We start from the raw sequence: 190,891 nt of genomic DNA, 5'->3' as shown, positions 1-190,891 counted from the left end.
GTTTCCCTCACTCTTAATCATTGATCGATAAAGACTGGTAATTCTACCTGTTGATAACTCAGATCGCCAGTAAATGATCAAAAATCTATGTGAATAAGATCCTACTTATACACAATATATACGGAGTTTTTCCTAGGATCCGCAGAGATAACCCCCGCTTACTCACACTATCGTACACATTAGGGTAAATTCTTAGTGACTTATCCCCATGTTTTATTCTATTTTTGATATTAATAATAATATCTCGTTATTTCTTTAAAAAGAAAAGCATGATTAAGATCACAGCATAATCACTGAGGAGAAGTATATGAAACGCTGGTTAACTATTGCCGTTGCCGCGCTTGCGTTTACCGCTGCATCTGCACAAGCCGCAAACGAAGTCGTTAAAGTCGGCATGTCAGGACGCTATTTTCCATTTACCTTTATGAAGAACGATAAACTGCAAGGCTTCGAAGTGGATTTGTGGAAAGAGATTGGTAAGCGCAATCACTACGATGTCAAATTTGTCACGGCGAGTTTTTCCGGTTTATTTGGTCTCCTGCAAACGGGTCGTATTGATACGATTTCTAATCAAATTACGATGACCAAAGCACGTCAGGACAAGTACTTATTTTCAGAACCTTATGTGGTCAACGGTGCACAAATTACCGTACACAAAGGTAATAAGAGCATTCACGGTATTCAAGATTTGGCAGGAAAAACCGTCGCTGTCAATTTAGGGTCGAACTTCGAACAGTTACTACGCCAACACGACAAAGACGGTAAGATTAATATCAAGACTTACGATTCGGGTATTGAACAAGATGTCGTCCTAGGTCGCTCTGATGCATTTGTCATGGATCGCCTATCGGCACTCGAGCTGATTCGTAAATCAGGGCTACCATTGAAACTTGCTGGCTCACCTTTTGAGAAAATTGAAAATGCTTGGCCATTTATGAAAAACGCGAAAGGTCGAGAGTTGCAAAAAGAAGTCAACCAAGCGTTAGAAGCGATGCGTGGTGACGGCACACTCGCTAAAATTTCTAAAAAATGGTTTGATACCGATATTACTAAATAAGCGTTATATCATTGCAATGCTTTGATTTAGGCACAACTTATAAAGGTGGGAAGCAGGCTTTCCACCTTTATTTATTTTCAAATAGGAACGATCTATGGGTTTTGACTTTCACTACATGATCGATTTAATGCCGATACTGTTTAAGTATTTAGGCACGACAATATCCATGGCTCTGTGGGGACTCGTCTTCGCCTTAATATTGGCGATTACCGTGGCGCTCATTCGCGTGTTTAAGATCCCCGTACTCAATCAGCTCGCTCAATTATATCTCAGCTTTTTCCGTGGCACGCCGCTCTTGGTGCAAATGTTTTTGCTCTATTACGGCTTACCGCAAATCATTCCACCGTTAGTGGGACTGGATGCCTTTACGGCAGCCATTATTAGCTTAACGTTGCACTTTGCCTCCTACATGTCTGAAAGTATTCGCGCCGCGATTGTCGGCATCGATCGCAGTCAAATGGAAGCGAGCTTATCGATTGGAATGACCAAATCACAGTTAATGCGTCGCATTATTCTGCCGCAGGCTTCCCGCGTGGCGTTACCTTCCTTGATGAATCACTTTATCGATATGATTAAGTCGAGCTCACTCGCCTTTACTTTAGGGGTGACTGAAATCATGGCGAAAGCGCAAATGGAAGCTTCATCGAGCTTCAAGTTTTTCGAGTCTTATCTCGCGGTCGCATTAATCTATTGGGCAATGGTGGTTATCTTGACTCGCGTACAATACTGGGCCGAACATAAATTGAACAAGGCGTATGAACGATGATCAAACTCAACAATATCCATAAGAAATTTGGTAACAGTGGCATTCTTAAAGGCATTGATCTTGAGATTCAATCTGGAGAGATCATCGTCGTGATCGGTTCAAGTGGTACCGGTAAGTCAACCTTGCTGCGCTGCGTGAACTTTTTAGAGCAGCCGGATTTAGGGACGATTCAAATCGGTGATGTCACCATTAATGCGGAAAAGCATACCGCGAAAGACATCACCGCAATACGCCGTCAGACGGGATTTGTGTTTCAAAACTATGCCTTATTCTCCCATATGACGACCCGCCAAAATATCGCCGAAGGCCTTATTACGGTACAAGGTTGGGATAAGCGTAAGGCTTACGAACACGCACAAACCATCCTAAATGATATCGGGCTAGGCGATAAAGGGGATAACTATCCAGCCTCCCTGTCAGGGGGTCAGCAACAACGTGTCGGCATTGGCCGAGCCATGGTTTTGAAACCGGAATTACTGTTATTTGATGAACCAACTTCGGCGTTGGATCCAGAATGGGTTGGCGAAGTGTTAGCATTAATGAAAAGACTCGCGAAAGAACATCAAACCATGTTGGTGGTCACCCATGAGATGCAATTTGCCCGTGATGTGGCCGATCGCGTGATCTTCATGGCAGAAGGATCGATTATCGAACAAGGTTCTCCACAGGATATTTTCGATCATCCACAGGATCCAAGATTGAAAAAATTCTTAAATCAAGTCGGGATCGACTAAGGATCCTTGCTGTTTTAATGATTATCCGTATAATCGTCCGACCGTATTGGGTACTTATTACATGTTGACGAGTTCGTAAATATGTAATACCGACGATTCGAATCATTGACACACTACGTGTCTCTGATTACAATTCCGCCTCTTTGTTGAGAGGCGTCGGAATGTCCTTTCATTACAACAATGAGATAAGACAATTGCCCACGCCGGGTTTAATGAACCTAAAAACTACTGATCAGTAAGGTACTAAACAATGAAACGCACTTTTCAACCTTCAGTTCTAAAGCGCAAGCGCTCTCACGGCTTCCGTGCACGCATGGCTACTGCGAACGGTCGTAAAGTAATTAACGCACGTCGTGCAAAAGGCCGTAAGCGCCTTTCAAAATAATCATTAGTTTATTTTGAAAACGAACGCGTTTAATCGGGAGTTACGTTTGTTAACTCCCGAGAATTATCAAAAAGTTTTCCAGCAAGCTCATCGAGCTGGCTCTCCTCATTTCACCATAATTGCCCGCGCAAACACTCTTTCTCACCCTCGTTTAGGTTTAGCCGTTCCAAAGAAGCAAATCAAAACAGCCGTTGGTCGTAATCGTTTTAAACGCATTGCACGAGAAAGCTTTCGACTTCAGCAGCACGAACTTTCCAAAAAAGATTTTGTTGTTATTGCCAAAAAAAGTGCGCAAGATTTGTCCAATGAGGAATTATTTAAGTTATTCGATAAGTTATGGAAACGCCTGTCTCGCCCTTCACGTGGTTAGCCATTGGTATAGTCAAACTATACCAGTGGATAATTAGTCCGCTCATCGGCCCAAGATGTCGGTTCACACCTACTTGCTCTTCGTATGCCATAGAAGCATTGAAAGCTCACGGTTTTGTAAAAGGGTGTTGGTTATCAGGTAAACGTCTATTAAAATGCCATCCTTTGAGCGAAGGGGGTTTTGACCCCGTTCCACCAGTCCAAAAACAAGACAGAGATAAATAACGATGGATTCTCAACGTAATATTCTGTTAATTGCTTTAGCGTTAGTGTCTTTCCTGCTCTACAACGAGTGGAATGCGGATAAGACTCCGACCAAACCAGCAGTTGAACAGACTCAAACGAGTAATACCGAAGCTGCAGCCGATCAAGCAAACTCTTCTTCGAAGACAGTAAGCAAGCAAGCTGTGAATAACGCCAAGGCAAAACTGATTACCGTAAAAACGGATGTGCTAACTCTGTCCATTAATACGGCTGGTGGTGATATTGTTGAAGCAAAACTGAACAAATATTCTGACAAACTGAATTCAGATAATCCGTTCGTCTTGCTACATAAATCACCTTCAGAGCAATTTATTGCACAAAGTAGCTTGCGTGGACCACAAGGTACCGACCATAACGATACGCGTACTGTGTATGCTGCCAAGCAAACCCAGTACACGATGGGCAAAGATCAGAAACAAATTGAAGTTCCTCTGATCTACAAAGCGAATGGCATTACTTACACGAAAACGTTCATTCTGAAACGTGGCAGTTATGCACTGGATATGGTTTACAATGTTAAAAACCAATCTGGTAAGCCAGCAGACGTCCGTATGGACATGCACCTACGTCAGAATCTGAAAGACTCTGGTGGCAGCCTTGCTATGCCAACTTACCACGGTGGTGCCTACTCTACAGAAGAAACACGCTACAAGAAATATAGCTTTGATGACATGCAAGACCACAACCTAAACATCACATTGAAAGATGATAAAGGTTGGGCAGCAATGATTCAGCACTACTTCGCTGTAGCATGGATTCCTCGTAACGAGCATGATCCTATTTTATATAGCCGTGTGAAAAATCAATACGGTGATATTGGTATTCGTACCCAAGATAAAACCATTGCCAACGACCAAAGCGGTCAGTTCAAAGCGACATTGTGGGTCGGTCCTAAACTGCAAGATGCAATGGCAGCAACCGCGGATCACCTCGACCTTGTTGTCGATTACGGCTGGTTATGGTTCCTTGCGAAACCACTGCATATGCTGCTCTCTTTTATCCAATCTTTTGTGGGTAACTGGGGTCTTGCCATCATTGGTTTAACGCTGATTGTACGTGGTGCAATGTACCCACTGACCAAAGCGCAATACACATCCATGGCTAAAATGCGCATGCTGCAACCCAAAATGCAGGAAATGCGTGAACGCATCGGTGATGACCGTCAGCGTATGAGCCAAGAAATGATGGCCTTGTATAAGAAAGAGAAAGTGAATCCACTCGGTGGTTGTTTGCCTATCTTCCTACAAATGCCGATCTTCATATCCCTGTATTGGGCATTGATGGAGTCTGTTGAATTGCGTCATTCGCCATTCTTCGGTTGGATTCATGACTTGTCAGCACAAGACCCGTACTACATTTTACCGGTACTAATGGGTATCAGTATGTTCATGATTCAGAAGATGAGTCCGTCAACAGTGACGGACCCAATGCAACAAAAAATCATGACCTTTATGCCGGTTGTTTTCTCTGCATTCTTCCTGTTCTTCCCTGCAGGATTGGTGCTGTACTACTTGATGTCAAACATCGTAACCTTGATTCAACAAACGATGATTTACAAAGGTCTCGAGAAAAAAGGCTTGCATACGAAAGTCCCTAAAAAGGCAAAGACTAAGTAAGCGCACAACAGTCATATCGATTGAGGCGACCGAAAGGTCGCCTTTTTTTGTTTGGCTGATTACAATGTGACACTCATTAATTCGGTTTAGGTAACATTATGACTACAGATACCATTGTCGCTCAAGCTACCGCCCCAGGGCGCGGTGGTGTAGGTATTATTCGCGTTTCAGGGCCACTGGCTACCCAAGTCGCCACCGCGGTAACAGGGAAAACGCTGCGCCCGCGCTATGCTGAGTATTTACCGTTTAAAGATAGTGATGGTAACGAGCTCGACCAAGGTATCGCCCTCTTCTTCCCTAACCCTCATTCATTCACAGGTGAAGACGTTTTAGAATTACAAGGTCATGGCGGCCCTGTGGTCATTGATATGTTAATCAAACGTATTTTGCAGATTCCAGGCATTCGAGCGGCACGTCCTGGTGAATTCTCAGAACGCGCCTTTATGAACGATAAAATGGATTTAACGCAAGCAGAAGCCATTGCGGACCTCATTGATGCCAGCTCAGAGGAAGCCGCTAAATCGGCTTTACAATCCCTCCAAGGCCAATTTTCAAAACGCATCAATACGCTGGTGGAATCACTCATTCACTTGCGTATTTACGTCGAAGCCGCGATTGATTTTCCAGAAGAAGAAATTGATTTCTTAGCGGACGGCAAAGTGCTGACCGATCTCAACACGATCATTGCTAACTTAGAGGCCGTACGCCAAGAAGCCAATCAGGGCGCGATCATGCGCGAAGGCATGAAAGTGGTGATCGCCGGTCGCCCCAATGCTGGCAAATCAAGCCTCCTAAACGCTCTCTCAGGCAAAGACAGTGCGATTGTAACCGACATTGCGGGCACCACTCGTGATGTACTAAGAGAGCATATTCACATTGATGGCATGCCGCTCCATATCATTGATACCGCAGGGTTACGCGATTCCACCGATGAGGTAGAAAAAATTGGGATTGAGCGAGCGTGGGATGAAATTAATCAAGCTGACCGCGTATTGTTCATGGTCGATGGCACCACCACCGATGCAACCGACCCGAAAGACATTTGGCCAGACTTTGTCGATCGTTTACCGGCGCATATTGGCATGACGGTCATACGCAACAAAGTCGACCAAACTCATGAGGAACTCGGGTTAACCGAGAAAGATGATTCAATGCTCATTCGCTTATCCGCCAAAACCGGCCAAGGCGTAGAAACGCTGCGCGCTCATCTCAAAGACTGCATGGGATTCTCGAGTTATCAAGAAGGGGGTTTTATGGCCCGTCGCCGTCACTTAGATGCCCTTGAGAGAGCCTCAGAACACCTTCTCACAGGACGTGAACAGCTTGAAGGTTATATGGCAGGAGAAATCCTTGCCGAAGAGCTGCGCATCACTCAGCAGCATTTAAACGAGATTACCGGCGAATTCAACTCAGATGATTTGCTCGGTAAGATTTTCTCGTCTTTCTGTATCGGAAAATAATCGCATCTTCTGACCCCATTGAGTCATGAAGTCGCAGACACCGACCCTAATGCTTGCTGAGCGAGGATTAGGGTTTTTTATAACGACCCAACCGCTCTCTTTACCTTCCTATCCTTCCTCTCTTTGGTCATCACGAAAAGGTAACCATAGCCAAAACAACAATAAATCGTCTAGGATAGACGGCGAATTATAATCTAAGTAATGGGACAGCCATCATGATCCATATTATTACGGGTAGCACACTAGGCAGTGCTGAATATGTCGGTGATCATCTTAATGATTTGCTCGAAGCCCAAGGCCTCGAAACCACCATCCATAACCAACCGGATCCGAATGATATTCCAGCGCAAGGGATTTGGTTGATCGTCACATCGACTCACGGCGCGGGAGATTATCCAGACAATATCCAGCCCTTCATTTCATATCTGCAAGACACGCCACCAAGAACACAAGACTTACACTATGCCGTCGTGGCGATCGGCGATTCGAGCTACGATACCTTTTGTGGAGCCGGTAAACATGCCTTTGCCTTACTTGAGGATATTGGCGCCACACCATTAACAGAATGCGTCACGATTGACGTGCAAACCTATCCTGTTCCAGAAGATGCCGCCGAGGAATGGTTCGCCACAGTCGCAGATAAATTCTCTCAATAATCGGCTTTGTGCTCACAGAGAAGCGACCGCATGGTCGCTTTTTTTACGATGCTTTTTAGAAAACCGGCGTTTTAGCACGAAGCGAGTAATCTGTTTGCTGCTTTTTTGAACAAACAATCTGTGGATAAGTATACTGTTATCCGGTGATCAACCATTAGTTATCCAATGTACAAGTTATAGTCTTGGATCCCCCTGTGTATAAGTAGGCTTTTTGATCCCAGCTTCTCCTTATGTTGATCAGTTGATGATCACAAGTTCTGATCAACGTAAGATCCATGATCCCATTGATCATTTATCACTTATCCACAGAGATCGTTGATCCTAATAATAGATCTAATAAGAGATCTATATAAAGATCTTATATATATTAAGTCTTTAAAGGGATCATTAAAAATCAATAAAACCGATTTAATAGACGACCGAAAGAAGGTAGAATACGCATCCTTTAATTTTCCTTAGCCTTAACAGATTACCTGAGGTCGTTCATGCTTTATCACGAAACATTTGACGTCATTGTGGTTGGTGGCGGTCATGCAGGAACGGAAGCCGCTTTAGCCGCCGCTCGCACTGGCCAAAACACCCTATTGATTACTCACAACATTGATACTCTAGGACAAATGTCTTGCAATCCAGCCATCGGTGGGATTGGCAAAGGACATCTTGTCAAAGAAGTCGACGCCATGGGTGGCTTGATGGCTGAAGCTATTGACCACGCAGGTATTCAATTTCGAACACTTAACGCGTCAAAAGGACCTGCGGTTCGAGCAACTCGCGCTCAAGCAGACCGTGCGTTATACAAAACGTATGTTCGCAATGCTTTGGAAAATACCCCTAACCTAACCTTGTTCCAACAATCTGCCGATGATCTTATTGTTGAAAATGATCAAGTAACGGGTGTAGTGACGCAGATGGGGCTTAAATTCAAAGCCAAATCGGTTGTGTTGACTGTGGGGACCTTTTTGGGCGGTAAGATCCACATTGGTTTAGAAAACTTCTCAGGGGGTCGTGCTGGCGATCCACCGTCGATCGCGCTAGCGGATCGTTTGCGTGATTTGCCATTTCGAGTCGATCGTTTAAAAACAGGAACACCACCACGCATTGATGCGAACAGCGTTGATTTTTCACAGCTCGCTCAGCAACATGGTGATAATCCAACGCCTGTATTTTCATTTATGGGCAATCGCACACAACACCCTAACCAAATTCCGTGTTATATCACCCATACCAATGATCGCACGCATGATGTAATCCGCGAAAATTTACATCGTAGTCCGATGTATTCTGGTGTGATTGAAGGTATTGGACCTCGTTACTGTCCATCGATTGAAGACAAAGTGATGCGCTTTGCAGATAAAAATAGTCATCAAATCTTCATCGAACCCGAAGGGTTAAACAGCCGCGAACTGTATCCTAATGGTATCTCCACCAGCTTACCTTTTGATGTACAGCTGCAAATTGTGCGCTCAATGAAAGGGTTTGAAAATGCCCATATCATGCGTCCAGGCTATGCTATTGAGTACGATTATTTTGATCCTCGTGATTTGAAAAATACGTACGAAACCAAATTTATTAAAGGTTTGTTCTTCGCCGGACAAATCAATGGCACAACCGGTTATGAAGAAGCGGCTGCGCAAGGTTTGATGGCCGGATTGAATGCAAGTTTATTCAGTCAAGACAAAGAAGGTTGGAGCCCACGTCGCGATCAAGCCTACATGGGCGTATTGATTGATGACCTTTCTACAATGGGCACACAAGAACCTTACCGTATGTTCACGTCTCGAGCGGAATATCGATTATTATTACGTGAAGATAACGCTGATCTGCGTTTGACAGAAAAAGCACGGGAATTAGGTCTTGTGAATGATGCTCGCTGGGCGCGTTTCAATGAAAAAGTAGAAAATATTGAACGCGAGCGTCAGCGTTTAGGCTCAGTATGGATTCATCCTACATCGAATGAAATTGGTGAATTAAATGCGATGTTAAAAACTCCACTGACTCGTGAAGCCAATGGGGCGGATTTATTACGTCGTCCTGAAATGAATTACGACTTAGTCTCATCATTAGCGACTTTTGCGCCGAAGTTAGATGACGATCAAGCCGCTGAACAGGTCGAAATTCAAGTGAAGTATGAAGGCTATATTCAGCGCCAAAAAGACGAGATCGAAAAATCATTGCGTCATGAACATACTCAGTTGCCATTTGACTTAGATTACAGCCAAGTGAAAGGGTTATCGAATGAAGTCGTGATGAAGTTGACGGACACGAAACCGGAAACAATTGGTATTGCATCACGAATTTCAGGTGTAACACCTGCAGCGATTTCAATCTTGCTGGTACACCTTAAAAAGCACGGTATGCTAAAGAAAGGGGAAGTGGCGTAGTGAACGCATTGCGAACCAAACTCGATAGCTTGCTTGCTCAGACAGATTTAGTCGTGTCTGAGCATCAAAGAGAGCAATTAGTCGGATACGTGGCGCTTCTCAATAAGTGGAATAAAGCGTATAACTTGACTTCCGTAAGAAACCCGATGGATATGCTTATCAAGCATATCCTCGATAGTATCGTAGTCAGCGCTTCTCTCGACGGACATCGATTCATTGATGTGGGGACCGGTCCTGGATTACCTGGGATTCCATTATCGATAATGAATCCAGACAAAGATTTTGTGTTGCTGGACAGTTTAGGTAAACGTATTCGGTTTATTAAACAAGTCGTTCATGAGCTTGGCATCCACAACGTCACCCCGGTTCAAAGCCGGGTTGAAGAATACGATGCCGGTGAAGGGTTTGATGCGGTGTTAAGCCGAGCATTTGCTTCGATGAGTGATATGGTTCATTGGTGTGAAACTTTACCAAAAGCCGAGACCGGTGTATTTTTAGCGCTAAAAGGACAAGTTGATCAAACTGAAATTGATCAGCTCCCTGAATGGTGTTGTGTGAACTGTGTCAAATCTTTGGATGTTCCGGAGTTGGAAGGTGAGCGTCATCTTGTAATCTTATCTCGCAAGGGATAATAGCGAGGCACACTGTGGGAAAAATTGTAGCAATTGCCAACCAAAAAGGCGGCGTTGGTAAAACAACAACATGTATTAATTTAGCCGCATCGATGGCGGCGACGAAACGTAAGGTTCTAGTGATCGATTTGGACCCACAAGGCAATGCGACAATGGCAAGCGGAGTGGATAAATACCAAGTTGAAGCGACGGCGTATGAGTTGTTGGTTGAAGATGCCGCATTTGACGATGTCGTGGTTCATAACACAACCGGACACTATGACTTAATCGCTGCAAATGGTGATGTCACCGCGGCCGAGATTAAGTTAATGGAAGTGTTTGCCCGTGAGGTACGTCTAAAGAATGCGATCTCCGCTGTGCGCGATAGCTATGATTATATCTTTATTGATTGTCCGCCAGCTTTGAATTTGCTTACTATTAACGCCATGGCCGCTGCTGATTCGGTGCTTGTACCGATGCAGTGTGAGTATTTTGCGCTTGAAGGATTGACCGCACTGATGGATACCATCAGTAAACTGGCGGCTGTCGTCAACGAAAATTTACAAATTGAAGGGTTACTCCGCACTATGTACGATCCTCGTAATCGATTATCGAACGAGGTGTCAGACCAACTGAAGAAGCACTTTGGTGCGAAAGTCTATCGTACGGTAATTCCGCGTAATGTCCGTTTAGCCGAAGCTCCGAGTCATGGTAAACCAGCTATGTACTACGATAAATATTCCGCTGGTGCTAAAGCGTATTTAGCATTAGCTGGCGAAATGTTGCGTCGTGAGCAAGTCCCCGCATAACGTTTTAATTTAAGGAATGGGTTTACATGTCTAAACGTGGTTTAGGAAAAGGATTGGATGCTTTATTGGCGACCAGTTCAATGTCTCGTGAAAAACAGTACGACACCCCGAGTCATCAAGATGTCTCTGTGGATGGTGAGCTTGCTGAATTAGGGATAAATAACTTAAAGCCTGGTATCTATCAACCGCGTAAAGATATGTCTTCGGAAGCGCTAGAAGAACTCTCTGCTTCAATCCAATCACAAGGGATCATTCAACCGATCGTGGTGCGTCCTGTCGCGGCTGGCGGTTATGAAATTATTGCTGGTGAACGCCGTTGGCGAGCCGCCCGTTTAGCTGGATTGAGCAAAGTTCCTTGTTTAGTCAAGCAAGTGGCTGATAACGCAGCGGTTGCAATGGCCTTGATCGAGAATATTCAGCGTGAAGATCTCAATGCGATTGAAGAGGCGCAAGCGCTGGAACGTCTGCAGAATGAATTCAGTTTAACGCATCAACAAGTGGCCGATGTGATTGGTAAATCCCGCACCACGGTGAGTAATTTGCTGCGTCTTAACCAATTAGACGATCAGGTGAAATATTTTGTCGAAACCAAGCAGCTTGAAATGGGGCACGCTCGGGCTCTATTGATGCTGGAAGGTGAGCAACAAGTGGATATTGCTCAACGTGTTGCTAAAAAGCAGATGACCGTTCGTCAAACTGAGCAACTTGTCAAAAAGTGCCTTTCTAATGTATCTGACGATAAAAATGTGGTAGAAGACGTAGAAATTCAACAGATATCACAAAATTTGAGTGCGAAGTTGGACGCTAAAGTCTCCATCGTCCGTGGAAAAGATGGAAAATCGAAACTGACTATCAACCTCGATGAACCTCACAAATTACAACAAGTCATTGCCAAGCTAGAAGGCTAAATGACATAATTGACCTGTATCAATTGTAAAAAATGACTTTTTAAATGAAAAGTTGTCGAGTTGTAAGCAAAACTGTAACTTTTTGTGGTATTTGCATTGCCAAGCTTTATGGCAAGTGTATACAATTTTTTAGCATAGTCTCCAGCTTTATTTGTTGTGGGTTGGAGCATACTACGCGAGGTAGAATACATGGTAGCTGCGTTAGCTAGACCGGGACGAGAGCTTGCTAAGCAATTGTTATTGATCCAGCTGTGCGCAGTTATGGTTGTGGCAACAGGAATGGCTGTTGTGGTGAATGCTGAATGGGGAGTTTCAGCGCTGATAGGGGGTGGCATTTGTGTCATCGCCAATGCTGTATTTGCGTTATGTGCTTTTCTGTTTAGTGGAGCTCGTGCTGCCAAGCGCATCGCGGCTTCATTTTATACAGGTGAAGTATTGAAAATTCTCATTACCATTGCTCTGTTTTCTGTCGCTTACATGTATATTCAGGTGGAACTTGTTCCTCTGAAAATAACCTATTTGCTGGCACTGGGTGTTAATATTTTTGCGCCAGTATTATTTATCAACAACAAAAAATAGGATGAGTTATGGCTGCGCCAGGTGAAGCGCTAACACCGTCCGGTTACATAGATCACCATTTGGCAAACCTGTCACTGGCTCGTATTTCAGAGCACTATGATTTGGGATGGCAAATTAGTGAGACAAGTTTCTGGAACGTTCATATCGATAGCCTGTTTTTTTCTTTGTTCACAGGACTGATTTTCCTAGTGATTTTCCGTTCTATTGCAAAGAAAGCAACAGTGGGTGTACCAGGCAAGCTACAGTGTTTTGTTGAAATAGTGGTTGAATTTGTCGATCAAAACGTCAAAGAGACCTTTCATGGACGCAATCCTCTTATAGCTCCGCTGGCACTAACTATCTTTTGTTGGGTATTGCTAATGAATATCATGGACCTTGTGCCAATTGATTTCTTGCCGTACTCAGCACAGCATCTGCTTGGAATTCCTTACTTAAAAGTGGTTCCTTCTGCTGATGTGAATATCACCATGGCTTTGGCTCTGGGGGTTTTTGCTCTGATGATTTTCTATAGCATCAAAGTAAAAGGCTTTATGGGTTTCGTGAAAGAGTTGACTTTACATCCGTTCAACACGCCTATCATGATCCCGTTCAACCTTCTTATTGAAGTGGTATCGCTACTGGCGAAGCCTCTTTCTCTGGGAATGCGTTTGTTCGGTAACATGTTTGCGGGTGAGGTTGTATTCATTCTTTGTGCGGCAATGTTGCCTTGGTGGCTACAATGGATGGGTTCACTTCCGTGGGCTATTTTCCATATTCTGGTAATTTTGATTCAAGCATTTGTATTTATGATGTTGACGGTAGTGTATCTATCCATGGCTCATGAAGACTCGGATCATTAATTTTTTATACTTTATTTTTAAAGCTTTTATTGGGCATTTAGCCAAATTCTTATATTGGAGATAGTAATGGAAACTTTACTGAGCTTTTCTGCAATCGCCGTAGGTATCATCGTCGGTCTTGCTTCTCTAGGTACTGCGATCGGTTTCGCGCTTCTAGGCGGTAAATTCCTTGAAGGCGCAGCGCGTCAACCTGAGATGGCTCCTATGCTGCAAGTTAAGATGTTCATCATCGCGGGCCTGCTGGATGCGGTTCCTATGATTGGTATCGTAATTGCGCTTCTATTCACATTCGCAAACCCATTTGTAGGTCAACTAGGTTAATCACGTTTTTCCGTAGGCAAAACGTCGGTTTTGCCATTGATTAACACGAGTCTGTCCAAATTAGGGGGTAGCTGTTGTGAATATGAACGCAACTCTGCTAGGTCAAGCAATCGCTTTTATTTTGTTTGTTTGGTTCTGCATGAAATATGTATGGCCACCAATCATCAAAGCGATCGAAGAACGTCAGCAAAAAATTGCCGACGGTTTGCAAGCCGCTGAGCGAGCAAAAAAAGACTTGGATCTAGCACAAGCTAACGCTTCTGAACAAATGAAAGAAGCGAAGCGCACAGCAACTGAGGTCATCGAGCAAGCGAATAAACGTAAAGCGCAGATTTTGGATGAAGCACGAGAAGAAGCGATGACAGAACGTCAGAAGATTCTTGATCATGCTGAAGCTGAAATTGAAGCCGAGCGTAACCGTGCACGCGATGAACTGCGTAAACAAGTTGCAACTCTGGCAATAGCTGGTGCTGAGAAGATTCTTGAGCGTTCTGTCGATAAAGACGCGCATAAAGATATTCTCGACAACATTACTGCAAAACTTTAAGGGTGGGGGCGCTTATGTCTACTATGACTACTATTGCACGCCCCTATGCTAAAGCAGCATTCGATTTTGCGGTGGAGAAGCAGCAGTTAGACCAATGGTCTGAAATGTTGATATTCGCTGCTGAAGTAACAAACAACGAGCAAATACATGAACTTTTAACTAGTTCTATGTCTGCAAGCAAGCTTGCAGAAATATTTATCGGGGTTTGTGGCGAACAGTTTGATGAATTCGGTCAAAACCTGATAAAGGTGATGGCTGAAAATGGACGCTTAAGCGTCATGCCTGATATTTGTGCTGAATTCCATGCTTTGAAAAAAGAGCATGAGTCGAAAATTGATGTGGATATTATTTCTGCAACAGAGCTTTCTGAACAGCAAAAAGCAGATATCAGCAGCAAACTGGAGCAGCGCCTTGAGCGTAAAGTTCTGCTGAATTGCAGTATAGATGAGACCCTACTAGCTGGGGTTGTAATTCGAGCCGGAGACTTAGTCATCGATAACTCAGCACGTGGTCGTTTAGGCCGCCTGAGCGATGCATTGCAGTCTTGATGGGGATTGGAGCATGCAACTTAATTCCACGGAAATTAGCGATCTAATTAAACAACGTATTGAATCATTTGACGTTGTCACTGAAGCTCGCAATGAAGGTACTATCGTTTCGGTAAGCGATGGTATTATCCGTATTCACGGCCTAGCGGACGTGATGCAGGGTGAAATGATTGAATTACCGGGTGGCCGTTATGCGCTAGCACTTAACCTTGAGCGTGACTCAGTGGGTGCAGTGGTAATGGGCCCGTACGCCAACTTAAAAGAAGGCGATAAAGTAACAGGTACTGGTCGTATTCTTGAAGTACCTGTGGGTCCTGAATTGCTTGGTCGTGTTGTTAACACACTGGGTGAGCCAATTGATGGCAAAGGTCCTATCGACACCAAACTGACTTCTCCTGTTGAAGTGATTGCACCGGGCGTTATTGATCGCCAATCGGTTGATCAACCTGTACAAACAGGTTACAAATCGGTTGACTCAATGGTGCCAATCGGCCGTGGTCAGCGTGAGTTGATCATCGGTGACCGTCAGACAGGTAAAACTGCGATGGCGATTGATGCGATCATCAACCAGAAAGATTCTGGTATCTACTCGATTTATGTTGCGATTGGTCAGAAAGCTTCTACGATTGCGAACGTTGTTCGTAAACTCGAAGAGCATGATGCATTAAGCAACACAATCGTTGTTGTCGCGTCTGCGTCTGAATCTGCGGCACTACAATACCTTGCACCATATTCTGGTTGTGCAATGGGTGAGTACTTCCGTGATCGTGGTGAAGATGCACTGATTGTTTATGATGACCTATCAAAACAAGCGGTAGCCTATCGTCAGATTTCTCTATTGCTACGTCGCCCACCAGGCCGTGAAGCCTTCCCAGGTGACGTATTCTACCTCCACTCACGTCTTCTAGAACGTGCATCTCGTGTTAGCGCTGAATATGTTGAGCGTAAAACAGGTGGTGCTGTGACAGGTAAAACGGGTTCTTTAACGGCTCTGCCTATTATCGAAACTCAGGCTGGTGACGTATCTGCATTCGTACCAACCAACGTAATTTCGATTACGGATGGTCAGATTTTCCTACAGACTGAACTGTTCAACGCGGGTGTTCGTCCTGCGGTTGACCCTGGTGTTTCTGTTTCTCGTGTAGGTGGTTCTGCACAAACGAAATTGATCAAGAAATTGGCCGGTGGTATTCGTACTGCATTGGCTCAATACCGTGAATTGGCAGCGTTTGCTCAATTCTCATCGGATCTTGATGAAGCGACAAAGAAACAGTTAGAACATGGTCAGAAGGTGACCGAACTGATGAAACAAAATCAGTACGCACCAATGTCTATTTTTGATCAAGGTTTATCAATCTTCGCTGCAGAGCGTGGTTACCTTGAAGATGTAGAATTGAACAAAGTTCTAGATTTTGAAGCCGCATTACTATCGTACGCTCACTCTCAATATGCTGACCTAGCAGAAGAGATTGGCAAGGCGGGTGCTTACAACAAAGAAATCGAAGAGAAGTTGAATAAGCTTGTTCAAGATTTCAAGGCAACCCAAACTTGGTAACGAAGTTGGTGGCAGCAATGCCACCTGCTAATGGAGAGTAATGATGGCCGGCGCAAAAGAAATACGTAGTAAAATCGGTAGTGTGAAAAGCACTCAGAAAATTACGAAAGCAATGGAAATGGTAGCCGCTTCTAAAATGCGTCGTTCGCAAGAATCGATGCGGGCTTCCCGTCCATATGCGCAAACGATGCGTAAAGTGATCGGTCATGTCGCTAACGCGAATCTAGAGTATCGTCATCCTTACCTAGAAGAGCGTGAAGCGAAACGAGTTGGTTATATCATTGTTTCTACTGATCGTGGCTTATGTGGTGGTTTGAACATTAACTTGTTCAAGAAAGCCCTAGTGGATATGAAGTCATGGCAGAACAAAGGGGTTGAAGTTGAACTGGGTATTATCGGTTCGAAAGCGACGTCTTTTTTTGCTCAGTCTGGCGCTAAAGTAGCGGCTCAAGTTTCTGGTCTTGGTGATCAACCAAGTTTGGAAGACTTGATCGGTTCTGTCGGCGTGATGCTGAAGAAATATGATAATGGTGAATTAGATCGCCTGTACGTTGTATTTAACGAGTTTGTGAATACGATGGTACAACAACCAACGATCGATCAATTGCTGCCTTTGCCTAAATCAGACAGTGAAGAAATGCAGCGTGATCACTCGTGGGATTATATCTACGAGCCAGAGCCACAACCGCTACTTGATGCCTTACTGCTACGTTATGTAGAGTCTCAGGTCTATCAAGGTGTGGTTGAGAACCTTGCTTGTGAGCAAGCGGCTCGAATGATTGCGATGAAAGCTGCGACAGATAACGCGTCTAACTTAATTGATGATTTAGAACTTGTGTATAACAAAGCCCGTCAAACGGCGATTACGCAAGAACTATCAGAAATTGTGAGTGGCGCAGCTGCGGTTTAAGCTTAGGTAAAACAAACAGTTTAGAGGATTAACGATGGCTACAGGTAAGATCGTACAGATCATCGGCGCAGTAGTCGACGTGGAGTTCCCACAGAGCGAAGTACCTAGTGTTTACGATGCTCTTAACGTTGTTGAAGCAAAAGAACGTTTGGTTCTTGAAGTGCAACAGCAACTTGGCGGTGGCGTATGTCGCGCAATCGTAATGGGTAGCTCAGATGGTTTACGTCGTGGAATGACAGTTGAAAATACTGGCGCTCCAATTTCAGTGCCAGTGGGTACAAAAACCCTTGGTCGTATCATGAACGTCTTAGGTGACGCGATTGATGAACGTGGTGAGATCGGTGCTGAGCAACAGTATTCAATTCACCGCGCAGCACCAAGCTACGAAGAACAGTCTAACTCGACTGCACTTCTAGAAACCGGTGTTAAAGTTATTGACTTGATTTGTCCATTTGCAAAAGGTGGTAAAATCGGTCTATTCGGTGGTGCCGGTGTTGGTAAAACCGTAAACATGATGGAACTTATCAACAATATCGCACTGAAGCACTCTGGTCTTTCAGTATTTGCGGGTGTTGGTGAGCGTACTCGTGAAGGTAACGATTTCTACTACGAAATGCAGGAAGCGGGCGTTGTTAACTTAGAGAATCCTGAGGAATCTAAAGTTGCAATGGTTTACGGTCAGATGAACGAGCCACCAGGTAACCGTCTACGTGTTGCTTTGACTGGTTTGACAATGGCTGAACGTTTCCGTGATGAAGGTCGTGACGTACTGCTGTTTATCGATAACATTTATCGTTATACATTGGCCGGTACTGAGGTATCAGCACTGCTAGGTCGTATGCCGTCTGCGGTAGGTTACCAGCCGACATTGGCTGAAGAAATGGGTGTGCTTCAAGAGCGTATCACGTCAACGAAAACCGGTTCTATCACGTCTGTACAGGCGGTATATGTACCAGCGGATGACTTGACTGACCCATCTCCAGCGACAACATTTGCTCACTTGGATGCAACCGTTGTATTGAACCGTAACATCGCATCTATGGGTCTATACCCAGCGATCGACCCGTTGGATTCGACATCTCGTCAGCTTGACCCATTGGTTGTTGGTCAAGAGCACTATGATATCGCACGTGGCGTTCAACAAACGCTACAGCGCTATAAAGAGCTAAAAGACATCATTGCGATTCTTGGTATGGACGAACTGTCTGAAGAAGATAAGCGTGTTGTTGCGCGTGCGCGTAAGATGGAACGTTTCCTAACTCAGCCTTATCACGTAGCCGAAGTATTTACTGGCGACCCTGGTATTTATGTATCGCTAAAAGATACATTGAATGGCTTTAAAGGTCTGCTAGATGGCGATTACGACGATATTCCTGAGCAAGCCTTCATGTACTGTGGCGCTATTGAAGAAGCAGTAGAAAAAGCGAAAAAAATGTAAGGCTAATTAGGAGGCGATATGGCAGCAATAACCTTTCATCTGGATGTAGTCAGTGCTGAGAAAAAACTGTTTTCTGGTCTGGTAGAAACATTTCAGGTGACCGGTAGCGAAGGTGAGCTTGGAATTTTCCACGGCCACACTCCGCTGCTGACCGCTATCAAGCCTGGTATGGTGCGTATTGTGAAGCAGCACGGCCACGAAGAAATCATTTATGTTTCTGGTGGTATTGTTGAAGTTCAGCCGGGTACTGCGACAGTACTTGCTGACACGGCGATTCGTGGTGAAGATCTTGACGCAGCGAAGGCTGAAGAAGCCAAACAGCGTGCTGAGGAACATATTCAGAGTCAGCATGGTGATATGGACTTTGCACAAGCGGCAAGTGAACTAGCTAAAGCAATGGCTCAAATTCGAGTCATTGAGCTGACCAAAAAACGTCGTTAATGCTTGTTAACAGCGTGATGTAAAAAGAAAGGCGGCCTATGGTCGCCTTTTTGTTTATTTTTTATAAATTAACACTTAGATAATTAACTATTACCGAGGGTGTGGTTAAAATACGAGTGAAATTGTTTATTTTTATTTTTTAATTAACGTCATACGTAGGTAACTCATGAAATTCAGCGCAGTCATTCTTGCCGCCGGCAAGGGTACACGAATGCATTCGGCTTTACCCAAAGTTCTGCATACTTTGGCGGGTAAACCCATGGTTAAGCATGTCATCGATACATGTCATGGGATTGGGGTCAATAACATCCACTTGGTTTATGGCCATGGTGGTGACTTAATGCAGAAAACATTGGAGCAAGAGTCGGTCAATTGGGTACTGCAAGCTGAGCAATTGGGAACCGGTCATGCCGTTAATCAAGCAGCGCCTCACTTTGCTGATGATGAGAAGGTCTTGATTCTCTATGGTGATGTGCCGTTGATTTCAGAGGCCACATTAGCACGTATGCTTGATGGACAACCCGAAGGTGGCATTGGTCTTCTGACGCTTGTGATGGATGATCCTACCGGGTATGGCCGTATTGTTCGAGAGAACGATTCTGTTGTCGCCATTGTTGAACAAAAAGATGCCAGTGACGAACAGAAAGCCATTCAAGAAATTAACACTGGTGTGATGGTGGCGGATGGTCGTGATTTAAAACGTTGGTTAAGCGGTTTAAGTAATGACAATGCGCAAGGCGAATATTATCTCACCGATATCATTGCAGCCGCTCATCATGAGGGGCGTGTGATCCAATCAATTCACCCAGTGAGTGATAATGAAGTTGAAGGCGTGAATGACCGAGTACAACTGGCTCGTCTTGAGCGAATTTATCAAGCCGAATGCGCACATCAGTTATTAGTGCAAGGCGTGATGCTGCGCGATCCGAGTCGTTTTGATCTTCGCGGTGAATTACAGTGCGGTAAGGATGTGGAAATTGATGCGAACGTGATCATTGAAGGCAAAGTGAGTCTCGGTGATAACGTGGTGATTGGTGCGGGCTGTGTGCTAACTGATTGTGAGATCGATGATAACACCATCGTTCGTCCTTACAGCGTCATTGAGAATGCGACTGTTGGTGAAACCTGTACCGTGGGTCCATTTGCGCGTTTACGTCCTGGTGCAGAATTGCATAACGATGCTCATGTCGGTAACTTCGTTGAAGTCAAAAACGCCACGCTTGGTGAAGGCTCCAAAGCAAACCATCTGGCTTATGTTGGTGATGCACAAGTGGGGCAACGTGTTAATTTAGGCGCGGGCGTGATTACATGTAATTACGATGGTGCCAACAAACACAAAACCATTATCGGCAATGACGTCTTCGTGGGATCGGACACCCAGTTAGTGGCTCCAGTTAAAGTCGCTGATGGAGTCACGATTGGTGCGGGCACCACAGTAACAAAAGATATCAATGCTGAGGGTGAGCTTGTGATTACTCGTGCGCCAGAGCGCCGCATTGCCGATTGGCGGCGTCCAGTGAAAAAGTAAGCGAACCGTACGGTGATAGCCTACAAAGAAAGCCGCCAAATAGGGCGGCTTTTTTCATTGGGTTAGCGCCCGCAGGGCATGGTTATGGCCGCTCGAAAATCGTCGCAATGCCTTGTCCCATGCCAATACACATAGTGGCGAGACCAAACTGCACATTTTGTTGTTCCATGACATTAATCAGCGAAGTACAAATCCGCGCGCCAGAACATCCTAATGGATGACCCAAGGCGATCGCGCCGCCATGCAGGTTGATTTTTGAATCGATCGCCTCTTCGAGACCTAATTCCTCGATACATGCTAAGGATTGAGCTGCAAACGCTTCATTGAGCTCTATCGCACCGATATCTTCCAACGTCAGCCCGGCACGCTTTAGTGCTTTATGAGTGGCAGGAATTGGACCTAGCCCCATAGTCACCGGATCGCACCCAGCGACAGCCATAGAGCGAACGACAGCGCGGATTGGCAGATCATATTGCTTGGCTTTGTCTTCGGTGGTGAGTAGCAAGATTGCAGCGCCATCGGAAATCGCTGACGAATTCCCCGCTGTGACGGTACCTGAGTGCGGGTCAAAGGCTGGAGAAAGCGTTGCCAAGGCTTCTAGTGACGCATCATGACGAATCACCTCATCGGATTCAATTAAGGTGAACGTTCCCTCTGAGTTGTGTCCCCAAATGGGCATAATTTCTTTGTTAAAGCGATGTTCAAGTGAGGCTTTACTCGCTCGCTGATGCGATGCTAATGCAAATGCATCTTGTCTACTGCGAGCAATATCGTAGTGCCGCGCGACAACTTCCGCGGTTAACCCCATCATCGCCGAGGCTTTAGAGACGCTGTGATTGAGTTGCGGGTGAATATCAATGCCATGAGTCATGGGCACATGCCCCATGTGTTCCACGCCACCGGCTAAGCAAAAATCGCTGTCACCCACCATGATAGAGCGCGTTGCATCATGCAGTGCTTGCATGGATGAACCACATAATCGGTTAACGGTGACGGCTGCGATTTGTTTGGGAAGTTGAGCGAGCAAGGCCGAATTTCTCGCAATATTAAAGCCTTGTTCCATGGTTTGTTGTACGCAGCCCCAATAGATATCTTCGATCCATGTAGGATCGATTTGTGGATACTTCAGCACGATCCCAGACATGAGTTGTGCAGAAAGATCTTCTGCTCGAATATGCCGAAATGATCCCTGTTTGGATCGCCCCATAGGGGTACGTAAGCAATCTACGATCACAATGCGGTTCATGACTTAGTACTCCTCTTTCATGGATGGAACGACGGGTAGCTCAGATTGATAACGTTGCTGATAAAAGCTCGAGTTGTCTTGTTGCATGGTGACCAGTAATGGTGGTGAATGATAAAGAGCCCCTAAATGATGGTATTTATCTAGTTGCTGAGCATAATTCGCCAATCCCAAGGTATCTAAATATTGGCAGGGACCGCCATGAAAAGGAGGGAACCCGAGACCATAGACCAGCGCCGTATCCGCTTCTTGTGGGGTTGCCACAATTTGCTCTTCCAAACACAGAAGGACTTCATTCAACATTGGAATCATCATGCGTTCGATAATCTCGTCAGCGGTGATGCTAAGATCCGGTTTGGGCATCGATTCTATAAGTGTGATGGCATCTGGGTTTGGGACTTTTTGGGTATTACCCTTGCGATCTTTGCTGTAGCTGTAAAAGCCAGCTTGCGTTTTTTGTCCCAATAATTTTTCTTGGTAGAGCAAGGTTAAAATATCATGCTCAATTGCATGAAAACGCTCTGGATACCCTTGATTCATGACTTGCTGGGCATGGTAAGCCGTATCGAGTCCTACGACATCAAGAAGATAAGCAGGGCCCATTGGCCAACCAAATTGACTTTCCATTATCTGGTCGATACGTGTGAAGTCGACTCCGTCTCTTATCAAAAGTCGGAAAGCGGCTAGGTAGGGAAAGAGTACGCGGTTAACAAAAAATCCCGGACAATCATTCACGACCACTGGCGTTTTTCCGAGTGCCATCGCTAATGAGGTCACATGATCAATGGTCGCTTGTGCGGTTTTTTCTCCGCGAATGATTTCGACCAGTGGCATACGATGCACGGGATTAAAAAAGTGCATCCCACAAAATCGCTCTGGATGTTGCAAAGCGTGGGCGAGTTCACTGATGGGAATCGTCGAAGTATTCGATGCCATGATGGTGTTGTCAGAAACGTGCGCTTCAATTTCACTGAGCACAGTGGATTTTATTTTGGGGTTCTCGACAACGGCCTCGATGACCGTATTGGCTTGTTGTATTTCTTGATAAAACAAAGTCGGTTGAATACTGGTTAAGACTTCGGCTTGGAGTTGGCCGGAAATTTTACCGCGTGTTAATTGTTTATTGAGTAGGCTAGAGACTTCATTCAATCCTAATGTCAGCGCCTCTTTTTGAATATCTTTTAGGGTGACGAACATATCTCGGCTAGCGATTTGATACGCAATACCGCCGCCCATAATCCCAGCACCAATGACGGCGAGTTGGTTATCGGCTGGTGGTCGTTTGTCTGACGTATAATGATTTTTAATGAATTGATCATTAAGAAACAGTCCAACTAACGCATGAGCTGAGGGATGTTGAACGAGATTAACAAAAGCCGCGGTTTCATTGTTCTGAGCCTCTTGTCGTGAGTGCTCTGCTGATTGTTCGATCACTTTTAGTACGGCGATTGGAGCAGGGTAGTGAGTACCTACTTTCTTTTTAATCATTGATTTCGCGATAGTAAAACTCAGCATTTGTTCTGATGTCGCTAACAACAGCGGTGCCTGTTTACGTGTTCTTCGTTGTTGCCATACTTCTGGGTGCGCAAGAGCTTGAGTTAAGGTGGCGATGGCAGAATCAAGCAGTGCCTTCGTCTCCACAATGGCATCGAGTATGCCCAGTGATAACGCTTGCTTGGCTGAATATTGACGGCCTTGAGTGATCGCTTCTAGCGCATTATCAACGCCGATTAGGCGCGGAAGGCGCACTGTGCCACCGAAACCAGGAAGGATGCCTAATTGAGTTTCGGGTAAGCCTATTTTTGTGGTGTCATCACCAATGCGAAAATCTGTTGCAAGTACACACTCACATCCGCCGCCCAGTACATACCCACTCAATGCGGCAATGGTGGGTACAGTAAGATCCTCTATACGGTTAAAAACGCTATTCGCGTATTGCAGCCAAGCGGTCAATTCTTCACTGGGCGCACGAAATAATGTGAGGAACTGAGTAATGTCTGCACCGACAATAAAACTCGCTTTGTCTGAGGTGAAAATGACGCCTTGGCAGGTTTCATGGTTTTCGATGACGTCGATGGCATCATTTAATGATGATAGGGTAGCCAAATCCAATTTGTTCACAGAACCAGAGGCGCAAAAACATAATTCAATGAGGTTATGAGGATGAAGTGTTAAGGTGATACCGCTGTTCTGATAGATCATTATCTTTCTCCGCGTTTTGGGTTAGCAAGACAACACCTAGTTTCTGGTTAGACCAGTCTTTAGAGTGTGTACGGATTCTGCGGTTTTTTCAATCTGACGGTGACTTTTTTTAACATTTTCAATCTTATTTATTCACTTGATCATGCTAAACTTCAATCACCCTACCAAGAGTTTTCATCATTTTATGAGTCTACAGCCCTTTCTAATCCCGGCATCTCCGGTACGTTTTGAAGAAGAAATAAAGAAAAGCACCTTTATTACCTATCTGGCCCATACTCCCAGTATTGAAGAGGCAAAGGCGTTCATTGAGACGATAAAAACGCAACATAAAGATGCCCGCCATAATTGTTGGGCATTTGTGGCTGGTCGCAGTGATGACTCAATGAAATGGGGCTTTAGCGATGATGGCGAACCCTCAGGAACGGCCGGCAAGCCCATTCTCGCTCAGCTCACCGGCTCGGGAGTAGGTGAATTAACCGCGGTGGTCACTCGTTATTTTGGTGGTATTCGCTTAGGGACTGGTGGTCTGGTGAAAGCCTATGGCGGAGGTGTGCAGCAGGCGTTGAAACAGTTGCAAACGATTGAAAAGAAAGTCACCACGTTACTACAATTACGTTTAGATTATCCTCTAATGCCGCTAACACAATCTATAATGACTCAGTTTGAAGCAACAGAAGTGAAAGCTGACTATAGTGAAAAGGTAGAGTTAGTGATTGAACTGGAATGCCTTCAGGTCGCCGCTTTTAAGGAAACTCTCATTAACAAAAGCGGCGCAAAGGTTCTAATCAACCAGCCAAACTAATAAGGAAGCCACTCGCTTAGCTGGGTAGCCATAATATCATGCAGTTTCGTTCTATTATTCGTATTGTCGGCTTATTGTTGGCACTATTCAGTATCTCAATGCTCGCGCCTGCTTTAGTGGCACTGATTTATCGAGATGGAGAAGGGGTTCCTTTTGTCTCCACATTCTTCATTTTGTTACTTGCTGGTGGCGTGGCATGGTGGCCAAACCGTTACAATAAGCACGAACTAAAATCCAGAGATGGGTTTTTGATTGTGGTGTTGTTTTGGGTGGTGATCGGTAGCGCAGGCTCATTGCCTTTTTTGCTTTCTGACCGACCACAAGTGTCTTTAACCAATGCGTTTTTTGAGTCTTTTTCCGCGTTAACCACAACAGGGGCGACGGTGATTGTTGGCTTGGATGAATTACCCAAAGCGATCCTCTTTTATCGTCAGTTTTTACAATGGTTCGGTGGTATGGGGATTATTGTGCTTGCCGTCGCTATTTTACCTGTCTTAGGGATCGGTGGCATGCAGCTCTATCGTGCCGAGATCCCCGGTCCGGTTAAAGATACCAAAGTGACGCCGCGTATAGCGGAAACGGCCAAGGCCTTATGGTATATCTATTTAAGTTTGACGATTGCCTGTGCCTTGGCTTATTGGTTTGCAGGGATGACAGCGTTCGATGCGATCTGTCACAGCTTCTCTACCATTGCTATTGGAGGGTTCTCGACCCACGATGCCAGCATGGGGTATTTTAATAGCCAAACCATCAACCTTATAACTGTCTTCTTTTTATTGATCTCTGCGTGTAACTTCACTCTGCATTATGCGGCGTTCTCTTCCGGTGGTGTGCATTTAAAATATTATTGGAAAGATAGCGAGTTTCGCTCTTTCTTACTGATTCAACTGGTATTATTTGTTTTGTGCTTTAGCATGCTTTTGGCGCACGAAACCTATGGTTCATTCTCGGAGTCCTTCAACCAAGCGCTTTTCCAAACCGTCTCTATATCCACGACGGCAGGATTTACCACGACCGGATTTTCCCAGTGGCCGCTATTCTTACCTGTCTTATTACTGTTTTCTTCTTTTATTGGTGGTTGCGCCGGTTCAACTGGTGGCGGTATGAAAGTGATTCGTATCTTATTATTGACCTTACAAGGCGTTCGAGAGATGAAGCGTTTAGTTCACCCTCGCGCGATTTATCCGATTAAATTTGGGAATGCGGCATTGCCACAGCGAGTCATCGATGCCGTTTGGGGATTCTTTGCCACTTATACTTTGGTCTTTATTGTCTGTATGCTGGCATTAATGGCAACCGGTATGGAGGAGCTAAGTGCTTTTTCTGCCGTTGCGGCGACGTTAAATAACTTGGGTCCTGGACTTGGCGACGTTGCAGTGCACTTTGCAGACGTTAATGATGCTGCGAAATGGATTTTAGTCGTGTCTATGGTCTTTGGCCGTCTTGAAGTCTTCACTCTACTTATTTTGTTTACGCCGACCTTCTGGCGAAGCTAAGGATTTCTTTTGAAAACATTGTATCTATACTCGACCCGAGAAGGGCAGACAAAGAAAATCATCCATACAATTGCGGAGCAATGTCATTCTTTGCAAGCTGATTTCATTGATCTCAGTGAGTGTGGTTCATTGGATTTAGCTCAATACGATAAGATTCTGATTGGCGCGTCTATTCGTTACGGGCATCTTAACAAGGCGCTCTATCGTTTTATTGATCAACATCTAGAGCAATTGCAAACTAAGAAAGCGGCATTTTTCTGTGTCAACTTAACGGCCCGTAAAGAAGATGAAGGCAAAGACACTCCTGAAGGAAGTCGATACATTCAAACGTTTTTGCAAAAGTCGCCATGGCATCCAGAGCTTATTGGTGTCTTTGCTGGTGCTCTCTATTATCCTCGTTATGGTTGGTTCGATAAGATGATGATTCGTTTCATCATGAATATGACGGGGGGAGAAACCGATACGACAAAAGAAGTTGAGTATACCAACTGGGAAAAAGTCGCTTTATTCGCCACAAAGTTTGAACAATGGTAATCAAAACTAGTAAATTTAGCGCTTACTGACTCTTTTTTAGTCGAACAATAAAAAAAATGGAAAAAAAGCAAAAAAGCTATTGCCATTTTTTTCGTGAAACCTATAATGCGCACTCACTGACACGGGGGATGTTCTTAAAGAACACAACGAGTTAGTGGGTTATCAGTCTTCATCAATTATGATGAAAAAGTTTCAAAAAAGTGTTTGACACTGAAGCTTAAATGGCTAAAATAACCGTCCGATTTGAGATGAAATCCAAATCGTAGCTCTTTAACAATTTAAACCTATCAATCTGTGTGGGCACTCGTTGATGATAATCAATAGTTTCTTCGGAAACACAATTGGTTTCAATGAACTGAGTGACCAATCGAGATTAACCTTGTTAATCTTGGCACAGTCAATTCATTACTATTCTGTTGGAATAGTAATAGCTTTAAAATTACGTTCATCTTCGGATGAATTTTAGTTTTGAAGTCAGTATTCATTGAGCCACAAAAAACTTTAATTGAAGAGTTTGATCATGGCTCAGATTGAACGCTGGCGGCAGGCCTAACACATGCAAGTCGAGCGGTAACAGAAAGAAAGCTTGCTTTCTTTGCTGACGAGCGGCGGACGGGTGAGTAATGCCTGGGAAATTGCCTTGATGTGGGGGATAACCATTGGAAACGATGGCTAATACCGCATAATGCCTTCGGGCCAAAGAGGGGGACCTTCGGGCCTCTCGCGTCAAGATATGCCCAGGTGAGATTAGCTTGTTGGTGAGGTAAGAGCTCACCAAGGCGACGATCTCTAGCTGGTCTGAGAGGATGATCAGCCACATTGGGACTGAGACACGGCCCAAACTCCTACGGGAGGCAGCAGTGGGGAATATTGCACAATGGGCGCAAGCCTGATGCAGCCATGCCGCGTGTATGAAGAAGGCCTTCGGGTTGTAAAGTACTTTCAGCAGTGAGGAAGGGGTGGTGTTTAATAGACACCATTCTTGACGTTAGCTGCAGAAGAAGCACCGGCTAACTCCGTGCCAGCAGCCGCGGTAATACGGAGGGTGCGAGCGTTAATCGGAATTACTGGGCGTAAAGCGCATGCAGGTGGTCTGTTAAGTCAGATGTGAAAGCCCGAGGCTTAACCTCGGAATAGCATTTGAAACTGGCAGGCTAGAGTACTGTAGAGGGGGGTAGAATTTCAGGTGTAGCGGTGAAATGCGTAGAGATCTGAAGGAATACCAGTGGCGAAGGCGGCCCCCTGGACAGATACTGACACTCAGATGCGAAAGCGTGGGGAGCAAACAGGATTAGATACCCTGGTAGTCCACGCCGTAAACGATGTCTACTTGGAGGTTGTGGCCTTGAGCCGTGGCTTTCGGAGCTAACGCGTTAAGTAGACCGCCTGGGGAGTACGGTCGCAAGATTAAAACTCAAATGAATTGACGGGGGCCCGCACAAGCGGTGGAGCATGTGGTTTAATTCGATGCAACGCGAAGAACCTTACCTACTCTTGACATCCAGAGAACTTAGCAGAGATGCTTTGGTGCCTTCGGGAACTCTGAGACAGGTGCTGCATGGCTGTCGTCAGCTCGTGTTGTGAAATGTTGGGTTAAGTCCCGCAACGAGCGCAACCCTTATCCTTGATTGCCAGCACTTCGGGTGGGAACTTCAGGGAGACTGCCGGTGATAAACCGGAGGAAGGTGGGGACGACGTCAAGTCATCATGGCCCTTACGAGTAGGGCTACACACGTGCTACAATGGCGCATACAGAGGGCGGCCAACTTGCGAAAGTGAGCGAATCCCAAAAAGTGCGTCGTAGTCCGGATTGGAGTCTGCAACTCGACTCCATGAAGTCGGAATCGCTAGTAATCGTGGATCAGAATGCCACGGTGAATACGTTCCCGGGCCTTGTACACACCGCCCGTCACACCATGGGAGTGGGCTGCAAAAGAAGCAGGTAGTTTAACCTTCGGGGGGGCGCTTGCCACTTTGTGGTTCATGACTGGGGTGAAGTCGTAACAAGGTAGCGCTAGGGGAACCTGGCGCTGGATCACCTCCTTACTACGAATGATTATTGCGATGAGTGTTCACACAGATTGATATGGTTTAGACAAAGCAAAGAGTATCTTAGTGTCCCGTTCGTCTAGAGGCCTAGGACACCGCCCTTTCACGGCGGTAACAGGGGTTCGACTCCCCTACGGGATACCATTGGGTCGTTAGCTCAGTTGGTAGAGCAGTTGACTTTTAATCAATTGGTCGCAGGTTCGAATCCTGCACGACCCACCATTACTTCCATGGGAATTAAAATACCATGGGCGATTAGCTCAGTTGGGAGAGCACCTGCCTTACAAGCAGGGGGTCACTGGTTCGAACCCGGTATCGCCCACCAAGATGGGGCTATAGCTCAGCTGGGAGAGCGCCTGCCTTGCACGCAGGAGGTCTGCGGTTCGATCCCGCATAGCTCCACCATCTTTAAGCATATTGCTGTGCAGTGTTCTTAAAAATGGTGTCTTTGTAAAAAGATACACATTGCTCTTTAACAATTTGGAAAGCTGACAAAATACTCTTTTAGAAGAGTATTTGTAAAAGTTCTCAATTGTCTGATTGTCTTTTAATAGAACGGTCAGACAAACAAAAACACATTCAAGTGTTCTTGGATTCACTGTTTTTCAGTGAATATTCAAAATTGAGTCCGGCAATATCGAGTCTGCAACATGTCCTTTTTGTCTTCACTTTTCAAAGTGAAAGCAAAGAGTTATGCAGACAAACCTTGGTGATTTGATTCATCAATCCAAAACTTTTTTGGGTTGTATGGTTAAGTGACTAAGCGTACACGGTGGATGCCTTGGCAGTCAGAGGCGATGAAGGACGTACTAACTTGCGATAAGCGTAGATGAGGCAGTAAGAGCCACTTGAGTCTACGATGTCCGAATGGGGAAACCCACCTGCATAAGCAGGTATCATTAACTGAATACATAGGTTAATGAGGCGAACCGGGAGAACTGAAACATCTAAGTACCCCGAGGAAAAGAAATCAACCGAGATTCTGGAAGTAGCGGCGAGCGAAACCGGATTAGCCCTTAAGCCATTTATGCGTCAGGTGAAGTGTCTGGAAAGGCACGCGATACAGGGTGATAGCCCCGTAACCGACAACGCATTTGTGGTGAAATCGAGTAAGGCGGGACACGTGATATCCTGTCTGAATATGGGGGGACCATCCTCCAAGGCTAAATACTCCTGACTGACCGATAGTGAACCAGTACCGTGAGGGAAAGGCGAAAAGAACCCCTGTGAGGGGAGTGAAATAGAACCTGAAACCGTGTACGTACAAGCAGTAGGAGCCTCCTTTGTGGGGTGACTGCGTACCTTTTGTATAATGGGTCAGCGACTTATATTCAGTGGCAAGGTTAACCGTTTAGGGGAGCCGTAGGGAAACCGAGTCTTAACTGGGCGCACAGTCTCTGGATATAGACCCGAAACCGAGTGATCTAGCCATGGGCAGGTTGAAGATTGAGTAACATCAATTGGAGGACCGAACCGACTAATGTTGAAAAATTAGCGGATGACTTGTGGCTAGGGGTGAAAGGCCAATCAAACTCGGAGATAGCTGGTTCTCCCCGAAAGCTATTTAGGTAGCGCCTCGGACGAATACTACTGGGGGTAGAGCACTGTTAAGACTAGGGGGTCATCCCGACTTACCAACTCTTTGCAAACTCCGAATACCAGTAAGTACTATCCGGGAGACACACGGCGGGTGCTAACGTCCGTCGTGGAGAGGGAAACAACCCAGACCGCCAGCTAAGGTCCCAAATTATTACTAAGTGGGAAACGATGTGGGAAGGCTCAGACAGCTAGGATGTTGGCTTAGAAGCAGCCATCATTTAAAGAAAGCGTAATAGCTCACTAGTCGAGTCGGCCTGCGCGGAAGATGTAACGGGGCTAAGTAATAAACCGAAGCTGCGGCAATGCGATTTATCGCATTGGGTAGGGGAGCGTTCTGTAAGCCGTTGAAGGTGGATTGAGAAGTCTGCTGGAGGTATCAGAAGTGCGAATGCTGACATGAGTAACGATAATGGGGGTGAAAAACCCCCACGCCGGAAGACCAAGGGTTCCTGTCCAACGTTAATCGGGGCAGGGTAAGTCGACCCCTAAGGCGAGGCTGAAAAGCGTAGTCGATGGGAAACGGGTTAATATTCCCGTACTTCTTACAATTGCGATGGGGGGACGGAGAAGGCTAGGTGGGCCTGGCGATGGTTGTCCAGGTTCAAGTGCGTAGGCTGAGTATTTAGGTAAATCCGGATACTCAAGGCTGAGACACGACGTCGAGCACCTAAGGGTGTGAAGTCATTGATGCCATGCTTCCAGGAAAAGCCTCTAAGCTTCAGATTGTAAGGAATCGTACCCCAAACCGACACAGGTGGTCGGGTAGAGAATACCAAGGCGCTTGAGAGAACTCGGGTGAAGGAACTAGGCAAAATGGTACCGTAACTTCGGGAGAAGGTACGCTCTATATAGGTGAAGAGACTGGCTCTTGGAGCCGAAAAGAGTCGCAGATACCAGGTGGCTGCAACTGTTTATTAAAAACACAGCACTGTGCAAAATCGTAAGATGACGTATACGGTGTGACGCCTGCCCGGTGCCGGAAGGTTAATTGATGGGGTTAGACTTCGGTCGACGCTCTTGATCGAAGCCCCGGTAAACGGCGGCCGTAACTATAACGGTCCTAAGGTAGCGAAATTCCTTGTCGGGTAAGTTCCGACCTGCACGAATGGCGTAATGATGGCCACGCTGTCTCCACCCGAGACTCAGTGAAATTGAAATCGCTGTGAAGATGCAGTGTACCCGCGGCTAGACGGAAAGACCCCGTGAACCTTTACTACAGCTTGGCACTGAACATTGAACCTACATGTGTAGGATAGGTGGGAGGCTTTGATATGCAGACGCTAGTTTGTATGGAGCCGTCTTTGAAATACCACCCTTGTAGTTTTGATGTTCTAACTTGGTTCCCTTATCGGGAATGAGGACAGTGCCTGGTGGGTAGTTTGACTGGGGCGGTCTCCTCCCAAAGAGTAACGGAGGAGCACGAAGGTGGGCTAATCACGGTTGGACATCGTGAGGTTAGTGCAATGGCATAAGCCCGCTTAACTGCGAGAATGACAATTCGAGCAGGTGCGAAAGCAGGTCATAGTGATCCGGTGGTTCTGAATGGAAGGGCCATCGCTCAACGGATAAAAGGTACTCCGGGGATAACAGGCTGATACCGCCCAAGAGTTCATATCGACGGCGGTGTTTGGCACCTCGATGTCGGCTCATCACATCCTGGGGCTGAAGTCGGTCCCAAGGGTATGGCTGTTCGCCATTTAAAGTGGTACGCGAGCTGGGTTTAGAACGTCGTGAGACAGTTCGGTCCCTATCTGCCGTGGGCGTTGGAGAATTGAAAGGGGCTGCTCCTAGTACGAGAGGACCGGAGTGGACGAACCTCTGGTGTTCGGGTTGTGTCGCCAGACGCATTGCCCGGTAGCTAAGTTCGGGATCGATAACCGCTGAAAGCATCTAAGCGGGAAGCGAGCCTTGAGATGAGTTCTCCCTGGCGCTTTAAGCGTCCTAAAGGGTTGTTCGAGACTAGAACGTTGATAGGCAGGGTGTGTAAGCGTTGTGAGGCGTTGAGCTAACCTGTACTAATCGCCCGTGAGGCTTAACCATACAACACCAAAAAGGTTTTGTAACGGACTCAAATGAGTACTTGAGTGTGTGAGAACGGCTTTGTAGAAGCCATAAAAACAGCTTTCCAGATTGCATGAGTATCGCGTAAGCGGTAGTCATAAAGAATTTGCTTGGCGACCATAGCATTTTGGAACCACCTGATCCCATGCCGAACTCAGAAGTGAAACGAAATAGCGCCGATGGTAGTGTGGGGTTTCCCCATGTGAGAGTAGGTCATCGCCAGGCTTTAATTAAGACATAGCGTGATTAACGTTATGGAAAAACCAGTTTGCGGAGCGGTAGTTCAGCTGGTTAGAATACCGGCCTGTCACGCCGGGGGTCGCGGGTTCGAATCCCGTCCGTTCCGCCACTAATTAAAAAACCTCAGATAAGTCTGGGGTTTTTTAATATAGAATGTACCTATTTTAGGGGTGTAGCTCCAATTGGCAGAGCAGCGGATTCCCCAATTTTTGCGAGATGGCGCGTGTTGGGAGTTCGAATCTTCCAATCCATCAATACAATTTGAATGTACCTATTTTTAGGGGTGTAGCTCCAATTGGCAGAGCAGCGGATTCCAAATCCGCGTGTTGGGAGTTCGAATCTCTCCACCCCTGCCATATCAATCAGCCTCAGTCGAAAGACTGGGGCTTTTTTCATATTCATCTCCCGATAAATCTCAAGCTTCCCCATACGATACCTCGCTATTCCTTATCCAGAGAGCTTTCTATGCTTTCCAAATGGTTATATCCGGTCAAATGGATACCTGTACCCCCGTGGGCTATAGAGCTATGTATTTCCGTCGCGGGATACGTCGTCGAATATAGCCAACGAACAGCACTACATAGGTTCTGGAGGGCTCTATGGTCTATATCCGGTCGGGTAGGAAGGGGGAAAGGTCACAGTCTATCGCTTAGTAGGAAATACGATTACATTGTCCGGTATAGAACCCGGCTGGTTTTCCATATCCCACTCTTCGTGGTCTGTACCCATCTCTATGGACATAGGCGCACCAGACATAGCCCGCTTAAGTTCACGTATACGCTCAGAGACATCCTTAATCTGTTTCTCATCGTAATCACAGTAGTTTCTTAACCAATGGAACAGCATCTGATTCGCAGGATAGATCATGTCCTTAAGCCCTTTATACTGTCTCAGCATACTGTTCATGTCAGCATCAAAGCACATCACTTGCTCGGTATCAGGCAAGCACCCAGAATTTTCAGCAGTATCCTTAAAGAACCAGGCTATCTCGTTGATATGCGACTGCATGCTTCTGTCCGAGCGACTAAAGAAACGGTATTCGCTATTTACGGCCAAGAAGTTATTCAGCATAGGCTCAAAGGTATCGTCATTCATGATCATCAGATCTTCACCGAAGTACTGAACCAAGTTAGCTATGCGCTCAATGAAGTCGGTTAGAAATCGTTGGTACTCACCCTTCTTAAGGTCAACGAAGGTCATCACATACCGCGTATCCTTCTCAATAGCGAAGACGATGGGTTTACGTTGGACTCGGATTACATGTACCAGCCACTCGCTGATCTCTTTCGGAGTGCTGCCATCATTTCCTTTTAAGTAATCAACATCATCAGCCATTAATTTGCATGGAGAAGGATCGATAGGGGAGATTCTTTCTCCCTTGCGAGTCACGGTGAAGAAGTCGCTAGCAGCTTTGGTACAGTTGAAGATCAGCATGATTAAATGATTGAGTTACAGTTAGATATGTATAGTAGCTTACGGCTTTCAGGTGTTTCTGCCAATCAAAAATACGCATGCACCTTAACGGGAAACATAGAACTACTGTATACAAGAAATGACGTTATTCCTTGTTTATAAGGGCTCTCAAGAGTACTTACCTAGAAGAAACTTCGTATATCCGTGTTAGCATGAAAGTCGCGAACACAGAGGGAAGGGGTGCCTGTTTGTCGCATTCTGCTCTCCTCAGGCAATCCCATTGGTTGTTAACAGCAACGTCGAAACCTGATCTGTTTTTATGATGACTGATGGGAAATTCCGCTTCATATATCAAGTCTCGGTGCTCAGAATTCAGCTTGTTGTGTCTCGATTAACGATGGTCTGATTATCCGGATAAGCCAGAGAGTTTACTTCTCATCAGGCCAACAAAACGATGGAAAGTCTCTTAGTCTCTTAGTCTCTTTCTCAACGAGAAGGTTTTTCACTATCAATACGGTGCAATATGATGGATACGTGAATATAAGTGACTCCTGTCACTTTTTATTTTTATAAGAGTTTTTGTATCTAGCTAGTGATTCAAGTAGGTTTTAAAGCAATATTTTTATGCTTATTTGTACGTTTTTTGTTTACAATGGTAAGCAAATATTTCGAGGAAATGATTATGGGACAAATGACGACTTTGCTTTGGATTGCAGCTGGCGGTGCAATCGGCGCGTGTTCGCGCTATCTGATCTCTGATTTTTCAGTGACTTTATTCGGGCGTGCTTTTCCCTATGGAACGTTGTCCGTCAATATTATTGGCTCACTGATTATGGGGATCTTGATGGCATGTTTTCATAATGAATGGTTAAACCCTTACCCATGGCGCCAAATCATCGGGTTAGGTTTTCTAGGTGCGCTCACCACATTCTCTACATTCTCTATGGATAATGTCACCATGATGGAGCAGGGCGCTTTTTTGAAAATGGGACTGAATGTCATTCTAAATGTTTTCTTTAGTATTTCGGCTACATACGTCGGTTATCAGTGGTTACTGCGGTCATAGCAAGTATATTGTATAAATAGGATTATTTAGTTTGATATAAAAACGAGTGTACGACTCAAGAGCGGTGCACTATGTTAGTTGAGTGTATGTTTCACGTGAAACATACACTCAATGGGTTATGAGGCATGGATGAAACCACGCTATTTTTGTTGATATCGGTTGTTGATGTTTCACGTGGAACACTGTGAGATGATCATAGATAAAAAGGGAGAGACACACGGTGTCTCTCCCTTTTTGTTTAATAGCGAATGTAGTGTTTATTAAGTCAGAACAACTAGGCGGCGATTTCTTTTTTACCTTTATTGGGATTATCGCTTTGGTGAGTATCGATGTCATTGTATTTACCCAGCAATGCGTGGAAAAAATCATGGTCGTTAAGTGTGCCAATGACTTTATCTTTTTCAGCGATAACAATAGGGTGTTCGGTGCGATAACGAATATCGATAGCGTCTCGCATCGTGATATCAGGAGAGGCAATCACAATCGTATTCGTATCAAAGTGAGTTTCGTCCACCTGAGATGTCCATTCGACAATCTGATAGTTGTCGTCCCCATAGATCTGCCAGCCGTCGTCGGCTCTCTCTAGCCAGATATTTTCACGTTCACAAACCTGAATTCGATTATCTTTGATAGTGAGATCATGGTCAGAGTTCATTAAAGAACGTCCGCAAAGAACATTCAGTGGATTCGTATGAGCGACGAAATCTTTAACGTACTGTGTCTCAGGATTTAAAATGATGTCTTCAGGTTTACTGTATTGGATTAATTTCCCTGACTCCATAATTGCAATGCGCGAGCCTAGTTTTAGCGCTTCATCAAGATCGTGGCTAACAAAGATAATGGTTTTATTGAGTTTTTTTTGCAGATCTAATAGTTCATCTTGAAGCTGTGAACGAATGAGAGGATCGAGTGCTGAAAACGGCTCATCCATTAGAAGAATATCACTGTCCATCGCAAAGGCTCTGGCTAAGCCAACACGCTGCTGCATCCCACCAGATAACTCATGAGGAAACTTATTTGCCCAGTCGCCAAGACCAACCATGTCCAATTTTTCCTGGGCACATTGACGACGTTCACTTTTCGTTACCCCCTGCATTTCTAAACCGAACGCCACATTATCTAACACACTTAGCCAAGGCATGAGTGCGAATTTTTGAAATACCATAGATATACGTTGGATACGCAGTTCCCGCAGCTCGGTTTCGCTGCATGTTGCTAGATCAATATACGTATCGCCATTCTTGATTTTAAGAGAGCCACGGGTGATGGTATTGAGTCCATTGACGGCACGCAGCAAGCTCGATTTCCCTGAACCTGACAATCCCATGAGAACACAGATTTCGCCTTCATTGACGTCTATAGATACGTTATTAACGCCCACAACAAGACCGGTTTCATCAATGATTTCTTGACGTGTTTTTCCGAGATCTAACAACGGCAGTGCTTGCTCGGCATGCTGACCAAAGACAACATCTAAATTTTCAATACAGATTGATTTCATGATTGTGAGTCCTTATGGTTAGGCGTTTTACATAGGCGGTCAAGAATAATCGCGACCAGTACGATAGCGAGACCCGCTTCGAACCCTTGTGAAATATTGACGGTATTCAGTGCACGGATTACCGGTTTACCTAGACCATCGGCACCGACTAATGCGGCAACCACGACCATAGATAGCGATAGCATGATGCATTGGCTCACACCGGTCATAATACTTGGCATTGCGGCCGGTAACTCCACTTTAAAGAGCAGTTTCATTTTGCTTGCGCCGAATGCTTTACCGGCTTCAAGTAACTCTTCTGGGACACGTGTGACTCCCAAGTACGTAAGACGAATCGGTGCGGCTATGGCGAAAATAATAGTCGAAATTAATCCTGGTACGACCCCTAATCCGAATAGTACTAGGGTCGGAATGAGATACACAAAAGTGGGGACGGTTTGCATTAAGTCGAGTATTGGGCGCATCAGTGTATAAAGCCAAGGGCGATGAGCCGCCATAATGCCAATAGGGACTCCTAACAAAATCGAGATACCGGTTGCGGTAAACACTAAAACGAAGGTTTCGAGCATTTCATCCCAATAGCCCAGATTGAGTATGAGTAATAAGGCGGCGACGATAAAGGCAACCAAGGGCAGGCTGCGGTGAATCCACCAAGCTAACGCCGCCGTGATAGCGATTGGCATCGCAGCTGGCATCGCTTTAAACACATCCACTAAAAACATGATAACGGTTTCTAAAGTAATCGAGATGGTATCGAAGAAACCTGATGCATTCATGGTTAACCAATCAACGACTGATTCCATCCATTGACCGAGGGGGATTTTGTAATCAGTAAAAATATTCACAATGAATCCTTGTTGCGTTAATGGGGCTGGCTCGCCCCATGGTATTGATACGAAATAATGGCGTTAGGGGTATCTTAAGAGTTATTCAGATAAGATATGACAGCGGGTTTCGCAGGTTGTCCATCGATCGTTTTAACCCCTTTTAGCCACTTATCTAAGTACTCTTCATGACTTTTAAGCCATTCACGAGCGGCTGTAGCGGGTTTTTGATTATCGTCAAGAATCCTTGCCATCAGATGGTTTTCCATCGTCAGGTCGAATTTAAGGTTGGTAATCAATTTTCCAACATTCGGGCACTGTTGCAGGTAGCCTTTATGAACGTTGGTCATGACTTTTGCTCCACCATAATTTGGTCCAAAGTAATCGTCACCGCCAGATAAATATTTCATATCAAACTTGCTGTTCATTGGGTGCGGTGCCCAGCCTAGGTACGCGATCCATTGGTGACGGCGGATTGCACGTGTGACTTGGGAAACCATACCAGCCTCACTGGATTCAACTAAATCGAAGTCTTTGAGACCAAATGCGTTCTTATCAATCATTGATTGGATGAGGCGGTTACCATCGTTACCGGGTTCAATACCGTAGATTCGATGTCGAAATTTATCGGAGAATTTGGCTAAGTCAGCAAAAGAATGCACACCCGCGTCATAGACGTATTTAGGCACCGCTAAGGTGTATTTCGCACCGACTAAGTTGGTTTGAACCGTTTCGACAGTACCCGCTTTGGTATATTGTTCGATATCGCCTTTCATGGTTGGCATCCAGTTACCTAGGAAGACATCAATATCGCCACTGGCCATTGAAGAGTATGTCACGGGGACAGAGAGTAGTTCGGTCTCTGTTTTATAACCCATTGCTTGTAGAATCTGGCTTGTGACTGCGGTTGTCGAGGTAATATCGGTCCAACCTACGTCAGCAAACGTCACTGTATCACAGCTATTTGCATACGCATGATTCATGGTTAATAACGCGGTTGTAATGAGGCTGAAGGTTTTATATTTCATTATGTTTTCCTTAAAGAGTAGATAAGTACTGGGCGGAGTTATACGCAAATACGTTTAGGCTTTGTGACTCTTTGCTTTTCCTGCCAGTTAGGTGCTATCCATATTGGCACCTCTTCGGTGGGTAATAGGGGACGATCTAAAATCAGATCGGCTACTCGCTCAGCGACCATGATGGTCGGTGCGTTTAGATTCCCATTAGGAATCGTTGGAAAAATGGAGGAGTCAACGACGCGCAGCTGACTAATACCACGGACTCGACATTGTTCATCTAGAACCGCCATAGGGTCATCCGCGGCGCCCATTTTGCATGAGCACGACGGGTGGTAAGCACTTTCTACATTGGCGCGCACCCATTGGTCGATGTCTGCATCGGATGTGATATGCTGTCCCGGCTGAATTTCATCACCGCGATAGTTGTCTAATGCTGGTTGCGCAATAATCTCACGAGTGAGGCGAATGCAATCTCTCCAGTCTTGAATATCTTGAGCGTGTTGTAAGTAGTTAAATTTGATAGCCGGTTTCGCTTTTGGATCATCAGACGTAATCCATACATGACCGCGACTCATTGGCTTATTAGGACCAACATGTACTTGAAATCCATGTCCATCGAAGGCGGCTTTTCCATCGTAACGCATCGCCGCCGGTAAAAAGTGATATTGTAAATTTGGCCACTTTAAGCCTTTGCGAGAACGAATAAAGGCACAGGATTCAAAATGGTTGGTTGCACCTAAGCCTTTACGCGTTAAGAGCCATTCTGTACCGATTATTCCTTTACTGATTAATCCAATTTTACTGTTCAAGCTAATTGGTTGGGTACAGCGGTATTGAAAATACACCTCTAAATGGTCTTGCAGGTTTTGGCCAACGCCGGGCAACTCATGGGTCAGTTCTACACCAGCGTTTTCCAGTACCTCTTTTGGACCAACTCCAGAGAGCTGTAGAAGTTGTACTGAACCGATTGAACCAGCACAGGAAATAACTTCGCGCTGCGCATGCACATGATGGATGATGCCATTTTTTTCAAACTCAACACCCGTTGCACTCTGGTTGTTGATAAGAATTTTACGTGTTAAGACATGACTTATGAGAGTCAGGTTCGGGCGTTTCATCGCACGGCGTAGATACGCATTCGAGGTTGATGCACGAACGCCGTCATTGACGGTCATATGCATAGCTCCGAACCCCTCTTGCTGATATCCGTTGTAATCTTGGGTCTCGGGATAACCGGCTTCTTGCCCAGCGTCGATGAACGCTTGATACAGTGGATTGCGTGTCATGTTGTTGCCATTACAGGTGGCGACGGGTCCTTGGCCACCACGGTAGGTATCTTCACCGTTCATCCAGCTTTCTGCTTTCTTAAAGTAGGGAAGGCAATTGGTATAGTTCCAACCAGTCGCGCCATATTGCTCCCACTCATCGAAATCACAGGCGTGACCACGGACATAGACCATGCCATTGATAGAAGAGCTTCCGCCAAGTACTCTACCACGCGGACAATGTAAGCGCCGTCCAGCTAAGCCATTTTCTACTTGCGATTCAAATTGCCACGCGTATTTAGGCGTATTCATCGGATACGATAGGGCGGTGGGCATTTGAATGAAAATGCTTTTATCGCTGCCTCCAGCTTCTAAAAGAAGTACCGAATGTTCCCCTGATTCGGTCAAACGATCGGCTAACACACACCCTGCAGAGCCCGCGCCAACCACGATGTAATCATATTTTTCTTTCATTACGCCCTCCTTATTCATACGCGCCAACAAATTCATTAAGCTCAATGAGGACACTTTTGGTTTGGGTATAGTGATGTAGGGTTTCCATGCCATTCTCACGGCCAACACCAGAAGATTTATATCCACCCACTGGCATTTGCGCTGGGGAATCTCCCCAAGTATTCACCCAGCAGATGCCAGCTTCGAGTTGCTGGATTACACGATGAGCTCGGGAAAGGTTTTGGGTGACAATACCCGCTGCCAGTCCATAGTCGGTATTATTCGCGCGAGTAATGACTTCGTCTTCGTCTGAAAACCTTAGAACCGCCATGACAGGACCAAAGACTTCGTTTTGTACGAGTTCCATATCATCACTACAGTGGGTAAATACCGTTGGCGCGACAAAGTTACCTTTGTCTAATCCATGTTTGGTCACCCGGTGGCCTCCGGTGAGAAGTGTGGCCCCACTGTTCTTCGCATTCTCAATAAATGCCAACACTTTTTCCATGTGGTCACGGGAAATGAGCGCACCAACTTGGGTGTTGAGATCCATTGGATCCCCAATAACTAATTGTTCGGTTCTCTGTTTTAACTGTTGTATGAATTGGTCATAGAGACTGTCATGTACGAAGACTCGGGTTCCATTGGTACAGACTTCGCCTTGCGTATAAAAGTTCGCCATCATGGCAATAGAGACACTTTGCTCGAGCTTCGCATCATCAAATATGATTAAAGGGGACTTGCCACCTAACTCCATCGTGACTGATTTCAATGTTTGCGAGCTGGCACTCATCACTTTCTTACCTGTACCCACTTCACCTGTAAAAGACACTTTGGCAATGCGCGGATGTTGCGTCAGCATTTCACCGACACGCCCATCGCCTTGAATGACATTGAATACGCCATTGGGTAGGCCTGCTTCGGTGAAGATCTCGGCAAGTTTTAGGGCGCTCAATGGTGTTTCTTCTGAAGGCTTAAAAATCATGGCATTGCCCGCGGCAAGCGCAGGCGCAGATTTCCACAGCGCGATTTGGATTGGGTAGTTCCATGCACCGATACCCGCGCAGATGCCTAACGGCTCTTTACGCGTATAGAAAAACTGGCTAGTTGATAAGGGTTGCTGGGTACCTTCTAATGCTGGAGCTAGTCCGGCAAAATACTCCATCACATCAGCACCGGTGGCGACGTCTACGCAATTGGCTTCTTGAAGAGGTTTCCCTGTATCAAGGACTTCAAGTTCGGCTAATTCATCGTTGCGCTCTCGTAATAGAGCAACCACTTTGAGAAGAATACGACTGCGCTCTGTAGCCGTCATTGCTGACCAAACTTTGAATCCTTCATGCGCAGATTCAACGGCGTCGCGCACGTCGTGTTCGCTGGCTTGTTCTATTACCGCGAGAGTCTCGCCTGTTGCCGGATTGGTTGTTGTAAAGGTTATCCCAGATGTGGCTGGGCGTCGCTGACCATTGATATATAAATATGCTTTTTCCATAACAAATAAACCTACTGATTAGTTTGCGCGGCATGCGCTAATTGATGGGCTAAGTAATCGGAAACAATAGAGCTGGCTTCTTCCGTGTTAATTCCTTCGGAGTTCAACGTCCCTCTTAACCAGAACCCATCGATTAAGGCCGCAATGCCTTGAGCCACACGTTGAGCTACCGGTTTTGGCAGCAGGGGTTTGAGCTCAATTAAGAGGTGTGAAATGAGGCGTTTCTCGTTGACCCGTTGTAAACGCAGTAACTGAGGATCGTGCATAGAAAAAGACCAAAAGGCGATCCACGTTTTTGCCACTTCGCTTCTGGCTTGATAGCCCGAAAAGTTAGCTTTGACAATGGCGCTAATGCGTTCTCTGTGGGCATTCTTGGGATACGCTGCCAGCTTCGCTATGACCGTTTTTGCATGCTCTCGCAAGATCGCTCTCATCGTTTCTTCAAGTAGTCCATGTTTACCACCAAAGTAATGATTGATGATTCCCGTTGAGACCCCAGCTTCTCGGCTGATTAACGCGATGCTGGCTGCATGTAGTCCAACTCGCTCTATGACGGCCATGGTAGCTTTCACAAGCTGAGGTTTACGAATATCTGGCATCCCGACCTTTGGCATAGCTACCCCTTAAATTTTTAATTGAACGATTGATTAAGTATGATGTTACACATCAAATATTTAGATCTCAAACGTTTTAATGAGTTGTTATTGTTGTTTTTGTGTTATTTGTGATTTATTTTTATTTAAATCATATGTTTATTTTTTTTTGTAAAGTTTTTATTTAACATTAAAGTTTCGTGTTGATAGTAAGTTTTTTTGGTTAAAAAAAAAGCCCTCAGTGTACAAAACACTAAGGGCTTCAAATTGAGGGTTAAAACAGGGTTAGGTGTTGAACGTCAAAGGCTGCGTGGCGTGGTACAGCCACGTTTTGACCTCACCTTCCACCAGTGGGTTGACATCATCCCATACTAGCTGGTGGTAATGATTAAGCCACTCGATCTCGCCAGATGTCAGCAGTGACGTGTCAATCGCTCGCGTATCAATTGGGCAACGCGTCAACGATTCAAAACCTAGCATGTGACTATCTCCCGCTGTAGGAACGTCAACCACAAGTTCTAAGTTTTCAATACGAATACCGAAGGCGTCTGCGCGGTAGTAGCCTGGTTCATTGGAGAGTATCATACCTGGTTGAAGTGCAACGGGGTTGGTCGCTTTACTGATACGTTGTGGCCCCTCATGAACATTAAGGAAGTGACCGACACCATGACCAGTGCCATGATCGAAGTCGTAACCCTTCGCCCAAAGGTATTGACGTGCCAAAACATCGAGGTGGTGACCACAGGTCCCTTTAGGAAAGCGAGCTTGATCTAAAGCAATATGGCCTTTTAGAACAAGAGTAAATTGCTGCTTCATTTCTTGGTTAATCTCACCAATAGCAATGGTACGAGTGATATCGGTTGTGCCATCAATATACTGACCACCAGAGTCGACCAGATATAACGTATTATTGGTCAGTTTACCCGGTTCTGGTTGATTAAGGTGATTGTAGTGACACATCGCAGCGTTACTGCCCGCGGCGGAAATGGTATCAAAACTTAAATCAGCCAACGTCTCGTCTTCTTTTCTGAAAGCGTATAGCGTATCGGCGATGATGGCTTCATCGAGTGGAGTTTGTTTGGCCACTTGCTGATCAAGCCAACACAGAAATTTCACCATCGCTGCACCGTCACGAATATGACATGCTTTCATGCCAGCGATCTCCGTGGCATTTTTGGCCGCCTTGGGTAACGCACAAGGATCGGCGCTTTGAAGAATGTGTGCGTTGGCATTTTGTAGTGTTAGCATCATCCAAGCATTACTGGTCGCTGGATCGAGCATGACACGTTTACTGTCTAATTCTTGAAGCTTGGTTGGCAGCTGATCGGGGTGATGGACACGCACATCGGGCCCAACGTGTACAGAAAATCCATCGGCTAAACGCGCTGGGTCGAGGAAAAACTCAACACTGGCGTCTTTATGAATGATCGCATGAGACAACACCACGGGGAGGCGAGAGACGTCTAGACCACGAATGTTCAATAGCCAACATATAGAGTCTAAAGCGGTCAATACCGCACTTTCTGCATGGTTCTGGTTGAGAACTTGGGCGATTCTTTGGCGTTTGCTGTGGCTATCTTCTCCGACCAAATCTTGACTCATTAAGCGCATCTCGGAGACGACAGGCGCTGGACGGTCTGTCCAAAGTTCATCGATAGGGTTATGTTCCATCACCACTAGGTGAACATGCTGGGCGAGAGTGCTTTGGGCGTTGCGTAGCCATAGCGCACTGTGCATGCGTGGATCAAAGCCGACTTTGCTGCCTGAAGGAAGTGTGGAAGTAATCCAGTCTAAATAGGGTTCTTCAATCAGATGGCGGTATTCAAAAATATCATTGGGGACTTGCTTGGCGACCTGCACCGTGTAGCGACCATCCACAAAAATGGCAGCCGACGTCGCGGTGACGACCGCTGCACCAGCAGAGCCGGTAAAACCAGTGAGCCAGTGAAGACGTTCGTTATGTTCTGGGATGTACTCTCCCAAATATTCATCTTCATGGGGAATAATAATGGCATCGAGTTTATGTTGTGCCATGTAGCCACGTAGGGCTTCGACACGTTGAGCTGTGACTTGCATCTGCTAATATCCTTTACTGTAGCGATCCGTAATGAGACCAGACAGAACCCTGTCTATGAGATATTCATAAAGTTAAAAATATGTTTATAACGTTACTCTTTTTGACATTAAGTCGCAATTTAATCCATGGGTTTCATTGCGGGATGTGAAATAGGGGCAAGATGGATTATGGTGACGCTCAAGCGGTGACGACTCGCTCAGTGATTTTCGACGAGGAACGCTCTTTGGCTCATCCCAATAGAAAAACGGCACTATCTTTCATACTGTTATTTCACTATATTCCGTACAACTTTTCAGCTTTAGGAGTGCTTTGTGCAAACCCATCACCGTGCGAGTCCGCCACCTCGTTATCAACTTTTACTCTTAACCTTATTGGTGTTGTTTAGTCCGTTAGGTATTGATATCTATTTGCCGGCATTACCGTTGATATCAGAGACGTTTCACGTGGAACATGCTTTGGCGAAATACACCATCACTATTTTTCTGTTTTCGATGGGATTAGGGCAATTATTTGCTGGTCCTTTAGCGGATCGTTATGGTCGGCGTTATGTCGCATTAGGGGGGATTGTGCTCTATGGAATGAGTGCCTTACTTGCTTGGTATGCGCACAATATTGAGTGGATGCTCACAGCTCGTCTTATGCAAGGGTTTGGCGCATGTGCCACATCGGTGGCTGCTTTTGCGACCGTGAGAGATGTGTTTGGTCCTGAACGGAGTGGCCGTATGATCAGCTACCTTAATGGTGCGATTTGTTTTATTCCGGCACTGGCTCCAATTTTAGGCAGTTATCTGACGCAAACTTTTTCTTGGCGAGCTAATTTTTCTTTTATGGTCGGATATAGCGTGTTTTCAGGGGCACTCATTTGGCTGATCATGAGAGAGACCAACCCTGCGACCGAGGCAGAGAAATCACAACCGACGTTTCAATTAGAGCGTTACTGGAGTGTCATAAAACATCCGATGTTTTTATTCCATGCGAGCTTATGTATGTTAGCGATGGCTGTGATTTTATCTTATGTAACGTCTGCACCATTAGTTTTAATGGACCGCCTCGGACTCTCCATGAACAGTTTTACATTGTGGTTTGGAATCAATGCAGCACTGAATATAATAGGGTGTATGATGGCTCCTAAAATTATGGATAAACTGGGGACGCACCGCACCATTGTGCTGGGCGTTATTTTATTAGGTATCGCTGGTGGTCTAATGGTATTGTTGTCGGGTCAACAATCGGCCTTACGATTTATGCTACCGATTTTTATTTCCTCGTTTGGTTTTGCATGGGTACTCGGTGCAGCCGCAGGGAAAGCATTAGCGCCTTTTGGCGATAAAGCGGGTACGGCAGCGGCTTTGCTTGGCTTACTGCAAATGAGCGGCTCCGGGTTTATCGTAATAGCGGTTCAGTCATTAAATGTTACGCCTTATTGGCATATTGCGATTCAAATGTGGTTATTACTCCCAGGACTTGCCATACTCTTTTCTCCCGTCGGGAAAAAATGGCACCAGTGGGTGTTTGAGTCTTAATAATAAAGGACTCTCATAACGTGACTATCATATCTATATATCGGTACGAGTTTGCTTAGCGACCTCGTACTTCTATTAATTATATTTTTGGAACATGAATAAATGTCTTTAACAACCTACGAAATGGCTCGCGTTTTAGAGCAGCTAGACGAGTCTCCAGAAAAGGTAATGTTTGGCAAGTTACTGGCTGAGTTGGGTAACCAAAGTAGCGAGCGTATTCAAAGTGCCGCAAAACAAGTGCCAGTCAGTGTATTGAAAGATCTGGTGTATCAATTTCAGCAAGTGATCGAGTCACGCAAATATGAGCAAGTGGAAACACTGGCCAAGGAGCTGACAGAGCAGGGAATTTCTGCAGAAGAATTGCAAAACTACTTGAATAAGTAGTATCGAAATGGACCCAGGCCATGACCTCTGTTGTTATGGCCTTTATGGATTCACATTGCGGTTAATTGGGTTTTGTAACGAAATTAAGGTTTCAGTTGATTGAACCTCATCAATGGCCTGTAACTTATCAATCAATACGTATTGTAACTCTTCAATAGACCGGCACATCAATTTAACAAAGATATTATATGCCCCTGTGGTGTAATAGGCCTCAACCACTTCTTCTAGCGCATTCAACTTTGCTAACGCTGAGTGATAATCGCGCGCCGCATTCAAATTAATACCAATAAAACAACACACGTCGTAACCTAGTTTCTTGGTGTTAACAATCACTTCCGTACCTTGAATTACCTCTGCTGCTTTCATCTTTTCAATCCGGACATGTATTGTCGCAGGACTGACATTAAACTGTTTCGCCATATCCGCGTATGGTCGACGGGCATCATCCATTAGAATTTTTAAGATGGCTTTATCCAGCTCATCAAGCTTCGCCGTTAATGGTGAGGTCATGGAAGGTCTCTTTTTGTTGTTCTCATCATTGGTATATTAACATTGTGGGTGAGAAAACACCTCTTTCGTTATAGGGCAATGAGATGCTCGACCTAGTAATGGGTATTTAAAGTAAAATCCGTTAAACTGCTCAGCAGTATCAGCATGATTGGAGCCTTCTTTTGCGAATACAATTACTGGCCGAAGCCAAGCAACGTGAATCTGAATTGGTTACATTGGCGCAGCGCTGGGGATTAACTCATGATCAGAACAGCCTATTTGCGCTCGTGTTAACTGAAGACCGCTTGGAACTGCGTAAACTTGATGAACCTAAGTTAGGTGCGATTGCCGTCGATTGGACTTCGGGTGCGGTTGCTCATCGCCGTAAATATGGAGGGGGTAAAGGTCAGTCTATCGCCAAAGCCGTCGGCTTAAACAAAGGCGTGATACCGACCGTTCTTGATGGAACCGCTGGGCTGGGCAGAGATGCATTTGTACTGGCGTCTCTTGGATGTCGAGTTCAGTTGGTGGAACGTCATCCTGTGGTGGCGGCTTTATTAGAGGATGGTATCGAGCGAGCCAAGCAGGATGCGGACATTGGTGAGTGGGTTCGTGAGCGCGTAACTCTTTTGCATGCGTCAAGTCATACGGCGCTTGAGCAGTTAATTCGCGATGAGCAGTTTATTCGTCCTGATGTGGTGTATCTCGATCCGATGTATCCTCATCCAGACAATAAAAAGAAATCCGCTTTAGTCAAAAAAGAAATGCGGGTATTTCAATCTTTGGTCGGTGCTGATAGCGATGCAGACTTTCTATTGGCGCCAGCATTAGCGCTGGCAACCAAACGCGTTGTGGTCAAGCGCCCTGATTATGCCGAGTGGCTGCAGCAGCAAAAACCGACGATGACCATAGAAACGAAAAAAAATCGCTTTGATGTCTATGTATTAGCGTCAATGAACGATACTGAATAAGTCTGTGTTCCAATAAGGACGAGAATGATGAGTAAAACATTGTGCAAATGGCCACGCAAAGAGATCGCCGATTCATTTGATGAATTATGCCAGGTGGTTGCTCGTCCTGCTTTTGTTTGTCGCAGTTGTGCGCGTAGCGCATCAGCAGCCTCATTTTTGTGTAAGCCGATGCCATTAGAGACGGATGGTCCTTTGCCGCGAGAGTGTGTTCTTGAAGCGGCGGATAGAGACGCCCATAGCGATAATGTTGGGGTGAGGATAGTCGAGCCGGTTGAACCCGCCATCAAGCAGACGAAGAAAGCGTTAAAACGGCAGAAAAAAGCGAATAAAAAACTCGCTAAATTGGCGAAACAGCAGAAGAAATGGGCGAAAAAACAGAAAAAGCTCGAGCGATCATTTCAAAAACTGCAAAAGCATTTCCCCATGTATATTGATAACGAAAATCCCCCAATTCATTAACGCTGCATCGCGGTAAGGCTGTGGTTCGCATCATCATCAGGGGTGCAAACCACAGTATGCGCTTATTCGTTAAAGGGCACGACTAACAGATCCACTGGTGTACAGTTCATCAGTTGTCGGGTGGAGGAGAGTAACTTACTCCAAAAATCTTGATGATGCCCACACACCACCAGATCAATACTGAATTGTTCAATGGTCTCACACATTTCATTACTTAAATCGCCACTCCCCACTAACGTATGGGTGATGGGATAATTGGCGTAGGCGGCTAGCTCACGTAGTTGATCGAGCGAGGATTCCATTGAGTGGTTTTGTGTTTCGACTAGATTGATGTCGATGAGTCCAGTGTACAGTTCCGCGTAATTCACATCGATATGGATAAATGAAATATTGGCATTCAGTGGCTTTGCCAGAGCGACGGCTTTATCGATCAGTATTTTACTGTCTTCTGATAAATCGACGGCAACTAAAAAGTGTTGATAACTCATAATGCTATCTCCTACATGATAATAATAGAGAGTTTAGCAGGGGAGCCTAGGAACATGTTGTCGATGTGATCCCAGATCCCAGTCACAACTAAACTTAGCCCACATTAGCATATGAACATGTTATAGTTTGATAAATAAACTATCAGAGAGTTAGGAGTGCGTATGTTAGCAAAGGCGATGATCGATGAGCTAAATGAGCAAATTAACCTAGAATTTTTCTCATCCAATCTATACTTACAGATGAGTGCTTGGTGTGAAGATAAAGGCTTCGAGGGCGCTGCGATGTTTTTACGTAAACACGCCCAAGAAGAGATGGAACATATGCATCGTTTATTCACTTATGTGAGTGAAACTGGCGCATTACCGATCTTAGGCACCATTGACGCTCCAAAGCATGATTATTCTGGTCTTGGTGATGTGTTCCGTGAAACGTTTGAACATGAGCAAATGATCACAAAAAACATCAATAAGCTCGCGCATGTTGCGTTCACGACTCAAGACTATTCAACGTTTAATTTTCTTCAGTGGTATGTCGCAGAACAACACGAAGAAGAAAAACTGTTTAAAGGTATTTTAGATAAACTTGAACTGGTTGGTGAAAACGGCCAAGCCTTGTTCTTTATTGATAAAGACCTAGCCAATATGGCAAAAGAGAGTTCATCGTCTGTAATGGACACTTCCGCCGAGTAGAAACGAGATTCATCCTCGAGCCTTTTTTCTTCTCAGTGTCCGCAGAGGGTGTGGGGAGGAGAAGATGCTCGATATAGATATGTTTTTTTTCGCCTTAGCGATCGTAACCTTGATTAACGTGGCTCGGTGTTTAAGCGCGTTGCGCTCTTTGTTGTATATTATGAGAGAAGCGCATCCATTGTTGTACCAGCAAGTGGATGGCAGGGTGTTCTTCTCTTTGCAAGGAAACCTCGCTAAGCAAGTTCGCCTGTATCATTATCTGAAAAATCGAGATTATCACACACATCATGATGAAGTATTCACCGCAAAGTGTGAACGTGTACGCCGGTTGTTTGAGTTAAATACGGCACTGCTGGTGGTTATAGTTACCGCCGTTTTGATGGTGTGAACATCAGATTGGAAAAGTTCTTGTTTACCGTTAAAATAGCGACGTATTAAGGAAAGGATGTGCCTAGCACATCCTTTTTTATTTCCGTAATGAGTAAATAACGCATGAGTAAGAAAGTCGATGTAGTCGTAATAGGTGCCGGAGCGGCAGGGTTAATGTGTGCCGCAGAGGCAGGCAAGCGCGGTCGACAGGTACTCGTGTTGGATCACGCTAAAAAGCCCGGAAGAAAAATTCTTATTTCAGGTGGTGGGCGTTGTAATTTTACCAATTATGATATTAGCGCTCATCAATATTTATGTGGGAATCCTCATTTCGTTAAATCCGCATTGTCTCAATATACTCAATGGGATTTTATTGGTTTAGTGAGCCAGTACGGGATTGATTATGAAGAGCGCGACCATGGCCAACTGTTTTGCCAAGAGAGTGCCAAAGACATTGTCAACATGTTGCTGGCTGAAGTGGATCAGCCGACGATTGAGCAACAGTATCAAGTTGGGGTCACTCACATTGCAGCGGCAGAACACGGATTTGAATTGGCCACCACACTGGGTAATATCGAATGCGAATCGTTAGTCATTGCGACGGGTGGGTTATCGATGCCTAAGCTGGGAGCGACGCCGTTCGGTTACAAAGTGGCAGAGCAGTTTGGCTTGCCAATCATCCCGACGACCGCTGGTTTAGTACCATTCACCTTACACAAAGAAGATAAAGAAGCCTTTGCTGAGCTGTCCGGTGTCGCGGTGCCTTCAGAGATTGAAGCGCAAGATGGTACCGTGTTTAAAGAATCCTTGCTGTTCACGCATCGTGGTTTATCCGGTCCTGCCGTCTTGCAAATTTCATCCTTTTGGAAACCGGGTCAAACGGTGCAGGTTAACTTAGTTCCGAATGTGGATATTGACCGCTTGTTAGCTACCGCGCTGGAAAAACATCCTAATCAAACGCTAAAAACCACTTTAACGAAAATACTGCCTAAAAGGTTGGTTGAGGTGCTGATCGCACGTCAACTCATCATCGATAAGCCGCTCAAACAGTTCCAAGGTCGCCAGTTGGCTCAAGTAAGTGAGCAGTTACAAACTTGGCAGATCTTGCCTAATGGAACCGAAGGCTACCGAACGGCAGAAGTGACACTGGGAGGCGTGGATACCAATGTTCTCTCATCAAAAACGATGGAATGTAAGCACGTGAAAGGATTATATTTCGTCGGTGAAGTAATGGACGTCACCGGTTGGCTAGGCGGTTATAACTTCCAATGGGCTTGGTCGAGCGGTTATGTCTCTGGTCAGCGAGTGTAGTCTACTCGATATTCTTGTTATCACACCGCATCGGAAAGGCTTCACTCAATAGTTAAGTGTGTAGTAATGTATGACTTTTAACCCAGTACCTACTATAACTGGGCGACTAATCACCGATTCCTTCAATGATAGATAAGGCACATGACTAAAAAACGTCGACCTACTTTACAAGATGTTGCTGACCAAGTCGGCGTAACCAAAATGACGGTCAGTCGTTATTTGAAAGATGAAAATCAAGTGTCTGCCTTAACACGCGCTAAGATTGCTCATGCGGTTGAGGTGCTGGGGTATATCCCCAATCGAGCGCCTGAAATTTTAGCGCAGTCAAAAAGTCATGCGATCGGTGTGTTAGTTCCCTCATTAACCAATCAAGTGTTTTCCGAAGTCATCCGTGGTATTGAAAAAGTCACGGAGCAGTTTGGTTATCAAACCATGTTTGCGCATTATGGGTATCAGCCGGAGGTAGAAGAAGCCCGCATTGCTTCTCTATTATCTTATAACATCGATGGGTTACTTTTATCGGAAAGCCTTCACAGCGCAAGAACCGTGCGGATGATTGAAACGTCAGGCATTCCTGTCATTGAAATGATGGATTCGGCGTCACCGTGTATACAGCAATGCATTGGCTGGGATAATCGCTTGGCTGCTCAAGAAATGACGGAAGTGATGATTGCAAAAGGGCATCAACATATTGTGTATCTGGGTGCCAGAATGGATGAGCGAACTCGTCAAAAAATGCACGGTTATGAGGTGGCGATGAACTTAGCAGGGCTGAAGCCTGCGTCGATCACGACGGATAGAGCATCGTCATTTTCATTGGGGGCGGAGCTGTTGCATCAAAGTTTGGCCAAATACCCAGAGGTGGATAGTGTTTTTTGTACCAATGATGATCTCGCGGCAGGTGTTATTTTCGAGTGTCAGCGGCAAGGGATAAAAGTGCCAGAGCAGATGGGCATCGCAGGGTTTCATGGTCATGATGTGGGTCAGTCGATGACTCCGAAACTGGCCAGCGTGATTACTCCGCGTGAGCAGGTCGGAAGGCTTGCGGCGACGCAGTTGGTTGAGCGATTAACAGGTCAGCCTTATGAACAGACCGCGATTGATCTGCGATATCGTATCGATGTGGGTGAGAGCTTACGCGCTCAATCCTGAGCATGATACGAATAACAACAAGGCCCAGCATCGTGCTGGGCCTTGTTGTTTATGGCGTAGCAAGCCTTTGATTTATGGTAGGAAGAGTGACACCAGAATGGCAACCAGTGCGCCTGTCGTACCAATGATGGTTTCCATCACGGTCCAAGTTTGCAGAGTTTGCTTTTCAGACAAGCCTAAGAAGCGATTGGCTAACCAAAAACCCGAATCGTTGACGTGTGATAACACAATTGCGCCCCCACCAATGGCAATCGTCACTGCGGCTAATTGTGCGCCACCTAGATGCAATGGTTCGAGCATTGGTGTGATGAGGCCGCACGCCGTGAGCATGGCCACGGTTGCGGAACCTTGAATGACACGGACAGCAGCGGCGAGAATGAAGGCCAATACCACAATCGGTAATCCGGTTTCTGTCAGCATGTTCCCCAGCGCACCACCAACCCCAGAATCAATGAGCACTTGCTTGAACACACCACCAGCCCCTGTGACTAGAATAATGACGCCTGCGGGTTGTAGAGCGCTGCCACAAATTTCCATGATGCGCTCTCTAGAGACACCGCGACGAACCCCCAACAAATAGAACGCTAACAAACAAGCTAATAGAATGGCCGTAAATGGGTGACCGATCAGTTGTAGCCAGCTATTGAGAGCGGAGTCTTTATCGATGAAGCGCGCTACAATGGTTTTTAAGCCAATCAAGAGCAATGGGAAAGCAATCATACTGATCGCCAGTCCGAAAGAAGGAGGTGTGCCGCCTTCGCGCTCTTGTTCGGTAGATTGAGCATGCTCGGGTAATTCGACATGGACTTTTTTCGCGATGAGGCTACTAAAAATCGGGCCGCCTAAAATCATGGCCGGAATCGAGGCTAATAAACCGATACCAATCATATAACCGAAGTTCGCGTCCAATTGGGAGGCGACCAGAATCGGCCCTGGCGCAGGAATCAAAAATGCTTGGCAGGTGGCAATACCCGCGAGCAATGAAATACCAATTTTGACCACACTGCCGCCGCCGCGTCGGACCACGGCAAAAGCAATACCGATGAGCAGCACCACCGCTACATCAAAGAACAAGGGCAGAGCACAGATAAATCCAGTGAAGGTCATCGCCCAGTGCGCTTTGTTATTGCCAAAGCGATGAAGCAAGGTGTAAGCCACTTGATCAAGAGCACCCGTTTCTTCCATGACACGCCCAAACATCGCCCCTAATGCGACAACGACTGCGACAAAACCGAGCGTTCCTCCCATCCCTTTTTCAATGGTGGCGGCAATGTCAGCAGGGTTCATACCGGAAGCAAGGCCAGCGATGAAAGAGACTAAGATCAGTGCGACAACGGCATGAAGTCTTACCTTCATGACGAGGAAGAGCAGTAAGGCGATGGAGCCTGCGGCTGTGTAGATAAGCGAGATATCGGACATAAAGGTACCTTTTGAGGGTTTGTTAATGCGTTCACATTTCTTTTAGTTATGCGTAACATGTTACGGGTAACGTGGTAGAGTGAAAATCAACAAAGTTCGGAAATGAGAGTGAGGTCAATAAAGTGGCTAAAGAAAAAAAAGGCAATAGCTATTTGTTCATGGGAGTTTCAAGCTGCGGAAAATCATCGATCGGTGCCGCGGTTGCCAAGCGTTTAGGCGCAAAATTTATTGATGGGGACGACTTACACCCGAAAGCCAATATCCTCAAAATGAAATCGGGAAATGCATTAAATGACGAAGACCGAGCTCCTTGGTTAGAGCGAATCAACGATGCTGCCTTCAGCATTGAGATGAAATCCGAAGAGGGCGTGCTCGTTTGTTCTGCGTTGAAACGTCGCTATCGCGATCAAATTCGTCAGGGTAACGAGAAAGTCACGTTTATTCATCTACACGGTGAGTTTGAACTGGTAAAGCAGCGCATGCAGGAACGGGCCGATCATTTCATGCCAGTCGAGTTACTGAAAAGCCAGTTTGAGACCTTAGAAATGCCAGACTCCGATGAACAAGACGTTGTACAAATTAGTATTGATGGCTCGTTTGACGACGTCGTTGAACGTTGCGTTACCGCGATTCAAGCAGAGCGTTGAGAGAATCACAGACCACGACGCACTCATGATGATAAGTGGTTCCTTCGCCTAAGCGCTTCATCTATACTCTGAAGACGATTTAGGTCAGAGGGGCCGCTATGCGATTATGGGTGTACAAAGTCATTGCCGTTGTGAGCTTATTACTCGCATTTGCTGGCGTATTACTACCAGGTTTACCCGCCACTGAATTTGTGATTTTGAGTGCTTGGGCTTCCGCGAAAGGGTCTCCGACCATTTATCGTTTTTTAATGTCGCGTCCTTTTTTTCGCGACATGATTACCAACTGGCAAAACGGTAAAATCATTTCGCGCCGTAACAAATGGCTGTCGACGGTGTCGATTTCCGTGTGTTTTGCCATTTTGATGCTTCATAAGGCGCCTCTGTGGATTGTATGGAGCGCGTCTTTAGGGATGTTGATTGCCTTAGTGATTATTTGGCGCCGACCTGAATCCCTCGCGCAAGTCCGTGTTAAACCGGTGACACCAGAGCAGAAATAAAAAGCCCCTCTGGTAAGCGGACTTAAATACCAGAGGGGAAATGACAAGAGCAAACGGGAGTTGATTGGCTAACGACTAACTGGGGAGCGGTACTTCTTTATCCGCGCGAACCGTATGCACCACTTTACGTCTTTCACTGATGACGATAAGCAGGCGCTGCATACCAATAAAGGTAAACAGTAAAATACCCACAATGATTTTCGTCCACCAAGAACTGAGTGTGCCATCAAAGGTAATGTAAGTTTGGATTAAGCCTTGAATTAACACCCCAAACAGTGAGCCAAATACGGTTCCGACCCCTCCGGACAGCAGCGTTCCACCGATCACGACGGCAGCAATGGCATCCAGTTCTACACCGACTGCCGCGAGTGGGTAACCGGCTGAGGTGTAAATCGAGAACACAATGCCGGCGAGCGAAGCAAGCAGTGTCGAAAGCGTGTAAATGCCTATTGTCGTCATTCGCACAGAGATGCCCATTAATGACGCCGAGGTTGGGTTGCCGCCGATGGCATACACATTATTCCCAAAGCGAGTGCGATGCGCGAGCAACATGCCAATTGCGACGACCACCAACATGATCACGGCGATTAAGCTCAAGCGTCCCCCTCCCCAAATATGCCAAGAGGTCCGTGACAACGCATGGAAGGTTGGGTGATTGATCGGAATAGATTGTTCTGAGATTAAAAAGCTGGTACCACGCAAAAAGAACATTCCCGCTAAGGTAACGATAAAGGATGGAATCTTCAGCGTGTCGATAATCCAGCCCATGAACGCTCCAAAGAGCGCGCCGGCAATGAGGGTGATCAGCATTGCCGTATAAGGGTGAATACCATGACTGATTAATGTCGCCATGAGTACCCCAGTAAAGGCAATGACGGAGCCCACTGAGAGGTCAATGCCGCCCGACAGAATCACGAATGTCATCCCAACCGCAAGAATTCCTAGAAATGCATTATCCGTTAGGATGTTACAGATCACTCGAGTGGTCATGAAGGCAGGAAAATCTAACGCACAGAAAAAGTATCCAACCAGAAAAACACTGATGGTAATAAATAATGGGAAATGACGCTTAATCATGATTCATTCTCCCTTTGATGGCACGAATCACAGCCGGTGATTGCAATATCAACACAATCAACACGACAACGGCTTTAACAATTTGATTCCATTGAGGTTGGTAACCGGATAAAAGAATCCCCGTATTAATACTCTGAATGATGTAAGCCCCAATGAGCGCGGTAAATAAATTGAACCGTCCGCCCATGAGAGAGGTACCACCAATGACCACGGCTAAGATCGCATCCATTTCTAGCCATAAGCCTGCATTATTGGCGTCCGCGCCTTGGATATCAGCGGCGACAGCAATCCCGGCGATAGAAGCCATGATGCCACTGATGACATAAACGGACATCACGATAGCTGGCGTATGGATACCGGCATTTTTGGCCGCCTTAATATTAATCCCTACGGATTCAATGAATAATCCGAGAGCGGTTTTTTTTGTTAAAAGCCAAACGACAATTGCTGCGAATATCATGAGCCAGACGGGAGTCGGCAAGTACAAGAAGGAGCCACTGCCTAACCAAGACAGTGTGTCATTTGTGAAGGTGATGACTTGCCCTTTGGTGATCAATTGGGCAATGCCTCGACCGGCGACCATCAAAATTAATGTCGCGACTATCGGTTGGATTTTGAACACCGCCACTAAGAAGCCGTTCCATAATCCGCATAAAGCACCGGCAGCGATCGCACACATTAAAATAAAACCAGGCTCGTAGCCTTGTGAGGCTAAACTTGCCATCACGGCGCCACTGATCGCCATGACAGCGCCAACGGATAGGTCAATGCCGCCTGTGGCGATCACCAAGGTCATCCCCACGGTTAAAAGTGCGACTGGGGCGCCTCGGTTTAGGATATCAATGGTGCTGCCGAATAGGCGTCCGTCTTGAATGTGAATAGAAAAAAAGTTATCTGCAATGAGGCTATTCACGAGCAGCAGTAATAGTAAAGCTGCCAATTGTGGGGTACCTTTGGGCAAATGAAAGGATGATTTTTTTTGCCTTCTGGACTCAGAGGTAGGGTTTAAAAAGCTCATAGTACCGCCTTAACTTGCTATCGCTTGCATAATTGCTGGAACGGAAAGATCGTCCGAAGAGATTTCCGCGACTTGTTTGCGATCTTTTAACACCACCACGCGATCGGCATAGCCAGTCAGTTCTTCTAATTCGGAAGAAATGACCAACAAGGCCAAGCCGTCGGCACAGAGACTTTCGATTAAACGAATGATTTCCGCATGAGCACCTACATCAATGCCGCGTGTAGGTTCATCGAGAATTAAAAATTTCGGTTTCGTCAGAAGCCAGCGTGCCAACAAGACTTTCTGTTGATTCCCACCCGAAAGAAACTCAATGGGCTGCTCAATACTGGGCGTTTTAATGGCCAGTTGTTTGACAAAGCGTTCAGCAATGTCAGTTTGCTCTTTGGTGGATAGTGGTTTAAACCAGCCACGTTGTGCTTGAAGCGCTAAAATAATATTCTCTCGCACAGAGGCGGCGCCGATAATGCCATCGGTTTTACGGTCTTCTGGACAATAACCCAGCCCAAGGTGTGACGCTTGGCGAGCACTTTTAATCGATACGGATTTATTGTGCAAATAACACTCACCGGAATCGCTTGATTCAATCCCAAAAATCACTTGTGCGGTTTCGGTGCGTCCAGAGCCTAATAACCCAGCTAACCCGACGATTTCACCCGCATGTATTTCCAGATCGAAAGGTTCTATCGTGCCTTTTTTACCAAAATTAGAGAGCTTGATAATTGAGTTACCTTGCCATTTGGTTTTGCCCGCACGTTGCAGGGCATTGCCTTCAAGCTCGTGACCTAACATCATTTGAACGAGGTCGATTTGGGGGAGTTCGGCGGTTTCACGGGTGCCGACCAGTTGGCCATTACGTAATACGGTAATGCGATCACTGACCTCATAGACTTGATCGAGGAAGTGGGTGATGAACACTAAGCTGACGCCCTGTTGTTTCAGGTCACGCATGATATCAAACAACATTTTGACTTCGTTTCCATCTAAACTGGCGGTTGGCTCATCGAGAATGAGAATTTTCGCCGACATAGAAATCGCGCGTGCGATCGCGATGACTTGTTGGATGGCGACGGAGAATTGGTTAAGCGGTAAGCTGACATCAATATCGAGTCCATAACTATCGACAATAGCCTGAGCTTTGACGGCCATGGTTTTTCTGTCCACCAATCCAAATTTCTTCGGTTCATGGCCGATAAATAAATTGTCCATGACGGACATATTGGGCAGTAAGTTGACCTCTTGGTATACCGTACCAATTCCTACTTCTTGGGCATCTGCGGTACTCTTCGGTGAGATGGTTTTGCCATCTAGCCAGATCTCACCGGAATCCTTTTCATATACGCCAGTTAATGTTTTCACTAACGTCGATTTACCCGCACCATTTTCCCCTAAGAGCGCCATGATTTCGCCTTTGCGTAGTGAGAAGTCGACGTTTTGCAGGGCTTTCACTCCGGGGAAAAATTTACAAATGCGTTTTGCATTGAGTAATAAATCTGTATGTGACGTTTCTGTAGACATCATTCTGTACTCCATGGTGATATCCATGCTCGAGTGAGCATGGATATATACGGTACTTCCTAACTGCGGGTATTAATAACCAAGGTTTTCTTTGATTTTAATCTCTTTATCCGCGTCTTTTGGTAAGAATAATGTGGATTTAGTGACGATTTTCTTCGGTGGGATAATGCCTTTTTCTTTGTATGAAATAAGCGCATCAAAAGCAGGGCCCGCCATATTTGGTGTTAATTCAACGGTGGCATTACTTTCGCCTTTTTTCATCGCTTTGAAAATATCAGGCACAGCATCAATCGATACAATTAAAATATCTTTACCAGGTTGTAAACCGGCTTCTTTTATTGCTTGAATGGCCCCGATGGCCATATCGTCGTTATGAGAGAAAACAGCACAGATACTTTTGCCATCATTTTCGGCTTTAATAAAGCTCTCCATGACTTCTTTACCTTTACTGCGTGTAAACTCACCCGATTGAGTGCGAACAATATGAATATTTTTCGCATTCTTAACGGCGTCGTGAAAGCCTTTTTTACGATCAATCGCGACACTGGCACCGACGGTTCCCTGTAGCTCGACAACATCACAGCTTTTACGGTCTTGGACTTTATTAATCAGCCAATCGCCAGCGACTTTTCCTTCCAAGACGTTATCGGCGGTGACGGCCGTCATGTAAAGCGATTTATCTTTTACGCTGATGCCTCGGTCAAGAAGAAAAACGGGAATATCATAATCTTTGGCTTCTTCTAGAACAGGACCCCAACCGGTTTGTACGACGGGGGCAATAAAAATGGCATCGACACCTTGTGCGATGAACGAACGAACGGCTTTGATTTGGTTTTCTTGCTTTTGTTGAGCATCGGATATTTTTAACGTGATGTCTCGTTTTGCTGCTTCAGCTTTCGCAACAGAGGTTTCTGCTGCTCTCCAACCTGATTCAGAACCAATTTGCGAAAAACCTACAGTGAGGGATTGCGCCATAAGCGAACCAGACATCAATAATGAACTGATTGCTACAGCTGTAGAAAGTTTTTTAAACATATTGATGTTCCTTTTTTCTTTTTTAACGGATGTATTTCACGAATGGGAATTAAACATTTTATCTATTATTGTCATGCGGTAATGATCCTATATTTATACTTATTTCAAGTAATCGAGATTAATCACATAACATTTTGAGTAGCGAAATAGTCCATCTTAATAGCAAGTATTTTTACATCTCGTTCACAAAAACTAAGGCGATATTTAATTTTCTTTTTGAAATAAATTGGCTGAAATGAATCAAAATAAAAATGAATCAAAATAAAAAAGAGCCTAAATAAAATTAGGCTCTTTGCAGTAGTGATCGACTCAATGGATTGAGTTAGCGTTTTTTCTGTTTGTAACGGTCGAAAATAACCGCTGCTAATAAAATCGTACCGCGGACAACATATTGAGCCCGAATTCAACTGCGAAGTGCGACACTCTCCAATATCAAGAAGCTAAAGCCATCTCCTCAAATATAATGGCTGCCTGCTTGAAGCCTAAACACTTTCTCGGACGGTAATTTATCCGCGATAAAGCGAACTCTATATCGATGTCCGTCACTGTCGTTAGATCGGTTCCTTTCTTCACATATTGCCTTAAAAGACCGTTCGCATTCTCATTAGCACCACGCTCCCAAGAACTGTACGGATGAGCAAAGTACACATCAGCCTTTAATTCTTTTGCGATGGTTTCATGACCTGCAAACTCTCGCCCGTTATCTGCCGTAATGGTATGGACATGTTTCTTATAGGGCTTCAGTAGCTCTATTGTCGCTTTGGTGACATCATCCGCTGACTTAGATGGCACTTTCTTTACCACGTAAAATCGAGTCTTACGCTCTAAAATAGTCACCATTGCACCTGTACCATGCTTACCTAGCACAGTGTCGATTTCCCAGTCACCAAACCGCTCCTTACTGTCAACGATGCTTGGTCTATCATCAATCGAAACGGCATTTTTTATCGCTGGAGCTTTCTCTTGTTTACCTCGGCGATACCGCTTATGACCTTGTCTCAAGTGACGATATAACTTACCGCCCAAGCGTTTATCTTGAGCAACAAAGCGATAGATCCACTCATGACTGACAGATGCACCAATTTTCGTTAATACATTAGAAATCTGCTCTGGACTCCAATCTGTTTCTAAAAGAAGGCGGATAAAATCGACACGTTCCTTTGGTATTCGGTATTTACGTGCTGTTTTGCGCTTTTTGGTAGACGACATCTGGGCTTCGTTAGGGCAATAATGCTCTCCCTTCCGACCGCGTTTAAGCTCACGGTATACCGTCGAGCGGTGGCACTGAACTGTTTTAGCTATTTCAGGAACCGAAATTCCCCGTTCCAAAAGAGCAGAAATCTGGTATCTTCTGCCTTCGGTCAACTGTTGATAATTCATGGTAGTACTGCTTGTTTCTTTGGCGAGAAGAGCGTACCACTTTCAGCAGTTGGCTTCCTCTTCTACATATTTCCATGAATGTCGCACTTATTATCTGAAATCGGGAGCAAACGGTGACATATTCAATAAGTTCATCGCGTTTTCAACAGTACCGAGAATTAACACACCAGCAATCACGTAGGATACTTTACCGATTCCGCCTTTCAGGGAGACACCACCGAGGACACAGGCAGAAATCACCACCAACTCAAAGCCAACCGACGTCATGGGTTGTCCACTGGTCATTCGTGCCGCAAGAATGACGCCGGCAAGTGCGGAAATAAAACCAGAGATAACAAAGATCCACATTTTTGTTTTGACAACATTCACGCCGGCTAAACGGGCTGCTTCTTCGTTGCCCCCAATGGCTAAGGTGTTTCGGCCATAGACCGTGCGATTGAGTAGGAAGGCAAAAACGATAAAAGCGATGATGGTTAGCCATACGGGGGTGGGAACGCCAATCAGTGATGAATTGCCCAGTGAGAAGAAGCTTTCTTCGGTAATACCAACGGCTTTACCATCGGAAATAATGTAGCCTAAGCCACGCGCAATTTGCATGGTTGCGAGTGTTGTGATCAAGGCATTGATTTGCAGTTTGGCGATAATAAAACCATTCAACAAGCCAAAAGCCACACCAGAGAGCAGTCCGGCGCCGACGCCGAGCACGACACTGTTGGTCGCATTAATCGCGACAGCAGTGACAACACCGGAGCAGGCAATCACCGACGCGACGGATAAGTCTAACTCGCCACAGGCAAGGCAAAACAACATGGCACAGGCGACCATACCACTCATCGAAATCGCCAGTCCGAGCCCCTTCATATTAACGAAGGTTGCGAAGTAGGGGACGAACAAGCTACAGAGCAAGAATAAGCCTGCGAAGACGATGAGCATACCAAACGTATCCCACATACCGGCGAGGCTAAAGGTGCGTTTTTCGCTCTGCACATTTTCGGGTTTATTCGTAGTTGATACTGACATTTCTAGAATCCTTGTATTAAGCCGCGTTCTGGTCTTTGCCAATCATGGCGAAACGGAGTGCAGTTTGTTCATTAAATTCATTACGTTGTAATTCGCCGGAGAGCGCGCCTTCTTTCATCACTAAAAGACGGTCAGAAATACCGAGCACCTCTGGTAAGTCGCTCGAGACCACTAACACCGTGACACCATTCTCGGCTAACTTAAAAATTAATTCGTAAATTTCAGACTTCGCGCCAATATCGATACCGCGTGTGGGTTCATCCAGTAAGATCACACTCATTGCGGTCGATAACCAACGCCCTAAAATCACTTTTTGTTGGTTACCACCGGAGAGATCGCCAATCCGCTGTTCTAATGAGGAGGTTTTAATATTCAGGGCCTTACGCTGTTTCTGAGCATTATCGCCTTCCCATTTGAAATCAATCATGCTTTTTAAGCGCAAGTGCCAGCGACGGGCACTGATATTGGTATTTTCTGCGACGGATAAAATCGGCACGATGCCGTCCGCTTTGCGATCTTCCGGACACAAGGTAATGCCAGCACGAATGGCGTCTTCCGGTTTTTTGACACTCAGCGGAACCCCATGGTGATAGATGGTGCCTTTGGTGGCTTTCTCGGCACCAAAAATGAGCCGTGTGAGTTCTGTGCGACCTGCGCCCACCAAACCAAATAAGCCAAGAATTTCGCCTTGCTTGATATCTAACGAGATGGGAGCCGTGAGACCGGGACCTTCTAGATTGTCTAAACGCAAGCCACTTTTTCCGATTGGACGTGGTCGATAGTTATAAATATCGTTGATTTCTCGACCAACCATTAATTCAACGAGGCGCTCGTGTGTCAGTTGGCTGAGATCGTGAAACGTTTCCACGTGGGTGCCATCTTTAAAAATGGTTAATGCATCGCACAGCTGGAAAATTTCTTCCATACGGTGTGAGACATAAAGAATGATTTTTCCTGAATCACGAAGTTCACGAATGACTTTAAAGAGGTTCTCGATTTCGCGTTGTGACAAGCTACTGGTTGGTTCATCAAACGCGATGATTTGTGCATTTCGGCTTAATGCTTTGGCAATTTCTACCATCTGCCACTGACCAATAGAGAAGTTTTTCAGTGGATACGATGGATCGAAGTATTCCCCTAAGCGCTCCAGTTGCTCACGGGCTCTTTGGTTGAGGGTGTCAAAGTCGACACTGCCATTGCGGGTGGGATATTGCCCTAAAAAAATATTCTCGGCGACACTGAGCTCTGGCACAAGGTTGAGCTCTTGATAGATGATGGCGATTCCCTGATCCAGAGCATCATTGGCATTGGTAAAGGTGAACTCTTTGCCATCAATATTGAAATGACCTTCGGTGGGCTGATGTAAGCCACTGAGTGTTTTTAGTAGGGTGGATTTACCCGCCCCATTTTCTCCCATAAGCGCGTGTATGCTTCCGCTATTGGCTTTAAAACTGATATTTTTCAGTGCTTTTACACCTGGGAAGTGCTTGGAAATATTACAAAATTCTAGGTACGAAGGAGTATTATCCATGACCTTCTCTCCTTTGGTTGCAAAGCGGCAACGAGGTTGCCGCGAATCATGCTTTATTGTTTTATGATGTTCAGAGGGTGAGAATTACAGGCCTTTTTTCGCTAGTTCTTCTTTGTAGTTGTCGCGAGTGATGAGAACAACATCGGTGACTTCAACAAATTTCTTCGGTTCAACACCATCTTTTACCCACTTGTAAAGTGATTCAATACTCTTGTAGCCATGCACGTCAGGACTTGGAAGCAGCGAGCCGTAGAAACCCGTTGGTTTAGACTTCGCCAGTTCATTGACCGCATCAACGCCGTTGATGCCAATACCAATAACATTACTCGCATTGAAGCCTTGACCTTCTGTCGCACGGACACCGCCAAGAACTGTGTTGTCGTTCATCCCAACAATGAGCCATTGTTTAACATTTGGATATTGAACCAATAGTGAGTTCGCGGCATCGAGAGCGCCAGGAATGTCATTGGTTTTGGTTGGTACACGGTGAATGTTATCCGCAGGGAATCCAGAGGCTTTGATGGCTTTAATCGCACCGTCAACGCGACGGCGTGCCGTATCAAGTTCGTCCGCTGTGATGGCCATAACCGCTGTGTTGGATTGATCCCAGCCGCGTTTTTTCATTTCTTTCACTAATTCTTGACCTTGACGCTGACCAATTTGACTGGCAGCCATCATAACCAAAGGTACTTGTTTCATGGGTTGGCCTTTGGCATTCAAAAATTGATCATCCACGGTCATCACTTTTAGACCGTAGCTCTTAGCTTTGGCCATGATCGCAGGGCCTAATTTGGGATCAGGGGTACAGATCACAAATCCTTTGGCGCCACTTGCCGCAAGAGTATCAATGGCATTAAGGGTTTTTTCTCCGTCAGGAACGGCCATCTTAATGACGTCAAAGTTGTAATCCTTGCCGGCTTTTTCGGCAAATGCCCATTCAGTTTGAAACCATGGTTCTTCAGGTTGTTTGACCAAGTAACCGAGTTTTAAGGTGTCATCGTCGTCGGAACCAAAAAGGGAAAAAGCGCTGGCTGAAGCGCTCAGTAACGTTAAGCCGGTCAGGGCTGTTGTTGCAAGTAGGGTTTTCAGTTTCATAGTTGTTCATCCGCTGATGTGTATTTTATAGATATAGGGTTCGCCTTCATTATTTGCTGTGTTTATGAATTCGTGAAGTGACTAAAATCACAACAAATGAAAGTAGCGGTTTTATCCATTCGTTTAGTTTGTGAATCTATGAGCTAGATCTCAATAACCTTTCTTTATTGACCTGTTTTGACGTTTTTAGCGCTTTTGTACGCCATTTTTTTTGTGAACTGGGTCTTTTTTTGATTTTTATGATTTTCTTTAGCGAGCGCACGATTTGAAGGTTGTGACAATTTTGTCCATATTTGTAGCGTCTTGATTCATGGTTGAAGCGAAATGAAGCGAGTATAACTGCTAGCAATTCCGAACCTTAATGGAGCTGTCATGGAAAATATCTCTGCAGATCAAGCTCACGTCATTGGCCTTGATTTTGGCTCTGACTCAGTTAGAGCCCTTTTAGTTAACGCATCAAGTGGTGAAGAGATCGCGTCAGGTGTGACCTACTATCCACGGTGGATGGAAGGGAAGTATAACAATCCTGAGTATTCACAATTCCGTCATCATCCGCAGGACTACATCGACGCCATGACGTCGGCGGTACAAGAAGCCTTATCCCAAGTCTCCGATGATATTGCACACTCTGTGGTGGGTATTGGTGTTGATACCACAGGCTCAACCCCAGCGCCCATTGATAAAGAGGGCAATGTACTGGCATTACGTCCTGAGTTTGCTGAAAACCCTAATGCCATGTTTGTTTTATGGAAAGACCATACCGCTGTTGAAAAAGCCGAGCGTATTAATGAATTGGCGCATAGTGGCGACTTCCCTGACTATACGCGCTACATCGGTGGCATTTACTCATCAGAATGGTTCTGGGCGAAAGCGGCCTTTGTCAGTGAGCAAGATGATGCGGTGGCTCAACACGCCTATAGCTGGGTGGAACTGTGCGATTGGATTCCCGCGTTGATTTCTGGCAATCAACACCCCGATCATTTCCGACGAGGCATTTGCGCGGCCGGTCACAAAGCAATGTGGCATGAGAGCTGGGGCGGTTTACCGGATGAACAATTCTTAACAGCGATTTCGCCAACACTCAGTGGTCTGCGTGATCGCATGTTTGACAAAGTGTATACCGCGGATCAAGAAGCGGGTCGCTTGTCTGCTGAATGGGCAAGCCGATTCGGCCTACCTGAAGGCATTGCTGTTGCCATCGGTGAGTTTGACTGTCATACCGGTGCCGTGGGCGCTGGAGCAGGGGCCCATGATCTTGTGAAAGTCATTGGCACGTCAACATGTGACATTTTAATGGTTGACCATGAACAAGTCGGCGACCGGACCATTCACGGTATTTGTGGGCAGGTGAAAGGCAGTTCATTACCGGATCTCACCGCACTTGAAGCGGGTCAGTCCGCGTTTGGTGACATTTATGCTTGGTTTAAAAACCTAATGGCTTGGCCATTACGCCAAATGGCCCAACAGGTGCCTTCACAAACGGATGCACTGCAAGTCTTTGAAGATAAATTGATTCCATTACTTACCGAAGCCGCGGAACAGTATCACATTCATAATCACTCACCACTGGCGATGGATTGGCACAATGGCCGCCGTACGCCGTACGCAAATCAGCGTCTTAAAGGGGCATTGACCGAGCTTAACTTAGGCAGTGAAGCGCCAGCGTTATTCGCCAGCTTAGTTGAGTCGACCGCTCATGGTGCCAAAGCGATCGTTGATTGTTTTGTCGACCAAGGTATCGAGGTTCATCGGGTGCTCGCCATTGGCGGCATTTCTCAGAAGTCGCCTTATGTGATGCAGGTGTGTGCCGATGTCATCGGTCGTGATATTGCGGTGGTTCGCTCTGAACAATGTTGTGCGCTCGGTGCTGCCATTTTTGGTGCGGTAGCCGCGGGGGTTTATGACAATACCGACGCCGCGCAGAAAGCGATGGCAAGCCCCATCTATAAAGTGTTCACACCTAACGAGGCGCTAAAATCACAGCGTGCTCAGCGCTATGGTGACTATAAAGCGCTTGGTCAGCACATTGAACAAATTGAAGAGTATCACCAAGCTCAGGAGCATAACGATGACTGAATCAATGACACGTAATCGTCCTGCCCAAGACCAACATGAGCGTCTTCGCGCATTGCGCCATCAAGTCTGGCAAGCCAACCTGGATCTGCAGCGTCATAACCTTGTGACTTTTACTTGGGGCAATGTGTCCGGCATCGACCGTGAATCTGGCTTGGTCGTCATTAAGCCCAGTGGGGTCGATTATGATGAGCTATCGGCAGAGAACATGGTGGTCCTCGACCTTGACGGTCATGTGATTGAGGGCGATCTCAACCCGTCTTCTGATACCCCCACACACCTAGAGTTGTATCGTGTGTATCCCGAGATTGGCGGTGTGGTGCATACCCATTCCAAACATGCGACCTCTTGGGCGCAAGCGGGGAAACCTATTCCAGCACTTGGTACGACGCATGCGGATTATTTTTACGGAGATATCCCGTGTACTCGTGCTTTGTCGGATGAAGAAATTAAACACGACTATGAGCTCAATACCGGGGTTGTCATTGCTGAAACCATTGGCGATAACGACCCATTGGCAATTCCAGGCATCATCGTCAAAGAGCATGGCCCATTTAGTTGGGGAAAAAATGCGGATAAAGCGGTTTACAACGCCGTCGTTATGGAGGTCGTCGCCGATATGGCCTTGCAAACTCTACAAATTAATCCGCAGATTGATCATTTAAATCCTGCATTACTCGATAAGCATTATCTGCGTAAGCACGGCGCAAATGCCTACTATGGCCAATCCTCTTCTAATAACGAATAAGCAAAAGGTAATATCATGAAAGTATTTAACGAAAAACAAATTTGGTTCTTCACTGGTTCTCAACATCTTTACGGCTCACAGGTGCTTCAGCAAGTGGCGCAAGACAGTGCGGCGATTGTCGATGGCCTCAATCAATCTGATACCATTTCCGTGCCTATGGTGGAAAAAGGCATTGTAAAAACCTCGGATGAAATCCAAGGGGTATGTCGGGCTGCCAACAACGATCCAAACTGTATTGGTTTAGTGCTATGGATGCATACCTTTTCACCGGCGAAAATGTGGATTGCTGGCTTATCTCAACTCAATAAACCGTTCCTACACTTACATACTCAGTTTAATTCTGCACTGCCGTGGGATTCGATTGATATGGACTTCATGAACCTGCACCAAAGCGCCCATGGTGACCGTGAATTTGGGTTCATCGGCACACGCTTAGGGATTGATCGTAAAGTGGTTGTAGGTCACTGGCAAAGCCCAGAGGTTCACTCTGAAATTGATGGTTGGTGCCGTGCGGCGATTGGCATTAACGCTGGCCAAGAGCTCAAAGTGGCGCGTTTTGGTGACAACATGCGCCAAGTGGCCGTCACCGAAGGGAACAAAGTATCTGCGCAAATCCAATTTGGCTATGAAGTGAATGCGTACGGTCTTGGTGAGTTGACCGAGGCTGTTAATGCGGTCACAGAGGGTGACGTATCGAGCTTACTGGATGAATACGCTTCTACTTATCAAATGGATCCGAAACTTCTTCAAGATGCGGATTTGCTAAAAATCATGCAACGCGAAGCGCGTTTAGAAGCCGGTATGGAAAGTTTCTTGAAGTCGGTTGGGGCAAGTGCTTTCACGAATACGTTTGAGAACCTCACAGGGATTAATACGCTACCAGGGCTTGCAACACAGCGCCTAATGGCGAAAGGCTTCGGTTACGGTGGCGAAGGCGACTGGAAAACCTCTGCGATGACTCACATCATGAAAACCATGGCAAAAGGACTCCCTGGCGGTACGTCTTTCATGGAAGACTACACTTATAATTTTGGTGGCCCTCGCGATCAAGTATTGGGCGCGCACATGTTGGAAGTGTGTCCATCGATTGCCGCAGACAAACCTCGTTTGGAAATTCACACGCATACCATTGGCATTCGCAGTGAGGTGCCTCGCTTATTATTCGCCGGCGAGCAAGGTGAAGCATTGGCGGTATCGGTCATTGATTTGGGGAACCGTTTCCGCATGTTGGTCAATAAAGTGGATGCTGTTACGCCTCCAGCGGACTTGCCAAAACTTCCGGTGGCACATGCATTGTGGGAACCACGTCCTAACCTACAAACGGCTGCTGCGTCTTGGATTCATGCGGGTGGCGCACACCATACCGTTTATACCCAAGCATTATCACTGGATACCATCGGCAATTATGCCGATATCCTTGGTATGGAAATGGCGGTGATTGATGAAAATACCGATGTGCGTTCATTTAAAAATGAATTGAAAACCAACAGCGTTTATTACCGAATGAATTCTGGTATCTAATCGTTTCAGTTAAAGCTCCCTGATTGTCTTTATTAGGGAGCTTCGCTGAGTTAAGGTTGTATGTATGACAAATGATGATACCAATTGTTCGGAAGGCTATCTCATCACTCATCAGCAGTGGCATTTAACCGTTTCCGATTCTGAACCCACGACATTTCATGTTTCTTACGGGAGTACGCCCGTATTTAAAGGCCGCTTGTCGATAGAAAATAATGGCGAAGCGATAGAGCTCGATAATATTACTTGGAAGTTCCGCTGTCGCTCTGACCGCATTGAGCAATGGTGTCAAATGAACCATGAAGAAAAGCTGTCGATGAATATGAATTACTATTTTGATGACGGGGCGTTAGTGGTTGAGTATTTAGCGAGAAATAGCATTCCAACCCGTTTGGACTTGCGCCATGATATTGAAATGACCGCCCCCTCCGAATGTCGGTCCGCTTCTTCCCAGCTCCCCGCGATGAAAGGTGATTGGCATCGACGACGACATGGCTTACCAAGCGATTTTCTCGTCAATTCTTCTGCCACTGACTTCTTCAGAGAGGCTTTTTCCGCCACTCAGTGGATTGTGCTAGAAAAAGTGTGAACTGGTAATTCGTAAATCATTGATATACGACATAAACTAGTGGAATAAACATCAGCGAAGTCTTGGGTATGCAAAACACCGATCCTTTAAAACCGGGGTATAATTTTGACGCTCACCTCGTCGCCGGACTCACCCCTATCATCGAAGGGGATGAACTCGATTTTACCATCGACCGCCCAGGCGGTATGAAAGGGTATATCATCAATTTGACGAGCAAAGGTGAGGGCACCATCTTTTCTGGCGAGCACGCGTTTAATGTGCAAGCCGGCGATTTATTACTGTTTCCGCCAAGTGCGGCGCATTTTTATCAGCGCAGCCCGGACAGTGCCTCATGGTTTCATCGTTGGATCTATTTTCGTCCGCGAGCATTTTGGAATGATTGGTTAACGTGGCAGACCGAAATTAACGGTGTGTACACCACCTGTGGTTTACCTAAAAATGTCACTAACGCCATTGAAGATCTGTTTATTGATATTGAATATACCGCGAAGTCGGATCTTCCGTATCGTAATGATTTAGCGAGTAATTTACTCGAGCAGTTATTGATTCGTTGTAAATCTGTGCAGCCTGATGTTGTCAGTAAGCCGCTTGATCCCCGTGTGATTGAGGCGATGAATTACATGACGCAGAATTTGAATCAAGACTTCACATTAGAAGATGTGGCGGCTCACGCCTGTCTATCACCTTCGCGTCTGGGCCACTTGTTTCGCGATGAAACCAAGATGACCATGACGCAATGGCGAGATGATCAACGCATCAGCCGTGCTAAGCAGCTCTTGGTAACCACGCATTATTCGGTCAATCACATTGGTCGCATTGTTGGATACTCCGATCCGTTGTATTTTTCACGCGTGTTTAAGCGAAAAGCTGGGGTCAGTCCTAAGCTATATCGCGAGCAAATTACCTAGTGGGTGGTCTCGGTGGCACTGCGCTGCGGACGTTTTGTTTGTTGAAATACCAGACCACCGATGATCATTGCCAACCCAAACAGCGTCGAAATATGAATGGTTTCGCCAATGATGGTGGCGAGGAGAATCAACGAAATAAATGGCGAGATAAAGATTAGATTGCTTATTTTAGCCGTATTTCGCGTATTTTTAAGCGCACTTAGCCACAGTACAAATGTAATCCCCATCTCAAAGAGCCCGACATAAGTGACCGCAGTCCACCCTTGCCAAGTAATGGACTGCCATGTCACTCCCTGATAGAGACATAACATCACGCACATGGGCACCGCCACCAGAAAGCCGAGCAGTACGCTAACGATCGGGTCAGCGGTATTCTTGGTATTGAGAATCCAATAGCCGGCCCATAACAGTGTGGATAATAACGCCAATCCGACACCCGCTACACTGGTCACGTGTAAGTTGAGTAATTGCCCTTGCGTGGCGATGACCACGACCCCGGCATAACTCATCAATGCCGCAATCCAATCTTGTTTCGTAATGCGCTGACCCAAGAACACCGCTGCCATGACGGTGAGCGTAATCGCCCAGCTGTAATTAATGGCTTGGGCTTGTGAGGCAGGTAAGAGGGAATAGGCTTTAAATAGAATGAGATAGTAAGCCAGCGGATTAATGAGCCCCATTAAAAGGTAATACAGTGGCGATGCAAGAAATTGCTCAGAGACTTGCTTCATTCTGCCTGTTGCCGCACAAATGATGAGCAATGCAGCAGAAGAGACCACGCTGGCAGCCGTGACCATTTGCAGTGGCGTGAGTTGTTGCAGCGTGATTTTGAAAGCGGTGGCGACCGTTGACCAAAGCAAAACAGCACTGACTCCGAACACTAACGCGCGGCGTTCATCCATGACTTATTATCCCAAGTAATAAACCATTAAGTGTAGAGGGGATTATTTAACGAACAAACTGGACATTTATCCAGTATGGAAATACCATTTTCTCAACGTAATAAATTGAGTAAGCTGTGATTATGCAATGGATTTTTGAATATCAAGATACCTTGATAGCGGCGCTAGTGACCGCCGTGGTTTCAGGCGCTGGCGCAAGCTGGTGGGTGAAACAAAAACTGCAGCTAAAATCGGAGTTGTTACAGCAGCGGCTGGATGACCAAATTCAGTGGCATGAGCAGCAGCAAGCGCATTTACAGCAGGCATTAGATCGTGCCAATCAAGAGTTGGATGAACTCGATAAGCAGCGGGATCGAGCGGAGTACGAATTGAAGCAGTCACACGGTAAAGTGATGGCAGCGATGGAGAAGCTGCGTTATTTGGAGACCGTCAAGCAAGAACGCCAACAATCTCTTGATGAGCTTAATCGTGTTCGCGAGCAAAAAGCGCAGATCCAAGTACAACTCAAGGAGCAAGAGGCTCGCCACGAGCAGCAAATGCTGTCTAATCAAGAAAAGGTTGAGCTACTTGAGCGAGCCGAAGAGCGCTTGAAGCAGCAGTTTGAACAGGTGGCGAATCAATTATTTGAAGCCAAAACGGCAAAAGTGGATCAACAAAACCAACACAGTTTGTCGGCGATTTTAAATCCATTACGTGAACAGTTAGACGGTTTTAAGCGTCAGGTGAACGATAGCTTTAATACTGAGTCAAAAGAAAGGCACACCTTAGTCCACGAGCTGAAAAATTTACAGCGTTTGAATGAACAGATGGCGCAGGAAGCCGTGAACTTAACACAAGCGTTGAAAGGTGATAACAAGCAGCAAGGGAATTGGGGTGAGGTCGTGCTGGCTCGCGTTTTGGCTGAGTCTGGATTGCGCGAGGGGCATGAATATCAAACTCAGGTCAGCTTACAAAATGAAGCGGGAAAGCGCTATCAGCCTGATGTGATTGTGTACTTACCCCACGACAAGCAAGTGGTCATTGATTCAAAAATGACATTAGTGGCCTATGAACGTTATTTTAATGCCGAGCACGACATTGCGCGTGAGAAGGCGCTCAGTGATCACCTGATTGCGTTGCGTAGTCATATTAAAGGACTGAGCCAAAAAGATTATCATCAGCTAAAAGGGTTAACGAGTTTAGACTATGTCTTAATGTTTATTCCTGTTGAGCCTGCGTTCCAAGTAGCCATTCAAGCGGATCCGAGTTTGGTGAATGATGCTCTGGAGCAAAATATTATTTTAGTCAGTCCCACCACGCTCTTGGTGGCGTTACGAACCATCGATAATTTATGGCGCAATGACAGGCAAAATCAAAATGCTCAGATTATCGCGGAGCGCGCAAGCAAACTTTACGATAAATTGCGTTTATTTGTTGATGACATGGAAGTATTAGGGAGTACTCTAGATCGGGCCAATCAAAGTTACCAAGGTGCCATGAATAAGTTATCTACGGGTCGAGGCAATGCCATTCGGCAAGCGGAAGGCTTTAAACACCTTGGCGTAGAAATAAAACGAACCATGCATCCCAAAACTGTAGAAAGAGCGATGCAAGGCGAGCAGGAAAATGATTTGCCGGAAAGACATCCGTTAAAGGATAAAGTAAACTAATAGCCCCAGTCGCCGTTTGAGAGTTAGGCTGTGCCTAAGAGGAAGAGAAATGACGGATAACCGTGTAGAATCGAATTTAGAAGAGAATCAGGACACTACCCATTTTGGTTTTCAAACTGTAAAAACGACCGATAAAGCCAACAAAGTTGCGGAAGTGTTCACGTCTGTGGCGACAAAATACGACATTATGAATGACTTGATGTCCGTCGGTATTCACCGCCTTTGGAAGCGTTTTACAATCGACTGCGCTGGCGCAAGGCCGGGTCAAAAAATTCTCGATTTAGGTGGTGGAACCGGGGATTTAACCGCTAAGTTCTCCCGTATCGTCGGTGATGACGGCCGTGTTGTTCTGGCGGATATCAATAACTCCATGCTGAACGTTGGCCGAGACAAACTGCGTGATAATGGTATTGTGGATAATGTGCATTATGTACAAGCCAATGCAGAAGAACTGCCGTTTCCTGATGATTATTTTGATTGCATTACGATTAGCTTCTGCTTGCGTAATGTCACTGATAAAGACAAAGCAATTCGTTCTATGTTCCGCGTACTCAAGCCTGGTGGACGTTTACTGATCCTCGAGTTTTCTAAGCCGCTGCTTCAACCCTTATCGAAAGTGTACGATGCGTATTCCTTCCATGTTCTTCCTCGTATCGGACAGCTCATTGCCAATGATGCCGACAGTTATCGTTATCTCGCCGAGTCGATTCGCATGCACCCTGATCAAGAGACACTGAAAGGGATGATGGAGACCGCAGGTTTCGAGCAGGCACAATATTTTAATTTGACGGGTGGAATTGTCGCGTTGCACCGAGGTTATAAATTTTAAGGCCACATACTATGCCCTTTGAACCATTAGTCACCGCTGTGATAGAGGGAGCGCTAAATACCCTCATTAATGATAACCCTGATTCACTTAAACGCTTGACTCGTTTAAAAGGGCGAACGATACAGCTGCATCTTAAGGAGCTGAATAAAACGCTTACATTCGTCTTCAGCCAGCAAGTGGATGTGTTAGCTCATTATGATGCTACGCCAGACTGTTATTTATCGGTGCAATTAGCGGTGTTACCTGAATTGAAGGATCAGGCGAACATTACTCAGCTTATAAAGCAAGATAAGTTGGTGCTCAAAGGCGACATTCAGCTCGCGCAAAAGTTTGCACAATTGATCAGTGAATGTAAGCCGAACGTTGAAGAATGGTTGTCGCGTGTGACAGGCGATGTGGTCGCGCATTCCACGGTGCATAGTATGAAAGCGTTGACCCAAACAATGGCCTCTCATGCTCGCAAACATCAACGGCACATTGGACAGGTGATCACTGAAGAATGGCGCTTAGCTCCGACATCGTTGGAGATTGCACATTATTGCGATCAGGTGGATCAGGTGAAAAGTCAGGCGGCTCGTATTGAAGCAAAACTTACACAAATTCTGGAAGATCTATGACGTTGTCAGAAATTAAGCGCTTATATCGTATTACCAAGGTGCTGCTGGAGTATGGGTTAGATGAGCTAGTGCCCGTACATCAGTTAACGAAAGGTCCGTTACTGGCTCGTAAAACAGTATTTTGGATTCGCAACCGCCACCCTGATAAGCCTGTTGGTGAGCGCTTACGTTTAGCGTTAGAACAATTGGGGCCGGTATGGATTAAATTGGGTCAGATGATGTCAACGCGTCGTGATCTGTTCCCTCCACACCTTGCGGATCAACTTGCCTTACTTCAGGACAAGGTAGCGCCTTTTGACGGGAAGCATGCTCAGCAATTAATTGAAGACGTTTTAGGCGGGCCGATCGACACATGGTTCAATGATTTCGATACCACTCCATTAGCGTCCGCATCCATTGCTCAGGTTCATACCGCTCAGTTAAAGAGCAATCAAAAAGACATTGTTATTAAAGTCATTCGGCCTGATATACGTGCGGTCATTGATGACGATTTGCGATTAATGTTCCGTCTTGCGCACATTGTCTCTAAGTGTGTGCCTCACTCACGTCGCTTAAAGCCTGTCGAAGTCATTAAAGAGTATCAGAAGACGTTAATTGATGAGTTAGATCTTCGTCGGGAAGCGGCGAATGCGATTCATCTACGGCGTAATTTCTTGGGTAGTGATGAGCTTTATGTGCCGGAAGTCTATAGTGATTTTAGTCATGAAACCGTAATGGTCTCCGAGCGTATTTATGCCATTCAAGTTTCGGATGTCGACACGATCGTTTCCAAAGGCACTGACATGAAGCTGCTGGCGGAACGTGGTGTTACGGTCTTCTTTACCCAAGTCTTCCGAGATAGCTTTTTTCATGCCGATATGCATCCAGGCAACGTGTTTGTGAATGCGGAACGTCCGGAAAACCCACAATGGATTGGTTTAGATTGTGGTATTGTTGGTACCTTACATAGTGAGGATAAGCGTTATCTGGCGGAAAACTTTTTAGCTTTCTTTAATCGTGATTATCGTAAAGTCGCTCAATTGCATGTGGATTCCGGCTGGGTCCCTTATGATACGAATATTGATGAATTTGAAGTCGCGATACGTATTGTTTGTGAGCCGATTTTTGCTAAGCCTCTATGTGATATTTCCTTTGGCCATGTTCTGCTCAATCTGTTTAATACCGCCCGGCGCTTCAATATGGAAGTTCAGCCCCAGTTGGTCTTACTACAGAAAACGTTGTTATATGTGGAAGGCTTAGGGCGTCAACTGTATCCACAGTTGGATTTATGGCAAACTGCCAAGCCTTTCCTTGAGACTTGGATGTTAGAACAAGTCGGTCCGCAAGCGTTGTTTACGACGTTAAAAGAGAAAGCACCACACTGGATAGAGAAATTACCTGAATTACCCGAATTGTTATACGACAGCCTGCAACAAGGCCGTATGATGAATCAGCGAGTGGATTCTTTGTATGTGGGGTACCGCGAGACGAAGAAGCAACATTCGACGGGAAAATTTTTATTAGGCGTAGGAGCAACGTTGATCATTTGCTCAACGATTTTCCTCACCAATCAACAAGAGACACCGGCTTGGATTAGCGGTATTTTAGGTGGTGTTTCATGGTTATTGAGCTGGCGGACTTATCGTCGTTAATAGCTTGAATGAATTATTGATATTGGAGTAAAAAATATGGGTGGAATTAGTATCTGGCAACTATTGATTATTGCGTTGATTGTGGTTGTGCTGTTTGGAACGAAAAAACTGCGTAATATTGGTAGTGATGTTGGTGGTGCCGTCAAAGGGTTTAAGAAAGCCATGGAAGACGATGACAGCTCATCGAGCCAGCAATCGGAAAGTGAAAAGAACCCAAACCTGTCTCATAAAGAAACCGCAGACAGTGCATCCACTGAGAAAAAACATGATAAAGAGCAGGCATAGATAGTGTTTGATATCGGCTTTTGGGAATTGGTATTGATCTCCATTGTCGCACTCGTTGTTCTGGGGCCTGAGCGATTACCTCATGCGATTCGTACGGTAATGAAATTTGTTGGCGCCGCGAAGAGTATGGCGAATAACGTCAAAGATGAATTAACCAAAGAGTTAAAAATTCAGGAGCTACAAGAAAATCTACGGAAAGCGGAGAAGAAAATGGATATCAAGGATCTGTCTCCAGAGCTACAAAAAACCGTGGATGATTTAAAGCACTCAGCACGGGAAGTGCAGCAGTCTTTTTCGCAGGGCTCTCAGTCGGAAGGCCCGACTCAAGAGACCAACGAAAAAACGGCTCAGCACGAGCGTGTGGACTCTGCGGCGGATGGGGTCGATAAACCTAATAATCATGTGTCCTAAGGGAGTTACCTGACTCGGGTAACTCTTTTGACTTGTCAATATGAGGTTTCAATGTCTTCAGTTGAACCAGAACAAAGCCAGCCGCTCATTTCTCATCTGCTTGAGCTACGTAATCGCATTTTACGCAGCATTGCAGCGGTGATGGTCGTTTTCCTGGGCTTGGTCTATTTTTCCAATAAAATTTATGAATTTGTTTCTCATCCATTAGTTGAGCGCTTGCCCGCTGGCGCAAGTATGATCGCGACGGATGTGGCTTCACCGTTATTTACCCCGTTAAAGCTCACGTTGATTGTCGCCGTCTTCTTGTCGATACCGTTCATACTTCATCAGGTGTGGGCGTTTGTCGCTCCGGGGTTATATAAGCATGAGCAACGTTTAATTTTTCCGTTATTGATTTCTAGCTCGGTGCTGTTTTATGGCGGTGTTGCCTTTGCGTATTTTGTCGTGTTTCCCTTGATTTTTGGCTTTTTCACGACCATTTCTTTAGGTGGGGTAGAGTTCATGACTGACATTACCAGTTATTTGGACTTTGTCTTATCTTTGTTTATGGCTTTTGGTATCGCCTTTGAAGTGCCTGTTGCTATCATTTTGCTGTGCTGGACCGGGGCGACCGATGTGCAAAGTTTGAAAGCAAAGCGGCCATATATCGTCGTAGCCGCGTTTGTCATCGGGATGCTATTAACGCCTCCGGATATTATTTCTCAGACATTGCTAGCGATTCCAATGTGTTTGTTATTTGAAATCGGATTATTTTTTGCGAAGTTTTATGTGCGCCGTGATAGCGAGGATGAGTCCGAAGCCACCGAATAAAAAAAAGCGACCGCAATGGTCGCTTTTTTTATATTATTTCAGCGTAATTTTACCGCCACATCGACTACAGCGGTAGACTTCTTTTATGCCGAACAACTTTTGCAGCCAGGTTCGATGCTGGCGTTCTAAGTAGTTTTTATGATCACATTTGCCGTGTTCATGTGTCGTTACGTTGTCAACCATAGGAGTAGTACCGTTTTTGCTCGGTTGATTATATTTTATACTTTATGTCTGAGCATTATATGTGATATTTGTCCGGCTAAATTCTTTTTACCTCATTTTGTTGTTTCACTTTTGAGACGATCGAAGAGATTTAACGCATTTCGCGTCGTGATCTCATCCATCTCTATTTCTGAGTAATTTGTCAATGAGACGATGCGCTCTAAGACTAATCGTGTATAAGCTGGTTCATTGCGTTTACCGCGGTGAGGGACCGGAGCCAGATAAGGACAGTCCGTTTCCAAAATCACGAAGTTCATATCTAAATGAGGAATAACGGTGTCCATTCCGCCATTTTTGAAGGTAGATACGCCACCGATCCCCACGTGAAAGCCAAGCTCGTTGATGGCCTTTGCTTCGTCTAAGCTTCCCCCAAAGCAATGAAAGACACCACGTAAACGGCCATCTTGCTCACTGCGTAATAAGGCGAGGGTTTCTTGCATACTGTCGCGCGTGTGAATCACCACGGGGAGATTTTTTTCTTTTGCCCAGCGCAGCTGCGTAATGAACGCTTGCTCTTGCTGGTTTTTAAAGGTGCTATCCCAATATAAGTCGATACCAATTTCACCCACTGCGATGAAGGGGTGTTTATCAAACCATTGATAAATCGTATTCAGGGTGTCATCGACCGTGTCATCAACATAGCAAGGATGAAGTCCCATCATCGAGCGGCAATGATTCGGATAGGCCGCTTCGGTTGCGAGCATTGGCTCAATCGATTCGAGGTCGATATTCGGTAATAAGATCTGCGTAATACCTTGCTCAATGGCGCGTTGCACGACGGCATCACGGTCGTGGTCAAATTCACTCGCATAGATATGGGCATGGGTATCAATCATAGTACTGTCTCCGAAAAAGGACGAAGGTAAAGTATACGTGACACCGCCTCTTGGCGTACAGGGGGTTTTTCTCCATCAGATTATGGCGCACAAATCTGAGAGTGATATTATAGACAGACACTTCAAGAGTGCCGCTCAATAAACCTAAGTGCGTATTGCACTTCAGGTGAAAACCAAAGGAGAGTAGCGTGTCTGTATCAATATTAGGCCAGTTTCCTGGTCGTCGTCTTCGTCGAATTCGTAAACATGATTTTAGCCGTCGTCTAGCCGCGGAAAACACGATCTCTGTGAACGATCTGATTTATCCCGTGTTTGTTCTGATGGGAAAAGGTCGACGTGAAGAAGTTGAATCGATGCCTGGCGTTGACCGGTTATCTATCGATTTGTTGATTGAAGAAGCACAATATTTGGCCAATTTGGGAGTGCCTGCATTGGCGCTATTCCCTGTTGTGAATCAAGAAGTGAAAACACTGGATGCATCTGAAGCCTATAACCCTGAAGGTCTGATTCAGCGTGCGGTTCGCGAATTGAAAGCTCATGTGCCGGAAATGGGGATCATTACCGATGTGGCGTTAGACCCTTATACGACGCATGGCCAAGATGGCATCATTGATGAAACGGGTTATGTGCAAAATGACATCACAACCGAGGTTCTCGTCAAGCAAGCGTTGTCTCATGCTGAAGCCGGTGTGGATATTGTTGCACCGTCGGATATGATGGATGGACGTATTGGCAAAATACGTGCTGCGTTTGAAGAAGCGGGTCACATCAATACACAAATCATGGCGTACTCTGCAAAATACGCGTCTTGTTATTACGGGCCATTCCGTGATGCTCTCGGGTCTTCGTCTAATTTGAAAGGCGCGAATAAGAAAAATTACCAAATGGATCCGGCCAATAGTGATGAAGCATTGCACGAAGTGGCGATGGATATCAACGAAGGCGCAGATTCTGTCATGGTTAAACCCGGCATGCCTTACTTAGATGTGGTGCGTCGTGTGAAAACTGAGTTGCAGGTACCGACGTTTGCGTATCAGGTATCTGGTGAGTATGCGATGCATAAAGCTGCGATTATGAATGGCTGGCTCAAAGAAAAAGACACCGTAATGGAATCCTTATTGTGCTTTAAACGAGCTGGGGCGGATGGCATTTTGACGTATTTTGCGAAAGATGTAGCAGAATGGCTGGCTCAGGAGCACGCAGAGACGGCTCAATATTTGCGATCAGAAGAAGAATAAGACACCGTACGAAGCGATGTTCAAAAACCAGCTGTGATCAGCTGGTTTTTTTATGCCGTTTCATCCTAAAAGGGAAGAAAAAGTGTGCAATAAGTCACCTTTTTCTGAGTTATAAATATTGAATGATAATTTTTCTCATTTATTGCTTGATAATTAAATGAGAATGGTTATTATTACATTGTCTTGAGGGATAACGTCATTACCAACATTCAGTGCATCACGTATCGTGATTGCGGTGAATCAGTAATGAGTCCGATATTCTTTTTGGCATGACATTGCTCACATTGCTTCCAGTGTATATTCGGCTTTCAGGAAAAGTGACTCAGTATGTCATTTATCCTATATAGCTCAGCGACATCTTCGGATGTCGCTTTTTTTATGTCTCGTATCATGTCCCATTGATCCTGCTGTATTCAAGGTGTGTTTGTGTCTTTTGCGGCGGGTTGAACAAACCTTCTGCAATAAGATCCTGACTTATCTCTGATAATCAAAATAAGATGCCAATATATTGTCCACAGTGCTCGATCAGGAAAAGATCCTTTTCTCTTCATTAGATCTATAATTATTCATTTATTTTTCAATTAGTTATTTGTTATTTTTTGGCTGTTGACGATGGTTTAATAACCAGTGGATAAAAAGTATGAACAGAGTTATCCACAGGAGAGCGATGTTTTGTGGAATAATTGAACGAGAAAAATGTATCCTGTTGTTAGGTTGTCAATGGAAACCCAAGAGCAGTCGTGGCATTCTTACGGCATAAACCGATTTCTCATTTGGACAACATACAATTATGGCTCGCATACCTGATAATCCACTGATTTTGATTGATGGCTCTTCTTATCTTTACCGTGCATTTCACGCTTACCCAAGCACAATGAGTAATGGTGATATTCCAACGAATGCGGTGTTTGGCGTTGTGAATATGGTGCGTAGTTTGATGCGTCAGTTTTCTTCGGACCGCATCGCGGTCGTGTTTGATGCAAAAGGTAAGACGTTTCGTGATGAGATGTATGCCGAATACAAAGCGAATCGTCCTGCGATGCCCGACGAATTACGCTGTCAAATCGAGCCACTGCACGCGATCATTAAAGCATTAGGTTTGCCGTTGATCTGCCATGAAGGCGTTGAAGCGGATGATGTGATTGGTACGCTGGCCTCGCAAGCTTCTCAAGCTGGTATGCCGGTCTTGATCAGCACGGGCGATAAAGATATGGCTCAGTTGGTTGATGATAATGTGACGTTAATCAACACCATGACCAATGTTGTGATGGATCGAGATGGGGTGGTGGATAAATTTGGGATCCCACCGGAGTTGATCATCGACTATTTGGCGTTGATGGGCGATAAAGTGGATAACATCCCTGGGGTGCCGGGTGTCGGTGCCAAGACGGCGACGGCGTTATTGCAAGGAATCGGCGGGCTAAAAGATCTTTATAACAATCTGGATGCCATTGCGGATTTAGGATTCCGTGGTTCAAAAACCATGGCGAAAAAACTGATGGATAACAAGGCGGAAGCTGAGCTTTCCTACGAATTAGCCACCATTAAACTCGATGTTGAAATGAAGCTGGCTCCGCACGATCTCGACAAGACTAAGCCTGATGTGGATGCGTTGATTGAATTGTATGGCAAGCTTGCTTTTAAATCGTGGCTCGCTGAGTTATTAGATGGTGGGGATGGGGTGGTTGTCGCTGATGAAAAATCCAGTGCCGGCCGTTACCAAACATCGGATAAAAAAGCGCTACAAGCCAGTGCGGCTAAGATTGATCGCAGTCAGTATGTCACTATTTTAGATAAAGCGACCTTCAGTGAATGGCTGGAGAAATTAACAGCGGCAGACGTGGTCGCGTTTGATACGGAAACCGATAGCTTAAATTACATGGTGGCCAATTTAGTCGGCGTATCGTTTGCGGTTGAAGAGGGCCAAGCGGCTTATGTTCCGGTGGCGCATGATTATCTGGATGCCCCAGAGCAGCTAGAGAGAAGCTGGGTTTTAGCGCAGTTAAAACCGCTGTTAGAAGACGCAAATTTAGCCAAAGTTGGACAAAATTTAAAATACGATATGAGTGTGCTCGCGCGTTATGACATTCATATGCAAGGCATTAAGCACGATACAATGTTGGCGTCTTACGTCTATAACAGTGTCGGTGGCAAGCACGATATGGACAGCTTGGCGTTGCGCTTTTTACAGCACAGTTGTATTTCCTTCGAACAGATTGCGGGCAAAGGCAAAGCACAGCTCACGTTTAATCAAATCGAATTGGATACTGCCGGGCCTTATGCGGCAGAAGATGCGGATGTGACGCTGCGTTTGCATCATGCGTTACAACAGCAAATGGAAGTTGATGATTCACTGGAAACCATTTACAACAATATAGAGATTCCATTAGTGCCTGTTCTGTCACGCATGGAGCGCACCGGCGTATTGATTGATGACATGGTATTGAGTGCGCAATCTCAGGAGCTGGCTCAGCGTCTTGATGAGTTAGAACAAAAAGCCTATGACATTGCCGGACAAGAGTTCAATCTTGGTTCACCGAAGCAGTTGCAAGCCATTCTCTTTGATAAGATGGAGCTGCCAGTGGTCAAGAAAACCCCATCGGGTGCTCCTTCCACCAATGAAGAAGTGTTGCAGGAGTTAGCGTTAGACTACCCGTTACCAGCGGTGATCCTTGAATATCGTGGGTTGGCGAAACTGAAATCAACTTATACCGATAAGCTACCGAAAATGATCAATGCTGACACTGGACGCGTTCACACGTCTTATCATCAGGCGGTGACAGCGACAGGTCGTTTATCCTCTACCGAGCCGAACTTACAAAATATTCCAGTGCGTAATGAAGAAGGGCGTCGAATCCGCCAAGCCTTTGTTGCTCCGCATGGGTATAAAATCATGGCGGTCGACTACTCGCAGATTGAATTACGCATTATGGCGCACTTATCTGGCGATGCTGCGCTATTGTCGGCATTTAAAGAGGGGAAAGACATTCACTCAGCCACTGCGGCTGAAATTCTAGGCACAACCCTCGACCAAGTGACGCACGAGCAACGTCGTAAGGCTAAGGCAGTTAACTTTGGTTTGATCTATGGAATGAGTGCGTTTGGTCTCGCGAAGCAGTTAGGCATTCCTCGCCATGAAGCGCAGCACTACATGGACACGTATTTCGAGCGTTACCCTGGTGTGATGCAGTATATGGAAGACACGCGTAGCCGCGCTGCGAATCAAGGTTATGTCGAAACCATTTATGGTCGTCGTTTACACCTGCCAGAGATCTCGTCACGTAATGGTATGCGTCGTAAAGCGGCAGAACGAGCCGCGATCAATGCACCGATGCAAGGAACAGCCGCGGATATCATTAAAAAAGCCATGCTGCTGGTGGATGAGTGGATTGAGAACGAAGGTCAGGGACGTGTACGTCTCTTAATGCAAGTTCACGATGAACTGGTGTTAGAAGTTCAAGAAGCGCACCTCGAAGAGGTTGAAAGCAAAGTTCGCTCATTGATGGAATCGGCAGCGGAGCTTAATGTCCCACTGATTGCTGAAGCTGGACATGGCGATAACTGGGATCAAGCCCACTAAGTCCGCCTTTTTAAAGCGAGAGAACAAAAAACGAGCGTTTATTAAACGCTCGTTTTTTATAAGGTATTTCTTATATAGACGCGTGCCCACCTGTTATGTAACCAACTCTTCATGAAAAAAACTTACAAAAATGGTTTTCATTTCTGAACAATTGTTGTACATTATCTCTTGTAGGGTACAGAGGTAAGATGTTCTATCTTTCAGACCTTTTGTTTCACGTTATTGGATTAGGCTGATTCAGCCGCCCCAGTCAGTTTTTGACTGGGGCGTTTTTTATTGTGCTCAAGCCTTTCTACACCTGCCTTCTTCTTATCCCATTCTGTTTGATTGTTTATCACGTCTCTCGTATTTCAAGCTCAGATTGATACACAACTTTTAGAGATCAGTGCTTATTAAGCTAAAAAATTCCCTTTGACTGAATTTGACAGTTTTGTAATAAACATTCATTTTTCGCGCTAAAATGGCGCATGGTGACGTAAAAGAGTGCACTCAAGTTTTGCGATAGAGGCAGGAAAAGCGCTTGCGACAGGGTACTTGGTGAAAGTTTCTGCACCATAAATGTACACAAGCTGGTGGGAGCATAAAAAAACCTCACGACAGTGAGGCTTTTATCATCGACGATTTTGCTAAAACATTCGCTTATTCGGGCGTATTGTCTAACTCGATGTCAGTTGGTTCTTGAGCATTCACGGCATACCATTGGTCAAGACGCTGTCTTAAAATATCGACACCTTGACCACTGGTGGAAGAGAAGGCGGCCACATGGACTTCGCCACCCATGGTTTGAACATCTTTGCGAACCATTAACTCTTGCGCTTTACGAGCGCCGCTTTTCAGCTTATCGGCTTTGGTCAGTAATACTTGTACTGGGATATGGCAGTCAATGGCCCAGCTAACTAATTGGCGATCGAGATCTTTCATTGGATGACGGATATCCATTAACACGACTAATCCTTTAAGGTTTTCGCGTTTTTGTAAGTATTCGCCTAACGATTTCTGCCACTTTTTCTTCATTTCCAGAGGAACTTGCGCGAAGCCGTATCCAGGTAAGTCGACGATGTGACACCCGTCTGCGACTTTGAAGAGGTTAATCAGCTGTGTTCGACCCGGTGTTTTACTGGTTTTCGCCAAACTTTTTTGATTGGTTAGGCGATTAAGAGAGCTTGATTTACCTGCGTTAGAGCGACCGGCAAACGCAATCTCAACACCGACATCATCAGGTAAATGGCGAATATCTGGCGCACTGGTGACGAATTGTGTGTTCTGATAATGAATTTTTGCGTTCACTCTCGTTACTCCATCTTTTACGGATTCAAGGTATGAGTCATACAGCTGACAATGTTCTGTGCTATCGACAGAACGCGTGAGTATACCATGAGTGTTTTTAATAAAAACGAATAACTCACTTTAGCGAAGTATTATTTTACTGCTCTCGACCGATGGCAAAGCATGGCGTGAGCCGCTGGCCTTGGCGCCTTAATGGCGCAAAAAACCAAGCGTGGTCGATTGGTTTTTTTGGCCAATGGAGAGGAATTTCATGGTAATTTGGTTGTAAAGTCTCCACTCTGAGGTGGATTTCTGGTATGTTGCGCATCCCATTCAAGGAGTCCATATTATGCATTTATGTCCGTTGTGTCATTGTAAGGAAACCACCGCGTATTTTACTGACAACGTGCGTGACTATTTACAGTGCTCGCGTTGTTCATTGGTGTTTGTGCACCCAGAGCAACGGTTAGACGCAAGACAAGAAAAAGCATTTTATGATTTGCATGAAAATAACCCTGAAGATATGGGCTACCGACAATTTTTATCACGAGTCTGTACGCCGCTCGTTGAGAGGTTAAGCCCTCAGTCACAGGGATTAGATTTTGGATGTGGGCCGGGTCCCACACTGTCCGTTATGTTAGAAGAAGCGGGACACAAGGTTGCGTTATACGACATCTTTTTCCATCCTGATAAAGAGTCGTTGCAGCACACGTATGATTTTATGACTGCCACCGAAGTGATTGAGCATTTACATGATCCTCATCAGGTGTGGCAGCAATGGTTGAATTTGGTTAAGCCAAATGGCTGGATTGGTCTGATGACCAAGATGGTAAAAAATGTGGAAGCATTTGCTGGATGGCACTATAAAAACGATCTGACCCATGTGGTGTTTTTTAGTCGCGAAACCTTTCAGTTTTTGGCTGAGCGGGATAAGCTCGAACTTGAATTTATTGGAAATGATGTAATTTTACTGAGGAAGGCCCAGTAATGAGTCGCTCAAAAAAATCCAGAAAACCTGGAGTGAATAGCAGTGCGGAACTGATCGTTACTCGTAACCGTAGTGAAGCCGATCAAGAAGGACGCCTGCGCAAAAGATTGAAAAAGCGCAAAGGTTTGAAAACCGGTCAGCGCCATTCTGTTGCTCAAGAAGAGCAGATGAAAAAAGGGGCGCAGAAGCGTGATTCGCGTCTTGGTAGCAAGAAAAAAATCCCGTTGATTGTGGAAACGCCTAAAAAGCAGAGTAAACAAGAGCGCCGTGTGTCAGCAGCACAAGAGCTTGAGATGCTGGAAAATGATGCGCAGTTAGCGGTACTGATGACGCGTTTAGAAAACGGTGAGAAGTTAGGTGTTGGCTTACAAAAGTATGTTGATGACAAACTGGACCGCATTGAAATTTTAATGGACCAGCTCGGTCTGTTTGATGAAGACGACGAAGTGGACGAGACGCCACAAGTACCAGAAACGTCGTCGAAAAAAGCGTCTAAACCTAAGTCTGACGACGATTTATTGAGTCAATTTCAAGATATCGACGTCGACAGTTACAAATAAGGTAGGACTATGAATATTACCCTGTTCGCAGTGATTGGTGGTGTGATTATATTGGGGCTGGCGGCCTATGCGGGATATCTTTTATTCCAACTTAAGCGGCAAAAAGAGCGTCAGGCACATCACCGCACCATTGCGCTAGAAAAACGCAATGCTAATATCTTTGAAAGCGTGAATGTCCTATGTATGACGGGCATTCAAGGACAATGTGATTTGTCTGAGATCAGCATTCGAGTCTACTGCATTATGGACTATTTACAGGGTGACGAGCGAGTGGAAAACTTTGATGCAGAGTACCCTGCGATCGCTGAACTGTATCATGTCGTAAAAGATATGGAACGTGGTGAGGCTCGCCAAGAGCTTCCTAAACGTGAGCGAATGCAGCAAAACCTCACTCGCATGAAAGCCGAGTCTCGCTTGAATGATGCGATTGTCGAAGAGCTGAAGGCGTTAAAAGCGCGCATTGCTCCTCTAAATAATCAAATCTCGATTCAAATGGTCTAACTCCTATGGTGCGTTTGGGTTAGTGATCGAGCTAACAAAACCGAACATTTCGCCACCTTTTGTTCAAATTGCCACACGTCAATCTCTTGTCGTGTGGCAAACTATTCATTCTGTGTTTCATAGTGGAAATTGCCTTCATGTCATCGTCATTTGTACCGAGTCAGCAAGTGGTTTGGGATCAGGATATTCTCAATAAATACAATTATTCGGGTCCACGCTATACCTCATATCCTACCGCCTTAGAGTTCCATGAAGCCTTTACCAGTGCTGAGCTCGATATGGCATGCACGGATTATCCGCATCGACCGCTTTCTTTGTATATTCACATCCCGTTCTGTCACAAGCTGTGTTACTACTGTGGTTGTAACAAGATCGTCACTCGCCATGCAGAAAAAGCCGATGATTACCTTGATGTGTTGGAGCAAGAGGTTCGTCAACGTGCGGCCTTGCTGCAAAATCGCACCGTGACGCAACTGCATTTTGGTGGCGGTACCCCGACCTTTTTGACGAAAGAGCAAATTTCTCGTGTGATGTCAGTGGTTCACGAAGAGTTTCACTTTTCCGCTGATGCGGAAGTCAGTATTGAGATCGACCCTCGTGAAATTGAGCTCGATATTCTCGATCATTTGCGCGCGGAAGGGTTTAATCGCATTAGTATTGGCGTGCAGGACTTTAATAAAGATGTGCAGGTCACCATTAACCGTGAGCAAGATGAAGCGTTTATTGTGGCCATGGTCGAACGAGCGGCTCAGTTAGGCTTTCGCTCGACCAATCTAGATTTGGTTTATGGATTGCCGTTGCAAACCGCTGATAGTTTCATGAAGACATTAAAGCGCGTGGTTGATATACATCCTGGACGATTGTCGGTCTTTAACTATGCGCATATGCCGCGTTTATTTCCTGCCCAGCGTAAAATCCATGAAGAGGATTTACCCGGTGCCGATGAAAAAATGAAGATTCTACAAACGACCATCGAGTATTTGACGCAAGCTGGCTATCAATTTATCGGTATGGATCATTTTGCGCTGCCCGATGATGAGCTCGCGGTAGCACAGCGTGAAGGGCGTCTGCATCGTAATTTCCAAGGATACACCACCCAAGGGGAGTGCGATTTAGTCGGCTTTGGTGTGTCGGCGATTTCCATGATCGGCAATACCTATTCACAAAATCAGAAAGAGTTGAAGAAGTACTATCATCAAATGGATCAATTACGTCATGCCTTATGGAAAGGGGTGTCACTTGATAAGGATGACTTAATACGTCGCGAAGTGATTAAATTATTGATGTGTAACTTCACATTAGATAAGCACGCGATTGAGTCGGAATTTGGTATTACGTTTAATCAATATTTCCAACAAGATCTCGAGCTATTACAAACGTTTGTTGATGATGGGTTGGTTGTGGTCGATGAGCGTTACTTGCAGGTGACTCCGAAAGGGCGCTTGTTAATTCGTAATATTTGTATGTGCTTTGATAGTTATTTGCGCAAGCAAGCTCGGCAACAACAGTTTTCTCGCGTGATTTAGAATAAAAAAAACCAGCTAGATAAGCTGGTTTTTTTTATGGATGTTTTGGGGCTTAAGGCAGTAGCGAAAGCGCTTTGCGACTGACATCTTGAGCGGCTTGCTTTTTATTTTGTTGTGATAACACGTCCGATAAGCGCGAGTAATCACTGATACTGGTTCGTATCGACAGTGCTTTTTCTAAGTGATGCTGAGCTTCAGCCCAATGTTGCTGGTATTCATACACCTTCGCCAGGGCGCTGTGCGCTTCGGCGTTGTTGTCGTTTTTCTCTAGAATACGGATAAGCATGTTTTTCGCATCACGACGCTGCGCTTCTGGCACATCAGCCATCAATCGATAGAGCTCCGCCGATGGGGCTTTTTTCATGACACGAATCATAAAGGGTAATGCTTCTTTGCCTTCACTGACACTGAGTAAGTGTTGCGCGACGGCCGCCGCGATCACTGGGTTTTTCTGATCGTGACGTTTAAGGGCTTCCCAATGCTCAATGAGATCATGACTGTTATTGCGTTTTGCAATGTTATCTAAGGCACCGAGATGCGCCATTTGCAATAACTCGGTTTCTTCTGTCTCAGTCAGATGATTAAAACGGATGAGCCGAGGCAGTATTTCTATCAGCGGCTGCCACATATGCAGAGCGATGTAACAACGTTTGAGTAAATTGAGCAATATCGGGTTGTTTGGTGCATCCGGTTGTAGGCTCTGCAACGTCTTTAAGCCGAGTCTTATTTCGCCATCGTTGACTTGCTGTTTCGCGCGGGTCAATTCTACCGCGAGCCGTGCATGGTCTTGTTCGCTGGCAAGAGCCAAGTAGTGGTCACGTTTTTTGGTATTGCCTAGGTTATCCGCGGCTTCTGAGGCCATCAGATAGCACAGTAATGGGTTATCGTGATGTTTTGCCCAGCGGCTGACTTTTTTCTCTGCCTGTTTAAAGTCGCCTTCGATTAATTTAATGATCCCTTCATTGGTCAGACGTCGCGAACGACGAATTTTACGAATGGTGAACCAGTTAAACGTTCTAAAGGTGGTTGTGAGAATTTTTTTCAGGATAAACTCACAAGCGAAAACGGCTAAAAAGAGCCCGACCACGATAATGACTAAGGTCGTCACGCTCATTTCAATGGTTTTACTGGCAATAGAGATCAGCACATAGCCTTGTTGCCCAGAATATTCTGAGCCCACAAATAGCCCGACGCCGAGAATAATAAATAGCAAAATCGCTCGTATCATTATTTATCCTCCGCGGTTAATGAGGATACTTGGCGACGCAGACGTTCATGGATGAGCGCCGCAAGTTTTTCTTGCGACTCTAATTTTACCGGGTACTCCACTTTAACCTTTTTAGTGGCCAAGTTCGTCAAGGTACTGCGAAAGCTTTGCACCGTATTATCGCTGTCACTAAAGAAACGACCCGCCCAGTCACTGGCCGTATTTAACGTGTCAGAATAGATAGCTTGCTGGTGGTTATACACCGCACGGATGGCGGTTTCAATTTTGGCCTTCATGTTCTCTCTGAGATAAAAATCTTGCTTAGGAGAGAGCAGGGGAACCGCATTGCCGTCGCGAGTCCGGAAAGTAATAAAGTGACCGGCGAAGTCTTTGAGTGAGGTCCAAAGGTTGCTCTGCCAATCGTTAATATTGGTGGAGACGGTCTCTTTTTTTGTCGCTTTATCTTTTGGAATGATGGCATTCGCAAGAGGTAAGGAATCGACCTTATGTTCAAGGCTGCTAAGACGTAATACCAATCCATCTTGATCGATGAGAGGGATGGCTTTCAGTGTGGTAATGTCATTGGCAAGGGCTTGTCTTAATGCTGTTAAGCTTGGGTCATTGAGTGCCGCAATACGCTCGTCAGCACTTTCCATCAACGCTACGGCGCTGCTTGGGTCATGCTCGAGATACAGTTTACGCCCTGCCAGTTTGACAAAGTAATCGGCTTCAGCCAGTAGCCAGTCATTGGTACGTCGGCCTTTTAATTTGGCAATCGCCATTTGCAAGCTGTCCAAGCTTTCATGTTGCTGTTTTAACGCGGTATTGAGAGTATCTTGTAGGCTTTTGGCTTGCTGATCAAAGTGCTGCTGTGCGTTGTCTAAGCGAGTCTCGAGTTGTTGTTGATTCTGCTGCAAAGACGTTTGTAACTGAGCGATTTGCTGTTGGTACTGCTGGCTTTGATGGTAGCTGTAGGCGCCAACCCCTCCGCCGACAACGAGCGAGATGACAATGGCGATCACGCCTAAACGAGAGCCTTTGTGATTGGTCGGTTGAGCAGAACGTGGTTGAGCCGCGTTCGACTTAGGTGGTTGGGTATCCGCTTGGTTTGAGTCTGTCGCGGTTGTTGAAGAATGTTGGTTACTTGTCATTGCTAAAGTCCTGTTGGTTAGGGCTGAGTGCGGCCACTAAATCTGCGTTATGTGCACTGCCGCTGACAATAATCTGTGTAAATCCGAGCATTTCGGCATAATGAGCAATGCGGTCACTGGGCACAATTAAGGTTTGCTGTGTCGGCCAGTTTGTCGGGCTATCTTTAAAAAAGTCCATGAAAATCATGAGCTGTTGCTTACTAGTAATGATAATGGTGTTGATGCCCATCGCTTGCCATTGTGCCAGACATTGCTGAATGGGGGTCGGTCGAGCGATGCGTTGATACATCTCTTTGTAACTGACTTTCGCTCCCTGAGCGACCAGCGTGTCATAAATCACATCTCGACCGCCATTACCGCGCAAAATGGTAATCTGTTTGCCTGTGAGGTCGCTCATCTCAGGAAGCGCGACTAAGTGTTCGCTATCACTTTTCTGTGGAAAGTGTACTGGTTGTCCGCACGCTTTGCTTAAACATTGTGCGGTTTTTTGACCGACGGCAAAATATCGACAGTCTTGAGGCCATGAGGCCTGTTGTTCTATCAGGGCGTCACTGGCAAAACTCACCGCGTATTGGCTAACGGCAATAATTATGTCACTCGCTGCGAGAGCCTCACTCAAGTCTGCCCGTTCACGGCCCGGTAGAATATCAATCAGCGGGTAATGATGGGCTTCAATCCCACATTCAGTGAGCAGCTGGCAGAGTTCTTCACCAGAGGCTAATGGACGTGTGACTAAAACCCGTTTCATTATTCGTGCTCTTGATACAGTTTGGTGAGAATGTCGCCTGCGCCTTCGGCTAATAACTGTTCAGCCAACTGCTTACCTAGCTGCTCCGCCTCAGAGCGATGGCCTGTAATTTCACCGCGAATAATGAGTGAACCGTCTGGTTCTCCAACCAATGCACGTAGCCACAACGTGTCCTCTTGTAATTGTGAGTAGCTGCCGATAGGTACTTGGCAACCACCTTGCAAGGTATTATTCATCGCCCGCTCACACAAGACGCGATCGGCTGTGTCAGGGTGATTGAGGGGCGCTAATAAGTCACGCAGATAGGTATCATCCAAGCGACATTCAATTCCGACAGCGCCTTGACCGACCGCGGGTAACGATTGCTCTGGCGTGATATAGCTGCGGATGCGTGATTCTAACTCAAGCCGTTTTAGTCCGGCGGCGGCTAAAATGATGGCGTCATATTGGCCATCGTCCAGTTTGCCTAAGCGAGTGCCGACGTTACCACGCAGTTCTTTGATGATAATGTCTGGGCGCGACGCTTTTAATTGACATTGGCGACGTAGGCTGCAAGTTCCGACGACGGCTCCGTGGGGGAGGGAGTCAATATCAGGGTAGGTATTGGAGACGAACGCATCGCGAGGATCGGCGCGTTCACATATGGTCACTAACCCTAAGCCGTCGGGGAAATCCACAGGAACGTCTTTCATTGAGTGGACAGCCAAGTCGGCGCGTCCTTCCAGCATTGCGGTTTCTAACTCTTTCACAAATAAGCCTTTACCACCTACTTTCGCCAGCGGGCTATCCAAGATAACGTCACCACGTGTCACCATCGTGAGCAGTTCGACTTCTAATCCAGGATGAGCGGCTTCTAACGCATTTTTGACGTAGTGTGCTTGCCATAATGCAAGAGGGCTTTTGCGTGTCGCAATACGAATCTGACGTGTTTGGTTCATGACTTATCCAGCAAAAAAATTGAAATATGGTCTAATCCTATCATTTCCCACGATAGAATCTCACTATTGATTGTTTATGCAGGCGTTACTAAATCGCAATTTCTTGCTATAAACAAAATAGTGTGACTTGTATCTCGTTAAGATTATGCACTATGCTTATCACACTATCATGGAATGTCATGTAATACAGAGATCAAAAATTCGACATGAATGCACTACGACTTTGGTATAACTTTGTGCACCATAGCTTTACCATAATTGATTAAAGTGTTAAATTGATCACGTTTTATTGGTGTGTTTGTTCACTCTGTGAGCAACGCAAGCCTATTGGATGCAGCAGTCAGGATATTAACTTGCGTTCTTATATTGTCACTTTGATTAAACGAGCAGATAAACTTAATCAGCAGCGTACGAAGCGTGCACTGGGTCTGATGAGTATGCAGGGCCAGCGTGTCTTCCACGCGATACCTGTGTTATTGCACTATAATCATGCGCAATTACCTGGCTATATTGATGATCATGTGCCTTATGGGATTCACTGTTTCCAATTGAATGATATCCAATCCCAATTTGTTGATGATTTACATTTAACCGCTACACAACCTCTCTCTGAACCGTCTTCCCCACACATTTTGGCCATGTATACCATGGGCAGCACTTCCTCTATTGGGCAAAGTACTTCCAGTGATCTCGATATCTGGGTGTGTGTCGAACATACGATGCCCTGTGAGCAAAGACAAAGCCTATTAAATAAGTGCTCCATGATCACTGAATGGGCCAAAAGCTTAGGAGTGGAAGCCAACTTTTTCATTATGGATGAAGAGCGATTTAGACATAATCGCTCCGAGGCCATGACAGGGGAAAACTGCGGGTCATCACAGCACTTGTTATTATTGGATGAGTTTTATCGCTCTGCCGTGTGTTTGGCCGGTAAGCGTTTGTTATGGCAAATCGTCCCCCCAGAGATGGAAGAGTGCTATGACGAGTATGTTCATGAGTTAGTGACCCAACATTTTATTAATCTCGATGAGTGGATTGATTTTGGGCAGTTGAATGGCATTCCTGCGGCCGAATATTTTGGCGCCAACTTATGGCAACTGTATAAAAGTATCGATTCCCCTTATAAGTCGGTATTGAAAGCGATTTTACTGGAAGCGTATTCTTGGGAATATCCGCACACCCAATTATTGAGTGTGGATACGAAGCGCCGTTTTTTTACCGATGAGCCGGATCTCTACGGGATGGACGCGTATTATTTGATGCTGGAAAAAGTGACGCGTTATTTAACACGCATCGGTGATGAGAGCCGATTAGAGTTAGTGCGTCGTTGTTTTTATCTCAAAACCCATGAAAAGCTCTCTCGTGAGCCAGGACATGGCTCTGTGGCATGGCGACGCAAAGCCCTTGAAGAACTGACCGCTGATTGGCAGTGGTCACTGCCATTGATTGAACACCTCGATGCTCGCCGCCATTGGAAAGTTGAAGAAGTCAAAGTGATGCACAATGCGCTATTGGACGCCTTGATGCAAAGTTACCGCAACCTGATCCACTTTGCTCGTCGTAATGATATTACTTCAGCGATCAGTCCTCAGGACATTTCTATTCTTGCACGTAAGCTCTATGGTGCGTTTGAAGTACTGCCGGGCAAAGTCACTCTGCTTAATCCACAAATTTCCCCTGATTTACATGAATCCGATTTGTCATTTGTTGAAGTTGCCAAAGGGGGAGTGAACTCCGCTGGTTGGTATCTGTATAAGCGACCATTGGTTCCTTGCCGCATGGTCGGCCAGAAGCCTCTCGATCATAATGAATACTTAAGTAAACTGGTTGCATGGGCTTTCTTTAATGGCCTGATTACTGAGTCGACCCGGTTACATTCAATGGTGCAAGCTGGCAACTTAGACATTGATAAGTTGTACCAAATGGTAAGCGATTTACGTAATACCTTTTCCCTGCATAAACGTCGTCCCACCATGTCAGCATTGGCGAGTCCTTGTGAGATCAGCCAGTTGGCGATGTTTATCAACTTTGAAAAAGATCCAACCTCTGCGCTACGCGGCAAGGCATTGAAAGTGGATCTTAAAAACATTGATATTTTAAGCTTCGGTACTGAGCACATCAGCTTAATTGGTAGTGTTGATTTGGTGTATCGCAACTCTTGGCAAGAAGTGCGTACTTTGCATTTTGAAGGTGAGAAAGCGATGATCGATGCGTTAAAAACCGTCTTAGGTAAAATGCATCAAGACGCCTTGCCACCGGAATCTGTCGACGTATTTTGTTATAGCAAGAACTTCCGTGGTGTGATGCGCAATATGGTCTATCAACTGTTAGCCGAATGCATTGACATGCGTTTACGCCCAATGGAAAAAGAAAAACGGCGGCGTTTTAAAGCATTGCGTATTGGTCACCAAATGTATGGATTGTTTTTCGAGCGTCGCGGAGTCTCGGTACAAAAGCTTGAAAACTCGGTCGACTTCTATCGGAGTATTTCTAGCAATAAAGTCAGTGGTACGCCACTGCTGATGTTAGACAAAGATGACGATTATGAATTACCGACGGTGGTCGATGGTTTTGCCAGTGAAGGGTTAGTCCAGTTTTTCTTTGAAGATAAATGCGAAGGGTTCAATATCTACGTGTTAGATGAAGTGAATCGAGTCGAAGTGTATCACCAGTATAGTGGCGAGAAAGATGAAATGATCGCGGCTGTGAATGGTTTCTATACCTCGGTTCGTGATGAAAACAACATTGCGGCCAAATTTATTAACTTTAATCTCCCTCAGTATTATCAAATTGTGCGGCCTGAGGAAGGCGGCGATTACGTGGTGCCGTATCGTAATGATGCCATTCCTTATACCCGTCCCAATAAAGCCGTGAGCGTTTAAAGAAGGGTAAAGAAAAGAGCATGCCAAGGCATGCTCTTTTGCGTTCAGTCCCAGTCGATCGTCTCATTCGCATGTTTTTCGCATTCGGCTTTGACCATGCTGGTAAATTCCCCACCGGTTTTCGTACAAATCCACTGTTCGTTTTCATAGCGGAAATGATAGCCACCAGAGCGTGAAGCAAGCCACAACTCTTTCATGGGCTCTTGACGGTTAATAATCACTTGGCTGCGGTCTTCAAACTCAAGCGTCATCACATTACCAGACGTCTCATAGTCGATATCGGCACCCGAGTTATCGATCATTTCTTCAATGACTTGAAGCTGAACATCAGCGAGCTGATGAAATTCTGTATCATTCATCTCGGTCTATCCTATTGCTTTTCTTGACTGTGGTGCGATTATAGGGGGCATTGAATAAATAATCACGAAAAGCAAAATGAAAAAATCGATCACAGCGTTATTTTTACTCTCGGTCATGACTCTCACAGGGTGCGGTCAAACTGGACCACTTTATATGCCTGACGACTCACAATCACAACAGAGTACAGAAAGTCAGTAAATTCAACTATATGAGATAAAGGATACGAACTTGGATTACTTCAATTATCAGGACGATGGTCAACTCTGGGCGGAAGACATTCCCCTTAGCCAATTAGCTGAGTTATACGGCACACCTTTGTACGTCTATTCGCGTGCGACGTTAGAGCGTCATTGGCATGCCTTTGATAAATCCGTTGGCGATCATCCGCACTTAGTGTGCTACGCCGTGAAAGCCAACTCTAACATTGGTGTACTGAACGTATTGGCTCGCCTTGGTTCAGGGTTCGATATTGTGTCGGGCGGTGAATTAGAGCGTGTGATTGCCGCGGGTGGGGAACCATCAAAAATCGTATTTTCTGGTGTGGGTAAAACCGCGGCAGAGATGAAACGTGCCCTCGAATTAAAGATTAAATGCTTTAACGTCGAATCTGAGCCTGAGCTGGAGCGTTTGAATAAAGTGGCCGCAGAGCTGGGCGTGAAAGCGCCAATTTCTCTGCGCATTAATCCAGACGTCGATGCCCAGACACATCCTTATATCTCAACTGGATTGCGTGATAATAAATTCGGTATCGCCTTCGAGCGAGCCCCTGAAGTGTATAAGCTGGCGCAGAGCATGGAGCACCTCGAGATCACGGGGATCGATTGTCATATCGGCTCACAGCTAACCGCGATAGAGCCGTTCATTGATGCGACTGACCGCTTGCTAACGCTGATCGACGATTTGATGGAGCAGGGCGTGCAGATTCATCATTTAGATGTCGGTGGTGGCTTGGGAGTGGTGTATCGAGATGAATTACCTCCAGAACCGTCAGAGTATGCCAAAGCCTTGCTATCGCGCCTTTCTGAGCGTCCAGATCTGGAGCTGATTTTTGAGCCAGGTCGAGCGATTGCCGCCAATGCTGGGGTGTTACTCACCCAAGTTGAATTTCTAAAGCATACCGAACATAAGAATTTTGCCATTATCGATGCGGCAATGAATGATCTCATCCGCCCTGTGCTCTATGAAGCTTGGCAAGATATTATTCCGGTATTACCACGGCAAGGAGAGGCGAGAGCTTACGATTTGGTCGGGCCGATTTGCGAAACGGGTGACTTTCTTGGCAAAGACCGGTCGTTGGTACTCCAAGCCGGAGATCTGCTTGCGGTCCGCTCGGCTGGTGCGTATGGTTTCGTCATGGCTTCGAATTACAACACACGCACACGTGCTGCTGAAGTCATTGTCGATGGTGATACGTCACACTTGGTTCGCCAGCGTGAAGAATTAAGCAGTTTGTGGGCACTAGAAAGTGTCTTGCCGGAGTAGATAACGCATTATGCATTTTCATTTTTCTAAAATGCACGGATTGGGTAACGATTTCATGGTTGTGGATTGTGTTACCCAAAACGTCTTTTTTTCACCGGATTTGACGCGCCGTTTAGCGAATCGTCATACGGGGGTCGGGTTCGATCAGTTATTGATTGTGGAGGCGCCTTACGATCCAGAAACGGATTTCCATTACCGCATATTCAATGCCGATGGCAGCGAAGTGGAACAGTGTGGGAACGGGGCGCGATGCTTTGCGCGCTTTGTCCGTATGAAGGGACTCACCAATAAATACCACATCAATGTCAGTACTAAAAAAGGTAAAATGGTGCTGAATGTTGAGAATGACGACCAAATCACCGTGAATATGGGCGTGCCAGTGTTTGAGCCAGCGAAAGTTCCTTTTCGTGCGAAACAAGCTGAGAAGACCTACATCATGCGGGTGGCCGAGCAAACATTGTTCTGCGGTGTGGTGAGTATGGGCAATCCCCATGTGGTGACGATCGTCGATGATGTGGACACGGCAGCGGTTGAGCAACTTGGGCCGGAACTAGAGTCTCATGAACGTTTTCCTGAGCGGGTCAATGCGGGGTTCATGCAAATCGTTAATCGCAACGAAATTCGCTTACGTGTGTATGAGCGTGGCGCCGGAGAAACACAAGCCTGTGGTAGTGGTGCTTGCGCTGCGGTGGCGGTTGGGATTGCTCAAGGCGTATTAGATGAAAGCGTCACGGTTCATTTACCCGGAGGAGACTTAATGATTCGTTGGCAAGGCGAAGGAAAACCTCTGTTTATGACGGGTCCTGCCGTACATGTCTATGATGGTCAACTATCTTGTTAATGAGGAATGGTTTTGTCACAACCGCAAGCTGATGCACTGACTGCACAAATCGTTGAAGAGTATTTGCTCGAACACCCAGACTTTTTCCAACATCGTCCTGCTTTGGTGGAGCGGCTGGCATTGCCACATCAGGAGATGGGGGCGGTGTCACTGGTTCATGTGCAATTGGCACGTCAAAGGCAACGCATTGAAGAGCTAGAAGAAGAAATCACGGCTTTCATGTCGTTGGCGGCGACCAATGATAAAACATTTCATGAGTTTATGGAGTTAGAGTCCACCTTGCTGCATTGTTCAACAATGGAACAGGCGGTGGCCGCTCTTGAAGACAAAGCACAAGTCTTAGGATTAACCGCCTACCTGAGGTTATCTGCGGCCCCTTGTCGGCAGTATCAATATGATAAAGACGCTTGGCAACGCTTTTCGACCAACTACTTAAATGGGCAGGATGCCTATTTGGGACGTTTACGCCAAGCCGAGCGTCATCAGCTATTCGGGGATAATGCTCATTTACCTGAGCTAGGTTCCTATGTTGTGTTACCCTTAGGAAAAGGCCGCGCATTAGGCTTTCTTGCCTTTTCGAGTGAAGATGGCGGCCATTTTCAGCCAAATATGGATACGTTATTTTTACGTCATCTCGCTTTGGTACTCGCCCATTTAATAGATACTTTACCTTGGCAAACCATCGATGAAAGCAGACGCAGTCACTCCTCTACCTAGAGCATTACAGCAGCCCTTAACACGTTTTTATGAGTATTTACGCAGTGAAAAAGGGCTGAGTGTTTATACTCAGCGTAATTATAAGCAACAGTTGGAAACGATGGCGCATCATCTCCATGAACTCGGTGTCAAAGAGTGGGGGGAGGTGGATGCCGGGTGGGTGCGGCAACTGGCCAGTAAAGGCATGCGTGCAGGCATGAAATCGAGCAGTTTAGCAACGCGTTTATCATCGCTGCGCAGCTTCTTTGATTTTCTCATTCTACGGGGTGACATGAGTGCCAACCCTGCAAGAGGTGTGTCTGCCCCCAGGAAGCAGCGCCCGTTACCCAAAAACTTAGATGTGGATGAAGTTGCCCAATTACTGGAAGTGAATGAAGACGACCCGCTGTCGATCCGTGATCGCGCGATCATGGAACTGATGTATGGCGCTGGATTACGTTTAGCGGAGTTGGTGTCTATCAATGTGCGTGATGTACATTTTCGTTCGGAAGAGATCCGCGTCATTGGTAAAGGGGACAAAGAACGGAAAGTGCCCTTTTCTGGTCAATCGAGCGAATGGGTCGCGAAGTGGATGACGCTGCGTTCCCAGTTTGCACAGCCCAATGAGCCTGCATTGTTTGTTTCCAAATTAGGCACTCGAATTTCCCACCGCAACGTACAAAAGCGTATGGCTGAGTGGGGGCAAAAACAGTCGGTTTCCAGTCATATTAGTCCACACAAACTACGTCACTCATTTGCCACACACATGCTTGAATCGAGTAACAATCTGCGTGCTGTGCAGGAATTACTTGGGCACGAAAATATTTCCACGACACAAATCTATACCCATTTGGATTTTCAACATCTCGCGCAAGCGTATGATCAAGCCCATCCACGAGCTCATAAGAAAACGAAGGATTAGTATGTTTTATCGTAATATGCCCGCTATCCACGCCATGACGTTTGATTTAGACGATACGCTCTATGATAACTGGCCGGTGATTCAGCATCTGGATACGGAAATCACCCGTTGGATGCATGAGCAGCACCCAGTGACAGCGAGTCAATCGCCAGATTGGTGGGCTCAGGTAAAACAGCAAGTGGTCAGTGAACACCCCATGTTGCAACACGATGTGTCGCAATGGCGATTGCAGCAAATCGCGCGCGGTTTAGCGCTGTTGGGGTATGAGCCAGAGCAGGCGCTCAGTGACGCTCAAGTTGCGATGGAACACGTTCATTACCTGCGTAACTTAGTGACGGTACCAGAAGAAACCCATCGCGTACTCGGCCAGTTGGCGCAGCATATTCCGCTGGTGGCGATTACAAATGGCAATGTTGACGCCGAAAAAATTGGTTTAATGCCGTACTTTTCCGCGGTTTTTCGTGCAGGGCCGGATGGTCGGGCCAAACCTTATGGCGATCTCTTTGAAAAAGCCGCGGCGCTGCTCCCTTGTGAGCGTCAGCATATTCTGCATGTCGGTGATCATCCGGTGACGGATGTCTTAGGGGCGAAGCAGCACGGATTTCAGGCCTGTTGGTTTAATGATCGCTTTGCGAATGCCAAAGACTGTCGTCGTTTAACCGTATTGCCTGATATGGAAATACAAACATTGGCGCCATTGCTCACTTTGATCGAAGAGTCAAACTGATATCCGTGTGCATGCAAAACTCTCAGGTGCCTTGCGTGCTCGATAAGGTTTACCGCGGTAAGGCATGGCCACTTTTATCGGCGTGATACACCGCCATAAACTCGGTTAAAAAATCCGTTAATTGGCCTGCAATTGCGGGTTCTCCCATCTCTGTCAGTAATACGCTCGCGACTTCGAGTGTGCATAAGTGACCGGCTTGTTGATTTCGTCTTAATTGATATTGTGAACGCATTCCTTGGGTTGGCAAGGTAATGAATGGCAGTTCGCGGAGCCATGGACTTTTGCGAATCATTTTCTGCGCTTCCTGCCATGTTGCATCAATAATAATAAAATGAAGCGCTTGAGCCTGTCCGGTGGTATGGATCAATTCGGACAATGCCATACTGTCTGGGGTTGGATACACCACCACAGACCGTGTACTGGGATCGCGTATGTGTTGCAACAATTGCGGATCGACACTTTTTCTGTGCCACGTATAAGCGTCACAGCGCGGTAACGCTTCAACCAACCAACGCCCCGTATTGGTGGCGCGATGACGTTCGTTCTCGTGCATCAGCAGAGTTAAGCGCAGTGGACTCTCATCACTGTAGGGGACACGCGAACACAGACACTGGTGTCGTAATTGGCATTTGGGACACGGCGTCGACATTACAACTGTATCCCTTGCTGTCTTGGGGATTCTCCGCCCGCAAACAACAGAGTGGCTTTGTGTGGGGGGGAGGTTTCCTTATCCAAACGTGTGTAGTGCCCATTATTGAATGACCATGTGTATGATTGACCGGAGTGCCGCTGAGTCATGATCAGATCTTTCCAACCTGAGGTCGACGTATGGTCGAGGTAGATAGGAAGACGGGTTTTTATCTGACTATTAAACACCCATTGCCCCTGCACGTTTTTAAAGACCAACAATGAACCGTCTTTATGAGGCTGCCAATCCATATACACCAAGAGTTCGGCTTGCTCATCACCATTGAGGTCATACGTGAGCCAGCGATAATGGTGGTTATCACTGCTCAGTTGGTGCTCCGCAAAATAGCGGCGCAGTGCTTGGTCGACGTTCTCGTCATAGTCAGAAGATCCAATCAGAGAGGTCGGTTTTTTCTCGCGATTAGGCTCTTCTAACCCTACTGAGTCGTGGTAATCCTTGTATAAGATCAAGCCGCCATTGGCGATGGGATATACCGTGTGTCCCACTTTCTCTTGTTTGGCGGTAAAGGTTTCATGTTTGGCATTGAAGATACGTTGTGTGACCAAGTATTGTTGATCATGACGGGTCATGACGACTTGGACTTGATGATGCCCCAGTGATTGCCAGTAGCCGGTTTCAACCACATCAGGCTGATCGCCTTCATAACTGTAACGTGTTACGGCGGTGTGATCGCGGCTTAATTGCATGCTGACCGTAAACCCTTGATTGGTTTTAGAAGCCGCATAATACACGCCAGCCCATTGCAGTGTGCTATCAGTATTGCCCAGTATGGCACAGCCAGAATAGGTTTGGTTTTTATGGTTGAGCGTCGCTCGCCAGCCATACAACGCGTGTGATGATGCTGGATGACAATAGTGGGCGCTGAGAGTTAATGAGCCATCATCGAATTGATATTCTCGGCGTTGCTCTGACAGTTCTCCCTGTTCAAGCGGCAATTGAGAGGAGGAACCTTGCGCTGGAGTCAATGCCAGACCGTCTTGGTTAAACATCGCGGACCATGGTTTGGGCGTCTCGCCGAAGGCTCGTGTCGGGAGTGGATACCCCTGACACTGATATTGTGGTTTGCCGCTGAGCACATTGACATGCGTGACGATGAAGCGCCCCGCATAATCGCCATTATCACCGCTCTGACTCGGGGGTTCGATATAGCCTGTCAGTTCGCCATAGTGTGCATCATAGGATGACTGACTCACGGAGGTAGCTTGTGTCATGAGCGATTTTGGTAAAGAAAGTTGAAACTGTTGTTGGCTATCGCACGGGGTTATCGTCTGTGAGTTTGGGCCGATAACCACACTGCCTCGCATGATAAACGATTGAGGTTTGATCGACTCAGGATGATTTAAATCAGCCAGTGTCGTGGGGGGTGATGATGTCGAGGAGCAAGCCGCTAAAGCGAGGCTACTCAATACAATGACTGGGTTTTGTAATGTCTTCATGGTATATCTTCCTCGTTACAACACGAATCATGGACACCATTATGGCATATTGGCTATTTAAAACAGAACCGGATACCTTCTCTATTGACACTCTGCGGACACAAAAAGTCGCGTGCTGGGAAGGAGTTCGCAATTATCAAGCGCGAAACATGTTGCGTGATGACGTGAAGGTCGGTGATGAGGTTTTGATTTATCACTCTTCCTGCAAACAGGTCGGCATTGCTGGGGTCGCGAAAGTGGTTAAGGCCGCGTATCCTGACTATTTTGCTTGGGATCTTTCCAGTGATTATTATGACCATCGCTCGTCACCAGAGAACCCTAGATGGTTTATGGTCGATGTTGAATTTTGTCGAACGTTGACGCGCCTGATTCCTTTATCAGAACTGAAAGCTCATCCAGCGTTGCAGGCAATGCCATTGGTCAAACGAGGAAATCGGTTATCCATCATGCCTGTCATGCCAGACGAATGGCGAACGATTCTTGAGATGGAGTAACGGATTGGGCCTGAGAGTGACCCAGTAAGAGCTTGAATCGCACTCTTACTGGATCCCTATTAGGTTAGGAGGTGCTCATTCAGGTAATGGGCGACCGCATCATCTGCATGACTACCAATGCGTTCGATAGCGGGAATCGCAGCGAGAACTTGCGGGTGAGCGGTGCCCATGAGCAAGCCTTTGCCTGCCATCGTCAACATTTCGACATCATTCATTCCATCACCAAAGGCGATGCAATCTTGTAGGCCCAGCCCCAGTGATTCAGAGACGATTTTAATGGCGTTTCCTTTTGAGACATTCGGCCCCATGACTTCAAGGCACCAAGGGGAAGAGAATGACACGGTTAATTGCTCACCAAACTCATCGTTAAGGCGTTGTTCGAAGCGACGTAGGTGCTCGTGATTTTGGGTGACATCCGTAAAGAACACTTTGGCCACGTTATCTGTCGGTGCCGCGTGTGAGTCGAATGATTGAAATGAAAATCCAGACTCATTATGAAAGTTCGCCAGTGCCTCTTTGTCCTGATTGATGTGCCAAGTGTCATCGCGGTAAATATGCACATAGATATTCGGCTCATCTTTTAGCCTATCAACAATTGGCTGAACCAAATGCTCAGGAATATTTTGACGGCTCATTAAGGTATTATCCGGCGTGTGTACGCGTGCGCCATTTGCGGTGATCATGTAGGCGGGAATCCCCACTGTCTCACGAATGCCCGCGACGTCAACATGATGTCGGCCTGTCGCAAAAATAAAAATGTACCCACGGTCATGCAGCGTTTTCAATGTACGCTTTGTGGTTTCACTGATTTTATGATCGGGGGCGAGTAATGTGCCATCTAGATCAGAGGCGACAATGTGATAAGGCAAAGACGATGGTTCGGCGGTCATAAACCCTCTTAATAGTAAGTGTCATGTGAACAGAGTGAGAAATGGTGGCATTCAGTGTACTGCAAAATGACCCAGAAAAAGAGGGTAAAGCAGGGAGGAAATGATTTCCTCCATTGCTGTGCACTCAGGTCACTTATTGGATAGCGGAGAAATGCTGCAAAATTTGCGTAATGGTTGGGTTACGATATTCGTCTGCTTCAAATAAAAGCTCATGATAGGCGTTGGGGATCATCGCTAATTGAGCGTTTTGATTGGTTTTAGACAGCTTTTTAATAAACCGTTGCTGAGCCTTATTATCCACAATTGCATCTTGCTCGGCCTGTATCAAAAGGGTCGGAATGGTAATTTGCCGAGTGAGCTGAATGCACTGTTTCGCCGCCATCAATCCTTGCCAAACCCAGCGGGTGCTAGCGCCGCCTAATTGTAACTCTGGCTCTTGTTCATAGAGATCGCGAAACCATTGGTAGCGAATTTCGCTATGTGATAACGGGTTGTCTAAAAACGGTTTGCTGGTGTAGTCATTATGTCCCGGTGCATATCTCGGTTGCGGAGAGAAAGACGTCAATAGATACGTTAATGGAATGGCAATCGCTTTGAGCTGCCATGGGATGTTGACGCCAAACATTGGGGCGGTGAGCGCCACAGCATCGAAGGGGTGCTGTGGGTGCATTTGTAAATAGCGAGTCGCGACGGCCCCACCCATTGAGTGTCCCAACAAGAAGCATTGTTCATATTTTTCAAGATTGAAGGTCGCGATCAAGGCATTTAAATCGCTCACATAGTCATTAAACTCACCGACGTAGCCCATCTGAATGTTGTCAATTAACCGTTGCGAGCGACCTTGTCCTCGGTGATCAAACGAATAAATATCATACCCTTGTTGAAACAGATCGAAGAAAAGCTCTTGATACTTCCATGCGGATTCAATACGACCATTCACCAAGACAATCGCTTTGTTGTGATCGGGGGAAGTCAGTTGACACCAATAAATACGTGTTTTGTCGAAAGAGCGGTAGGTGCCTTCTTCACGTTGTGACCATAACTGAGCGATCTCTTTTGTCATTCGCTCTGAAAATTCATTTTCTTGAGTTAAGCCGTATGGGTTGTCTGCTCGTATTGTCATAACGAATGAGTGTTACCTTATCGAGATTACTAGTGAAAAGCGTTGTTAGCTCACTATAGTATCCGATTTTTTGCGAGGCTGCTGCTCAGGGGTCGATTTTTTGCGCAAATGTAGTGGGGTATTTTCTCTTTGGTGTCACTAAACCAAGCATTGTGAGAGGGACGCAGGCGATGATTAAGAATGGATGGCGTAACCTATTCAATCCTTCATTGCGATGCTAAAAATACCCATCCCCCTGTTACAGGGGATGGATATGGGGGGAGGATTATTGCAGCCAAGCGTTTAGCATCCAAATTAATTTTTCTTGCTCACGAATGTAATCACTCATTTGCGCAGCCGTACCTTCGTCACCGGTTTCTGAGGCTAACGCCAACACATTACGCTGTTGGGAAATCAGTGTGCTAAATCCGTCCACTAATCCGCGCATTGTGCTGTGTCCATCTGTGGCATTGGTATGCTCTTGGATGTCACTTTCCGCTAAGTAGCTGGTAAAGCTGTGAAGAGGTTGCTCACCTAAGGTTAGGATACGTTCAGCAACTTCATCTAATTTTGTTTGTAAATCCGTATAGATCTCTTCAAATTTTGCATGCAATTCAAAGAATTCTTTACCTTTAATATTCCAATGGTACCCGCGGGTATTCATGTAAAAAACGTGATAGTTCGCGAGTAATTTATTTAAGGAACCAGCAAGCTGTTGGCTTTGTTCTGTATTGAGACCGATTAAATTCGTTGTCATATCCTCACCTCTATTTGACGTTCATCAACGTTTTGTTGCTAGTAATACTAGCTAGATAAGCGTAGAAATAGAAATTGAGATTATGTATTAATCTAATAGGTCATTCCTATCGTGTGATAGTTGACTGACCATTGACTGCTGCTTCACAACTCATCGACAGATCGACCTATAGTAGAGGGAATAACAAACTAGGAGGTAGTATGGAAGAAAAAAAGCGTGTCGAGTTTTTTGATGTATTACGATGTGTCGCCGCAATAGCCGTTATAGCCATTCATACATTGGCACCCTATCGTGATCTTTATGGCGTGATTCCCGATAGTGAGTGGTTAACCGCTGTGACATTAAATGGCGTAACACGTTGGGCTGTGCCTGTTTTCATTTTAATTTCTGGTGCGCTGTTAATGAGTGACACACGCCCGTTTAACGCTGAATATTATATTAAGCGTCGTCTGGGGAAAGTGGTGTTGCCATTTTTGGCATGGTCAGTGTTCTATATTTTCTTGTCTGGATTGAACGCACAAGGGTTTAATAGTGACGTCGCCGCAAAAACGGCGGAAAATAGTTGGCATCACGGGACTTATTATCATCTTGGTTTCTTCTACTACTTTATTCCTCTTTATTTTGTTATTCCATTATTTCAGTGGGTGAAGCGCCATGCGAGTGATGGTATCTGGGTTGCCTATGTGGGAATTTGGTTGATCACGACAACGTTATATTTATCTCATATTAATGGTGTGTGGAGCTCTCAATACTGGCTGTATACTGGATATTTACCCTTGGGGTATTTACTGTATAAACGTTTACCAATCACGTCGTTTACCGTCATGATTGCCGTGATTTTAGGTCTCACCTCATTATATTTCACCGTTCACTCGGTGGTGGAATTGAGTGTAATGAAAGGGCAGTACTCGGTGGGCCGATGGTTGTCTTACAAAACCATCAATGTGGTACTGGCGGCAAGTATGATTTTTATCTTGGGTCGTGCTATCACACCTCATATACCGGAAAGCGTGATGAAAGGTATCCGCGTAATGAGTAAATACAGCCTAGGCATTTATTTGCTTCATCCGATCTTTTTATGGCCAATGAAAGCATTTGGCTGGCATCAAGGCCACCCAGGTTGGGTCATTCCGCTATGGATGCTGATTAGTGGCGCCGGCGCATTAACGTTAAGTTGGTTGCTTTCTCGTCACAAAGCCACGCAATGGCTGGTGCCTTAACGGCGTGGCTACTCGGTCAGGTTGTGTGTTTGCTCACAACCTGAACTGACAATGTTTGCCTACAATTATAAACTCAGTGAATCTTTATCTCGTCGTTAAAGTATGAGAATTGTTATAGATTTAGTGGGTGGGAAGGGCGATGTCAGACATTGAAAGAGTAGTAAAGTGTACACGTAAGCTAGAAACATTGTTGCGAGAGCAGTATCACGCAGAAGGGAAAGGGTTGCACCAGTTAGTAACCAGCTGTGAGCAACGTTTACCTCGACATATTATTGGCAAGCTTCGCTTCATTGCTACGGTCAGAAATAAAATCGTTCATGATGACCATTATAAACTTGATGATCGTGCCGAGTTTATGTCTGCATTTAAAGAGTGTCAGCGAGAGCTCACGCCAAGAAGCGGCCGTTTTGTTTGGCGTTTGGCGGTGTCCTTAATGATGCTGATGACGCTGGCCGCGATTGTTGTGTATTATGCTCATTGGGATTTACTGGACAAGCATTTCTTTTCTCATTGATGACTGTGTGTTTTCCAATAAAAAAGCCGCTCACGAGAGCGGCTTTTTTATTGAAGGCGATCAGTACATCATGGGCAGTGTCATTAAACCAACGATCACTGCAATCATAACCAATCCTTGCTTTTGAGATGAAGACATTATGACACTACTCCTTAATTCAGATTCAGACTATGTTAAATAGAATAACATTATTTTATGTGTGTGATCAATTGTAAGTGGGTGAAATGCTCATAAATAGCCATAAAGTATAGTGATAATTCGTATAAGATACGATTAAACGTGATATTTTAGGTGTCTGATTGAAGGTTTCATTTAAGATGGGAAGATGATTTTAAATCTAAATTATTGATTGTATTGGTATTTATTATTGTCCATTTATTGCTCTTTTATTTTTATGTGACTTTTTAGGTTGTAGCGTGGGCTATTGTGATTTTTATGTAAAAACTGATTTTTTCATCTAAAGAATACGACGTCCGGTCGTTGTCGATCGAGTTAGTCAGTCATTTTGTCGTTGAATAAGCAGGTAAATTATTTTTGGTTGATACTTGCTACTCAAATAGAAAAGAAAACGGTTGCGTAAACTTTTTTGTTTTAAGCTTATGTTTTTAAATTGCTTTTTATTTTATTTTTGTAAGTTTTTAAATGGTTTTTGGCGGTTTTTTTGTTAATAAGTGATTTTTTTGCAAAAAATGTGATTTTCCTTCCTTTTTCGAGGGGAGCCGTCCTCTTTAGCCGATTTTATGATATCGATATTTAGGATGAGTAATCTACTTACCGACATCGAATTTTTTCTGTTCTTTTCTGGACTTACGCGTTGGCATCTCTACACTGGCTACATGTACGTAAAGAGGCAATGTGAACATGTGGAGCTGGATTTCTGTCGCTTTATCTGGGTATATCAGCATTTATTCGTATAGAAATAATGATATCAAACAGGCGATTATATTTAAGTTGATGAGTTTGGGACTGCTGTATTCCATTCTGTTTTCTGTCATGCCATTTTCAACCGAACCTGCTACGTGGGTCCTTATCAGTTTACTCGTCGCCATGTTTGCTGATGGGCTGTATTATTTTAAGTCTTGCATCAAAGTCAGCTTTATCGCTTTTTTATGTTCACAACTTTTACTGAGTAAGGCGTTTTGGTGTCAATTATCTGGGAGCATTGTGTGGTGGATGCCGGCTTTGCTAATCGCATCCGCGATTGTGGCCTTTTTCTTATTACTGCCTCAGCTTGATAACCTGATTATTCCGGTTGCATTGATGGGCTTGGTGTTAATTCAAATGGCCTGGGCTGCGGGTGAAGTGTGGTTAAATGCCAGTAACATCGCTTCTTTGATGGGATTCTTAGGTTGTATCACGTTTATCCTTTCTTGGATCACGCAAGCCATTCATGACTTTAAGCGTCCGATTAAAGGTGGACAATACATCGTTTCTGGGACGTACTTATTGGCGCAAAGTTTGGTGGTTATTTCCGTTATGCCGTGACTATCTGATAGTCAATTGCTTGCTAATCGAAATATCATTGATAGGTTGCTATACTCGCGCCTGTCATAGATGGAACAGAAGGTATTATGGAAATTTTTTCAGCGGCCACCATGTTATTTTTAATCATGGACCCACTTGGTAATTTGCCTGTCGTATTATCGATTTTAAAACACTTTGATAAACGCAGACGTCGTATCATATTGATTCGTGAACTTATTGCAGCATTGATTATCCTGTTGCTCTTTTTATATGCGGGTAAGTCAGTCTTAGGGTTTTTGCATGTTCAACCTGAAACATTAAGTATTTCAGGTGGGGTTATCCTGTTTATCATTGCAATCAAAATGATTTTCCCAAGTGCAGGGAGTATTACGGGGTTAGCCGTTGGTGAAGAACCCTTCATTGTTCCAGTGGCGATTCCTATGATCGCCGGTCCTTCGGTAATTGCCGCTTTATTACTTTTGTCGACCCAATATCCCAATCAAATGGTTGAATTGTCAGTGTCTGTATTTCTTGCTTGGTTGGGCACTGCTGGTGTTTTAATGTTCTATGGCTTCTTCCATAAGATATTAGGTGAACGCGGACTGAAAGCGGTTGAGCGTTTGATGGGATTGTTACTGGTTATGGTGTCTACGCAAATGTTCTTGGACGGATTAAAGAGCTACATGGCCGGGTAATGTTTCTGTGAGTGAATCATAAAAAACGCCAGTCTTGAGACTGGCGTTTTTTTATTGCATATGCTTACGGCGAATATCCAATAATGCAAAAATGCCGAAGATCAGAATGGACCATTTTTCCCAGCGACTTATGGTGATTTTATCGCCAAAAGCGCCAATAAATATCAGTGCTTGTAGACCATGCATCATAAATAAGAAGACGGTCATTATGTATAAGGCGATCGCTGCGTGTCCTGGGAATGGGTGAACAATGTTGATCAGTAAAATGAGCCAAACTAAGGCGATCGCAATTTTGGCGATCGCGATTAATGCTTTCATGATTCGCTCCTCTCAAATAAACGGTAGCTAACTTGTCCCGCTTGTTTTTCTTTTAGTAGTTGCCAGTGTTTTGGCATGGGCGGCAAGACGAGCTCTTTCTCGGTCTCAATATAGATAAGTGCGTTAGGCGTTAACCAATGATGGTTCTCTAATCGAGTGATCACCTCGTCAATTAAGCCTTGTCGAAACGGGGGATCAATAAAAACAATATCGTACGCTTGCCCTGGTTTATCGAGATAAGACAAGCTATCCGTGTGGTGCACATCAATACACTCAGCGTTAAGCGCAGCAACGTTACGCGTGAGCTGTTGGTAAACTTGGCGATTCATTTCTAGCATGGTGACTTGTGTCGCTTGTCGCGAAGCGGCTTCAAAGCCTAATCCGCCGGAGCCCGCGAAGATATCGAGACAGCGCGATTGAGGAATCTCTTGAGCAATCCAATTGAATAGCGTTTCTTTGACGCGATCCGTCGTAGGACGTAACCCCTGAGCATCGTGCACAGGCAGTTTTCTTCCTCGCCATAAGCCACTGATAATTCTTACTTGTCCGAGCGAATTCGTATTTGTCGCCGGTTTTTTATGAGGACGTCTTGCCATAGATTTTTTGACCGCTCATTAAGTGTTACTATATCGAACCCACCAGTCTACCGATTGGATTAGGGCGTATAAATTAAAAATATGACAAATTGTACCAAGTGATCGTAAAACTTTTCACTGCTTTGTCATTTTTTCTTTTCTTTCAGGGGATAATTCTCTGAGAAAAGAGTCATAGTTAGTTAAGCAAATCTAGGATATTCCCTGATGACAGAAAAAAAGAAACGTGGCTTACTGTCATGGCTCGGTTTTGGTGATGATGAAACGAGTCAGACAAATCATGAAGAAAACACAGAGAATCAAGCGGCAACGGTTGCCGACCCTGAATCGAGTTCTGAATCTCAAGATGTAGACCAAGACACGCCTGTAACAACGGCGAATGAGGCTGATGATAAAGCGCAAGTGCTTGAGCCAGTTGCCGAACCTATCCAAGAGCAAGAGAAGCCAACAGAGAGCTTTTTTACTCGGTTAAAACGCAGTTTAAGCCGAACCAAAGCCAATATTGGCTCAGGATTTTTTGGTCTCTTCAAAGGTAAAAAAATCGATGACGATTTATTTGAAGAGTTAGAAGAGCAATTACTCATTGCCGATGTGGGTATGGATACGACGATGAAAATCATCGATAGTCTGACCGAGAAAGCCACCCGTCAGCAGCTCAAAGACGGTGAAGCACTTTACGATCTTCTCAAAGAAGAAATGCGTGACATTCTGGCCACGGTTGAACAGCCTTTGCAAGTTGACACCGCAAAAGCCCCTTATGTCATCTTGATGGTTGGCGTTAACGGTGTGGGTAAAACGACCACCATCGGTAAATTGGCGAAACAGTTCCAGCAAGAAGGTAAGAGTGTCTTACTGGCGGCAGGAGATACGTTTAGAGCGGCAGCGGTTGAGCAGTTGCAAGTATGGGGGCAACGTAACAATGTACCCGTTGTCGCGCAACATACAGGAGCTGACAGTGCATCGGTGATCTATGATGCGATTGAAGCCGCTAAAGCACGCGGTGTGGATGTCGTGATTGCTGATACGGCTGGGCGTTTGCAAAATAAAGCCAATTTGATGGAAGAGTTACGCAAGATTGTCCGAGTCATGAAGAAAATTGATGATGCGGCCCCCCATGAAATTATGTTGACGTTGGATGCGGGCACTGGACAAAATGCGATCAGCCAAGCCAAATTATTTACGGAAGCGGCACCGCTGACCGGGATTACGTTAACCAAGTTAGATGGAACCGCGAAAGGTGGGGTCATTTTCTCTTTGGCGGATCAATTTAAAATTCCGATTCGTTATATTGGTGTTGGTGAAGGCATTGATGATTTACGCCCATTCGAGACTCAACAATTTATTGATGCACTTTTCAGTCGTGATGATTAATGACGGGAAGTAGCATGTCGGTTTAAGGCTTAGAAAGGAATAATGTGTGATTAAATTTCAACAAGTAAGCAAGGCGTATCGAGGTGGACGGCAAGCCTTGCAAAAAGTCGACTTTCATTTGCGAAGAGGTGAAATGGCCTTTTTAGGCGGGCATTCTGGTGCAGGTAAAAGTACGCTATTGAAATTAATATGTGCGATAGAGCGTCCTACTGACGGCAGGTTAAGCTTTAACGATCATGACATCACACGCATTCCCAATAAGGATATTCCTTTTCTACGTCGCAATATTGGTATCGTGTTTCAAGACCACCGCTTGCTCATGGACAGAACCATCTATGAAAACGTAGCTTTGCCGATGCGCATAGAGTCGGCCAGTGAGTCAGAGATCAAACGCCGTGTGTCTGCGGCGCTTGATAAAACGGGCTTATTAGACAAAGCCCGCTGTTTTCCCACTCAATTATCAGGAGGCGAACAACAGCGCGTGGGCATTGCCCGAGCTGTCGTGAATCGCCCGACCTTGTTGTTAGCCGATGAACCGACGGGGAATTTGGATCCGGAGTTGTCGAATCGGATTTTACGACTTTTTGAAGAGTTCAATCGCGCTGGCGTCACGATTTTACTGGCGACGCATGACATTAATTTAGTGAATTCTCGCCCTCAATATCGCCATTTTGAATTGAATCAGGGTTTTTTAAGTGAGGTACAAGGTTATGGCCAATAAACTCTTAAAAAATAAAAAAGCACCGAAATCAAACCCTGGTAAGCGCTTAAAAACCGATCGCTATTTCACGGTTCAATGGAAGCAGGCCAAAGCCTCTTTTCGCCAGTTATGGCAGCGACCTCTTGGTAATATCATGACGTTAGCGGTCATTTCCATGGCGTTGACACTGCCCAGTTGTTTTTATTTAGTGAGTAAAAACTTGTCGGCGGTGGCAACCCAAATGTCCGATTCGTCGCAAGTGAGCGTGTACATGGATGAGGGGGTCTCAGAAGCGCGAGTGATGCTGCTTAAAGATGAGATTGAGCAGCGAGACGACGTCTCAGCGGTAAAATACATTTCTCCGCAGCAAGGCATTGAAGATCTCAGTGCCAATGCAGGCTTTGAGCAAGCGATCAGTTTACTGGACTCGTCTGCACTTCCGGCGGTGCTTGTGATCACCCCAACGAGCGATGAAAAGCAGGCAGTGAAAGCGCTCGCGTCCGCCGTGCAAAAGCAAAGTGGTGTCGCCGATGTGCGCCTCGATGAAGATTGGCTTTCGAAGTTAGATGCCATTCGCAGTCTAGCCAGCATCCTAGTGATGAGCTTATCTGTCCTGATGCTGATCTCGGTGTTTTTAATTGTCGGGAATACGTTGCGCTTTAACGTGCAAGCCAATAAAGATGAAATTCAAACCATGAAATTGATTGGCGCGACGGACAGTTTTATTTTGCGTCCTTATCTCTATTCTGGCATGTGGTTTGGCATTATTGGCGCGATTGTGGCGTGGATTATGACCATGGGTATTACCTTATTATTGAGTCATGCGGTGGCGCAATTGGCTGATTTATATGACAGTCATTTTTCCATTTTGGGACTTGGGCTGGAGGATTCTTTATTGCTTGTCATGTTAGGCACCTTGATTGGTTGCATTGCGGCGAAGGTCTCGGCCAGTCGTCACCTGAAAGAGATTGAACCGATCTAATGTTACGATTGTGCAAAAATGCGCATTTTTACATCGTGATGACTTGTTTGTTATGGTTGAGTGCGGGTAAAATTTTATTAGACTTGAAAACTGTTCATGTTCGGTTCAGTATATAAAAGATACACTAACTCTAGTTTATAGAACGATGAGGAATTGAATGACTAAACAAGCGTACCCAATGGCTTTAGTAACGCAAGATAGCTTAGATAGCTATATCCGTTCTGTGAATAGCTATCCGATGTTAACTGCGGAGGAAGAGCATTCGCTGGCTGAAAGGTTACACTATGATGGTGATATCGAAGCAGCGAAAGGCTTGATTTTATCCCATTTGCGTTTTGTTGTTCATGTGGCGCGAGGATACTCAGGCTACGGTTTACCGATGGCGGACTTGGTTCAAGAAGGCAATATTGGTTTGATGAAAGCGGTCAAACGCTTCAACCCAGAAGTGGGCGTCAGATTGGTATCGTTCGCTGTGCATTGGATCAAAGCCGAGATCCATGAGTATGTATTGCGTAACTGGCGAATCGTCAAGATTGCGACGACCAAAGCACAACGTAAATTATTCTTCAATCTGCGTAAGTCGAAAAAACGTTTGGGGTGGTTTAATAACGGCGAAGTCGAAACTGTTGCACGTGAATTGGGGGTAGAACCTTCAGAAGTCCGTGAAATGGAATCGCGTCTTGCCGCACAAGATCCTACGTTTGAAATGTCGTCAGACGACGATGAAAATGCGTCATTCTCTGCGCCAGCGTTGTATCTTGAAGATAAGCATTCTGATCTCGCCGATAATGTAGAAGCTCAGAACTGGGAAGAGCACACGACTCAGCGCCTTGTGTCGGCTTTGTCGACGCTCGATGAACGCAGTCAAAACATTGTTCGTTCTCGCTGGTTAGATGATCAGAAAATGACGCTACAAGAGCTTGCCGATACCTATGAAGTGTCTGCTGAGCGTATTCGTCAGCTTGAAAAGAATGCGATGAAAAAATTGAAAGAAGCGGTGGGTGATATTTAATTCTCTTCATTCATCACTGTGAAAAATGAAAAAGCTGAGATCCGTTGATCTCAGCTTTTTTTATACCTGATCTAAAATGCGATCAAAAAAACAGCGTTGCCTGTGGATAAGTCTGTGACAAGTTTATTTATTACTTGTCATCAGATCGCATAAATAAAGGGCTTAGCGCGGTTTTATTTTTGGGGATATGTTTATTCTTACTCACAAAAAAATAAGGATCATCACTACATCTAGTGGATCCAAGATCCTTTGACTACCTTATCAACGCAATCCACAGAGTTATCCACATTTTTAGAGGATCCTGATCCTTTTTGATAACCTTACATTGTCCGTGTACTTGTGGGCAACTGAATAGGTTATAATGTGCCCTGAAAAATATGAGTCATAAAAGAAGTGAGACACCTTATGGAGCAATTCCAACATATCGATGTCGTCAGTGCTCAAAACCTGATTGAAAGTAGAAACGCAAAGATCGTCGATATTCGCGACCCACGGTCATTTAAAGAGTCACACGCTGTGTCTGCGTATCATTTAACCAATGACACGATTGTCGATTTTATGAATGAGGTCGATTTTGACGAGCCCGTGCTGGTCATTTGTTATCATGGCAATAGCAGCCAAGGCGCCGCGCAATACTTGATTCATCAAGGCTTTGATGAAGTCTATAGTGTCGATGGTGGGTTTGAAGCATGGCAGCGGGCTAACCTTCCTACTGAAACCAAATAAAGCGAAGTCAAACACAATGATCAAACTTGTCACTCTCAACAATCCTCGTATGGCACAGGCCTACATTGATTATATGGCCACTCATGATGTGGTGATTCAGTTATTTTCTGAAGGAGAGGGGCAGTTTTCATTATGGCTCGACAACGAAGCGCAACAAGATTTCGTTCTCTCTGAGCTTGATGCTTTTTTACATGATCCGAGCAATCCCAAATACTTAGCCGCTTCTTGGTCGGTAAAGAATACCCAACAGCCTAATCTACAGTATGCCTCACCGAAACTGATGACCATGATAAAAGAGCGGGCTGGGCCTGTGACGTTAGGGATGATGGTCATTTGCTCCGTCATCTTTGTGCTGCAACAAATCGGCTTAGGCCGGGATATTTTTGCCGCTTTACATTTTCCCGCCACGCAGCCGCAACACTGGCAGTTATGGCGTTGGGTAACGCATGCGTTATTACACTTTTCTCTCTTACACATCGTCTTTAATTTATTGTGGTGGTGGGAATTTGGTGGACACATCGAGAAGCGTCTTGGTGGTGTGACCTTGCTGAAAATTTTCGTCATTTCGGCCGTGTTATCAGGAGCGGGTCAATATTGGGTTGGCGGTGCAAACTTTGGTGGGTTATCTGGGGTCGTTTATGCGCTACTCGGTTATCAATGGATGCTATCGCAATATTTACCGAGCGCTGGAGTGCGCATTGAGAAACCCATTATTGCATTCATGCTATTTTGGTTGGTGCTTGGGTATTTCCAACCGTTTTTGGCGATAGCGAACACGGCGCACTTAGTCGGCTTGATCGCTGGTGTTGGGTTGGGTTTGAGTGATGTCTGGCGTTGGCGACAAGCATCGTAAGGCCCAAATTGCGGTTTTGGGCCTTCACGCTATCGCGTGTTATTGATACATATATTTGGTGAAAAGCAAGTCCACGATCACTTTACGGCCAGTTTCTGGCAGTAAAATATTATTGATGTTCTCGACTAACTGTTTCCGAATATCTTCTCTTCCTGAGAGCGACTTGATTTTATCCTCGCTTTCTTCACCGAGCAGTTCAACGATCGTATCACGAATTAAGGGTTGATGGCGCTCGATAATCGGGAGATCCGCATCGCTGGAAACCATCACATCGACTCTGATTTGGATATAGCCGAGCTTTTTACCTTTGGTATAAAAGTTCGTGGTGATATCCGGCTGCAGGGTAAAATAGGCGAGTTTATGAGCCACAGACTCTTTGGCTTCTTCTGCAAAGACAGAACAAGATAAACAGAGACTCAGGATAATGATTGATTGGGTTAGAACACGTTTTAGCATAGTGATATCTTTTCTTTAGTGGTTTCCGATATTCGAAAGGCGATGCGCTTGATACAATAAAACATTGTATCCAAAAATGATAAATAAAGACGTGGCATTTCTATCAATACTTACCTTGTCACTCAGAATATTAGTATGAATAAGTCAACTTCGCTCTATCTATCTGCTTTATGTAAAATGCACTGGCAATCGCCCCGTCAATTCGACTACCCGAGCGCGGTGTCAGGTGCTTGGTTGCAAGAGATGGGGTCATTGTCTCAACGTTTAGCTCAGTCTTGCCATCAACTTAAAGTGAAAGTAATAAATAATCAACCAGTTGCATTCAATGATTTTATGCCTATTGAGCGACAAGGGCTACCTTGTGAGACCTTCTGGGTGAGAGATGTGATGCTGTATGGCGATGATCAGCCTTGGGTGGTGGCTCGGACACTGATGCCATTGTCGGTCATCGATGAGGCGCCCTGCGATCTTTCCCAGCTAGGAGAGAAGCCGCTCGGACTGACCGTCTTTGATTCACCGCAAGCGAGGCGTGATCAGCTGGAAGTCGCGTATTGCCCAGACCCACACCGCACACTATTGGCGCGCCGTTCACGATTATGGATGCATGAACACGCGATGCTGGTATCAGAAATTTTTCTACCTGAATCCCCGATTTATAAGTAAAGGAGAGAGACTGAATGTCTTTTAAAAAACTGCAAGCCTTTTGGTTTTTGACCCGTATGAACCGACCTATTGGCTCTCTTCTTTTACTGTGGCCAACGCTATGGGCCCTGATTATGGCGGCCGAGGGCATTCCAGACTGGAATGTGACTCTGGTCTTTGTTTTGGGGGTTTTCTTAATGCGCTCGGCTGGCTGTGTCATTAACGATTTTGCTGATAGAAAAGTGGATGGCTTTGTGAAACGTACTCGCCAACGGCCATTACCTTCTGGCGATGTGTCAGCTAAGGAGGCGGTGGCTCTCTTTGTGATTCTCGGGTTGATCGCTTTTGCCTTAGTGTTAACCATGAATGAGTTAACGATTCGTTTATCGTTCTTTGGCATGGTATTGGCCTTTATTTATCCATTCATGAAGCGTTTTACGCACTTACCACAGTTATTTTTAGGGTTAGCGTTTAGTTGGTCTATTCCGATGGCGTGGGCGGCCCAAGCGGGGGAAATATCACCCATGGCATGGTGTTTGTTTATCGTCAATGTGGCGTGGACTATCGCCTACGATACCCAATATGCCATGGTGGATCGTGATGATGACTTGGTGGTGGGCATCAAATCGACGGCGATCTTATTTGGTCGCTTCGATAAGTTAATCATCGGGCTGTTACAGTTACTGTCTTTGGCATTATTGATTGCGATCGGATGGTTTGAACAATTAGGGGTAAGCTTCTATTGGGGCTTGTTAGTCGCGGGCGGATTGTTTGTGTATCAGCAACACTTGATTCGCCATCGTGAACGAACGCCTTGCTTTGCGGCTTTTCTTAACAATAACTACGTTGGCGGTGCCATCGCACTGGGTGTGCTGGTGGCGTATTGGTAGCGCTCTTAGCAGAAACTGAACTGAGAAAGTAAAAGTAAAGAGGCCCCGTAGGGGCCTCTTTTGCTTGTTATCGATGCTCAGTATTATGCGTTGGCCGTGACTTGCACATCACGATATAAGCTCTCTTGAATCGTTAAGCGAACTTCGGGAGTGATCATCGCATTCAACTGTTCGGTGAAGGCTTGGCACTGCTCTAAGCGTCGCTCGCCATTCTCATCGATATAGCCCTGCTGCTTTAAGGTAACAAACAAAGCACTAAACACGCCTTTATCAAAAAACTCCGGCGCATTAATGCCATGCAAACGACCAAGGCGCTGAGCGATGGCTTGACTCTGTTTTTCGAGCTCCGATTTATTGAGCTCTGAGTGCATGACCAGTAAGTTCATCGCAATGGCATAGCGCTGTAAGGTCTCTGCGATAATGCGGCCGAGTCGCATGGTACGCTGCGCATTGTTTTGTTTCATTGTGACCACATCATGCTCAATCACAATCAGTTGCTGTTGCTCAAATTCCGTTAAGTAGCGTTCAATTAAGTCAGGAATCTCGGCAGGCTCATGAGTAATGAACAGCTCTTGTTTTAAAAACGGATAGAGCGTTTCAGCGTGTTTGACGATGGCCGCCTTGTGAATGCTTTGATGGCGCACGACGATTTGTGCGATTAACGATGGCATAGCAAGGAGATGAATGATGTTGTTGCGATAGTAGGTCATTAAGATCGACTGCTGACGATCCAACGAAATAATATCGCCCATTTTATCCGTCTCGATAACAAATTTATCCAACGACTCAGCGTGCTTCACTAGCTCTGCTGCACTTTGCTGTGGCACCGTCATGGTGTCAGAGTAAGGGACATTGTTTAGCAGTTTCAAATAACAATCGACTTGTTTAATTAAACTGTTTCGCGACAGTGCTCGCTGGCGAGAGGCTAACAATGCCGTTGCGCAGAGTGTCATTGCATTGGCTGCCGCTGCACCATTGATGTGAGTCATCATTTTGGTGGCCAATTCGTTCACTACTGGCGTCAACCATTGCGGTTTACTATTACCGAGTGGATCAATGTCTTGTGTCCAATCAGGCACTTTTTCATTAAGGAAATGATTGAGAGTGATCGGCTCACCGAAGTTCACATATCCTTGACCAAAGTTACGTAATTTACGAATCGTACGCAGAACTAGGCCCGCGTTTTCTTTTTCTTTGCGATTGCCTTTCAGCTCTTTTGCGTATGAATTGACCTCCATCACATGCTCGTAACCGATATAGACAGGTACCAGTGTGACCGGGCGATTCAGGCCACGTAGCATGGCTTGAATTGTCATCGCCAGCATTCCGGTTTTGGCGGGTAATAAACGACCAGTGCGAGAACGTCCACCTTCACTAAAGTATTCGACGGAGTAGCCCTTCGCAAACAACTCGGCTAAGTACTCTCTAAATAGGGTGGAGTAGAGCTTGTTGCCTTTAAAGCTGCGGCGAATGAAGAAGGCGCCGCCACGACGGAAAAGAGGCCCCGCTGGGAAGAAGTTCAAGTTATTCCCTGCCGCAATATGCGGTGGGACCATGCCTTCATGGAAGAGCACGTAAGACAGCAGTAAATAGTCCATATGACTGCGGTGACACGGCACATAAACCACTTCATGGCCATCTTGCGCTAATCGACGTACCGTTGAGGCATTATTCACATTCAAGCCTTGGTAAATGCGATTCCATAGCCAGCCGAGAAGACGGTCGCCTTTTTTGACAAACGAATAAGAAAAGTTGGCGGCAATCTCGTCGAGAATCTTGTGCGCTTCATTACGCGCTTTTTCTTCGGAGATTTTTTTGCTCTTGGCTTCATCGGCAATGGCTTTTTGAATCACAGGGGATGCCATGAGGCGCTCGAAGAGTTGATAGCGAGCCGGTAAGTTAGGGCCAGAGGCGGCCAGTTTCTGACGCGAAAAGTGAATACGCGCTACGCGCGCAAGCTTGTGGGCAATGGTTTTATCCGTTCCGTGTTGGTCGGCCATATAACGTAATGACACCACAGGACTAAAGCGCACCAGGCAATCACGACCGTGGGCAATCACCATTTTCGCTTTTTGTAGTGAAGAGTAAGCGCGTAAATACGGTTTGCACTGTCCTTCTTTACCAGGGTTGCGTCCCCATAAAACCGTGACGGGGATGACTTGTACGTCGAGCTCTGAATCGAGCTTATGTTGATGCAGCAATTGTCCAAACAGTTCCACCGATGCTGTAGGGATATCGGTGTAATGGCGACGTTTGCTGGGGCGAGAGGTATTATAAACATAACGGTCAAAAGACTCGCCATTGATCACGATCGGTTCTAACGGATCCGGAAGGCCCGCATTAAGCGCATAATGGCGCAGCGTAAGCAGATCAACGTTAGAGCGAAAGGGTAGAGCATAAACAATGGGTTTGTTAAGATTAATCGCTAAGTCATCGACAGGATTTGCAGGGATTGCGCTGCCTTTCACTAACGGTTTCAGTGGCAGTTTCAGTAGCGAACGCGTGTAATTGTGTCTTGACGACATAAGAGCTCTAAGCCTCAGGGAAATAATAGTTGTATTGAGACCGACTTCTGTGGCCTTGCATCATGAAGGCGTCGTGTCTCAATGGTCAGATAAGTTTTGGCTAGTAAGAATAGCAGAGCTGGTCAAACCTGTTAAATCTTATTGTCGACTTTCCAGTCATAACCATGTGAATTATCACGTTATCGTTACGATTATCTTGCGAACTTCCGGCGTATTCGTTTGGCTTAGGGGGCGCCCGCTACAGGTTGTCTTTATTCTATGAGAGTCTTCATTCTTGAGTGAGAGAAGCGCGTATTTCGTTGATGCGTGGCGATGTTCTAAAAAATAACCAAGTGGCTTTCCTTTTAAACAAATACTGGATATACTCACAGTCAACTGTATAAAAAGACAGGTGAAATATGAAGCCGTTAACGCCACGACAACAACAAGTGTTTGAACTCATCAAAAGTAAAATTGATGAGACTGGAATGCCACCCACACGTGCTGAAATTGCTCGTGAACTGGGTTTTCGTTCTGCGAACGCCGCAGAAGAACACCTGAAAGCTTTAGCTCGTAAGCAAGTGATTCAAATTATCCCCGGAGCGTCACGAGGCATCCGTGTGATACCTGAAGTGGTTGAGGAAGTAGACGAGCCTGTCGATTTAGGGCTGCCGCTTATCGGTCGCGTTGCGGCGGGTGAGCCAATCTTAGCTCAAGAGCATGTCGAATCTCACTACCATGTGGATCCGATGATGTTTCGTCCGAGTGCCGACTTCTTATTACGAGTGCAAGGCGAAAGTATGAAAAACATCGGTATCATGGATGGCGATTTGCTCGCGGTACACAAAACGCAAGATGTTCGTAATGGACAGGTTGTTGTGGCGCGAGTGGAAGACGATGTCACAGTGAAGCGTTTAGAGCAAAATGGCTCGACAGTTCTGCTCCATGCTGAGAATGATGATTTTGCCCCAATCAAGGTGGATCTCAAATCCCAGCATATGACGATTGAAGGCGTGGCTGTTGGAATCATTCGTAATACTGACTGGATGTAAATTTATTTGAGAGTTATTCTCATTTACTTGTTATATTGAGTGATATTCATTATCATCTAACTTGTATACTTAGTGTATTTGAGGAAGATGATAATGTGCTCACGTCTATCTGAACCGCAACAAGATTCCAATTCTATTCCTGCCCATTTGCTGCAACCCTTATGGTTTCGTAGCCGAGAAAGCTTGTCTGATAACGGTGTGATTTATGATCCTATCGCGGCGGATGTGTGTCAGCGTTGTCATCTTTCTATGGACTGTGGCCGAACCAATCTCGACCAGCAACAACTTCTGAATGCGACTTTGACTCAACAATGTGACCAGCGGGTGCGGCAATTTTTAGAGCGCCATCCCGATGGGTGGATCATTAATTTGGGTGCCGGGTTAGATACGCGCTTTTATCGCATTGATAATGGGCGTTGTCGCTGGATTGAAGTCGATGTGTCTGAACACTTACTATTACGGCAAAAGTTATTCCATCGCAGCGAGCGCTATCAGCATATGGCGGGCAGTGTCACCGATTTATCGTGGTTGCAGAACTTACCGATGGCGGATAGCACACCGACGTTGATCTTATGTGAATATGCATTATTGGAGTGCGACAATCATGCGGTGAGTCATGTCGTTAAAACATTGGGGTTGCATTTTTCTGGAGCCTCAGTATGTTTTGTTCTGGCAGGCGATAAAACGGCGACATCGTTAGGGGAAAAATTGGGGTCAGCGCAGTACGCTCATGGCTTTGCCGATTGTCAGTCAGCGATGTTGAACTGTTTACCTTGGCTGAAGAAAATTGTCTTAATCTCTCCACTCGATCATGTCTGCCCGCGTTGGAAGTGGTGGCAAAAAGTCTTAGGTGCTTGGCAACGCTATAAGTATCGCTTTACTCCTGTAATTGTTTCCATGCGGTGGTGAATTCCTCAATAGTGTCTGATGCGTAACTTAGTTACACTTTAGCTCTCAAGCATAGGGAGCGAAGTGTGAACTCAATTTATCAAACATTACTCAATCGGTCGGTACACCGACAAGTGCTGTGGTTGGCAATACCCATGGTGCTATCGAATATTACCGTTCCTCTTCTGGGGCTGGTGGATACCGCAGTGATCGGTCACCTTTCTCATGCGTGGTACCTTGGTGGCGTGGCGCTAGGCAGTACTCTGATCAGTGTTTCATTATGGCTTCTCGGTTTTTTACGGATGTCGACCACCGGGCTTACCGCCCAGGCTGTTGGGCGAGATAACGCCGAACAGCAAGCGCGAGTACTACTCCAAGGTCTAACGATGGCGATGTTATTAGCGCTGGGTTTCCTCGCCATTCATCAGTGGATTCTCGATCTTTCCTTTCATTTCAGTGATGCCAGTGAGCAAGTCAAGCACTATGGGGCGCAATATTTCTCTATTCGAGTCATCAGCGCGCCAGCGGCGTTAGTAAACTATGTGTTACTGGGGTGGTTACTGGGGACCCAAAATGCCAAAGCTCCGATGTGGATGGTGATCATTACCAATGTGGTGAATGTGTCTTTGGACGTGTTGTTTGTTGTAGAGTTGGAGTGGAAAGTGGCTGGCGCCGCGTGGGCCTCTGTAATTGCTGATTATGTGGGAACCGCGTTTGCTGTGCTATGTGTATGGCGCTACTGGGTGAAACACTCACTGCCACGACCATGGTCTGTCTGGCATGGCAGCTCTCATGGATTGGGGCGCTTGATTAAGTTGAATCGCGATATCTTTTTACGTTCTCTGTGTTTGCAACTGGTGTTCAGTTTTATGACGTTCCAAGGTGCGGCTTTGGGCGATCGTATCGTCGCGGCCAACGCCATTCTGATGAGTTTCGTCATGTTCATTTCTTACGGTATGGATGGGTTTGCTTACGCGATGGAAGCCATGGTCGGCAAAGCGATGGGAGCAGACAGTCGCCAACGTTTACGAGAGGCGATGGTAGGGACGGTATTTTGGAGTGTCGTGATTTGCAGTGGCTTTACCATCGTATTTGCGGCAATGGGAGACTCCCTCATCGGACTGATGACGACTATTGATGACGTCCACCATAATGCCCTGAGATATCTGCCGTGGCTTATTGCGATGCCATTGGTCTCGATGTGGTGCTTTCTTTTAGATGGGGTCTTTATTGGCGCCACCAAAGGCACAGAAATGCGCAATAGCATGTTCATTGCCGCTGCGACTTTCTTTGCAGTACTGTGGAGTACCCAACAATGGGGAAATCACGGTATTTGGATGGCGATGTTGTGTTTTATGGCAATGCGCGGCATCACGTTGGCGATTGTGCTAGCACGTCAATGGCGCAGCCAAGTGTTTTTCTCCCATATTGACCAGCACTAAGCTGGCCCTTGATACAAAAAATCCGCTGCTAAAACAGCGGATTTTTTTGTGTTAAGTGACGCGTGAAGCCGTCGAATTAAAATAGACGGTTCAAGCCATTTAACGCGGCCACGCGATACGCTTCGGCCATGGTTGGATAGTTGAAGGTCGTATTGACAAAGTATTCAATGGTATTGGCTGGTCCTGGCTGTTCCATGATGGCTTGCCCGATGTGGATGATTTCTGCAGCACGCTCACCAAAGCAGTGAATACCAAGAATTTGCTTGGTTTCACGATGGAATAAAATCTTCAGGCTGCCGACATTCATATTGGCAATCTGCGCACGCGCGAGATGTTGGAACGATGAGCGTCCTACTTCATAAGGCACCTTGGCGGCCGTCAATTCTTGCTCGGTTTTGCCCACTGAACTGATTTCTGGAATGGTGTAAATCCCAGTTGGAATCTCTTCAATCAGTTTGAAGGTGGCTTGCCCATGAATGATCGCTTGTGCGACAAATCGGCCTTGATCGTAGGCGGCGCTGGCAAGGCTAGGGTAGCCAATCACATCACCGACGGCATACACATTGTCCACCTCGGTTTGGTAGTTTTCATTGACGTGTAACTGGCCGCGACTGTTGGCATTGAGGTTAATCGCTGACAGATTCAGCTTCTCCGTATTCCCTGAGCGACCATTGGCGTAAAGCAAGCAATCGGCTTTCATCTTTTTACCCGAATCCATATGGATAATGACACCGTCATCGCAGCCTTCAATACTGGAGTATGTTTCATCGTTACGGATCACGACGCCGCTATTCCAGAAGTGGTAAGACAATGCGTCTGAGGTTTCGGTATCCAAGAAAGAGAGGAGACGTTCACGCGTATTGATGAGATCCGTCTTAACGCCCAATCCGCGGAAAATTGACGCATATTCACAGCCGATGACCCCAGCACCATAAATCAAGATATGACGAGGGTCATGATCTAAATTGAGGATAGAATCACTGTCATACACACGGGGATGAGAGAAATCCACATTATCGGGATGGTAAGGGCGAGAGCCAGTCGCAATGACAAATTTTTCCGCAGTAATATGTTCGACGTTGCCTTCGTTATCAGTGACGGCCAGCGTATGCTTATCGACAAATTCTGCGACACCAAATAGCAAGGTACACATGTTACGGTCGTAAAAACCTTGTCGTAAGCGGGTTTGTTGATCAATGACGTGGTTGGCGTGGGAAAGAATATCTGAGAAGCGAAGTTGTATGTGTTGGTTATGTTTGCGAAAGAGAGGGTTTTTATTGAATTCAATAATACGACTCACGGCGTGGCGTAATGCCTTTGAGGGAATCGTTCCCCAGTGAGTACAGCCACCACCAACGCCGCTTTCTTTTTCGATTATGGCGACGTTTTTTCCAGCTTTGGCCAGTCCCATTGCAGCCCCTTCACCACCAGGGCCACTACCGATGACAATTACGTCGAATTGATAATTAGCAGTCATTGGATTTCCTTTTGTTATGATTGTTAACAATATATTATCATTGCGTTTTTTGCTGTGATTAATTTTGTAACAATAAAAGTGTTCAGACAGTGTAAAAGATAATACGCTGGTTTTAAATACTACGGCAATCGTTGTTTTTTTGAGTCATATTTTTGCTATCGTCTGAAGATGTCGTGAGTGACTTAGACAAAACCAGAAATGAAGTTATAGTATGAAGCTGAGTTCTTTAGAGAGAGGCGACATCGTTTATGAAACCGACTGGAGTTCGAGCCCAGCAGAAAGAGAAAACCCGCCGCTCTGTCATTGATGCTGCATTTAGTCAGTTAAGCGCTGAAAGAAGCTTTTCGAATTTGAGTTTGCGGGAAGTCGCTCGTGAAGCGGGCATTGCCCCAACATCCTTTTATCGCCATTTTAAAGATATGGATGAGCTGGGTCTCACCATGGTCGATGAAGGGGGATTACTGTTACGGCAACTGATGCGTCAAGCACGGCAGAGGATAGTGCGAGAAGGCAGTGTCATTCGCACCTCTGTGCTTACCTTTATGGAATTTATTGATAATAGTCCCAATGTATTTCGATTATTATTACGTGAACGTTCGGGCACGTCGGCGGATTTTCGTGCGGCGGTTGCCCGCGAGATTCAACATTTTTCTGCCGAGCTAGCTGAGTATCTGATCGCGACGGGGATCACTCGCGATGATGCGGAAACGCAAGCCGATGCGTCGGTGACATTGGTTTTCAACTCGGGCGCGGAAGCCTTAGATTTAAATAAAAAAGCCCGCGAGGAATTGGCGAACCGTTTGATTAAACAATTGCGCATGATGGCCAAAGGGGCAAATTTTCAGCGCAATGAGCATAAATTTGAAGAAATAAGAGGCTAAGTAAATGTCTAAGCAAAGTGAGAGTAGCCCGGGATCTGAACGCAAAACATTAGTGTTAGCGTTGGTTGCGGGTATGAGTAGTGATGCTATTTTATCTTGGATAACAATGAGTCAGGTATCATTTTCTATTTTTCCACTGATTGCATTGGTATTATCTCTACAAGCGTTGTATCAAGAGTACTTGCGCCATCCCATTGCGGAAGATATTCCTTTGGTAGGATTGGCGTGCTTCTTTGTTGGCGCGTTTGGTCATTCTGCCTTTATAAAAGCCCAATATCCCGATGCCGGCTCCAACTTTTTTTCTCTCATGATTTTAGTCGCATTGGTGCTTTGGGTCGGTTATAAACTGGGCTTTTTAATGCCGAAAAAGTAAGCCGCTCACTAAAAGTGATGATTGAATAATAACGGGCCAAATGGCTCGTTTTTATTTGGGTACCGTGGCTGCGCTGGTGGCCTAGCAACGTCGCTAAACCCCGGCCGATGTGAGCATAGCGCTGTGCATTAATGAAGGATTCTGTCATGTTCTCTCTTGGTTTCATAGGCAATGCAACTCCTGTTGTAGCCATGATTTAAACGCATTGATTCTTAATGCGCGAGAAGAGGTTGGGTCACTAATGACCGAATAACGAATCCCCGGCTTGAGGCCAATATCGAATGGCTTCACCAATAAGCCACGTTCGACAAAGTCCGCCGAGATACTTTCTGTTGCGAGGCAGGCTCCATGCCCAGCAATGACCGCATTCATTGCCATATCAAACGTACTGACTTCCATCCATAGCAGTCCCTCTTTTGCTGCATTGACGTTGGCACATTGAAACCAACTCTGCCAGTTAAAAGACGCCAAATCGAAATCAATTAACCAGCATTTAAGCAACTGCTCGGGGTGGGTAAACTGAATCGACTCTGCGAGTTGTGGAGAGCAATAAGGAAAAATTGCTTCTTCAAATAGGGTATCTTGCTCCAAATCGAGGTGTTCGACACTCTCATCCCCTTGCCAAATTAAGACATCGGTTTCGGAATGGCGAATATCGATCACTTTGCTATTTTGGACGCGGATAGGGATATGAGGAAACGCCATCGTGAACTTCCACAACCTTGGCATTAACCAACGAGTTGAAAATGAGCGAGGCGCACTGACATTTAATATTCCTTCCAGCGGTTCATTTTGAATTTGGTTCAGTCCGGTAATGATACTTTTAAACCCGATATTGACGTGTTTATGGAGGATTTCCCCTTTGTCGGTGAGGTGCATTTCACGACCACGTCGTATGAACAGCTTACAGCCTAAGCGCTGCTCAAGTTGACGCAGTTTTTGGCTGATGGCGGCTTGAGTGACATGCAGTTCTTCGGCCGCTTTACTGTAGCTTTTAAGGCGAGAGGCGGATTCAAAAAAACGCAGTGCAGAAAGAGAGCGGAGTCGATTATCCATAACTTGTGCTTATAGTTCCTGTAACCAATCGTCGTTGGTAATGAGAGAGCGTTGTTCTGATAATAACGGTATTGAATCAGTGAGCAAAGATGAAATAATGACGGCGATAAGATGGATTTCAAAACAAATAACGGATTATATAAATGTTATCCTTCCTTTCACAACGAGAAGTAGACCCGTTATGACGCTCAGTACCCACCTTAAAAACGATATTGGGTTATCACTCGAAGAGCAAGGAAATCGAGATCATCTTAGATTTTTATAAGCTGTTCTAATGGGGCAATGAGGTTGTCTCGATAGTATGAATATGGATCATCGTTTGAGTTGGGGGAGACCTGGCCAAATTTGGTGACGTGAAGAGGAGTAGAATATGGACATTATCATTGATGATCTTGCGAATGGTCAGGTCATTGGTTTGCTTGAAGAGCACCTTAGCGATATGTATGCGATATCACCACCGGAGAGTGTTCATGCGCTGGATGTTGAGCGTTTACGCTCACCGGATATTACGTTTTTTAGCGGCTGGGTTGAGGAGAGATTGTATGGATGTTTGGCTATGAAGCAACTGACATCACAACATATTGAGCTCAAATCTATGAGAACCTCTCAATTTGCTAGAAACTCGGGGGTGGCAAGTGCGCTATTAACACATGCTTTGGCGGTGGCGCGTGCCAAGGGGGTCCAGCGAGTCAGTTTAGAAACGGGGTCACAAGCGTTTTTTAAACCGGCGAGAAACTTATATAAAAAATTTGGGTTTTGTTATTGCGCCCCTTTTGCCGACTATCAAGAGGATCCGCATAGTCGTTTCATGACGAAAGTACTCTAGGTTGGCGCGTCATTCGCCGTGAGAATCTGTCGAATTTTATCGCGAGACACACTGAAAAGACGGTTTACGCCGTCTTTTTTCTGTTCTTTTTCCTCAATAAGACTTCTTTATCACAGTTCTCGAGAACGAACACGTCACTCATCGAATAAAACGGATACGTGACGCACCGCAACCCTCTGGGAATTATGTCTGATGCAGATTGCTTCAATTTTTTTGGATTTGTAAATAATCCAACATATTATTTATAAAGCAGCGATTCACATCATACTGTTTTCCATTTACAAAGAAAAATGGTGTTTATTTACGAATATAATATCCATTTATAAATTTATTAGTCGGTGTGATCAAAAGCTCAATCGTGAAATATTAAATATCGATTAATAAAAAAGATAATTGGCGAAGGGAAGTTATACAGTGAGAATGGCTGATAATAGTCTCAATCATTGTGGATAATAAAATGGCGTCAGTAACTTTTAAAAATGTGAACAAGATATATTCTCACGATGCGCATGTTGTTAAGGATATCAACTTAGACATCGAGAGCGGGGAGTTTGTCGTATTTTTAGGCCCTTCAGGATGTGGTAAATCCACCACACTGCGTATGCTCTCCGGGTTAGAGTCGATAAGCTCTGGGGAAATTCTGATTGATGGGGTGGTCGTGAATGATCTGAATCCCAAAGAGCACAATATTGCGATGGTGTTTCAAAGTTACGCTTTATACCCGCACATGAATGTTGCTGAAAACATTGGTTTCTCACTCAAAATGGAAGGCAAAAAGAAAGATGAGATTGAAAGAGAAGTGAATCGAGTTGCGGAGATGCTGCAACTGACGCCTCTACTCAGGCGCAAGCCGAGAGCACTCTCCGGTGGCCAACGGCAAAGGGTGGCAATGGGCAGAGCCATGGTTCGCACGCCCAATGTGTTTTTATTTGATGAGCCGTTATCCAACTTGGATGCAAAACTTAGACATTCGATGCGAAGAGAAATCAGAAAGTTACATGAGAAATATTCCAAAACGACGGTTTACGTGACGCATGATCAAATTGAAGCCATGACGCTTGCGGACAGAGTGGTCATTCTACGGGATGGGGAAATTGAACAGGTAGGGACGCCTTACGAGGTCTACCATAAGCCCAGCAGTCAGTTTGTTGCCAGCTTCATTGGTACGCCAACAATGAATATGATGAAAGGTCAACTGCAACGTGAGGGCGAACAATGGGTTATTGTATTAGGCGATCAAAAAGTCGATTTAGGTCAGTCCTTTGCAGACTCTCTCGATGGTGAAAGCGTGACTTTGGGCCTACGCCCCACCGATATTCATACCAGCGAGCGCGATGGCCGTATTGCTCTGACCGTCTCGGTCATCAATAGCGAACTCTTGGGAAGTACCCAACAAATAAATGCCACCATGGCACAGCAGCCGCTCATCGCTGAAGTTGACGCCGATTTCGAGCTTGATGAATCAACATCAATGAACATTTTCTTCGAGCCAAGTTGTTGCCACCTCTTTAATCAATCAGGTCAGGTGCTCTAAATACGTTGAGGCTAATGGTACTGACTCCGTCTGTTTTATTATTGCAACTAAGTCTGGGGGCGAACAATTAAATTGAGATTGGAATCTTTATTATTTAGCTGACTAAATTAAATTGTTCATAAAATAACAGTGATAAAAGGAATGAAATCCGATATGTGATGCATGACATAAAGAGAGGCTCTTTCTATTGGTTATTAATGAAATACTTTCTTGTGATATTTTTTATGCAGAGCTTAGTCACATAAGGAAAATATCGTAATAACACTTTCAAATATTCGTAATTGTGATGAGCTTGCTTACGAATAATATGGCGTTACAAACAATATTAATGACATAGATTGTGGTGGGAACATGGCATCAGTTCAATTTCGGAATTTGATTAAGAACTATGGTGAAACAGAAGTGGTGAAAGGGATTAACCTGAATATTCTCCATGGTGAATTTATTGTCTTATTGGGACCATCAGGCTGTGGTAAATCAACAACCCTGCGGATGTTGGCAGGCCTTGAAGAAATAACGGATGGTGAGATTTGTATTGAAAATGAAGTGATCAATGAGCTTCATCCGATTGAACGCAATATCGCCATGGTATTTCAAAGCTATGCGCTGTATCCCCATATGACCGTTGAAGAAAATATGGCGTTCGCATTGGAAAACTTGGGTTTCGACAAAGCCACTCGTAAGCGCATGGTTGCTGAAATTGCCGATATTTTAGAGTTAACGCCATTGTTATCGCGTAAACCTAAAGAGCTGTCCGGTGGGCAGCGCCAACGTGTTGCGATGGGGCGTGCCATGGTTCGCAGCCCGGATGTGTTCTTATTTGATGAGCCGCTTTCGAACTTGGATGCGAAACTTCGTGGTCAAATGCGCTCAGAAATCAAACTGTTACATGAGCGAACCAAAACCACGGTGGTGTACGTCACTCATGATCAAATTGAAGCCATGACGCTTGCCGATCGTATTGCCATTTTAAATAACGGTGTGATTGAGCAGATTGGTTCTCCAAAAGAAATCTATAACCGTCCTAACAGTAAATTTGTCGCCAAGTTTATTGGGACGCCAGAAATGAACATCTTGGAAAATCTCGGCGAGGAGGTGGCATCGTTTATTTTCCCATCAACGGTTGAGCGAGTTGGGGATGTTCAGTCTTTGTCGGTTGGTATCCGCGCTCAAGACTTGCACTTAGCTTCCACAAAAATAGAGGCCGCCAATTTGGGGTCGATAACCGTGCAATTGAGACAGGTTGAACTCATGGGCGCGGTCAAACATATCGAGTGTTTATTTGGTAATAAAAGGATCATTGCTGAAGTGCCTTATAGCGATGAAAAGATTCGTGACAACTTTGAACTCTACTTCGATAAAAACAAGGTTCATGTGTTTGATAAAAACAACAAGGTCATAATCCAATAAGGAAAAATCATGAAAAAGAACATCATTGCTTCTGCCATTACCCTTTCGGTTTTTTCTGGGGTAGCGTTTGCCGCTCCCACAGAGATTACGGTTGCCTCTTTCCCTAATTTCAATCAGGTCGCGGAAATTGCGGTGCCTATGTTTGAGAAGAAATACCCAGACATTAAGGTCAAGGTTGTGACCCTCGCGTATGCCGATCATCATAATGCGATGACGACGGCGCTCGCCACAGGAGCCAATCTTCCCGATGTGATGGGCATAGAATATAGCTATGTGGGTCAGTTTATTGAAAGTGGCGGTTTGGAAGATTTATCGACCTATGGTGCCGGTGAATTTACCGACAAATTGGTGCCTTACTCTGTCGCGCAAGCCACCAACTCACATGGTGTTCTTTCTGCCATTCCCGCGGATATTGGCCCCGGTGCGACCTTTTATCGCAAAGACATTTTAGATGCAGCGGGCGTCAGTGAAGAAGAGTTACTGAAAGATTGGGACTCGTTTATTCAAGCGGGTATCAAGGTGAAAGAAAAAACCGGCAACTACCTGATAGCCAATGCCGTCGACATCAAAGAAATTTTTATTCGTTCAAATCTTAAAGATGGTGAAGGGCTGTACTTCGATAAAGATCAAAACATTCTGGTAAACACTGACCGCTTCAAAGAAGCATTCCGCTTAGCGAAAAAAGCGCGAGAGGCGGGGATTGATGCCGAATTGAATGCGTGGTCAAACGAATGGACGGAAAGCTTACGTCGCGGCAAAGTTTCTGTACAAATGATGGGCGCTTGGCTCGGTGGCCACCTGCAAGATTGGATTGCTCCCGATGCCACTGGCTTATGGCGAACCTCGCAACTTCCAGACGGAGCAATGGCGAGCTGGGGTGGATCCTTCTATGCGATTCCTAAAAAAGCCGAGCACAAAGCCCAAGCTTGGAAATTCATTAAGTTCATGGCAACCAATAAAGAGATTCAGCTTGCGGGCTTTAAAGAAATCAATGCATTCCCTGTGCTGACGTCGACTCACAATGATGATTTCTTCAGTCAAAAAATTGCGTATTTAGGTGGTCAAAAAGCGCGTTTGATTTGGCGTGAAGCCACCAAGCATATCCCTGCATTGACGGTGGACCGCTACGATGAAGTGGCTCGTCAGGTCGTGAATGATGCGTTGGAAAAAGTGCTGGAAAAAGATGCCGACATTGATCAAGTACTGGCAAAAGCAGAGAAACAAATCAAACGTCGTGCTCGTCGTCGTTAATGAATCGGTAATACCGGGGCGGCATTGCTAGCCCCGTGTCATGTAGCAATTTTGGAAATCATTCTATGACAACAATGACTCGTCCACTTAACGCCTCCAGACGTAGAAACTTCTGGTTAAGAAAAGGGAATAAGATCGCGCCCTATATTTATATTTGTCCTTTCTTCATTATTTTCGGTGTCTTTGGGTTATTCCCGCTGCTTTTCTCTTTGTATTTGTCTTTCCACTATTGGGAGCCCGCCGCCGGTCTAGCCTCGATGGAGTGGGTCGGGTTTGAAAACTATGTGTTTGCGCTTGAGGATGATTGGTTCCAATCGTCGCTATACAACACCTTTATCATCGCGTTGAAATCAGGCATTCCACAGCATGCGGTGGCATTGCCGCTGGCCTATTTTATTCATACTAGCTTTAGGCGGATGAGAAATACGGTGATTGGTATCTACTTTGTGCCGTACATTACCTCAACGGTCGCGATTTCTCTTGTTTTTACAACGCTGTTCTCACGCGACTACGGCATCATTAACCAAGTACTTACCTCGTTGGGCAATTTTACCATCGCGGATATGAAAGTGTTGGCGTGGTTGTTTCCAACCGAGAACATTGATTGGTCACGTCCTGCGTATACCAAAGACATGATTTCATTTGTCGTGTTCTGGCGCTTTGTCGGTTGGAATACGGTGCTGTATTTGTCCGCATTACAAACCATTCCGAAAGATCTTTATGAAGCGGCCACTATCGATGGCGCCAATAAGTATCAGCAATTCTGGCACATTACGCTGCCGATGTTGAAGCCCATGGCCTTTTTTGCCGTCACACTGACGATCATCGGTAACCTACAACTGTTTGAAGAACCGTTCATCATCACCGGTGGTACTGGGGGAATTGAGCAGGCTGGGAAAACCGCCGCAATGCATATGTACATTACCGCCTTTGTGGAAAATGATTTTGGTACCGCATCCGCCATTTCTTGGATTCTCTTTATGATTATCGCATGTCTAACTTGGCTGAATAGTAAATTATTAGGTGGGAGAAACGACTAATGAAATCCATCGGAAAAGATAAGCTGATCGCCTATATCATCGTCTTCATTGGTGCGATTATCATGCTGACACCTTTTTATTTTATGTTCATTTTCTCATCGCATTCCAATACGGGTATTTTATCCGTGCCGCCGCCTATTACGTTTGGCGATTACTTGGTAACTAACTTCAACACACTGTTGGAGTTCCTACCTTACTTCTGGCACAACTTGGCGTTAAGTTTGTTTATTGCCATTGTGGTCACGGTATTGAACTTGTTGTTTTGTTCTTTAGCCGGTTACGCGTTCTCCATGTTTGAATTTCGGTTTAAAAACGCGTTATTTGTCATGATCATGGCGACCATGCTGATCCCTCCTTTCCTTGGCATGATTCCGACCGCGATGGTGATGTCTCAGTTAGGCTGGATGAACGACCCTAAGGCCTTGATTGTGCCTGCAGCTTGCGGCGCGATGGGCATTTTCATGATGCGTCAGTTTATCTCCAGTTCTATTCCTAAAGAGCTGGTTGAGGCCGCACGTATGGATGGATGCCGCGAGTTCAAAATTTACTATCGTATTATCGTCCCGTTAATTTTGCCTGCGTTTGGCACCTTGGGGCTGATTACCTTCATCGGAACGTGGAATAACTTTATGGGGCCACTGGTGGTTATGAACGACATGAAAATGTTTACGGTACCACTGGCACTTCGTGCTCTCCAAGGGACAGGGCAAGTGCCATGGGGAGCGGTCTCTATTGGCGCAAGTATTTCGGTCTTACCGTTATTACTCCTGTTTGTGATCGCCTCGCGACGTTTGATCGATGGGTTAACGTCAGGCGCGGTTAAGGGCTAATTTACAGGGCAGCTTGGTTTATTTTTCCGCTGATTTGAGCTGCCCTTTTTTATTGCACTGAGTCTTTTTTAGGGCATGCAACACAAGGTGTAACGACCTTTGCTTCGTTGTCGATTCGTCCTTCCAATCCAGAGAATCTCATCATGACAGACATTTACCAGAACAAACACGCAACGATAGAGGAGCGCGTGGCCGATCTATTGAGTCGCATGACCATTGAAGAAAAAATTGGACAGTTGACCCAACTTCCAGCCAGTGTGGAAGGCAATACGGAGAAGCTGGAAGAGTGGCATATCGGCAGTTATCTTCATTGTACTGGTGACACGGCAATACGGCTGCAAGAGCGGGCGGCGAAAACTCGGTTGGGAATTCCCCTCATCTTTGGTATTGATGCCATTCATGGTCACTGTTTCGATAACGATGCGACGGTATTTCCGACACAGCTTGCGGCGTCATCCAGTTGGGATCGTGAGTTAATACGAGATATGGCGAAAGTCACGGCGAAAGAAGTGCGTGCTACGGGAATTCATTGGACATTTTCCCCAGTACTGTGTGTCGGGCGAGATGCACGTTGGGGACGGATTAATGAAACGTATGGCGAAGATGCGTGGCTGATCGGTGAAATGGCTGTTGAGGCCATCAAAGGCTATCAAGGAGAACGTTTCTCCAGTCCAGATTCTATCCTAGCTTGTGCCAAACATTATGTGGCCTACGGTGAAACGGTGGGTGGGCGAGATGCTTATGAAGCCGATGTGTCTCGCCGTAAGCTGAAAGCACTGTTTTTACCTCCTTTCAAAAAAGCGGTACAAGAAGCCCATGTTGCGTCTCTTATGGCTGGGTATCACGCTAATGATGGTGTTCCGTGTACCGCCGACAAATGGTTGCTGACGGATGTGGCGAAAACCGATTGGGGTTTGGATGGTTTTATTGTCACGGATTGGGAGAATGTGACCTCTTTGTATACCAAGCAGAAAGTCAGCGCCTCAATTGAGGAGGCCTGCTATCGCGCGCTAGTCTCGGGCAATGACATGATGATGTCGACAGTCGAGTTCTACGAAACCGCGGTGCGTCTCGTGAAAGACGGACGAGTGGATGAGGCGGTGGTTAATGATGCCGTCATTCGCATTCTCACCAAAAAATTTGCGCTCGGTTTGTTTGATGACATGCGATTTTATTGTCCGGACCGCCATGAGGTTCTGGGTATTCCAGCCCATCGCGATCTGGCACTGCAAGCCAGCCTCAAGAGCATTGTCATGTTGAAAAATGATGGCATTTTACCCTTAACTCCGAGCAAGGATCTTCGCGTGTTGGTGACGGGGCCTAACGCGGATGATGTCATCGCTCAGCTCGGTGATTGGTCGTTTGGTTCGATGCAGGCAGGGGCGACGGATGATCAGTTTCATCGAGACAAAACGGTGACCACCCTCCAAGCTTTTCAAGCCGCTGCAAAGCATTACGGCTTTCAGGTTGAGTATGTGAAAGGAGCCGATTGTCTCGACGAGGAGTTTGAACAAGTCGCAGAGTTAGATCGGGCTTTAGAGAACGCGGATGTGGTCATTGCTTGTGTTGGTGACACGTTAGCGCAAAACGGCGAGTTTCACGATCGAGCCAATCTTGACCTTACGGGAAAACAGCAAGCTTTATTAGAACGTATTAAGGCGGCGGGGGTACCCCTGATCGTTAATTTGGTGGCTTCTAAGCCGATGACGATTCCTTGGATTGCAGAGCATGCCAATGCGTTGTTGTGTGGGTTTAATTCTGGCACTCAAGGCGGAGAAGCAATAAAGCGCGTCGTATTTGGCGAGTATAATCCGTCGGGTAAACTGACCATTTCTTTTCCCTATCATGTCGGGCAACTGCCTGTGTTTTATAACAAATATGAAGGCTGGCATGCACAACACTCACAACATACCGAATTCAAAGAGCGCTATATCGATATGCCAGAGCAGCCCCTGTTCTGCTTTGGTGAAGGCCTCTCATTTAGCCAGTTTGAATACCGCGACATCGCTCTAAAGCAACGTGTCATTGAGCCGCATAGCGATATTGAGTTGTCACTGACCGTGACGAACCAATCGGATATTGACGGTACTGATATTGTGCAGGTGTATTTCAATGATCATTTTTCCTCCGTGACCACACCGATAAAAACGCTCTGTGGTTTTCAACGCGTGGCTATTGCTGCGAAGGAAAGCGTTGAAGTGACCATGACGGTGAAATTTTCTGATCTCGCTTTGGTGAATGCGGAGCTTGAGGAGGTGGTAGAGGCTGGGGCCTTTAGTTTAATGGTTGGTGCCTCTTCCAAGGATGAAGATTTGCATACATTAGACTTTGAAGTCACACAGACGACCACTGTCTCATCATAGCGAGACTCGTGAGCAAGTCTCGAGGAGGTATCGGACAGACTCTCGCTTACGAATATTCATATTGAATTTATTAAAAATGACTATTTTGACGATTTTCAAAAAATCGCCAGTCACCTTGTAATACCGTGCTTAAAGAAACATCGTGGGGTCTCTAGCCATGGGTAATAAGAGCCTCAAGGAAGACATTCGCAATGACTCGATCGACATTAAATGCATCAAGTTATCCGCATCGATTAGGTGAATATATGAAGTATAAGAATCCCTCTCTTTCGACAGCAGAACGTGTCAGAGACCTGCTTTCGCATATGACCGTTGAAGAAAAATTGGCGCAAATGGGCGCGCAATGGTTAATCCTCGATCCCGCCGGAGAGCATCAAGAACGTGAGCTCGAATTGTCCAGTGAGCATGTCGAGCGGTCGGTCAAAGACAAGCTTCAACATGGGTTAGGTCAGATTTCACGTCCACTTGGTACACATACGGTTGATGCGGTTAATGGGGTCAAAGCGCTTAACCAATTACAACACTATTTAGTTGAAGAAACGCGACTGGGGATCCCAGCCTTAGCCCATGAGGAGTGTTTGGTTGGATTGATGGTGAAAGGGGGCACGTTATACCCTTCTTCGTTAAATTATGGACACACATGGAACCCGACACTGGTTGAAGAGGCGGCCAAGGATATTGGGCGACAAGCGCGCATGGTAGGCGCTAAACAAGGACTTGCACCGGTCTTGGATGTCTCGCGCGATGTGCGTTGGGGGCGAACCGAAGAAACATTGGGTGAGGATCCTTATCTTGTCGGCGTCATGGCCAGTCACTACGTGAAAGGTTTACAAGGTGAGCACCGTGATCTTTTCGCCACGCTCAAACATTTTGTCGGGCACTCTGCCAGTGAAGGGGCGCGCAATCATGCGCCAGTTAATATCGGATTTAAAGAGCTCAATGATACCTTCCTACTCCCGTTTGAAATGGCGGTAAAATGGGCGAATGCGGGATCTGTTATGCCTGCTTATCATGATATTGATGGTGAACCTTGCCACGCTTCCCATTTTTTACTGACCGAGATATTACGTGAGCAATGGGGCTTTGATGGTTTGGTGGTCGCAGATTATGGCGGCATTGATTTACTGAGCTCGCATCACTCGGTAGCCCAAAACAGCGCGAGTGCGGCCGCGCTTGCCTTTAACGCCGGGTTAGATATTGAATTACCCGATGACGCGTGCTCAACAAAACTGGCAGAGGCTTTACGAAACGATTGGATTACGATGGAAAAAATCGATGAGATTGTGGGCCGCATCTTGAGTAAGAAGTTTGAAATGGGGCTATTTGAACATCCGTATACTGATATTCCACAGAGCCCTCTCCATAATCAAGAGAGTCAAAACATTGCTTATCAAGTCGCGAGCGAATCGATTGTTCTGTTGAAAAACCATAATCAGACCTTGCCACTCAAAGCCTCACAGAAAGTGGCGCTGATTGGCGCAACCGCCGATGATCAGCTGGCTTTATTGGGTGGCTATAGTTTTCCGGTTCATCTGATTTTTAGTCAGGAAGACAGCACAGACAAAGTTTCGAAAACGTTACTTGAAGCCTTTCAAGAGCGTTTTGAACACGTGATGTATGCGAAAGGGTGCGATATTTTGACCGAGCGCCATGCCAATGCCCCCGTGTTCCCTGGCGATGTGGACTTGGCGGTTGAGCAAACGGCTCAGTCACCGATAAGTCGTGATCTTAGCCAGATTGAGGCCGCTGTGGCGACGGCGGCTGAAAATGATGTGGCTGTGGTTTGTGTTGGGGACTTAGCGGGCTTATTCCAAACAGGAACAGTAGGCGAAGGATCGGATTGCGATAGCTTGGCGCTTCCCGGCGTGCAGCAGCAAATGCTTGATGCCGTGCTGGATACAGGCAAACCTGTGATTGTGTTGGTCACCGGAGGCCGACCTTATAACCTAGGCCGTGCAGAAGAGGAAGCCTCGGCCATCGTGTTGGGGTGGGCACCGGGTCAGGCTGGCGCGGATGCCATTGCGGATACGTTCGTCGGCAAAAATAACCCGAGTGGTAAACTGACGCTGTCGATTCCTAAAAATGTTGGAGCGGTGCCGTATTTCTATAACCACAAGCTTAAAAGTGCCGGAACGCCGATTGCCTACCACTTCGGCTCGAGTTTCAACTTCGGTCATGGGTTGAGCTACACCGAATTTGCCTACTCCGACTTTAAGGTGAATAAGGACCAGTTCGCTGTGGATGACACGGTTGAATTATCGATGACGCTTACGAATACGGGGCATGTCGCGGGGGCCGAGGTGGTACAGCTGTATACTCGCGATGTGGTATCGAGTGTGGTGCGTCCGGTGAAGGAATTAAAAGGTTTTATGAAAGTCTTCCTTGATGCGGGCGAAAGTAAAACGCTGACCTTCCAATTGCCCGTCGATATGCTTAACCTTACCAATCGCGATCACCAGCGTGTGGTTGAAGGTGGGGAGTTTGAGTTGATGCTTGGTGCGTCCTCGAAGGACATTCATTTCCGCCATCGCATTGAGGTGCTTGGTCACGTCCATGTCCTGCCACAAGCCTGGCGTATGATGTGTGAGGTGAAGGTGGAATAACCTCATAAGGAAAAAGCCGACGATGGTCGGCTTTTTTGTTTTTTAAACCCACTGTTGTTGGTGATGTGTGTTCATGAGGCCTTTTAGATTGATGAGTAACATGGGCAGCACGATGAGTGAGAAGGCAATATTCGATAAAGGAACCGCTAACCAAACACCATCGATGCCGAGGTATTTCGGTAATACGTATAGAAAGGGCACCTGTATTAACATGTTGCCAACCGAGACAAATAGAGCTTGTCTGCTTTTGCCCACCGCGATGAAGTAAACGGACGCCATGAATAAGAAACCATCTAAACACAGTGCAATAAGGTGGAGGTGAACGCCGTTCTTGCTTGCTGCAATTAATGCCGTATTTCCGGTTGTGAAAATGCTGATGAACTGCTCGGGAAAAAGATTGAGCAATATAACCAAGACAATTCCTGAGCCGACGGTCACCGAAAATGCCAATTTAACGGTCTCGATAATGCGTTGGTATTGCTTGGCACCTAAATAGTAGCTCACTGGGGGCTGCAAACCACTGACTAAACCTTCCGCAAAGAAGTAGTAACCGCTCGCTAAGTACCCCACAATCGCAAAAGCGGCGAGTTGCGTTGTATCGCCATACGCCATAAATTGTAGGTTGTGAAACGCCATGACAAAGCTGAAGTAGATGAACATCACTAAGTTGGAAGCACCTAATTGAATGATACGAACCGCAAGGCCAGTATCGAGTTGTTTTATCGCCAATGTCGTTTTGGCTTTGGCGGAGACAAAATACCGTAAACACAGTATGCAGGTGAGCAGTTGCGCAATAAGAGTTGCAATGGCCGCTCCTTGTAATCCCATGTCGAGATAGCCGAGGAAGAGATAATCCAAGACAATATTGGCTAATGCTCCGACAACAATGAATACGGTGGAGAGATTCGGGCTGTCGTCATTGCGAACCAGCATGGGCATCGCACTCGCCCCAACGGAAATCAGTGCGCCGAACGACATGATTTGTACATAATCCCAGCTCATTGCCAGCGTGATGCCTGTTGCGCCTTGCAGATCGAGCATGCTTTGCCCAAACACAATAAAAATCACCGTTGCCAATAATCCAATCAACACCATCAGGCACAGCGACGTGACTAAGGTCGCTTGAGTCCCGCTGAGGTTGTTGTCACCTCGGTAGTGAGATAAGACGCTGCCACCGCCCATTCCAATCAACATGCCAAATCCCATGATGAGGCCTAGCGGCGGGATCGCCATGTTGATTCCTGCTAACCCGGTTGCGCCGACAAAGTGGCCAACGAAAAAACCATCAATGATCTGATACAAGCCGCTGACTAACATGGCAATAATTGACGGAATAGCAAAACGCCAAAAGGCACCAGCGACAGATTGTGATGGTTTAAATTGCGGTTCGACTTGCATAACAAACTATACCCAAGAAGGATTAATTCGGGGATAATATACTTAATTGAGATATAAGAAAGTTAGTTACCATCCGCTTATAGGATGGAAGCATGGCAGTGACTCGCCAAGAGGCCCACGCGTTTATGGAGAAAAAAATGAATTGGACATTGGATCAATTATTGGCGTTTGTGACCGCGGCTGAACTTGGTTCTTTTTCTGCCGCCGCCAGACAGTTAAAAAAAGCCCAATCACGCATTAGCAGTGCCATCGCAAATTTAGAGGTGGATTTAGGTTTTGAGTTATTTGACCGTCGCTCGAAATTTCCGGTATTAACACCTCTAGGGACCGAAATGCTCCCCGAAGCACGCGCTGTGCTCAATCAATGCTTACGCTTAGATTCGCGAGCGTTATCCGCTGCAAACAAAGAGCCGATTTCGTTGCGGATCGCCTTGGATGAAGCGTTACCATTGGAGACAATCCATTCTATTTTCTCTCAAATAGGGGACTTGTTTCCCAACACCCATCTGGTGATCACTAATGGCTCACAAGACGACATCGCGAAGGCCATCGCCAATCAAAAAGCCGACATTGGCTTTATGATCAGTAACAGTGCGATCCCGCCAAAGTTAACCTTACAGTCATTAGGATACTTTAAAAAAATTCTCATTGTCGGTAAGGGGCACCCGTTGGCTCAAGAGCCTGTTTTAACCCTTTCTCAACTACAGCAATATCGTCAGTTTGTCCTCTGTAATCGTTCAGGAGAGAATCGTGAAAAAGCCCTCAGCCCCGATCATTGGGATTTAGACAGCTACTATTTTATTTGTGAGTTGGTGACGCAGAATCAAGGGTGGGCTATCGTGCCTGAGCATATTGCCAAGGCGGATTGGTTTTTTGAGCAAATCAAAATCGCCAAGAGTGACGTTTTAACCGAGCAGTTAATTGAAATAGGTATCGTGAAACGGCTTGATAGTCCAAATAATACACTCACTGATTGGCTTACGGAACAAATGCGTTACTTAATGAACCACCATGCAATATAGCAACATAAGAGACCTCTGATGTTGAATGGAATGAGAGAGTTGACCTGTTAGAAGTTGAATCAACATAAGCCGATTAATATGAGACTTCATAATTTGAGAGGGTGATACCTCTCAAATTATGCCCTATTTTTGTTTGGGGTATGTTGGTTAATGATTAAGTCATTATCGATAGGTCTGGATTCGGTGGGTGAAAATCACAAAGCCTACAATTGGTAGCATTAACCCATGATTATAAATGCTGCAATTTTATTTGGTTGGGTAGAATACGGCCATTCAATGTAGTGGGTGGGTATAACTGTGGGTTATCGAGTGGTACGGTTAACCGAACTGATGGCATATGAGTTTGGTCAGGTTGAAGGTGATATTGGAAGATTGGATGAGAGAGCGGTAGGCTCAGCACTCCCTCAGGGGATGAGCTATTCTCGTTTTATGGAGAAGCTGAAAAGTGGTGAGTTAGCCCTATTAACGGATTCTCCCTCTAAGCCTGTGATGCTCCGAGATGGTATGAGCAAATCGTGGAGCTTATCGGCGCAAGGGCAAGAGGCGTTATCCCCAGAAGCGAAAAGTGCTTACCTGACTAGAGCAAGAACGTCTGGTGGTGCGGCGGGTAGTGCTGCGCTCACTCAAAACGCCGCTGGTTATGCGTCTAGCATTGAAGAAACTTACGTTCCTGAGCCCGTAAAACCTGATACCTCAGATGCACCACCAAAACTGCAATACGAATATTGCTTTGAAGTGGCTTGCTCCGATGAGACGTTTCGAAAAAGCGTGGGGTATGCGTTTGAACTGGCGAAAACCCAACAAGAAGCCCTGATTGGCCGTTGGCAGACGGAGGCAACCGAGCACGGTACAAAATATATCGCTTATACCGCCTTTGATGAGCCGAAAAAATTAGTCGCCACAGTGGCTTCCAATGCTCTGGGTATTAGCGTCCCCGACAATGTGCAGGTAAAGCCTATAGGCTCCGGTGTAGTGCGAGAAGCCTTTATCCCTATTGTCCCTTCAGTGCAGCTTGGCGAACGTTTGGGGCTACCAACAGAAGGGTACTATTATCATTTCTATAATGACCGTTTAGTTCAAGAGTACAAGTTGCTAGGAAATGGCAAGTGGGCCTTCTACGCGACACGTTCCACTCACGAGCAGCTCAATGATGAGCAAGGCTACAACGTCTATCAAAGTGCCATTCTGGTTTACTGGAAGCTCGAAGGTCAAGACGTTGAAAACCAACATCTGATTTATCTTGAACAGCCAATTACCCGAGAAGAGCTCGACAACCTCAATGATGACTGGTTGGTGCAACATGGTATTAAACTTGATATCAGCGAATTGCTTGCTGCGCCCAAGCAGCCTGTCGCAGAAAGACAAACTACTCAACCAGCGGAAACAGAGAATAAACCAGAAACGCATACTGTTGGAACGGATTCTAAAACCAACCAACGAGAATCATGGGGAGCCATTGCAGAGAAATATGGCTTGTCGGCGAAACAATTACTGGATTTGAATCCGCAGTACAACGCTGACCCGATGTCATTGAGAGTCGGGGATACGCTGACCGTTAAGGCCGTCGAAGAAAACCAGAGCACGCCAGAAAAAGCGACCGATTTACCTCCGCTTTCCCCTTGCACCTATAGCTGCTTGGCGAATACGCATTATGATTACTCTGACTCGCTTATCTCAGGAACCCAGTTTAAGGCGATAAACAGCGATAGTCTGTTCGAGAAAGAATTGCCCGTCACGAACTTAACCACCATCACCACGGCTTCTAAAGCCACCGATTATGGTAAAACGGCACTCCTTGCGATCCCCGCAAATGGCGCAGCAACGAACCTTGGCATTCTTAGCTCCAGTACGACAAATACGATAGGCACATGGTCGATTTCAGGCGAAGCGTTAGCAGGCTTTGCGCGAATGGGGGGCTTTCTAGTGGCCGCTTTATGGCCGTCTCAGCTTGCAGATGGTACCTTAGAAGGAAATCCAGATTTTGCGACCGGTGACACTACGACGATGCGTGTGCGTTTCAATATGTACACGGATGAAAATGGTAAACAGCAAGTTGTCGGAATCAAAACGGGAGAGGGGAGTGTCTATGGTGAGCGAGTTGCGAAGCGTGAAGCTGTGCAGCAAGGACAGCACTTTGTTGCTGAGCTAGAGAATGGGATTACCATTACATGGACACCGGATGGTTCAACGGGTGTACTAACACCTGATACTGTATTGCCCGAAAATGATCAGCTCGATGTTCACAATATCTGGGTTCGTCCTATCGAAGAGCACGAACAAGAGATTGGCACGGCGCTCTATCCCGAGGAAGAGCTTGCTGAGTATATTGTGACTTTCCCTGCTGATGCAGGACTCCCTCCTCTCTACCTAGTATTCCGAAAAACTGCACGTGATGAATCTGGGGTTGTGACAGGTCAAGGTAAAGACGTTGAATGGGAGGATGGTTATTGGCTTGGTGAAGCTGCGAATGTCGGTCAAGGACAGTATATTCCAACAAAAATTGCGGATGCGTTAAGAGGAAAAGAGTTTAATAGATTCGCTGATTTGCAAACTGCCATATGGAAAGAAGTAGCTAAGAATCCAGAGTTATTTGAGCAGTTCGATAAACGGAATAAAGTTCAAATACAAAAAGGCAACGCTCCCATTTGTTTACCAGATTATCAAAAAGGTGGGAGGATTCGTTATGAGATTCACCATATTACTCAGATTCAGCATGGCGGTGAAGTGTATCATATTGATAACCTAAGAATTAACACAGCAAAAAATCATATAAGGATTCATTCAAATGAAAAGTAGATTACAAGATTATACAGAGTCTGAGTTTTTACAGTTGTTATTAGCGTCTGAAGAGCTTGATTTTAGTGATGATGATTTGGATGAGCTGGTGAATTTTTTCAATGAAAAAATCAATCATCCCAAAGGCAGCGCTTTGTTAACACACCCGACAATGTTGGGGATAGAAGACTCATCAGAGGCAATTATTGAAGAGTTAAAACGGTGGTATCATGAAAAAGGACAATCATGTTTCAAAGATCAACAGATGTGATGGTTAAAAGTATAACAGATTATACTGAAATCGATTTTTTGGAGTTACTGAACATTATTATCAGTGCGGAAGGTTCTGATGAATATCAAGATGAATTACTTGAAAACTTTATCGCTACAACAGAGCATCCAGATGGTTCAGACCTGATTTATTACCCAGAGAATCCTGAGGATAGAACGCCAGAGAATATAGTTAGAATCGTCAAAGAATGGCGCTTGTCGCAGAGCTTGCCTTGCTTTAAGAGTTAAGTCGTTTTTTAACAGATAACATATACCTTCAAACAGATGCGTTGAGACAAAAAAAGAATGGGGAGCATAATCGCTCTCCATTGTCGTTTTTTACCGTTGCTGGTGGTGTTACTTTTCTTTGATGGCTTCACAGCCTTCAGGAACGGTGAAGTGGTAACTGGGACTGGCGAAGATATTATGGGGATTTGGTTAGAGAAAGCCAGTGAAGGGTTAGGCTCTCCAGTTCCATCACAAATTGCTGATAAGTTGAGAGGTAAAGAGTTCAGTAGCTTTGATGTGTTTAGGGAAGCGTTCTGGACGGCTGTTGCTGAGGAGTCCACACTGCTAAACCAATTTAGTCGCTCTAATCAAAGACTAATTAAGAGAGGATTAGCACCATTTTCAGTTCCCGAGGGACAAGTTGGTGGGCGGCAAAGGTATGAGATTCACCATCAACAAGAGATACAGTATGGTGGTAAAGTATACGATGTTGATAATTTACGCGTAATGACTCCTAGAAGGCATATAGATATACACAAAGGTTTATAACATGGAACTGAAAGCTAAATTGAAAGATTACACAGAAGCAGAATTTCGTCGCTTGCTAGAAGATTTTTTTGAGGATACCGAAACAAACGACTTACCAAATGATGAATATGACGAGTATATATCTCAGTTAGCTGAGCATTTTACAAATATTGTTGAACACCCTGAAGGTAATGGGTTGATATTCCACCCTGCTAATGGGAGAGAAGATTCACCAGAAGGCGTGATAAAAGAATTGAAGCTTTGGTACAAAGAGCAAGGAAGACAGTGCTTTAAAGACTCATAACTGATTCTTAAGAAAGTAGTAAATCTTACTTATGTATGAATTGAACTTTTATGGTAAAGAAACCGGAGAGCTTGTAATTGGTATTGAGCTGAGAGGTTTGTCCGGTGTTGATGTATTGAGGATTTTTGGGTTTGCTTTAGAGGGGAATTGCGCAGATGTATCTCCTGCTCAATTGTCTGAAATAGAAGCCTGTATTGGCTATACCTTTCAAAAGGTTGAAAGTGACATCTCAATATGTGAAGTCATTGATTAGGTTGGCTGTAGCAATGAGTAGATATTCAAAAAATGTTTGGTATTAAATGATGATTTACTGGGATTTTTTGGGAAAAAAGTATAATGATTTACTAAAGCAGGCAGCCTTCTTGTCTCTGATTGGAGGTAATGTGCCTGAAGTGTTGAACTCTAAAAGTGATGCATTCTATATATGTGTTGATTCTTCTGGCGTAGAACTGAGATTTGATCGTCAAACTTCAGTGTTAACCACTATTGTAGTAACTAATCCTGCTTTTTATGAGGGGGCGCTTAATTTGTTAACTCAACGTACCCAGGTTAGGAAAGCTCTTGGCGAACCATCAAATGAACGTCCTGAGAAAAGCATTCCTGTTCTTGGAAGGGTTGGGGCGATGGATGAGTATATTGATGAGCGAGGATTCTCCACACAGATAGTATATAAAGTTGGAACTGATTATGTGGAGAGGGTGCATTATCAAAGAAAGTAGTCTGGAGGTGACGGGTACCTTGAATTGTGAGTTGTCAATTTTTTACTGGCTCAACAGCCATTACAATGATCTGATAAAAGATAGTTCTTTTGCATCTCTAGTCGGAGGCAATACTCTTCAGTTTGATCCGACATTAGATGAGCGATTTGACCTAGTGTGTTATGACGATAAGATCAATATGATCTTTGATAAAGATAAGCGCCTTAAATTTTTCATCGTGGGGTGTCCTCTTGATGACAAACTAGTGAGTATACTTTCAACGGAAGATATACCACTGACGGAAAAAATGGATTTAGCTTCGATAAAATCGGTATTAGGTGAGCCTGTAAAATCAGTAGGTTCAAGAAAACTACCAGGCTTAGTAAAAAACGGTTGGATTCAGTATGATTTATTGGGTCAATACAAACTAACGTTTAGCCTAGCGCATACTAATCCAGATCAGATCGTCGACATCAGGATTTCTGTTTGTGAGTAGTGTTGGTGGTTGATTTTAAAAATTATCATGACTTTATAGGTTGCACTTATCAAGACCTTGTGAAGAGCCCTAAGTTTGCAGCGTTAATAGCTGGTAATGTGCCATCGACGATGGAAGGCTATACTGAAGAATTTTACATTCGAACTTTTGATAATGGGCTGGAGTTTCAATTTGACGCAAACAACAGCGTTCTAAAATTGATTGTTGCCACGAAGCCTAACTTCTTTATGGATGACTTAAAGAATATATCATCCAAGTAACTCGTTCATCAGATGATGGGGAAGCCTATTGATTCGATGTTAGAGAAAAAAGCACCAGTACTTGGTGTTGTCGGAGCTTGGGACAAGTACAAGTCTGTGAATGGTCATACTATTCAAGTCTTATATGAAGTTGGCTCTACCAAGGTCAAGAGTGTTTTTTATCGATAACATATACCTTCAAATTGGTGTATTGAGACAAAAAAAGAATGGGGAGCGTGATTGCTCCCCATTGTCATTTTTTTAGCGGCGCTGGTGGTATTACTTTTCTTTAATGGCTTCACAGCCTTCAGGAACGGTGATACTCGCTACGTCCTTACCTTTCTGCTGCGCCGCTTTCACATCCATTTTGTATTGAGTGCATTTGCCCACACTTGTGTTGACGGCTCCCGAATCTGCGGATGGGTTACCGCCCAGTGTTCCACCAGCAAAAGCGGAAGAGGCAGAGAAAACGTAAGCGCACCACAAACCCCACATTCTAATCAGGCTTTGCCCACTCTATGATCACATCTCCAATCCAAAGGAGATGTGACATGAATAAACGACGCACCGATCAAGAATGGCTTTCTCTGATTGAGCAATGCCAAGCCAGTTCGCTTACACAACAAGATTTTTGCCAAAAACACGACATTAGCGTATCGACGTTTTACGCTAAGCGGCAGCAGTTGAGTGTTAACCCATCTCCAACTCAGAGCGGCTTCGTTAAGGCCGAAATTATTGAAAAAACCACCTGTCGCAAGGTGACCCAGACGTCGGTAGCCAACATGACTTTGATAGTAAATAACATCGAATTGAGTATTCCTCAAGGCACGCCACCACACTATCTTGCTGAGTTGATTGGAGCCTTGTCATGAAGCGCATGATGACCGCGCCAGTGGTGTATTTATACCGCGAGTTTGTCGATTTCAGAAAATCTATCAATGGTCTGGCGCTGTTGATTGAATCCGACACCGACCTTGAGCTAGGCTCAGGGGCATTGTTCCTCTTCACCAATAAACAACGCGATAAAATAAAAGTGTTGTATTGGGACCAAACGGGTTATGCGCTCTGGTATAAACGCCTCGAAAAAGCCAAGTTTAAGTGGCCCACGCAAGAGAAAAATACGGTGTTTACCTTAACGCAATTTGACCTCGACAGACTGCTTTCTGGCTTCACAATAATCGGCCATAAATCGGTAAAAATCGACAGTTTTACAATGGGTTAATGGCAATAAAAGTCAGATAAACCAAGCCTTTTTTATCGGTATTCAGTACAATAACGACCATGAAAAAGACGACCCCCGACATCAATCCAGACAGCCAAAACATCGCGGAACTTCAAGCGATGGTGAAGGCGTTGATGTCTGAGCAAGAAGCTTGGCAGCAAAAAGAATCACAATGGCAACAAGAGCGCCAATCCTTGATTGAGCAGTTCAAACTGGCACTTGACCGTCAGTTCGCCAAGCGCTCTGAAGCGTTAAAACCGTATAACGAAGCTCAGGGCGACTTCTTTAATGAAGTGGAATGCGAAGCGGAGAACGTCGACGAAGACGTGGTGACCACGACGACCACAACAAAGCGCCGTGGTAAACGCAAGCCATTACCGAAAGACTTACCTCGCGAAACCGTGGTTCTTGACCTGGACGAGCACGATAAACAGTGTCCTTGCTGCCAACATTCTCTGCATCAAATCGGGGAAGACCGTAGCGAGAAACTGGAGTTCACGCCTGCGATACTCAACGTTATCGACTACGTTCGTCCTAAATACGCGTGCCGTCATTGTGAGCAACACAGTGAGACTAACCCCGTTCACCAACAGCCAGTACCCGACAGCATTATCCCGAAAAGCTTCGCCACAGAAAGCTTGCTGGCCCATATCATCTTAGGTAAATACCAGTACGCCTTGCCGCTGTATCGACAAGAAACCTTGTTCACGCAATCGGGCATCGACTTATCAAGAACCACTATGGCTCGCTGGGTTATCCAAGTGAGCGAGAAGTTCCAACCCTTGTACCAAGCCTTAAAAACGCACTTACTTGAGCAAGTGGTGGTGCATGCTGATGAAACCCCATTGAATGTGCTGCAAGAAGAGAAGCGCAGTTACATGTGGCTTTACTGCTCAGGCGCTGACTCTCCGCAAGCTTGTTTACCGGAGATGAAAAACATCGTCTTGTACGACTATCAAAACAGTCGCGCGAGAGCGTGCCCAATGGACTTCTTGGGCGATTACTCGGGTTACCTGCAAACCGATGGTTATGTGGCGTACGATGGTCTCACTCAAGTGACAAACGTCGGTTGCTTCGCTCATGCTCGCCGTAAGTTCATGGAGGCAAAAAAGCTCCAGGGAAAAGGCAAGACTGGAAAAGTGGATATCGCGCTGGCGAAAATCCAAAAACTTTATGCGCTTGAAGCTCACTTAAAACCGTCGTCAGCCGAAGAGCGTTGGTCAGAGAGACAATCACACGCCAAACCGATATTGGACGACCTGTATCAATGGCTCACGACACAGAAAGTGTTCGAATCCAGCCCACTGGGTAAAGCGATTAAATACACCTTGGGTCAATGGCCAAAGTTGGTGCGTTATGTGGATGATGGGCACGTATCCATCGACAACAATCGAGCAGAGCGTGCGATAAAATCGATGGTCATTGGCCGAAAAAATTGGCTCTTCGCCAACACATCAAGAGGCGCCGATGCTAGCGCATTACTCTATAGCATCATCGAGACGGCTAAAGCCAATGGACTCATTCTCTACGATTACATGGTCAAGTGCATGAAAGAGCTGGCGAAAGCAGAGCCCGACATTGACTCACTTCTTCCGTGGAACTTCTCACACTAAAACGCCCCGTGTGTTCATGGGGCGCTTACGAGAAAACTAACGCTGTAGTGATAAGTAGAGATGACTTGTTCATAGTTGATCCTTACGAGTTGGTTGAGTGTGTTATTGAGGAATTAAGAGTTAGAAGGTGTAGACAAAGGTGCCAGCGCTGGAGGTGACTTCGATTTCTTTCACGTTGTCCACGGTGCAGTTGTTGCTGTATCCGGTGTAGGTTTGGCCGAACTGCAATGAAACGTTTCTTGAGAGCTCTGAGGCTGTGCCTGCGGGTAATCGGCAGTTGCCACGGTTAATCACCACATCGCTAATTACGGTGCTGTCGGTGATGGCTTGCAGGTCAAAAACCAATGTTCCCCAATGCGAGTTAGTCGATATCGACACTTCAATATCTGCTGTTGCTGCTTGGGGCTCGTCTTGGTCACCACAGGCGGTGAGTCCGATAAACAGCACGCTCATAGCGGCGTATCGGAGTAGGGTGTTGATTAATGTCATAACGGTGCTCTCCTTATCGGTGAGTGAAATTCAAGGCGCACTGACTTCATCGTGTTCACGCATGAACCGCTCAAGATTGAAATCAGTCGGATAGGTAAAAGAAAACGTCGATACACTGGCCTCATCAATCAAGGGCAAGGCTAGGGTGCGTATCGTGTGTTGACCGGATAATCGAAAGAGCAGCAAGAGCGTGTCACACTGAACCGAGAGTCCCAGTGGCTCAATGAGCGCCTTCTCTTGCTGCAATACTTGGCTAGATATTTTGAGCATACGGTTGTGCAGTAACGCCGTGTGTACCGCATTCAACACGTTCCGTTGCTCGTCACTCCACTCGCGAATCGTGGGCAATGCCACATGTACTTTGGCTAACCATGCTTGCTCTTTTGAATGTGCTGAACCCTTGTGTGGCAAGGGTTTGTCTCTCTCCGAGGAGGACCCTTGCCCATAATTCAGTGCATCAGGAACCAGCGGCAGTAAGTACTTGTTGGTCAGTTGCCAATAGAGCATTTCCTGCTTGTTGAGCTTCAGTAATTGCTCTGAGGTTTTGCGATAAACATGGGGCATGCTCATCGAATCACACTCCACGTTAAACACGTCCACAATGATGTCATCGAGGTAGCGTTTAATGCTGCGCGTGGTGCGGTGGATATCGAGTAGGGCTAACTGCTGCTGCAACTCCCTAACGGTGATCCATCGATGTTGAGGAATAAGCATCAGCGTGTGCAGCAAAGCGGATAACCCTTCAATGCTGGTTTTATTGCTCATGACTACGCTCTCAATACATCAAAGCTCCACACCGGAGTCGGACATTTAATGTCGTGAGAATAGAGGTGGGTGAGACACATAATGTCCAACGGTTAAAATGCAATCAATTCGTTTCATAAAAGTGTGAATTAATTAACATTAACGAGGTTTATGCTTGTCACTGAGCTCGGCAATGGCTGCCAATAACCCAATCAGCAGCACCACCAGAAACCCTAAACTGGATAGGGCTCCGATGGCACCGAAAAACGGAGATAATGAGAACAGCGTGATGAGGGCAGTAACAAGTTTGATGGTTTGTAGAAGAAGGGAAGTCATGAGTTATTGCGGGGTGACGGCTATCTCGTTGTAAGCGTCCGTATCGACATAGGCAAGAAAGTTATTCTCCCATAGTCGATACAGCTCTTTGGCATCATGGCTACCTTGCATTGGTAGCCAGCCACGATAAGCCACAAAGAACTGCCCAACCCGAAAATCAAAATCCAAGTTGCGCTCTAGCTCTGGATAGTAATTCGCCATATAAGCAAAGTCGGTGATGTACTCAATACTCCATTCCCCTGTTGAGGTTTGGCAAATCGCCATCTCAACCGGATGAAAGCCGCCTTCTTCCGCGCTGTAACTTTTATCTCGAAAGTTAAACACCAGATAACGGCTGGTGGTCACTGCTTCATTACTCAGCAAATGAGCGGTGAGCTGCTCACTTAGCAGCTTATGCAGTTTCTTCGACACAGGTAGTGATGATGCTGTGAAGGTTAATTTAGACATAGTGAGTCCTCCTTGTTTCAGGATTCAAATAAGAAATGAGAGAGTGAGAATTTAGTGGAACGTACCGACCATCGTCAGTTGCACGTCATCAAAGACGTTTCTGGAAAGGTGGCGAGCAAAGGCTTTCATCCAGACCGAGAGCAGCTCTTGTACCTCTGGGTGGGATAAATCCGTGCTCCCCACATCGGGTTGATAGCACCAGCGATTAGCAAGGTGAAAGTACAACTCAGGCTCAACAGTTGTGCTGCTGTCATCGGGATAAGAGAAGCTGGCAAAGAACACCACCAGCCAAGGACTTGAGGCTGACTCACGTTTAAGCTGTACTTCAATGGGATGCAAACCTTGTCGATGTCGGTAGTAACTCATTTGGCGACTGTTCAGCACGAGTCGTTCAGCGTTCTCTGGGAGAGTGTACCGATTCAACAGTGCTTCCAGTGACGCATGTAAAGCGTCATCAATAGAAAGCTCACCATAATGTTGCTCAATCATAACCACCCCCTTTCGGCAAATGAGGTGCAGGTATTGCCTGTCACGATATGGTCGAGAACGCGAACATCCACCAGCGCAAGCGCGTCTTTGAGTCTGTCGGTTATGCGTCTATCGGCTTGAGACGGCGTTGAGTCACCGGATGGATGGTTATGGGCAAATATCACCGCTGCGGCATTCACTTCCAGCACCGCTTTCACCACTTCACGTGGGTAGACGCTGGCCGCATCCACCGTTCCGTGAAACAGCTCTTTAAATTCAATCAATCGGTTTTGGTTATCCAGTAGCAATAAGGCAAACACTTCACGCTCATAGCTACCTAGCTTACAGCGCACATATTCTTTGGTGGCATCAGGATTGGTTAGGGCATCACCACGCACGTAGCGCGTAGCCAGTATCTCAGCGGCATGCTCCAGGATTTCATTTTCCTGATAGCGTTGCTGCTTTTGGTAATCGGAAGTTTTGGGATTCATTTCAGGCTCCTGTCGGAATCAATGGTAGGTATTCACATTGATGACATATGCCTGAAAATTTTTTGATTTTTGAACGAGGGCTTTTAGATGGGCTTACTTAGCACATTAAATGAAGGTTTTTGTTCATACGCAACAAAGGTGATACTCTCTCAGGTGAGTAATATACCCATAAAAAAAACCATGAGTACTATGATGTTAAGTAAAAAGCCGGAAGCTCGTTATATAGATGCTACTCCCTATGCTTCAGCACTTATTGAGGGACATCGAGACTTTGGCTACAGTCTCAAAACTGCTTTGGCTGATATTATAGATAACTCTATTTCTGCCAGTGCTGATCGAGTTCGCCTCGTGGTTGATACTATTTCAAATTCTCCATCAGTTATTATCGCTGATAATGGTTGTGGAATGAGCAAAGCTGAATTACTTGAAGCGATGAGATTAGGTAGTAAAAATCCCACGTTTGACAGGTTGCCTTCTGAACTTGGACGATTTGGTTTAGGCTTAAAAAGCGCTAGTTTTTCTCAGTGTCGTTCACTTACTGTCATAACTAGGCAAGATGGAGTTACATCATGTGCTCGCTGGGATTTAGATTTAGTAGCCGAAACAAATGCATGGACATTAGAGCTGATTGAAGATTATGAAGATGAATTAGGTTATGACTTGCTCGATGAGATTGGAACGGTTGTTATTTGGAAAAAATTAGATCGACTAGTCGGCGAAATTGATACACCAGGGAAAAAAACGGAATATATGAATGCAGAGTTCTCTCTTGCTGAGAGACATTTGAGGCTTACTTTTCATCGGTTTTTAGGCGCTCCTAAGCCACAGTTTCAAATAAGTATCAATAATCGGCAATTAACCCCGTTGGACCCAATGGCTTCTTTTCATCCATCGACTCAGAAGGATCCGGACGATAACATTCGTTTATCTAATGGCCATGTTCGTATACGCAGTTATACCATTCCGCATTACAGAAAAATGAGTCAACATGAATGGGATGAGCTTGGTGGACCAGAAGGTCACCTCAAATCCCAAGGACTATATATCTATAGAGAAAATAGATTAATTATTGCAGGGAATTGGTTGGGACTTGCGAAGCAAACTGAAATAACAAAATTGAGTAGAATAGCCATCGACATACCTAACACGATGGATGCGCAATGGAAAATTGATGTAAAGAAATCTTCGGCGCAGCTTCCTCAACCGGTTCGAGAGCGACTCAAGCGAATCATAGAGCGTTTTGTTGGCTCCTCTAAAAGAACATATCGAAGTCGAGGGCAAAGGCTAGTTGAAGGCACGATGCATCCTATTTGGAATCGAGTCCAAGTTGAGGGCCGAATACACTTCAAACCCAATTCAGAACACCCTGTATTTCAATCTTATTCAAATTGTTTACCTCATGAATTGAAAGAAGGGTTTGAACGCTGTATTAGGTTGCTTGGTGCTGGCTTACCTATTGATGCACTTCATGCCGAACTGGTAGGTAACGCGGAGTCAATTGTTGCAATGCAGACTTCTGAATCAGATTTGAATCAAGTTGTGGTTGACCTTACTGATGCATTGCTTGTTAGCAATGTTCCACCGGATAGAATCAAAGATGTTCTTCAAAATTATCCATTACTGCAATCAAACTGGGAACTCTCAGAACGACTAGTTGTAAATTATCTCAAGGAAAAAGGCTTATGAGCAGCAGGCAGCAAGTGTTAGATATGGTAGAAGCAGGGCTATACAGTCAGCCTCGCAAATCAGAGGATGAGCTGAGAGTTTTGGTTAAGAGTATTGCCAAAGTAGTGGATAGCGATTTAGATGACACAGTGATCGAGGAAATTGCTCGTGAGATTGAGTCAAAACAGGGAATAAAAGTTGGCCTCGGTGCAATAGTTGATAACGTCAAGTTTAAACCTTGGTTAGACGATGCAAAACCGGAAATAGACCCCTTCTACTGGAAAAGATATGAGAAGCTCCTGCTAAACAATGGATTGCCTAGAGATGTTATTACAGGTACGGATATTGTTACAGACAAGATACTTGGCCGATTAGGGAACCCTCAAGAGTATTCCTCATGGGATCGTAGAGGTATGGTTGTTGGTCACGTACAAAGTGGCAAAACACTGAATTATACAAGTTTGATCTGTAAGGCGGCTGATGCAGGATATCGCCTAATAATCGTTGTAGCAGGTATACATAATAACCTTCGCAATCAGACTCAAATTCGAATCGATGAAGGTTTCATAGGTCGGGATACAGGAAAAAGCTCTGATAAGAAGGCTGGAAATGCTAAGCATGTTATCGGTGTTGGACATTTTGATTCGAATAGAACTCCTGTTAGTCTGACGAATACGTCCAGAGATTTTAATAAACCTACCGCATCAACAAATACCAGTGAAATAGACTCGTATAGAGTGCCAGTCGTTTTAGTTATTAAAAAGAATCACCGAACGCTTGAAAATCTTCTAGAGTGGCTTAAGGACAACAGCGCTCGTGGTGACAAAGAAATGATCGACCAGCCAATGCTACTCATCGATGATGAGGCTGATAATGCATCAATCAACACTAAATACAGTGATAAATTGGTAACCAAGATAAATGGGCAAATACGCGACCTCTTAAAAATGTTTCATCGTAGTTGCTACGTGGGTTATACAGCTACTCCGTTTGCTAATATTTTCATTGATCCGGATGAGAACCACGATGTACACAAAGAGGACCTATTCCCTAAAGATTTTATTATTGGTCTCGATGCCCCATCTAACTACTTTGGTCCAAAGAAAATCTTTATCGATGGCTTGCCTGATGACGAAGAGCCAACTTGGTTAAGGAGTATTTCGGATAATGAAGACCTTCTACCGATAAAGCATAAGATTGGCCATGAGGTCTATCAATTGCCCGACTCGCTGATGTTTGCTTTGCGTACTTTTCTATTATCGCGAGCCATTAGAAATTTAAGAGGTCAATCAAGCTCACATTGTTCAATGTTGGTTAATGCTAGTCGATTCACTCGAATACAAAGTCAGTTAAAAAACCGATTGCATGAGGCACTAGAAAGAATTCAAAACTCTTTGAGATTAAACTCATCTTTAACCTCGGCATTGAAGGACCCAGAAATCAAAGCTTTGTTTGATGTTTGGGAAGCAGAGTATCAAGACACTGAGTTTGAGTGGGATGAGATACAAAAAACTATTTTTGATGCAATTGCTTCCGCCAAGGTTGTAGAAGTTAACAGTAGAGCAAATGAGCTAGACTACTCGAATTCAGGTGATAGAGGGCAAACTGTCATTGCTGTCGGTGGTTTCTCTCTCTCGCGAGGGTTGACTCTAGAGGGGCTTACAGTTACTTGGTTCCTGCGCAATACCATGATGTATGACACCTTAATGCAAATGGGGCGATGGTTTGGCTATCGAAATGGATATGAAGATCTGTGTCGAATTTGGATGCCCGACGATGCTATAGATTGGTATGCCTTTATCGCCAACGCAGCTGAAGAGCTTCATGATGAACTCAAAGCAATGGATCAGGCCAAAGCTGCTCCTGAAGATTTCGGGCTTGCAGTTCGCAGTCACCCTGCATCATTGTTGGTTACCGCAAAAAATAAGATGGGAGCAGGCCTCGAAGTTACCACTTTTGTTGGACTTTCAAATAGATTTATAGAAACCGCTAAGGTAAGTATCGATTCTACAAAGTTAGATTCAAATTTAGCCATAGCTATAAAGCTTGTTTCTAATTTGAAAAAAGCCACTTTCACGATTGAAGATACTCAATGGGGGCTATTGCTTCGTGATGTACCAATCCAATATATCGATGAGTTCCTAGCGGGTTGGAGCAATACACCTGAGAGTGTGATTACTGAAACTGGGCCAGTAAGAAGCTATCTCAGTGCACGAAAAGCAGATGAGTTAGCTCTATGGGACTTGTTAATCCCAAGTCTACAAAAAGGAGATGAAGACAATACACTAGGGGTTAGTATCATTCCCACAAATCGTTCTATTAATCTAGATGATCTAACAGACGGGTACATGTCCTTTAGTGGTAAAAAAATGAGGGTTGCATCTAGAGGTATCGAAAAAGCGGGTGTTGAGCCAAGTAAGGCGAAAGTTGCTGAAAACTCTTATGATAAGAATGGTAACTACCCAGACTCAATTTATCGGAAAGTGCGTGATAAACCATTATTTATTCTGCATTTTGTTAAACCAAAAGCACCAAAAAATAAAGAAGGTGACAGTAGAGTGGCTTTGATTCCAAGTTACCCTGTCGTTGCCTGGGGGATCAGCCTTCCAGTTTCAAAAAAAGCATCGGAGAAAGTTGCTTATATCGTTAACACACAACGTTACAACGAACTCTACGGTGAAGATGATATAGATGAGGAATATGAGGCTGAACTGAATGGATAATTCACCATGGAAGGGGCTAGATCTCAGCAATGCAAGAAGAGTTAACCATAACGGCCAGTATGACTTTTTTTGGGTCGTTGTAGAGGACAAACAGCCAGCGCTTATGCTTAGATTGCCAATTGAGCCAACTAGTAAGCCCAAGCTTCCTGAACTCAAAAATCTGATTGCCAACTTCAGGATAATATCTGGTCGATGGGCGTTTGTTCTTGCCCTTAAAGAAAATAGCCAAGCGGAGCTTTTGAAACTCTCTGCAGAGATGTCGTTGAGTCAGGTGAGAAGGCTTACGATCTGGATGAAGCACTCTCTAGGGCGATACAACGGACTAAAAGGTGGCATTATCTTTTGCGTTCAGGACGCTCAGAAGGTCTGACTATTGAAGAGCAGCGTGGTTTAATCGGTGAATTAGCCTTTCTCCGAGAGCTCGCCACTAGTTTTGGTTCTGAAGTGGCAGTTGAAGCATGGAAGGGGCCTTCGGGGGCTCCAAAAGACTTTGAGTTAATTGGATGCGGTATTGAAGTTAAAACACGAAGAACCGCAGCAATACCTTCAATTTCTATTTCATCAGCAGACCAGCTAGCAGTCTGTGATGGTGTGCGTTTATTTCTTAGTGTTACTAATGTCGAATCTGCAATTGTACCAGAAGGTATGACACTGCATGACTATGTAGCATTAACCGAGGCTTTATTTCAGGAAGAATGTAGTACCTATACGAAGTGGGAAGATGCAATCTACTCAACAGGTTATGATCCATTAAATAAGTACGATGATCGCCGTTGGCTGATAAGGTCCACCACTCATTATGAAGTACTTGAAGGGTTCCCTCGTGTTAATTGCCCACTACCACAAGGCGTGCAGAACGTAAGATATTCTATTTCTTTAGATGCCTGTGAGCCTTTTAAATTAAATGACAATACCGTTAATTACCTCCGAGAGTTTATATAGACATGACAGAGCTTGAAGATTTCAACGTTCAGTTTATCGCTGATGTACAAGGTGATGCCGATGCCTTGGGGTTGGTAACGGTAGAGGCATTCTTTGAAAAGGTTGGTGACTTATTGGCTGAGGCGGGCGAAATAGAAAGCGCCAATCGAGCTTTTTATGAAGGTTTATACTCTCGTGGGCCAGCGCAAATTGATGGATACGGTGGTGATCCTAGGGAAAATGACGGCATATTGAGCCTTATACTATGTGATTTTTCTTTAGATAGAGGTATTCGACTTTTACACAAGGAGCATGTTCAACGTTTATCGCAAAAACTTATTAGGTTTCTGAACGCCGGTCTTGATGATCGGTTCCGGGAAACGCTGGAAGAAACTAGCCCTGGATTTGGTGTGGCTGATTTGATCAAAGCGACTTGGAATAGCGTTGAAAAAGTTAAGTTGATTATAGTGACCAATGGAGATTATAGAGCTAGAACAGATGCTACTAGCTTTGGTGTTATTGATGAAAAGCCAATTACATTGAGCATCTGGGATATCAAACGTCTGCGGCGCTTTATGGAGCAAGGACTTGTCAGGGCTGATTCAGTGATCAACTTTAAAGACGACTTTGGTGGTGGTATTCCGATATTGAAAGCATCTGGTGGAAGTGATGCTCTAGAGAGTTATTTAGCCGTTATCCCGGGAAAGCAGCTTGCTGAAATTTATGACAAATGGGGGCCGAGACTACTTGAGTCTAACGTAAGAAGCTTTCTGCAGGCTCGAGGTAAAGTGAATAAGGGCATCCGTGACACTATTCGGGATGAGCCTCATATGTTTTTCTCTTATAACAATGGGCTAAGCGCTACGGCTGATAGTTTAGAAGTAGATAAGACAAGCTCAGGTTATCAATTGACTAGTGTGAACAACCTTCAAATAGTGAATGGTGGTCAAACTACGGCGTCACTATTCGCGGCAAGTAAGGTGCTTAAAGAACAAATACAGCAAGTATTTGTGCAAATGAAACTAACTATAACGCCTAAAGAATGTTCTGAAGAGATTGTCCCTAGAATCTCTGAGTATGCAAATAGCCAGAATAAGGTGAACGCTGCGGATTTTTTTTCTAATCATCCGTTTCATATACGTGTTGAGGAGTTGTCTCGACGTATTTTAGCTCCTTCGGGTACAGATAGTTATCGAGAAACGAAATGGTTTTATGAGCGAGCTAGAGGTCAGTTCGCAGACGAAAGAAGTCGAAGAACTCAATCAGAGCGTAAAAAGTTCGATGCTGAATATCCTCGGAGTCAGTTTTTTGTTAAGACAGACCTTGCGAAATATGAAAATACTTGGGCATGCTTGCCACATGTTGTTAGCTTAGGTGCTCAAAAGAATTTTTCAGAATTTGCGAAAAAAATTGGTAAAAGTTGGGGAGCGGAAGGAGCATCTTTTAATGAACTTTGGTTTAAAAGGTTGGTAGCTAAAGCGCTCATATTTAGAACAACCGAAAAGCTCGTATCAAATGCTGATTGGTATGAAGGGGGGTATCGAGCCAATATCGTCACTTATGCAATTGCCAAACTTGTTAATGAGGCCCAGAGTTTAGGCATGGTCATAGATCTTGACCTCATCTGGAAAATGCAATCTATACCAGAAGGCTTAAAATTATCTATTCTCTCATCTGGTGAATTGGCTCAAAAGGTTATAACTACTCCACCTGAGGGTATTAGAAACTACAGCGAATGGGCCAAGAAACAGCTTTGTTGGCAAAGGGTAAGTGAGAGTGAATTACCGTTAGGTGATGCTTTTAAGGCAATCTTAATATCTTCAGAGCTAGCAGATGAGAATGTTAGGGAAGCAAGAACTGCCAGCGCTTTAGAAAATTCAATTAATGTTGAGCTAGAAGTGTTTAACCTAGGCGCTAGGTTCTGGGAGGAGGCTAAAAACTGGGCTAAAGAGCGTGGAATGCTGAGCCCTAGAGAGAATAGTATTCTTGAAATCTGTGCAGCTATCCCCAAAAAAGTGCCTTCGCCAAAACAATGTGGAATTGCGTTTGAGGCGCTTAGAAAGCTACAGGGGGAAGGTTTTCATACATGACAAAGTTTCAATTTAAACCCATTCTTAGTTATTAGATTTGAGTTAACAAGTAAATCATTAACCAGTTTTCCTAATGTCACCTATTGCTCGTCAGCTATAGCCTGGTATGATTGCCAAGCATTTTTATTGGTGGTAGTGAAATGAAAACAGGTGAAGTTCTTGTAATCGATCTCTTTGCTGGGCCTGGTGGGCTTGGTGAAGGTATATCTTCAGTTACAGATGAGAGTGGTAACTATCCATTCAAAATTGGCGTATCTGTAGAAAAAGAACCATCTGCGCATAGAACATTAACAACGCGATCGTTCTTTCGAAAGCTTAAAGAGCTGGATGGTGGGTTAGATGATTACTTTAGATATGTCCGTGGAGAACTAACTCGAGATGAAATTTTTAGTTTGTATCCCAAACAAGCTGAATCTGCCAGTTACGAAACGTTAGAAGAGCCTAGAGCTCTTGGTGAAGATAATGAATTAATTCATGCTAGAATTCGTGAACTGTTGGCAGTTCATCAAGGACCTAAGGTCGTTATTGGTGGCCCTCCTTGCCAAGCCTATTCATTGGCTGGCCGTTCTCGGAATGCAGGAATAAAAGGCTATAAGGCCGAAAACGATCACAGAAACTTTTTATACAAGGAATACCTTAAAGTACTTTCTATTGCGCAGCCTGATGTGTTTGTGATGGAAAATGTACGCGGTATTCTGTCTGCCAAAATTGATGGCAAAGTTATGTTTCCTCAGATATTAAAAGACTTGAGGAACCCTAGGTTAGTTACTGGTGATGATGGAGTCTCAAAGTATAAAATCTTTTCGCTTGTAGTTGAAGCTAAGGATCCAAAGGACCCTAAGTACTCCGACTCATCTGACTTTCTTATTCGCTCTGAGTACTATGGTGTACCACAAGCGCGGCATCGAGTAATTCTATTAGGTGTACGTCAAGATATAACCCGTATTCCAGATACAATTTCTCCAATGGCAAAAACAGTAACTGTTGAACAAGTTCTATCCGACTTGCCTCCTCTAAGAAGTGGCTTTTCTAAGCAAAAAGACATCCAGAAGGATTGGGAAAAACAAATTCGAACAAACTCAAAAAAGCTGAAGCGAATATTAGAAAAAACATTTGATAGAGCTACTGTAGGTAGCTTAAGCCTAGAGCCTAGACTAGAACTGGAGCGTAAAAGTAGTCAAATAACGGAAGTCCAGCACAATATCCCCAAACATTTAGAGAAATGGTATCTAGATAATCACCCAAACTGTGTGTTAAATCACGAGACCCGCGGGCATATGACATCTGATTTGCTACGATATGCTTTCAGTGCTGCGTTTACTAAGATAAGTGGTGGTATTTCTCCTAAGGCGAGAGACTTTCCAGCAGAGCTAGCTCCGGATCATGACAATTGGGCTACAGGCTCACATGCAGATCGCTTTCGTACCCAAGCTGGAAATAAATGTGCAACGACGGTGACTAGCCATATATCTAAAGATGGCCACTATTTCATTCACTATGATCCACAGCAGTGCAGAAGTTTGACTATCCGAGAAGCAGCGCGCTTACAGACGTTTCCAGATAATTATTTATTTGAAGGAAATAGAACGCAGCAATATGTACAGGTAGGAAATGCTGTCCCACCGTATTTAGCTCATCAGATAGGCAAGGTTGTGTTGGGTATATTGGATGTAGATCAAGTATGAATTAGCAGTGCTAATTAAATATCTGAACTGCTTACTGACAGAAAAGACAACGAGTAACCAAAAAACCAGCCATAGCCTTTTTTTGACTATGGCTGGTTTTGTTTTTTATGTAAATCATTGCCAGCTTGATAGATAGCTGCATATTTCGGAGCATTCCGATCAGTCATTTCGGGATTATCCGATCACCCATTTCGGTTTAAACCGATCACTGATTCCGCGATTATCCGATCACTTTTAGCCTAACTCCGAAATCGGTGATCGGAATAGCGAAAACCGCGATCGGAATGCCCGAAATCCTTATTTTTTCTCTTTTAAATCAATAGCTCGTTATTCTTTACTTCTTAATCAAGAACGTAAGGAAGCGACAATGGCCAAAAAGAGAACTCCAATGAACAAAATCAAAGAGGTATTACGCCTTAAGTACGACTGCGGTCTCTCAAATCGCAGCATCGCTTCTTGCCTTAAACTCGGCCCGTCCACCATATCAGAACTCCTTACTCGCTTTAAACAAATCCAGCTTGGCTGTGTAATCATCCCCTAAAATAGTGGCATACCATTTTGGAGTTCTTCAGCATACACTGAATGAATCAGGGAGAACTCGCTATGAAAAAATCACGCTATACCGAAACACAGATCGTGAAAATTTTGAAAGAAGTCGAAGGTGGTCGCCTTATCAAGGAAGTCTGCCGAGAATACGGAATATCTGATGCCACTTATTACAACTGGAAATCTAAATATGGTGGTATGGAAGCATCGGACGTTAAACGGTTAAAAGAGCTGGAAGACGAAAATCGTCGTCTTAAATCGATGTTTGCCGAGCTGAGCTTAGAGCACCGAATTCTCAAAGATATCATCGAAAAAAAGCTGTAAAGCCAGCGATAAGACGTGAACTGGTTGACTATGTACGCCAGGTACACAAAGTCAGTTTGCGTCTAGCATGTCGCGCAGTTGGCATCAGTGATTCGGTTTATCGATATCAGCCTAAAGCGAGCGATGACCAAGAAGTGATAAGTGCATTACAACAAGCCGTTGAGCGCTATCCAGCATACGGCTTTGGTTTATTACTCAAGATCCTTCGTCGCTGGGGTAAGACATGGAATCATAAGAGGATTTATCGGATTTACTGCGAGTTGAAACTCAATAAACGCCGTAAAGGGAAAAAGCGTCTGCCAAATCGTCACCCAGAGCCACTGAGTGTACCGTTGTCAGAGAACCGGTGCTGGTCAATCGATTTTATGAGTGACAGCTTACAATGTGGACGTCGATTCCGAACCTTCAATGTGGTGGATGATTTTAATCGAGAAGCGTTGGCCATCGACGTTGATCTGAGTTTACCCACTCAGCGAGTAGTTCGAGTGCTTGAACGAGTCATTGCTTGGCGAGGCTACCCTGAGAAACTACGAATGGACAACGGCCCTGAGTTTATCTCCACAACATTAGCAACGTGGGCAGAAAAGCACGATGTTCAGTTGGAATTTATCCAACCAGGAAAACCCACTCAAAACTCGTACATTGAACGATTTAATCGCACATACCGCACTGAAATTCTGGATATGTACGTCTTCAAAACACTAACGGAAGTTCGAGAATTAACGGAAGACTGGATCAGAGAATACAACGAAGAGCGTCCTCATGGTGCACTGAATGATCTGACCCCATGGGAATATTTAATGAAATATGAACGGGTTGAAAACTCTAATTATGAGTGTAACTAATTAGGGGAGGTTTACAGCTGGCCTCTACCCGAAAGTTGCAGTGATGCTGATCTCACGCAAGCGCTGTATCACGATAAGAAAACCAGTCGCGATAAAGTCATGCCAGACTTCACTCAATACGCTGTTGAACTCAGACGTAAAGGTATGACGAAAATGTTGCTCTGGCAGGAATATCATGAGCAATATCAAGAACAAGCTTACGCTTACACCCAGTTCTGTGAGCACTTCACGCGCTGGTTCAAAACGCAAAAGCGCAGCATGCGCCAGCTTCATGTCGCGGGTGATAAACTGTTTATCGATTACTGTGGGCCAAGGCTTCAGGTGGTCAACCCTGACACAGGAGAAGTGCGTGAAGCGGAAGTGTTCGTCGCGACCTTAGGCGCATCCAATTACACCTATGTTGAAGCCTTCCCGAGCCAAGGTAAGTCCTACTGGTTAGAGGCGCATGCTAATGCGTTCGAACACTTCGGTGGTGTACCACAGCTCTTGGTTCCCGATAATCTACGTAGCGCGGTCACCAAAGCCAATCGTTATGAGCCGAGACTTAACGACAGCTATCAAAAACTAGCTAATCACTATCAAACCGCCGTAATGCCAGCTCGTCCCTACAAACCAAAAGACAAAGCCAAAGCAGAGAATGCCGTGCTTCTAGTGGAACGCTGGATCATGATGCGGCTGCGACACCAAACCTTCTATACCTTCAAGGCGCTGAATCTCGCTATCCGAGAACTCATGAATGAGTTAAACCAACGTGAGATGAAACAGTATGGCGCGAGTCGTCAATCATTGTTCGATAAACTCGACAAGCCAGCGTTAAAGCCTCTCCCCAAACAGCGTTATCTGTATACCGAAACCAAGCGAGCCAAAGTTGGGCCTGATTATCACATTGAATATCACCGTCATTACTACTCGGTTCCCCATCAACTTGTTGGCCACTATGTTGAGCTAGAAGCCACCAATCGTCTGGTGCAGATCTACCACCAAGGTAACTTGGTCGCTCAACATCCACGCAGCCAACGAGAGCGAGGAAATAGCACCAACGCAGAGCATATGCCAAGTAACCATCAACATCAAAAGTGGTCCCCTGGACGCTTGCTCAACTGGGGAGCCAATATCGGCCCGGCTACACGAGAAGTCATCAATAAGATGCTCAACTCCAAACCTCATCCAGAGCAGTCGTATCGCTCCTGCCTTGGGCTGCTCAATCTGAGTAAAGCGCATGGTGAATCACGCTTAGAGCAAGCCTGTAAAGATGCGCTGATGCTGACAAAACCGAACTACACCTTCATAAACAATCTACTGAAAAACAATCGAGAAGGACAACTGAGCAAAGACAACACGAGCACGCCGAACCTTGTTCATAGCAATGTCCGTGGCCCGAACTGTTATCACTAGGAGAAAGGATATGAACACACTCAATAACCAACTAAAAACCCTGCGGTTGAGCCATGCGGCGAAAGCGTTAGAGCAGCAACAAGAGCAACTGACGACCTACGCAGAGCTGGACTTCGAGGAGAGACTAAGCCTGCTTCTGGAAAGCGAAATCTTGAATCGCAATCAGACCAAAATCCAACGCTTAAAACGACAAGCCAAATTAAGAGTGGATGCACAGCCGAGCCAACTCGTCTACAAGGAGGGACGAAACCTCAACCGTAAACAAATGAGCGAACTACTAACGGGCAGTTATCTACACAAGCACCAAAACATCTTGATCACAGGCCCAACAGGAGCAGGTAAAACGTATCTTGGTTGTGCACTGGCAACCAGTGCCTGCGACCAACAACAAACGGTCAGATACTACCGATTAACTCGCTTGCTTGATGACCTGACCGCAGGACGTCTGGATGGCAGCTATCAAAAACAACTTCAATCGTTGGCTAAGAAAGGCTTACTGATCCTCGACGACTGGGGGATGGAAAAACTGACTCAGGAACACGCGGGCCACTTATTAGAAGTGCTTGAAGATCGTTACCAAAACAGCAGCACAATCGTCATCAGCCAATTACCTGTAAAAGAGTGGTACAACATGATCGGCAACGCCACCGTCGCAGATGCTCTCATGGATCGGCTGGTACACAATAGTCATCGAATAGAACTGGGAGGTGAATCAATGAGAAAACTGGCGCAATCCGATCACTTAGAGTAAAAATAGGAAGAGAGAAAAATGACAGGATCAGGTGATCGGAATAAACCGAAACAAGCGATCGCAATCACCGAAATACGCAAGATAGCTTGAAGTTAGGTTTTTATCTTCCCCGTACCCCATGCCGTACCCAGAGTGATTTTTTCTGAAATAAAAAACATTACGAGTCCTTACTTAATAAGCTCCAGCATCACACCCGCTTCCATATGGTGGGTGTATGGGAACTGATCAAATAAAGCGAAGCGAGTAATCTTGTGCGTTTTGCTCAGCACATCGAGATTGTCTTTTAATGTGTCAGGATTACAAGAGATATACATGATGCGTTCGTAGCCTTGCACCATTTTACAGGTGTCAATATCCATACCCGAACGTGGTGGATCAACAAAAATGGTATTGCAGTTGTAACTTTTAAGATCAATGCCAGCGGCATTTAGGCGGCGAAACTCGCGTTTGCCTTCCATTGCTTCGGTAAAATCTTCGGCCGACATACGAATGATTTGTACATTATCAATTTTGTTCGCGGCAATGTTGTATTGCGCCGATTGCACGGACGGTTTGGCTAGCTCTGTCGCTAAGACACGCTCGAAGTTTTGTGCCAACGCCAGCGAAAAGTTACCGTTACCACAGTACAGCTCTAATAAATCTCCTTGGCTGCCACGGGTGCAATCGACCGCCCATTCCAACATTTTCTCGGCAACTGGCCCATTTGGCTGGGTAAAGCTGTTTTCAACTTGCTGATAAATATAGGGCTGACCATGTACATTCAACGTTTCGACAACATAATCACGATCAAGGACGATTTTCATTTTACGCGCTCGGCCGATCACGTTGATATTGTAGCCTTCTTCAATCAACGTGGTTTTGAGGGCTTTGGCCGCCTCTGTCCATGTGTTATCAAGCTGACGGTGGTACAAGAGAGAGACCAAAATCTCACCGCTCATCGTAGAGAGGAAGTCGACTTGGAACAGCTTGCGGCGTAATGCGTCATTTTCTTTCACCGCTTCTACCAAGCGTGGCATGAGCTGATTGATGAGCTGGCTCGCGACGGGGAATTGGTCCACACGATACTTTTCGCGGGTTTCTTGGTTGAACATGATGTAGTACATATCATCACCTTCATGCCATACACGAAATTCTGCACGCATCCGATAATGTTGCTCTGGAGATTCAAACACCTCGAGTTCAGGCACGCCATAGGGCGTAAACATCTCGGTTAAGCGTGAGATTTTTCCTGCAAGTTGTTCTGCGTATTGGTCAGGGTTGACATCAAAAGTCGCCATTCTTAGTGCCTTTATCGGGTGCATTTCATGTAAGAGCGCAGATTCTATTCAATCACACAGAGTTGTCCAGTGTTTGTCTGATTATTTACGGTCACATCCGCAACCTAGGACGCGAACAATGAGTGAATCATGCGTTCATTGAGAGGGGGAATATTACCATAAATAAAATCGGCGTGAGGATTGTCTGTCTTATCAAGAAAACGCGACTGAGCGTGAGTTTGTTGCTCTGTCCAAATCCTGCTCGCGAAGGATATTCGCACTAAGTTGGAGCGAAACGCACAATGATAGTGCTATTAATAACAGTGAATGCGCTCCAAATACGTCTTTTCTTTGACCCTGTTTTGGTACTCCAATGGCGTGACATTGACGAGTTTTTTGAACTCCCGCAGAAAATGAGGTTGGTCGCTAAAGCCGAGATCGGTCGCCAAATTTGAAAACGTCAGTTTATCGCTATGATTTATGTCATAAACGGCTGATTGGCAACGAATTGCTCGGCTAAACCCTTTTGGTGTTAGGCCAATTTCATTTTTGAATAGGCGTTGGAGTGTGCGGCTGGTATAGCCTGAAAAGCGTTCTAAATCTTGCACTTGAATATTCCCTTTGTGCAGACAAATTTTGGCCACGATTTGCTGAGCCACATTGATGGCGGCTTGTCGGCTTTTGGTGCTGAGAAATTGGCTAACGACTTCGACTTGTTTGGTAAAATCTTTCGTGGCTAAAACGTAGTCAATCAACTGATTGGCGTTCGGCATAACATCTTGTAAACAATATTCTTTATTGGTTAGCTCACTGGCTGAAGCGTCTAAAAAGTCCGGCTTAACGCCGGGAATAAAACGCACGCCAAAATAGCAATGACCGCGCTCAAAAAGAACCGACGACGCTTCGAGTCGGGTGCCACAAACTAACGCTCCAGCACCGTCAGCGTCACAGTCAAAGACAAGGTCGATACACCCATCTGGAATAGCGGTAGACGGACAATGGGTATCGCCAGCCTTAAAACTGTAGAAGTGAGAGACCTCTGGGGTATTCGTCGGCAGATGGGTACGAAATTGCTCTGAACTTAGAACAAACCACGGTTGCTTTGAGTGAATTCCCGCAATATTAAACATCATTGATGTCGTCGCCATTCCCCTCTCCCTATTGCTCTGCGTTAAACCGTTAACTAAGCATGTAAAGCAAGCAAGGTGCCATATTGTTCAGGGCGGCTTGTCGAGAGGGGATGTCGCAAAAATTCAATACACCACAAACGTCACTCCATAATATCGAGAGCAAGGTCTTAGGCTGGAAAAGCACTGAGTTCTATTGCCTCGCTCAAAGAAGAGCGTGAAACAGTCTTAATCAACAAACTATATGGATATAGGTGGCGTTATGTCAGACAGCACTCACATTGATTTTATATACCTTTCAGAACAAGACATGATTAAAGCAGGCGTGACGAACATGTCTGACTGCGTTGATACCATGGAGGAGATGTTTGCGCTGCTTCATCAAGGGGATTATCGAATGGCGGGAGCCAATAACGACTCACACGGCGCTATGGTTACCTTTCCCGATGAATCGCCTTTCCCAAGTATGCCAAAACCAACCGCGGACCGACGTCTGATGGCGATGCCAGCGTATCTAGGTGGTGATTTCCAAACCTGTGGCGTGAAATGGTATGGCTCAAACATCGCCAACCGAGAGAAAGGTCTTCCTCGTTCTATTCTGATGTTTATTCTCAATGACATTGAAACCAGTGCACCACTGGCCTACATGTCCGCTAACTTACTATCGGCGTATCGTACTGGTGCTGTTCCGGGGGTCGGTGCTCGTTATCTCGCTCGTAAAGATGCCAAAGTGATCGGCTTACTTGGCCCTGGGGTTATGGGAAAAACCACGGTAGCTGCATTTATCTGTGCGTGCCCGCAAGTCGATACCATCAAGATTAAAGGTCGTGGCAAAAAAAGTTTAGACAGCTTTATGACATGGCTGGCGGCTTCGTACCCGCAAATTACCAACGTTCAGGTGGTCGATACCGTCGAAGAGGTGGTTCGGGGCTCGGATTTGGTCAGTTACTGTAATTCCGGTGAAACCGGAGATCCGTCCACTTACCCAGAAGTGAAGCGAGAATGGGTAAAACCGGGCGCTTTCTTAGCGATGCCAGCTAGCTGCCGCCTCGATGCGGGGATGGAACAAGCGGATATACGTAAAGTCCTTGATAACAAAGGGCTCTATCAGGCTTGGTTTGAAGAAGTGCCTAAACCGACGCACGCCATTATCCCTTTGGTTGGTATGCGCTTTATGGACATGGCTGATGCCGGTGAGTTATCCGAAAGTGCATTGGAGGACTTGGGAGACATTGTGGCAGGGGCGACCCCAGGTCGACAAAGTGATGATGAAATCATTGTCATGTCTGTCGGCGGAATGCCAGTAGAAGACGTGGCATGGGCAACCAAAATTTACCGCAATGCCATCGAAAAAGACATTGGTGTCTCGCTGAATTTGTGGGAAGAGCCAGTACTTAGCTAAATCAATGTGTATCAATAATCAGAATGGAATAAGAACTGATGGCAAAAATTATCAAAGTGAAAACGGGATCCAAGTTCGAAGAAATAGCCAGCTACTCGCGTGTGGTGGCCGTTGATAATTGGATCTTTGTTTCGAATACCGCGGGTAGAAACCCAGAAACCAATGAAATGCCGGACGATGTTTTTGCGCAAACAGACCAAGTGTTCGCGAACATTGAACGGGCATTGGCCGCGGTGGATGCCTGTTTAGCGGATGTGGTGACCTCTAAGGTGTTTATTCAAAACCCTGCGGATGTCGGTGCCGTGATGGAACATATCGGCAGTAAGTTTAAAGGGATTGATCCCACCACAACGGTCACTTGTCCACCTCTGGGGTCGACACTTTACAAAGTTGAGTTGGAAGTGACCGCATATCGAGGGGCTTCTCGTGGTGACGTTGAGACGGTTGTCGTTGCTTAGTCAGATAAATCTGGAAGATACCTATGATTAAAACACTTGAATACGTAGACACGCCAAACGAGCAGCCAGCACGGACCAGCGTAGTGATTATCGGTGGTGGCATTGTCGGTATCAATGCTGCCCTGACGCTGGCAGAGAGAAACATCCCAGTGGTTGTGATTGAAAAAGGCTTTGTGGGCGCAGAACAATCTTCTCGTAATTTGGGATGGATACGTAAAACCAACCGTCATGCTGAGGATATACCTCTGGCGCTTGCATCCGATGAACTATGGGCTGGCATGTCAAAAAGGGTTAATCGTGATGTGGATTATAAGCAAAGCGGCATTCTGTTTTTGGCGGAGAATGCCAAGCAGATGGGCGCTTATGAAGCATGGCTAGATTCTGTCAAGTCGCTGGAGCTTGACTCCACATTACTGAGTACTGAAGAGATCAAAGCGAAAGTTCCAGGAGGAAAAGGTCAATGGGTGGGGGGCATTTATACCGCCTCCGATGGCAGAGCGGAACCGGCGATTGCCACCAGTGCAATGGCGAAAGCTGCGATGGAAAAAGGGGCCGTCATTATTCAGAACTGCGCGGTGCGCCATCTGTCCTTATCTGGCGGGAAGGTGAGCGGGGTCGTCACTGAAAAAGGCGAAATCCTGTGTGAACAGGTTCTCCTAGCTGGTGGCGCTTGGTCGAAAGCGTTTTTGAGTCACCATGGTGTGTCGTTACCGTCGCTGCCTTTGATCTGCTCGGTACTGCGCTCAAAACCGATGGACGGCCCAACAGACATTGCCGTTGCAGGACCTAACTTTTCATTCCGTAAGCACTTAGATGGGGGCTTTGTCATTATGCAGCGTGGCGCGATTGAAGCGCGTCTCACGCTTGATCATTTCCTCATTGGGCACCGTTATTTAGGCCAATTGAAGCACCAACGTGACGCTTTAAGAATTTCGTTGGGACGACATTTTATTGAGGATCTGAAAATGTCGAAACGCTGGTCACGTAATAAGTCGTCAATGTTTGAGGAAATTCGCGTGATGAATCCTGATCATAACAAAGGATTAAATCAGGAAGCGTTGACTCATCTGCGAGCCGCTTGGCCGAGCTTTCAAGAGGCCGAAATCGCCGAAGAGTGGGGAGGGCTGATCGATATCACTCCGGATTCAAAACCCGTTATTGATAGTATTGACGCGATTCCCGGATTGACCATTGCGACCGGTTTTTCTGGTCATGGATTTGGTACCGGACCCGCCGCAGGAATGCTGGCCGCCGATCTCGTCAGTGGCATGACGCCGCTTATCAACCCAGAGCCGTATAAGTTTTCACGATGGTAATGGAGTATTTTGATTAACGTAATCTAAGGAAGGGAAATATGAACGGATTAGTCGATTCTAAAAACATTCATATAGCTGAAGGATCAGCGGTTAAGCATCAAAAGCTAAAAATTGGCCTTTTGACCATGATGGCGATATGCATTGGTCTGGTTATTGTTCAGGGATCCATGATTTCGGCAACGCAGGGGATAGGTCTCGGAGGAATGGCGTTTATTGCGGCGATGGTGACGGCTTTCATCTTTGCCCAGTTTAATGCCATGAGTTTTGCTGAGTTATCTCTGATGTTTCCGCAGGAGGGCTCGCTGGCAATGTACACACAAAAGGCATTAGGCCATTTTCCCGCGATTGTTGCCGTGTTTGCAGGGTATGTGGTGGTCGCTGTCTTGGCTCTACCGGTAGAGTTGTTTTTAGTGGATGCCATGTTGGGTCAGATCTTGCCTAATATGTTGCCTGAAAAGGTCGTGCCTTTAACCATTCTTATTCTGTTAAGCCTCACCAATTTGGTGGGCGCGGACGTTTTTGCCCGAGTTCAAAATCTCTTGGCGTTTATTTTAGTGGCCGCTCTTATCTTGGTGGGGCTATGTGCCATTACAGGGCTAGGGGAGCCTCATCCTCACCTGACCGGAGCTACCGTAGATTGGAGTTTTGGTGGCGTGATTGATGGGAGCTTTATTGGTTTAGTCGCGCTTGCTATGTGGCTTATGGTCGGGGTGGAGTTTATCTGTCCGATGATCACTGAGGTGAAAAACCCAGTGAAAAATATTCCGCGTGCTATGCATCTTTCATTGTTGGTCATTTTCGCTATTTTTCTTGCTTTTGCTTACGGTGCGAGTCTCTACCTTAATGTTGATGACTTAGTTGGGTCTCCAATCCCGTATTTGAATTACATTAGTGCGGTATTCGGGCCTTCTGGGCTGGTGATTGCGACAGTGATGGCACTGGCGGCTACTTGCAGCACCGTGAATACGATTTTGGCCTCCATCCCAAGAATGCTACATGGCATGGCGATGCAAGATCAGGTTTTTCCTCAGTTTAAAGCGCTAAACCGTTTTGATGCACCATGGGTTGGTATTGTGGTGATGGCCGCATGTACATCCATTCCATTCTTGTTTCTCAATATGGATTCATTGCTGGTATTAGTCATTGCAGCGACCACCAGTTGGCTATTGGCCTATATAGTGGCGCATATCAACGTCATTGTATTGCGTACACGTTTGCCCAAGCATCAACGTCCTTATAAAACGCCTTTCTACCCACTCCCACAAATCTTAGGGATCATCGGTATGGGGTATGTAGCGTTGCATAACTCACCGTCACCGGAGATGACATCGCTTGTCTACTCCATTACGGGAGGAATTTTGGCTATTGTCATCGTAATCAGTGCTGTTTGGGTTAAGTTTTACATGAAGCGAAACTTGTTTGAGCCAGATATCTAGCGGTAAGTTTTTACCGTGAAACAATCCATTGTTACTTGAAATCAAAGGGCGCCCGTTAAGCGCCCTTTTTTCTTTAGTGCCGCGAACATCACATCAGAAAGAGATCTGAGGCCTGAGCACATCCATCCGATATTCGTCTACGTTGCCTCCAAATGCACCGTCTATCGGTTATTATTACTCCATATGAGCGGTGATATTTTCCATTGGTAATTCCGCTGAAGTTTGGTTAACCTCCGCCTTCGACGCAGCGGCGCTCGATACATCCCCTGCAGGGGATGGCCTCTGAGGTTCCCAACACTACCGTGATTGAATTGGAGTTATATCATCTAATCAGTCTCTTTATTATTTAGGAATGACCATGAAGACATTACTTTGGGCCGGGTCGCTCGCCTCGTCATTTTGCATTGCTATGCCAAGTCATGCGCAATCACAGCCAATGACGATGGAGACGGTTGTGGTGACCGCTAACCGCTTACCTCAATCTCAACATTCGACCCTATCCAATGTTGATGTGATTAGCCGTCAAGAGATTGAGCAATCCCAAGCGAAAAGTTTACCCGATGTATTGCAACGCTTAACCGGAGTGCAAATCTCGCAAAATGGTGGGCGAGGGCAACTGGCGAGCCTCTATATCCGAGGGACAGGGCCATCGCAAGTGCTAGTGCTGATGGATGGTGTGCGTTTAGCTCGTTCAGCTAAGAGTTCGGTCGATTTCAATCAAATTCCGCTTAGCTATGTCGATCACATTGAGTATGTGCGTGGAGCTAAGGCCTCTCTATACGGCTCAGAGGCCATCGGTGGTGTCATCAACATCATAACGGTGGCACGTTCTCGTCAGCAGGGAACCAACGTCAATATCGGTTTAGGCAGTTTGGACTATAAGCAGATTGGCGGCTCGACAGGAGTGGCGACGTCTGAGAATGGTCAATTGAATGTGGCAGTGAGCCATGAGGCCGATGATGGTTATAACGTTCATCCTATACCTGGTATTAATGACGGCGATAAACATGGTTTTAAAAGTAATAATGGGTTAGTGGGGTATACCCATGATGTGACCGAACAACTCTCATTGTTTGCTAATGGCAGACTGTTTAAAAATACCTACCAGTACGATTCTTCGTTTGGCTCGCATAAATATATGGAAGCCGAGAAAGACGATCAGTCGTGGACTTTGGGGGGCGAGTTTAATGGCCAGCAATACCACTCTTTATTGCAATTTAACTATCAGCAGCAAAAACAATCGGACTATCAACAATCTCTTGGTAAAGAGTCCGCTAGTGCAACCCGAGATCGTGTCACACAAAGTGTCGCCAAGTGGTCAAACAGTTATCACATTAATGAGGCAATAACCGCAGCGGCTGGCATCGATTGGCAGCAATCGGGATATAAAAACCTGAACACCAATCGCGAGTTCACTCGTGATAATACCGCTGTGTATGCATTGATTGTCGCAGAACTGGACCGATTGCGATTAGAGGCCAGTGGACGTATGGATGATAACGAAGCATTCGGTCAAGACGAAACGTATAATATTGCGGCTGGATATCAGTTGATGCCAGAGCTGGCTTTACGAGCGTCCTATGGTACAGGTATAAAAGCCCCAAACTTATATGAATTGTATGATCCTAAATACGGTAATAAAGCGTTAACACCGGAGGAATCAAAAAGCTATGAAGTGGGTCTCTTTGGCCGAATGAATATTATCGACTGGTCTATCACAGGGTATGATACAAGGATCTCGAATTTACTGAGTTATGATCCCACCACTTATGTATCCAAGAATATTGACGGACAGTCGCATATTAAAGGGATTGAAGTCGAAGCCAACTTGAGTACTGGAATCGTCGACCATCAGCTCAGTGTTGATATTAAATCGCCCAAAGATAAAGAGGGCCATCAATTGGTGCGCCGCTCAAGACAAATTTATAAGTGGAATACGACCACTCACTTTGATGATATCGATTGGGTCGTGAGCTATATGTGGTTTAGTCGTAGACCAACGTCGACCGCTCATGTGGATTTAGCCAGCTATGCCTTAGTGAATACATCGATGAATTACTACGTGACAAATAAGGTGACGCTGAGTGGGCGCATTGCTAACGTATTTGATAAAGAATACGCCACGGCTGCAGGTTACCCAGCGGCTGAGCGTGCCTACTATATGAATATGAGCTATCAATTTTAACGATAACCGCCTTCGGGCGGTTTTTTATCGTATTTTGACCGTTGCAGCAGACAAAAGAGCGAGTATGATTAGAGCGTTTTTTATATGAGAAGAAAGTTGTGACGAGCCAACCTAAAGTACTCATTTTCGATTCTGGAGTCGGTGGACTCTCTGTTTATAAAGCCATTATCGCCCGACTACCTCAGTTATCGATTGTGTATACATTTGATAACGAGGCGTATCCCTATGGTGAACTGGAGCAGAAGACGTTGCTTTCGCGTGTTTTGGGAATTGTTCAACGCGCGGTATTAAAAGACGATATCGATCTTGTGGTGATTGCCTGTAATACCGCCAGTACGATTGTCCTACCGGCACTGCGTGCAAAATTACAGATTCCCGTCGTCGGTGTGGTGCCTGCTATTAAACCAGCGTCACTACTCTCGCATCTTGCTGTGGGTCTGATCGCAACGCCTGCAACCGTCACTAGGCCATATACTCAAGAACTGATCCAACACTTTTCTCCTCATAAGCCAGTAGAACTGCTGGGTTCGACTCGCTTAGTCGATATGGCAGAAGAGAAGCTCCGCGGACACGGCATTGATTTGCATGAGTTAGAACATATTCTTGCGCCGCTGCACAATAAAATAGATGTGGCCGTTTTGGGATGTACGCATTTCCCTTTGATCAAAGAGGAAATTCAGACAGTGCTAGGCAATCAGGTTCGATTGGTAGATTCTGGAGAGGCGATAGCGAGGCGAGTTGCTCAATTGTTATCATTACCGATGGATGAAGAAGATAGAGGTCAGAGGGAGAAACATCGAATAATGTCCAGCACCACTCCTTGGGAAGAAACGGCACTGAACATGGAACTAAACAAACTAGGATTCGGGATTATTCAAAACTGTCCGTACCCGATGGATGCTTAGGATCATTCGCGACGCGTACTTTTAAAGTACGTTGCATGTAGTCTGCCTCATTCAGAGCATTAATGGTTTGGTCCGCACTCGCTGAAGACATCACAACAAAACCAAACCCACGTCTTTTGCCCGTCCGTTTATCTTTCATCAATCGGACGGCAAACACATCACCATGTTCAGCAAATAAGTCACGCACATTGGCTTCATTCGCTTTATAAGGCAGGTTACCCACGTAAAGTGTGGTGGTAGACATGTTGTCATTGGGTTCATCTTGAGCCGCTGGTGTTTTTGCTGTCCATGTGAACACCAACGCGGTTAATACAACACCAATAAGGAAACTGATAGCTGGCGACACGAAAACCTGAGAAAAAAGGATTGCGCCTATCAGTGCTAAAACTACGGTAATTAAAATATCTTTAGTAAAGTTCATATCGAATACTACTTATTCTGAAGAAAACAATAAGGGAAATATCTACTATTCACAAAATAGATATATGAATAGTACGTACATGCTTGGTATTTTTCCAATGGATTGCTGTGACTCCCTTCAAATGTTCATATTTTATTCGTAACTTATGACTTTGACGGCTTTTTAAGCGAACGAAATTAAAATGTAAAAAAACACTTGTCATAATCTGCAGTCTCCCTATAATGCCGCCACACCGACACGGAGTAAGACGAATATTACGAAGTGGCTTAGGAAACTAAGTAATCGGGCTTGAGAAAAAAGTTTAAAAAAACGATTGACTCAAAAATATTTAAGCGTATTATACGCACCCCTAGCCACGGCGCATTAAGCGATTCGTTGCTAAGGAAAAGCTCTTTAACAATTTAAACCTATCAATCTGTGTGGGCACTCGTTGATGATAATCAATAGCTTCTTAGGAAGCACAATTGGTTTCAATGAACTGAGTGACCAATCGAGATTAACTGAGTTAATCTTGGCACAGTCAATTCATTATCATTCTCTTCTTATTTATAAGGGATGATGATAATAGCTTTAAAATTACGTGTTTACTTCGGTAAATAACAGTTTTGAAGTCAGTATTCATTGAGCCACAAAAAACTTTAATTGAAGAGTTTGATCATGGCTCAGATTGAACGCTGGCGGCAGGCCTAACACATGCAAGTCGAGCGGTAACAGAAAGAAAGCTTGCTTTCTTTGCTGACGAGCGGCGGACGGGTGAGTAATGCCTGGGAAATTGCCTTGATGTGGGGGATAACCATTGGAAACGATGGCTAATACCGCATAACGCCTTCGGGCCAAAGAGGGGGACCTTCGGGCCTCTCGCGTCAAGATATGCCCAGGTGAGATTAGCTTGTTGGTGAGGTAAGAGCTCACCAAGGCGACGATCTCTAGCTGGTCTGAGAGGATGATCAGCCACATTGGGACTGAGACACGGCCCAAACTCCTACGGGAGGCAGCAGTGGGGAATATTGCACAATGGGCGCAAGCCTGATGCAGCCATGCCGCGTGTATGAAGAAGGCCTTCGGGTTGTAAAGTACTTTCAGCAGTGAGGAAGGGGTGGTGTTTAATAGACACCATTCTTGACGTTAGCTGCAGAAGAAGCACCGGCTAACTCCGTGCCAGCAGCCGCGGTAATACGGAGGGTGCGAGCGTTAATCGGAATTACTGGGCGTAAAGCGCATGCAGGTGGTCTGTTAAGTCAGATGTGAAAGCCCGAGGCTTAACCTCGGAATAGCATTTGAAACTGGCAGGCTAGAGTACTGTAGAGGGGGGTAGAATTTCAGGTGTAGCGGTGAAATGCGTAGAGATCTGAAGGAATACCAGTGGCGAAGGCGGCCCCCTGGACAGATACTGACACTCAGATGCGAAAGCGTGGGGAGCAAACAGGATTAGATACCCTGGTAGTCCACGCCGTAAACGATGTCTACTTGGAGGTTGTGGCCTTGAGCCGTGGCTTTCGGAGCTAACGCGTTAAGTAGACCGCCTGGGGAGTACGGTCGCAAGATTAAAACTCAAATGAATTGACGGGGGCCCGCACAAGCGGTGGAGCATGTGGTTTAATTCGATGCAACGCGAAGAACCTTACCTACTCTTGACATCCAGAGAACTTAGCAGAGATGCTTTGGTGCCTTCGGGAACTCTGAGACAGGTGCTGCATGGCTGTCGTCAGCTCGTGTTGTGAAATGTTGGGTTAAGTCCCGCAACGAGCGCAACCCTTATCCTTGATTGCCAGCACTTCGGGTGGGAACTTCAGGGAGACTGCCGGTGATAAACCGGAGGAAGGTGGGGACGACGTCAAGTCATCATGGCCCTTACGAGTAGGGCTACACACGTGCTACAATGGCGCATACAGAGGGCAGCCAACTTGCGAAAGTGAGCGAATCCCAAAAAGTGCGTCGTAGTCCGGATTGGAGTCTGCAACTCGACTCCATGAAGTCGGAATCGCTAGTAATCGTGGATCAGAATGCCACGGTGAATACGTTCCCGGGCCTTGTACACACCGCCCGTCACACCATGGGAGTGGGCTGCAAAAGAAGCAGGTAGTTTAACCTTCGGGGGGACGCTTGCCACTTTGTGGTTCATGACTGGGGTGAAGTCGTAACAAGGTAGCGCTAGGGGAACCTGGCGCTGGATCACCTCCTTACTACGAATGATTATTGCGATGAGTGTTCACACAGATTGATATGGTTTAGACAAAGCAAAGAGTATCTTAGTGTCCCGTTCGTCTAGAGGCCTAGGACACCGCCCTTTCACGGCGGTAACAGGGGTTCGACTCCCCTACGGGATACCATTGGGTCGTTAGCTCAGTTGGTAGAGCAGTTGACTTTTAATCAATTGGTCGCAGGTTCGAATCCTGCACGACCCACCATTCCTTCCATGGGAATTAAAATACCATGGGCGATTAGCTCAGTTGGGAGAGCACCTGCCTTACAAGCAGGGGGTCACTGGTTCGAACCCGGTATCGCCCACCACTCTCTAAATATTTTTGGATTCCAATTCCAAACCACTACTAAAACGTGCGTGGTTGGCATTTGTGACGCTGAAAATCTTTAGAAAGTGTATTTTATAAGAAATACTCTGCTCTTTAACAATTTGGAAAGCTGAAAAAATACTCTTTTAGAAGAGTATTTGTAAAAGTTCTCAATTATTTCATCTAGTAATCTAGACGAAGTAAACAAAAACACATTCAAGTGTTCTTGGATTCACTGTTTTTCAGTGAATATTCAAAATTGAGTCCGGCAATATCGAGTCTGCAACATGTCCTTTTTGTCTTCACTTTTCAAAGTGAAAGCAAAGAGTTATGCAGACAAACCTTGGTGATTTGATTCATCAATCCAAAACTTTTTTGGGTTGTATGGTTAAGTGACTAAGCGTACACGGTGGATGCCTTGGCAGTCAGAGGCGATGAAGGACGTACTAACTTGCGATAAGCGTAGATGAGGCAGTAAGAGCCACTTGAGTCTACGATGTCCGAATGGGGAAACCCACCTGCATAAGCAGGTATCATTAACTGAATACATAGGTTAATGAGGCGAACCGGGAGAACTGAAACATCTAAGTACCCCGAGGAAAAGAAATCAACCGAGATTCTGGAAGTAGCGGCGAGCGAAACCGGATTAGCCCTTAAGCCATTTATGCGTCAGGTGAAGTGTCTGGAAAGGCACGCGATACAGGGTGATAGCCCCGTAACCGGCAACGTATTTGTGGTGAAATCGAGTAAGGCGGGACACGTGATATCCTGTCTGAATATGGGGGGACCATCCTCCAAGGCTAAATACTCCTGACTGACCGATAGTGAACCAGTACCGTGAGGGAAAGGCGAAAAGAACCCCTGTGAGGGGAGTGAAATAGAACCTGAAACCGTGTACGTACAAGCAGTAGGAGCCTCCTTTGTGGGGTGACTGCGTACCTTTTGTATAATGGGTCAGCGACTTATATTCAGTGGCAAGGTTAACCGTTTAGGGGAGCCGTAGGGAAACCGAGTCTTAACTGGGCGCACAGTCTCTGGATATAGACCCGAAACCGAGTGATCTAGCCATGGGCAGGTTGAAGATTGAGTAACATCAATTGGAGGACCGAACCGACTAATGTTGAAAAATTAGCGGATGACTTGTGGCTAGGGGTGAAAGGCCAATCAAACTCGGAGATAGCTGGTTCTCCCCGAAAGCTATTTAGGTAGCGCCTCGGACGAATACTACTGGGGGTAGAGCACTGTTAAGACTAGGGGGTCATCCCGACTTACCAACTCTTTGCAAACTCCGAATACCAGTAAGTACTATCCGGGAGACACACGGCGGGTGCTAACGTCCGTCGTGGAGAGGGAAACAACCCAGACCGCCAGCTAAGGTCCCAAATTATTACTAAGTGGGAAACGATGTGGGAAGGCTCAGACAGCTAGGATGTTGGCTTAGAAGCAGCCATCATTTAAAGAAAGCGTAATAGCTCACTAGTCGAGTCGGCCTGCGCGGAAGATGTAACGGGGCTAAGTAATAAACCGAAGCTGCGGCAATGCGATTTATCGCATTGGGTAGGGGAGCGTTCTGTAAGCCGTTGAAGGTGGATTGAGAAGTCTGCTGGAGGTATCAGAAGTGCGAATGCTGACATGAGTAACGATAATGGGGGTGAAAAACCCCCACGCCGGAAGACCAAGGGTTCCTGTCCAACGTTAATCGGGGCAGGGTAAGTCGACCCCTAAGGCGAGGCTGAAAAGCGTAGTCGATGGGAAACGGGTTAATATTCCCGTACTTCTTACAATTGCGATGGGGGGACGGAGAAGGCTAGGTGGGCCTGGCGATGGTTGTCCAGGTTCAAGTGCGTAGGCTGAGTATTTAGGTAAATCCGGATACTCAAGGCTGAGACACGACGTCGAGCACCCAAGGGTGTGAAGTCATTGATGCCATGCTTCCAGGAAAAGCCTCTAAGCTTCAGATTGTAAGGAATCGTACCCCAAACCGACACAGGTGGTCGGGTAGAGAATACCAAGGCGCTTGAGAGAACTCGGGTGAAGGAACTAGGCAAAATGGTACCGTAACTTCGGGAGAAGGTACGCTCTATATAGGTGAAGAGACTGGCTCTTGGAGCCGAAAAGAGTCGCAGATACCAGGTGGCTGCAACTGTTTATTAAAAACACAGCACTGTGCAAAATCGTAAGATGACGTATACGGTGTGACGCCTGCCCGGTGCCGGAAGGTTAATTGATGGGGTTAGACTTCGGTCGACGCTCTTGATCGAAGCCCCGGTAAACGGCGGCCGTAACTATAACGGTCCTAAGGTAGCGAAATTCCTTGTCGGGTAAGTTCCGACCTGCACGAATGGCGTAATGATGGCCACGCTGTCTCCACCCGAGACTCAGTGAAATTGAAATCGCTGTGAAGATGCAGTGTACCCGCGGCTAGACGGAAAGACCCCGTGAACCTTTACTACAGCTTGGCACTGAACATTGAACCTACATGTGTAGGATAGGTGGGAGGCTTTGATATGCAGACGCTAGTTTGCATGGAGCCGTCCTTGAAATACCACCCTTGTAGTTTTGATGTTCTAACTTGGTTCCCTTATCGGGAATGAGGACAGTGCCTGGTGGGTAGTTTGACTGGGGCGGTCTCCTCCCAAAGAGTAACGGAGGAGCACGAAGGTGGGCTAATCACGGTTGGACATCGTGAGGTTAGTGCAATGGCATAAGCCCGCTTAACTGCGAGAATGACAATTCGAGCAGGTGCGAAAGCAGGTCATAGTGATCCGGTGGTTCTGAATGGAAGGGCCATCGCTCAACGGATAAAAGGTACTCCGGGGATAACAGGCTGATACCGCCCAAGAGTTCATATCGACGGCGGTGTTTGGCACCTCGATGTCGGCTCATCACATCCTGGGGCTGAAGTCGGTCCCAAGGGTATGGCTGTTCGCCATTTAAAGTGGTACGCGAGCTGGGTTTAGAACGTCGTGAGACAGTTCGGTCCCTATCTGCCGTGGGCGTTGGAGAATTGAAAGGGGCTGCTCCTAGTACGAGAGGACCGGAGTGGACGAACCTCTGGTGTTCGGGTTGTGTCGCCAGACGCATTGCCCGGTAGCTAAGTTCGGGATCGATAACCGCTGAAAGCATCTAAGCGGGAAGCGAGCCTTGAGATGAGTTCTCCCTGGCGCTTTAAGCGTCCTAAAGGGTTGTTCGAGACTAGAACGTTGATAGGCAGGGTGTGTAAGCGTTGTGAGGCGTTGAGCTAACCTGTACTAATCGCCCGTGAGGCTTAACCATACAACACCAAAAAGGTTTTGTAACGGACTCAATAGAGTACTTGAGTGTGTGAGAACGGCTTACGAGCCAAAAAAACAGCTTTCCAGATTGCATGAGTATCGCGTAAGCGGTAGTCATAAAAGAATTTGCTTGGCGACCATAGCATTTTGGCCCCACCTGATCCCATGCCGAACTCAGAAGTGAAACGAAATAGCGCCGATGGTAGTGTGGGGCTTCCCCATGTGAGAGTAGGTCATCGCTAGGCTTTAATTAAGACATAGCGTGATTAACGTTATGGAAAAACCAGTTTGCGGAGCGGTAGTTCAGCTGGTTAGAATACCGGCCTGTCACGCCGGGGGTCGCGGGTTCGAATCCCGTCCGTTCCGCCATTTGTTTTGAAGCCTCGTTCGATTGAACGAGGCTTTTTTTCGTCTGTGATTTTTCTATTGCCAGACGCTAATATTAATACCATCTTGTTTCCATAAAAAAGCCAGTTATCAATATAACTGGCTTTTCGATGACTAATGGATATTGATGTGATTATCGTTGTCGCACTTTCTCTTTTAAGGCTTTTTTCTCTGAATCAGAAAGGAAACTGCTCTCTAGTCCATTGATTTGTAGCTGGCGCAATTGCTCGGGAGTGAGGCCAACTTTGCTACTCGCGATGGCATACTCGTGAGCGAGCTCTATCCCTTCGACTGCCGGGTCATCGGTGTTCAAACTGACAAGAATATCGTGATCCAAGAACGTAGTAATCGGGTGGACATCCAGAGAGGCGACTGTGCTGGTCTGAATGTTGGATGTGAGACAGGATTCCACTCCAATACGGTGCTTAGCGAGATAAGCAAGCAGAGACGGATCGTCAACGGCCTTAACACCGTGGCCAATACGAGTGGCTCCCAGTTCATTGATGGCTTGCCAGATACTTTCTGCCCCCGCCGCTTCACCAGCGTGTGTCGTGACCTGTAAGCCTGAATTACGTGCTGTTTTGAAGTGCTCAATAAATTGATCGCCCGGCTGGCCTAATTCGTCTCCTGCTAGGTCTACGGCGACAAAGTGTTGTTGATGGGCAAGAATGGCTTGAAGCTCTTTTCGGCAAGCTTCTGAGCCAAAGGTACGGCTCATGATACCAATCAGGTTGGCTTGTACACCAAAGTCGCGAACACCAGCGTGTACGCCATCAATCACGGCCTCTACCACCCCTTCCAATGGTAAGTTATGTTCTAACGCCATGTAGTAAGGTGAGAAGCGTAACTCTGCATAGTCAATATTAGCACGTAATAAGTCTTCGACATTTTCATAGGCGACGCGCCGACAAGCCTCTAGGTTGCCGAGAACTTTCACGCCCCAGTCCAGTTTCGATAAAAACGCGACTAGTGAAGGTTCTGTTTCCACCACTTGTACATACGGTGTTAATGCATCAGCAGTACTGGCGGGTAACTCTAGATTAAATTGTTGGCCTAGATCCAGTATCGTGCTCGTGCGGATGTTGCCATCTAAATGGCGATGAATATCCGTTAGGGGAAGGTCTTTACTAATCATGAGTGTTTCCTAGTCGAAATTTTAACATCAGTATAAGAATCGTAGACCTATCTGTCAGCTCATTCTTATTGTCAAATAGGAAAGTATTGGTCAAGACAGCTCAGAAATAGAGCTGTCTTTAATGCGTTGGCTAGTAAAGTTCTTTTAACTTACGGGTCAACGTATTGCGTCCCCAGCCTAGAACTTTCGCCGCTTCTTGCTTGTGCCCATTGGTATGTGCGAGCGCCGCTTCCAATAGAATCCGTTCAAATTCCGGCAGAGCAAAAGAGAGAATGTCGGTATCGCCTGCGGATAAAGACGATTTCGCCCACAACTCCAATTGTTTCTGCCAGCTTTGACCTCCTTCCACTTCCACGCTCTTTTTATCCGCTAATAGTTCAGAAGGAAGGTCACTCGGTAAAACTTCTGTACTGGTCGCCATCACGGTTAGCCAGCGACACATGTTTTCGAGTTGACGGACATTGCCTGGCCATTCCAGCTGCTTTAACGTATCCAGTGTTTTAGGATGCAGTGTTTTCATCTCGACACCGAGCTCGTCAGCGGCAGAGACTAAAAAGTGCTTGCTCAGCTTTTCAATATCCTGACGACGTTCACGTAGCGCCGGGATTTGAATGCGAATGACATTTAAACGGTGAAAGAGATCTTCACGAAAGAGGCCTTTGTGGACTAACTTTTCTAAATTTTGGTGGGTAGCGGCGACAATACGCACATCGACTTTGATTGCTGAATGCCCTCCGACGCGATAGAACTGACCTTCTGCCAAAACACGTAATAAACGGGTTTGAATATCCAGGGGCATGTCACCAATTTCATCTAAAAAGAGGGTGCCACCGTTGGCTTGTTCGAAACGGCCTTGGCGAACATTATTTGCGCCGGTAAAGGCGCCTTTTTCGTGCCCGAATAATTCTGATTCGATGAGATCTTTTGGAATGGCGGCCATATTCAGAGCGATAAATGGCTTTTGTACTCTCGGGCTGTGACGATGCAGCGCATGTGCGACGAGCTCTTTACCGGTGCCAGACTCGCCATTAATCAGCACAGAAATGGAAGAGCGTGATAGACGGCCAATCGCGCGAAAGACTTCTTGCATGGCTGGCGCTTCACCAATGATCTCTGGGGTTTCATCGGTGGCTTGGTGTGCAGAGTTTTCTTTACGCTGTTCTTGGCTGTGTGAAATCGCTCGCTCAACCAAAGTGAGCGTTTCATCGACATCAAACGGTTTTGGAATGTATTCAAACGCCCCTTTTTGATAGGCATTAACTGCCGCATCCAAATCCGAATGCGCCGTCATGATGATGATCGGTAGATCCGGTGAATGTCGGTGTACTTGATTGAGCAGTTCGAGGCCGTCGATTCCCGGCATACGAATGTCCGACACTAGAACGTCCGGTGTTTCACGCTCTAGAGCTAATAACACGCTTTCTGCATCAGAGAACGTTTCGCATTTGATATTCGCAGAAGAAAGGGTTTTCTCCATAACCCAACGAATTGAGCTGTCGTCGTCGACAACCCATACGTATCCTTTACTCATAATATTGTCCTCAATATCAATTCAGCTGTGACGTTCATTGAATCGGTAAGTAAATAGTAAATATGGTCCGCCCTGGCCAGCTTTCAACATCAATTTTTCCATTATGCTGATCGATGAGGTTTTGTGAGATCGACAAGCCTAAGCCTGACCCGCCATCTCGGCCACTGACCATGGGGTAAAATAGGGTATCTTGTAGCTCGATAGGGATACCCGGTCCGTTATCGATGATTTCTATACGCGCCACAAGTTTATGGCGTTGTCCGTGAATATTGGCTTGATGCACCGTGCGCGTACGCAAAATGATTTCACCATGCGGTTGATGAGCTAAAATTTGGGCCGCATTGCTGACTATATTCAGTAATGCTTGCTCAATTTGGTCCGGGTCCATCATGATGTCAGGCAGGCTAGGATCGTAATCACGTTCAAAGATCAGATCGCGATTGCCGTCTAGTTCGATCAACTGACGAACTTTCTCTAGGATTTGATGCAAGTTGCCTCGTTCTTTTTTACCTGGCTTTTGTGGACCTAATAGGCGGTCAACTAAGGCTCTCAGACGGTCAGCCTGCTCAATGATGATTTGGGTATATTCCGTTAGACTTTGATCCTCTAGCATTCTTTCTAATAGCTGAGCGGCACCACGTAATCCACCCAGTGGATTCTTTATCTCGTGAGCCAGTCCTCGCACCAATAATTTCGCCGCTTGCTGTTGAGCATGTTGATTCAGTTCTTGCGTGAGTCGTCGTTGTTGTCCAATGCGTCGCATTTCGACGAGCAGCATCAGTTCTCGGTTCCAAGAAAGAGGACTGACAGTCACTTCCAACATCAGCGGTTTACCATCGACAACGAAAGTGACGTCGCTGTCTGTGATGCTTTGGCCGCTTTGTAACGGTTGCGACAGCAAGGCGAGATCCATGGAAGCATGTTGTATCAGATTCGAAATAGGTTGGTTGATGATACGTTTAGCACTTTGTGAAAAGAGTTGCTCTGCCGAAGGATTGGCATAACAAATACAGAGAGACTCATTGAGTATCAGTGTTGCGGATACGATATTGTCTAAGATAATGTCACTTAATTCAGTACTCACAACGTCTTCCTCTCTTCCACATTGAGTTACTTATGCACCAATACAGTGCATACTACCATGAAGCTTGGTGCATTAAATATGGGCACACTACCGATTTATCGCCGAACTAAAAAGGAAATGCACTAAATAGGGACTTTGAATCATTTATCGGGATTTTTGCACCATATTAACTAGTAGTAATGCAATAAGCTTGCCGATAATGCCAAGGTAAGAGTTAAAAACGGATAGGATAGAGTGGGTTAGCTTTTTACACCATTTTGGTGCTAGGACGACCTTAATAACAAAAAAGCCTGCTCAATTGAGCAGGCTCTTATATTCAATTCGTTCTTGTACTTATACAGAGTAGTACATTTCGAATTCAACAGGGTGAGTCGTCATTTGCAGGCGCGTCACGTCTTCAGATTTCAATGCGATGTAAGAATCGATGAAATCATCAGAGAATACGCCGCCAGCAGTCAAGAACTCACGGTCTTCATTTAGTGCATTGAGGGCCACTTCGAAGTTTTCAGCAACTTTTGGAATTTCTGCTGCTTCTTCAGCTGGAAGATCGTACAGATCTTTATCCATTGCATCACCAGGGTGAATCTTGTTCTTGATACCGTCTAGGCCAGCCATTAGCAGTGCAGAGAAGGCAAGGTATGGGTTCGCTGTTGGATCAGGGAAGCGGACTTCGATACGACGAGCTTTCGGGCTTGGTACCACTGGAATACGGATCGATGCAGAGCGGTTACGCGCTGAGTACGCCAGCATAACGGGTGCTTCAAAACCTGGGACCAAACGTTTGTACGAGTTCGTTGACGCGTTTGCAAACGCATTGATGGCACGAGCGTGTTTAATAATACCACCGATGTAGTAAAGCGCTGTTTCAGAAAGACCGCCGTACTTATCGCCAGCAAATAGGTTAACCCCGTCTTTAGCAAGCGATTGGTGAACGTGCATACCTGAACCGTTGTCACCCACTAGTGGTTTCGGCATAAAGGTCGCGGTTTTACCAAATGCATGCGCGACGTTGTGAACAACGTACTTATAAATTTGGATTTCATCCGCTTTGGTCGTCATGGTGTTGAAACGTGTTGCGATTTCGTTTTGACCTGCGGTTGCCACTTCGTGGTGATGCGCTTCAACAACAAGGCCCATTTCTTCCATGATCAGACACATCGCAGAGCGGATGTCTTGAGAAGAGTCAACAGGTGATACTGGGAAGTAACCGCCTTTCACGCCAGGACGATGACCTTTGTTGCCATCTTCATACTCAGTGCCGCTGTTCCAAGCTGCTTCTACATCGTCAATCTTATAGAAAGAGCCTGACATGTCTGAAGAGTAACGGACATCATCAAACAGGAAGAATTCTGGTTCTGGGCCAACAAGAACGGTATCGGCAATGCCAGTTGAACGCATGTATTCTTCTGCGCGTTTGGCAATAGAGCGTGGGTCACGATCGTAACCTTGCATTGTCGCAGGCTCTAAGATGTCACAACGAATATTGACGGTTGACTCTTCAGTAAATGGGTCCAGTACCGCAGAAGAGGCATCTGGCATCATCACCATGTCGGATTCGTTGATGCCTTTCCAGCCAGCAACAGAAGAGCCGTCAAACATCTTGCCTTCTTCGAAGAAGTCCGCATCGACTTGGTGAGCCGGAATTGATACGTGTTGTTCCTTACCTTTCGTATCAGTGAAGCGTAAGTCGATAAATTTGACTTCGTTTTCTTGAATCAGCGATAAAACATTTTCAACTGACATCTTGGATAACCTCCAGTGTTAAAATAGCAATTAGGCTCGAATTTACGATGAAACCAGCTTACGAGACGGCTGTCCCCATTTCATAATCGATGTTGATTTTCATGAAGCTAAATTCATGCCAAAAAAATAAATCCATTAGTTTCATTGGCTTACGCTGATGATGACAGATATTGGTGCTGTGCTATGCACTAAATTGGTCACTCGATGCACCAAAATGGGTAGATCATGTTTATTTTGGTGCACATCGTTGCTTAAGCCAGAGACCATTCAGCCTCTATCTCATTAAAATGTCAATGTATGTTTCATGAAAATAACGCAACAGAATAAGGTTGCTTATGTGTCAATACAGTTGAATTTATTACCAAAAGATAAAAATAACCGAAATAGATCACATATTTCTGGGTTTTTCGCTAAAATCTGGTACATTATGGTCGTTTTTTTAACCAAGCTCTGACCTCAATTACGACATGGTGTCGTAAAGGGTCTTTTGTGAAATAAGTGAATTAGAATCCATGGCTACTCCGCAAATTGAAAAACTAAGAAACATCGCGATCATCGCTCACGTTGACCACGGTAAAACCACGCTTGTTGATAAGCTACTACAACAGTCAGGCACGTTAGAGTCTCGCGGTGAAGTTGAAGAGCGCGTCATGGACTCAAATGACATTGAAAAAGAACGTGGCATCACCATTCTTGCTAAAAACACAGCAATTAACTGGAATGACTACCGCATCAATATCGTTGATACTCCTGGACACGCCGACTTTGGTGGCGAAGTAGAACGTATTATGTCGATGGTAGACTCTGTGCTACTTATCGTTGATGCTGTTGATGGCCCAATGCCTCAAACCCGTTTCGTAACCCAAAAAGCGTTTAACTACGGTTTGAAACCTATCGTGGTTATCAACAAAATTGACCGTCCTGGCGCGCGTCCTGACTGGGTAATGGATCAAGTCTTTGATTTGTTCGACACCTTAGGTGCGACAGACGAGCAGCTCGACTTCCAAGTGGTTTATGCGTCAGCACTAAACGGTTGGGCAAGCCAAGAAGAAACCACGACTGGCGAAAATATGGAACCATTGTTCCAAGCGATCGTTGACGGTGTTGATGCGCCAAACGTTGACCCTGATGGTTCACTGCAAATGCAGATCTCTCAGCTAGATTACAGCTCTTACGTTGGTGTTATCGGTGTGGGTCGTGTGACTCGCGGTACGGTGAAACCTAACCAACAAGTGACGGTTATTTCTGCTGATGGCACAAAACGTAACGGTAAAGTCGGTACGGTATTGGGGTATCTTGGTCTTAACCGTTCAGAAGCCGATCAAGCTTCAGCGGGTGACATCGTTGCCATTACCGGTTTAGGCGAACTGAAAATCTCAGATACCATCTGTGATGTTAACGTTGTAGAAGCGCTACCAGAATTGACGGTTGATGAACCAACGGTAACCATGACTTTCCAAGTAAACACGTCTCCGTTTGCGGGTAAAGAAGGTAAATTCGTTACGTCACGTAACATTCTAGAGCGTCTAGAAAAAGAATTGGTTCATAACGTGGCACTGCGTGTTGAACAAACCGAAGACCCAGACCGTTTCCGTGTATCTGGTCGTGGTGAATTGCACCTGTCTATCTTGATCGAAAACATGCGCCGTGAAGGTTTCGAACTTGCTGTGTCTCGTCCAGAAGTGATCTTGAAAGAAGAAAACGGTAAGTTAATGGAACCGTTTGAAACGGTAACGATTGACGTTGTCGAAGAGAACCAAGGCGCGATTATGGAGAGCATCGGTTTACGTAAAGGTGAACTGAAAGATATGTCTCCTGATGGTAAAGGTCGTGTTCGTATGGACTTCTTGATGCCATCACGTGGCTTAATCGGTTTCCAAACGGAATTCTTAACCATGACGTCAGGTTCTGGTCTTCTTTACCATACGTTTGACCATTACGGTGAACACAAAGGTGGAGAAATCGGTCGTCGTCAAAGTGGTGTTCTGATTTCAAACGCAACGGGTAAAGCACTTACTTACGCACTATTTAACCTACAAGGTCGTGGTCGTTTGTTTGCTGAGCACGGTGATGAAGTGTATGAAGGCCAAGTTATCGGTATTCACAGCCGTTCAAACGACTTAACTGTAAACTGTTTGAAAGGTAAGCAGCTGACCAACGTTCGTGCATCAGGTACGGATGAAGCTCAAACTCTGAGCCCAGCGATTAAATACACACTTGAGCAAGCGCTTGAGTTCATCGATGATGATGAATTGGTAGAAGTGACGCCAGAAAGCATTCGTATTCGT

Annotated in this window: 170 protein-coding genes, 10 tRNA genes, 6 rRNA genes and 3 pseudogenes (1 of these 189 only partly in view); 134 read left to right on the top strand and 55 right to left on the bottom strand. The window is 45.7% G+C overall.

Translation table 11 applies throughout. The features are described 5' to 3' along the window. The first annotated feature begins 307 nt into the window (after positions 1 to 307). The 23 genes from EAE30_RS18700 (at position 308) to glmU (ending at position 20,722) form a co-directional block, all read left to right on the top strand. Positions 308 to 1,057 carry an amino acid ABC transporter substrate-binding protein gene (locus tag EAE30_RS18700; protein ID WP_123017261.1) on the top strand — a complete coding sequence of 250 codons (750 nt, stop codon included), beginning with the start codon at positions 308 to 310 and terminating at the stop codon, positions 1,055 to 1,057. Positions 1,058 to 1,151: 94 nt separating this feature from the next. Beyond that, positions 1,152 to 1,823 carry an amino acid ABC transporter permease gene (locus EAE30_RS18695; protein WP_123017260.1) on the top strand — a complete coding sequence of 224 codons (672 nt, stop codon included), beginning with the start codon at positions 1,152 to 1,154 and terminating at the stop codon, positions 1,821 to 1,823. Beyond that, complete coding sequence (locus EAE30_RS18690) at positions 1,820 to 2,557, top strand: amino acid ABC transporter ATP-binding protein (protein WP_123017259.1); 738 nt, start codon at positions 1,820 to 1,822, stop codon at positions 2,555 to 2,557. The genes EAE30_RS18695 and EAE30_RS18690 overlap by 4 nt, the downstream gene beginning before the upstream one ends. A gap of 250 nt (positions 2,558 to 2,807) precedes the next feature. Further along, complete coding sequence (gene rpmH, locus EAE30_RS18685; RefSeq protein WP_077315244.1) at positions 2,808 to 2,942, top strand: 50S ribosomal protein L34; 135 nt, start codon at positions 2,808 to 2,810, stop codon at positions 2,940 to 2,942. 46 nt (positions 2,943 to 2,988) lie between these two features. Further along, positions 2,989 to 3,312, top strand: coding sequence for a ribonuclease P protein component (gene rnpA, locus EAE30_RS18680; protein WP_241967709.1), 324 nt, complete (start codon positions 2,989 to 2,991; stop codon positions 3,310 to 3,312). Further along, positions 3,279 to 3,536 (top strand): membrane protein insertion efficiency factor YidD, encoded by a 258-nt coding sequence (yidD, locus tag EAE30_RS18675; RefSeq protein ID WP_123017257.1) that lies wholly within the window; start codon positions 3,279 to 3,281, stop codon positions 3,534 to 3,536. Before rnpA ends, yidD begins: the two co-directional genes overlap by 34 nt. Positions 3,537 to 3,538: 2 nt before the next feature. Further along, positions 3,539 to 5,191, top strand: coding sequence for a membrane protein insertase YidC (gene yidC / locus EAE30_RS18670; RefSeq protein ID WP_123017256.1), 1,653 nt, complete (start codon positions 3,539 to 3,541; stop codon positions 5,189 to 5,191). A gap of 98 nt (positions 5,192 to 5,289) precedes the next feature. Further along, on the top strand, positions 5,290 to 6,651 hold the full coding sequence (mnmE, locus tag EAE30_RS18665; protein WP_123017255.1) for a tRNA uridine-5-carboxymethylaminomethyl(34) synthesis GTPase MnmE: 1,362 nt from the start codon (positions 5,290 to 5,292) through the stop codon (positions 6,649 to 6,651). A gap of 215 nt (positions 6,652 to 6,866) precedes the next feature. Continuing rightward, the gene (mioC, locus tag EAE30_RS18660; protein ID WP_123017254.1) at positions 6,867 to 7,307 is read left to right on the top strand and encodes an FMN-binding protein MioC; all 441 of its coding nucleotides are present in this window, start codon (positions 6,867 to 6,869) and stop codon (positions 7,305 to 7,307) included. 485 nt (positions 7,308 to 7,792) lie between these two features. Further along, positions 7,793 to 9,688 carry a tRNA uridine-5-carboxymethylaminomethyl(34) synthesis enzyme MnmG gene (mnmG, locus tag EAE30_RS18655; RefSeq protein WP_123017253.1) on the top strand — a complete coding sequence of 632 codons (1,896 nt, stop codon included), beginning with the start codon at positions 7,793 to 7,795 and terminating at the stop codon, positions 9,686 to 9,688. Next, the gene (rsmG, locus tag EAE30_RS18650; protein WP_123017252.1) at positions 9,688 to 10,320 is read left to right on the top strand and encodes a 16S rRNA (guanine(527)-N(7))-methyltransferase RsmG; all 633 of its coding nucleotides are present in this window, start codon (positions 9,688 to 9,690) and stop codon (positions 10,318 to 10,320) included. The genes mnmG and rsmG overlap by 1 nt, the downstream gene beginning before the upstream one ends. Positions 10,321 to 10,334: 14 nt before the next feature. After that, positions 10,335 to 11,108 (top strand): ParA family protein, encoded by a 774-nt coding sequence (locus EAE30_RS18645; RefSeq protein ID WP_123017251.1) that lies wholly within the window; start codon positions 10,335 to 10,337, stop codon positions 11,106 to 11,108. 26 nt (positions 11,109 to 11,134) lie between these two features. Then, positions 11,135 to 12,016, top strand: coding sequence for a ParB/RepB/Spo0J family partition protein (locus EAE30_RS18640; protein ID WP_123017250.1), 882 nt, complete (start codon positions 11,135 to 11,137; stop codon positions 12,014 to 12,016). Between the two features lie 189 nt (positions 12,017 to 12,205). After that, entirely contained in the window at positions 12,206 to 12,595 is a 390-nt protein-coding gene (locus EAE30_RS18630; RefSeq protein ID WP_123017248.1) for a F0F1 ATP synthase subunit I, read from the top strand. 8 nt (positions 12,596 to 12,603) lie between these two features. Beyond that, on the top strand, positions 12,604 to 13,434 hold the full coding sequence (gene atpB, locus EAE30_RS18625) for a F0F1 ATP synthase subunit A (RefSeq protein ID WP_123017247.1): 831 nt from the start codon (positions 12,604 to 12,606) through the stop codon (positions 13,432 to 13,434). Positions 13,435 to 13,500: 66 nt separating this feature from the next. Further along, the gene (gene atpE / locus EAE30_RS18620) at positions 13,501 to 13,755 is read left to right on the top strand and encodes a F0F1 ATP synthase subunit C (protein ID WP_002540812.1); all 255 of its coding nucleotides are present in this window, start codon (positions 13,501 to 13,503) and stop codon (positions 13,753 to 13,755) included. Positions 13,756 to 13,831: 76 nt separating this feature from the next. Beyond that, on the top strand, positions 13,832 to 14,302 hold the full coding sequence (gene atpF / locus EAE30_RS18615) for a F0F1 ATP synthase subunit B (RefSeq protein ID WP_123017246.1): 471 nt from the start codon (positions 13,832 to 13,834) through the stop codon (positions 14,300 to 14,302). 14 nt (positions 14,303 to 14,316) lie between these two features. Beyond that, positions 14,317 to 14,850 carry a F0F1 ATP synthase subunit delta gene (gene atpH, locus EAE30_RS18610; RefSeq protein WP_123017245.1) on the top strand — a complete coding sequence of 178 codons (534 nt, stop codon included), beginning with the start codon at positions 14,317 to 14,319 and terminating at the stop codon, positions 14,848 to 14,850. A 13-nt stretch (positions 14,851 to 14,863) separates the two neighbouring features. After that, complete coding sequence (gene atpA / locus EAE30_RS18605) at positions 14,864 to 16,405, top strand: F0F1 ATP synthase subunit alpha (protein WP_123017244.1); 1,542 nt, start codon at positions 14,864 to 14,866, stop codon at positions 16,403 to 16,405. A gap of 43 nt (positions 16,406 to 16,448) precedes the next feature. Continuing rightward, positions 16,449 to 17,315 carry a F0F1 ATP synthase subunit gamma gene (gene atpG, locus EAE30_RS18600; protein ID WP_123017243.1) on the top strand — a complete coding sequence of 289 codons (867 nt, stop codon included), beginning with the start codon at positions 16,449 to 16,451 and terminating at the stop codon, positions 17,313 to 17,315. A gap of 34 nt (positions 17,316 to 17,349) precedes the next feature. Continuing rightward, entirely contained in the window at positions 17,350 to 18,753 is a 1,404-nt protein-coding gene (atpD, locus tag EAE30_RS18595) for a F0F1 ATP synthase subunit beta (protein ID WP_123017242.1), read from the top strand. Positions 18,754 to 18,771: 18 nt separating this feature from the next. Next, positions 18,772 to 19,194 (top strand): F0F1 ATP synthase subunit epsilon, encoded by a 423-nt coding sequence (locus tag EAE30_RS18590; protein WP_123017241.1) that lies wholly within the window; start codon positions 18,772 to 18,774, stop codon positions 19,192 to 19,194. A gap of 166 nt (positions 19,195 to 19,360) precedes the next feature. Further along, a complete protein-coding gene (gene glmU, locus EAE30_RS18585) occupies positions 19,361 to 20,722 on the top strand; it encodes a bifunctional UDP-N-acetylglucosamine diphosphorylase/glucosamine-1-phosphate N-acetyltransferase GlmU (protein ID WP_123017240.1) in 1,362 nt (453 codons plus the stop codon). 82 nt (positions 20,723 to 20,804) lie between these two features. Here the strand turns inward: glmU and fadA are convergent, their stop codons facing one another. Further along, positions 20,805 to 21,968, bottom strand: coding sequence for an acetyl-CoA C-acyltransferase FadA (gene fadA, locus EAE30_RS18580; RefSeq protein ID WP_123017239.1), 1,164 nt, complete (start codon positions 21,966 to 21,968; stop codon positions 20,805 to 20,807). A gap of 3 nt (positions 21,969 to 21,971) precedes the next feature. Further along, positions 21,972 to 24,167 carry a fatty acid oxidation complex subunit alpha FadB gene (fadB, locus tag EAE30_RS18575; RefSeq protein ID WP_123017238.1) on the bottom strand — a complete coding sequence of 732 codons (2,196 nt, stop codon included), beginning with the start codon at positions 24,165 to 24,167 and terminating at the stop codon, positions 21,972 to 21,974. Between the two features lie 184 nt (positions 24,168 to 24,351). On the opposite strand from fadB, the gene EAE30_RS18570 reads away from it, so the two are divergent. The 12 genes from EAE30_RS18570 (at position 24,352) to EAE30_RS18510 (ending at position 33,304) form a co-directional block, all read left to right on the top strand. Beyond that, positions 24,352 to 24,969, top strand: a complete 618-nt coding sequence (locus EAE30_RS18570; protein WP_123017237.1) for a YigZ family protein — start codon at positions 24,352 to 24,354, stop codon at positions 24,967 to 24,969. 38 nt (positions 24,970 to 25,007) lie between these two features. Continuing rightward, a complete protein-coding gene (locus EAE30_RS18565) occupies positions 25,008 to 26,465 on the top strand; it encodes a TrkH family potassium uptake protein (protein ID WP_123017236.1) in 1,458 nt (485 codons plus the stop codon). Positions 26,466 to 26,474: 9 nt separating this feature from the next. Next, a complete protein-coding gene (gene hemG / locus EAE30_RS18560) occupies positions 26,475 to 26,999 on the top strand; it encodes a menaquinone-dependent protoporphyrinogen IX dehydrogenase (RefSeq protein WP_123017235.1) in 525 nt (174 codons plus the stop codon). 502 nt (positions 27,000 to 27,501) lie between these two features. Beyond that, positions 27,502 to 29,045: ribosomal RNA gene (locus tag EAE30_RS18550) — 16S ribosomal RNA — on the top strand. 71 nt (positions 29,046 to 29,116) lie between these two features. After that, a tRNA-Glu gene (locus tag EAE30_RS18545) sits at positions 29,117 to 29,192 on the top strand. A gap of 2 nt (positions 29,193 to 29,194) precedes the next feature. Continuing rightward, positions 29,195 to 29,270, top strand: a tRNA-Lys gene (locus EAE30_RS18540). Positions 29,271 to 29,297: 27 nt separating this feature from the next. Continuing rightward, positions 29,298 to 29,373: transfer RNA gene (locus tag EAE30_RS18535), tRNA-Val, on the top strand. Between the two features lie 4 nt (positions 29,374 to 29,377). Continuing rightward, positions 29,378 to 29,453: transfer RNA gene (locus EAE30_RS18530), tRNA-Ala, on the top strand. A 344-nt stretch (positions 29,454 to 29,797) separates the two neighbouring features. Beyond that, positions 29,798 to 32,687, top strand: a 23S ribosomal RNA gene (locus tag EAE30_RS18525). A 130-nt stretch (positions 32,688 to 32,817) separates the two neighbouring features. Then, positions 32,818 to 32,933, top strand: a 5S ribosomal RNA gene (gene rrf, locus EAE30_RS18520). Together the 16S, 23S and 5S rRNA genes with 6 tRNA genes alongside form the textbook arrangement of a ribosomal RNA operon. 47 nt (positions 32,934 to 32,980) lie before the next feature. Beyond that, a tRNA-Asp gene (locus tag EAE30_RS18515) sits at positions 32,981 to 33,057 on the top strand. 170 nt (positions 33,058 to 33,227) lie between these two features. Beyond that, positions 33,228 to 33,304: transfer RNA gene (locus EAE30_RS18510), tRNA-Trp, on the top strand. Between the two features lie 286 nt (positions 33,305 to 33,590). Here the strand turns inward: EAE30_RS18510 and EAE30_RS18505 are convergent. Then, positions 33,591 to 34,382, bottom strand: coding sequence for a DUF6933 domain-containing protein (locus EAE30_RS18505; protein ID WP_123017234.1), 792 nt, complete (start codon positions 34,380 to 34,382; stop codon positions 33,591 to 33,593). A gap of 661 nt (positions 34,383 to 35,043) precedes the next feature. On the opposite strand from EAE30_RS18505, the gene crcB reads away from it, so the two are divergent. Next, complete coding sequence (gene crcB / locus EAE30_RS18500; protein WP_123017233.1) at positions 35,044 to 35,427, top strand: fluoride efflux transporter CrcB; 384 nt, start codon at positions 35,044 to 35,046, stop codon at positions 35,425 to 35,427. 274 nt (positions 35,428 to 35,701) lie between these two features. On the opposite strand, the gene choV is transcribed toward crcB, so the two are convergent. The 7 genes from choV to EAE30_RS18465 all read right to left on the bottom strand — a co-directional run bounded on the left by choV (position 35,702) and on the right by EAE30_RS18465 (position 44,650). Further along, positions 35,702 to 36,928: a choline ABC transporter ATP-binding protein gene (gene choV, locus EAE30_RS18495; protein WP_123017232.1), complete on the bottom strand. Its 1,227-nt coding sequence runs from the start codon at positions 36,926 to 36,928 to the stop codon at positions 35,702 to 35,704. Beyond that, on the bottom strand, positions 36,925 to 37,773 hold the full coding sequence (choW, locus tag EAE30_RS18490; RefSeq protein WP_123017231.1) for a choline ABC transporter permease subunit: 849 nt from the start codon (positions 37,771 to 37,773) through the stop codon (positions 36,925 to 36,927). Before choW ends, choV begins: the two co-directional genes overlap by 4 nt. Before the next feature lie 74 nt (positions 37,774 to 37,847). Beyond that, entirely contained in the window at positions 37,848 to 38,780 is a 933-nt protein-coding gene (locus EAE30_RS18485) for a choline ABC transporter substrate-binding protein (protein ID WP_123017230.1), read from the bottom strand. A gap of 38 nt (positions 38,781 to 38,818) precedes the next feature. After that, positions 38,819 to 40,510 (bottom strand): choline dehydrogenase, encoded by a 1,692-nt coding sequence (gene betA / locus EAE30_RS18480; RefSeq protein ID WP_123017229.1) that lies wholly within the window; start codon positions 40,508 to 40,510, stop codon positions 38,819 to 38,821. 10 nt (positions 40,511 to 40,520) lie between these two features. Further along, positions 40,521 to 41,981, bottom strand: a complete 1,461-nt coding sequence (gene betB / locus EAE30_RS18475; protein ID WP_123017228.1) for a betaine-aldehyde dehydrogenase — start codon at positions 41,979 to 41,981, stop codon at positions 40,521 to 40,523. Positions 41,982 to 41,992: 11 nt separating this feature from the next. Further along, positions 41,993 to 42,595, bottom strand: coding sequence for a transcriptional regulator BetI (betI, locus tag EAE30_RS18470; protein WP_123017227.1), 603 nt, complete (start codon positions 42,593 to 42,595; stop codon positions 41,993 to 41,995). 264 nt (positions 42,596 to 42,859) lie between these two features. Continuing rightward, positions 42,860 to 44,650 (bottom strand): aminopeptidase P family protein, encoded by a 1,791-nt coding sequence (locus EAE30_RS18465; RefSeq protein WP_123017226.1) that lies wholly within the window; start codon positions 44,648 to 44,650, stop codon positions 42,860 to 42,862. Between the two features lie 312 nt (positions 44,651 to 44,962). Here EAE30_RS18465 and EAE30_RS18460 point away from each other — a divergent pair, with 312 nt between their 5' ends. Both EAE30_RS18460 and tsrA read left to right on the top strand, forming a co-directional pair. Beyond that, positions 44,963 to 46,174, top strand: coding sequence for a multidrug effflux MFS transporter (locus EAE30_RS18460; RefSeq protein WP_123017225.1), 1,212 nt, complete (start codon positions 44,963 to 44,965; stop codon positions 46,172 to 46,174). 102 nt (positions 46,175 to 46,276) lie between these two features. Continuing rightward, a complete protein-coding gene (gene tsrA, locus EAE30_RS18455) occupies positions 46,277 to 46,558 on the top strand; it encodes an H-NS-like global regulator TsrA (protein WP_123017224.1) in 282 nt (93 codons plus the stop codon). Positions 46,559 to 46,600: 42 nt separating this feature from the next. Here the strand turns inward: tsrA and asnC are convergent, their stop codons facing one another. Then, on the bottom strand, positions 46,601 to 47,068 hold the full coding sequence (gene asnC, locus EAE30_RS18450) for a transcriptional regulator AsnC (RefSeq protein WP_123017223.1): 468 nt from the start codon (positions 47,066 to 47,068) through the stop codon (positions 46,601 to 46,603). Between the two features lie 161 nt (positions 47,069 to 47,229). On the opposite strand from asnC, the gene EAE30_RS18445 reads away from it, so the two are divergent. Further along, positions 47,230 to 48,018, top strand: coding sequence for a class I SAM-dependent methyltransferase (locus EAE30_RS18445; RefSeq protein ID WP_123017222.1), 789 nt, complete (start codon positions 47,230 to 47,232; stop codon positions 48,016 to 48,018). 24 nt (positions 48,019 to 48,042) lie between these two features. Beyond that, positions 48,043 to 48,477, top strand: coding sequence for a hypothetical protein (locus EAE30_RS18440; protein WP_164711891.1), 435 nt, complete (start codon positions 48,043 to 48,045; stop codon positions 48,475 to 48,477). Positions 48,478 to 48,539: 62 nt separating this feature from the next. Here the strand turns inward: EAE30_RS18440 and EAE30_RS18435 are convergent, their stop codons facing one another. Continuing rightward, positions 48,540 to 48,965 (bottom strand): universal stress protein, encoded by a 426-nt coding sequence (locus EAE30_RS18435; protein ID WP_123017220.1) that lies wholly within the window; start codon positions 48,963 to 48,965, stop codon positions 48,540 to 48,542. 162 nt (positions 48,966 to 49,127) lie between these two features. Here EAE30_RS18435 and ftnA point away from each other — a divergent pair, with 162 nt between their 5' ends. From ftnA to gntR, 4 genes are all read left to right on the top strand, one after another. Beyond that, the gene (ftnA, locus tag EAE30_RS18430; protein WP_123017219.1) at positions 49,128 to 49,655 is read left to right on the top strand and encodes a non-heme ferritin; all 528 of its coding nucleotides are present in this window, start codon (positions 49,128 to 49,130) and stop codon (positions 49,653 to 49,655) included. Positions 49,656 to 49,719: 64 nt separating this feature from the next. Beyond that, positions 49,720 to 50,043: a universal stress protein UspB gene (gene uspB / locus EAE30_RS18425; protein ID WP_123017218.1), complete on the top strand. Its 324-nt coding sequence runs from the start codon at positions 49,720 to 49,722 to the stop codon at positions 50,041 to 50,043. A 104-nt stretch (positions 50,044 to 50,147) separates the two neighbouring features. Continuing rightward, positions 50,148 to 51,335, top strand: coding sequence for a BaiN/RdsA family NAD(P)/FAD-dependent oxidoreductase (locus EAE30_RS18420; protein ID WP_123017217.1), 1,188 nt, complete (start codon positions 50,148 to 50,150; stop codon positions 51,333 to 51,335). 141 nt (positions 51,336 to 51,476) lie between these two features. Next, the gene (gene gntR, locus EAE30_RS18415) at positions 51,477 to 52,487 is read left to right on the top strand and encodes a gluconate operon transcriptional repressor GntR (protein WP_123017216.1); all 1,011 of its coding nucleotides are present in this window, start codon (positions 51,477 to 51,479) and stop codon (positions 52,485 to 52,487) included. 72 nt (positions 52,488 to 52,559) lie between these two features. Here the strand turns inward: gntR and gntU are convergent, their stop codons facing one another. Next, on the bottom strand, positions 52,560 to 53,906 hold the full coding sequence (gene gntU, locus EAE30_RS18410) for a gluconate transporter (protein WP_123017215.1): 1,347 nt from the start codon (positions 53,904 to 53,906) through the stop codon (positions 52,560 to 52,562). A 158-nt stretch (positions 53,907 to 54,064) separates the two neighbouring features. Between gntU and EAE30_RS18405 the strand changes: the two genes are divergently transcribed. Then, entirely contained in the window at positions 54,065 to 54,553 is a 489-nt protein-coding gene (locus EAE30_RS18405; RefSeq protein ID WP_123017423.1) for a gluconokinase, read from the top strand. Between the two features lie 98 nt (positions 54,554 to 54,651). Further along, complete coding sequence (locus EAE30_RS18400) at positions 54,652 to 55,050, top strand: YbaN family protein (RefSeq protein WP_123017214.1); 399 nt, start codon at positions 54,652 to 54,654, stop codon at positions 55,048 to 55,050. A gap of 75 nt (positions 55,051 to 55,125) precedes the next feature. Here the strand turns inward: EAE30_RS18400 and yjfF are convergent, their stop codons facing one another. From yjfF to EAE30_RS18360, 8 genes are all read right to left on the bottom strand, one after another. After that, the gene (yjfF, locus tag EAE30_RS18395; RefSeq protein WP_123017213.1) at positions 55,126 to 56,127 is read right to left on the bottom strand and encodes a galactofuranose ABC transporter, permease protein YjfF; all 1,002 of its coding nucleotides are present in this window, start codon (positions 56,125 to 56,127) and stop codon (positions 55,126 to 55,128) included. Then, on the bottom strand, positions 56,120 to 57,067 hold the full coding sequence (locus tag EAE30_RS18390) for an ABC transporter permease (protein WP_241967707.1): 948 nt from the start codon (positions 57,065 to 57,067) through the stop codon (positions 56,120 to 56,122). Before EAE30_RS18390 ends, yjfF begins: the two co-directional genes overlap by 8 nt. 87 nt (positions 57,068 to 57,154) lie before the next feature. Continuing rightward, complete coding sequence (gene ytfR, locus EAE30_RS18385; RefSeq protein WP_241967705.1) at positions 57,155 to 58,666, bottom strand: galactofuranose ABC transporter, ATP-binding protein YtfR; 1,512 nt, start codon at positions 58,664 to 58,666, stop codon at positions 57,155 to 57,157. A 69-nt stretch (positions 58,667 to 58,735) separates the two neighbouring features. Further along, complete coding sequence (gene ytfQ, locus EAE30_RS18380; RefSeq protein ID WP_123017211.1) at positions 58,736 to 59,698, bottom strand: galactofuranose ABC transporter, galactofuranose-binding protein YtfQ; 963 nt, start codon at positions 59,696 to 59,698, stop codon at positions 58,736 to 58,738. Positions 59,699 to 60,130: 432 nt separating this feature from the next. After that, positions 60,131 to 61,078: an IS30 family transposase gene (locus EAE30_RS18375; RefSeq protein WP_123014135.1), complete on the bottom strand. Its 948-nt coding sequence runs from the start codon at positions 61,076 to 61,078 to the stop codon at positions 60,131 to 60,133. Positions 61,079 to 61,168: 90 nt separating this feature from the next. After that, positions 61,169 to 62,098, bottom strand: a complete 930-nt coding sequence (araH, locus tag EAE30_RS18370; protein WP_123017210.1) for an L-arabinose ABC transporter permease AraH — start codon at positions 62,096 to 62,098, stop codon at positions 61,169 to 61,171. 16 nt (positions 62,099 to 62,114) lie between these two features. Continuing rightward, positions 62,115 to 63,629 (bottom strand): L-arabinose ABC transporter ATP-binding protein AraG, encoded by a 1,515-nt coding sequence (gene araG, locus EAE30_RS18365; RefSeq protein WP_123017209.1) that lies wholly within the window; start codon positions 63,627 to 63,629, stop codon positions 62,115 to 62,117. 84 nt (positions 63,630 to 63,713) lie between these two features. After that, positions 63,714 to 64,724, bottom strand: a complete 1,011-nt coding sequence (locus EAE30_RS18360) for an arabinose ABC transporter substrate-binding protein (RefSeq protein ID WP_123017208.1) — start codon at positions 64,722 to 64,724, stop codon at positions 63,714 to 63,716. Positions 64,725 to 65,096: 372 nt separating this feature from the next. Here EAE30_RS18360 and EAE30_RS18355 point away from each other — a divergent pair, with 372 nt between their 5' ends. The 5 genes from EAE30_RS18355 (at position 65,097) to araC (ending at position 70,560) form a co-directional block, all read left to right on the top strand. After that, positions 65,097 to 66,800: a ribulokinase gene (locus EAE30_RS18355; RefSeq protein WP_123017207.1), complete on the top strand. Its 1,704-nt coding sequence runs from the start codon at positions 65,097 to 65,099 to the stop codon at positions 66,798 to 66,800. Positions 66,801 to 66,804: 4 nt separating this feature from the next. Then, on the top strand, positions 66,805 to 67,545 hold the full coding sequence (locus tag EAE30_RS18350) for an L-ribulose-5-phosphate 4-epimerase (protein ID WP_123017421.1): 741 nt from the start codon (positions 66,805 to 66,807) through the stop codon (positions 67,543 to 67,545). A gap of 15 nt (positions 67,546 to 67,560) precedes the next feature. Beyond that, on the top strand, positions 67,561 to 69,066 hold the full coding sequence (araA, locus tag EAE30_RS18345) for an L-arabinose isomerase (protein ID WP_164711890.1): 1,506 nt from the start codon (positions 67,561 to 67,563) through the stop codon (positions 69,064 to 69,066). 64 nt (positions 69,067 to 69,130) lie between these two features. Then, positions 69,131 to 69,652: a hypothetical protein gene (locus tag EAE30_RS18340; protein WP_123017205.1), complete on the top strand. Its 522-nt coding sequence runs from the start codon at positions 69,131 to 69,133 to the stop codon at positions 69,650 to 69,652. A gap of 68 nt (positions 69,653 to 69,720) precedes the next feature. Beyond that, positions 69,721 to 70,560: an arabinose operon transcriptional regulator AraC gene (araC, locus tag EAE30_RS18335; protein ID WP_123017204.1), complete on the top strand. Its 840-nt coding sequence runs from the start codon at positions 69,721 to 69,723 to the stop codon at positions 70,558 to 70,560. Here the strand turns inward: araC and EAE30_RS18330 are convergent. Further along, positions 70,557 to 71,462, bottom strand: coding sequence for a DMT family transporter (locus EAE30_RS18330; protein ID WP_123017203.1), 906 nt, complete (start codon positions 71,460 to 71,462; stop codon positions 70,557 to 70,559). The two genes, araC and EAE30_RS18330, sit on opposite strands and share 4 nt — an antisense overlap. 122 nt (positions 71,463 to 71,584) lie before the next feature. Here EAE30_RS18330 and rmuC point away from each other — a divergent pair, with 122 nt between their 5' ends. The 7 genes and pseudogenes from rmuC to tatC all read left to right on the top strand — a co-directional run bounded on the left by rmuC (position 71,585) and on the right by tatC (position 77,694). Further along, complete coding sequence (rmuC, locus tag EAE30_RS18325; protein WP_123017202.1) at positions 71,585 to 73,111, top strand: DNA recombination protein RmuC; 1,527 nt, start codon at positions 71,585 to 71,587, stop codon at positions 73,109 to 73,111. Positions 73,112 to 73,160: 49 nt separating this feature from the next. After that, positions 73,161 to 73,940, top strand: a complete 780-nt coding sequence (gene ubiE / locus EAE30_RS18320) for a bifunctional demethylmenaquinone methyltransferase/2-methoxy-6-polyprenyl-1,4-benzoquinol methylase UbiE (RefSeq protein ID WP_123017201.1) — start codon at positions 73,161 to 73,163, stop codon at positions 73,938 to 73,940. Positions 73,941 to 73,951: 11 nt separating this feature from the next. Then, positions 73,952 to 74,557 (top strand): ubiquinone biosynthesis accessory factor UbiJ, encoded by a 606-nt coding sequence (locus tag EAE30_RS18315; protein WP_123017200.1) that lies wholly within the window; start codon positions 73,952 to 73,954, stop codon positions 74,555 to 74,557. Further along, positions 74,554 to 76,188, top strand: a complete 1,635-nt coding sequence (gene ubiB / locus EAE30_RS18310; RefSeq protein ID WP_123017199.1) for a ubiquinone biosynthesis regulatory protein kinase UbiB — start codon at positions 74,554 to 74,556, stop codon at positions 76,186 to 76,188. The genes EAE30_RS18315 and ubiB overlap by 4 nt, the downstream gene beginning before the upstream one ends. Positions 76,189 to 76,224: 36 nt before the next feature. Then, entirely contained in the window at positions 76,225 to 76,473 is a 249-nt protein-coding gene (gene tatA, locus EAE30_RS18305) for a Sec-independent protein translocase subunit TatA (RefSeq protein WP_123017198.1), read from the top strand. 3 nt (positions 76,474 to 76,476) lie between these two features. Next, a pseudogene (tatB, locus tag EAE30_RS18300) lies at positions 76,477 to 76,762 on the top strand (Sec-independent protein translocase protein TatB); the annotation flags it as partial. 173 nt (positions 76,763 to 76,935) lie between these two features. Then, entirely contained in the window at positions 76,936 to 77,694 is a 759-nt protein-coding gene (gene tatC, locus EAE30_RS18295; protein WP_123017196.1) for a twin-arginine translocase subunit TatC, read from the top strand. A 275-nt stretch (positions 77,695 to 77,969) separates the two neighbouring features. Here tatC and EAE30_RS18290 read toward each other — a convergent pair whose 3' ends face one another. Then, positions 77,970 to 78,752 carry a TatD family hydrolase gene (locus tag EAE30_RS18290; protein ID WP_123017195.1) on the bottom strand — a complete coding sequence of 261 codons (783 nt, stop codon included), beginning with the start codon at positions 78,750 to 78,752 and terminating at the stop codon, positions 77,970 to 77,972. A gap of 188 nt (positions 78,753 to 78,940) precedes the next feature. Here EAE30_RS18290 and hemB point away from each other — a divergent pair, with 188 nt between their 5' ends. From hemB to spfP, 3 genes are all read left to right on the top strand, one after another. After that, positions 78,941 to 79,990: a porphobilinogen synthase gene (hemB, locus tag EAE30_RS18285; protein ID WP_123017194.1), complete on the top strand. Its 1,050-nt coding sequence runs from the start codon at positions 78,941 to 78,943 to the stop codon at positions 79,988 to 79,990. 790 nt (positions 79,991 to 80,780) lie between these two features. Next, complete coding sequence (polA, locus tag EAE30_RS18280; protein WP_123017193.1) at positions 80,781 to 83,570, top strand: DNA polymerase I; 2,790 nt, start codon at positions 80,781 to 80,783, stop codon at positions 83,568 to 83,570. A gap of 188 nt (positions 83,571 to 83,758) precedes the next feature. Beyond that, positions 83,759 to 83,806, top strand: coding sequence for a small protein SpfP (spfP, locus tag EAE30_RS19275; RefSeq protein ID WP_438356636.1), 48 nt, complete (start codon positions 83,759 to 83,761; stop codon positions 83,804 to 83,806). 403 nt (positions 83,807 to 84,209) lie between these two features. Here spfP and yihA read toward each other — a convergent pair whose 3' ends face one another. Then, positions 84,210 to 84,857, bottom strand: a complete 648-nt coding sequence (gene yihA, locus EAE30_RS18275; protein WP_123017192.1) for a ribosome biogenesis GTP-binding protein YihA/YsxC — start codon at positions 84,855 to 84,857, stop codon at positions 84,210 to 84,212. A 328-nt stretch (positions 84,858 to 85,185) separates the two neighbouring features. On the opposite strand from yihA, the gene EAE30_RS18270 reads away from it, so the two are divergent. The 4 genes from EAE30_RS18270 (at position 85,186) to hemN (ending at position 88,411) form a co-directional block, all read left to right on the top strand. After that, positions 85,186 to 85,824 carry a class I SAM-dependent methyltransferase gene (locus EAE30_RS18270; RefSeq protein ID WP_123017191.1) on the top strand — a complete coding sequence of 213 codons (639 nt, stop codon included), beginning with the start codon at positions 85,186 to 85,188 and terminating at the stop codon, positions 85,822 to 85,824. Continuing rightward, positions 85,824 to 86,384 (top strand): Der GTPase-activating protein YihI, encoded by a 561-nt coding sequence (gene yihI, locus EAE30_RS18265; protein WP_123017190.1) that lies wholly within the window; start codon positions 85,824 to 85,826, stop codon positions 86,382 to 86,384. The genes EAE30_RS18270 and yihI overlap by 1 nt, the downstream gene beginning before the upstream one ends. Positions 86,385 to 86,393: 9 nt before the next feature. Further along, a complete protein-coding gene (locus tag EAE30_RS18260) occupies positions 86,394 to 86,885 on the top strand; it encodes a DUF2489 domain-containing protein (RefSeq protein WP_164711889.1) in 492 nt (163 codons plus the stop codon). 137 nt (positions 86,886 to 87,022) lie between these two features. After that, on the top strand, positions 87,023 to 88,411 hold the full coding sequence (gene hemN, locus EAE30_RS18255; RefSeq protein ID WP_123017189.1) for an oxygen-independent coproporphyrinogen III oxidase: 1,389 nt from the start codon (positions 87,023 to 87,025) through the stop codon (positions 88,409 to 88,411). A 52-nt stretch (positions 88,412 to 88,463) separates the two neighbouring features. Here hemN and EAE30_RS18250 read toward each other — a convergent pair whose 3' ends face one another. The 4 genes from EAE30_RS18250 to hemC are packed head-to-tail and all read right to left on the bottom strand — an operon-like array spanning position 88,464 to position 92,455. Then, positions 88,464 to 89,639 carry a heme biosynthesis HemY N-terminal domain-containing protein gene (locus tag EAE30_RS18250; protein WP_123017188.1) on the bottom strand — a complete coding sequence of 392 codons (1,176 nt, stop codon included), beginning with the start codon at positions 89,637 to 89,639 and terminating at the stop codon, positions 88,464 to 88,466. Continuing rightward, positions 89,639 to 90,769: a uroporphyrinogen-III C-methyltransferase gene (locus EAE30_RS18245; RefSeq protein ID WP_123017187.1), complete on the bottom strand. Its 1,131-nt coding sequence runs from the start codon at positions 90,767 to 90,769 to the stop codon at positions 89,639 to 89,641. Before EAE30_RS18245 ends, EAE30_RS18250 begins: the two co-directional genes overlap by 1 nt. After that, positions 90,759 to 91,517, bottom strand: a complete 759-nt coding sequence (locus EAE30_RS18240) for a uroporphyrinogen-III synthase (protein WP_123017186.1) — start codon at positions 91,515 to 91,517, stop codon at positions 90,759 to 90,761. The genes EAE30_RS18245 and EAE30_RS18240 overlap by 11 nt, the downstream gene beginning before the upstream one ends. Beyond that, positions 91,517 to 92,455, bottom strand: a complete 939-nt coding sequence (gene hemC / locus EAE30_RS18235) for a hydroxymethylbilane synthase (protein WP_123017185.1) — start codon at positions 92,453 to 92,455, stop codon at positions 91,517 to 91,519. Before hemC ends, EAE30_RS18240 begins: the two co-directional genes overlap by 1 nt. Before the next feature lie 353 nt (positions 92,456 to 92,808). Between hemC and EAE30_RS18230 the strand changes: the two genes are divergently transcribed. Then, positions 92,809 to 95,337 (top strand): class I adenylate cyclase, encoded by a 2,529-nt coding sequence (locus EAE30_RS18230; protein ID WP_123017184.1) that lies wholly within the window; start codon positions 92,809 to 92,811, stop codon positions 95,335 to 95,337. A gap of 44 nt (positions 95,338 to 95,381) precedes the next feature. On the opposite strand, the gene cyaY is transcribed toward EAE30_RS18230, so the two are convergent. Beyond that, complete coding sequence (cyaY, locus tag EAE30_RS18225) at positions 95,382 to 95,696, bottom strand: iron donor protein CyaY (protein WP_123017183.1); 315 nt, start codon at positions 95,694 to 95,696, stop codon at positions 95,382 to 95,384. A gap of 76 nt (positions 95,697 to 95,772) precedes the next feature. Here cyaY and lptM point away from each other — a divergent pair, with 76 nt between their 5' ends. From lptM to yigB, 6 genes are read left to right on the top strand one after another with little or no spacing between them, the layout of a single operon-like run. After that, positions 95,773 to 95,895 (top strand): LPS translocon maturation chaperone LptM, encoded by a 123-nt coding sequence (gene lptM, locus EAE30_RS18220; RefSeq protein WP_123017182.1) that lies wholly within the window; start codon positions 95,773 to 95,775, stop codon positions 95,893 to 95,895. A gap of 30 nt (positions 95,896 to 95,925) precedes the next feature. After that, the gene (gene lysA, locus EAE30_RS18215) at positions 95,926 to 97,179 is read left to right on the top strand and encodes a diaminopimelate decarboxylase (protein WP_123017181.1); all 1,254 of its coding nucleotides are present in this window, start codon (positions 95,926 to 95,928) and stop codon (positions 97,177 to 97,179) included. A 10-nt stretch (positions 97,180 to 97,189) separates the two neighbouring features. After that, positions 97,190 to 98,020 (top strand): diaminopimelate epimerase, encoded by an 831-nt coding sequence (dapF, locus tag EAE30_RS18210; protein ID WP_123017180.1) that lies wholly within the window; start codon positions 97,190 to 97,192, stop codon positions 98,018 to 98,020. 12 nt (positions 98,021 to 98,032) lie between these two features. After that, positions 98,033 to 98,737 carry a DUF484 family protein gene (locus EAE30_RS18205; protein ID WP_123017419.1) on the top strand — a complete coding sequence of 235 codons (705 nt, stop codon included), beginning with the start codon at positions 98,033 to 98,035 and terminating at the stop codon, positions 98,735 to 98,737. Continuing rightward, the gene (xerC, locus tag EAE30_RS18200; RefSeq protein WP_123017179.1) at positions 98,706 to 99,638 is read left to right on the top strand and encodes a tyrosine recombinase XerC; all 933 of its coding nucleotides are present in this window, start codon (positions 98,706 to 98,708) and stop codon (positions 99,636 to 99,638) included. Before EAE30_RS18205 ends, xerC begins: the two co-directional genes overlap by 32 nt. Position 99,639: 1 nt before the next feature. Next, complete coding sequence (gene yigB / locus EAE30_RS18195) at positions 99,640 to 100,365, top strand: 5-amino-6-(5-phospho-D-ribitylamino)uracil phosphatase YigB (RefSeq protein ID WP_123017178.1); 726 nt, start codon at positions 99,640 to 99,642, stop codon at positions 100,363 to 100,365. Between the two features lie 49 nt (positions 100,366 to 100,414). Here yigB and EAE30_RS18190 read toward each other — a convergent pair whose 3' ends face one another. Further along, the gene (locus EAE30_RS18190; RefSeq protein ID WP_123017177.1) at positions 100,415 to 101,014 is read right to left on the bottom strand and encodes a tRNA-uridine aminocarboxypropyltransferase; all 600 of its coding nucleotides are present in this window, start codon (positions 101,012 to 101,014) and stop codon (positions 100,415 to 100,417) included. Then, positions 101,014 to 102,510, bottom strand: coding sequence for a hypothetical protein (locus EAE30_RS18185; RefSeq protein WP_123017176.1), 1,497 nt, complete (start codon positions 102,508 to 102,510; stop codon positions 101,014 to 101,016). Before EAE30_RS18185 ends, EAE30_RS18190 begins: the two co-directional genes overlap by 1 nt. A gap of 41 nt (positions 102,511 to 102,551) precedes the next feature. Here EAE30_RS18185 and EAE30_RS18180 point away from each other — a divergent pair, with 41 nt between their 5' ends. Then, positions 102,552 to 103,004 carry an EVE domain-containing protein gene (locus EAE30_RS18180; RefSeq protein ID WP_123017175.1) on the top strand — a complete coding sequence of 151 codons (453 nt, stop codon included), beginning with the start codon at positions 102,552 to 102,554 and terminating at the stop codon, positions 103,002 to 103,004. Positions 103,005 to 103,063: 59 nt separating this feature from the next. Here the strand turns inward: EAE30_RS18180 and EAE30_RS18175 are convergent, their stop codons facing one another. The 3 genes from EAE30_RS18175 to EAE30_RS18165 all read right to left on the bottom strand — a co-directional run bounded on the left by EAE30_RS18175 (position 103,064) and on the right by EAE30_RS18165 (position 105,753). Further along, positions 103,064 to 103,894: a Cof-type HAD-IIB family hydrolase gene (locus EAE30_RS18175; protein ID WP_123017174.1), complete on the bottom strand. Its 831-nt coding sequence runs from the start codon at positions 103,892 to 103,894 to the stop codon at positions 103,064 to 103,066. A 133-nt stretch (positions 103,895 to 104,027) separates the two neighbouring features. Continuing rightward, positions 104,028 to 105,017, bottom strand: coding sequence for an alpha/beta fold hydrolase (locus tag EAE30_RS18170; protein WP_123017173.1), 990 nt, complete (start codon positions 105,015 to 105,017; stop codon positions 104,028 to 104,030). A 265-nt stretch (positions 105,018 to 105,282) separates the two neighbouring features. Continuing rightward, complete coding sequence (locus EAE30_RS18165; protein ID WP_123017172.1) at positions 105,283 to 105,753, bottom strand: Dps family protein; 471 nt, start codon at positions 105,751 to 105,753, stop codon at positions 105,283 to 105,285. Positions 105,754 to 105,953: 200 nt separating this feature from the next. Here EAE30_RS18165 and EAE30_RS18160 point away from each other — a divergent pair, with 200 nt between their 5' ends. The 4 genes from EAE30_RS18160 (at position 105,954) to EAE30_RS18140 (ending at position 109,646) form a co-directional block, all read left to right on the top strand. Further along, complete coding sequence (locus EAE30_RS18160; protein ID WP_123017171.1) at positions 105,954 to 106,973, top strand: acyltransferase; 1,020 nt, start codon at positions 105,954 to 105,956, stop codon at positions 106,971 to 106,973. 139 nt (positions 106,974 to 107,112) lie between these two features. Next, positions 107,113 to 107,487 carry a DUF4145 domain-containing protein gene (locus tag EAE30_RS18155; RefSeq protein WP_123017170.1) on the top strand — a complete coding sequence of 125 codons (375 nt, stop codon included), beginning with the start codon at positions 107,113 to 107,115 and terminating at the stop codon, positions 107,485 to 107,487. 855 nt (positions 107,488 to 108,342) lie between these two features. After that, positions 108,343 to 108,972, top strand: a complete 630-nt coding sequence (locus tag EAE30_RS18145; protein WP_199287071.1) for a lysoplasmalogenase — start codon at positions 108,343 to 108,345, stop codon at positions 108,970 to 108,972. An 86-nt stretch (positions 108,973 to 109,058) separates the two neighbouring features. Further along, the gene (locus EAE30_RS18140; protein WP_123017168.1) at positions 109,059 to 109,646 is read left to right on the top strand and encodes a YhgN family NAAT transporter; all 588 of its coding nucleotides are present in this window, start codon (positions 109,059 to 109,061) and stop codon (positions 109,644 to 109,646) included. Positions 109,647 to 109,697: 51 nt separating this feature from the next. Here EAE30_RS18140 and EAE30_RS18135 read toward each other — a convergent pair whose 3' ends face one another. Together EAE30_RS18135 and rsmD are read right to left on the bottom strand one after the other, a co-directional pair. Beyond that, complete coding sequence (locus tag EAE30_RS18135) at positions 109,698 to 109,964, bottom strand: DUF1145 domain-containing protein (protein WP_123017167.1); 267 nt, start codon at positions 109,962 to 109,964, stop codon at positions 109,698 to 109,700. Next, a complete protein-coding gene (gene rsmD, locus EAE30_RS18130) occupies positions 109,961 to 110,560 on the bottom strand; it encodes a 16S rRNA (guanine(966)-N(2))-methyltransferase RsmD (RefSeq protein ID WP_123017166.1) in 600 nt (199 codons plus the stop codon). Before rsmD ends, EAE30_RS18135 begins: the two co-directional genes overlap by 4 nt. A 204-nt stretch (positions 110,561 to 110,764) precedes the next feature. Here rsmD and ftsY point away from each other — a divergent pair, with 204 nt between their 5' ends. The 6 genes from ftsY (at position 110,765) to glpG (ending at position 116,201) form a co-directional block, all read left to right on the top strand. Then, a complete protein-coding gene (ftsY, locus tag EAE30_RS18125) occupies positions 110,765 to 111,928 on the top strand; it encodes a signal recognition particle-docking protein FtsY (RefSeq protein WP_123017165.1) in 1,164 nt (387 codons plus the stop codon). A gap of 46 nt (positions 111,929 to 111,974) precedes the next feature. Next, positions 111,975 to 112,649: a cell division ATP-binding protein FtsE gene (gene ftsE / locus EAE30_RS18120; RefSeq protein WP_123017164.1), complete on the top strand. Its 675-nt coding sequence runs from the start codon at positions 111,975 to 111,977 to the stop codon at positions 112,647 to 112,649. After that, positions 112,624 to 113,610, top strand: a complete 987-nt coding sequence (gene ftsX, locus EAE30_RS18115; RefSeq protein WP_390259006.1) for a permease-like cell division protein FtsX — start codon at positions 112,624 to 112,626, stop codon at positions 113,608 to 113,610. Before ftsE ends, ftsX begins: the two co-directional genes overlap by 26 nt. A gap of 157 nt (positions 113,611 to 113,767) precedes the next feature. Continuing rightward, entirely contained in the window at positions 113,768 to 114,622 is an 855-nt protein-coding gene (gene rpoH, locus EAE30_RS18110) for an RNA polymerase sigma factor RpoH (protein ID WP_123017162.1), read from the top strand. A 405-nt stretch (positions 114,623 to 115,027) separates the two neighbouring features. Continuing rightward, positions 115,028 to 115,348 carry a thiosulfate sulfurtransferase GlpE gene (gene glpE, locus EAE30_RS18105; RefSeq protein ID WP_123017161.1) on the top strand — a complete coding sequence of 107 codons (321 nt, stop codon included), beginning with the start codon at positions 115,028 to 115,030 and terminating at the stop codon, positions 115,346 to 115,348. A 16-nt stretch (positions 115,349 to 115,364) separates the two neighbouring features. After that, complete coding sequence (gene glpG / locus EAE30_RS18100; protein WP_123017160.1) at positions 115,365 to 116,201, top strand: rhomboid family intramembrane serine protease GlpG; 837 nt, start codon at positions 115,365 to 115,367, stop codon at positions 116,199 to 116,201. A 39-nt stretch (positions 116,202 to 116,240) separates the two neighbouring features. On the opposite strand, the gene EAE30_RS18095 is transcribed toward glpG, so the two are convergent. Next, on the bottom strand, positions 116,241 to 116,657 hold the full coding sequence (locus EAE30_RS18095) for a flagellar basal body-associated protein FliL (protein ID WP_123017159.1): 417 nt from the start codon (positions 116,655 to 116,657) through the stop codon (positions 116,241 to 116,243). Positions 116,658 to 116,792: 135 nt separating this feature from the next. Between EAE30_RS18095 and EAE30_RS18090 the strand changes: the two genes are divergently transcribed. Continuing rightward, on the top strand, positions 116,793 to 117,320 hold the full coding sequence (locus EAE30_RS18090) for a chorismate--pyruvate lyase family protein (protein WP_123017158.1): 528 nt from the start codon (positions 116,793 to 116,795) through the stop codon (positions 117,318 to 117,320). A 14-nt stretch (positions 117,321 to 117,334) separates the two neighbouring features. After that, entirely contained in the window at positions 117,335 to 118,189 is an 855-nt protein-coding gene (gene ubiA / locus EAE30_RS18085; RefSeq protein ID WP_123017157.1) for a 4-hydroxybenzoate octaprenyltransferase, read from the top strand. Positions 118,190 to 118,272: 83 nt separating this feature from the next. Here the strand turns inward: ubiA and plsB are convergent, their stop codons facing one another. Next, a complete protein-coding gene (gene plsB / locus EAE30_RS18080) occupies positions 118,273 to 120,714 on the bottom strand; it encodes a glycerol-3-phosphate 1-O-acyltransferase PlsB (protein WP_123017156.1) in 2,442 nt (813 codons plus the stop codon). A gap of 398 nt (positions 120,715 to 121,112) precedes the next feature. Between plsB and lexA the strand changes: the two genes are divergently transcribed. The 3 genes from lexA to dinF all read left to right on the top strand — a co-directional run bounded on the left by lexA (position 121,113) and on the right by dinF (position 124,075). After that, the gene (lexA, locus tag EAE30_RS18070; RefSeq protein WP_123017155.1) at positions 121,113 to 121,745 is read left to right on the top strand and encodes a transcriptional repressor LexA; all 633 of its coding nucleotides are present in this window, start codon (positions 121,113 to 121,115) and stop codon (positions 121,743 to 121,745) included. 93 nt (positions 121,746 to 121,838) lie between these two features. Next, positions 121,839 to 122,654, top strand: coding sequence for a class I SAM-dependent methyltransferase (locus tag EAE30_RS18065; protein WP_123017154.1), 816 nt, complete (start codon positions 121,839 to 121,841; stop codon positions 122,652 to 122,654). Positions 122,655 to 122,719: 65 nt separating this feature from the next. Further along, positions 122,720 to 124,075, top strand: coding sequence for an MATE family efflux transporter DinF (gene dinF, locus EAE30_RS18060; RefSeq protein WP_123017153.1), 1,356 nt, complete (start codon positions 122,720 to 122,722; stop codon positions 124,073 to 124,075). Between the two features lie 76 nt (positions 124,076 to 124,151). Here the strand turns inward: dinF and sthA are convergent, their stop codons facing one another. Continuing rightward, positions 124,152 to 125,552 carry a Si-specific NAD(P)(+) transhydrogenase gene (gene sthA, locus EAE30_RS18055; RefSeq protein ID WP_123017152.1) on the bottom strand — a complete coding sequence of 467 codons (1,401 nt, stop codon included), beginning with the start codon at positions 125,550 to 125,552 and terminating at the stop codon, positions 124,152 to 124,154. A 248-nt stretch (positions 125,553 to 125,800) separates the two neighbouring features. Between sthA and fabR the strand changes: the two genes are divergently transcribed. Continuing rightward, on the top strand, positions 125,801 to 126,433 hold the full coding sequence (gene fabR / locus EAE30_RS18050; RefSeq protein WP_123017151.1) for an HTH-type transcriptional repressor FabR: 633 nt from the start codon (positions 125,801 to 125,803) through the stop codon (positions 126,431 to 126,433). 4 nt (positions 126,434 to 126,437) lie between these two features. Then, entirely contained in the window at positions 126,438 to 126,806 is a 369-nt protein-coding gene (locus EAE30_RS18045; RefSeq protein ID WP_123017150.1) for a YijD family membrane protein, read from the top strand. A gap of 162 nt (positions 126,807 to 126,968) precedes the next feature. Here the strand turns inward: EAE30_RS18045 and EAE30_RS18040 are convergent, their stop codons facing one another. Further along, positions 126,969 to 127,862 (bottom strand): LysR substrate-binding domain-containing protein, encoded by an 894-nt coding sequence (locus tag EAE30_RS18040; RefSeq protein ID WP_123017149.1) that lies wholly within the window; start codon positions 127,860 to 127,862, stop codon positions 126,969 to 126,971. A gap of 370 nt (positions 127,863 to 128,232) precedes the next feature. On the opposite strand from EAE30_RS18040, the gene EAE30_RS18035 reads away from it, so the two are divergent. From EAE30_RS18035 to EAE30_RS18000, 8 genes are all read left to right on the top strand, one after another. Continuing rightward, positions 128,233 to 128,688: a GNAT family N-acetyltransferase gene (locus tag EAE30_RS18035; RefSeq protein ID WP_123017148.1), complete on the top strand. Its 456-nt coding sequence runs from the start codon at positions 128,233 to 128,235 to the stop codon at positions 128,686 to 128,688. A gap of 457 nt (positions 128,689 to 129,145) precedes the next feature. Further along, entirely contained in the window at positions 129,146 to 130,222 is a 1,077-nt protein-coding gene (locus EAE30_RS18030; RefSeq protein WP_123017147.1) for an ABC transporter ATP-binding protein, read from the top strand. 351 nt (positions 130,223 to 130,573) lie between these two features. Next, a complete protein-coding gene (locus tag EAE30_RS18025; RefSeq protein ID WP_123017146.1) occupies positions 130,574 to 131,632 on the top strand; it encodes an ABC transporter ATP-binding protein in 1,059 nt (352 codons plus the stop codon). Positions 131,633 to 131,641: 9 nt separating this feature from the next. After that, the gene (locus tag EAE30_RS18020; protein WP_123017145.1) at positions 131,642 to 132,883 is read left to right on the top strand and encodes an ABC transporter substrate-binding protein; all 1,242 of its coding nucleotides are present in this window, start codon (positions 131,642 to 131,644) and stop codon (positions 132,881 to 132,883) included. Positions 132,884 to 132,957: 74 nt separating this feature from the next. Further along, positions 132,958 to 133,923, top strand: coding sequence for a carbohydrate ABC transporter permease (locus EAE30_RS18015; RefSeq protein WP_164711906.1), 966 nt, complete (start codon positions 132,958 to 132,960; stop codon positions 133,921 to 133,923). Continuing rightward, positions 133,923 to 134,753, top strand: a complete 831-nt coding sequence (locus EAE30_RS18010) for a carbohydrate ABC transporter permease (RefSeq protein ID WP_123017143.1) — start codon at positions 133,923 to 133,925, stop codon at positions 134,751 to 134,753. Before EAE30_RS18015 ends, EAE30_RS18010 begins: the two co-directional genes overlap by 1 nt. A 143-nt stretch (positions 134,754 to 134,896) precedes the next feature. Continuing rightward, the gene (locus EAE30_RS18005) at positions 134,897 to 137,116 is read left to right on the top strand and encodes a glycoside hydrolase family 3 N-terminal domain-containing protein (protein ID WP_123017142.1); all 2,220 of its coding nucleotides are present in this window, start codon (positions 134,897 to 134,899) and stop codon (positions 137,114 to 137,116) included. 245 nt (positions 137,117 to 137,361) lie between these two features. After that, complete coding sequence (locus EAE30_RS18000; RefSeq protein ID WP_123017418.1) at positions 137,362 to 139,719, top strand: glycoside hydrolase family 3 N-terminal domain-containing protein; 2,358 nt, start codon at positions 137,362 to 137,364, stop codon at positions 139,717 to 139,719. A gap of 42 nt (positions 139,720 to 139,761) precedes the next feature. Here EAE30_RS18000 and EAE30_RS17995 read toward each other — a convergent pair whose 3' ends face one another. Next, positions 139,762 to 141,117, bottom strand: coding sequence for an MATE family efflux transporter (locus EAE30_RS17995; protein WP_123017141.1), 1,356 nt, complete (start codon positions 141,115 to 141,117; stop codon positions 139,762 to 139,764). A gap of 92 nt (positions 141,118 to 141,209) precedes the next feature. Here EAE30_RS17995 and EAE30_RS17990 point away from each other — a divergent pair, with 92 nt between their 5' ends. From EAE30_RS17990 to EAE30_RS17950, 9 genes are all read left to right on the top strand, one after another. Further along, complete coding sequence (locus EAE30_RS17990) at positions 141,210 to 142,139, top strand: LysR family transcriptional regulator (protein ID WP_241967703.1); 930 nt, start codon at positions 141,210 to 141,212, stop codon at positions 142,137 to 142,139. Positions 142,140 to 142,424: 285 nt separating this feature from the next. Next, positions 142,425 to 144,935: a T6SS effector antibacterial DNase gene (locus tag EAE30_RS17985; protein WP_123017140.1), complete on the top strand. Its 2,511-nt coding sequence runs from the start codon at positions 142,425 to 142,427 to the stop codon at positions 144,933 to 144,935. Then, positions 144,925 to 145,185: a bacteriocin immunity protein gene (locus EAE30_RS17980; protein ID WP_123017139.1), complete on the top strand. Its 261-nt coding sequence runs from the start codon at positions 144,925 to 144,927 to the stop codon at positions 145,183 to 145,185. The genes EAE30_RS17985 and EAE30_RS17980 overlap by 11 nt, the downstream gene beginning before the upstream one ends. Beyond that, positions 145,161 to 145,433 carry a bacteriocin immunity protein gene (locus tag EAE30_RS17975; RefSeq protein ID WP_241967701.1) on the top strand — a complete coding sequence of 91 codons (273 nt, stop codon included), beginning with the start codon at positions 145,161 to 145,163 and terminating at the stop codon, positions 145,431 to 145,433. The genes EAE30_RS17980 and EAE30_RS17975 overlap by 25 nt, the downstream gene beginning before the upstream one ends. 57 nt (positions 145,434 to 145,490) lie before the next feature. Further along, complete coding sequence (locus EAE30_RS17970) at positions 145,491 to 145,961, top strand: HNH endonuclease (RefSeq protein WP_123017137.1); 471 nt, start codon at positions 145,491 to 145,493, stop codon at positions 145,959 to 145,961. Position 145,962: 1 nt separating this feature from the next. Further along, positions 145,963 to 146,244 carry a bacteriocin immunity protein gene (locus tag EAE30_RS17965; protein ID WP_019827566.1) on the top strand — a complete coding sequence of 94 codons (282 nt, stop codon included), beginning with the start codon at positions 145,963 to 145,965 and terminating at the stop codon, positions 146,242 to 146,244. Between the two features lie 31 nt (positions 146,245 to 146,275). After that, positions 146,276 to 146,497, top strand: coding sequence for a DUF7683 domain-containing protein (locus EAE30_RS17960; protein WP_123017136.1), 222 nt, complete (start codon positions 146,276 to 146,278; stop codon positions 146,495 to 146,497). A gap of 46 nt (positions 146,498 to 146,543) precedes the next feature. Then, positions 146,544 to 146,963: a hypothetical protein gene (locus EAE30_RS17955; protein WP_241967699.1), complete on the top strand. Its 420-nt coding sequence runs from the start codon at positions 146,544 to 146,546 to the stop codon at positions 146,961 to 146,963. Further along, the gene (locus tag EAE30_RS17950) at positions 146,932 to 147,438 is read left to right on the top strand and encodes a hypothetical protein (protein ID WP_241967697.1); all 507 of its coding nucleotides are present in this window, start codon (positions 146,932 to 146,934) and stop codon (positions 147,436 to 147,438) included. Before EAE30_RS17955 ends, EAE30_RS17950 begins: the two co-directional genes overlap by 32 nt. A gap of 518 nt (positions 147,439 to 147,956) precedes the next feature. Here EAE30_RS17950 and EAE30_RS17940 read toward each other — a convergent pair. Further along, positions 147,957 to 148,172 carry a hypothetical protein gene (locus EAE30_RS17940; RefSeq protein WP_123017135.1) on the bottom strand — a complete coding sequence of 72 codons (216 nt, stop codon included), beginning with the start codon at positions 148,170 to 148,172 and terminating at the stop codon, positions 147,957 to 147,959. Positions 148,173 to 148,228: 56 nt separating this feature from the next. Between EAE30_RS17940 and tnpA the strand changes: the two genes are divergently transcribed. The 3 genes from tnpA to tnpC are packed head-to-tail and all read left to right on the top strand — an operon-like array spanning position 148,229 to position 150,512. Continuing rightward, a complete protein-coding gene (gene tnpA, locus EAE30_RS17935; protein WP_123014138.1) occupies positions 148,229 to 148,549 on the top strand; it encodes an IS66 family insertion sequence element accessory protein TnpA in 321 nt (106 codons plus the stop codon). Further along, complete coding sequence (gene tnpB, locus EAE30_RS17930) at positions 148,546 to 148,899, top strand: IS66 family insertion sequence element accessory protein TnpB (RefSeq protein WP_164711816.1); 354 nt, start codon at positions 148,546 to 148,548, stop codon at positions 148,897 to 148,899. Before tnpA ends, tnpB begins: the two co-directional genes overlap by 4 nt. 59 nt (positions 148,900 to 148,958) lie before the next feature. After that, positions 148,959 to 150,512: an IS66 family transposase gene (gene tnpC / locus EAE30_RS17925; protein ID WP_123015366.1), complete on the top strand. Its 1,554-nt coding sequence runs from the start codon at positions 148,959 to 148,961 to the stop codon at positions 150,510 to 150,512. 120 nt (positions 150,513 to 150,632) lie between these two features. Here the strand turns inward: tnpC and EAE30_RS17920 are convergent, their stop codons facing one another. The 6 genes from EAE30_RS17920 to radC form a co-directional block, all read right to left on the bottom strand. After that, positions 150,633 to 151,001: a hypothetical protein gene (locus EAE30_RS17920; protein ID WP_123017134.1), complete on the bottom strand. Its 369-nt coding sequence runs from the start codon at positions 150,999 to 151,001 to the stop codon at positions 150,633 to 150,635. A gap of 30 nt (positions 151,002 to 151,031) precedes the next feature. Beyond that, positions 151,032 to 151,766: a WYL domain-containing protein gene (locus EAE30_RS17915; protein WP_123017133.1), complete on the bottom strand. Its 735-nt coding sequence runs from the start codon at positions 151,764 to 151,766 to the stop codon at positions 151,032 to 151,034. 138 nt (positions 151,767 to 151,904) lie between these two features. Further along, positions 151,905 to 152,081 (bottom strand): hypothetical protein, encoded by a 177-nt coding sequence (locus EAE30_RS17910; RefSeq protein WP_000202621.1) that lies wholly within the window; start codon positions 152,079 to 152,081, stop codon positions 151,905 to 151,907. A gap of 3 nt (positions 152,082 to 152,084) precedes the next feature. Beyond that, positions 152,085 to 152,528 carry a DUF2787 domain-containing protein gene (locus tag EAE30_RS17905; protein WP_123016452.1) on the bottom strand — a complete coding sequence of 148 codons (444 nt, stop codon included), beginning with the start codon at positions 152,526 to 152,528 and terminating at the stop codon, positions 152,085 to 152,087. Between the two features lie 51 nt (positions 152,529 to 152,579). After that, positions 152,580 to 153,017 carry a DUF2787 domain-containing protein gene (locus EAE30_RS17900; RefSeq protein WP_164711867.1) on the bottom strand — a complete coding sequence of 146 codons (438 nt, stop codon included), beginning with the start codon at positions 153,015 to 153,017 and terminating at the stop codon, positions 152,580 to 152,582. Beyond that, positions 153,014 to 153,487, bottom strand: a complete 474-nt coding sequence (gene radC, locus EAE30_RS17895; protein WP_123016450.1) for a RadC family protein — start codon at positions 153,485 to 153,487, stop codon at positions 153,014 to 153,016. The genes EAE30_RS17900 and radC overlap by 4 nt, the downstream gene beginning before the upstream one ends. Before the next feature lie 189 nt (positions 153,488 to 153,676). On the opposite strand from radC, the gene EAE30_RS17890 reads away from it, so the two are divergent. The 10 genes and pseudogenes from EAE30_RS17890 to istB all read left to right on the top strand — a co-directional run bounded on the left by EAE30_RS17890 (position 153,677) and on the right by istB (position 166,432). After that, on the top strand, positions 153,677 to 155,173 hold the full coding sequence (locus EAE30_RS17890; protein WP_123017414.1) for an ATP-binding protein: 1,497 nt from the start codon (positions 153,677 to 153,679) through the stop codon (positions 155,171 to 155,173). Then, entirely contained in the window at positions 155,170 to 157,875 is a 2,706-nt protein-coding gene (locus EAE30_RS17885) for a Z1 domain-containing protein (protein ID WP_123017132.1), read from the top strand. The genes EAE30_RS17890 and EAE30_RS17885 overlap by 4 nt, the downstream gene beginning before the upstream one ends. Further along, complete coding sequence (locus tag EAE30_RS19100) at positions 157,868 to 158,245, top strand: hypothetical protein (RefSeq protein ID WP_241967695.1); 378 nt, start codon at positions 157,868 to 157,870, stop codon at positions 158,243 to 158,245. Before EAE30_RS17885 ends, EAE30_RS19100 begins: the two co-directional genes overlap by 8 nt. Next, on the top strand, positions 158,164 to 158,817 hold the full coding sequence (locus EAE30_RS17880; RefSeq protein WP_241967786.1) for a PD-(D/E)XK motif protein: 654 nt from the start codon (positions 158,164 to 158,166) through the stop codon (positions 158,815 to 158,817). Before EAE30_RS19100 ends, EAE30_RS17880 begins: the two co-directional genes overlap by 82 nt. A 2-nt stretch (positions 158,818 to 158,819) precedes the next feature. Further along, a complete protein-coding gene (locus EAE30_RS17875; RefSeq protein ID WP_123017131.1) occupies positions 158,820 to 160,886 on the top strand; it encodes an AIPR family protein in 2,067 nt (688 codons plus the stop codon). 140 nt (positions 160,887 to 161,026) lie between these two features. Then, positions 161,027 to 162,571, top strand: coding sequence for a DNA cytosine methyltransferase (locus tag EAE30_RS17870; RefSeq protein WP_123017130.1), 1,545 nt, complete (start codon positions 161,027 to 161,029; stop codon positions 162,569 to 162,571). Positions 162,572 to 162,938: 367 nt separating this feature from the next. Continuing rightward, a pseudogene (locus EAE30_RS17865) lies at positions 162,939 to 163,094 on the top strand (IS21 family transposase); the annotation flags it as partial. 80 nt (positions 163,095 to 163,174) lie between these two features. After that, a protein-coding gene (locus tag EAE30_RS17860) for an IS3 family transposase (protein WP_241967546.1) occupies positions 163,175 to 164,286 on the top strand; the annotation gives its coding sequence in 2 pieces (ribosomal slippage) (positions 163,175 to 163,436 and positions 163,436 to 164,286; 1,113 coding nt in all). Between the two features lie 18 nt (positions 164,287 to 164,304). Then, a pseudogene (gene istA / locus EAE30_RS17855) lies at positions 164,305 to 165,681 on the top strand (IS21 family transposase); the annotation flags it as partial. A gap of 10 nt (positions 165,682 to 165,691) precedes the next feature. Further along, positions 165,692 to 166,432 carry an IS21-like element ISVch3 family helper ATPase IstB gene (gene istB, locus EAE30_RS17850; protein ID WP_123014102.1) on the top strand — a complete coding sequence of 247 codons (741 nt, stop codon included), beginning with the start codon at positions 165,692 to 165,694 and terminating at the stop codon, positions 166,430 to 166,432. 167 nt (positions 166,433 to 166,599) lie between these two features. Here istB and trmA read toward each other — a convergent pair whose 3' ends face one another. Both trmA and EAE30_RS17840 read right to left on the bottom strand, forming a co-directional pair. Continuing rightward, on the bottom strand, positions 166,600 to 167,709 hold the full coding sequence (gene trmA, locus EAE30_RS17845; protein ID WP_123017129.1) for a tRNA (uridine(54)-C5)-methyltransferase TrmA: 1,110 nt from the start codon (positions 167,707 to 167,709) through the stop codon (positions 166,600 to 166,602). 293 nt (positions 167,710 to 168,002) lie between these two features. Continuing rightward, positions 168,003 to 168,836, bottom strand: a complete 834-nt coding sequence (locus tag EAE30_RS17840) for a helix-turn-helix domain-containing protein (protein ID WP_123017128.1) — start codon at positions 168,834 to 168,836, stop codon at positions 168,003 to 168,005. 241 nt (positions 168,837 to 169,077) lie between these two features. Here EAE30_RS17840 and EAE30_RS17835 point away from each other — a divergent pair, with 241 nt between their 5' ends. The 6 genes from EAE30_RS17835 to murI all read left to right on the top strand — a co-directional run bounded on the left by EAE30_RS17835 (position 169,078) and on the right by murI (position 176,517). Continuing rightward, positions 169,078 to 170,217 carry an ornithine cyclodeaminase family protein gene (locus EAE30_RS17835; protein ID WP_123017127.1) on the top strand — a complete coding sequence of 380 codons (1,140 nt, stop codon included), beginning with the start codon at positions 169,078 to 169,080 and terminating at the stop codon, positions 170,215 to 170,217. A gap of 38 nt (positions 170,218 to 170,255) precedes the next feature. Next, the gene (locus EAE30_RS17830; protein WP_123017126.1) at positions 170,256 to 170,675 is read left to right on the top strand and encodes a RidA family protein; all 420 of its coding nucleotides are present in this window, start codon (positions 170,256 to 170,258) and stop codon (positions 170,673 to 170,675) included. A 23-nt stretch (positions 170,676 to 170,698) separates the two neighbouring features. Next, entirely contained in the window at positions 170,699 to 171,991 is a 1,293-nt protein-coding gene (locus tag EAE30_RS17825; protein ID WP_123017125.1) for an NAD(P)/FAD-dependent oxidoreductase, read from the top strand. A gap of 38 nt (positions 171,992 to 172,029) precedes the next feature. Continuing rightward, a complete protein-coding gene (locus EAE30_RS17820; RefSeq protein ID WP_123017124.1) occupies positions 172,030 to 173,427 on the top strand; it encodes an APC family permease in 1,398 nt (465 codons plus the stop codon). Between the two features lie 358 nt (positions 173,428 to 173,785). Then, positions 173,786 to 175,612, top strand: coding sequence for a TonB-dependent vitamin B12 receptor (gene btuB / locus EAE30_RS17815; protein ID WP_123017123.1), 1,827 nt, complete (start codon positions 173,786 to 173,788; stop codon positions 175,610 to 175,612). Positions 175,613 to 175,710: 98 nt separating this feature from the next. After that, a complete protein-coding gene (gene murI, locus EAE30_RS17810; RefSeq protein ID WP_123017122.1) occupies positions 175,711 to 176,517 on the top strand; it encodes a glutamate racemase in 807 nt (268 codons plus the stop codon). On the opposite strand, the gene EAE30_RS17805 is transcribed toward murI, so the two are convergent. After that, positions 176,483 to 176,938, bottom strand: coding sequence for an RNA recognition motif domain-containing protein (locus EAE30_RS17805; RefSeq protein ID WP_123017121.1), 456 nt, complete (start codon positions 176,936 to 176,938; stop codon positions 176,483 to 176,485). The two genes, murI and EAE30_RS17805, sit on opposite strands and share 35 nt — an antisense overlap. Before the next feature lie 639 nt (positions 176,939 to 177,577). Between EAE30_RS17805 and EAE30_RS17800 the strand changes: the two genes are divergently transcribed. From EAE30_RS17800 to EAE30_RS17770, 7 genes are all read left to right on the top strand, one after another. Beyond that, positions 177,578 to 179,121, top strand: a 16S ribosomal RNA gene (locus EAE30_RS17800). A gap of 71 nt (positions 179,122 to 179,192) precedes the next feature. Further along, a tRNA-Glu gene (locus tag EAE30_RS17795) sits at positions 179,193 to 179,268 on the top strand. Between the two features lie 2 nt (positions 179,269 to 179,270). Then, positions 179,271 to 179,346: transfer RNA gene (locus EAE30_RS17790), tRNA-Lys, on the top strand. Positions 179,347 to 179,373: 27 nt separating this feature from the next. Continuing rightward, a tRNA-Val gene (locus EAE30_RS17785) sits at positions 179,374 to 179,449 on the top strand. Positions 179,450 to 179,834: 385 nt separating this feature from the next. After that, positions 179,835 to 182,724, top strand: a 23S ribosomal RNA gene (locus EAE30_RS17780). A gap of 128 nt (positions 182,725 to 182,852) precedes the next feature. After that, positions 182,853 to 182,968: ribosomal RNA gene (gene rrf, locus EAE30_RS17775) — 5S ribosomal RNA — on the top strand. A gap of 47 nt (positions 182,969 to 183,015) precedes the next feature. After that, a tRNA-Asp gene (locus EAE30_RS17770) sits at positions 183,016 to 183,092 on the top strand. Positions 183,093 to 183,243: 151 nt separating this feature from the next. Here EAE30_RS17770 and add read toward each other — a convergent pair. The 4 genes from add to glnA all read right to left on the bottom strand — a co-directional run bounded on the left by add (position 183,244) and on the right by glnA (position 188,603). Next, positions 183,244 to 184,245 carry an adenosine deaminase gene (gene add / locus EAE30_RS17765; RefSeq protein WP_123017120.1) on the bottom strand — a complete coding sequence of 334 codons (1,002 nt, stop codon included), beginning with the start codon at positions 184,243 to 184,245 and terminating at the stop codon, positions 183,244 to 183,246. Positions 184,246 to 184,375: 130 nt separating this feature from the next. Continuing rightward, entirely contained in the window at positions 184,376 to 185,776 is a 1,401-nt protein-coding gene (gene glnG / locus EAE30_RS17760) for a nitrogen regulation protein NR(I) (RefSeq protein ID WP_123017119.1), read from the bottom strand. 34 nt (positions 185,777 to 185,810) lie between these two features. Then, positions 185,811 to 186,860, bottom strand: a complete 1,050-nt coding sequence (gene glnL, locus EAE30_RS17755) for a nitrogen regulation protein NR(II) (RefSeq protein ID WP_123017118.1) — start codon at positions 186,858 to 186,860, stop codon at positions 185,811 to 185,813. Positions 186,861 to 187,193: 333 nt separating this feature from the next. Further along, positions 187,194 to 188,603 carry a glutamate--ammonia ligase gene (glnA, locus tag EAE30_RS17750; protein WP_123017117.1) on the bottom strand — a complete coding sequence of 470 codons (1,410 nt, stop codon included), beginning with the start codon at positions 188,601 to 188,603 and terminating at the stop codon, positions 187,194 to 187,196. A 512-nt stretch (positions 188,604 to 189,115) separates the two neighbouring features. On the opposite strand from glnA, the gene typA reads away from it, so the two are divergent. After that, positions 189,116 to 190,891: the 5' portion of a translational GTPase TypA gene (typA, locus tag EAE30_RS17745; RefSeq protein WP_123017116.1), read on the top strand. It continues 54 nt past the right edge of the window; the window shows 1,776 of its 1,830 coding nt (coding positions 1–1,776); its start codon is at positions 189,116 to 189,118; its stop codon lies off the right edge, out of view.

The sequence above is a fragment of the Vibrio zhugei genome (genome assembly GCF_003716875.1).
GTDB classification, from domain to species: domain Bacteria; phylum Pseudomonadota; class Gammaproteobacteria; order Enterobacterales; family Vibrionaceae; genus Vibrio; species Vibrio zhugei.
The sequence above is the reverse complement of the archived record's forward strand: the minus strand, read 5'-3'. Positions and strand labels throughout refer to the sequence as shown.

What these genes read in the sequence shown, in the direction of transcription:
- ftnA (WP_123017219.1), top strand. Translation starts at nt 49,128, where the DNA reads ATGTTAGCAAAGGCGATGATCGATGAGCTAAATGAGCAAATTAACCTA.
- glpG (WP_123017160.1), top strand. Translation starts at nt 115,365, where the DNA reads ATGATCAAACTTGTCACTCTCAACAATCCTCGTATGGCACAGGCCTAC.
- atpA (WP_123017244.1), top strand. Translation starts at nt 14,864, where the DNA reads ATGCAACTTAATTCCACGGAAATTAGCGATCTAATTAAACAACGTATT.
- EAE30_RS18035 (WP_123017148.1), top strand. Translation starts at nt 128,233, where the DNA reads ATGGACATTATCATTGATGATCTTGCGAATGGTCAGGTCATTGGTTTG.
- EAE30_RS18250 (WP_123017188.1), bottom strand. Translation starts at nt 89,639, where the DNA reads ATGATACGAGCGATTTTGCTATTTATTATTCTCGGCGTCGGGCTATTT.
- asnC (WP_123017223.1), bottom strand. Translation starts at nt 47,068, where the DNA reads ATGACCTCACCATTAACGGCGAAGCTTGATGAGCTGGATAAAGCCATC.
- EAE30_RS18270 (WP_123017191.1), top strand. Translation starts at nt 85,186, where the DNA reads ATGCATTTATGTCCGTTGTGTCATTGTAAGGAAACCACCGCGTATTTT.
- ytfQ (WP_123017211.1), bottom strand. Translation starts at nt 59,698, where the DNA reads ATGTTTAAAAAACTTTCTACAGCTGTAGCAATCAGTTCATTATTGATG.
- glpE (WP_123017161.1), top strand. Translation starts at nt 115,028, where the DNA reads ATGGAGCAATTCCAACATATCGATGTCGTCAGTGCTCAAAACCTGATT.
- lptM (WP_123017182.1), top strand. Translation starts at nt 95,773, where the DNA reads ATGAAAAAATCGATCACAGCGTTATTTTTACTCTCGGTCATGACTCTC.
- EAE30_RS17960 (WP_123017136.1), top strand. Translation starts at nt 146,276, where the DNA reads ATGTATGAATTGAACTTTTATGGTAAAGAAACCGGAGAGCTTGTAATT.
- tnpB (WP_164711816.1), top strand. Translation starts at nt 148,546, where the DNA reads ATGAAGCGCATGATGACCGCGCCAGTGGTGTATTTATACCGCGAGTTT.
- choV (WP_123017232.1), bottom strand. Translation starts at nt 36,928, where the DNA reads ATGAAATCAATCTGTATTGAAAATTTAGATGTTGTCTTTGGTCAGCAT.
- EAE30_RS17955 (WP_241967699.1), top strand. Translation starts at nt 146,544, where the DNA reads ATGATGATTTACTGGGATTTTTTGGGAAAAAAGTATAATGATTTACTA.
- tsrA (WP_123017224.1), top strand. Translation starts at nt 46,277, where the DNA reads ATGTCTTTAACAACCTACGAAATGGCTCGCGTTTTAGAGCAGCTAGAC.
- mnmE (WP_123017255.1), top strand. Translation starts at nt 5,290, where the DNA reads ATGACTACAGATACCATTGTCGCTCAAGCTACCGCCCCAGGGCGCGGT.
- rmuC (WP_123017202.1), top strand. Translation starts at nt 71,585, where the DNA reads ATGCAATGGATTTTTGAATATCAAGATACCTTGATAGCGGCGCTAGTG.
- EAE30_RS18340 (WP_123017205.1), top strand. Translation starts at nt 69,131, where the DNA reads ATGACAAATGATGATACCAATTGTTCGGAAGGCTATCTCATCACTCAT.
- EAE30_RS17920 (WP_123017134.1), bottom strand. Translation starts at nt 151,001, where the DNA reads ATGACATTAATCAACACCCTACTCCGATACGCCGCTATGAGCGTGCTG.
- EAE30_RS17900 (WP_164711867.1), bottom strand. Translation starts at nt 153,017, where the DNA reads ATGATTGAGCAACATTATGGTGAGCTTTCTATTGATGACGCTTTACAT.
- EAE30_RS18045 (WP_123017150.1), top strand. Translation starts at nt 126,438, where the DNA reads ATGTCTAAGCAAAGTGAGAGTAGCCCGGGATCTGAACGCAAAACATTA.
- EAE30_RS18180 (WP_123017175.1), top strand. Translation starts at nt 102,552, where the DNA reads ATGGCATATTGGCTATTTAAAACAGAACCGGATACCTTCTCTATTGAC.
- EAE30_RS18420 (WP_123017217.1), top strand. Translation starts at nt 50,148, where the DNA reads ATGAGTAAGAAAGTCGATGTAGTCGTAATAGGTGCCGGAGCGGCAGGG.
- polA (WP_123017193.1), top strand. Translation starts at nt 80,781, where the DNA reads ATGGCTCGCATACCTGATAATCCACTGATTTTGATTGATGGCTCTTCT.
- EAE30_RS18640 (WP_123017250.1), top strand. Translation starts at nt 11,135, where the DNA reads ATGTCTAAACGTGGTTTAGGAAAAGGATTGGATGCTTTATTGGCGACC.
- EAE30_RS18190 (WP_123017177.1), bottom strand. Translation starts at nt 101,014, where the DNA reads ATGTCGACGCCGTGTCCCAAATGCCAATTACGACACCAGTGTCTGTGT.
- EAE30_RS18375 (WP_123014135.1), bottom strand. Translation starts at nt 61,078, where the DNA reads ATGAATTATCAACAGTTGACCGAAGGCAGAAGATACCAGATTTCTGCT.
- EAE30_RS17885 (WP_123017132.1), top strand. Translation starts at nt 155,170, where the DNA reads ATGAGCAGCAGGCAGCAAGTGTTAGATATGGTAGAAGCAGGGCTATAC.
- fadB (WP_123017238.1), bottom strand. Translation starts at nt 24,167, where the DNA reads ATGATCTATCAGAACAGCGGTATCACCTTAACACTTCATCCTCATAAC.
- tnpC (WP_123015366.1), top strand. Translation starts at nt 148,959, where the DNA reads ATGAAAAAGACGACCCCCGACATCAATCCAGACAGCCAAAACATCGCG.
- EAE30_RS17990 (WP_241967703.1), top strand. Translation starts at nt 141,210, where the DNA reads ATGGCAGTGACTCGCCAAGAGGCCCACGCGTTTATGGAGAAAAAAATG.
- EAE30_RS18140 (WP_123017168.1), top strand. Translation starts at nt 109,059, where the DNA reads ATGGAAATTTTTTCAGCGGCCACCATGTTATTTTTAATCATGGACCCA.
- EAE30_RS18135 (WP_123017167.1), bottom strand. Translation starts at nt 109,964, where the DNA reads ATGAAAGCATTAATCGCGATCGCCAAAATTGCGATCGCCTTAGTTTGG.
- EAE30_RS18405 (WP_123017423.1), top strand. Translation starts at nt 54,065, where the DNA reads ATGGGAGTTTCAAGCTGCGGAAAATCATCGATCGGTGCCGCGGTTGCC.
- dapF (WP_123017180.1), top strand. Translation starts at nt 97,190, where the DNA reads ATGCATTTTCATTTTTCTAAAATGCACGGATTGGGTAACGATTTCATG.
- EAE30_RS18505 (WP_123017234.1), bottom strand. Translation starts at nt 34,382, where the DNA reads ATGCTGATCTTCAACTGTACCAAAGCTGCTAGCGACTTCTTCACCGTG.
- atpE (WP_002540812.1), top strand. Translation starts at nt 13,501, where the DNA reads ATGGAAACTTTACTGAGCTTTTCTGCAATCGCCGTAGGTATCATCGTC.
- ytfR (WP_241967705.1), bottom strand. Translation starts at nt 58,666, where the DNA reads ATGATGTCTACAGAAACGTCACATACAGATTTATTACTCAATGCAAAA.
- EAE30_RS18695 (WP_123017260.1), top strand. Translation starts at nt 1,152, where the DNA reads ATGGGTTTTGACTTTCACTACATGATCGATTTAATGCCGATACTGTTT.
- EAE30_RS18185 (WP_123017176.1), bottom strand. Translation starts at nt 102,510, where the DNA reads ATGAAGACATTACAAAACCCAGTCATTGTATTGAGTAGCCTCGCTTTA.
- EAE30_RS18360 (WP_123017208.1), bottom strand. Translation starts at nt 64,724, where the DNA reads ATGAAACTGAAAACCCTACTTGCAACAACAGCCCTGACCGGCTTAACG.
- EAE30_RS17830 (WP_123017126.1), top strand. Translation starts at nt 170,256, where the DNA reads ATGGCAAAAATTATCAAAGTGAAAACGGGATCCAAGTTCGAAGAAATA.
- EAE30_RS17950 (WP_241967697.1), top strand. Translation starts at nt 146,932, where the DNA reads ATGTGGAGAGGGTGCATTATCAAAGAAAGTAGTCTGGAGGTGACGGGT.
- tatC (WP_123017196.1), top strand. Translation starts at nt 76,936, where the DNA reads ATGTCTTCAGTTGAACCAGAACAAAGCCAGCCGCTCATTTCTCATCTG.
- gntR (WP_123017216.1), top strand. Translation starts at nt 51,477, where the DNA reads ATGACTAAAAAACGTCGACCTACTTTACAAGATGTTGCTGACCAAGTC.
- rpmH (WP_077315244.1), top strand. Translation starts at nt 2,808, where the DNA reads ATGAAACGCACTTTTCAACCTTCAGTTCTAAAGCGCAAGCGCTCTCAC.
- hemN (WP_123017189.1), top strand. Translation starts at nt 87,023, where the DNA reads ATGTCATCGTCATTTGTACCGAGTCAGCAAGTGGTTTGGGATCAGGAT.
- EAE30_RS17875 (WP_123017131.1), top strand. Translation starts at nt 158,820, where the DNA reads ATGACAGAGCTTGAAGATTTCAACGTTCAGTTTATCGCTGATGTACAA.
- fabR (WP_123017151.1), top strand. Translation starts at nt 125,801, where the DNA reads ATGAAACCGACTGGAGTTCGAGCCCAGCAGAAAGAGAAAACCCGCCGC.
- betI (WP_123017227.1), bottom strand. Translation starts at nt 42,595, where the DNA reads ATGCCAAAGGTCGGGATGCCAGATATTCGTAAACCTCAGCTTGTGAAA.
- btuB (WP_123017123.1), top strand. Translation starts at nt 173,786, where the DNA reads ATGAAGACATTACTTTGGGCCGGGTCGCTCGCCTCGTCATTTTGCATT.
- EAE30_RS18465 (WP_123017226.1), bottom strand. Translation starts at nt 44,650, where the DNA reads ATGCAAGTCACAGCTCAACGTGTCGAAGCCCTACGTGGCTACATGGCA.
- EAE30_RS17915 (WP_123017133.1), bottom strand. Translation starts at nt 151,766, where the DNA reads ATGAGCAATAAAACCAGCATTGAAGGGTTATCCGCTTTGCTGCACACG.
- yihI (WP_123017190.1), top strand. Translation starts at nt 85,824, where the DNA reads ATGAGTCGCTCAAAAAAATCCAGAAAACCTGGAGTGAATAGCAGTGCG.
- glmU (WP_123017240.1), top strand. Translation starts at nt 19,361, where the DNA reads ATGAAATTCAGCGCAGTCATTCTTGCCGCCGGCAAGGGTACACGAATG.
- araA (WP_164711890.1), top strand. Translation starts at nt 67,561, where the DNA reads ATGAAAGTATTTAACGAAAAACAAATTTGGTTCTTCACTGGTTCTCAA.
- araC (WP_123017204.1), top strand. Translation starts at nt 69,721, where the DNA reads ATGCAAAACACCGATCCTTTAAAACCGGGGTATAATTTTGACGCTCAC.
- EAE30_RS18700 (WP_123017261.1), top strand. Translation starts at nt 308, where the DNA reads ATGAAACGCTGGTTAACTATTGCCGTTGCCGCGCTTGCGTTTACCGCT.
- EAE30_RS17940 (WP_123017135.1), bottom strand. Translation starts at nt 148,172, where the DNA reads ATGTGGGGTTTGTGGTGCGCTTACGTTTTCTCTGCCTCTTCCGCTTTT.
- glnG (WP_123017119.1), bottom strand. Translation starts at nt 185,776, where the DNA reads ATGAGTAAAGGATACGTATGGGTTGTCGACGACGACAGCTCAATTCGT.
- EAE30_RS18175 (WP_123017174.1), bottom strand. Translation starts at nt 103,894, where the DNA reads ATGACCGCCGAACCATCGTCTTTGCCTTATCACATTGTCGCCTCTGAT.
- yidC (WP_123017256.1), top strand. Translation starts at nt 3,539, where the DNA reads ATGGATTCTCAACGTAATATTCTGTTAATTGCTTTAGCGTTAGTGTCT.
- atpG (WP_123017243.1), top strand. Translation starts at nt 16,449, where the DNA reads ATGGCCGGCGCAAAAGAAATACGTAGTAAAATCGGTAGTGTGAAAAGC.
- EAE30_RS17995 (WP_123017141.1), bottom strand. Translation starts at nt 141,117, where the DNA reads ATGCAAGTCGAACCGCAATTTAAACCATCACAATCTGTCGCTGGTGCC.
- hemC (WP_123017185.1), bottom strand. Translation starts at nt 92,455, where the DNA reads ATGAACCAAACACGTCAGATTCGTATTGCGACACGCAAAAGCCCTCTT.
- EAE30_RS18690 (WP_123017259.1), top strand. Translation starts at nt 1,820, where the DNA reads ATGATCAAACTCAACAATATCCATAAGAAATTTGGTAACAGTGGCATT.
- EAE30_RS19100 (WP_241967695.1), top strand. Translation starts at nt 157,868, where the DNA reads ATGGATAATTCACCATGGAAGGGGCTAGATCTCAGCAATGCAAGAAGA.
- araG (WP_123017209.1), bottom strand. Translation starts at nt 63,629, where the DNA reads ATGGATAATACTCCTTCGTACCTAGAATTTTGTAATATTTCCAAGCAC.
- tatA (WP_123017198.1), top strand. Translation starts at nt 76,225, where the DNA reads ATGGGTGGAATTAGTATCTGGCAACTATTGATTATTGCGTTGATTGTG.
- atpB (WP_123017247.1), top strand. Translation starts at nt 12,604, where the DNA reads ATGGCTGCGCCAGGTGAAGCGCTAACACCGTCCGGTTACATAGATCAC.
- EAE30_RS18040 (WP_123017149.1), bottom strand. Translation starts at nt 127,862, where the DNA reads ATGGATAATCGACTCCGCTCTCTTTCTGCACTGCGTTTTTTTGAATCC.
- EAE30_RS18005 (WP_123017142.1), top strand. Translation starts at nt 134,897, where the DNA reads ATGACAGACATTTACCAGAACAAACACGCAACGATAGAGGAGCGCGTG.
- add (WP_123017120.1), bottom strand. Translation starts at nt 184,245, where the DNA reads ATGATTAGTAAAGACCTTCCCCTAACGGATATTCATCGCCATTTAGAT.
- xerC (WP_123017179.1), top strand. Translation starts at nt 98,706, where the DNA reads ATGAAAGCAGACGCAGTCACTCCTCTACCTAGAGCATTACAGCAGCCC.
- EAE30_RS18290 (WP_123017195.1), bottom strand. Translation starts at nt 78,752, where the DNA reads ATGATTGATACCCATGCCCATATCTATGCGAGTGAATTTGACCACGAC.
- EAE30_RS18435 (WP_123017220.1), bottom strand. Translation starts at nt 48,965, where the DNA reads ATGAGTTATCAACACTTTTTAGTTGCCGTCGATTTATCAGAAGACAGT.
- ubiE (WP_123017201.1), top strand. Translation starts at nt 73,161, where the DNA reads ATGACGGATAACCGTGTAGAATCGAATTTAGAAGAGAATCAGGACACT.
- yjfF (WP_123017213.1), bottom strand. Translation starts at nt 56,127, where the DNA reads ATGATTAAGCGTCATTTCCCATTATTTATTACCATCAGTGTTTTTCTG.
- EAE30_RS17835 (WP_123017127.1), top strand. Translation starts at nt 169,078, where the DNA reads ATGTCAGACAGCACTCACATTGATTTTATATACCTTTCAGAACAAGAC.
- istB (WP_123014102.1), top strand. Translation starts at nt 165,692, where the DNA reads ATGAACACACTCAATAACCAACTAAAAACCCTGCGGTTGAGCCATGCG.
- EAE30_RS17825 (WP_123017125.1), top strand. Translation starts at nt 170,699, where the DNA reads ATGATTAAAACACTTGAATACGTAGACACGCCAAACGAGCAGCCAGCA.
- EAE30_RS18025 (WP_123017146.1), top strand. Translation starts at nt 130,574, where the DNA reads ATGGCATCAGTTCAATTTCGGAATTTGATTAAGAACTATGGTGAAACA.
- lexA (WP_123017155.1), top strand. Translation starts at nt 121,113, where the DNA reads ATGAAGCCGTTAACGCCACGACAACAACAAGTGTTTGAACTCATCAAA.
- radC (WP_123016450.1), bottom strand. Translation starts at nt 153,487, where the DNA reads ATGAATCCCAAAACTTCCGATTACCAAAAGCAGCAACGCTATCAGGAA.
- ubiA (WP_123017157.1), top strand. Translation starts at nt 117,335, where the DNA reads ATGTCTTTTAAAAAACTGCAAGCCTTTTGGTTTTTGACCCGTATGAAC.
- EAE30_RS18245 (WP_123017187.1), bottom strand. Translation starts at nt 90,769, where the DNA reads ATGACAAGTAACCAACATTCTTCAACAACCGCGACAGACTCAAACCAA.
- EAE30_RS18630 (WP_123017248.1), top strand. Translation starts at nt 12,206, where the DNA reads ATGGTAGCTGCGTTAGCTAGACCGGGACGAGAGCTTGCTAAGCAATTG.
- gntU (WP_123017215.1), bottom strand. Translation starts at nt 53,906, where the DNA reads ATGTCCGATATCTCGCTTATCTACACAGCCGCAGGCTCCATCGCCTTA.
- mnmG (WP_123017253.1), top strand. Translation starts at nt 7,793, where the DNA reads ATGCTTTATCACGAAACATTTGACGTCATTGTGGTTGGTGGCGGTCAT.
- atpH (WP_123017245.1), top strand. Translation starts at nt 14,317, where the DNA reads ATGTCTACTATGACTACTATTGCACGCCCCTATGCTAAAGCAGCATTC.
- EAE30_RS17870 (WP_123017130.1), top strand. Translation starts at nt 161,027, where the DNA reads ATGAAAACAGGTGAAGTTCTTGTAATCGATCTCTTTGCTGGGCCTGGT.
- EAE30_RS17965 (WP_019827566.1), top strand. Translation starts at nt 145,963, where the DNA reads ATGGAACTGAAAGCTAAATTGAAAGATTACACAGAAGCAGAATTTCGT.
- EAE30_RS18315 (WP_123017200.1), top strand. Translation starts at nt 73,952, where the DNA reads ATGCCCTTTGAACCATTAGTCACCGCTGTGATAGAGGGAGCGCTAAAT.
- EAE30_RS17890 (WP_123017414.1), top strand. Translation starts at nt 153,677, where the DNA reads ATGATGTTAAGTAAAAAGCCGGAAGCTCGTTATATAGATGCTACTCCC.
- EAE30_RS18010 (WP_123017143.1), top strand. Translation starts at nt 133,923, where the DNA reads ATGAAATCCATCGGAAAAGATAAGCTGATCGCCTATATCATCGTCTTC.
- EAE30_RS18165 (WP_123017172.1), bottom strand. Translation starts at nt 105,753, where the DNA reads ATGACAACGAATTTAATCGGTCTCAATACAGAACAAAGCCAACAGCTT.
- EAE30_RS18095 (WP_123017159.1), bottom strand. Translation starts at nt 116,657, where the DNA reads ATGCTAAAACGTGTTCTAACCCAATCAATCATTATCCTGAGTCTCTGT.
- glnA (WP_123017117.1), bottom strand. Translation starts at nt 188,603, where the DNA reads ATGTCAGTTGAAAATGTTTTATCGCTGATTCAAGAAAACGAAGTCAAA.
- EAE30_RS17805 (WP_123017121.1), bottom strand. Translation starts at nt 176,938, where the DNA reads ATGAACTTTACTAAAGATATTTTAATTACCGTAGTTTTAGCACTGATA.
- EAE30_RS18000 (WP_123017418.1), top strand. Translation starts at nt 137,362, where the DNA reads ATGAAGTATAAGAATCCCTCTCTTTCGACAGCAGAACGTGTCAGAGAC.
- trmA (WP_123017129.1), bottom strand. Translation starts at nt 167,709, where the DNA reads ATGGCGACTTTTGATGTCAACCCTGACCAATACGCAGAACAACTTGCA.
- crcB (WP_123017233.1), top strand. Translation starts at nt 35,044, where the DNA reads ATGGGACAAATGACGACTTTGCTTTGGATTGCAGCTGGCGGTGCAATC.
- betA (WP_123017229.1), bottom strand. Translation starts at nt 40,510, where the DNA reads ATGAAAGAAAAATATGATTACATCGTGGTTGGCGCGGGCTCTGCAGGG.
- EAE30_RS18020 (WP_123017145.1), top strand. Translation starts at nt 131,642, where the DNA reads ATGAAAAAGAACATCATTGCTTCTGCCATTACCCTTTCGGTTTTTTCT.
- EAE30_RS18030 (WP_123017147.1), top strand. Translation starts at nt 129,146, where the DNA reads ATGGCGTCAGTAACTTTTAAAAATGTGAACAAGATATATTCTCACGAT.
- EAE30_RS18485 (WP_123017230.1), bottom strand. Translation starts at nt 38,780, where the DNA reads ATGAAATATAAAACCTTCAGCCTCATTACAACCGCGTTATTAACCATG.
- EAE30_RS17905 (WP_123016452.1), bottom strand. Translation starts at nt 152,528, where the DNA reads ATGTCTAAATTAACCTTCACAGCATCATCACTACCTGTGTCGAAGAAA.
- EAE30_RS18170 (WP_123017173.1), bottom strand. Translation starts at nt 105,017, where the DNA reads ATGACAATACGAGCAGACAACCCATACGGCTTAACTCAAGAAAATGAA.
- EAE30_RS18330 (WP_123017203.1), bottom strand. Translation starts at nt 71,462, where the DNA reads ATGGATGAACGCCGCGCGTTAGTGTTCGGAGTCAGTGCTGTTTTGCTT.
- uspB (WP_123017218.1), top strand. Translation starts at nt 49,720, where the DNA reads ATGCTCGATATAGATATGTTTTTTTTCGCCTTAGCGATCGTAACCTTG.
- mioC (WP_123017254.1), top strand. Translation starts at nt 6,867, where the DNA reads ATGATCCATATTATTACGGGTAGCACACTAGGCAGTGCTGAATATGTC.
- EAE30_RS18350 (WP_123017421.1), top strand. Translation starts at nt 66,805, where the DNA reads ATGACACGTAATCGTCCTGCCCAAGACCAACATGAGCGTCTTCGCGCA.
- EAE30_RS18015 (WP_164711906.1), top strand. Translation starts at nt 132,958, where the DNA reads ATGACTCGTCCACTTAACGCCTCCAGACGTAGAAACTTCTGGTTAAGA.
- EAE30_RS18090 (WP_123017158.1), top strand. Translation starts at nt 116,793, where the DNA reads ATGAATAAGTCAACTTCGCTCTATCTATCTGCTTTATGTAAAATGCAC.
- EAE30_RS18400 (WP_123017214.1), top strand. Translation starts at nt 54,652, where the DNA reads ATGCGATTATGGGTGTACAAAGTCATTGCCGTTGTGAGCTTATTACTC.
- rpoH (WP_123017162.1), top strand. Translation starts at nt 113,768, where the DNA reads ATGACTAAACAAGCGTACCCAATGGCTTTAGTAACGCAAGATAGCTTA.
- yigB (WP_123017178.1), top strand. Translation starts at nt 99,640, where the DNA reads ATGTTTTATCGTAATATGCCCGCTATCCACGCCATGACGTTTGATTTA.
- EAE30_RS17975 (WP_241967701.1), top strand. Translation starts at nt 145,161, where the DNA reads ATGTTTCAAAGATCAACAGATGTGATGGTTAAAAGTATAACAGATTAT.
- cyaY (WP_123017183.1), bottom strand. Translation starts at nt 95,696, where the DNA reads ATGAATGATACAGAATTTCATCAGCTCGCTGATGTTCAGCTTCAAGTC.
- EAE30_RS18260 (WP_164711889.1), top strand. Translation starts at nt 86,394, where the DNA reads ATGAATATTACCCTGTTCGCAGTGATTGGTGGTGTGATTATATTGGGG.
- EAE30_RS18240 (WP_123017186.1), bottom strand. Translation starts at nt 91,517, where the DNA reads ATGAAACGGGTTTTAGTCACACGTCCATTAGCCTCTGGTGAAGAACTC.
- EAE30_RS18590 (WP_123017241.1), top strand. Translation starts at nt 18,772, where the DNA reads ATGGCAGCAATAACCTTTCATCTGGATGTAGTCAGTGCTGAGAAAAAA.
- atpD (WP_123017242.1), top strand. Translation starts at nt 17,350, where the DNA reads ATGGCTACAGGTAAGATCGTACAGATCATCGGCGCAGTAGTCGACGTG.
- ftsY (WP_123017165.1), top strand. Translation starts at nt 110,765, where the DNA reads ATGACAGAAAAAAAGAAACGTGGCTTACTGTCATGGCTCGGTTTTGGT.
- EAE30_RS18155 (WP_123017170.1), top strand. Translation starts at nt 107,113, where the DNA reads ATGTCAGACATTGAAAGAGTAGTAAAGTGTACACGTAAGCTAGAAACA.
- sthA (WP_123017152.1), bottom strand. Translation starts at nt 125,552, where the DNA reads ATGACTGCTAATTATCAATTCGACGTAATTGTCATCGGTAGTGGCCCT.
- EAE30_RS18065 (WP_123017154.1), top strand. Translation starts at nt 121,839, where the DNA reads ATGTGCTCACGTCTATCTGAACCGCAACAAGATTCCAATTCTATTCCT.
- betB (WP_123017228.1), bottom strand. Translation starts at nt 41,981, where the DNA reads ATGGAAAAAGCATATTTATATATCAATGGTCAGCGACGCCCAGCCACA.
- EAE30_RS17970 (WP_123017137.1), top strand. Translation starts at nt 145,491, where the DNA reads ATGGGGAGCATAATCGCTCTCCATTGTCGTTTTTTACCGTTGCTGGTG.
- plsB (WP_123017156.1), bottom strand. Translation starts at nt 120,714, where the DNA reads ATGTCGTCAAGACACAATTACACGCGTTCGCTACTGAAACTGCCACTG.
- EAE30_RS18160 (WP_123017171.1), top strand. Translation starts at nt 105,954, where the DNA reads ATGGAAGAAAAAAAGCGTGTCGAGTTTTTTGATGTATTACGATGTGTC.
- EAE30_RS17980 (WP_123017139.1), top strand. Translation starts at nt 144,925, where the DNA reads ATGAAAAGTAGATTACAAGATTATACAGAGTCTGAGTTTTTACAGTTG.
- EAE30_RS17910 (WP_000202621.1), bottom strand. Translation starts at nt 152,081, where the DNA reads ATGACTTCCCTTCTTCTACAAACCATCAAACTTGTTACTGCCCTCATC.
- tnpA (WP_123014138.1), top strand. Translation starts at nt 148,229, where the DNA reads ATGAATAAACGACGCACCGATCAAGAATGGCTTTCTCTGATTGAGCAA.
- rsmD (WP_123017166.1), bottom strand. Translation starts at nt 110,560, where the DNA reads ATGGCAAGACGTCCTCATAAAAAACCGGCGACAAATACGAATTCGCTC.
- ubiB (WP_123017199.1), top strand. Translation starts at nt 74,554, where the DNA reads ATGACGTTGTCAGAAATTAAGCGCTTATATCGTATTACCAAGGTGCTG.
- EAE30_RS18440 (WP_164711891.1), top strand. Translation starts at nt 48,043, where the DNA reads ATGATGAGTAAAACATTGTGCAAATGGCCACGCAAAGAGATCGCCGAT.
- yidD (WP_123017257.1), top strand. Translation starts at nt 3,279, where the DNA reads ATGGAAACGCCTGTCTCGCCCTTCACGTGGTTAGCCATTGGTATAGTC.
- araH (WP_123017210.1), bottom strand. Translation starts at nt 62,098, where the DNA reads ATGTCAGTATCAACTACGAATAAACCCGAAAATGTGCAGAGCGAAAAA.
- fadA (WP_123017239.1), bottom strand. Translation starts at nt 21,968, where the DNA reads ATGAACCGCATTGTGATCGTAGATTGCTTACGTACCCCTATGGGGCGA.
- EAE30_RS18565 (WP_123017236.1), top strand. Translation starts at nt 25,008, where the DNA reads ATGCAGTTTCGTTCTATTATTCGTATTGTCGGCTTATTGTTGGCACTA.
- EAE30_RS18570 (WP_123017237.1), top strand. Translation starts at nt 24,352, where the DNA reads ATGAGTCTACAGCCCTTTCTAATCCCGGCATCTCCGGTACGTTTTGAA.
- EAE30_RS17840 (WP_123017128.1), bottom strand. Translation starts at nt 168,836, where the DNA reads ATGGCGACGACATCAATGATGTTTAATATTGCGGGAATTCACTCAAAG.
- EAE30_RS17820 (WP_123017124.1), top strand. Translation starts at nt 172,030, where the DNA reads ATGAACGGATTAGTCGATTCTAAAAACATTCATATAGCTGAAGGATCA.
- EAE30_RS18355 (WP_123017207.1), top strand. Translation starts at nt 65,097, where the DNA reads ATGGAAAATATCTCTGCAGATCAAGCTCACGTCATTGGCCTTGATTTT.